General features: G+C 72.6%; 169 protein-coding genes, 3 tRNA genes and 1 riboswitch (2 of these 173 only partly in view). Of the genes, 97 read left to right on the forward strand and 75 right to left on the reverse strand.

What is annotated here, in order from left to right; translation table 11 throughout:
* Positions 1-198, reverse strand: partial view of a MurR/RpiR family transcriptional regulator gene (locus tag G011_RS0100255; protein WP_019606698.1) — the start only. 786 nt of this gene lie to the left of the window's left edge; the window shows 198 of its 984 coding nt (coding positions 1-198); it begins with the start codon at positions 196-198; its stop codon lies off the left edge, out of view.
* Positions 199-396: 198 nt separating this feature from the next.
* Between G011_RS0100255 and G011_RS0100260 the strand changes: the two genes are divergently transcribed.
* From G011_RS0100260 to G011_RS0100290, 7 genes are all read left to right on the forward strand, one after another.
* Complete coding sequence (locus G011_RS0100260) at positions 397-2,316, forward strand: AfsR/SARP family transcriptional regulator (protein ID WP_019606699.1); 1,920 nt, start codon at positions 397-399, stop codon at positions 2,314-2,316.
* A gap of 158 nt (positions 2,317-2,474) precedes the next feature.
* Positions 2,475-2,660 carry a hypothetical protein gene (locus G011_RS0100265; protein ID WP_013151531.1) on the forward strand — a complete coding sequence of 62 codons (186 nt, stop codon included), beginning with the start codon at positions 2,475-2,477 and terminating at the stop codon, positions 2,658-2,660.
* A 136-nt stretch (positions 2,661-2,796) separates the two neighbouring features.
* Positions 2,797-2,870, forward strand: a tRNA-Lys gene (locus tag G011_RS0100270).
* A 193-nt stretch (positions 2,871-3,063) separates the two neighbouring features.
* Positions 3,064-3,137: transfer RNA gene (locus G011_RS0100275), tRNA-Lys, on the forward strand.
* Positions 3,138-3,595: 458 nt separating this feature from the next.
* The gene (locus G011_RS0100280) at positions 3,596-4,081 is read left to right on the forward strand and encodes a septum formation family protein (protein ID WP_019606700.1); all 486 of its coding nucleotides are present in this window, start codon (positions 3,596-3,598) and stop codon (positions 4,079-4,081) included.
* A 242-nt stretch (positions 4,082-4,323) separates the two neighbouring features.
* Positions 4,324-4,944, forward strand: coding sequence for a septum formation family protein (locus G011_RS0100285; protein ID WP_026337868.1), 621 nt, complete (start codon positions 4,324-4,326; stop codon positions 4,942-4,944).
* A gap of 212 nt (positions 4,945-5,156) precedes the next feature.
* Positions 5,157-5,753: a septum formation family protein gene (locus G011_RS0100290; RefSeq protein WP_019606702.1), complete on the forward strand. Its 597-nt coding sequence runs from the start codon at positions 5,157-5,159 to the stop codon at positions 5,751-5,753.
* A 194-nt stretch (positions 5,754-5,947) separates the two neighbouring features.
* On the opposite strand, the gene G011_RS0100295 is transcribed toward G011_RS0100290, so the two are convergent.
* Positions 5,948-7,567: an alpha/beta fold hydrolase gene (locus G011_RS0100295; protein WP_019606703.1), complete on the reverse strand. Its 1,620-nt coding sequence runs from the start codon at positions 7,565-7,567 to the stop codon at positions 5,948-5,950.
* Positions 7,568-7,889: 322 nt separating this feature from the next.
* Here G011_RS0100295 and G011_RS0100300 point away from each other — a divergent pair, with 322 nt between their 5' ends.
* The 15 genes from G011_RS0100300 to hrpA all read left to right on the forward strand — a co-directional run bounded on the left by G011_RS0100300 (position 7,890) and on the right by hrpA (position 45,500).
* Complete coding sequence (locus G011_RS0100300) at positions 7,890-8,981, forward strand: ABC transporter permease (protein WP_019606704.1); 1,092 nt, start codon at positions 7,890-7,892, stop codon at positions 8,979-8,981.
* Positions 8,982-8,994: 13 nt separating this feature from the next.
* A complete protein-coding gene (locus G011_RS0100305) occupies positions 8,995-9,870 on the forward strand; it encodes an ABC transporter permease (protein ID WP_013151537.1) in 876 nt (291 codons plus the stop codon).
* A 3-nt stretch (positions 9,871-9,873) separates the two neighbouring features.
* Entirely contained in the window at positions 9,874-10,935 is a 1,062-nt protein-coding gene (locus G011_RS0100310) for an ABC transporter ATP-binding protein (RefSeq protein ID WP_013151538.1), read from the forward strand.
* Positions 10,928-11,977: an ABC transporter ATP-binding protein gene (locus G011_RS0100315; protein WP_026337869.1), complete on the forward strand. Its 1,050-nt coding sequence runs from the start codon at positions 10,928-10,930 to the stop codon at positions 11,975-11,977. The genes G011_RS0100310 and G011_RS0100315 overlap by 8 nt, the downstream gene beginning before the upstream one ends.
* A 4-nt stretch (positions 11,978-11,981) precedes the next feature.
* Positions 11,982-12,170, forward strand: a complete 189-nt coding sequence (locus G011_RS0100320) for a hypothetical protein (protein WP_019606706.1) — start codon at positions 11,982-11,984, stop codon at positions 12,168-12,170.
* Entirely contained in the window at positions 12,167-13,972 is a 1,806-nt protein-coding gene (locus tag G011_RS0100325) for an ABC transporter substrate-binding protein (RefSeq protein WP_019606707.1), read from the forward strand. Before G011_RS0100320 ends, G011_RS0100325 begins: the two co-directional genes overlap by 4 nt.
* Before the next feature lie 1,215 nt (positions 13,973-15,187).
* Positions 15,188-17,719, forward strand: coding sequence for a sensor histidine kinase KdpD (locus G011_RS0100330; protein ID WP_081642904.1), 2,532 nt, complete (start codon positions 15,188-15,190; stop codon positions 17,717-17,719).
* Positions 17,720-17,816: 97 nt separating this feature from the next.
* Entirely contained in the window at positions 17,817-18,242 is a 426-nt protein-coding gene (locus tag G011_RS0100335; protein WP_013151544.1) for a roadblock/LC7 domain-containing protein, read from the forward strand.
* A gap of 37 nt (positions 18,243-18,279) precedes the next feature.
* Entirely contained in the window at positions 18,280-18,639 is a 360-nt protein-coding gene (locus G011_RS0100340; RefSeq protein ID WP_013151545.1) for a DUF742 domain-containing protein, read from the forward strand.
* A gap of 22 nt (positions 18,640-18,661) precedes the next feature.
* A complete protein-coding gene (locus G011_RS0100345; RefSeq protein WP_019606709.1) occupies positions 18,662-19,219 on the forward strand; it encodes an ATP/GTP-binding protein in 558 nt (185 codons plus the stop codon).
* Positions 19,220-19,279: 60 nt separating this feature from the next.
* Positions 19,280-20,545, forward strand: a complete 1,266-nt coding sequence (locus G011_RS0100350) for a styrene monooxygenase/indole monooxygenase family protein (protein ID WP_026337870.1) — start codon at positions 19,280-19,282, stop codon at positions 20,543-20,545.
* 580 nt (positions 20,546-21,125) lie between these two features.
* A complete protein-coding gene (locus tag G011_RS0100355) occupies positions 21,126-29,123 on the forward strand; it encodes a type I polyketide synthase (protein WP_019606711.1) in 7,998 nt (2,665 codons plus the stop codon).
* Entirely contained in the window at positions 29,110-33,870 is a 4,761-nt protein-coding gene (locus G011_RS32825) for an SDR family NAD(P)-dependent oxidoreductase (RefSeq protein WP_019606712.1), read from the forward strand. The genes G011_RS0100355 and G011_RS32825 overlap by 14 nt, the downstream gene beginning before the upstream one ends.
* A gap of 134 nt (positions 33,871-34,004) precedes the next feature.
* Positions 34,005-41,300 (forward strand): type I polyketide synthase, encoded by a 7,296-nt coding sequence (locus tag G011_RS0100365; RefSeq protein ID WP_019606713.1) that lies wholly within the window; start codon positions 34,005-34,007, stop codon positions 41,298-41,300.
* Between the two features lie 249 nt (positions 41,301-41,549).
* Complete coding sequence (gene hrpA, locus G011_RS0100370; protein ID WP_019606714.1) at positions 41,550-45,500, forward strand: ATP-dependent RNA helicase HrpA; 3,951 nt, start codon at positions 41,550-41,552, stop codon at positions 45,498-45,500.
* A 229-nt stretch (positions 45,501-45,729) separates the two neighbouring features.
* Here hrpA and G011_RS0100380 read toward each other — a convergent pair whose 3' ends face one another.
* Both G011_RS0100380 and G011_RS0100385 read right to left on the reverse strand, forming a co-directional pair.
* Entirely contained in the window at positions 45,730-45,990 is a 261-nt protein-coding gene (locus G011_RS0100380) for a type II toxin-antitoxin system RelE/ParE family toxin (RefSeq protein ID WP_019606716.1), read from the reverse strand.
* Entirely contained in the window at positions 45,987-46,172 is a 186-nt protein-coding gene (locus G011_RS0100385) for a hypothetical protein (protein WP_019606717.1), read from the reverse strand. The genes G011_RS0100380 and G011_RS0100385 overlap by 4 nt, the downstream gene beginning before the upstream one ends.
* 224 nt (positions 46,173-46,396) lie before the next feature.
* Between G011_RS0100385 and G011_RS0100390 the strand changes: the two genes are divergently transcribed.
* Positions 46,397-47,500 carry a lactonase family protein gene (locus G011_RS0100390; protein ID WP_231391351.1) on the forward strand — a complete coding sequence of 368 codons (1,104 nt, stop codon included), beginning with the start codon at positions 46,397-46,399 and terminating at the stop codon, positions 47,498-47,500.
* Between the two features lie 97 nt (positions 47,501-47,597).
* Here G011_RS0100390 and G011_RS0100395 read toward each other — a convergent pair whose 3' ends face one another.
* Positions 47,598-47,918, reverse strand: a complete 321-nt coding sequence (locus G011_RS0100395; protein WP_231391352.1) for a hypothetical protein — start codon at positions 47,916-47,918, stop codon at positions 47,598-47,600.
* Positions 47,919-48,235: 317 nt separating this feature from the next.
* Here G011_RS0100395 and G011_RS29420 point away from each other — a divergent pair, with 317 nt between their 5' ends.
* The 5 genes from G011_RS29420 to G011_RS0100420 all read left to right on the forward strand — a co-directional run bounded on the left by G011_RS29420 (position 48,236) and on the right by G011_RS0100420 (position 52,949).
* Positions 48,236-49,687 carry a choice-of-anchor A family protein gene (locus tag G011_RS29420; protein ID WP_051104306.1) on the forward strand — a complete coding sequence of 484 codons (1,452 nt, stop codon included), beginning with the start codon at positions 48,236-48,238 and terminating at the stop codon, positions 49,685-49,687.
* Positions 49,688-49,911: 224 nt separating this feature from the next.
* A complete protein-coding gene (locus G011_RS0100405; protein WP_019606720.1) occupies positions 49,912-50,544 on the forward strand; it encodes a biotin transporter BioY in 633 nt (210 codons plus the stop codon).
* Positions 50,544-51,224: an energy-coupling factor ABC transporter ATP-binding protein gene (locus G011_RS0100410; protein WP_019606721.1), complete on the forward strand. Its 681-nt coding sequence runs from the start codon at positions 50,544-50,546 to the stop codon at positions 51,222-51,224. Before G011_RS0100405 ends, G011_RS0100410 begins: the two co-directional genes overlap by 1 nt.
* Entirely contained in the window at positions 51,221-51,835 is a 615-nt protein-coding gene (locus G011_RS0100415) for an energy-coupling factor transporter transmembrane protein EcfT (protein WP_019606722.1), read from the forward strand. The genes G011_RS0100410 and G011_RS0100415 overlap by 4 nt, the downstream gene beginning before the upstream one ends.
* 133 nt (positions 51,836-51,968) lie before the next feature.
* Positions 51,969-52,949, forward strand: coding sequence for a serine hydrolase (locus tag G011_RS0100420; protein ID WP_019606723.1), 981 nt, complete (start codon positions 51,969-51,971; stop codon positions 52,947-52,949).
* Positions 52,950-53,121: 172 nt separating this feature from the next.
* On the opposite strand, the gene fabG is transcribed toward G011_RS0100420, so the two are convergent.
* Positions 53,122-53,880, reverse strand: a complete 759-nt coding sequence (gene fabG / locus G011_RS0100425) for a 3-oxoacyl-ACP reductase FabG (RefSeq protein WP_026337873.1) — start codon at positions 53,878-53,880, stop codon at positions 53,122-53,124.
* A 323-nt stretch (positions 53,881-54,203) separates the two neighbouring features.
* On the opposite strand from fabG, the gene G011_RS0100430 reads away from it, so the two are divergent.
* Positions 54,204-54,701: an ATP-binding protein gene (locus G011_RS0100430; protein ID WP_013151573.1), complete on the forward strand. Its 498-nt coding sequence runs from the start codon at positions 54,204-54,206 to the stop codon at positions 54,699-54,701.
* A gap of 248 nt (positions 54,702-54,949) precedes the next feature.
* Positions 54,950-55,798 (forward strand): helix-turn-helix transcriptional regulator, encoded by an 849-nt coding sequence (locus G011_RS0100435; RefSeq protein WP_036552062.1) that lies wholly within the window; start codon positions 54,950-54,952, stop codon positions 55,796-55,798.
* A 207-nt stretch (positions 55,799-56,005) separates the two neighbouring features.
* Here G011_RS0100435 and G011_RS0100440 read toward each other — a convergent pair whose 3' ends face one another.
* From G011_RS0100440 to G011_RS0100460, 5 genes are all read right to left on the reverse strand, one after another.
* Positions 56,006-56,239 carry a DUF397 domain-containing protein gene (locus G011_RS0100440; RefSeq protein WP_013151575.1) on the reverse strand — a complete coding sequence of 78 codons (234 nt, stop codon included), beginning with the start codon at positions 56,237-56,239 and terminating at the stop codon, positions 56,006-56,008.
* 424 nt (positions 56,240-56,663) lie between these two features.
* Positions 56,664-57,710 (reverse strand): metal ABC transporter substrate-binding protein, encoded by a 1,047-nt coding sequence (locus G011_RS0100445; RefSeq protein WP_036552065.1) that lies wholly within the window; start codon positions 57,708-57,710, stop codon positions 56,664-56,666.
* A gap of 213 nt (positions 57,711-57,923) precedes the next feature.
* Positions 57,924-58,595, reverse strand: a complete 672-nt coding sequence (locus tag G011_RS0100450; protein WP_013151577.1) for a TrkA family potassium uptake protein — start codon at positions 58,593-58,595, stop codon at positions 57,924-57,926.
* A gap of 28 nt (positions 58,596-58,623) precedes the next feature.
* Complete coding sequence (locus G011_RS0100455; RefSeq protein WP_019606727.1) at positions 58,624-60,075, reverse strand: TrkH family potassium uptake protein; 1,452 nt, start codon at positions 60,073-60,075, stop codon at positions 58,624-58,626.
* Between the two features lie 241 nt (positions 60,076-60,316).
* Positions 60,317-61,237: a cation diffusion facilitator family transporter gene (locus G011_RS0100460; RefSeq protein WP_013151579.1), complete on the reverse strand. Its 921-nt coding sequence runs from the start codon at positions 61,235-61,237 to the stop codon at positions 60,317-60,319.
* A gap of 117 nt (positions 61,238-61,354) precedes the next feature.
* Here G011_RS0100460 and G011_RS0100465 point away from each other — a divergent pair, with 117 nt between their 5' ends.
* The 3 genes from G011_RS0100465 to G011_RS0100475 all read left to right on the forward strand — a co-directional run bounded on the left by G011_RS0100465 (position 61,355) and on the right by G011_RS0100475 (position 66,919).
* A complete protein-coding gene (locus tag G011_RS0100465) occupies positions 61,355-61,684 on the forward strand; it encodes a helix-turn-helix transcriptional regulator (RefSeq protein WP_019606728.1) in 330 nt (109 codons plus the stop codon).
* Positions 61,685-62,359: 675 nt separating this feature from the next.
* Positions 62,360-65,566: an efflux RND transporter permease subunit gene (locus G011_RS0100470; RefSeq protein WP_019606729.1), complete on the forward strand. Its 3,207-nt coding sequence runs from the start codon at positions 62,360-62,362 to the stop codon at positions 65,564-65,566.
* 495 nt (positions 65,567-66,061) lie between these two features.
* Positions 66,062-66,919 (forward strand): SigB/SigF/SigG family RNA polymerase sigma factor, encoded by an 858-nt coding sequence (locus G011_RS0100475; protein WP_019606730.1) that lies wholly within the window; start codon positions 66,062-66,064, stop codon positions 66,917-66,919.
* Between the two features lie 207 nt (positions 66,920-67,126).
* On the opposite strand, the gene G011_RS0100480 is transcribed toward G011_RS0100475, so the two are convergent.
* Complete coding sequence (locus G011_RS0100480) at positions 67,127-68,389, reverse strand: HEAT repeat domain-containing protein (RefSeq protein ID WP_019606731.1); 1,263 nt, start codon at positions 68,387-68,389, stop codon at positions 67,127-67,129.
* A gap of 295 nt (positions 68,390-68,684) precedes the next feature.
* Between G011_RS0100480 and G011_RS31975 the strand changes: the two genes are divergently transcribed.
* Entirely contained in the window at positions 68,685-68,855 is a 171-nt protein-coding gene (locus G011_RS31975) for a hypothetical protein (protein WP_013151584.1), read from the forward strand.
* Positions 68,856-68,985: 130 nt separating this feature from the next.
* Here the strand turns inward: G011_RS31975 and G011_RS29425 are convergent, their stop codons facing one another.
* The gene (locus G011_RS29425; protein ID WP_019606732.1) at positions 68,986-69,462 is read right to left on the reverse strand and encodes an ATP-binding protein; all 477 of its coding nucleotides are present in this window, start codon (positions 69,460-69,462) and stop codon (positions 68,986-68,988) included.
* Between the two features lie 682 nt (positions 69,463-70,144).
* Between G011_RS29425 and G011_RS0100495 the strand changes: the two genes are divergently transcribed.
* The 6 genes from G011_RS0100495 to G011_RS0100520 all read left to right on the forward strand — a co-directional run bounded on the left by G011_RS0100495 (position 70,145) and on the right by G011_RS0100520 (position 79,915).
* Positions 70,145-71,794, forward strand: a complete 1,650-nt coding sequence (locus tag G011_RS0100495) for a glycosyltransferase (RefSeq protein ID WP_019606733.1) — start codon at positions 70,145-70,147, stop codon at positions 71,792-71,794.
* A 595-nt stretch (positions 71,795-72,389) separates the two neighbouring features.
* A complete protein-coding gene (locus tag G011_RS0100500; protein ID WP_019606734.1) occupies positions 72,390-73,370 on the forward strand; it encodes an ABC transporter permease in 981 nt (326 codons plus the stop codon).
* 94 nt (positions 73,371-73,464) lie between these two features.
* Positions 73,465-74,376 carry an ABC transporter permease gene (locus tag G011_RS0100505; RefSeq protein WP_019606735.1) on the forward strand — a complete coding sequence of 304 codons (912 nt, stop codon included), beginning with the start codon at positions 73,465-73,467 and terminating at the stop codon, positions 74,374-74,376.
* Positions 74,377-74,390: 14 nt separating this feature from the next.
* Positions 74,391-76,574 carry a dipeptide ABC transporter ATP-binding protein gene (locus G011_RS0100510; protein WP_019606736.1) on the forward strand — a complete coding sequence of 728 codons (2,184 nt, stop codon included), beginning with the start codon at positions 74,391-74,393 and terminating at the stop codon, positions 76,572-76,574.
* Positions 76,575-76,660: 86 nt separating this feature from the next.
* The gene (locus tag G011_RS0100515; RefSeq protein WP_019606737.1) at positions 76,661-78,373 is read left to right on the forward strand and encodes an ABC transporter family substrate-binding protein; all 1,713 of its coding nucleotides are present in this window, start codon (positions 76,661-76,663) and stop codon (positions 78,371-78,373) included.
* 474 nt (positions 78,374-78,847) lie between these two features.
* Positions 78,848-79,915, forward strand: a complete 1,068-nt coding sequence (locus G011_RS0100520) for a polysaccharide lyase family 1 protein (RefSeq protein WP_019606738.1) — start codon at positions 78,848-78,850, stop codon at positions 79,913-79,915.
* Here G011_RS0100520 and G011_RS0100525 read toward each other — a convergent pair.
* From G011_RS0100525 to G011_RS0100535, 3 genes are all read right to left on the reverse strand, one after another.
* The gene (locus G011_RS0100525; protein WP_019606739.1) at positions 79,908-80,807 is read right to left on the reverse strand and encodes a hypothetical protein; all 900 of its coding nucleotides are present in this window, start codon (positions 80,805-80,807) and stop codon (positions 79,908-79,910) included. The two genes, G011_RS0100520 and G011_RS0100525, sit on opposite strands and share 8 nt — an antisense overlap.
* 1,032 nt (positions 80,808-81,839) lie before the next feature.
* Entirely contained in the window at positions 81,840-82,715 is an 876-nt protein-coding gene (locus G011_RS0100530; protein WP_019606740.1) for a hypothetical protein, read from the reverse strand.
* 87 nt (positions 82,716-82,802) lie between these two features.
* Positions 82,803-83,903 (reverse strand): pilus assembly protein TadG-related protein, encoded by a 1,101-nt coding sequence (locus G011_RS0100535; RefSeq protein WP_019606741.1) that lies wholly within the window; start codon positions 83,901-83,903, stop codon positions 82,803-82,805.
* Between the two features lie 422 nt (positions 83,904-84,325).
* Between G011_RS0100535 and G011_RS30500 the strand changes: the two genes are divergently transcribed.
* Complete coding sequence (locus tag G011_RS30500; protein WP_155979691.1) at positions 84,326-85,297, forward strand: hypothetical protein; 972 nt, start codon at positions 84,326-84,328, stop codon at positions 85,295-85,297.
* Between the two features lie 13 nt (positions 85,298-85,310).
* On the opposite strand, the gene G011_RS0100545 is transcribed toward G011_RS30500, so the two are convergent.
* The 5 genes from G011_RS0100545 to G011_RS0100565 form a co-directional block, all read right to left on the reverse strand.
* Positions 85,311-87,737, reverse strand: a complete 2,427-nt coding sequence (locus G011_RS0100545; RefSeq protein ID WP_026337876.1) for a glycosyltransferase family 4 protein — start codon at positions 87,735-87,737, stop codon at positions 85,311-85,313.
* A gap of 299 nt (positions 87,738-88,036) precedes the next feature.
* Entirely contained in the window at positions 88,037-88,708 is a 672-nt protein-coding gene (locus tag G011_RS0100550) for a hypothetical protein (RefSeq protein ID WP_019606742.1), read from the reverse strand.
* A gap of 35 nt (positions 88,709-88,743) precedes the next feature.
* Entirely contained in the window at positions 88,744-89,271 is a 528-nt protein-coding gene (locus G011_RS32265) for a hypothetical protein (RefSeq protein ID WP_064972179.1), read from the reverse strand.
* A 12-nt stretch (positions 89,272-89,283) separates the two neighbouring features.
* Positions 89,284-90,240 (reverse strand): OmpA family protein, encoded by a 957-nt coding sequence (locus tag G011_RS29435; protein ID WP_231391353.1) that lies wholly within the window; start codon positions 90,238-90,240, stop codon positions 89,284-89,286.
* 131 nt (positions 90,241-90,371) lie between these two features.
* On the reverse strand, positions 90,372-90,584 hold the full coding sequence (locus G011_RS0100565) for a hypothetical protein (protein ID WP_019606745.1): 213 nt from the start codon (positions 90,582-90,584) through the stop codon (positions 90,372-90,374).
* 701 nt (positions 90,585-91,285) lie between these two features.
* Here G011_RS0100565 and G011_RS0100570 point away from each other — a divergent pair.
* Positions 91,286-92,521: a TIGR04222 domain-containing membrane protein gene (locus G011_RS0100570; RefSeq protein ID WP_019606746.1), complete on the forward strand. Its 1,236-nt coding sequence runs from the start codon at positions 91,286-91,288 to the stop codon at positions 92,519-92,521.
* A gap of 179 nt (positions 92,522-92,700) precedes the next feature.
* On the opposite strand, the gene G011_RS0100575 is transcribed toward G011_RS0100570, so the two are convergent.
* Positions 92,701-93,708 carry an LLM class flavin-dependent oxidoreductase gene (locus tag G011_RS0100575; protein ID WP_019606747.1) on the reverse strand — a complete coding sequence of 336 codons (1,008 nt, stop codon included), beginning with the start codon at positions 93,706-93,708 and terminating at the stop codon, positions 92,701-92,703.
* A 182-nt stretch (positions 93,709-93,890) separates the two neighbouring features.
* Between G011_RS0100575 and G011_RS29440 the strand changes: the two genes are divergently transcribed.
* The 3 genes from G011_RS29440 to G011_RS0100595 all read left to right on the forward strand — a co-directional run bounded on the left by G011_RS29440 (position 93,891) and on the right by G011_RS0100595 (position 97,845).
* The gene (locus tag G011_RS29440; protein WP_019606748.1) at positions 93,891-94,244 is read left to right on the forward strand and encodes a helix-turn-helix transcriptional regulator; all 354 of its coding nucleotides are present in this window, start codon (positions 93,891-93,893) and stop codon (positions 94,242-94,244) included.
* 237 nt (positions 94,245-94,481) lie between these two features.
* A complete protein-coding gene (locus G011_RS0100585) occupies positions 94,482-96,533 on the forward strand; it encodes a serine/threonine-protein kinase (protein WP_019606749.1) in 2,052 nt (683 codons plus the stop codon).
* A 376-nt stretch (positions 96,534-96,909) separates the two neighbouring features.
* Positions 96,910-97,845, forward strand: a complete 936-nt coding sequence (locus G011_RS0100595) for a nitroreductase/quinone reductase family protein (RefSeq protein ID WP_019606751.1) — start codon at positions 96,910-96,912, stop codon at positions 97,843-97,845.
* Positions 97,846-97,896: 51 nt separating this feature from the next.
* Here G011_RS0100595 and G011_RS0100600 read toward each other — a convergent pair whose 3' ends face one another.
* The 8 genes from G011_RS0100600 to G011_RS0100635 form a co-directional block, all read right to left on the reverse strand.
* On the reverse strand, positions 97,897-98,811 hold the full coding sequence (locus G011_RS0100600; protein ID WP_019606752.1) for a type II secretion system F family protein: 915 nt from the start codon (positions 98,809-98,811) through the stop codon (positions 97,897-97,899).
* A 13-nt stretch (positions 98,812-98,824) separates the two neighbouring features.
* Entirely contained in the window at positions 98,825-99,757 is a 933-nt protein-coding gene (locus G011_RS0100605) for a type II secretion system F family protein (RefSeq protein WP_019606753.1), read from the reverse strand.
* Between the two features lie 52 nt (positions 99,758-99,809).
* Positions 99,810-101,135 carry a CpaF family protein gene (locus G011_RS0100610; RefSeq protein WP_019606754.1) on the reverse strand — a complete coding sequence of 442 codons (1,326 nt, stop codon included), beginning with the start codon at positions 101,133-101,135 and terminating at the stop codon, positions 99,810-99,812.
* A 135-nt stretch (positions 101,136-101,270) separates the two neighbouring features.
* Positions 101,271-101,672, reverse strand: coding sequence for a TadE/TadG family type IV pilus assembly protein (locus tag G011_RS0100615; protein WP_019606755.1), 402 nt, complete (start codon positions 101,670-101,672; stop codon positions 101,271-101,273).
* On the reverse strand, positions 101,669-102,088 hold the full coding sequence (locus G011_RS0100620) for a hypothetical protein (protein ID WP_019606756.1): 420 nt from the start codon (positions 102,086-102,088) through the stop codon (positions 101,669-101,671). The genes G011_RS0100615 and G011_RS0100620 overlap by 4 nt, the downstream gene beginning before the upstream one ends.
* Positions 102,072-103,487 carry an AAA family ATPase gene (locus G011_RS0100625; RefSeq protein ID WP_019606757.1) on the reverse strand — a complete coding sequence of 472 codons (1,416 nt, stop codon included), beginning with the start codon at positions 103,485-103,487 and terminating at the stop codon, positions 102,072-102,074. The genes G011_RS0100620 and G011_RS0100625 overlap by 17 nt, the downstream gene beginning before the upstream one ends.
* 3 nt (positions 103,488-103,490) lie before the next feature.
* Positions 103,491-104,282 (reverse strand): Flp pilus assembly protein CpaB, encoded by a 792-nt coding sequence (cpaB, locus tag G011_RS0100630; protein ID WP_019606758.1) that lies wholly within the window; start codon positions 104,280-104,282, stop codon positions 103,491-103,493.
* 69 nt (positions 104,283-104,351) lie between these two features.
* The gene (locus G011_RS0100635) at positions 104,352-105,488 is read right to left on the reverse strand and encodes a hypothetical protein (protein ID WP_026337878.1); all 1,137 of its coding nucleotides are present in this window, start codon (positions 105,486-105,488) and stop codon (positions 104,352-104,354) included.
* A gap of 650 nt (positions 105,489-106,138) precedes the next feature.
* On the opposite strand from G011_RS0100635, the gene G011_RS0100640 reads away from it, so the two are divergent.
* The gene (locus G011_RS0100640) at positions 106,139-106,606 is read left to right on the forward strand and encodes a YkvA family protein (RefSeq protein WP_019606760.1); all 468 of its coding nucleotides are present in this window, start codon (positions 106,139-106,141) and stop codon (positions 106,604-106,606) included.
* Positions 106,607-106,790: 184 nt separating this feature from the next.
* Here G011_RS0100640 and rpsN read toward each other — a convergent pair whose 3' ends face one another.
* The 3 genes from rpsN to G011_RS0100655 form a co-directional block, all read right to left on the reverse strand.
* Positions 106,791-107,096: a 30S ribosomal protein S14 gene (gene rpsN, locus G011_RS0100645; RefSeq protein ID WP_019606761.1), complete on the reverse strand. Its 306-nt coding sequence runs from the start codon at positions 107,094-107,096 to the stop codon at positions 106,791-106,793.
* Positions 107,096-107,332, reverse strand: coding sequence for a 50S ribosomal protein L28 (gene rpmB, locus G011_RS0100650; RefSeq protein WP_026337879.1), 237 nt, complete (start codon positions 107,330-107,332; stop codon positions 107,096-107,098). Before rpmB ends, rpsN begins: the two co-directional genes overlap by 1 nt.
* A 90-nt stretch (positions 107,333-107,422) precedes the next feature.
* Complete coding sequence (locus G011_RS0100655; RefSeq protein ID WP_019606763.1) at positions 107,423-108,517, reverse strand: GTP-binding protein; 1,095 nt, start codon at positions 108,515-108,517, stop codon at positions 107,423-107,425.
* A 163-nt stretch (positions 108,518-108,680) separates the two neighbouring features.
* Here G011_RS0100655 and G011_RS0100660 point away from each other — a divergent pair, with 163 nt between their 5' ends.
* The gene (locus G011_RS0100660; protein ID WP_019606764.1) at positions 108,681-109,100 is read left to right on the forward strand and encodes a VOC family protein; all 420 of its coding nucleotides are present in this window, start codon (positions 108,681-108,683) and stop codon (positions 109,098-109,100) included.
* 153 nt (positions 109,101-109,253) lie between these two features.
* Here G011_RS0100660 and G011_RS0100665 read toward each other — a convergent pair whose 3' ends face one another.
* The 7 genes from G011_RS0100665 to G011_RS0100695 all read right to left on the reverse strand — a co-directional run bounded on the left by G011_RS0100665 (position 109,254) and on the right by G011_RS0100695 (position 122,499).
* Positions 109,254-109,541 carry a YciI family protein gene (locus tag G011_RS0100665; protein WP_019606765.1) on the reverse strand — a complete coding sequence of 96 codons (288 nt, stop codon included), beginning with the start codon at positions 109,539-109,541 and terminating at the stop codon, positions 109,254-109,256.
* A 154-nt stretch (positions 109,542-109,695) separates the two neighbouring features.
* Positions 109,696-109,869 (reverse strand): hypothetical protein, encoded by a 174-nt coding sequence (locus G011_RS31550; RefSeq protein ID WP_019606766.1) that lies wholly within the window; start codon positions 109,867-109,869, stop codon positions 109,696-109,698.
* Positions 109,866-111,488, reverse strand: coding sequence for a TRAFAC clade GTPase domain-containing protein (locus tag G011_RS29445; protein ID WP_019606767.1), 1,623 nt, complete (start codon positions 111,486-111,488; stop codon positions 109,866-109,868). The genes G011_RS31550 and G011_RS29445 overlap by 4 nt, the downstream gene beginning before the upstream one ends.
* A gap of 149 nt (positions 111,489-111,637) precedes the next feature.
* Positions 111,638-114,349: a GTPase-associated protein 1-related protein gene (locus tag G011_RS0100680; RefSeq protein WP_019606768.1), complete on the reverse strand. Its 2,712-nt coding sequence runs from the start codon at positions 114,347-114,349 to the stop codon at positions 111,638-111,640.
* Positions 114,350-114,453: 104 nt separating this feature from the next.
* Positions 114,454-115,674, reverse strand: coding sequence for a TRAFAC clade GTPase domain-containing protein (locus tag G011_RS0100685; protein ID WP_155979692.1), 1,221 nt, complete (start codon positions 115,672-115,674; stop codon positions 114,454-114,456).
* Positions 115,668-120,005 carry a fibronectin type III domain-containing protein gene (locus tag G011_RS0100690; RefSeq protein ID WP_026337882.1) on the reverse strand — a complete coding sequence of 1,446 codons (4,338 nt, stop codon included), beginning with the start codon at positions 120,003-120,005 and terminating at the stop codon, positions 115,668-115,670. Before G011_RS0100690 ends, G011_RS0100685 begins: the two co-directional genes overlap by 7 nt.
* Positions 120,006-120,471: 466 nt before the next feature.
* Positions 120,472-122,499, reverse strand: a complete 2,028-nt coding sequence (locus G011_RS0100695; protein ID WP_019606770.1) for an acyltransferase family protein — start codon at positions 122,497-122,499, stop codon at positions 120,472-120,474.
* 587 nt (positions 122,500-123,086) lie between these two features.
* On the opposite strand from G011_RS0100695, the gene G011_RS0100700 reads away from it, so the two are divergent.
* Positions 123,087-124,220, forward strand: coding sequence for a hypothetical protein (locus G011_RS0100700; protein WP_026337883.1), 1,134 nt, complete (start codon positions 123,087-123,089; stop codon positions 124,218-124,220).
* 150 nt (positions 124,221-124,370) lie between these two features.
* Here the strand turns inward: G011_RS0100700 and G011_RS0100705 are convergent, their stop codons facing one another.
* Both G011_RS0100705 and G011_RS0100710 read right to left on the reverse strand, forming a co-directional pair.
* Positions 124,371-125,744 (reverse strand): choice-of-anchor A family protein, encoded by a 1,374-nt coding sequence (locus G011_RS0100705; RefSeq protein WP_019606771.1) that lies wholly within the window; start codon positions 125,742-125,744, stop codon positions 124,371-124,373.
* A 347-nt stretch (positions 125,745-126,091) separates the two neighbouring features.
* Complete coding sequence (locus tag G011_RS0100710) at positions 126,092-126,841, reverse strand: TetR/AcrR family transcriptional regulator (RefSeq protein ID WP_019606772.1); 750 nt, start codon at positions 126,839-126,841, stop codon at positions 126,092-126,094.
* A 112-nt stretch (positions 126,842-126,953) separates the two neighbouring features.
* Here G011_RS0100710 and G011_RS0100715 point away from each other — a divergent pair, with 112 nt between their 5' ends.
* Together G011_RS0100715 and G011_RS0100720 are read left to right on the forward strand one after the other, a co-directional pair.
* Positions 126,954-127,691, forward strand: a complete 738-nt coding sequence (locus tag G011_RS0100715) for an SDR family oxidoreductase (protein WP_019606773.1) — start codon at positions 126,954-126,956, stop codon at positions 127,689-127,691.
* Positions 127,692-127,789: 98 nt separating this feature from the next.
* Positions 127,790-128,455 (forward strand): DUF6518 family protein, encoded by a 666-nt coding sequence (locus G011_RS0100720; RefSeq protein ID WP_019606774.1) that lies wholly within the window; start codon positions 127,790-127,792, stop codon positions 128,453-128,455.
* 154 nt (positions 128,456-128,609) lie between these two features.
* Here the strand turns inward: G011_RS0100720 and G011_RS0100725 are convergent, their stop codons facing one another.
* Entirely contained in the window at positions 128,610-131,840 is a 3,231-nt protein-coding gene (locus G011_RS0100725) for a tetratricopeptide repeat protein (protein ID WP_019606775.1), read from the reverse strand.
* Between the two features lie 496 nt (positions 131,841-132,336).
* Here G011_RS0100725 and G011_RS0100730 point away from each other — a divergent pair, with 496 nt between their 5' ends.
* The 3 genes from G011_RS0100730 to G011_RS30505 all read left to right on the forward strand — a co-directional run bounded on the left by G011_RS0100730 (position 132,337) and on the right by G011_RS30505 (position 135,172).
* Positions 132,337-133,173 carry a hypothetical protein gene (locus G011_RS0100730; protein WP_026337884.1) on the forward strand — a complete coding sequence of 279 codons (837 nt, stop codon included), beginning with the start codon at positions 132,337-132,339 and terminating at the stop codon, positions 133,171-133,173.
* 132 nt (positions 133,174-133,305) lie between these two features.
* Complete coding sequence (locus G011_RS0100735) at positions 133,306-133,575, forward strand: hypothetical protein (protein ID WP_019606777.1); 270 nt, start codon at positions 133,306-133,308, stop codon at positions 133,573-133,575.
* 418 nt (positions 133,576-133,993) lie between these two features.
* On the forward strand, positions 133,994-135,172 hold the full coding sequence (locus G011_RS30505) for a DNRLRE domain-containing protein (RefSeq protein ID WP_155979693.1): 1,179 nt from the start codon (positions 133,994-133,996) through the stop codon (positions 135,170-135,172).
* 478 nt (positions 135,173-135,650) lie between these two features.
* Here G011_RS30505 and G011_RS29455 read toward each other — a convergent pair whose 3' ends face one another.
* Positions 135,651-136,016, reverse strand: coding sequence for a hypothetical protein (locus tag G011_RS29455; RefSeq protein ID WP_231391354.1), 366 nt, complete (start codon positions 136,014-136,016; stop codon positions 135,651-135,653).
* 379 nt (positions 136,017-136,395) lie between these two features.
* Here G011_RS29455 and G011_RS29460 point away from each other — a divergent pair, with 379 nt between their 5' ends.
* From G011_RS29460 to G011_RS0100760, 3 genes are read left to right on the forward strand one after another with little or no spacing between them, the layout of a single operon-like run.
* Positions 136,396-137,151 carry a toll/interleukin-1 receptor domain-containing protein gene (locus G011_RS29460; protein ID WP_019606779.1) on the forward strand — a complete coding sequence of 252 codons (756 nt, stop codon included), beginning with the start codon at positions 136,396-136,398 and terminating at the stop codon, positions 137,149-137,151.
* Positions 137,148-139,226, forward strand: coding sequence for a hypothetical protein (locus G011_RS0100755; protein WP_026337885.1), 2,079 nt, complete (start codon positions 137,148-137,150; stop codon positions 139,224-139,226). The genes G011_RS29460 and G011_RS0100755 overlap by 4 nt, the downstream gene beginning before the upstream one ends.
* Positions 139,223-140,350, forward strand: coding sequence for a hypothetical protein (locus G011_RS0100760; protein ID WP_019606781.1), 1,128 nt, complete (start codon positions 139,223-139,225; stop codon positions 140,348-140,350). Before G011_RS0100755 ends, G011_RS0100760 begins: the two co-directional genes overlap by 4 nt.
* Positions 140,351-140,387: 37 nt before the next feature.
* Here the strand turns inward: G011_RS0100760 and G011_RS0100765 are convergent, their stop codons facing one another.
* Entirely contained in the window at positions 140,388-141,644 is a 1,257-nt protein-coding gene (locus tag G011_RS0100765) for a helix-turn-helix transcriptional regulator (RefSeq protein ID WP_026337886.1), read from the reverse strand.
* A gap of 317 nt (positions 141,645-141,961) precedes the next feature.
* On the opposite strand from G011_RS0100765, the gene G011_RS0100770 reads away from it, so the two are divergent.
* Positions 141,962-142,684: a hypothetical protein gene (locus tag G011_RS0100770; protein ID WP_155979694.1), complete on the forward strand. Its 723-nt coding sequence runs from the start codon at positions 141,962-141,964 to the stop codon at positions 142,682-142,684.
* Positions 142,685-142,861: 177 nt separating this feature from the next.
* On the opposite strand, the gene G011_RS0100775 is transcribed toward G011_RS0100770, so the two are convergent.
* From G011_RS0100775 to G011_RS0100800, 6 genes are all read right to left on the reverse strand, one after another.
* Positions 142,862-142,937: transfer RNA gene (locus tag G011_RS0100775), tRNA-His, on the reverse strand.
* Positions 142,938-143,004: 67 nt separating this feature from the next.
* The gene (gene orn / locus G011_RS0100780) at positions 143,005-143,655 is read right to left on the reverse strand and encodes an oligoribonuclease (RefSeq protein WP_081642905.1); all 651 of its coding nucleotides are present in this window, start codon (positions 143,653-143,655) and stop codon (positions 143,005-143,007) included.
* An 86-nt stretch (positions 143,656-143,741) separates the two neighbouring features.
* On the reverse strand, positions 143,742-145,790 hold the full coding sequence (locus G011_RS30830; protein WP_081642906.1) for a DUF2510 domain-containing protein: 2,049 nt from the start codon (positions 145,788-145,790) through the stop codon (positions 143,742-143,744).
* 99 nt (positions 145,791-145,889) lie between these two features.
* Complete coding sequence (locus G011_RS0100790; RefSeq protein WP_019606785.1) at positions 145,890-146,669, reverse strand: hypothetical protein; 780 nt, start codon at positions 146,667-146,669, stop codon at positions 145,890-145,892.
* Positions 146,670-146,894: 225 nt separating this feature from the next.
* On the reverse strand, positions 146,895-148,658 hold the full coding sequence (locus G011_RS0100795) for a substrate-binding and VWA domain-containing protein (protein ID WP_019606786.1): 1,764 nt from the start codon (positions 148,656-148,658) through the stop codon (positions 146,895-146,897).
* A gap of 270 nt (positions 148,659-148,928) precedes the next feature.
* The gene (locus G011_RS0100800) at positions 148,929-150,695 is read right to left on the reverse strand and encodes a VWA domain-containing protein (protein ID WP_026337888.1); all 1,767 of its coding nucleotides are present in this window, start codon (positions 150,693-150,695) and stop codon (positions 148,929-148,931) included.
* Positions 150,696-151,060: 365 nt separating this feature from the next.
* On the opposite strand from G011_RS0100800, the gene G011_RS0100805 reads away from it, so the two are divergent.
* The 5 genes from G011_RS0100805 to G011_RS0100830 all read left to right on the forward strand — a co-directional run bounded on the left by G011_RS0100805 (position 151,061) and on the right by G011_RS0100830 (position 157,361).
* The gene (locus G011_RS0100805) at positions 151,061-151,732 is read left to right on the forward strand and encodes a hypothetical protein (protein ID WP_026337889.1); all 672 of its coding nucleotides are present in this window, start codon (positions 151,061-151,063) and stop codon (positions 151,730-151,732) included.
* 495 nt (positions 151,733-152,227) lie between these two features.
* A complete protein-coding gene (locus G011_RS0100810; RefSeq protein ID WP_019606789.1) occupies positions 152,228-153,046 on the forward strand; it encodes an RNA methyltransferase in 819 nt (272 codons plus the stop codon).
* A 208-nt stretch (positions 153,047-153,254) separates the two neighbouring features.
* Positions 153,255-154,187, forward strand: a complete 933-nt coding sequence (locus G011_RS0100815) for a 2-hydroxyacid dehydrogenase (RefSeq protein ID WP_019606790.1) — start codon at positions 153,255-153,257, stop codon at positions 154,185-154,187.
* Between the two features lie 168 nt (positions 154,188-154,355).
* The gene (locus G011_RS0100820) at positions 154,356-156,032 is read left to right on the forward strand and encodes a bifunctional 3'-5' exonuclease/DNA polymerase (RefSeq protein WP_019606791.1); all 1,677 of its coding nucleotides are present in this window, start codon (positions 154,356-154,358) and stop codon (positions 156,030-156,032) included.
* Between the two features lie 162 nt (positions 156,033-156,194).
* The gene (locus G011_RS0100830; protein WP_026337890.1) at positions 156,195-157,361 is read left to right on the forward strand and encodes a C40 family peptidase; all 1,167 of its coding nucleotides are present in this window, start codon (positions 156,195-156,197) and stop codon (positions 157,359-157,361) included.
* Positions 157,362-157,752: 391 nt separating this feature from the next.
* Here G011_RS0100830 and G011_RS0100835 read toward each other — a convergent pair whose 3' ends face one another.
* Complete coding sequence (locus G011_RS0100835; RefSeq protein ID WP_019606793.1) at positions 157,753-159,558, reverse strand: gamma-glutamyltransferase family protein; 1,806 nt, start codon at positions 159,556-159,558, stop codon at positions 157,753-157,755.
* A gap of 462 nt (positions 159,559-160,020) precedes the next feature.
* Positions 160,021-161,571 carry a hypothetical protein gene (locus tag G011_RS0100840; protein ID WP_026337891.1) on the reverse strand — a complete coding sequence of 517 codons (1,551 nt, stop codon included), beginning with the start codon at positions 161,569-161,571 and terminating at the stop codon, positions 160,021-160,023.
* 255 nt (positions 161,572-161,826) lie between these two features.
* Here G011_RS0100840 and G011_RS0100845 point away from each other — a divergent pair, with 255 nt between their 5' ends.
* Both G011_RS0100845 and G011_RS0100850 read left to right on the forward strand, forming a co-directional pair.
* On the forward strand, positions 161,827-162,789 hold the full coding sequence (locus tag G011_RS0100845) for a glycerophosphodiester phosphodiesterase family protein (protein ID WP_036552134.1): 963 nt from the start codon (positions 161,827-161,829) through the stop codon (positions 162,787-162,789).
* A 193-nt stretch (positions 162,790-162,982) separates the two neighbouring features.
* Positions 162,983-164,236, forward strand: coding sequence for an alanine racemase (locus tag G011_RS0100850; RefSeq protein WP_019606795.1), 1,254 nt, complete (start codon positions 162,983-162,985; stop codon positions 164,234-164,236).
* Positions 164,237-164,328: 92 nt separating this feature from the next.
* Here G011_RS0100850 and G011_RS0100855 read toward each other — a convergent pair whose 3' ends face one another.
* Complete coding sequence (locus G011_RS0100855; protein WP_019606796.1) at positions 164,329-165,909, reverse strand: beta-N-acetylhexosaminidase; 1,581 nt, start codon at positions 165,907-165,909, stop codon at positions 164,329-164,331.
* Positions 165,910-166,193: 284 nt separating this feature from the next.
* On the opposite strand from G011_RS0100855, the gene G011_RS0100860 reads away from it, so the two are divergent.
* The 3 genes from G011_RS0100860 (at position 166,194) to G011_RS0100870 (ending at position 168,692) form a co-directional block, all read left to right on the forward strand.
* Complete coding sequence (locus G011_RS0100860) at positions 166,194-167,063, forward strand: DMT family transporter (RefSeq protein ID WP_174547016.1); 870 nt, start codon at positions 166,194-166,196, stop codon at positions 167,061-167,063.
* Between the two features lie 13 nt (positions 167,064-167,076).
* Positions 167,077-168,276 carry a glycosyltransferase gene (locus G011_RS0100865; protein WP_019606798.1) on the forward strand — a complete coding sequence of 400 codons (1,200 nt, stop codon included), beginning with the start codon at positions 167,077-167,079 and terminating at the stop codon, positions 168,274-168,276.
* Positions 168,277-168,383: 107 nt separating this feature from the next.
* Positions 168,384-168,692: a hypothetical protein gene (locus tag G011_RS0100870; RefSeq protein WP_013151635.1), complete on the forward strand. Its 309-nt coding sequence runs from the start codon at positions 168,384-168,386 to the stop codon at positions 168,690-168,692.
* A 263-nt stretch (positions 168,693-168,955) separates the two neighbouring features.
* Here the strand turns inward: G011_RS0100870 and G011_RS0100875 are convergent, their stop codons facing one another.
* Positions 168,956-169,894, reverse strand: a complete 939-nt coding sequence (locus G011_RS0100875; protein ID WP_019606799.1) for a LysR family transcriptional regulator — start codon at positions 169,892-169,894, stop codon at positions 168,956-168,958.
* Between the two features lie 146 nt (positions 169,895-170,040).
* Between G011_RS0100875 and G011_RS0100880 the strand changes: the two genes are divergently transcribed.
* Positions 170,041-171,369 (forward strand): pyridoxal phosphate-dependent aminotransferase, encoded by a 1,329-nt coding sequence (locus G011_RS0100880; RefSeq protein ID WP_019606800.1) that lies wholly within the window; start codon positions 170,041-170,043, stop codon positions 171,367-171,369.
* A 221-nt stretch (positions 171,370-171,590) separates the two neighbouring features.
* Here G011_RS0100880 and G011_RS0100885 read toward each other — a convergent pair whose 3' ends face one another.
* Positions 171,591-172,730 carry a glycosyltransferase family 1 protein gene (locus G011_RS0100885; RefSeq protein WP_231391355.1) on the reverse strand — a complete coding sequence of 380 codons (1,140 nt, stop codon included), beginning with the start codon at positions 172,728-172,730 and terminating at the stop codon, positions 171,591-171,593.
* A gap of 458 nt (positions 172,731-173,188) precedes the next feature.
* Here G011_RS0100885 and G011_RS0100890 point away from each other — a divergent pair, with 458 nt between their 5' ends.
* A complete protein-coding gene (locus G011_RS0100890; protein ID WP_013151639.1) occupies positions 173,189-173,443 on the forward strand; it encodes a DUF6457 domain-containing protein in 255 nt (84 codons plus the stop codon).
* 503 nt (positions 173,444-173,946) lie between these two features.
* Positions 173,947-175,365, forward strand: a complete 1,419-nt coding sequence (locus G011_RS0100895; RefSeq protein WP_019606802.1) for a sodium:alanine symporter family protein — start codon at positions 173,947-173,949, stop codon at positions 175,363-175,365.
* 511 nt (positions 175,366-175,876) lie between these two features.
* Here G011_RS0100895 and G011_RS31555 read toward each other — a convergent pair.
* A complete protein-coding gene (locus G011_RS31555; protein WP_155979695.1) occupies positions 175,877-176,677 on the reverse strand; it encodes a hypothetical protein in 801 nt (266 codons plus the stop codon).
* A gap of 1,193 nt (positions 176,678-177,870) precedes the next feature.
* Positions 177,871-178,638 (reverse strand): GntR family transcriptional regulator, encoded by a 768-nt coding sequence (locus tag G011_RS0100900; RefSeq protein ID WP_019606803.1) that lies wholly within the window; start codon positions 178,636-178,638, stop codon positions 177,871-177,873.
* 188 nt (positions 178,639-178,826) lie between these two features.
* Between G011_RS0100900 and G011_RS0100905 the strand changes: the two genes are divergently transcribed.
* From G011_RS0100905 to xerC, 10 genes are all read left to right on the forward strand, one after another.
* Complete coding sequence (locus G011_RS0100905; RefSeq protein WP_026337893.1) at positions 178,827-179,159, forward strand: hypothetical protein; 333 nt, start codon at positions 178,827-178,829, stop codon at positions 179,157-179,159.
* Between the two features lie 119 nt (positions 179,160-179,278).
* Positions 179,279-179,419 (forward strand): hypothetical protein, encoded by a 141-nt coding sequence (locus G011_RS31560; protein WP_019606805.1) that lies wholly within the window; start codon positions 179,279-179,281, stop codon positions 179,417-179,419.
* Positions 179,420-180,763 (forward strand): FtsK/SpoIIIE domain-containing protein, encoded by a 1,344-nt coding sequence (locus tag G011_RS0100915; protein ID WP_019606806.1) that lies wholly within the window; start codon positions 179,420-179,422, stop codon positions 180,761-180,763. It begins immediately after the preceding gene.
* 119 nt (positions 180,764-180,882) lie between these two features.
* Entirely contained in the window at positions 180,883-181,590 is a 708-nt protein-coding gene (locus G011_RS0100925; protein ID WP_019606808.1) for a DUF2637 domain-containing protein, read from the forward strand.
* Between the two features lie 12 nt (positions 181,591-181,602).
* Positions 181,603-181,734: a hypothetical protein gene (locus G011_RS0100930; RefSeq protein WP_019606809.1), complete on the forward strand. Its 132-nt coding sequence runs from the start codon at positions 181,603-181,605 to the stop codon at positions 181,732-181,734.
* A 476-nt stretch (positions 181,735-182,210) separates the two neighbouring features.
* The gene (locus G011_RS0100945; protein ID WP_019606812.1) at positions 182,211-182,621 is read left to right on the forward strand and encodes a DUF3307 domain-containing protein; all 411 of its coding nucleotides are present in this window, start codon (positions 182,211-182,213) and stop codon (positions 182,619-182,621) included.
* 157 nt (positions 182,622-182,778) lie between these two features.
* Positions 182,779-182,958: a hypothetical protein gene (locus tag G011_RS0100950; RefSeq protein WP_019606813.1), complete on the forward strand. Its 180-nt coding sequence runs from the start codon at positions 182,779-182,781 to the stop codon at positions 182,956-182,958.
* An 86-nt stretch (positions 182,959-183,044) separates the two neighbouring features.
* Positions 183,045-184,454 carry a replication initiator gene (locus G011_RS0100955; RefSeq protein WP_019606814.1) on the forward strand — a complete coding sequence of 470 codons (1,410 nt, stop codon included), beginning with the start codon at positions 183,045-183,047 and terminating at the stop codon, positions 184,452-184,454.
* The gene (locus G011_RS0100960; RefSeq protein ID WP_019606815.1) at positions 184,451-184,627 is read left to right on the forward strand and encodes an AlpA family transcriptional regulator; all 177 of its coding nucleotides are present in this window, start codon (positions 184,451-184,453) and stop codon (positions 184,625-184,627) included. Before G011_RS0100955 ends, G011_RS0100960 begins: the two co-directional genes overlap by 4 nt.
* 9 nt (positions 184,628-184,636) lie before the next feature.
* A complete protein-coding gene (xerC, locus tag G011_RS0100965; RefSeq protein WP_019606816.1) occupies positions 184,637-185,851 on the forward strand; it encodes a tyrosine recombinase XerC in 1,215 nt (404 codons plus the stop codon).
* Between the two features lie 39 nt (positions 185,852-185,890).
* Here the strand turns inward: xerC and thiD are convergent, their stop codons facing one another.
* The 4 genes from thiD to G011_RS0100985 all read right to left on the reverse strand — a co-directional run bounded on the left by thiD (position 185,891) and on the right by G011_RS0100985 (position 190,731).
* Entirely contained in the window at positions 185,891-186,694 is an 804-nt protein-coding gene (gene thiD / locus G011_RS0100970; protein ID WP_019606817.1) for a bifunctional hydroxymethylpyrimidine kinase/phosphomethylpyrimidine kinase, read from the reverse strand.
* Positions 186,682-186,780: riboswitch (TPP riboswitch) on the reverse strand. It overlaps the preceding gene by 13 nt.
* 144 nt (positions 186,781-186,924) lie before the next feature.
* Complete coding sequence (locus G011_RS0100975) at positions 186,925-187,620, reverse strand: DedA family protein (RefSeq protein ID WP_026337895.1); 696 nt, start codon at positions 187,618-187,620, stop codon at positions 186,925-186,927.
* Between the two features lie 19 nt (positions 187,621-187,639).
* Entirely contained in the window at positions 187,640-188,569 is a 930-nt protein-coding gene (locus G011_RS0100980; RefSeq protein WP_019606819.1) for a DUF368 domain-containing protein, read from the reverse strand.
* 488 nt (positions 188,570-189,057) lie between these two features.
* Entirely contained in the window at positions 189,058-190,731 is a 1,674-nt protein-coding gene (locus tag G011_RS0100985; protein ID WP_019606820.1) for an acyl-CoA synthetase, read from the reverse strand.
* Between the two features lie 362 nt (positions 190,732-191,093).
* Between G011_RS0100985 and rocD the strand changes: the two genes are divergently transcribed.
* Entirely contained in the window at positions 191,094-192,368 is a 1,275-nt protein-coding gene (gene rocD / locus G011_RS0100990; protein WP_019606821.1) for an ornithine--oxo-acid transaminase, read from the forward strand.
* A 29-nt stretch (positions 192,369-192,397) separates the two neighbouring features.
* On the opposite strand, the gene G011_RS0100995 is transcribed toward rocD, so the two are convergent.
* Together G011_RS0100995 and G011_RS0101000 are read right to left on the reverse strand one after the other, a co-directional pair.
* A complete protein-coding gene (locus G011_RS0100995; RefSeq protein ID WP_019606822.1) occupies positions 192,398-193,810 on the reverse strand; it encodes an SGNH/GDSL hydrolase family protein in 1,413 nt (470 codons plus the stop codon).
* Between the two features lie 52 nt (positions 193,811-193,862).
* Entirely contained in the window at positions 193,863-195,086 is a 1,224-nt protein-coding gene (locus G011_RS0101000; RefSeq protein WP_013151665.1) for an 8-amino-7-oxononanoate synthase, read from the reverse strand.
* A gap of 346 nt (positions 195,087-195,432) precedes the next feature.
* Between G011_RS0101000 and G011_RS0101005 the strand changes: the two genes are divergently transcribed.
* Complete coding sequence (locus tag G011_RS0101005; RefSeq protein ID WP_019606823.1) at positions 195,433-196,785, forward strand: adenosylmethionine--8-amino-7-oxononanoate transaminase; 1,353 nt, start codon at positions 195,433-195,435, stop codon at positions 196,783-196,785.
* Positions 196,782-197,519, forward strand: coding sequence for a dethiobiotin synthase (gene bioD, locus G011_RS0101010; protein ID WP_019606824.1), 738 nt, complete (start codon positions 196,782-196,784; stop codon positions 197,517-197,519). The genes G011_RS0101005 and bioD overlap by 4 nt, the downstream gene beginning before the upstream one ends.
* Here bioD and G011_RS0101015 read toward each other — a convergent pair.
* Positions 197,485-197,970: a DUF3291 domain-containing protein gene (locus tag G011_RS0101015; protein ID WP_019606825.1), complete on the reverse strand. Its 486-nt coding sequence runs from the start codon at positions 197,968-197,970 to the stop codon at positions 197,485-197,487. The genes bioD and G011_RS0101015 overlap by 35 nt on opposite strands.
* Positions 197,971-198,088: 118 nt before the next feature.
* Here G011_RS0101015 and G011_RS0101020 point away from each other — a divergent pair, with 118 nt between their 5' ends.
* Positions 198,089-199,564 (forward strand): PLP-dependent aminotransferase family protein, encoded by a 1,476-nt coding sequence (locus G011_RS0101020; RefSeq protein ID WP_019606826.1) that lies wholly within the window; start codon positions 198,089-198,091, stop codon positions 199,562-199,564.
* Positions 199,565-199,699: 135 nt separating this feature from the next.
* On the opposite strand, the gene G011_RS0101025 is transcribed toward G011_RS0101020, so the two are convergent.
* Positions 199,700-200,314: a superoxide dismutase gene (locus G011_RS0101025; protein ID WP_013151670.1), complete on the reverse strand. Its 615-nt coding sequence runs from the start codon at positions 200,312-200,314 to the stop codon at positions 199,700-199,702.
* Between the two features lie 776 nt (positions 200,315-201,090).
* On the opposite strand from G011_RS0101025, the gene G011_RS0101030 reads away from it, so the two are divergent.
* The 3 genes from G011_RS0101030 to G011_RS0101040 all read left to right on the forward strand — a co-directional run bounded on the left by G011_RS0101030 (position 201,091) and on the right by G011_RS0101040 (position 205,875).
* Positions 201,091-202,137, forward strand: coding sequence for a class I SAM-dependent methyltransferase (locus tag G011_RS0101030; protein ID WP_019606827.1), 1,047 nt, complete (start codon positions 201,091-201,093; stop codon positions 202,135-202,137).
* A gap of 73 nt (positions 202,138-202,210) precedes the next feature.
* Positions 202,211-204,223, forward strand: coding sequence for a glycosyltransferase family 2 protein (locus G011_RS0101035; RefSeq protein WP_019606828.1), 2,013 nt, complete (start codon positions 202,211-202,213; stop codon positions 204,221-204,223).
* Positions 204,220-205,875: a glycosyltransferase family 2 protein gene (locus tag G011_RS0101040; protein WP_026337896.1), complete on the forward strand. Its 1,656-nt coding sequence runs from the start codon at positions 204,220-204,222 to the stop codon at positions 205,873-205,875. Before G011_RS0101035 ends, G011_RS0101040 begins: the two co-directional genes overlap by 4 nt.
* A gap of 90 nt (positions 205,876-205,965) precedes the next feature.
* Here G011_RS0101040 and G011_RS0101045 read toward each other — a convergent pair whose 3' ends face one another.
* From G011_RS0101045 to G011_RS0101060, 4 genes are all read right to left on the reverse strand, one after another.
* Positions 205,966-206,421: a MaoC family dehydratase gene (locus tag G011_RS0101045; RefSeq protein WP_019606830.1), complete on the reverse strand. Its 456-nt coding sequence runs from the start codon at positions 206,419-206,421 to the stop codon at positions 205,966-205,968.
* Between the two features lie 280 nt (positions 206,422-206,701).
* A complete protein-coding gene (locus G011_RS0101050) occupies positions 206,702-207,859 on the reverse strand; it encodes an enolase C-terminal domain-like protein (RefSeq protein ID WP_019606831.1) in 1,158 nt (385 codons plus the stop codon).
* A gap of 187 nt (positions 207,860-208,046) precedes the next feature.
* Complete coding sequence (ald, locus tag G011_RS0101055) at positions 208,047-209,168, reverse strand: alanine dehydrogenase (protein ID WP_019606832.1); 1,122 nt, start codon at positions 209,166-209,168, stop codon at positions 208,047-208,049.
* A 457-nt stretch (positions 209,169-209,625) separates the two neighbouring features.
* Positions 209,626-210,843, reverse strand: a complete 1,218-nt coding sequence (locus G011_RS0101060; protein ID WP_019606833.1) for an amidohydrolase family protein — start codon at positions 210,841-210,843, stop codon at positions 209,626-209,628.
* 461 nt (positions 210,844-211,304) lie between these two features.
* On the opposite strand from G011_RS0101060, the gene G011_RS0101065 reads away from it, so the two are divergent.
* On the forward strand, positions 211,305-213,500 hold the full coding sequence (locus G011_RS0101065) for a cytochrome c oxidase assembly protein (protein WP_019606834.1): 2,196 nt from the start codon (positions 211,305-211,307) through the stop codon (positions 213,498-213,500).
* A gap of 404 nt (positions 213,501-213,904) precedes the next feature.
* Here the strand turns inward: G011_RS0101065 and G011_RS0101070 are convergent, their stop codons facing one another.
* The 5 genes from G011_RS0101070 to G011_RS0101090 all read right to left on the reverse strand — a co-directional run bounded on the left by G011_RS0101070 (position 213,905) and on the right by G011_RS0101090 (position 220,159).
* The gene (locus tag G011_RS0101070) at positions 213,905-214,333 is read right to left on the reverse strand and encodes a hypothetical protein (RefSeq protein WP_019606835.1); all 429 of its coding nucleotides are present in this window, start codon (positions 214,331-214,333) and stop codon (positions 213,905-213,907) included.
* A 47-nt stretch (positions 214,334-214,380) separates the two neighbouring features.
* Positions 214,381-217,368: an AAA family ATPase gene (locus G011_RS0101075; protein ID WP_019606836.1), complete on the reverse strand. Its 2,988-nt coding sequence runs from the start codon at positions 217,366-217,368 to the stop codon at positions 214,381-214,383.
* A complete protein-coding gene (locus tag G011_RS0101080) occupies positions 217,368-218,525 on the reverse strand; it encodes an exonuclease SbcCD subunit D (RefSeq protein ID WP_013151681.1) in 1,158 nt (385 codons plus the stop codon). Before G011_RS0101080 ends, G011_RS0101075 begins: the two co-directional genes overlap by 1 nt.
* 102 nt (positions 218,526-218,627) lie before the next feature.
* On the reverse strand, positions 218,628-219,287 hold the full coding sequence (locus tag G011_RS0101085) for an O-methyltransferase (RefSeq protein ID WP_019606838.1): 660 nt from the start codon (positions 219,285-219,287) through the stop codon (positions 218,628-218,630).
* Positions 219,288-219,445: 158 nt separating this feature from the next.
* Positions 219,446-220,159, reverse strand: coding sequence for a metal-dependent hydrolase (locus G011_RS0101090; protein ID WP_013151683.1), 714 nt, complete (start codon positions 220,157-220,159; stop codon positions 219,446-219,448).
* A 393-nt stretch (positions 220,160-220,552) separates the two neighbouring features.
* On the opposite strand from G011_RS0101090, the gene G011_RS0101095 reads away from it, so the two are divergent.
* From G011_RS0101095 to egtC, 9 genes are all read left to right on the forward strand, one after another.
* Positions 220,553-222,448 (forward strand): ABC transporter substrate-binding protein, encoded by a 1,896-nt coding sequence (locus G011_RS0101095; protein WP_019606840.1) that lies wholly within the window; start codon positions 220,553-220,555, stop codon positions 222,446-222,448.
* A complete protein-coding gene (locus G011_RS0101100) occupies positions 222,445-223,515 on the forward strand; it encodes an ABC transporter permease (RefSeq protein ID WP_019606841.1) in 1,071 nt (356 codons plus the stop codon). Before G011_RS0101095 ends, G011_RS0101100 begins: the two co-directional genes overlap by 4 nt.
* Complete coding sequence (locus G011_RS0101105; protein WP_019606842.1) at positions 223,512-224,534, forward strand: ABC transporter permease; 1,023 nt, start codon at positions 223,512-223,514, stop codon at positions 224,532-224,534. Before G011_RS0101100 ends, G011_RS0101105 begins: the two co-directional genes overlap by 4 nt.
* On the forward strand, positions 224,531-225,553 hold the full coding sequence (locus G011_RS0101110) for an ABC transporter ATP-binding protein (protein WP_019606843.1): 1,023 nt from the start codon (positions 224,531-224,533) through the stop codon (positions 225,551-225,553). Before G011_RS0101105 ends, G011_RS0101110 begins: the two co-directional genes overlap by 4 nt.
* 34 nt (positions 225,554-225,587) lie before the next feature.
* Positions 225,588-226,667 carry an ABC transporter ATP-binding protein gene (locus G011_RS0101115; RefSeq protein ID WP_019606844.1) on the forward strand — a complete coding sequence of 360 codons (1,080 nt, stop codon included), beginning with the start codon at positions 225,588-225,590 and terminating at the stop codon, positions 226,665-226,667.
* A 145-nt stretch (positions 226,668-226,812) separates the two neighbouring features.
* On the forward strand, positions 226,813-227,721 hold the full coding sequence (locus G011_RS0101120) for an arylamine N-acetyltransferase (protein WP_019606845.1): 909 nt from the start codon (positions 226,813-226,815) through the stop codon (positions 227,719-227,721).
* Positions 227,722-227,934: 213 nt separating this feature from the next.
* Positions 227,935-229,221: an ergothioneine biosynthesis glutamate--cysteine ligase EgtA gene (gene egtA, locus G011_RS0101125; protein ID WP_019606846.1), complete on the forward strand. Its 1,287-nt coding sequence runs from the start codon at positions 227,935-227,937 to the stop codon at positions 229,219-229,221.
* Positions 229,218-230,558, forward strand: coding sequence for an ergothioneine biosynthesis protein EgtB (egtB, locus tag G011_RS0101130; RefSeq protein WP_019606847.1), 1,341 nt, complete (start codon positions 229,218-229,220; stop codon positions 230,556-230,558). The genes egtA and egtB overlap by 4 nt, the downstream gene beginning before the upstream one ends.
* A protein-coding gene (gene egtC, locus G011_RS0101135; protein ID WP_019606848.1) for an ergothioneine biosynthesis protein EgtC crosses the window boundary here: on the forward strand, positions 230,558-230,686 show its beginning. It continues 615 nt past the right edge of the window; the window shows 129 of its 744 coding nt (coding positions 1-129); it begins with the start codon at positions 230,558-230,560; its stop codon lies beyond the right edge, outside the window. The genes egtB and egtC overlap by 1 nt, the downstream gene beginning before the upstream one ends.

Here is a 230,686-nt window from a genome sequence, read left to right on the forward strand (position 1 = left end):
GCAGTCCTTGGCGAGCTGGGTGATGGAGGAGGCGGCGGCCCGCTCGGGGTCGTCGACGACGTGCTGCGCGACCCGTCGCTCCGCGGGCGCGAGGGAGGGCAGGAGCGACCGGATGCGCAGGACCGTCGTGGGGACGGGCGGCGCGGAGACGTGTCCGCTCTCCGCCCGGCCGCCCGCAGGCTTCGGAATTTCCGCCATGGAGGAAAGTTTCTTTCGGTCGTGGTGAAGAGTCAACGAGGTGAGGGGAAAAAGCGGGAGAATCCAGGATTCCAAGGGACGGCCGCGGCGGCAAGTGCGGGGTGCGTGATTGCGATATCCCAGCTCAGGCGGCACCCTGGAGCCAGGGGCGTCGGGGTTCACCCGCTCGCACGCGCGCCCCGCGAGGGGGAGGGTGCTGTGTCGCTGAGCGACCCGGCGAGGCGGTGGCACGACACGGCCGGGCAGGCCCGGCAGGGCGCGTCCGGGCACACCGCCCGCGGGCTGCGCGTCGGACTGCTCGGGCAGTTCGGCGTCGAGATGGACGGGGCCCCGCTGCGCCTGCGCGGGGACAAGCGCCGTGCCCTGCTGGCCACGCTCATGCTCAACACCGGACGCACCGTCCCCACCGCGCACCTCATCGAACGCGTCTGGGGGAGCCCGGCCTCCCCGTCCGCGCGCAGCGCCCTCCAGGTCCACGTGACCCGCGTGCGCGCGGTCCTGGACCAGCACTGCGGCACTCCGCTCATCACGGGCGGCGACGGCGGCTACCGGGTCGACCTCACCGAGGACCAGTGCGATCTGCTGCGCTTTCGCTCCCTGGTCCGCCGCGCCGACGGGGGCGCCGACCCCTCCGACCGCGCCGACCTGCTCATCAGCGCCCTGCGCCTGTGGCGTGGCCCCGTCCTGGCCGACATCGTCAGCCCCGTCCTGCACGAGCGCGACATCCCGCCCCTGAACGAGGAGCTCCTACGGGCCGCCGAGGAGGGGTTCGGCGCCGCCCTGGCACGGGGCGACCACGAGCGGGTTGCCGACCAGATCGGCCCCATCGCCACCGACCACCCCGAGCGCGAACCCCTCATCCGCGTCCAGATGACCGCCCTCTACCGCTGCGGGCGCCCCAGCGAGGCCCTGCGCGTGTACGCCCGCACCCGCGACGCGCTGGCCGAGCACCTGGGCGCGGACCCGGGCCGCGAACTCCAGGAGACCTTCCACGGCATCCTGCGCGGCGACCTCGACCGCGCCCCGGGCACCAGCGTCCCGCGCCAGCGCGCCTCCGTCGAGGAGGGCGCCGGGGTCCGGCCCCTCTCCGCGGACACCGGACCGAACGCCGGGTCAGCCGACGCACCGGGCACCGCACCGGAGGCGGGACCCCATGCCGGACCCGGACCGGGCGCCGATCCCGACGTCCCGGCGGAGGCGGAGGAACGCGACGACCGCGGCGACGGCCCGGTCCACGCGCCCGCCCCGGTGTCGGCCGCCCTCGCCCCGGCGGAGCTGCCCGCCGCGCCCTCAGCGCTGCTGGGGCGCGAGGAGGCCATGGCCGAACTGGACCGGCTGGTTGACCCCTCCAGCACCGCACCCGGCAGCGCGCTGGTGCGAGGTCCCGCGGGCGCCGGGGCCAGCGCCCTCGCCCTGAGCTGGGCCCGCGCGGCCGCGCCGCACTTCCCCGACGGACAGCTCTACGTCGACCTCCGCGGCGGCGACGGCAGCCCCCGAGACCCGGTCGAGGTGCTGCGCCGCCTGGTGCGCTCCCTGTCCACCGGCACCCGCGGCACCGAGGCCATGGACGCCGACGAGGCCGCCGCGCGGGTCCGCACGCTGTTGGCGCACCGGCGCGTCCTGCTGGTCCTGGACAACGCGGCCTCCGTGCGCCAGGTGCGCCCCCTGCTCCCCGGCGGCACCGGGTGCGCGGCGCTCGTCACCAGCCGCTACTGGCTGACCGACCTGCTGGTGCGCGACGGTCTGCGCGCCCTGCCCGTGGGGCCGCTCCCCCCGGACGCCGCGGTGGACCTGCTGCGCCCGCGGGAGGGGCGGGACCGGCGCGCCGAGTCGGTGCTGCGCCGCCTCGCCCAGGTCCTGGGACACCTGCCCCTGGCGCTGCGCATGGCGGCGGTCTGGCTCGACGACACCCGCCCGGACCGGTCCGCCGCGGAGCTGGTGCGCCGACTGGAGGGGGCGGACCCGGCACGCGGGAGCACGCCCACGGCCCGGATGGCCGCCGTGCTGCGTGCCGGGCCCCGGGAGGGACGGCACGGCCGCGGGGAAGTACCGGCCGAGCCCCGTCCTCCCGACACCAGTGTCGAACGGGGATCTTACGTTCGGCTTTCACCCAGGTGAGAAAGTGGCCGCCCCCGGGGGACGCGGAGTACGCGCCGCGTCGCCCAGCGCGGTGTCCGCAGGTGCGCGGCGGGGGAGGGCCAAGAGCGTGTAGCGAAAAGGATGAGATATACCCACGGGGGTCCTCATCACTCCCATGAGTCGCTAGGGTCAACCTCATGACAGAGAACAACGATCCCAACATGGACCCGGCGGGAACCACGCAGCACTTCCGCCGCTTCGTCGACGAGAACCCGAGCACCGAGGAGCCCGCGCGCCGCCCGGTCATGCCGATCGTGCTGGCCGTCGTCGGCGCGGTCCTGCTCATCGCCGTGATCGTCGCGCTGTTCCTGGCCTTCGCCTAGGCACTTCGAGGCAGGGGACCGAGGGGAGGACCGCCACTCCCGCCGGTTCGCAACCGGTTCGCGGCCCTCCTGCGGTCCTGCTAGAGTTAACGACGTCGCCAGGGAGGCCCGCAGGGCCGGTACCATGGCATGACAGGCGCCATTAGCTCAGTTGGTCAGAGCAGCTGACTCTTAATCAGCGGGTCCGGGGTTCGAGTCCCTGATGGCGCACAGACAACGGCCCCGGGTCGAAGGCACCGCCTTCCACCCGGGGCCTTCGTGTTGCCCGCGCGCCGTCACCGGCGCGGAGGCGGCCGCCGCGGTGGTGTGCCCCACATCGTGCGGTTCGCGGCGCGGGGCACTCCGTCGGTCGGGTAGAGTTGTCCCTGTCGCCGCGGCCGGAAGGCAGGGCGATGAACAACAGGCGTCATTAGCTCAGTTGGTTAGAGCAGCTGACTCTTAATCAGCGGGTCCGGGGTTCGAGTCCCTGATGACGCACCCGAGGCGAGGGCCCCGGCCGGAAACGGCCGGGGCCCTCGTTTTTTCTGTGGGCACGCCCTGTAGGGGAGCACTGTGCGGCGACACCCTGTCGCGCCCTCACGCTTTCCGCGCGCCTCCCCGAAGGCGTGCACCCCCCGCGCTCCGCCAGAAGCTCTCCGCTGTCCCTTCCGGAATCCGCCCCCGGAACCCGCGTGCGCGCGGGCCGCCCTCCGTGCCCGCCCGGACGAGGACGCGGCTCCGGAAAACGTCATAGGTCTGTGATGTGCTGCTTCGTGTTTGCGGCATCCCATAGGGGTGAGGCGAGGGAGAGGCCGTGGAAGCACATCGTGACGGTCCACTGTCATTCCGTCGTTTTCGCAGATGAAATTGACATAAACCCCCAGGTAGTGAATTGTTACCTTCTCGCGGCTTCTCTCAGGTCGGCGAGCCCCATGCATAACTTTCGGAGTATCCCCATGTCGAATTTCTCCCCCCTCCTGCGTACCGCCGGCGTCTCGGCGCTCGCCGCGGGCAGTGTGTTCGCCCTCAGCGGCTGCGGCGCCCTCATGTCCTTCATGGGTGCCGGCAACGTGATGGAGCTCAACGTCGGCGACTGCTTCGTCGAGGAGCAGATGAACACCGCTCTCGCCAGCGGCGAGGTCAGCAACATCCCGCTGGTGGACTGCGCCGAGGAGCACGACTCGGAGTTCTTCTTCGCCTACGACATGACCGAGGCCGAGTACCCCGGCGAGGACGCGACGATGACCCAGGCCGAGGAGCTCTGCACCGGCGAGAACTTCACCAACTTCGTCGGCGTCCCCTACGCCGAGTCGGAGATCTACGCCGGTCACCTCTACCCCACCCAGGAGTCCTGGGACCAGTTCAACGACCGCGAGATCATCTGCTACGTGAACACCCCCGGTGAGATGGTCACCGGCACCCTCTCGGGCGCCAACCGCTGAGCGTCCCCCGGACAGCGCAGGCCCTGCCCCGCCTTCGCCTCCCCGGCCGCACGAGCGGCCCTTCCCCCCTCCCCATCCCCCTCCCACCTGCGGCGACGAACGCCGCGCGGTGTTCGGAGCCCTCGTCCGGCGAGTCCGGACCCGGGATGACGACGTCCGCGAGCCCCGTGCACCCGGACAGGTGGCGCCGATCCCCTCCCCCCGCGTCGGCATCAGTACCCAACGACCCAGTGGAGTTCCCCATGCTGTCCGCAACGCACCGCCCGCTCTTCGGCCGTGTCGTCCTGGGAACCCTGGCCGTCGGCGCCACCCTGGTGGCCACGACGGCCTGCGGTTCGCTTCCCCTGCTGCCCCCCGCCCTCCAGGGCGGCGGGGAGACCGTCTCTCCCGAGCCCCAGGAGACCGTGGAGCCGACCGAGTCCACGGAGACCGCCGAGCCGGTGGAGACCGAGACCACCGAGCCCGTCGCCCCGGGAGACGGTGACGTGTTCTCCCTGGAGGTGGGCGACTGCTTCGTCGAGGAGGAGATGAACACCGCGCTGTTCAGCGACGGGGTCAGCGAGGTTCCGCTGGTGGACTGCTCCCAGGAGCACGACTCGGAGTTCTTCCACTCCCACCAGATGACCGGTGCCGAGTACCCCGGCGAGGACGCGACGATGACCGAGGCCGAGGAGATCTGCACCGGCGAGGAGTTCACCAGCTTCGTCGGTGTCGAGTACGCCTACTCGGAGATCTACGCGGGCCACCTCTACCCGACCCAGCAGAGCTGGGACATGGTCGGTGACCGCGAGATCATCTGCTACGTGACCACCTCCAACACGGGCGAGACGGTCACCGGCACCCTTGAGGGCGCCAACCGCTGAGCGCCGGGGCCGCGGGGCCCTGTCCCCACCCCGCCCCTCCCTCCCGCCGCTCCCCCCTGAGGCGGCGCGCGTCACGCGGCGCCCCGGGAGGTAACAGAACCTGACACATCCGGACCTGGGGCGAAACCTTCTCCACGTCCCCGGCATCTGGGTATGTGTCGCCGATTCCGTCCCCCATCGGCATCAGTACCGAACGATCCAGTGGAGTCCCCATGTTGTCCGAAACGCGCCGCCCGCTCTTCGGCCGTGTCGTCCTGGGAACCCTGGCCGTCGGCGCCACCCTGGTGGCCACGACGGCCTGCGGTTCGCTTCCCCTGCTGCCCCCCGCCCTCCAGGGCGGCGGAGGGACCGTCGCCCCCGAGCCCACGGACGCCGCGGCGCCGACCGCCTCCGAGGAGACCACCGAGCCCGTCTCTCCCGGGACCGTCGACGTGTTCTCCCTGGAGGTGGGCGACTGCTTCATCGAGTCCGAGATGGAGACCGCGCTGTTCAGCGACGGGATCAGCGAGGTCCCGCTGGTGGACTGCTCCCAGGAGCACGACTCGGAGTTCTTCTACTCCCACCAGATGACCGACGCCGAGTACCCGGGCGACTCGCAGGTCCAGACCCAGGCCGACGAGATCTGCACCGGTCAGAACTTCACCGACTTCATCGGCGTCGACTACCTCGACTCGGAGATCTACGCCTACTACCTCACCCCGACCCAGCAGAGCTGGGACCAGGCCAACGACCGCGAGATCATCTGCTACGCGACCACCGCCAACATCGGTGAGATGGTCACCGGTACCCTCGCGGGCGCCAACCGCTGAGCAGCGGGGGCCGCGGGGCCCTGTCCCCACCCCGCTTCCCCTCCCGTCGTCCCCGTGGACGGGTGACCCCCGGTACGCGGAGCCCCCGAGAGTTCGATTCATCCGATCCTGGGATGAAAAATCCTCCGTGGCCGCAGTGAGAACGGCCCGCGCCGCCCCGCGAGGGGCGGCGCGGGCCGCTGTCGTCTCCGGGATCAGATCCCCAGACCGCTCGGGCCGGTCCGGTCGCGCAGCGCCACGAGGTCCTCGGCCTCCACCTCGACCTCCCCGTCCACCTCCGCCGGGGGCAGGCCCTGGCAGGTGAGGTCCTCGGGCTGGGCCCCGTCCACCAGGTAGGCGTCCACCGCCCCGGCCACGCAGTCCAGGCCGCCGGGGAGGTAGAAGCCGTGCCCGCCGTCACCGGCGACGGTGATCAGGGAGCTGTCGAGCCGGTCGGCCATGGCCGGGCCGCCCTCGTAGGCGGTGTTGGCGTCGAACTCACCGGCGATGACCAGTGCCTCGGGGTAGCCCTCCCGCTCCAGTTCGACCGGGGGCTCGGGCCGGTCGAGGCCGTTGAAGGTGCACGGGTGGGGAACCGCCCAGTAGGCGCCGCTGCCGTAGGGGTGCTCCTCCCGATACTCCCGGGCGTCCGCGTGGTAGGTGCTGATCCGCTCGGGCCACTCGGCCTCGCACAGCACCGCCGTCTGCAGGTCGATGGTGGCCGTGCCGTACTCCTCCTCGGCCAGGGCGCCCGCCTGGGCGGCGATGGGCTGGGGCAGGGGCTGATCGTGCACGATGTACCCCAGGAACTCCGAGACCACGTCCCACCGGTCCTGGAAGCGCGAGTACATGCCCACCTCCATGTGGAACAGGTGGTTGTCGTAGAACACCCCGGGCGCGACCTCGAGCGGTTCCTCCCGCAGCCGCTCGGCGGTCGCCTCGAAGGTCGCGTAGACCTCCTCCTGGGTCGAACCGAAGCCGAAGACGTCGTCGTACCCCGCCACCCACGCCGTGTAGCGGTCCATGTTCTCGCTGTAGGCCGGCGCCTGCATCATGAAGACGTCGCGCCAGACGCCGTCGGGGTGCACCGACGAGTCCAGCACGCTGCGGTCCAGCCGCTCGGGGAACAGGCTCCCGTAGACCGCGCCCAGGTAGGTGCCGTAGGAGTAGCCCAGGTAGTTGGTCTTCTCCTCACCCAGGGCGGCCCGGATGACGTCCATGTCGCGGGCGGTGTTGGCGGTGGTCATGTGCGGGCGGACGTCGCCCTCGGCCTGCTCGCAGGCGCGCTGGTAGCGGATCGCGGACCGGGTGGCCTCGGAGATCTCCTCGTCCGTGGGACTCGGGTACACGGGCGGCGGCTCCGAGTCGCAGTCCAGCCTGGGAGAGGATCCGCCGGTGCCGCGGGGGTCCATGCCGATGACGTCGTACACCTCGGCGGCCCGCAGGCCGCCGACGAGTCCGGTGCCCGTCTGCGGGTCCAGCGGCAGGGGCGTGCTCCGCCCGTGCCCGCCCGGACCCCCGGGGTTGGTGAGCAGGATGCCGCGCCGCTGTCCGGGGTCGGTGGCGCGGGCCCGGCTGACGGCCACCGTGACGCGCTCGCCCCCGGGGTCGGAGTAGTCGAGCGGGACCACGACGTCGGCGCACTCCAGTCCCTGGAGCACCTCCTCGGTACAGGGAGCCCAGGCCAGTTCCTGGTCGTGGAACTCGGCGAGCGCGGTGTCGTCGGCGGGGGAGTCCAGGGGATCGGCCGCGGCGGGGGAGGCCGCTGCGAGGGATGCGGCCAGGGCCGTCACGAGGACGGTCGAGGCCAGTGTGGTTGCGCGTGCTGTGCGCACGGGGGTCGCCTCCGCGTCTTCGGTCCGTTCGGGGGAACGGGATCGTGTACTTCGGAGACGTAACCGTACGAACCGCCCGTGTGATGACAACACCCACAAATGTCATGAGTGTGCTCATGTGGCCGGGTTCGGCCAATCGACGCGGCAACCATATGTGACGGTTTATCGATTTTTGTTCGATTTGTGATGTCGATCGTGTCGCTCGGAAGACGCCGTTTGGTCACGAAGGTGGTCTGGACCACACGGATCGGGTTACCGTGAACCCTCTATTAGGAAACTTTCCTAATAGAAACGGAGTCCCTGCGCCCCCCGAAGGAGCCCCGTGGCCACCGAAATCGCGGCCTCCCCACCACCGCCGCGCGCCGGAAGCGGCGCGTCGGCCCGCACCGACGCGCCCGCGCCCCTGCTGAGGCGGATCTGGCGCCACTACGCCGCCGTCAAGGTCCGCAAGGCCGTCGTCGTGGTGTTCGTCGTCGCCAACGTGACCTTCTTCCTCGGCCGCGCCATGCCCGGCGACCCGATCGACGTGATGGCCGGACGCCTCACACAGGGCGGCATGTCGATGGAGGAGGCCCGGGTCATCGCCATGAACTCTCTGGCCTACGACCCCGACGCCCCCCTGTACCAGCAGTGGTGGGACTTCCTGGTCGGCCTGGTCACCTTCGACCTGGGCATGACCATCAACCGGCCGGGCCAGAGCGTCATGGAGGCCATCGGCGCCTACCTGCCCTGGACCCTGTTCAGCATCGGCGTCGGCACCGTCATCGCCGTCGTCCTCGGCCTGGCCCTGGGCATGGTGATGGCCTACTGGCGCAACCGCCTCCTGGACCACGTGCTCAGCGTCCTCGCCTCGGTCCTGGGCGCCGTCCCCAACTACCTCATCGCGATGGCCCTGGTCTTCGGCGGAGGCATGTACCTGGGGTGGTTCGACCCCATCGACCTGCGCGGCACGATCAGCCCCGGCGTCCAGGCGGGGTTCAACGCGGAGTTCCTCGGCGACGCCCTGTACCACGCGGCCCTGCCGATCGTCACCTACGTGCTCGCCATCATCGGCACCTGGATGCTCATCATGAAGGCCTCCACCACGGAGGTGCTCGGCGAGGACTACGTGACCGTCGCACGCGCCCGGGGGCTGCGCGACCAGCGCATCGCCGTCTCCTACGTCGGGCGCAACGCGGTCCTGCCGCTGGTCGCCCAGATCGCCATCTCCTTCGGCACCCTCGTCGGCGGCGCGATCTTCGTCGAACAGGTCCTGGTCTACAAGGGCGTCGGCGGCCTGCTCCTGGACGCCGTCAACTACCGCGACTACCCGCTCCTACAGGGGCTGCTCATCATCATCACGTCCTGCGTGGTGGTCGCCAACCTCGTCGCCGACCTCCTCTACAGCCGCCTCGACCCGCGCATCCGAACGTAGGAGCCCACCGGACATGGCCGTCACCACCACCGCAGCCCCCGGGGTCTGGGGAACGATCTGGCAGGGCCTCACCCGCAGCACCAGCGGGTTCGTCGGCCTCTGCCTGGTCCTGAGCGTCCTGCTCTTCTCCTTCGTCGGGCCGCTGCTCATCGACCACCACAACCCCACGGACGTCACCGCGATCTGGGGACCGATCACCGCCGAGCACTGGCTCGGCACCAACCACCAGGGCAAGGACACCTTCACCCAGCTCGTGCTGGGCGGACGAGAACCCATCTGGGTCGGCTTCGTCGCCGCCGTGATCACCGTGGCCATCGCGGTCGTCCTCGGCGGCGTCGCCGGCTACGTGCGCGGCCGGATCGACCACTTCCTGCTCCAGCTCACCGACATCACGATGACCATCCCGTTCATCGTGCTGATGCTGGTCATCGCGTCGTTCTTCCGCACCTCCTCGCCGCTGGTGGTCTCCTTCATCATCGGCCTGGTCACCTGGCCCTACCTCATGCGCTCCATCCGAGCCCAGGTGCTCACCCTCAGGGAGCGCGAGTTCGTCGAGGCCGCCCGGCTCCAGGACCTGGGCACCGCGCGCATCCTCTTCGTCGAGGTGCTGCCCAACATGGCGGGCTACATCTTCATCAACTTCATCATCGCCATCACCAACGCGATCTACGCCGTGGTCGGCATGTACCTGCTCGGCCTGCTGCCCAGCACCGCCGACAACTGGGGCCTGATGATCCAGCAGGCCTGGAACAACAACGCCTTCCTGCTGCCCCAGGCCGCGCCCTTCCTCATCGCCCCGATGGTGATGATCATGCTCTTCCAGATCGGACTGGTCACCATGACCCGGTCCCTGGAGCAGGCCCTCAACCCACGACTCCGGGACAGGTGAGCCATGACCGACCACACCGCCGCCCCGCCGTCCGCCGAGGGCCCCCTCCTGTCGGTGAGGGGGGTCGACGTGGGCTACCGCACCGGCCGCAGGAAACAGGTCACCGCGGTACGCGACGTCTCCTTCGACCTCCACCCCGGCCAGTCCATGGCCCTGGTGGGGGAGTCCGGCTGCGGCAAGACCACCCTGGGCCTGGGCCTGCTCCGGCTGCTCCCGCGCACCGGCGTCCTCTCCGCGGGCGAGGTCCTCTTCCGCCGCAAGGACGGCCGCCTCGTCGACGTGCGCACCCTCGCCCGCGAGGACCTGCGCCGTTTCCGCTGGAACGAGGCGGCCATGGTCTTCCAGGGCGCCATGAACGCCTTCAACCCCGTGCTGAGGGTGCGCGACCACTTCCTCGACACCTTCCGCGCCCACGACCGGGGCCGCCGCACGCGCGCCGAGGTCCTCGAACGCTCCGCCGAGCTGCTGCGCATGGTCCGGCTCGACCCCGCCCGGGTGCTGGACAGCTTCCCCCACGAACTCTCCGGCGGCATGCGCCAGCGCACCCTCATCGCGCTCGCCCTGGCCCTGGAGCCGCAGCTGCTCATCCTGGACGAGCCCACCACCGCCCTGGACATCCTCACCCAGCGCTCCATCGTCGAACGCCTCGCGGAGCTGCGTGAGGAACTGCGCTTCTCGATGGTCTTCATCACCCACGACCTGGGCCTGGCCGCCGAACTCGCCGACCGCGTCGGCACCATGTACGCGGGACGGCTGATCGAGACCGGCACCACCCGCGACATCTTCCACCGCGCCCGGCACCCCTACACCTCGGCGCTGATCAACTCGGTGCCCCCGGTCACCGGCGACCTCAGGGTTCCCGAGTCGCTGCCCGGAGGCCCGCCCAGTCTCTCCGCGCTGCCCCCCGGCTGCTCCTTCGCGCCGCGCTGCAAGCACGCCGTCGAGCGGTGCGCGTCCACCCGGCCCGTGCTCGACGTGCTCACGCACCGCCCCGACGGGCTGAGCCACGCCGCGGCCTGCCTGCGTTCGAACGAACTCTCCACCGAGGGGGCCACCCGTGACTGACCGGACCGTTTCAGCAGACCCGCGGCCCGAGCCCGGTGCCGCACCCGCCGGCGACGGAGGGGACGCCCCGCCGCCGGTGCTCAGCCTGCGCGGCGCTCACCAGGTCTTCTCCACCCCGCGCGGCGACGTGCCCGCCGTGGCGGGGGTCGACCTGGACGTGCGCCCCGGACGGGTGCTGTGCCTGGTCGGGGAGTCCGGCTGCGGCAAGACCACCAGCGCCCGCATGGCCGCGGGCCTGGCCGACCCCGTCCGGGGCTCCGTGCTCTTCCGGGGCAGGGACGTCGCGGAAATGGACCGGAGCGAGCGGAGACGCTTCCGCCGCTCGGTGCAGTTCATCCACCAGGACCCCTACGCCTCGCTCAACCCCGTGCGCACCGTCTACTCGACCGTCTCCGCGGGGCTGCGCCGCCACGGGCTGGTCAAGGACAGGCACGAGGCCCGCCGGGCCACCGCCGAACTCCTGCGACGGGTCGACCTCACCCCGGCCGAGGAGTACCTCGACAAGTACCCGCACCAGATGTCCGGCGGACAGCGCCAGCGCGTGGCCGTGGCCCGCGCCCTGGCGATGGAACCCGAGGTGATCATCGCCGACGAGTCCACCTCGATGCTCGACGTGTCCATCCGGGTCAGCCTGCTCAACACCCTCGGCGCGCTGCGCGACGACCTCGGCGTGGGCTTCCTGTTCATCACGCACGACCTGGCCGTGGCCAAGTACTTCGCCTGGGAGGGCGAGATCGCCGTCATGTACCTGGGCAGGATCGTCGAGCACGGTCCCACCCCGCGCGTGGTCAACGATCCCCGCCACCCCTACACCAAGGCGCTCATCGACGCCGTCTGCGAACCGGACCCCGACCTGGCGCACGGCCGGGAACGGATCAGGCTGCGCAGCTCCGAGATCCCCTACCTGACGGACCTGCCGTCCGGGTGCGACTTCCACCCGCGCTGCCCCCTCTACGAGGAGGGCGGCTGCGACACCGTCCGGCCGCCGCTGGCCCCCGCGCACGACCGGCTGCTCGCCTGCCACGTCGTCGGCCGGGGGTGAGGCCGTGCTCGCCGCCGTCGGCCGCTTCGGACTCCTCGCCGGAGCCTTCCTCGCCCTGACCAGCGCACTCATGCTCGTCCTCACACCCCCCGGCACAGCCGAGTTCGTCATCAGCGCCCTCACCGTCGTGATCGGCCTGGTCGTGCTCTCCCTCGGTCTGCTCGCCGTCCTACTCGGAAGGAATCGCCAATGACCCCTCCCACCCCCCACCCCCTGATGCGGGACCTGAGCCGCAGGCGCCTGCTCCGGACGATCGGCCTCGGCGCGGCGGGCGCCGCCGGCGCCGGCGTGCTGTCCTCCTGCGCGGGCGGCGACAACGCCGAGAGCGGCGCCACGCAGTTCACCGGCGTCTTCGACTTCGACCTGGCCGCCCAGACGCGCAACGTCGCCGTGGAGGACGGCGCGCTGCTGATGAACTCCGTGTACGCCGACCTCTTCCTGCCCGCGGGCGCGTTCTACAACTGGGAGACCCACGAGTGGGACTACCTGCTCCTGGAGAACAGCGCCTGGGAGGGCGACGACCTCGTCGTGACCCTGCGCCCGGGCCTGAAGTGGAGCGACGGCACCGACCTGACCGCCGAGGACCTGCACCAGAACTACGCCATCCGGGTCCTGGAGGCGCCCGCGTGGTCGGTGGGCTTCCCGCAGATCACCGAACTGGAGCGGCTGGACGACCTCAGCGTCCGCGCGCGCTTCGACAACCCCTTCCCGGGCATCGAGCTCCAGGTCGTCAAGCACCGGATCTTCTCCAAGTCGACCTACGGCGACTTCGGGGAGCGCGCGATCGCGATGGTGGCCGACGGCGTCCGCCAGGGCGACGACGAGCACACCGAGTTCAACGCCGAGTTCATCGAGTTCAACCCCGAGGAGATCATCACCAGCGGGCCCTACACCTTCGACCGGGCCCAGATGTCCGACGCGCGGATCACCCTGGTGCGCGAGAGCACCGGCTACCAGGGCGAGGAGGTGAACTTCGAGGAGGTGGTCGTCCACAAGGGCGACAACCGCCAGGCCTCCCTGCTCATCCAGCAGGGCGAGGTCGACTACTCGACCCTGGCCACCTCCGCCGCCGACCAGCAGGCGTTCCGCGCCGTCGAGGGGTTCCGGTGGATCGAGCACCCCGGCTACGACGGCTGCGGACTGATGTTCAACTACGCGGCCAAGCCCGAACTCAAGGACGTGCGGGTGCGCAAGGCGCTCAAGCACCTGCTCGACAGCGACCAGATCGGCCAGGTGGCCCGGGGTGAGGCCTACGACCGGGTGCGGTACTACTCCGGGCTGGTCGACCTCCAGACCGAGCAGATCTTCACCCCCGAGGAGCTCGCGGAGTTCGCCGCCTACGACCATGATCCGGACCGGGCCACCGAACTGCTGGAGGAGGCGGGCTGGACCAAGGAGGGCGGGGTCTGGCACACCGCCGAGGGCCAGGAGGCCAGCTACGAGATCATCGGCGTCGCGGGCTGGGGCGACTTCGAGCTGACCGCCACCCAGGTGGAGGAGGCCTGGAACGCCTTCGGGATCAAGACGACCGCGCGCAACGTGCCCGCGGACAACCCCTGGGGCATCTGGGCCGCAGGTGACTTCGAGGTGGCCGTGCGCCACTGGGGCAACCCGGAGATCCCGCAGTACTGGGGCGCCTTCCAGATGAACTTCCTGGTGGAGAACGCCCGCACCGGAGAGACCCCGGGGCAGGACTTCGACCTGAAGGTGGACAGCCCCAGCCGGGGCGAGGTGGACCTGGAGGCGCTGGTCGAGGTCGCCAAGACCGCGCAGACCGAGGAGGAGCAGACCGAGGCCCTCAAGACGATGGCGATCGTCTTCAACGAGCTGCTGCCGCGCATCCCGATCTGGACCTACAAGTACCTGGCCCCGGCCCTGGAGGGCGCGCGGGTGGAGTCCTTCCCCGAGGACCACCCCGCCGCCCAGAACCAGATCTACCGGGACAACCACATCATCCTGTCGCTGATGCAGGGCGGCCTGGAGGCTGCCGGGTAGGGGCCGACGGGGCCGGGGGACCGGGCCGCACCCGGGGGCGGGGCCGTACGGCCCCGCCCCTTCTGTGCGTACTCTCTCTTTTGTGCCGGAATGATGACCCTTGATGTGCATTCGCGGCGAAGGAAGGTAGTCTCCTGTACGTCGGGGGACGGTGCTCGAACACCGTCCGTTTCCGACGCCAACGCCTTCGCGGGGGCCGCCCCGGCCTCCTCCCCGAAGGCGCGGAAAACGTTTCTGCGCTCCGCGTTCCCCCGGTCGTGCCCCGCCCCGGCGCAGGACGACCCGCGAGGCGCATCGCTCCTCGTCCGGAGCTGTTTTCGGAGTAATTCCGGGAACGGCGCGCAAACGGGGGGAAGAGGAATCGACAGGAGAGCCATGACCCCCGCTCCCCGTGGACCCGCGCACCCGGGCCGTCCGCGCGCCGGAGTCCCGTGCCCCCGTGCCGACGCGGTGTCCCGGATCGACGGGCGGACGCGGCCCCCGTGCGACGGGGCTTCCCGCCGCTGCGGCCCCAGGGGCGGTCCGGTCCGGCTGCTGGTCTCGGAGCCACGCGTTCGCGCTGTTCAGAGCGGGTGTGCGTGGTTCCGGATGACGGGTCCGCCGGTGCGGCGGACTGGTTGCTGACACCTGTCCGGAAACAGACACGGGTCCATAAATCTCACAAAAACATCTGGGGTCACATCACCCCCCGGGCGGCGTTTGCGCACGTCAGAGGTGCTGTTCCGGGTGCTTTTGTGATCCTTCCATGATTCGTCTGCCAAGGCTGTCGACCTTTGTTAGTCTGGCGAACCGAACGACGGTTCTCGGTGGAAGTACAGGAATTGTGCGGGGCATGGATACTTGTCTCCGGATGGGGTGTCGCACCCGTCTGGTCCCCGCTCGGGCGGGGGCGCCCCGGCCGAGACCTTCTTCCGGCGCACGGGGCATCCGGCTGCCACGGGGGTCCCGCGCGGGATCCCGGGGCGGCCACCTCCCCGGGCAGGGCGGTGGAGCGGCGCCGCCGCCGAGCCAGCCCCACCGACGCGAGGAGACGAGATTGTGGCAGAGGCGCCGTCGCCGCGAGACAGCCCCGCTCCGCACCCGCGCGGGGGCGGGTCGATGACGTCAGCGGAGGACGGGCAAGGAGCCAGGCGGGAGGGACGGTTCCGACGAGCCATCTCCCGTATGGTCAGAGCCCAGGAACCCCCCTCACCGGAGACCCAGCAAGGAAATCCCGTGCATCATCCCGTGCATCCGCACTCGCAGAATTCCGGCCGCACGTCGGACCGGGACAGCGTCCAGCCCACGGGCGGGTCCGCTCCCGAGTCGGGCGCGACGGAGCGCGGCGACGCCGCGCCCCCCGCGACCGGCCCCTTCTCCGGCTCCGCCGAGAACGGGTACCGACCCGCCTCCAGGACCAGCGTCCCCAACCCCTACACGACCCGGCGGGTGAACGTCGACGACGTGGACACCGGGGCCTCCCCGGTCAACCAGTGGCGCGGCGTGGGCCTGGACGAGCCCGAGCCGCGTACCCCACCCATCACCGCCACCACGGACACCATGACTGACACCTCCTCACCGACAGAGCGCGCGGAGCGGCCCCAGGCCCCCGCGGCGCAGACGCAGGCGGCGCCCGCGGACACCACGCCGCAGTCGGCCCCGCGGCCCGAGCAGGCGGGGCGGCAGCGGACCGAGGCTCCGCACGGGCGGACGCGGCTCCCCGAGGAGCAGGGCCGCTCGCCCCGGCCCGAGCAGGCGGACTCCCACCGACAGGACCCGCCGCAGGCCGCTGACGACCACCGCCGGTCCGAGCAGCCGCAGGCCGACGCGCCCCAGGCCGACGACCACCGCCAGCCGGAGCAGCCGCAGGCCGACGCGCCGCAGGCCGCCGCGCCCGCCCAGGGCCACCAGCAGCCTCCCCAGGCGTGGCCCGCGCCCCAGCCCTACCAGGTGCCGGGGGAGCGCCCCGCGCCCCCGCAGGTGCAGGGCCAGCACGGGTACGCCCAGCAGCCGGTCCCCGGTCCGGTCGGCCACGACCCCTACGCGGCCCCCGCGCCCTACCAGGCGCCCCCCGGCGCGCAGTACGGCCCCTACCACCCGGCCGGGCAGGAGCCCCACCACCCCTACCCGCCGCACCCGCAGGCCGCCCCGGCGCCCTACCCCGCCGCGCCGCCGCAGCACGGCGGCTACGCGCCCCAGCCGCAGGGCCAGCACCCCTACCCGGCGCAGCCCGCGCACTACCCGGCGCAGTACCCGCCCCAGCCGCTGGTCACCTACCAGAGCGCCTACCCGGCGCCCTTCCAGCCCCCCGGCTACGTCATGCACGGCCAGCCGATGTTCTACCCGGGCCAGTACAACCCCTACGGCCAGCCGGTCCAGCACATCATCGTGCTCAGCGCCGGACAGCAGCCGCAGGTGATCAGCGCCGAGTCGGCCGGCACGCTCTTCGCCGAGCACGCCGAGACCCGGAGCGACTCCGCCGAGCGCGAGGACCGGGCCCTGACCCGCGCGGGCTCCGGCACGGACGCGGGCAAGGAGCAGCAGGAGCGGGAACAGGAGCGGGAGGCCCCGGCCGAGGCCGCCGCGGAGCCCGCCGAAGCGGCTCCCGAGGCCCCCGCCGAGACGCTGACCGAGCGCAGGGCGGCGCTCATGGACGCGATCGCCCCCGCCGCCGCGGCCGCCCCCGCGCCCTCCGAGGGCGGCGACAGCCTCCTCAACGAGGCCCTCGCGGGTCTGGCCATGCGCGACCTGTCGCTCGTGGACGCCCTGCTGGAGATGGTCGAGGAGCTGGAGACCGACGCCCAGGACCCCGACCTGCTCGACAAGCTCTTCCAGATCGACAACTTCGCGACCCGTATGCGGCGCAACGGGGAAAACTTCCTGGTGCTCACCGGACATGACGGCGGCGAGTCCGACGCCCACGACGAGATCGTCCCCCTGCTCGACGTGGCCCGCGCCGCCACCTCCGAGATCAAGGACTACCCCCGCGTCCGGATGGGCAAGATCCCGCAGACCTCCATCACCGGTATGGCGGCCGACGACATCAGCCACCTGCTCGCCGAACTGCTGGACAACGCCACCGCCAACTCGCCCGAGCACTCCCAGGTCGTCATCAGCGCCCAGGAGATGGCCGACGGGCGCCTCATGATCGTCGTCGAGGACGAGGGCGTGGGCATCCCCGAGGGGCAGCTCGCCGAACTCAACGACCGTCTCGCCGGCGAACCCGTCCTGGACGCCGACGTGCCCCGCCACATGGGCCTGTACGTCGCCAGCCGGATCGCCAAGAAGCACGGGCTGGAAGCCAGGCTCGAACCCCGATCCTTCCGCGGGGTGAGCGCCTACGCGATCATCCCCAAGGAGCTGCTGCGCGTGGCCACGCCGCGAACCCCCGGACAGGCCCGCACCTCGACCGTCCCGACCAGCGCACCGCAGGCCAAGCCCGCCCCGGCCGCCAAGCCGGTCGCGCCCGCCCCGGCTCCCGCCCGCCCCGCCGCCAACGGCATGGGCAGGTCCTCCGCGGCGAGCGGTTCGGCGGTGACCTCCGCCGGGCTGCCCCGGCGCAGCGCCACCCCGCACGGGTCGCCCCTGCGGATGATGCCCCGCCCCGGGCAGAAGCCGGACGCCGCGCCCCAGGCCCGCGAGGACACCCCGCCCAGGCTCACCGGCGAGGCCCGGGCCGAGCAGATCCGCGACGAGCTCGGCGACTTCTTCGACGGCGAGCGCGAGGCCCGCGAGGGCGGCGACGAGCCCAAGGACGACAAGAAGTGACGGCTCCCGACCCCGTCCAGGGCGCCCCTCCCGGCGTGCGCCCGCAGACACCACAGCAGCGAACACGACCCTCGGCCCAGGCAGGTAAGGCACAGCGATGACTGAATCCGTGAACGACAGTGTTGAGAACTTCTCCTGGCTCATCGACCGCTTCGTCCGTGACGTGCGCGGTGTCGAGCACGCCGTCGTGGTCTCCTCCGACGGTCTGGTCCTGACGCACTCCAGCGACTTCCCCGAGGAGCACGCCGAGCAGCTCGCGGCCATCGCCAGCGGCCTGCACAGCCTCGCCGTCGGCGGAGCCAACCTCTTCCAGAGGGGCGAGTGCGAACAGCTGCTGGTCCGCTTCAACCACGGCCACCTGTTCATCATGGCCATCAGCGACGGCTCCTGCATGGCGGTGCTCACCGCCCCGGGCACCGAGCTCAAGATCGTCGGCTTCCAGATGACCAAGCTCGTGGAGAACGTCGCCCACGTGCTCACGCCGCAGCTGCGCTCGCAGCTGCGCGAGGTCATCCAGAACTGACGACGGTGCCCGTTCGGGAGGAGAGGTTGCCTCGGCTATGAGCTTCCGCAGGCGAAGGAGTAACCGTGTCCGTCCGTTCACCTTCACGGGTGGGCGGACACGGTCGCGGCATCCGCTGATGGTGCAGACCCTGGTCTCGACGTCCGAGCCCGGGCAGGAACCTCCTGGCACCCTCATGCCGGAGTCGATCAGTATCTACAAGCTGTGCCGGGAGACCCGGTCGCTGGCCGAGGTGTCGGCCGAGTTGAACATCCCCCTGGGCGTCACCCAGGTCCTGGTCAGCGACCTGGCCGAACAGGACCTTGTGTACATCCACCCGACCATCACCGGCAGCAGTCCATCGGAAAACCAGGTTCTGGAGAGGGCTCTTCGTGGTCTCGAACGACTTTTCCAGTGACAAGAGGTCGAATCGCAAGAAGATGTCGAGCAAGATCGTCATCGCCGGGGGCTTCGGCGCCGGCAAGACGACCTTGGTGCGCTCGGTGTCGGAGATTCCCCCTGTCACGACCGAGGCGATCATGACCGAGGCCAGCATCGGTCATGACGACACCTCGATCACACCCGACAAGACGACCACCACCGTCGCGATGGACTTCGGTCGCATCACCATCGACGACGAACTGGTCATGTACATGTTCGGCACACCGGGCCAGGCGCGTTTCTGGTTCATGTGGGACGACCTGGTCCGGGGCGCCGTGGGCGCCGTCGTCGTGGTCGACTGCCGGAGGCTCGCGGACTCCTTCGACGCGGTCGACTACTTCGAGACGACCAAGCGCATCCCCTACATCGTGGCGCTGAACAAGTTCGAGGGCCGCCTCGAGTACACCTCCGAGCAGGTCCGCGAGGCGCTGGAGGTCAGCCCCGAGGTGCCGATCATCGACTTCGACGCCCGGAACCGCCTGTCCGGGGGTGAGGTGCTCAAGACGCTGCTCCGGTACGCGTTGGAGCACAACCGCGCCAGCGAGCCCGTCGCCTGACGGACGGGGAGACCCCGGTCTTCCCACCGCCCCGCAGATTCCCCAGGAAAGTTAGCGACAATGCGCAAGATCCTTATCGTCGGCGCGGGTCATGCCGGCCTGCACCTGGCCCATGGGCTACTGACCCATGGATACGACGTCACGGTGATCACGGGGCAGTCCTCGATGGAGATCCGGACGGGAAAGCCTTCGGTCTCGCAGTTCACGCTCCCCACGGCGCTGAACTATGAGCGTGAACACGACCTCGATCTGTGGAGCGCCCTCGCCCCGCAGATCAGGGAGGAGAAGGTGCACCTGTACCCGGGCGGAGGCAAGCCGCTCGTGTCCTTCAAGGGAAGGACCGGTAAGGACAACGACTACATGGTCTCGGTCGACCGGCGAGTCAAGATGGCCGACTGGCTGGAGTACTTCGAGGACCGGGGCGGCAAGGTCGTCATCCACGGTGTCACGGTCACCGACCTCGACTACTTCTCGCGTATGTTCGACCTGATCATCGTGGCGGTCGGGCACGGAGAGCTCGGCCAGCTCTTCGACTACGACGAGAGCAGGTTCAGCGGCGCGAGGCCCCGTTCCATCGCCCAGGCCTATGTCTACGACGTCTGGCCGGACGAGCAGGGCGAGGAGAACATCGGCTGGGCCGCGTCGGCGGCCGACGCGGGCAACATCAACTTCATGCCGATCCTGGCGCAGGACGGCCCCTGCCACACGCTGATGATGGTGGACAAACGCGGCGGCCCCATGGACGCGTGGCCCGACCGTCCGGGGCCCGAGGAGCAGTTGCGTCGGATGAAGGACCTCCTGCGCAGCTACGCTCCGGAGTACTTCGAACGTGCCAAGGACGCGGTCCTGGTCGACGGCAGGAACAGCACCCTGGTGGAGGACCTGACCCCTCAGGTCAGGAACCCCGTGGGCGTTCTTCCGTCCGGCGGACGCGTTCTCGGAATGGCCGACGTGGTCGTCACGATGGACCCCTACGTGTGCCAGAGCTGGAACAACTCCACACGCTGTGCCAAGGCGTACCTGGAGAGCATCATCGAGCACGGGGACCGCGAGTTCGACGAGGAGTTCCTGGTCGGCGCGTTCGACCGCTTCTGGGAGTTCGGCCTGCACAACCAGTTGTGGTCTGAGATGAACTCCACGATGTGGGACGCGGGCGATCTCCCGCCGCACTTCTACGAACTCATCGACGCGGCCAACGCCCATCCCGAGGTGGGGGACCGGTGGATCGGGGGCTGGGACTACCCGCCGGACTTCAGCACCTGGCTCCTCGATCCTGAGCTCGCACGCCAGTACATGGCCGAGGTGCGGGCGCGGAACGGGAGCTGACGCCCGTGCCGCCTCGCGGATGCCCGATGTCCCTGGGACATCGGGCATCTCGCTGTTCGGAGGCGTTTTCGCTTCTAATTAAGTCGATGACTGAATGGCTCAGAAGAATGACCGAAAACCCTGCGTGCGTTGTCATGCCACCTGGACGACAGCTACGATCCTTCGAGTTGGTGTCCATAACATCCCTAGAGTGACGAATGAGTTTTATGTAACAAACATGACGGTGTATCGGGCGCCTACCGCATCGGGCCGCTTTTCGCAAGGACTCCCGTGTCGGCTGTGAAGGGTGTTTCATGTAGCCCCGTGCGTGACCAAACCCTTCTGGCCCCGCTCCGGACGAAGGCTCCGCCCCCTCAGGGGACGAAGACGTGTCCGTTTCCTCGGAGAATCACTCCGACCTGCGAGAAAGCGATCATATCGCGCACCTTCGCGGTACGGGTGCCGATGCGCCTTCCGTGAGGGCGCACGTCGCGAAAGTCCTCGTGTACGCACGACGAGAACGTGAAGCGTGATCGGAGGGAAAGCGTTGAGCAGTGACCATGCGGACGGCGTCCACGAAGGCGCCGATGCTCCCGTCGCCGTGGTGGGGGTGTCCTGCCGACTTCCTGGAGCTTCCACCCCCGAGGCCTTCTGGCGCCTGCTCTGCGAGGGGCGCGAGGCGATCACCGCGCCCCCCGAACGCCTCGGCGGGCACGCCGGAGAGCGCGACGGGCGCTGGGGCGGATACCTGGAACGGGTGGAGGACTTCGACGCCGCCTTCTTCGGGATCTCGCCGCGCGAGGCCATGGCCATGGACCCCCAACAACGGCTCATGCTCGAACTCAGCTGGGAGGCCGCGGAGAACGCGAGGATCGCCCCGGCGGCCCTCCGGGACGGCCGCACCGGCGTGTTCACCGGTGCGATCTCCTCCGACTACGCGCTCCTGCGGCAGGTCGGCGGCCGTTCGGCCGTCACCCACCACACACTGACCGGAACCCACCGGGGCATGATCGCCAACCGGGTGTCCTACGTGCTCGGCCTGGGCGGGCCGAGCCTGACCGTCGACTCGGGTCAGTCGTCCTCACTGGTCAGCGTGCACCTGGCGGCGGAGAGCCTGCGCAGGGGTGAGTCCGACACCGCCCTCGCCGGCGGCGTGAACCTGATCCTGGTCCCCGAGAGCACCGACAGCGTCGACGGGTTCGGCGGCCTGTCCCCGGACGGCCGGTGCTACACGCTGGACTCCCGCGCCAACGGCTACGTACGGGGCGAGGGCGGCGCGGTGCTCGTGCTCAAGCTCCTGGACCGGGCGCTGGCGGACGGCGACCGCGTCCACGCGGTGCTGCGCGGAGGGGCGGTGAACAACTCCGGCCGGACCCCCTATCTGGCCCGTCCCGACGCCGAGGGGCAGGTACGCGTCCTGCGTGAGGCCTACCGCCAGGCCGGTGCGGACCCGGCACGGGTGGGATACGTGGAGATGCACGGGACCGGAACCCCCGTCGGTGATCCGGTGGAGGCGGCCGCGCTGGGGGAGGTCTTCTCCCGGGGGCGGCGCGAACCCCTGCGTGTGGGGTCGGTGAAGACCAACATCGGTCACCTGGAGGGGGCCGCGGGCGTGGCCGGCCTGCTCAAGACCGTGCTGAGCCTGTCCCACGGTCAGCTCCCGCCCACCCTGAACTTCGAGTCCCCCCACCCCGACCTGGACCTGGACCGCTGGGGAATGGTCCCGCAGACCAGCCGAGAGGCGTGGCCAGGCCAGGCCCCGCTCGCGGGCGTGTCCTCCTTCGGGATGGGCGGGACCAACTGCCACCTCGTACTCGGGCCCCCGCCCACCCAGCGCGCGGGCGCCGGAGCGTCGGGCGGCGGCACGGGCATGGACCTGGTCCCGTGGGTGGTGTCGGCGCGGTCGGAGGCCGCCCTGCGCGCCCAGGCCTCCGCGCTGCACGCCTTCGTCTCGTCCAGGCCGGGTATCAGGGCCGAGGACGTGGGCTACTCGCTGGCCACGACCCGCTCGGTGTTCGAGCACCGGGCGGTGATACTCGCCTCCGGCGGCACCGACACGCGGGAGCTGGAGTCGGTGCACTCGGCCACGCCGCCGGACACCGACCCCAGCCGACCCGGGCCCGTCCTGGTCTTCCCGGGGCAGGGCGGACAGTGGCCGGGGATGGCGCGCGAGCTGCTGGAGGGCAAGGGCACCCTGTCCCGGGTGTTCGCGGCGCGGTTGCGCGAGTGCCAGCGGGCCCTGGACCCGTACGTCGGCTGGTCGCTGCTCCAGGTGCTGCGCAGGGAGCCCCAGGCCCCCGTGGTCGCCGGGCCCGACGCGCGCGTGGACGTGGTGCAGCCCGTGCTGTGGGCGGTGATGGTGTCGCTCGCGCGGGTGTGGGAGGAACTCGGTGTGCGGCCGTCCGCGGTGGTCGGCCACTCCCAGGGCGAGATCGCCGCGGCCTGTGTGGCCGGGGCGCTGTCCCTGGACGACGGCGCCCGGGTGGTGGCTCTGCGCAGCCAGGCCCTGACCGCGTTGGCGGGCACCGGCGCGATGGCCTCCCTCGGGCTGGACGCGGACGAGGCCGAGCGGCTGACCGAGCGTCTGGACGACCTGTACGTGGCCGTGCGCAACGGCCCGAACGCCGTGGTGGTGTCGGGCGGTCCGCGCTCGGTGCGCGAGGCCGTGCAGTGGTGCGAGGACCACGGTGTGCGGGCGACGCTGGTCGACGTCGACTACGCCTCCCACTCCGCCCATGTGGAGGGCATCCGCGACCAGGTTCTCCAAAGCCTGTACGGCCTGCGCCCCCGGGCCGCACGGGTGCCGTTCTTCTCCACGCTCACGGGCGGGGAGCTGGACACCGCCTCGACACCCCTGGACGGCGGGTACTGGTTCTCCAGCCTGCGCGGCACCGTACGGTTCGACCAGGCGGTGCGCGCCCTGGTGGCCTCTGGACGGCGGACCTTCCTGGAGGTCGGGCCGCACCCCGTGCTGGCGTTCGGGATCGAGCAGATCCTCGCCCTGTCCGGAGGCGGGGGGCACGTCGTGCCGACGCTGCGCCGCGACTCCGGGGGCGCCCAGCAGTTCCTGACCAGCGCGGCCAAGGCGTTCGCGGTCGGTGTCGACGTCGACTGGAGCGGCCTGTTCACCGGTAGCGGGGCCAGCGTCATCGACCTTCCGACCTACCAGTTCCAGCGCCGGCGCCTGTGGCCCGACACTCTGGCGGTGCCGTCCCCGGCCGCGTCCGTGGAGGCCGAGGGCCCCGTGTCCGAGCCGGACGAGGACGGCGGTGAGCCCCGGGTCCGCGCGTGGACCAGGGAGGAGCTGGAGGAGCTGGTCCGGACCCGCAGCACCGAGATCCTCGGGCTCTCCGAGCACGAGGACGGCTGGGAGCGCCGCACCTTCCGCGACCTGGGCTTCGACTCGGTGATGGCGGTCGAGCTGCGCAACGCCCTGGCCGGGGAGACGGGCCTGCGGCTGCCGCCGACCCTGCTCTTCGAGGTGCCGACGGCCGAGGGAATGGTGGACTTCCTGCTCGGCGAGCTCGCCGCGGCCCCGGCTCCCCGTCGGGCACCCGAACGCCGACCCGCGACGGCGGCCGAGCGTACGCCCGCCGAGGACGACCCGATCGCGATCACCGCGATGGCATGCCGCCTTCCGGGCGGCGCCGACTCGCCCGAGCGGCTGTGGCGGCTCGTCATGGACGGCAAGGACGCGATCGGCGGCTTCCCCGACGACCGGGGCTGGGACCTGGACGGCCTGTACTCCGCCGACCCGGGGACGCCGGGGCGCACCTACACGCGTTCGGGCGGGTTCCTCTACGACGCCGCCATGTTCGACGCCGACTTCTTCGGTATCAGCCCCCGAGAGGCCGACGCGATGGACCCCCAGCAGCGGCTCCTGCTGGAGACCTCCTGGGAGGCGGTCACGCGGGCTGGCCTGGAGCCCGGGGAGCTGCGAGGGCAGGAGGTCGGGGTGTTCGTGGGCGCCATGCCCACCGACTACGGACCCCGGCTCGCTGACCCGGGGCCGGGCACCGACGGCGGCTACCGGCTGACCGGCAGCACCCTGAGCGTGGCCTCGGGCAGGATCGCCTACGTGCTCGGACTACGCGGGCCGGCGATGACCATCGACACCGCGTGCTCCTCGTCCCTGGTGGCGCTGCACCAGGCCGTGCGTGCCATCCAGCGGGGCGAGTGCTCCATGGCACTGGCGGGCGGGGCCACGGTGATGGCCACCCCCGGTATGTTCCTGGAGTTCTCGGCCCAGCGCGGGCTGTCCCCGGACGGGAGGTGCCGGGCCTTCGGCGCCGGAGCGGACGGAACTGCCTGGGCCGAGGGCGCGGGCATGCTCCTGCTGGAACGCGCCTCGCACGCACGACGCGCGGGCCGCCCCGTCCTGGCCCTGGTGAGGGGCAGCGCCGTCAACTCCGACGGCGCGAGCAACGGCCTGACCGCGCCCAGTCGGGAGGCCCAGGAGCGGGTGATCCGACAGGCTCTGGAATCGGCCCGACTGACGCCACGGGACGTCGACGCGGTGGAGGCCCACGGGACCGGGACCCGGCTGGGGGACCCCATCGAGGCCCGGGCCCTGATCTCGGTGTACGGCGGCGACCGCCGGGGAGGGGACGAGCTCCGCCTGGGCTCGCTCAAGTCCAACATCGGCCACGCCCAGGCCGCCGCCGGCGTGGCCGGGGTGATCAAGACCGTGGAGGCGCTGCGCAACGGCCGGCTGCCCAGGACGCTGCACGTCGACCAGCCCACCGGGGAGGTGGACTGGGAGGACGCCGGGGTGCGCCTGCTCCGTGAGGAGGAGCCCTGGCCCGACACCGGCCGCCCCCGGCGCGCCGCCGTGTCCTCCTTCGGCATCAGCGGCACCAACGCGCACGTGGTACTGGAGGGAGTCGCGGACGAGGGCGCCCCCGTCGTCGTGCCCGACATCCCCTTCCGGCGCCGTCGCCACTGGACGGTGCCCGGGCCGTCCACACCCGTTCCCGCCGCCGAGCCGCTGCTGGGCGACGGGCTCGCCCTCGCGGACGGGCGGACCGTGTTCAGCGGCAGGATCAGCACGGCCGATCACCCCTGGGCGGGCGACCACGGTCTGCTGGGCCGGGTCGTCGTCCCCGGAACCGCGGTGGTGGACTTCGTCGCGCGAGCCGCCGCGGGTTGCGGAGCCGGGACGGTGAGCGACCTCGCACTGGAGGCGCCGCTGGTGCTGACCGGAGACCGGGCCGTGCTGTTCCAGGTCACCGTGGGGCCCCGCGGCGAGGACGGCCGACGCGAAGCGCTGGTCCACTCCCGGCCCGAGGGCGACGACGCCCCGTGGACGCGGCACGCATCGGGAACCGTCGGACCCAGCGGCTCCGTCGATCCGCGGGAGGCGTGGGAGTGGCCGCCCGCGGACGCGGACCCGGTGGACACCAGCGCCGACTACGGCCTCCTGGAGAAACGCGGGTACACCTACGGGCCGGTCTTCCGGGGCCTGCGCTCGGTCTGGCGGCGCGGCGGGGAACTCCTGGTCGAGGCCGTCCTTCCCGACGGGGTCTCGGTCGGCGGTCCCTTCCACGGCCCCCATCCGGCCCTGCTGGACTCCGTCCTGCACGCGGTGCTCGCGCACGGCGCGGGCCAGCGCCGCCTCCTGGTGCCCTTCGCCTGGTCGGGGGTGCGCGTCACACCGTCCGGGGCCGACGGGTCCCCCCGCACGCTCCGGGCGCGGATCACCGAACTGGGGAGGGACCGCTACCGCGTCCTGGCGGTGGACGGGCACGGCGCCCCGGTGGTGGCCGTGGACGAACTGGTGCTGCGTCCCCTCGACGCGGACTCCCTGCCCGAACAGGACCGGGCGGAGTCGTCCGGCCTCTACGAGCTCGTGTGGGAGGCGGTACCCGCCGACTCCGCGGCGAACCTGCCCGTCGGCCTGCCCGACCTCGCCTCCCTCGGCCCGGACGCCCCTGTCCCGCCGACGGTCTACACCGAACTGCCCCCCACCGCGGTCTACGCGGAGGACGCACCGGTGCCGGACGCCGTCCGAGCCGGACTCGACGCGGCGCTGGAGGCCGTCCGCTCCTGGCTCACCGACGAACGGTTCGCGCACTCCCGGCTGGTCGTGGTGACCTGGCGGGCCGTGCCCACCGACCGCGGCGCCCGGCTCGGAGGGCCGGCGGCGGCCCCGGTGTGGGGTCTGTTGCGCACGGCCCAGCGAGAGCACCCGGACCGCCTCGTGCTCGTGGACTCCGACGGCTCGGAGGACTCCCACCGCGTGCTGCCCGGCGCGGTCGCGCTCGGCGAACCGCAGATGGCTCTGCGCTCGGGCACGGTCCTGGTGCCCCGGCTGGCCGAGGTCGAGGGGGGGCGAACGGCGCCGGGGGCGCTGTGGCGCCTGGACACCCGCAGGACGGGCTCCCTGGAGCGTGTGGAGGCACTGCCCGCGCCGGAGGCGAGGAGGGAACTCGGCCCGGACGAGGTCCGCGTCGCCGTCCGCGCCGCGGGGGTGAACTTCAAGGACGTGGTGGTCGCTCTCGGCCTGGTCGAGGGCGAGACCGGGATCGGTCTCGAAGGAGCCGGAATCGTCCTCGAGACCGGTGCCGAGGTGTCGCACCTGTCCCCGGGCGACCGGGTGGCGGGTATGTTCGACGGCTCGTTCGGTCCGGTCGCGGTCGCGGACGGCCGCAAGCTCGCACGGATCCCCGAGCAGTGGACCTTCGAACAGGCCGCGGCCGTGCCGGTGGCCTTCCTGACGGCCTACTACGGACTGGTGGACCTGGCGGCGGTGCGCCCGGGGGAGAGCGTCCTAGTGCACGCGGCCGCGGGAGGCGTGGGAACGGCGGCAGTCCAGCTCGCCCGGTACATGGGCGCACGCGTGTTCGGTACGGCGAGCCGCCGCAAGTGGGCCGGGCTGGCCGAGTACGGCCTCGACGAGGAGCGGCTGTCCTCCTCCCGCGACCTGGAGTTCGAGCAGCGCCTGCGCGAGGCCAACGGCGGGCGCGGGATGGACGTGGTCCTCAACTCGCTCAGCGGTGAGTTCGTGGACGCCTCCCTGCGGCTCCTGCGCTCGCCGGGCGACGGCGAGGGGCCGGGCGGCAGGCTCGTGGAGATGGGACTGACCGACGTCCGCGACGAGAGGGACGTCACCGAGGGCTTCCCCGGACGCGGTTACGAGGCGTTCAAGCTGACGGACGTGCGGCCGGAGCGGATCGGGCAGATGCTGGGGCGGATCATGGAGCTGTTCGCCGCCGGCACGCTCAAGCCCCTGCCCCTGACCGTCTACGACCTCCGTGAGGCCGGGGACGCCTTCCGGAGCCTTCAGCGCGGGGAGACCGTCGGCAAGCTGGTCCTGTCCGTCCCGGCACCCTTCCCGCAGGAGCGCACCACCCTGGTCACGGGGGGCACCGGTTCCCTGGGCCACCGGGTGGCCCGCCACCTGGTCACCGACTACGGGGTGCGCCACCTCCTGCTCACCAGCCGGAGCGGACCCGACGCCGAGGGCCAGGACGCGCGCACCGCCGAACTGGAGGCACTCGGGGCCACCGTGGACGTGGTCGCCTGCGACGCCGCGGACCGGAGCGCGCTGGAACGGGTTCTGCGCGACGTCCCCGGAGACCGCCCCCTCGGGGCGGTGGTGCACACCGCCGGCGTCCTCGACGACGCCACCGTCACCTCGCTCACCCGTGAACAGGTGGACCGGGTGCTGCGGCCCAAGGTCGACGCCGCGTGGAACCTGCACGAACTGACCGCGGGGACCGACCTGGGCGCGTTCGTGCTGTTCTCGTCGGTGGCCGGAATCCTGGGCAACGCCGGTCAGGCCAACTACGCCGCGGCCAACGTCTTCTGCGACGTGCTGGCCCACCACCGCCGCGAACGCGGCCTGCCCGCCACCTCACTGGCGTGGGGGCTGTGGGCCGGGGCCAGCGGTATGACCGGACACCTGGACGGCACCGATCTCGGCGTCCTCAGCCGGGGCGGTCTGCTCCCCATGGCCGCCGAGGAGGCACTGCGGCACCTGGACACCGCGCTGATGTGGAACATGGCCCACTGCGTTCCCGCCCTGTTCGACACCGCCGCCACCGGTTCCGGCGTCCTGCGGGGCCTGGCCCCGCCTCCCGGACCGGACGCCCCGGCCACCACGGACTCCGGCGGGGACGCGGAAGCCGGGGAACCCGACCGCCTCCTCGCGCTGTCCGGGACCGAACGCGAACACGCGCTGCTCACAGGGGTCCGTACGCAGACCGCCCTCGTTCTCGGCCACGACCCCGACGCCGGGCACGTCCGTGTGGACCCCGACCGGCCCTTCAGCGAACTGGGCCTGGACTCGCTCACCGGTCTGGAGCTGCGCAACAGGCTCGGTGACTGGCTCGGGGTCCGGGTCCCGGCCACCGCTGTCTTCGACCATCCGACCCCCCGCGCGCTCGCGCTCCTGCTGGGGGACCTGCTGTCCCCCGGACAGCCCGAGGTCCCCCGGCAGTGGCAGGCCGACACCGGAACCGACACACCCCCCGACGGCACCGGAGCCCGGGGGGAGAGCATCGACGAGATGGGAGTCGAGGAGCTCGTGAACCTCGCCCTGAGGGATGAGGTCCCCGCATCACCACGTGGACAGGAGACGGTGGATGACTACCGATGACCACCGACTGGTCGCGGCGCTCAGGTCCGCGCTGAAGGAGAACGACCGGCTGCGCAGGGAGGTCGACCGGGTCGCCTCCCGCGAGCCCGTCGCCATCGTCGGGATGGGCTGCCGCCTGCCCGGCGGTGTCGGATCCCCGGAGGAACTGTGGGACCTGGTGGCCGGGGGGCGCGAGACCGTCGGCCCGCTGCCCGGCGACCGCGGATGGGACACGGCCTCACTGCTCGGTGAGGAGGGGGACGGACCCAGGTCGGCGATGACCCAGGGCTCCTTCATCGACGACGCGACCGCCTTCGACCCCGCCTTCTTCGGGATCTCACCCCGCGAGGCGGAGGCGATGGACCCCCAGCAGCGCCTGCTGCTGGAGGTGGCGTGGGAGTCCGTGGAACGCTCGGGGATCTCCCCCTCGGCGCTGGCGGGCACCGACACCGGTGTCTACGTCGGCGTCATCAACCAGGAGTACGGGCCGCGGCTGGCCCAGGCCCCGGCGGACGGCTACGCGATGACCGGGACCACGACGAGCGTCGCCTCCGGCCGGATCTCCTACACCCTCGGACTGACCGGCCCGGCGATGACGGTGGACACCGCCTGCTCCTCCTCCCTCGTGGCCGTCCACCTGGCGGTCCAGGCCCTGGGGCGGGGCGAGTGCTCCCTGGCCCTGGCGGGTGGGGCGACAGTCATGGCCTCGCCCGGGGCCCTGACCGAGTTCACCCATCTCCAGGGGCTCGCGCCGGACGGGCGCTGCAAGGCGTTCGGCGCCGGTGCCGACGGCGCCGGGTTCTCCGAGGGCGTCGGCGTGGTGGTGCTGGAGCGCCTCTCCGACGCCCGCCGCAACGGCCACCGGGTGCTGGCCCTGGTTCGCGGAAGCGCCGTCAACCAGGACGGGGCGTCCAACGGCCTCACCGCCCCCAACGGCCCCTCGCAGGTACGGGTGATCCGCAGGGCCCTGGCGGACGCGGGGCTCGGCCCCGGCGACGTCGACCTGGTCGAGGCGCACGGTACGGGGACCACCCTGGGTGACCCGATCGAGGCGCAGGCCCTGCTGGCCGCCTACGGCCGTGAACGGCCCGTCGACCGGCCCCTGTGGCTGGGTTCGCTCAAGTCCAACATCGGGCACTCCCAGGCCGCAGCGGGCGTCGCCGGGCTGATCAAGGCCGTGCAGGCCCTGCACCACGGGGTTCTGCCCAGGACGCTGCACGCCGACGAGCCCACGCCGCACGTGGACTGGGACTCGGGCGCCGTCCGGCTCCTGTCGCGGGAGCGGCCCTGGCCGGAGACCGAACGGCCGCGCCGCGCCGCGGTGTCCTCCTTCGGGCTCAGCGGGACCAACGCCCATGTGGTCGTGGAGCAGGCCCCGCCGGAAGAGGCGCCGACACGCGGCGCCGCCCGGCCCGCCGCCCCCCGTGCCCTGCCCTGGCCGGTCTCGGCGCGCGACACCGCGGCGCTGGAGGAGCAGGCGGCGCGCCTGGGCGCGTACCTGCGCGCCCGGCCGGACGCCGATCCGGCCGACGTCGGCTGGTCGCTGGCCACGACACGGGCCGCCCTGGAGCACCGTGCGGTCGTGGTCGCGCGGGACCGGGCCTCCTACCTCGACGGCCTGGCCGCCCTGGCCGGGGGCCGACACGCCTCCGGGGTGGTGCGCGGGCTGGCCAGGACCGTCAGGGAGCCCGTTCTCGTCTTCCCCGGCCAAGGCGGCCAGTGGGAGGGCATGGCCGCGGAGCTCCTGGACGCCTCGCCCGAGTTCGCCCGGCGCATGGCCGAATGCGAGGAGGCTCTGGCCCCGTACGTGGGCTGGTCGCTCACCTCGGTGCTGCGGGGAGAGGCCCCGGACGTCCCGCGGGACCGCGTGGACGTGGTCCAGCCGGTGCTGTGGGCCGTGATGGTCTCCCTCGCCGGACTCTGGCGCGCCCACGGCGTGCGCCCCGCGGCCGTGGTGGGCCACTCCCAGGGGGAGATCGCCGCGGCCTGTGTGGCGGGCGCGCTCTCCCTCGACGACGCCGCGAAGGTGGTGGCGCTCCGCAGCCGGGCGATCCTGGAGCTGGCGGGCACCGGTGCGATGGCCTCGGTCGCCCTGCCGGCAGACCTGGTCCGTGAGCGCCTCGCCGTACTGGACGCGGACGTGCGCGTGGCGGTCGTCAACAGCCCCGTCTCGACCGTCGTGGCCGGCGGGGCGGAGGCCGTCCGCTCCCTGGTCGGACGCTACGAGGCCGAGGGCGTCCGCGCCCGGATGGTCCCCGTGGACTACGCCTCGCACACGCCCCACATGGAGCGCCTGCGCGGGTCCGTCACCGCGGCGCTGGCCGACATCACCCCCCGGCCGCCCGAGGTCCCCGTCTACTCCGCCCTCACCGGAGGCAGGCTGGGCGAGGTGGAGACGGGCGCCGAATACTGGTACCGCAACCTCGCCGAACCGGTCGAGTTCGCGGACGCGACCAGGGCGCTCCTCGCCGACGGGTACGACACGTTCGTCGAGGTCGGACCGCACCCGGTGCTCGTCCCCGCGCTCCAGGAGACCTGTGAGGCGTCGGAGGCGCCGGGCACGGTGGTCCTGGGCACGCTCCGCCGGGGGGAGGGCGGCCTCGACCGCTTCCTCACCTCGCTGGCCGAAGTCCACGCGCACGGCGTACACGTGGACTGGGAGCCGGTGTTCGGAGGCTCCCCGCGGGTCGTGGACCTGCCCACCTACCCCTTCCAACGCCAGCGGTACTGGCGCGCGGCCCCGGACGCGACCTCCTTCGCCGCCGAGGCTGAGGGCCGCCGGACCCCCGGACGCGGATCGTCGCCGGTCTCCCCGGACGACTGGTCCTACAGGGAGGAATGGGTGCCCGCGCGGTCCGCCGGGACCTCCGTCGGCGCCGGGGGCACCTGGCTGCTGTTCGGCGCCGGTCCGACGGACCCCGCCGTCACCGACTGCGTCGCGGAACTGACGGCGCGTGGGCACGTCGTCCGCGCGGTGGACGTGCCCGAGTCCGCGGACCGCTCCGCGGTGGCGCAGCGGGCCATGGCGGCCGTCAAGGAGGTCGACTCCGTCGTCGGGGTCCTCTCGGCGTACGCCCTGACCGCCGACCCCGCGGCCACGGCCCCGTCCTCGCCCACCGCGTTCTCCGGGCACCGGCGCACGGTCCTGCTGACGCAGGCCCTCTCGGACGCCGGGATCACCGCGCCCCTGTGGTGTCTGACCCGGGGGGCGGTCACGGCGGGCGCCGAGGTCACCGACCCCGCGGCCGCGCTCGTGTGGGGCTTCGGGCGGGTCGCCGCCCAGGAGCAGTCCGAGCGTTGGGGCGGCCTGATCGACCTGCCCGCCGTCCCGGAGAAGGGGGCGGGCGAGATCCTGGCCGCGTTCCTGGTCGGCGAGCGCGCGCCCGGTGAGGACCAGCTCGCCGTCCGCGGCGGCGAGGTGCTGGTCCGCCGGATCGTCCGGGAACCGCTGACCGGCTCCCCGGCCGTGCGCCGTTGGAAACCCTCGGGAACGGTCCTGGTCACCGGTGGTACCGGGGCGCTGGGGGCCCACGTGGCCCGGTGGCTCGCCCGCAACGGCGCGGACCACCTGCTCCTGGTGAGCCGCCGGGGCGCGGACGCCCCGGGGGCCCGGGACCTGGAGGCCGACCTGCGCGCGAGCGGGGCCCGAGTCACCTTCGCCGCGTGTGACGTCGGCGACCGCGCCGAACTGGCCGGGCTCCTGGAGCGGGTGTCCTCCGAGCACGGGCTCCGTGCGGTGGTGCACACCGCCGCGGCCCTCGACGACGGCGCGATCGACGCCCTCACCCCGGACCAGCTGGTCCGCGCCCTGCGTGCCAAGGCCGACGGAGCCGTGCATCTGCACGAGCTCACCAGGGACCTGGAACTGTCGGCCTTCGTGCTGTTCTCGTCGGTTTCGGCCGTGTTCGGGGTCACCGGCCAGGGCAACTACGCGCCCGGCAACGCCTTCTGTGAGGCTCTGGCCCACCACCGCCGCGCGCTGGGGCTCCCGGCCACGTCGGTCGCGTGGGGCGCCTGGGCGGGGGGCGGCATGGCCGAGGAGGCGGACGTCGCCGAGCTCCTGCGGAGGCACGGGTTGCCCACGATGGACCCCGAGGTCGCGGTCGACGCGCTCCAGCACATCCTCGACCGGGACCTGACCGCGCTCGCGGTCGCCGACGTCGACTGGCCGCGGTTCCGCACCGCCTTCACGGTCAACCGGCCGAGCCCCCTCATCGGGGACCTGGGCCTGGAAAGGGGCGGGTACGCGGCGCCCGAGGAAGACAGGGACGGTCTGCGGGCCCGTCTGGCCGGTCTGAGCCGCGGCGAGCGTGTCCGTGAGGTGACCGGACTGGTCCGCGACCAGGTGGCCGACATCCTCGGCTACCCCTTCGGCGGAGCTCTGGACACCGACCGCGGCCTCAAGGACCTGGGGATGGACTCGGTGACCTCCATCGAGCTGCGCAACCGGATGTCCGCGCTCACCGGCCTGCGGCTGGCGTCGGGGATCGCCTTCGACCACCCCACCTGCGAAGCCCTGGGCCGCCACCTGGAGGAGCGCCTCTTCGGAAGCGCCGACCAGCTCGTGATGGCCCAGCTCGACGGGGTCGAGGCGGCCCTGGCGGGGGACGGGGGCCACGAGCTGGACCGCGGCGCCGTCGCCGACCGTCTCCGCGCCCTGCTGAGCCGTCTGTCCCCGGACGGCACCGCGGACAGGACCGACCAGGAGTTGGAGGCCGCGAGCCGCGACGAGCTCTTCGCCTACATCGACGAGACACTGCTCGACTGAACGGCACACCCGAGCCCGGCCCAGCGGCCGACGGGTCCGCTCCCGGTCCGACCGGGAGCGGACCCGACCCCGAACACGTCACCCGGCCCCTTCGTCCGAAGAGCGAACGCCGCGAACCTGTGAGGCAAGACCACATGTCGGAAGACGCGCGACTCCTCGACTACCTCAAACGGGTCACCGCCGACCTGCGCCGTACGCGTTCCGAACTGAGCGATCTGAGGGCACGCGAGTCCGAACCCGTCGCGATCGTGGGGATGGGGTGCCGGGCGCCCGGCGGCGTCGACGCCCCGGAAGCCCTGTGGCGCCTGCTCGACGGCGGCATGGACGTGATCGGCGGCATGCCGACCGACCGCGGGTGGGACCTCGAGGCCCTGGCCGCGCTCCCCGGGGGTACGCGGTCGGGCGGGTTCCTGGAGGACGCGTCCGGTTTCGACGCCGACTTCTTCGGGATCTCCCCGCGCGAGGCCGCGGCGATGGACCCCCAGCAGCGGCTGATGCTGGAGGTGTCGTGGGAGGCGGTCGAGCGAGCCGGGATCGATCCCGCCACCCTGGCGGGGACCCCGACGGGGGTGTTCACCGGCATCAGCGTGAGCGACTACGCGGGAGCCTCGGCCTCGGGCGCGCTCCCCGTCCCGGAGGAGGCGAAGGGCTATCTGCTCACCGGGACGGCCACGAGCGTGGTCTCGGGCCGAGTCGCGTACACGTTGGGCCTGTCGGGGCCGGCGCTGACCGTGGACACCGCGTGCTCGTCCTCCTTGGTGGCGCTGCACCTGGCTGTGCTGGCGCTGCGCAGGGGCGAGTGCTCCCTGGCCCTGGCGGGCGGGGCGACGGTGATGTCCGGTCCCGCGCTGTTCTCAGAGTTCGCCAGGCAGGGCGGCCTGGCGGCTGACGGCCGGTGCAAGTCGTTCGGTGAGGGCGCGGACGGCGCGGGGTTCGCCGAGGGCGCCGGCGCGCTGGTGCTGGAGCGGCTGTCGGACGCCCGGCGCCACGGGCGCCGGGTACTGGCCGTCATCCGGGGCAGCGCGGTCAACCAGGACGGTGCGTCCAACGGCCTCACAGCCCCCAGCGGACCCGCACAGGTGCGGGTGGTGCGCGCGGCGCTCGCGGACGCCGGACTGGCCCCGGACGACGTGGACGCGGTCGAGGGGCACGGGACCGGTACGGAGCTGGGCGATCCCATCGAGGCCGAGGCGCTGGCCGAGGTGTTCGGGGCGGGGCGGTCCTCCCGGCCGGTCCACCTCGGCTCGGTCAAGTCCAACATCGGCCACACCCAGGCGGCCGCGGGCGTGGTCGGGGTCATGAAGATGGTGCTGGCCCTCCAACACGAGGCCCTGCCCGCGTCCCTGCACTCCCGGACGCCCTCGCCGCTGGTGGACTGGTCCTCGGGCCGCCTCAGCGTGCTGTCGGAGCCGGTGCCGTGGCCCCGGGGAGAGCGCGTGCGCAGAGCGGGGGTGTCGGCGTTCGGTATCAGCGGCACCAACGCCCACCTGATCCTGGAAGAGGCACCGGAGGGGGCGCCGGAGGATGAGGCCGGTCCCGGACCCGAACGGCCCGAGCCCGGCGTCGTCGACGGGCCGCCGGTCTGGACCCTCTCCGCTCGCGACCCCCGGGCGCTCAGGGAACAGGCGGCCCGCCTGCGTGACCGGCTGCGGGAACTCCCCGGACCGTCGGGCGCCGCGGAGGTCGCCCGGTCCCTGTGCTCCTCGCGGACGCTCTTCGCGCACCGCGCCGCGGTGATCGGCTCCGGGACCGACCAGCTCCTGGAACGGTTGGACGCGCTGGCCGCCGGTGACCGCACGGAGGGCGTGGTCACCGGTACGGCCCCCGGGTCCGGGCGCGCCTCCGCGCCCGTGTTCGTCTTCCCCGGCCAGGGAGGCCAGTGGGAGGGGATGGCCCGTGGTCTGCTGGAGTCCTCGCCCCCCTTCGCCGAGGCCGTGGCCGAGTGTGAGCGGGCCCTGGCCCCGTTCGTGGACTGGTCCTTGACCGCCGTCCTGCGCGGCGCACCCGGAGCGCCCGCGGTGACCGGGCAGGACGCCCGCGTGGACGTGGTGCAGCCCGTGCTGTGGGCGGTGATGGTGTCGTTGGCCCGGCTGTGGCGCGCCGCGGGGGTGGAGCCCTCCGCCGTGGTCGGGCACTCCCAGGGCGAGATCGCCGCTGCCTGTGTGGCGGGGGCCCTGACCCTGGAGGACGGCGCCCGCGTCGTCGCGCTCCGCAGCCTGGCGCTCAGGGAGATCGCCGGACACGGGGGTATGGCGGCGCTGGCGCTCACTCCGGCGGAGGCCGCCGAACGGATCACCCCCTGGCGGGGGCGGATCTCCGTCGCCGCGGTCAACGGCCCCGGATCCACCGTGGTCTCGGGGGACGAGGACGCGGTGACCGAACTCGTCCGCGCCTGCGAGGCGGACGGAGTGCGAGTACGCCGTGTCGACGTCGACTACGCCTCCCACTCCGACCACGTCGAGAGGGTCGCCGACAGGCTGCGCGCCGACCTGGCCCCTGTCCGTCCGACACGGGGGAGGGTTCCGTTCCATTCCACCGTCGCCCCCGGGCCCGGGTGGGCGCCCGGGGAGCTGCCGGACACGGAGCCCGTGGACGGCGCGTCCCTCGACGCCGACTACTGGTACCGGAACCTGCGCCACCCTGTGCTGTTCACCCCGGTGGTCGACCGCCTGGCGCGGCAGAGCGCGACGTTCGTGGAGGTGGGCCCGCACCCGGTGCTCACCCTGGCGATCGAGCAGACCCTGGAGGAGCGGGGACAGGGCGACCACTCCGTCCTCGCCACCCTGCGTCGCGGTGAGGACGGGCCCCTGCGGTTCCGGACGGCACTGGCCGAGGCGCACTGCCGAGGCGTCGGCGTCGACTGGGGCCGGGTGCTCGGCGGCGCGAACGGCACCCCGCCGGTCGAACTGCCCACCTACCCGTTCCAGCGCCGGCGCTACTGGCTGTCCGTGCCGCGCACCTCCGGAGACCCCGCTGAACTGGGCCTGGAACGGTCCGGCCACCCCCTCCTCGGCGCGCGCGTCCCCGTGGCCGACACCGGACAAATCCTGCTCACCGGTGTGCTCGACACCGCAGGCCACCCCTGGCTCGCCGAGCACCGGGTCGGCGGCCGCGCCCTGGTACCCGGTACGGCGGTGGTGGAGCTGCTGCTGCACGCGGGCCGCGAGTGCGGCTGCCCCGAGATCGCCGACCTCGTCGTCCTCGCCCCGATGGAGCTGCCCGGGGGGACCGACCGGGGGACCCGGGTGCAGATCACCGTGGACGCCCCGGGAGAGGGGGGACGACGCGCCGTCCGGGTGCGCTCCCTCTCCCAGGGCGAAGACTCGTGGACCCTGCACGCCCAAGGGGAGCTCGCCCCCTCCTCCGGAGGGTCCGCCGCGACACCCGTGGCGGCCCCGGGCGCCGATGCCGTACCGGTGCCGACCGAGGACGGCTACGCGTTCCTCTCCACGCACGGCTACGACTACGGGCCGGCCTTCCGCGGCCTGCGCGCCGCGTGGGCGGACGCCTCCGGAGTGTGGGCCGAGACCGAGCTCGACCCCCTGCCCGGGGACGCCACAGCCATGGCGGGGCCGCACCCCGCGCTGGCCGACGCGGGACTGCACGCTCTCCTCCTGCACGACCTCGCGCAGGGATCGGGCCGGGCCCTCCGGCTGCCGTTCTCCTGGAGCGGTGTCAGGCTCCACTCGGCGCGGACGCCCTCGCGTACGCGGGTCCGGATCACCCGGACGGGCACCGACACCTACTCCGTGGTCTACGCCGACGCCGACGGCGCCCCGGTCCTGTCCATCGACGCCCTCACCGTCCGCGAGGCCCCGGCCGCCGCCGACACCGCGCCCAACGCCCTCTTCCAGCAGGAGTGGCACGAGCTCACGGCGCCGGGCCGGGCGGAGGAACCTCCGCATCCGGACACGTGGGCGCTGGTCGGAGCCCTCGGGGAGGGCCGGGCCGGGCACCACCCCGACGCGCACGCGCTGGTCGCCTCCCTCGACCGGGGAGCGTCCGCACCCGGCCTCGTCCTGCTCCCCGCGGGCGGCGGCGAGGGACCTGCCGACGGGCGCACGAGAGCTGGGCTGCGCCGGGTGCTGGAGTCCGTGCGGACATGGCTGGACGACGAGCGCCTCGCCGCGGCCAGGATCGTGGTCGTGACCACGGGGGCCGTCGACCCCCTGGAGGCCGGATCCGGCGCCGCGCACCGCGTGGACCTGGCCGGAGCGGCGGTGTGGGGGCTGGTCGCCTCCGCCGAGACGGAGAACCCCGGCCGATTCCTCCTGTTGGACACCGACCGGTTCGACCTCCGGACCGTCGCCGACGCCGTCCGCACCGGGGAGCCGCGCGTCGCCGTGCGCGACGGTCGCCTGTACGCCCCCCGTCTGGCCGAGGCCCGCACGGACGGCGAGGGACTGGTCCCGCCTCAGCGGCGCTCCGACTGGCGTCTGGAGTCCCGCGAGCCGGGGCGGGTGGACGGGCTCGCCCTCGTCCCGTACCCCGAGCAGCTGCGCCCCCTGGAGGCGGGGGAGGTCCGTGTCGCCGTCCGCGCCGCAGGCGTCAACTTCCGCGACGTGCTGATGACCGTGGGCATGCACCCCGAGCCCGTGAGCATCGGCCACGAGGGGGCCGGCACGGTCATCGAGGTCGGCCCGGACGTGCACGACCTCGCGCCGGGGGACCGGGTGATGGGCCTGTTCCCCGGCGCCTTCGCTCCGGTCGCCGTCGCACCGCGCGGGTTCGTGGCGCCCGTGCCGGAGGGGTGGGACGACGCCTTCGCCGCCGCCGTGCCCGCCGTCTACCTGACCGTCCACATCGCGCTGGTGGAGGAGGCCGGACTCGGGCCGGGGGACCGTGTCCTGATCCACTCCGCGGCCGGGGGGGTGGGACAGGCCGCCGTCCACCTGGCCCGGCACCTGGGCGCCAGGGTCCTGGCCACCGCCAGTCCCGAGAAGTGGGACGTGCTGCGGGAGGCGGGGATCGCGGACGAGCACATCGCCCACTCCCGGAGACTCGACTTCGAGGAGCGTTTCCGCGCGGCCGGCCCCGTCGACGTCGTCCTCAACTCGCTCACGGGCGAGGCGATCGACGCCTCCCTGCGGCTCATGACCCCCGGCGGAAGCTTCGTGGAACTGGGGCACAACGAACTCCGCGACCCCGGGCGGATCGCGTCCGAGCACGGCGGCGTCCGGTACCGGACGGTCGACCTGTCGACCCTGCCCGCCGAGCGCGTCCAGCGCGCCTTCAACGCGATCCTGCCACTGCTGGAGAAGGGCGAGCTGCCCGGCGTCCCGGTCACCCGTTACCCCGTCGAACGTGCGGTCGAGGCCTTCCGGCTCATGCAGCACGGACGCAACGTCGGCAAGATCGTGCTCGACATGGCCGCGCGCTTCCGGCCCGGCGGCACCGTCCTGGTCACCGGAGGGACCGGCACGCTGGGCGCCCTGGTCGCCCGCCACCTGGTGGTCCGCCACGGGGTCACCAGCCTCGTCCTGACCGGACGGCGCGGGCGCCAGGCACCCGGAGCGGCCGACCTGGCCGCGGAGCTGGCCTCCCTCGGCGCACGGGTGGAGATCACCGCCTGCGACGTCTCCGACCCCGGCCAGGTGCGCGCCCTGGTGGACGGCATCCCAGCCGGCCACCCGCTCACCGGTGTCGTCCACGCCGCCGGGGTGGTCGACGACGCCACCGTCACGCGGCTCACCCCCGAGTCGTTGGAGCGGGTCCTGGCCCCCAAGGTCGACGGGGCGTGGAACCTGCACGAGGCCACCGCCGGTCTCGACCTCGACGCCTTCGTGCTGTTCTCCTCGGCCGCGGGCGTGCTCGGCTCGGCCGGGCAGGCGGGGTACGCGGCGGCCAACTCCTTCCTGGACGCCCTGGCCCGGCACCGGCGCTCCCTCGGCCTGCCCGCGCAGTCCCTCTCCTGGGGCAGGTGGGCCGATCGGAGCGCGATGACCGCCCACCTCGGCGACGCCGACGACGCCCGGATGAGCAGGATGTGGGGAGTGGAGGCGATCGGCGCCGAGGAGGGGTGTGCGCTCATGGACGCCGCCGCGGACACCGGCCTGGCCCACGTGCTTCCGGTGCCGATGGCCCTGTCCGCGCTGCGGGCCCGGGCCTCCTCCGCGGACGGCGTCCCCGCGCTCCTGCGCGGTCTGGTACGCCCGTCGGCTCCCGCGGAGGGCGATCGGGCACGCGACACCGCTGCCCTGCTGCGGGGGGCCGGGGAGGGGCCCGAACGCCGTGCGCTCCTGGAGGAGCTGATCGGCTCCCGGGCCGCGCGGATCCTCGGCCACCCCTCCGGTCACCGCGTCGACCCCGAACAGGACTTCCTGGAATCGGGGTTCGACTCGCTCACGGCCGTCGAGCTGCGCAACCACCTCCAGGAGGCGACGGGGCTGCGGCTTCCCGCCGGGTTGGTCTTCAACCACCGCACCCCGGCGGCCCTGTCCGCCTACCTGGACGGGCGGATGGGCACGGGACACGCGGGGACTCCCGAGGGCCGGCCGGACCCGGAGGCCCCGGAGCGGACCGTCCCGGTCGCCGAGCCCGTCGCGTCCGCGGCGCCCGCGTCCCACGGTGACCTCGTCGAGCTCTTCCGGGAGGCGTGCCGCGACGGGCGCCCCGAGGACGCGGTCACCCTCGCGCGGATCGCGGCGCGCGGACGCCCCGTCCTCGCCCCGGGGGACGCCTGGCCCGTGGCGCCGACCAGGCTCTCCTCGGGAGGGGAGGCCCCCGCTCTGGTCTGCTTCCCCTCCCTCGTCATGACCTCCGGTGCGCAGGAGTTCGCCCGCTTCGCCGCCTTCTGGCGGGGACGGCGGCGCGTCCACGCCCTGCCCGCGCCCGGCTTCCTGGCCGGGGAGGCGCTTCCCGCCGACCGGCTCGCGCTGGTCCGCGCGCAGGCCGACGCCGCGCTCCGGGCCGCGACCGGTCAGCCGTTCTTCCTGGTCGGCCGTTCGTCGGGAGGATGGTTGGCGCACGCCGTCGCCGAGGAGCTGCACGAGCGCGGTCTCACACCCGAGGGCCTGGTGCTGCTCGACACCCCGGTACCGGACGAGCCCGGCGTGCTCCCGATCGTCACGGAGTCGGTGACCGAGCGGGCCGACGAGTTCGCGTTCCTGGACGCGGACCGCGTCACCGCCATGGGCGCCTACCTCGCGATGTTCGCCGACTGGAGGCCCGGCTCCCCGGTGTGTCCGGTCACACAGGTCCGGCCGACCAGCCCCGTGCGCGGCTCCAACGGCGCGGCACTGGGCCTGGGCTGGGAGTGGCCGCGCCCGCACGGCCGGGTCGAGGTGCCCGGGGACCACCTGACGATGATGGAGGAGCACGCGGGGACCACGGCCGCGGCCGTCGAAGAGGCCCTCGCCCGGCCCGAGCCCGCGCGCGGAGGCCGGTCGATGGCGCGTCGCCTGCGCGACCGCGTCAGGGACCTCGGCTGAGCCCTCCCCTCCCGCCGCGGGACGCGGTCTCCGCGGCGGGAGGGGAGGACACGAGGCGGGTCCGGGTCCCGGGTCCGGACCGGCCCGGGACCGCCGCGGGGGAGACACGCGCGCCCCGGAACAGAACGGGCCCGCCGGGCGTTGGCCGGTACGTGCCCGCGGCGACCCTTCGCCCGCCCGCGACCGCGCGCCCACCGCGCGGACCCGGCGGCGAAAACCGGTTGCCGTCCCTCCTACCCTTGACTACTGATGAGCACCACCACGCCCGCGCCCGCCGCGGACACGCTGCGTTCCCGGCTGCGCGACCTCATGCCCTCGGACCGCCACCGGCTCCGTCGGCGTATCGACGGCCTGGCCAAGATCGGCGACGAGCGCCGCCGCGCCTCCGTCGCCGCCCAGATCTCCGGGGACGTCGACGAGGCGCTCCTGCGCGTGAACCTGCGCCGCGAGTCCGTGCCCGAGCTGAGCTACCCCGAGTCCCTGCCGGTCAGCTCCCGGCGCGACGACATCGCCGAGGCCATCCGCGACCACCAGGTCGTCATCGTCGCCGGTGAGACCGGCTCGGGCAAGACCACCCAGCTGCCCAAGATCTGCCTGGAGCTGGGGCGCGGCGTCATGGGCACCATCGGCCACACCCAGCCCCGGCGGCTGGCCGCCCGTACCGTCGCCGAGCGCATCGCCGAGGAGATCGGCACCCCGCTGGGCGAGACGGTCGGCTACAAGGTCCGCTTCACCGACTCCTCCAGCGACAGCACCCTGGTCAAGCTGATGACCGACGGCATCCTGCTCGCCGAGATCCAGCACGACCGCATGCTGCGCCAGTACGACACGCTCATCATCGACGAGGCCCACGAGCGCAGTCTCAACGTCGACTTCCTGCTGGGCTACCTCAAACAGCTGCTGCCCCGGCGCCCCGACCTCAAGGTCGTCATCACCTCGGCCACCATCGACCCCGAGCGCTTCTCCCGCCACTTCGACGACGCCCCCATCGTCGAGGTCTCCGGGCGCACCTACCCGGTCGAGGTCCGCTACCGGCCCATCTCCGAGGAGATCCTCGACCCCGAGGAGAGGAACCCGGGCGGCGGCACCGACCGCGACCAGACCCAGGCCATCCTGGACGCCGTGGACGAGCTCGGCCGCGAGGCCCCCGGCGACGTGCTGGTCTTCCTCAGCGGCGAGCGCGAGATCCGCGACACCGCCGAGGCCCTGGAGAAGAGGAAGCTTCCGGGCACCGAGATCCTGCCGCTCTACGCGCGCCTGTCCACGAGCGAGCAGAGACGCGTGTGGTCCTCGCACAGCGGACGGCGCATCGTCCTGGCCACCAACGTCGCCGAGACCTCCCTGACCGTCCCCGGCATCAAGTACGTCATCGACCCCGGCACCGCGCGCATCTCCCGCTACTCCCACCGCACCAAGGTGCAGCGCCTGCCCATCGAGGCGGTCTCCCAGGCCTCCGCCAACCAGCGCAAGGGCCGCTGCGGCCGCGTCTCGGAGGGCATCTGCATCCGGCTGTACTCGGAGGAGGACTTCCTCTCCCGCCCCGAGTACACCGACCCCGAGATCCTGCGCACCAACCTGGCCTCGGTCATCCTCCAGATGGCCGCCCTGGGGCTGGGCGACGTCGCGGCCTTCCCGTTCGTGGACGGCCCCGACCACCGCCAGATCAAGGACGGCGTCAACCTCCTCAACGAGCTGGGCGCCCTGCACCCCGACGAGTCCGGGGGCAAACGCAGGCTCACCCCGATGGGCCGCCGCCTGGCCCAGCTGCCCATCGACCCCCGCCTGGGCCGGATGGTCCTGGAGGCCGAGGAGCGCGACTGCCTGGGCGAGGTCCTGGTCATCACCGCCGCCCTGTCCATCCAGGACCCGCGCGAGCGGCCCACGGACAAGCAGCAGCAGGCCCAGCAGGCGCACGCCAGGTTCACCGACAAGGAGTCGGACTTCCTGGCCTACCTCAACCTGTGGAACCACCTGCGCGAGAAGCAGCGGGAGCTGTCGGGCAACCAGTTCCGCAGGTTGTGCCGCGATGAGTACCTCAACTACCTGCGCGTACGCGAGTGGCAGGACATCCACGGCCAGCTCAGGCAGGTCCTGCGCTCCATGGGCGTGGAGGTGCCGCACCCCCGCGAGGAGGCCGCCGACCCCCGCGGCGTGCACATGTCCCTGCTGGCCGGACTCCTGTCGCATGTGGGCCTCAAGGACCCCGAGAAGCACGAGTACCTGGGCGGACGGGGCGCCCGCTTCGCCGTCTTCCCCGGTTCGGCGCTGTTCAAGAAGCAGCCCCGCTACGTGATGGTCGCCGAACTGGTGGAGACCTCCAAGCTCTGGGGCCGCATGGTGGCCCGGATCGAACCCGAGTGGGCCGAGGAGCTGGCCGGGGACATCGTCAAGCGCAGCTACAGCGAGCCGCACTGGGAGCGCAAGCGCGGCGCCGTCATGGCCTTCGAGCGCGTCACCCTCTACGGCGTGCCCATCGTCGTGCAGCGCAAGGTCTCCTACGGAAAGATCGACCCCGAGCTGTCCCGGGAGCTGTTCATCCGCCGCGCCCTGGTCGAGGGCGACTGGGAGACCCGCCACCACTTCTTCCACGACAACCGCAAGCTCCTGGACGAGGTGGAGGACCTCGAACACCGCGTCCGGCGCCGCGACATCGTCGTGGACGACGAGACGCTGTTCCAGTTCTACGACGCCCGCCTGCCGGACTCGGTGGTCTCGGCCGCGCACTTCGACTCCTGGTGGAAGAAGGCCCGCCGCACCGAGCCCGAGCTGCTGGACTTCACCCGCGAGGAGCTCATCAACGAGGGCGCGGGGGCGATCAGCGAGGACGACTACCCGGACGTGTGGCGCCAGGGCGAGTTCACCTTCCCGCTCAGCTACCAGTTCGAGCCGGGCAGCGACTCCGACGGCGTCACCGCGCGCGTCCCGGTGAAGTTCCTCAACCAGGTGGAGGACACCGGGTTCGACTGGCAGATCCCGGGTCTGCGCGACGAACTGGTGACCGCGCTCATCCGCTCGCTGCCCAAGCCGCTGCGCCGCAACTTCGTCCCCGTCCCGGACAACGCCGCCCGCGCCCTGGCCGGGCTGGTCCCCTACGAGGGGCCGCTCACTGCGGCGCTGGCCGCCGAGCTGACCCGGATGGCGGGGGAGCGGATCGCCCCCGGCGACTTCCAGCTGGACCGGGTGCCCGACCACCTGCGCATCACCTTCCGGGCCGTGGACGACCGGGGCCGGACCCTGGCCGAGTCCAAGGACCTGGAGAAGCTGCGCGCCAAGCTCAAACCGCGCCTGCGCGAGGCGATCTCGGCCGAGGCCAAGGGCGTGGAGAAGAAGGGCCTGACCTCCTGGGACTTCGGCCCGCTGGAGCAGACCCTGGAGCGCAAGGCGCTGGGGCCCAAGGTCAAGGGCTATCCGGCGCTGGTGGACGAGGGCGACAGCGTCGCGATCCGCATCTTCGACACCCGTCCCGAACAGCGCGCCGCGATGTGGGCGGGCACCCGCCGACTGCTGCTGCTCACCGTGCCGTCCGTGGCGAACGTGGTGAGCAAGGGGCTCAACAACCCCGACAAGCTGGCCCTGGCCGACAACCCGCACGGTTCGATCCGCAGGATGCTCGACGACGCCGAGGCGGCCGCCGTCGACCACCTGCTCGCCCGCGAGGGCGGACCGGTGTGGAACGGCGAGGACTTCGCCAAGCTCGCCGACCGGGTGCGCGCCGACCTCGGCGACACCCTGGCCGAGATCCTGGACAGGTCCGCGCGCGTCCTGGTGCTGTGGCGCAAGGTGTCCAAGAAGGTCAAGGGAACCACGTCCCTGGCCGTGCTGCCCTCGCTCAACGACGTGCAGGGCCAGCTCGGCGACCTGGTGGGCGAGGGGTTCGTGACCCGCACCGGCCTGGCCCGCCTGGACGACCTGCACCGCTACCTGCGCGGGGTGGAGTACCGGCTGAACAAGCTGCCGGAGAACCCGCGCCGCGACCAGGTGAACATGTCCAAGGTGGAGCAGATGCGCCAGGCCGTGGCCAAGCTGCGCGGGAGCCTGCCGCCCGGCCGCGCGGCCGACCCGGACGTGGCGGAGCTGCGCTGGATGCTGGAGGAGTACCGGGTGAGCCTGTTCGCGCAGGAGCTGCGCACGGCCTACCCGGTCTCGGACAAGCGCATCCTGAAGGCGGTCGAGGCCGTCAAGGCCGCCGAACGCCAGTAGGGGTCGCGCCCGCCGGGGCGTCGCCAGGACCGAACCCTGGTGGCGCCGTCAAACCGTTCTCACCGCAGAGCGGTACCTGCGTACTGCTGAAGTCAGTTCCTCGATCGGCTGGTCGGGCTCGTTGAGGGATGTCACCACGGCGTCGAAGCACACGGCGGGGAGCGTCACGGTCTGCGCGCGTTCCACGACCATCCCGATGGTTCCGACGACGGTTTGGTGGTACGGACCCTCATCGGCCGTAGACGTCACCTCGGGCACCGACTTTGACGACGACCACGGTGATCTGACCGTCATCGACGGTATAGACCACCCGGTAGTCGCCGACACGGATGCGGTAGCCGTCCCTGGCCGTGAGCTTCTTGCAGCCGTCCGGGCGCGGGTTGTCAGCAAGGTTCGCTACGGCCTCGACGATGCGTTTACGCACCGGTCCGTCGAGCTTGCGCAGCTCCTTGCGGGCCGAGGCCTTGATGTCGATCGCGTAGCGGCTCACGCGTAGTCCTCGACCTGGAAGGGGACGGTCTCCTCATCGGCGCGGGCGCTGATCACCGCACTGTCAGCGGTGTCCTCCAACTCCTCCAGATACGCGGCGCTCACCAGGACCAGGCCGCGGTCGGCCAACGCCTCGGCCAACTCAGCCGCCATCTGACTCGGGTCGACCGGTTCAGCTGTCATTCGCTCCTCCTCGGGGCGCCCGACCGCCCGGACACGAACGGTCGCGGACCGTGCGTTCGTACGCGATCCATGAACTCAGGTCCTGACCAGCCTAGCCTCAGGGAGCGGGGGAAGGGAGCGTTCGACAACCCGAGCCGATGCCAGGTCACCAGGGCCAAGGCGGAACAGGCGCACCGGGCGGTAGCATGCCGCTGGTGGTGTAGACCACTTTCGGTACACGCACAATGAGAACGGGGTTCCCGGTGGGCGACTCGGTGGACGGCAAACGGCTCCTGCTGGTGGGCACCTACACCCCCGACTCCGACCCGCCCGGGGAGGGCGAGGGGATCTACCGCGTCTGGTTCGACCCCATGACCGGCGAGATGACCGACGGCGGCGCCGCCGCCCGCACCCCCGGCCCGTCCTTCCTCGCCTTCCGCGAGGACCCGCCCACGGTGTACGCGGTCAACGAGCGCGAGAAGGGCACCGTCACCGCTTTCCGGATCGACGGCGGCGCCGGGCTCACCGAACTGGGCCAGTCCCCGACCGGCGGCGGATCGCCCTGCCACGTGCTCGCGCGCGGCTCCGAACTGGCGGTGACCAACTACGCCAACGGCGTGGCCACGCTGTACGCCCTGGCCGAGGACGGCTCCCTCGACGGAACGGTGGCGGAGTTCGCGCACTCCGGAAGCGGCCCGGTCACCGACCGCCAGGAGGGGCCGCACGCGCACAGCACCGCCGCCCCCGACGACCGCCACCTGCTGGTGGCCGACCTGGGCACCGACGAGCTGCGTATCCTGCACGGCGGCGAGGAGGTCGGCGCCGTCTCCCTGCCCCCGGGCACCGGCCCCCGGCACACGGCCGTCCTCGGCGAGTACCTCTACGTGGCGGGCGAGCTGGACTCGCGCGTGCACGTCCTGCGCTGGAACCCCGACGAAGGCACCGCCGAGCACCTGGGCTCCGTCGAGGCCACCGGTGAGGAGGCCGCGGGCGCGAACTTCCCCGCCGAGATCCTCACCAACGGCGACCACGTGTACGTGTCCAACCGGGGCGCGGACACGATCGCCACCTTCGCCGTCCGCGACGGCGGCGCCCGCCTGGAGCACGTCGCCGACACCCCGGCCGGAGGGCCGTGGCCGCGCAACTTCGCCGTCGTGCGCGGCCACCGCGAGGAGCCCGACCACCTGGTCGTGGCCGCCCAGAACGGCGACTCGCTGGCCTCGCTTCTCCTGGACCCCGACACGGGCGTCCCGGCCGACACCGGCCACCGGCTGCGCCTGCCCGTCCCCGTGTGCGTGCTCCCGGTCCCGATCACCCGTATCCGCCGCGCCGGGGGGACCCGGGGCTGACACCGCGTCCCCCGCGCCGTGAGCGGGGCGCTGCGCCCACTCCCTCGCGTCGGCCGTGGCCCGGGAACACCCCTTCCCGGGCCACGGCCGTCACCGCTTACCGCCTTCCGCCGGCCGTGGTGTCCGCCCGTTCCGGGGAGACACACGGCCGGGGTTTCAACAGCAGCACCAGCTCCGTGTGCCGTCGCAGCGCCTGAGTCGGAACCGCCTCCACCGGCCTGCCCGGCTGTGTCCTCTCGATCTCCGCCGCCAGCTCCTGGGCGGTGTCACCGCTCAGCATCACCATGCGGCCGGTGTGCGCCGCCCAGTACTGGCCGGTCGCGTTGCCGTGCCACACCGTCCACCCCCGCTTGCGGTAGGTGGCGTGTAGGCGCGCCACCTCCTGGGGGACGGAGGCCTCCACGGTCTCCAGGGTCATGACCGCGCCCATCCTGCACCGCCTTCCAGAACCCGTAGTGCCTTCCGCAGCTCCCCGGCTCCCGCGCACACGACCAGTCCGGGCACGTTCCATCGCAGTGCGAAGAACATCCCAGGTCCATGCGGGGATTGGAAGTTCCCCCACCGAGAGGCGGGGGCGTTCACCAGAAGCGGGCCGTGCCCGCTCCCGGAGCGGCTGCCGGGGGTGACGCCCCGGAGGGGCGGCCCCCTACCCGCTGATGGGGAACCGTTGACGTTTTCCCCTCGATCCCGCCGTGCCTTCCCACTTACGGACCACGGCATGGTCACAATGTGTGCATGATTGATAACACAAAGCGTACGCGCCGGTCGCTCCCGAGGAGGACCGGCCGGACCTTCCTGGTCACAGCCGCCACCCTGGCCCTGGCGGCGGGCACCCTGTCGACCGCCCCGGGGTTCCGGGGCTGGTGGGCCCCGGCCCCCGCCTCCGCTGCCGTCACGGTCAACCCCGTCGCCCCCGCACTCGGATTCAACGCCATCTCCGAGGGTGACACCTACCTGGCCGGGACCGAGTCCGAGGGTCCGATCGCGGTCGGCGGCGACCTGTCCTTCGGCCGCGACTACCGGGTGCGGATCCACAACGACGGCACCTTCACCGACACGGGGGAGAGCAACCCCGTGGCGCTGCTGGTCCAGGGTGAGGTGGACTTCGAGGACAGCGATCCGCAGGGCGTGCTCAGCATCCCCACGGGCGCCTACGTCAAGATCGGCGACCTCGACGACGCCGACGTCTACACCACCGACCTCAACAACGCCTCGGCCAACACCCGGATCGTCCCCCAGGGCGCCGGTTACGAGGGCTATCCGCGGGTCCAGCTCAGCACCATGCAGCCCGCCGACTCGGTGGGACCGGAGCCGGACCTGATCGACTTCGAGGAGGCCTTCTCCGCCTTCCGCTCCTACTCGTCCGGGTTCGCGCTCTGCTCCACCACGGCCACGCTGACCACCCCCAACGGCGACCCGATCGACCCGGACGCCATCCCCGAGGGCGCGGACCTGCACGTCAGCCTCACCCCCGGAGAGCAGAACGTCCTCAACCTCACCGCCGAGGAACTGAACTCGCTCTCCCAGCTGACCTTCGACGACCCGCCGAGCCAGGACACCCCGCTGATCATCAACGTCGACACCTCGGGCGTCGGCGGCGACTTCACGTGGGAGGGACCCACCGGCGCCGGGTTGAGCTCCTCCACGGCCCCCTACACCCTGTGGAACTTCTCCGACGCCCGGACGGTCACCATCCCCGTGGGCACCGACACCATCGAGGGCACCGTCTACGCCCCGAACGCCGCGGTCAACCACTACTCCTCGGCCAACATCGAGGGGACGGTGGTCGCCCGCGAGTTCACCCAGGACGTGGGCGGCCCGCGTGAGAGCCAGCGCGACACGCGTGTCATCCGGCCCTTCGAACTGCACTACCACCCGTTCGACGCCGAGCTGACCACGTGTGACGCGGACGAGCCCACCGATCCGGATGAGCCGACCGATCCGGATGAGCCCACCGACCCGGATGAGCCGACCGATCCGGATGAGCCCACCGACCCGGATGAGCCGACCGATCCGGATGAGCCCACCGACCCGGACGAGCCCACGGATCCGGACGAGCCGACCGATCCGGACGAGCCCACCGACCCCGACGAGACGGACGACCCCGACGAGCCCGGGGACCCGGACGAGCCCGGCCGTCCGGACGAGACGGACGACCCCGACGACCCGGCCCCGGGCTACCGGTAGGGGACACCGGGCGACCGGGGACACCGGTCGCCCGGGCCCTACCCCTCCGGGGAGGCCGCGCGGGTCCGCGGGGCGGGGAGAACCCCGCCCTGTGACCCGCGTCTCAGGCGACCCCCTACAACCCCGGGGCCCGCAGAACTGTGCGCCCCGGCCTTCGTCCTGGTCACCGCCATAACGGACAATGGGCAAAGATCCGCCTCCGCGACCTCCCGAGGGAACCGCCCATGCCCACGACCAGGACCAACATCCGCCACAGGGGCCTGACCGCCCGCGACCTCGCGCTCATCGCCGTGTTCGCCGGGCTCATCGCCGCCCTCAGCGTCACGGTCGCCATCCCGCTGCCGTTCTCGCCGGTGCCCATCACCCTCCAGACCCTGGGCATCATGCTCGCCCCCAGCCTCCTGGGCTGGAAGCGCGGCCCCCTCGCCGTGGCGGCCTTCATCGTGCTCGGCCTGGCCGGGCTCCCGCTCTTCGCGGGCGGCATGGGCGGCGTCGGCGTCCTGGCCCGGCCCTCGGCCGGGTTCATCGTCAGCTGGGTCTTCGCCGCCCTGGTCATCGGCCTGCTCACCGACCTCATGGTCCGCGGCTCCCGGGGGCGCTACCGGTTCTGGGCGGGCCTGGGGATCAACGTCGTCGGCGGCATCCTCGTCATCTACGCCATCGGCGTCCCCTGGATGGCCGTCGTCATGGGCGACGGGGTCCTGGCCGCCGCCTACTCCATGGTGGCCTTCCTGCCGGGCGACCTGGTGAAGGCCGTGGTCACCGCGCTCATCGCCAGCGCCGTCTACCGCGCCTACCCCATCCCGCCCGCGGGCCGCTCCGTCGTGGAGGCCGGTACCGGCCGCGGGGAATCCTGATGCTGCGCCTGGAGGGCGTCTCCCACTCCTACGACGACCGCGCCGTGCTGCGCGACGTCACCCTCGACCTCGCCGAGCACCGCATCGGCGTGATCGGGGCGAACGGATCGGGCAAGTCCACGCTCGCCCGCACCCTCAACGGCCTCGTCGTCCCCGACGAGGGCCGTGTGACGCTGGGGGAGTGGGACACCCGGCGCCACGCCAAGCAGATCCGGCGCAGGGTCGGCTTCGTCTTCTCCGACGCCGCCAACCAGATCATCATGCCCACCGTTGCCGAGGACGTGGAGATCGGCCTGCGCTCCCTGCGTCTGGGCCGCGAGGAGACCGCCCGCCGGGTGGAGGCGGCCCTGGTCCGCTACGGGCTCGACGGCCACCGCGACCACCCCGGCCACCTGCTCTCGGGCGGGCAGAAGCAGCTCCTGGCCCTGGCCTCGGTACTGGTCACCGAGCCCGAGGTGCTGGTCTGCGACGAACCCACCACCCTGCTCGACCTGCGCAACACCCGCATGGTGCACCGGACCCTGGACGGCCTGGACCAGCAGGTCGTCCTGTTCACCCACGACCTCGACCTCCTCGACGGCTTCGACCGGGTCCTGGTCATGGACGCGGGCCGGGTGGTCTTCGACGGTGTTCCCGGCGACGCCGTGCCCCACTACACCAAGCTCATGGACGAGCGGTGAGCACGGTCGGCCTCTACGTCCCCGGCACCGGGTTCCTGTACCGGGTCCCGGCCGGGGCCAAGCTCCTCGCGCTGCTGCTGGTCGGCGTCGGCCTCGTCGTCTGGGGCGATCCCCGGGTCGCCGTCGGCGCCCTGGCCGCCGCGCTCGCCGTGTACCCGCTGGCCGGTCTCCCACTGGGGCGGGCCTGGTCGGCGCTGCGCGCGCTGTCGCCGTTCCTGCTGGCCATCGGCCTGTTCCAGGTCCTGTTCGCGGACTGGCAGACGGCCCTGCGCCTGTGCGCGCAGCTGGCCGCGCTCGTCCTGTTCGCCAACCTCGTCACGCTCACCACCCGCGTGCGCGCGATGCTGGACCTCTTCGAACGCATGGCCCGCCCGCTCAGGCACGTCGGCGCCAACCCCGACCGCGTCGCCCTCGTCCTGGCGCTCACCGTCCGCTCCATCCCGATGGCCGCCTCCGCCTGGCAGGCCGCACGCGAGGCCTACCGCGCGCGGGGCCTGTCCGGCCGCCCCCACCTGCTCGTGGTCCCGGTCATCGTCCAACTGCTGCGGATGGCCGACGCGACGGGGGAGGCCCTGGTGGCCCGGGGTATCGACGAGGACACCCGCCGCTGAGGATTCGCCCGCGGAAGCGGACGAAAAGAGGGGCCCGGGTACCGATTCGGTATCGAGATGTTCGTATTCGCGACATTTCATTGAATAATGGCGGTACTCCAGCCCATCCGCGTGTCAGCGAACCGGTGATAGCGTGCCCCGGCATCCCCTCGCCGACACCCGAGCCCGGTCCGTCGCCGTCGTGGCGGCCGTCCTCGCGGTGCTCATGGCCTTCACCCTGCCCGGCGCCACCTCGGCCTCCGGGGCCGTCCCGCCCGGCCCGGACCCCGCGCTGTTCCGGTCGCCGGTCTCCAGGGACGCGTTCCCTCTGGCGCCCTTCGAGTCCGTCGACGCGCCCGCCACCGGAGGGAGGGGCCTCACACCGGTCCAGCGCGAGGAACTCACCGAGCGCATCGGGGCGATCGGGGAGGAGCACCCGGCCGACTTCGCGGTCGCCGTGCAGGACCTGCGCACCGGTGCCACCTTCAGCCACGGCGCCCACCGGCAGTTCCCCACCGCGAGCGTGGCCAAGCTGACCATCCTCACCATGCTGCTGCTGCGCGCCGAGGAGGAGGGCCGCGACCTCACCGGGGCCGAGCGCTCACAGGTCTCGGCCATGATCCGCCACAGCGACAACGGGGTCACCGACGGCCTGTACTCGCGGATCGGGTTCACCGACGGCTTCGTCGAGGGCGCCCGGACGCTGGGCTTCACCAACACCGATCCCCACCCCCGAGGCAGGTGGGGCGCCACCATGACCACCGCCGCCGACCAGGTGCGGCTGCTGCGCGCCCTGTACTGCGACGGGAGCCCGCTGGCGGAGGAGGACCGGGCCTACGTGCGCGGGCTGATGGAGTCCGTCGCCGCCGAGCAGTCCTGGGGGATCTCGGCCAGCGCGGGCTCCGCCGACACCGTCGGGCTCAAGAACGGGTGGACCCCGCGCGAGGCCAACGGCGACCTGTGGAACGTCAACAGCGTCGGCTACGTGGCCGGACCCGGGCGCGAGTACCTGATCGCGGTCCTGACCGACGGCAGCCCCGACTACACCGCAGGCGTCGCCCTGGTGGAGGAGCTGGCGGCCACGGTCACGGCGGCGATGGAGGAGGCCCGCGCCGCTGGATCCCCGGACGAGTGACCGCCCCGGGCTCCGGCCCACGTGCATGTGTGCGCCCCGCCCGGAGGGCTCCGGACGGGGCGCACGGGGTGTCCCGGGCGGCTGGGCCCTTTGCGAACCCGCCCCACCCACGGGGGCCGGTGCGGGCGCCCAAGCAGGGGACGAGGCGGAGCGCGGGCCCGAAGAGTACCGCCTAGTCCAGCGGCCCGCCGGCGACGTAGAGGACCTGGCCCGACACGAACCCGGCCTCCTCACCGGTGAGGAAGGCGACGGCGTTGGCGATGTCCTCGGGCACGCCCACCCGGCGCACCGGGATCTCGGCCTCCTTGAAGGCCTTCATGTCCTCGTACTTGACGCCGATGCGCTCCGCGGTCGCCCTGGTCATGGCGGTCTCGATGAAGCCGGGCGCGACCGCGTTGCAGGTCACGCCGAACTTGCCCAGCTCGATCGCCAGGGTCTTGGTGAACCCCTGGAGTCCGGCCTTGGCCGCCGAGTAGTTGGCCTGGCCCCGGTTCCCCAGCGCGGAGGAGCTGGATAGGTTGACGATCCGGCCCCAGCCGCCCGCGGTCATGTGGGCCTGGGCGGCCCTGCTCATCAGGAACGAGCCCCGCAGGTGCACGTTCATCACGGTGTCCCAGTCCTCCACGGACATCTTGAACAGCAGGTTGTCGCGCAGGACGCCCGCGTTGTTCACCAGGATCGCGGGCGGGCCCAGGCGCTCGGCCACGGTGTCGACGGCGGCGGTCACCTGGTCGGGGTCGGACACGTCGCAGCCCACGGCCAGGGCGGTGCCGCCCGCGGCCGTGACGCGGTCGACGACCTCCTGGGCGTCGGACTCCCTCAGGTCCAGCACGGCGACGGACCGGCCCTCGCGCGCCAGGCGCTCAGCGACGGCGGCACCGATCCCACGGGCCGCACCGGTCACGATGGCCACACGGGGCGTTGGTGACATGGGGTTACCTCCAAGAGTTCGCGTGGTGGGCGCGAGGAGATCCTATCCACATGCCAACCGGTCGGTAGGTGGACGGGGTGCGCCCGGGACGGGGCCGCCCGCGGGTGGGGAGGTCCGCGACGACCCGCTTCACGGGTCGGACGAAGTCGTCTCCCCGTTTGCCTGCACATCGTCGGGGCTTGGCCTACGATTGCCTGCAAGACGAAGATGCACGTGCATTCGAGTCGTGCAGCGGCACGCGCCCGACCTGCACGCGGACACGGTCCGTCCCCGGCCGTGTCACCGACGCCCACACAGCGGTGCGTCAGGGAGGAGTGGAAGGCATGGAGTGCGCTGAGGCGGTGGCCGACCCGGCTGGTGGCTGGTGGCTCAGGGTCCTGACGCACGGTTCCCGCCGCTGGAACACCCCCGTCTGCGGAGACCGGCACGACGCCGTCACGTGGAGCTTCGAGCCGCGCCCCCACTCGGTGGGGGCCGCACGCGAGATTTCCGAGGCGCTTCTCCACGAATGGGAGATGCACTACTTGTCCAGCGATGTCGCGGTGGTCGTTTCGGAATTGGTCACCAATGCGCTCCGGCATGGTGGCCCTCTGCCCTTGACAGGGCAGAGCGAGGGCGGTATTCAGCTCTCGCTCATGCGCAGCGGCAGTGAATTCATCTGTGCGGTTCGCGACGGTGGAGACCGGCTGCCGGAGAGAAGGGAAACCGATCTCGACCTGGAGGGCGGTCGGGGGCTTGCCCTGGTGAGTGCTTTCGCGCGAGAGTGGGGTGTGATTCCCACGCCGCCCGGTGGAAAGTTCGTTTGGGCGCAATTCGTGTGAGTGCCGGGGTTCCCGCCGGGCGCCGCGCCGGATCACTCCCGGCGGCGGGCCCTCCCCGGTGGTGCCGGGGGATCCGCCAGCGAGGCGAAGGCACCACTGCTCTATCGTTCTATCGTGTACCTGTAGTGTCTTGTCCGCACGGCAAAGGTGTCCCTTCACACGGATACCCTTGTGCGAGGAATGAGGGAGAGGCGGCGAACGTGGATATCGCTCGATTGCGCCAGGGGAGCGGCCCTACTGTGCGCCGCATGCTGATCGGGCACGAGCTGCGCCAGCTTCGCGAAGCGCGTGGTATCAGCCGAGAGGACGCCGGGAACAAGATTCGGGCATCGGCGTCGAAGATCAGCCGTATGGAACTCGGCCGGGTCGGTTTCAAGCTGCGCGATATCGAGGACCTCCTCAAGATGTACGGGGTCTCCGACCGCAAGAGGATCAAGGAAATCCTCGAAGTCGCGCGCGAATCCAACAAGCCCGGTTGGTGGAAGGAGTACGGGGAGTCACTGCACAAGTGGTTCATCCGCTACGTCGGCTTCGAGGAGGCCGCCGACCACATCCGCATCTACGAGTCCCAGTTCGTCCCCGGGCTGCTCCAGACCGAGGAGTACGCGCGGGCGGTCATCTCCGGCGGAGTGGAGACCGACGAGGTCACCGAGCAGCGCGTCGACGCCAGACTCAAGAGACAGCGACGCCTGCGCACCGACACGAGCATGCGCATGTGGGTGATCCTCGACGAGGCGGCGGTCCGCAGGCCCATCGGCGGACCGGAGGCCGGGCGCGAGATCATGCGCGGTCAGCTGGAGTGGCTCATCCAGCTCAGCAAGGAGTACGACAACATCACCCTCCAGATCGTCCCCTTCGCGGTGGGCGCGCACGCGGCCGAGGCGGGGTCGTTCACGCTCCTGCGCTACTCGGAGTTCGAGCTCGCGGACATGGTCTACCTGGAGCAGCTCACCGACGGCGAGATCATCGACCGCAGGCCGGTGGTGGAGGCCTACACCAAGGCCATGACCCGGCTCAGCGTCGCCGCGGCCACGCCGGACGAGACGCTGGAACTGCTGGAGCAGATGCTGGAGGACCTGGACAAGGAAGTCGGCTGAGCAACGGCGTGGGACGGGAGAGGGGATCCCGAACACGCTCCCAGGGATACGAGAGGCTCGCCGAGGCGGGCCTTTCCGGGTTTCGGGGCAGGTGCGCACGGGTGGGCGGCCGCGGACCGGTCGGGGCGACCGGGGAAGGGGTCACCGCCGAGCGGTAACCCCTCCTGTATGTCTCGGGGCGGAACGCGCCCGATGGGACGAAAGGTCCTAGCTGAGCAGGTTGTCGAAGTCCCCGTCCTTGGCGCCCAGAATGAGGCAGTCGATCTCCTCCTGGGTGTAGACCAGCGCCGGTCCGGACGGGAACCGCGAATTGCGTACGGCGATGGAACCGTCGCCGAGGCGGGCCATCTCGACGCAGGCGCCCTGGGAGTTGCTGCGCCGGGCCTTCTGCCAGGCCGCCTCGGTGAGCTGGGTCGCGGGGATGCCGTTGTGTGCGGTCATGCTGCTCCTTTTTTCGTCGAGGGGAACGTCCGTGCTTATGCACCGCCACATGCACGTGCATCAGCACCGACATGTTCACAAGCATAGCGTGACCCTCGCCACTTGTCCGAGGGTTTGGTGGTATGTAAGCGCCATGTAACCCATGGCCTCCCCATGTGTCGTTCCCATGCATGCCGGAGGCTGTTTCGGCCGGGAGGTAAAGGTGCGTGAGAACACGCGGCTTTCTCCGACCGGGGAACAGGGGTGCGAGAACGCGCGGGCACCCCGGACCGCGGGTGCGCGGGGCGCGAAAGCGGAGACCCCGCCCGCCGGGAGGACTGCCCGCCGGGAGAGCGGCGCGGGAGGGCGCGGGCACGCGTCGGCCCCGTCGGCCGGGGCGGGAGCCCGGGGCCGGCGGGGCCGGTGCGGTGGGACGCGGTGAGGGTCAGGAGCAGGACAGCGCGGTGGTCAGCGCCTCCAGGTTGCCCCGCATGATCGACGGGTAGTCGTCGCCGGGGGAGTCCTCGGTGACACCCTCCAGCGGGTCGAGCACCTCCACCTGTGCGCCGGTCTCGGCGGCGATGGTCTCGGCGGTCGCCGCGGGCATCAGCGGCTCGGTGAAGATCGTCTCGATGCCGCGCTCGTTGACGACGTCGGTGATGGCCGCGATCTGCGAGGGGGAGGGCTCGGTCTCGGGGTCCACCCCGCTGACCCCGATCTGCTCCAGGCCGTAGGCCTCGGTCAGGTAGGTGAAGGCGGTGTGCCCCACGACCACCTCGTCGTGCTCGCAGGAGGACAGCCCCTCCTCGTACTCCTGGCCGATCGCCTCCAGTTCGGCGGTCACCGCCTCCACGCCCTGCGCGTAGCCGTCGGCGCCCTCGGGGTTGACCTCGGCCATCCGGTCGCCGAGCGCCTGGGCGGTCTGGGCCATCAGGTCCACGTCCAGCCAGAAGTGGGGGTCGTACTCGCCGTGGTCGTGCTCCTCCTCGGCGGCGGCCTCCTCCTCCGCGTGCGCCTCGTCCTCGGCGTGGTCGTGGCCCTCCTCGCCGTGGCCGTGCTCCTCCTCGGCGTGCTCGTCACCTTCCGCGTGGTCGTGGCCGCCCTCTCCGGCCGGGTGGAGCTCCACGACGTCGGCGACGTTGAACGCGCTCTCGGAGGCCTCCTGCGCGATCGCCTCGTCCACGGCGGGCTGGAGGCCCTCCACGTAGAAGGCGATGTCGGACTCGCTGACCTCGGCGACCTGTCGGCCCGTCAGCTCCAGGTCGTGGGGCTCGGTGCCGGGCTCGGTGAGCTGGACGACCGCCACCCGGTCGCCGCCGATCTGCTCGGCCAGCCACTCCAGGGGGTAGACGCCGGTGACCACGGTCAGGTCCGCGTCGGCGGGTGAGACACCCGAGTCGTCCGCCCCCTCACCGCCGCTTCCGCAGGCGGTGATCGTCAAAAGTGTGGCGGCGCCGAGGGCGGCGGCCCGCACGGTTGTCCCAGTTCGCATGGGTCAATTGTCGGAAGAATGAAAACGGTTGTCAATTTGTCTGTTTGGATCGGAACGCTCACGCGCCCCGGAACCGCCGTCCGCGGGCGCGCGGAGCGGACGGCCGGACGCGGAACAGGAGGCGCCGCGCGGCTCCCCGTCGCCCTCCCCGTTTGACCGCTTTCCACCGCCCCGCAACGGTTGCGGACCCCTCCCGCCGCCGTGCGGCCCGGCTCAGGTGGACTCGGAGAAGCGCTCCACGTCGTCGGTGCGTCCTGCGACCACGATCACGTCGCCCTTGTTCAACACCGTCTCCTGGGTGGCGTAGGTGAACTCCTCGCCCATCCGCTTCACCGACACCACCGTGATCCCGTAGTGCTGGCGGACCCGCGTCTCGCGCAGCGTCTTGCCGATGAGCTCCTTGGGCGCCTTGGTCTTGCCCAGCGAGAAGCCCTCCTCCAGTTCCACGTAGTCGAGCATCCTGCCCGACAGCAGGTGCGCCACGCGCTCGCCCATGTCGTGCTCGGGCAGCACCACGTGGGTGGCGCCGACCTGTTCCAGGATGCGGCCGTGGCGGCGGCTCGTCGCCTTCGCCCAGATGTTGGACACCCCCATGTCCACCAGCAGCGAGGTGGCCAGGATGCTCTCCTCCAGGTGGGTGCCGATGGCCACCACCGCGCTGTGGAACTGGCCCGCTCCCACCTGGCGCAGCGCCTCCTCGTCGGTGGCGTCGGCGATCACCGTGTGCGTGAGCGCGTCGGCGAAGGACTGCACCAGCCGCGGGCTGGAGTCCACGCCCAGGACCTCCCACCCCCGGCTGACCAGCTCCAGGCCGAGCGAACTGCCGAACCGGCCCAGGCCGATGACCAGGACCCGCTTGTCGGTGAGTCTCCTGTGCTGCTGCACGGTGTCCCTTCCTTCCCTCGGAGTGCCCTCAGCCGATGATCGGCCGCGCCTCGGCGAGATCGTAGCGCCGACGGTGGTCGCGGAAGGCCAGCGCCGTCACGAAGGTGATGGGGCCGATCCGGCCCGCCACCATCAGCAGGGCCAGCAGGAACTGGGCCCACGGCGCCAGTTCCGCGGTGATGCCCATGGACAGGCCGACCACGCCGACGGCCGAGACCACCTCGAACATCACCGGGAGCAGGTCGAACGGGGTGGTGCGCACCAGCACGACGGTGGTGAAGGCCACGACCGTCGCGGACAGGAACACCAGGCTCAGCGACTGCCGGATCGCCTCGGGCGACAGCTGGCGTCCGTAGACGTGCACCTTGTCGTTGCCGCGGACCTCGGCCGCCACCACCAGGAAGATCACCGCCAGGGTGGCCACCTTGATGCCCCCGGCCGTTCCGGCGCTGCCGTTGCCGACGAACATCAGCATGATCGTCACCAGCAGCGTGGCGTCCTCCATCTCCCCGGTGTCGACGGAGTTGAGGCCGCCGCTGCGCGGCATCACGCCGTGGAAGAAGCCGTCGACCAGCCGGGACCACCAGTGCATCTGCCCCAGGGTCTGGGGGTTGTTCCACTCCATCAGGGTGACCAGCAGGGCCCCGCCCACGAAGAGGATCGAGGTGGTGGTGACGGTGAGCTTGGTGTGCAGGCTCCACAGACGCGGGGTGCGCAGTTCGCGCCGCAGCTCCAGCAGGACCGGGAAGCCGATGCCGCCGAGGATCACCGCCAGGGCGATCGGCACCAGGATGAACGCGTCGCCGGAGAACCGCATCATGCTGTCCCCGTACAGGGAGAGCCCGGCGTTGTTGAAGGCCGAGATCGAGTGGAAGAAGCCCGAGTAGGCGGCCTCCCCGAGCGGCATGCCGTAGCCCAGCCACATCCTCGGGGTGATCAGCAGGAACGTCAGGCCCTGGCAGATGAGGAAGATCAGGGCCACCCGACTGACCAGGCCGCGCACGTCGCCCACCCACATGCTCCGGGTCTCGGCCTGCACGGTCAGCTGCATGCGCAGCCCGAACCGGCGGATCATCGCGGTGCCCAGCAGGGAGGCCAGGGTCATGATGCCCATCCCGCCCACCTGCATGAGCGCCAGGACCACCCCCTGGCCGAAGGCGTTGAGGTCGTTGCCGATGCTGACCACGCTCAGTCCGCACACCGAGAGCGCCGAGGTCGCGGTGAAGAAGGCCTCGACGAACCCCAGTCCCCGGTGGTCGGGCGTGGTCAGCGGGGTCATCAGCAGCGCCGTGCCCATCAGGTCCACGACCACGTAGGCCATGAGGAACACGCGCGCGGGCTGGCGCCACGTGCTGGCCTCACGGGTGGTGCTCAGTTCCCGGCGCAGTTTGTACGACAGCCTCGCCGCCCTGAGCGGCAGGAGCGAGCCGCGCAGCCTGAGCAGGGAGCGCAGCCCCGCTCGCAGCCGGTTCTCACTCACCGCTGACCTCGGTCGGGAAGGGTGCCACGGTGTCTCCTTAGACGTTCCTGGACGAGGGGAGGTGTGCCGGAGGGTTCCGATCGTGGCACGCCGACGGCCCGTCCAGCATCGTAACCGCGCGGGGGGTGTGCCGGTGGCGCCCGCGGTGGTCCGCACCAGCGGGGACGCGGGCTCCGCGCGGGCCCGGCGGCGGTGCCCCGGCGCGGCTCGGCCGCGGTGCCCGGGTGCGCCCCGTCACAGGTCAGGCGTGTCGTGCGCCCTCGTGGTCGGCGTGGCCGGGCGGCTCCAGCTGCAGCGTGGAGTGCTCGACGTCGAAGTGGCCGGTCAGGCACGCGTGGAGTTCGTCCAGCATGCGACCGCTGTCGCGCAGGTGCTCCTCGGCGACCACCACGTGCGCCGACATCACGGGCACCCCGGAGGTGATGGTCCAGGCGTGCAGGTCGTGGACGTCCAGGACGGCGGGGTGTCCGAGCAGGTGGTCGCGGACCTCGCTCAGGTCCATACCCTGCGGTGTGGCCTCCAGGAGGATGTGCACGGCCTCGCGCAGCAGCGCCCACGCGCGGGGCACGATGATCGCCGCGATGCCCAGCGAGACGAGGGTGTCCACCCGGTCCCATCCGGTCAGCCAGACGACGACGCCGCCCGCGATCACCCCGACCGAGGCCAGGGCGTCGCTCAGGACCTCCAGGTAGGCGCCCTTGACGTTGAGGCTCTCGCGGGCGCCCGAGCGCAGGACGAGCAGCGCGCCGATGTTCATGACCAGGCCGAAGGCTGCCACGGCGATCATGCCCGGCCCGGACACGTCGGCGGGCTCCCGGAGCCGTTCGACCGCCTCCACCACGATGAACCCGCACAGGACGAACAGCACCAGCGCGTTGACGGCGGCGGCGAGGATCTCCGCGCGCTGGTAGCCGAAGGTGCGCCTGCTGGTGGCGGGCCGGGCGGCGATCCACACGGCCACCAGGGCCAAAGCCACCCCGAAGGAGTCGGTGACGGTGTGCCCGGCGTCGGCGAGCAGGGCCAGGCTGTCGCTGAGCGCGGCGCCGACCACCTGGACCACGGCGACGGCGAGCATCATCCCCAGGACCACCGCCAGCCGCCTGCTGTTGGCGGCCCCGGCGGTGACGCCGTGCCCGTGCCCGTGGTCGTGTCCCAGGCCCATCAGCCCTCCCGTCGCGACGTCCTCTCCCGGGGCCGCCGTCCGCGGCACCCATGGTTCAGTCTCCACTGTTTATACAGCCTGCGCTGTCTATACAGCAAGCCATGTACAATGGTTTTCATGTTGACCTCCGAGCAGCGCCTGTCCGCCATCCAGCGGCTCGGACGCGCCCTGTCCGACCCCACCCGCTGTCGCCTCCTGCTGGCGCTCCTCGACGGTCCCCACTACCCCGCCGGACTCGCCGACCAACTGGGGCTCACCCGCCAGAACGTCTCCAACCACCTCGCCTGTCTGCGCGACTGCGGCCTGGTGAGCACCTCCGCGCGCGGGCGCCAGGTCAGCTACGCGCTCGTGGACGACTCCCTGGCCCACGCCCTGGAGGACCTCCTGCGCGTGGTGTGGGGGACCGCCCAGCCGCACGAGGCCCCCGGGGAGCCCCGGTCCGCCTGAGCGCCGCCGCCACGGGGGCACCCGGCGATGGCCGGCCCGATGCGAGTGTGCCCGGTGCGCGCGGGCTTCCCGCCGTCGCGGGCCGGGCGTCCGGCTCCCCGCCGCTCCCGCCTCGTCACCCCCGGTGTCCCCGCGTTCCGCGTGCCCGGGGCCGTTTTCCGGTTGGCCGGAAGTTGCCACCGTGATGTCCGTTACAGGGCGCGCCCCCTGCGCGGTCGCAGGAAGCCGCATTTCATCCCATCCGACTCCGACTTACGGATGAGGACACCTACTTTGGTCAGAAACGGACCCTGACAGAAGGCTGACGCTTCCCTGAGACTTCCCTGAATCGTGCGGGAGAAGCCCCGAGTCCCGATATAACGCGACGTATGGTGAGTAGTGCGCCCGGCAGGTGCACGAGGCCCGGGAGAGGCGGCCGACACGGCCGCCCCGCACCCGGCAGCCAGACACCGGCACCCCTGTCACCACACCTTCGATCCCGGTCCCAGCACCGGCGGACGACCGTGTGCTGCCCCGGCGCGTACACGCGCTCGACGACCCACACATCACGGCCCGCCCCGTGTCCGCAGTGAACTAGGAGCGAGAACCTCTCATGTCCAGATCGGCCGCAAGGGCCCGCGCCGCGGGTCTCCCCCGGACGGGGACCGCTGCCACCAGCGTGGAAGGGACCCAGGTATGAACCGCGCCGCGGTCATGTCGCTCGGCAACCGGGCACTGGTCCTGCTCATCACCCTGGCAGTCCTCTTCTTCGGAGTCCTCGCAGCGGCGTCGGCCAAACGCGAGCTCTTCCCCGACATGTCCCTGCCGATGGTGATGGTCTCCGGCACCTACCAGGGGGCCGCCCCCCAGGTGGTGGAGAGCCAGGTCACCGAGCCGCTGGAACAGGCCGTCCAGAGCGTCCCGGGCGTCACCACGGTCACCTCGACCTCCAGCACCGGCTCCTCCCAGGTCACGGTCGAGTTCGACTACGGCCAGGACCAGGACGACCTCGTCCGCCAGACCCAGATCGCCGTCGACCAGGTCGCGGGCATGCTCCCCGAGGGCGTCGACACCAGCGTCATGTCCTTCAGCACGGACATGATGCCGGTCGTGATGCTCGCGGCGGGCGCCGGGGACGGCGACGACCAGGCCATGGTCGACCCGCTGGAGACCCACCTCATCCCCGAGCTGGAGTCCGTCGAGGGCGTGCGCTCGGCGACGATCACCGGCGCGGTGGAGTCCGACGTGGTCGTCACGCCGGACGAGGACGAACTCGCCGCCAACGGCCTGTCCCCGCAGAGCCTCGTGGACGCCCTGCAGTCCAGCGGCCTGCTCCAGCCGGGCGGGGACGTCGAGTCCGACGGCCGCAGCCTGAGCGTGACCACCGGTGACCAGTTCACCTCGATCGAGCAGGTCGAGGAGGTCTGGCTCCAGCCCGCCGCCGCGGGCGCGGACATGTCCGCCGCGGCGCCCGGCGCGCCCCCGGCCGCTCCGGCCGACCCGGTCCGGCTCTCCGAGGTCGCCGACGTCGAACTCGTCCAGGACGAGGCCGCCAGTCTGGCGCGCGTCAACGGCGACCCGAGCATCGGCGTCATGGTCATGAAGACCCCCGACGGCAACACCGTCGAGGTCTCCGAGGGAGTCCAGACGGTCCTGGACGAGCAGGCCGACGTCCTGGGCGAGGACATCGACATCAGCGTGGTCTTCGACCAGGCCCCCTACATCAACGAGTCCATCCTCGCGATGCTCGAAGAGGGCGGCATGGGCCTGCTCGCCGCCGTGATCGTCATCCTGGTCTTCCTGTTCTCGATCCGCTCCACCCTGGTGATCGCGGTGTCGATCCCGGTCTCGGTGCTGATCGGGTTCCTGGGCATGCAGGCGTTCGACTTCTCGCTGAACATGCTCACCCTCGCCGCCATCACCATCTCCATCGGACGCGTGGTGGACGACTCCATCGTTGTCCTGGAGAACATCCGCAGGCACCTGGACTACGGCAAGGAGCGGATGGCCGCGGTCAAGCAGGGCGTGCGCGAGGTCGCCGCCGCCGTGGTCTCCTCCACGCTCGCGACCATCGCCGTGTTCCTGCCGCTGGCCTTCGTCGGCGGCCAGGTCGGCGAGCTGTTCCTGCCGTTCGCGGTCACCGCCAGCCTGGCCCTGGCCGCCTCCCTGATCGTCTCCATCACCCTCATCCCGGTGCTGTGCTACTGGTTCATGCGCCCCAAGGAGATCGGGGACGCCACCCAGGAGGAGATCGAGCGCGAGGAGTACGAGCGGGAGATGCGCAGCCCGCTCCAGCGCGCCTACCTGCCGATCATCCGCTGGATCACCACCAAGCGCAGGACCGCCACGATCACCACTCTCCTCGCCAGCGTCGCGATCTTCGCCGGCACGGTCTTCATGGCCGGCGGTATCGAGACCGACTGGATGGGCCAGTCCGAGGAGAACACCTACCAGGTCGTCCAGGAGCTGCCCCCGGGCACGTCCCTGGAGGTCGCCGACGAGGAGGCGGCCAAGGTCGAGGACCTCCTCGCCGGCTACGCCTGGGTGGAGTCCTACCAGACCAACGTCGGCGGCGGCGGCGGTATGGCCGCCATGTTGGGCGGCGGCGGTGCCGCCCAGGTGGACTACAGCATCACCGCGGACCCCGACACCGACCAGGCCCGCAACCGCGAGGTGCTGCGCACGGCCCTGGAGGACCTGGACACCGAGTACGAGCCGCGCCTGAGCGCCATGGCCGCCATGGGCGGTTCGGGCATCGAGGTGCGGGTCAGCGCCGACGACCAGGACACCCTGGCCGAGGCGGCCGGGATGGTCGAGGAGGAGCTGCGCGGCATCGACGGCGCCGACGACGTCGCCAACAGCATCTCCGAGTCCCAGCCCGCGCTGGAGGTCCGCGTCGACGGCGAGGAGGCCGCCGAGCGGGGCATGACCGAGGCCATGATCGGCCAGCAGGTCACCGCCGCCTTCAACGGGCAGAACGTCGGAACCGTCACCCTCGACGACACGCGCCGCGACATGGTGGTCCGCGTCGACGAGGCGCCCCGGACCGTGGCCGAGCTGGAGGACCTGCCCGTCACGGGCCCGAGCGGCCAGGCGGTCCCGCTGTCCGACGTCGCCGAGGTGGCGGAGGTGCAGCAGCCGCCGGAGCTCACCCGGATCGACGGCATCACCAGCGCCACCGTGTCGGCGAGCGCCACCGGTTCCGACCTGGGCGCGGTCAGCGCCGAGATCACGCAGGCCCTGGACACCATGGACCTGCCCGAGGGCGCCACCGCGACCCTGGGCGGCGTCAGCCAGGACCAGAGCGAGGGCTTCGCGCAGCTGATGCTGGCGATGGTCGCCGCGATCGTCATCTGCTACCTGATCATGGTGGCGACCTTCAAGAGCCTGCTCCAGCCGCTGATGCTCCTGATCTCGGTGCCGTTCGCGATCACCGGTTCGCTGGGCCTGCTGCTGGTCACCGGCACCCCGCTGGGTGTGGCGGGCATGGTCGGCATGCTGATGCTCATCGGTGTGGTGATCACCAACGCCATCGTCCTGATGGACCTGATCAACCAGAACCAGAACAACGGGATGCCGCTCAGGGAGGCGATCGTGGAGGGTGCCCGGCACCGTCTGCGGCCCATCCTGATGACGGCGCTCGCGACCGTCGCGGCGCTGACCCCGATGGCCCTGGGCATCACCGGCGGCGGGGCGTTCATCTCCGCGCCGCTGGCGATCGTGGTGATCGGCGGTCTGCTGTCCTCCACCGTGCTCACGCTGATCCTGGTCCCCGTCCTCTACCAGCTGGTGGAGTGGGGTAAGCAGCGCGGCGCGGCCCGCAGGCAGGCGCGCCGCGAGCTGCGCAGGGAGCGTAAGGCCGCGGTCGCCGGGACCGAGCGCACCAAGGAGCCGGTCGGCTGATCCCAGGCCGTTCCCGGTTCGGGGGCGCTCCGCGCACGGCGCGGGGCGCCCCTCGCCGTTGTCCGGGCGGCTGGCCTCACACCGGCGGGGTGTTGACCGGCTACGACGGTACGAACCTGAGTTCGATCATGAAAAATTCGGCAAAGGTGTTTTATAGGGCGACTTGGCGGTAGTGGCGTGGTATCCGCGCCCGGCCCGCCGGGCGGGAAGGGTGCGGTCGCCGTGTCCCGTGGGCCCGCGGGGGTGGAAGGGCGGAGTGCAGCGCCCGCCTCCGTGTGCGCACAGTGACCACGCGGGGATCGAAAGATATTTGTCGCGCGACAACTTTTTTCGCCCCGTCGCTTTTGAAGGCGTTTCTGAGGGAACGTACTCCCCGCACGGCGACCGTCCCCCGCCCGACGAGAGCCCCCGACAGCGCGTCAGGAGCGAGGGCCGCGCCGCAGGTGCTGACAGGCGACACAAGCACAGAAGGACAGAGCACCGGGGGGTCCTCTCTTGTCCGAGAACACCGCACCGAAGTCCCAGGCCGCCGCAGACCACACGACCGTCATCCCCAGGCCGCGCAGGCCGATGCCCGGCGAGGACGCCACGGCGGAGGAGCTGCTGTCCGTACTCGTGAGGCTGGGGGAGGGGGACCCGCAGGCCAACGGGCTGCGGGAACGGGTCATGGTCCTCTACCAGCCGTTGATCAACAAGATCGCGCGCCGCTACGGGGGGCGGGGCGAGCCGCTGGAGGACCTGAAGCAGACCGCGATGGTGGGACTGGCCAAGGCCGTGCGCGGCTACGACCCGGACCGCGGCAAGCCCTTCATCTCCTACCTGCTGCCCACGGTGACCGGGGAGATCAAGCGGCACTTCCGCGACCACACCTGGGCGGTGCGGGTGCCGCGCCGCCACCAGGAGAACCGGGTGAAGCTGCGCCGGGTGACGAGCGAGTTCCAGCAGCGGCACGCGCGCACGCCCACGATCGCGGAGCTGGCCCACGAGATGGGGCTGCCCGAGGCGGAGGTCAGCGAGCTCACCCAGGTCTCGGAGTCCTACCGGTCGCTGTCCCTGGACGCGCCCGACTCCTCCGACTCCGAGGGGCAGGAGGGCACGCGCCTGGAGGACCACCTGGGCTGTGAGGACGCGGCGCTGGACCGGGTGGTGGAGCGCGAGTCGCTCAAGCCCGCGCTGGCGCGCCTACCCGCCCGCGAGCGGGAGATCCTGCGGCTGCGGTTCTTCGGGGACCACACCCAGTCCGAGATCGCGGACCGGTTGGGGTACTCGCAGATGCACGTGTCCCGGCTGCTGTCGGGGGTGCTGGAGCAGCTGCGCGAGGAGGTCGGCACGGCCGGACCGGACCGCTCCTGAGGCCTTCCGGAGGGGGCCGCGGGGGCCCTCCTCCGGATGGCGGGGGACCCACCCCTGCCGGGCCGCGGGCCCCTGTCAGGGGTCCCGGTAACAGCGGCCTCGGCTCCGTTTCTCGTGCTTCCAGCCCAGCAGCCCTTCCTCGCGGATCCTGCGCACGGCGTTCGGTACCGGATCTCGCTCCGGTACCCGTGTCGGACGCGGCGCCCCTCAGCGGCGGACGCCCCGGTACCTCATACGCGTGCGCAGCGGCAGCGCCGAGACGTAGCGGTCCAGGCGGTCGGCGTAGCCTGCGGTGGTGATCTGCGCATAAGCGCTCCTGGCTGTCTCGCGGGTGTCCCTGTCACCGCTGACCAGCAAGGGGAACAGCAGATCGCCGCGACGCAGCGCCGACGCCGCGTCCTCGCGGACGCCGCTGTCGGAATGGGACAGCAGCCTGTGGAGCATGCGCATCGCCCGCTCCGGGTTGCGCGTGTCGGCGCCCAACGGGGGCAGCATGTCCAGGGCCGCCCGGAGGACGTCGGCCGGCGGACGGAGCCCGATCAGCCCCCGGACGGCCTGGAGGCCGTCGGGGCGGGCCGAGACCAGATTCGCCAGCCGCGCGCCCAGCTGTCCGCCGAACGCCCCCGGTGAGCGAAGAGCCAGCCCGATCACCGACGCCAGAAGCGGAGGCGTGAGAACGCGGGTGGCGAGGTCGGGGTGCGTGTCAGGTTCCGCCTGCTGGCCCCGCTCCATCTGCTCCAGGGCGTCGACGGCCCGCCAGCCGACGGACTTCTCCCCGTCGACCGCCAGAAAGAGCAGGACCTCGGTCCAGGCCGGGTCGGGATCGTGGCCGTCGGCCCGCCACACACGGAGCACGCCCTCGATCGCGGCCCACCGCACCTCGTGGAACGGGTCCTGGGCGGCTTCGAGGAAAACCGACACCGGGACGTCGCCGTGCCTGGCCAGCAGCCTCATCAGGTTGGCGCGCCCCCGCGGGCTGGGCTCGGTGCGCCAGCGCGCTCGGACGTGTTCGGGTGAGACGCCGTGGACCATGAGCGTGTCGATGAGGTCGTCGACCATCGTCCCGTTGGGCAGCATGCGGGCCAGGGCGTCCAGCAGGGGCTCCACCGCCTGGTCATCGGGCGTCTGACGCAGAGCGGCCGCGGCGTAGGGGACGCAGGCGTCGTCGTCCAGCGCGGCGATGAGCACGGCGGTGGCGCGTTCGTCGCCGATCCGCGCCAGAGCTTGGAGCAGCCCCTGGCGCAGATCGAGGGACTCCCGGTCATACCTCGCGCGGTCGGGAACACCCTGGTGGTCACGGGGGCGGCGCGAGGACGTGAGCAGCGCCTGCAACCGCTCGACGAGCGCGGGAACGACGTGCGGGCTTCTCCGCTGGAGTTCGGCGATCGCCGTGTCCCGGTGGCTGGGCCGGCCTTCGGGGGTCCGCCACAGTTCCAGGTCTGCGATCAGGCTGTCGACATCCTCGGTCATGTCGTCAGTACACCATGGGTCGTCGGACCCTTCCACGGGGTGGGGAAGCCGGTGATCCCCTGTGGTGCTGCGCGGGGTCGAAGCCGGATCCTCAACCCCGGGGATTCTGCCATCACCCCGCCATCACGGGGGTCGCGAAACGACCGGAGCCGACGGGTTCCTCTTCGGGCGTTATGCGCGGCTCGGGTTGGGTTTCGCTCCGCAAACCCCCACAGTTGGGGTGTTCGGGCCCTTGGCGCTGCGTCACCGGAGCGGCGATTTGTGCTATCCGCGCACTCCAGGCAGGCTGCGTCACATGGACGAAACGAACAAGAGCCTCGACGACCTGGTCCGCGACGAGCTGGGCGAGGAACCGTCGCAGGAGGCCAAGGACTACGCGCGCGAACTCTACGAGCGCTACCGACTGCCCGCGCCCGGCCAGGACGGCGGTGCGGCGGCGCCCCCGAGGGCCGGCGCCGAGGAGTAGGCGCGCTCTCCCGGACGCGGCGGCGTACCGGCGCGGCTCCGAGCGGCCCGTGCTCCGGGGCTCCGCTCCGCTTCGCTCCGTGTCCGGGGGTGGGCCCGCCCACGGGGCGGGCGGTGACCCGCGTACCGGGTCAGTCGGAGAGGACGGCCTCGTCGGCGTCCTGCGCCGAGGTGTCGTGGTCCCACACCAGCTCGAACCAGACCTTGCGCCCCATCCCGTCACCGCGGGGCTCGGTGCCCCACTTGCTGGAGAGCGCCTCGACCAGGTCCAGGCCCCGACCGTGCTCGGTGGTGTCGTAGGGGTCCCGGTGCTGGGGCTGGGGCGTCTCGGCCACGTTGCCCAGGTCCCGCACCTCCACCCGCGCCCACCCGGGCGCCAGGTGGACACAGACCTCGAACTTGCCGGTGGCCCGGCCCGAGGCGCTGTGCGTGATGGCGTTGGTGGCCAACTCGCTGGTGAGCAGCGTCGCCGTGGTCAGCTCCGGTGAGGCGACCAGCTGGCGGGCGACGAACCTCCTCGCGTAGGCGATCTGGCTCGGCAGGCCGGGGAAGCGCCGCCGCGCCGGTCTGGAGGCGGTCTCTGTGCTGTACGGGGTGCGCTCTTCCATGGAACTCGCCGGACGTTGAAAGGGACGGGACGAAGACACCGGGACCTGGAGTGTGTCCGGCTGCGGGGAGGCGGCCCCGGGGGTGGGGTCGTGCGTGTGGAGCGCGACGGGGGGACTGTGGGGTGCTGCGGTGTCACACATGAGGGTTCACTCCCCGAGGACGTGTGTTCGCGGCGGGCATGGCAACGGGAGTGCCGGGCCCTCGAAGGCGTCCGTGCCCGTGGAACGGGTCACGGCGCGGGGTGGTCACACGGGCCCGGACCCCCTGGGACAGGGAGGGGTGCGTCGGTATGCCACGCGTCACGCGCAAGGGCGGCGACAGGAGGGAGGAGGGAAGCCGCGAGACTTCCTCCGAGGCGGTGGTGGGGCCTGGGAGCGGGCCGGGACGGTGGGTCATGTCGGGTGGCGGATGTGCCCTACGACACTGAAGGGCGTATTCGCGCTTAGCATACGCTCCGTGCCTCCCCGGAAACCCAGCTGACCTGGCTTGGCCAGGATAACCCCGGCTGAGCTGGAAAAAGGGTCCGTTCGGTCGGATCACGGGGGCGGTCGGGGACGGATATGGGCCGCGTTTCGGAACTGGTGGGGCCTGTGAGCATGGATAACGATTAGGTCAAGCTCTCGGAAACTTTGTGCCTCCCACGGTCTTGCGCGCTTGTGTTCGACCGGTCAGGGTGTGGACATGCCCTCCCGCACGCCCCTGCCTCCCGGTCTCGGCATCGAGATCGACCGCGCGGCGCGCCTGGCCGACGAGGGGCACGTGCTCCTCGGCGGTAGTCCGCCGCGGGCGGTACGCCTCGGCCCGGAGCGGGTCAGCGCGCTGATCCGCTGGCTGAGCCGGGCGGTGCCGCGGGACGCGGACGAGGGCCTGTTCGCACGCGGCCTCATCAGGGCGGGCCTCGCCCACCCCCGCCCCCTGCCCCTCGCCCCGGGGGACACCGTCGAGGTGGCCGTCGTCGGGCGAGCCGACTCCGCCGCGCTGCACGCCACCCTGGACCACCTCGACGAGCACAGCCACGGGACACGGACCGTGGTCGTGGGCGCCATCGGGCCCGAAGCCCGGGCGGCCCGCCGCCGGGGCGCCCGCGTCGTCCCCGGCCCGGTCGGGGGAGCCGGGGCGCGGGCGGCGGCGCTGCGCGCGTGCTCCGCCGAGTTCGTGGCCCTGGTCGAGGCGGACACCCGTCCCGGCCCCGGGTGGCTGGAGACCGCGCTCGGCCACTTCGCCGACCCGGACGTGGCGGCCGTGGTGCCCCGGGTCCTGACCGACCGCTCCGCCTGCCTGGGCCACACGCGGATGACCGTGGCCTCCGTCGCCGCCCGCCGGACGGGCGCGGACCGGGGCGCCGACCCCGCCCCCGTCCTGCCCTGGGGGCACGCTCTGCCCTGGCAGGAGCGCCCGGGCCCCGCCAACGGGCACACCGACCCGCTGCGGCCGGTCCCCGTCCTGGTGCTGCGCCGCGGTGCCGCCGACCTCGACCCCGGCCTCGGCGCCGCCGCCGGGCTCGACCTGTTGTGGCGGCTCGCCGAACAGGGCTGGTCGGTGCGCTACGAGCCCCGTTCCAGGGTGTGGGCACCGCCGACCACCGACCTGGGCGCGTACCTGCGCGCCTGCTTCACCTCCGGGGCGGTCGCCGGTCCCCTGGCCCGCCGCCGCGGCGCGCACGCCGCCGGGCCCGCGCTGTCCTGGCCGGGCGCGGTCGGACTCGCGCTGTTGCTCGCGGGACGGCCCGGCGCCGCCCTGGCGGCCGGTGCGCTGGGATGCGCGGCGGTGACGGGCGCACTCGTGGCGGGAGCGGGCACCCCGCTGCCCGAGGCGGTGCGACTCGCCGGGCTGGACCTCGCGCACACCGTGCGCACGGGCACGCGCGCGGTCCGCACGGCCTGGTGGCCGCTGGCCGCGGCTGCGGTGGGCGCGGCGGTGCTCGGACGGCGCGGCCGTGGGGCGCCGGGCGTGTCCGGTCCGACCGCCTCGGACCCGCTCGCGGGTCGAGGCCGGTCAGCGCGGCGAGGCGGTGCCGGGGGACGCACGGGCCGCGCTGCCGCCCTGGCCGCGGGCGCGGCCCTGGTCGTGCCGCACGTGGCGGCATGGCATCGGGGCAGGGGCGCCGCCCTGGCCGGTCCGGTGACCTGGACGGCCCTGGGGATGGCGGGCGACGCGGCGCGTTCCCTGGGCACCTGGTGGGGGATCGCGCGGTCGGGTTCGCCCGCGCCCCTGGTGCCCCGGCTCGTGCCCCTGGCCGCGACCGGCACAGTTCCGCCGGAGCGCTCCGGCGGGACGCGTCGTGCGCGGGGAGCCAAGGACGGCTCAACGGCGGCCGTGAGCCGGGCTTAACACCTCCGGGGCGGGGAGGGACGACCCTTCCGGGCGGACCACGGGTGTTCTCCGAGCACTTCCGTGCCTTTCGTGAAACCGTCCTGTGGTGGTACCCGGGCCCAGGGGAGGGGGGTTTCGACCATGCTGCGTTAGATTACCGTTGAGCGACATTTCTGGGGTCGTATGTCCGAATCTGAGGCCGTCGGAGGCGTGCTCGCAAGGCTCGTGGAGTGTGTTTCCCCAGCTCGCGCCAGTTGTCGATTACTGTACAGAGTTATTTCATTGCAGAACGTGTGAAACTTGACAAATCGACCGTAATCGGGTGCTTAATTGGGCACTGTTGTCTTTTCTTGATGCAGTGTTTACTGTCGAGTGTCTAGCTCACCGCAGACTCTTGACATTCCGGTCACGGATCGTGAACCGGATGCAAGTGTGTTTCGGCAGTCACCGGGAGCAACCCCCCGCCGGTGGTCGCGGGATCGCGAAGGCTTAACGATGCCATCCACCGATGGCATCGTCCTGGTGCTTCGGACCCCCGGCCACGGGTGCCCCCAGTAACGACCGCGCACAACAGGACGAGTGCCGGGCTCGGCTGTGAGGTTCGGAGATAGTTTTGGGCAAGTTCCTGGCCAGGCGGCTGCTGAACTACGTCGTGCTGATCTTTCTCGCGACGAGTTTCGCCTACCTGCTCGCCGCGACGAACCTCTATCCGCGCGGCTACTTCGAGCAGATGCAGCCGCCGCCGACGCCGGAGGCGGTCAACGCCCAACTGGACGCGCTCAACCTCAACGACCAGGCGCCGCTCGCCGAGCGGTACGTCACCTGGCTCGGCGGGGTGGTCCAGGGCGACTTCGGCAAGACCATCCAGGGCGGCGACGTCACCCCCCAGATCTGGCTGAAGGCGGGCGTGACCCTGCGCCTGATCACGGTCGCCACCATCCTCGGCAGCGTGATCGGCATCGCGGTCGGCGCCTACGCCGCCGTGCGCCAGTACCGGCGCTTCGACAAGGCCTCCACGGCCGTCGCCTTCTTCGTGCTCTCGGTGCCCACCGTGGTCATCGCGCTCAGCGTGCAGGTCGGCGCCACCGCCGTCAACGACGTACTCGGCTTCCAGCTGCTGCGGTTCTCGGGCGAGTACACGGCGGGCTTCAGGGGGGAGTGGTGGGAACTGCTGCTCAACCGGATCCACCACGCGATCCTGCCCACGCTCGTGCTGGCCCTGGCCCTGTTCGCCGCCTTCGCCCGCTACCAGCGGAACATGATGCTGGACGTGCTCAACGCGGACTTCGTGCGCACCGCCATGGCCAAGGGTCTCACCCGCAGGAAGGCCCTGTTCAAACACGCCCTGCGCACCGCGCTGATCCCCACCATCACCTACTTCACCTTCACGTTCGGCGTGATGGTCTCCGGCGCCACCTTCACCGAGAAGATCTACGGCTGGCACGGCATGGGCGCCTGGCTGATCGACTCCATCTCCCAGAACGACGTGCACGTGGTCGCGGCGGTCTCCTTCTTCATGGCGGTGACCATCATGGCCGCGTCCTTCCTCTCGGACATCCTCTACGCCTGGCTCGACCCCCGGGTGCGGGTGTGAGCGCCGCCGCCCTCCGCGCCGTCCCCGGCGCGTTCCCGAGCCACGTCCCGCCCCTTCCGCGCCCCGCCGCGGCAGCCCAGTTGGAGATCCCGGCATGAGCACGACCGAAGTGAGCAAGGAGCCCGAGCGGACGCCCGCCCTGCCCCCGGCTCCCAACCGGCTCAAGGACATCGGGCGCCAGCTCCTGGGCACCCCGCGCGTCGTCACGGGGCTGGTCCTGCTGGTGCTGCTGGCCGCCTTCGCCTTCGTCGGCCCCCTCCTGAGCGGCTGGGAGGTGGGCGAGCGCGACTACACCTCCCTGATCCAGGGGCCCTCGCCCGAACACTGGATGGGCACGAACCGCACCGGCCAGGACATCTTCACCCAGAGCACCGCCGGACTGCAGAAGTCGCTGCTCATCGGACTGCTGGTCGCCCTGATCTCGACGGCCGCCGCCGCCCTGGTCGGCTCCTTCGCCGGCTACTTCGGCAAGGTCACCGACCGCGCCCTGATGTGGATCGCCGACCTGGCCCTGGTCCTGCCCAGCTTCGTGGTCCTGGCCATCCTGTCCAAGCACTTCGTGGGCCAGGGCGGCTGGTTCGTCCTGGTCATCCTGCTGGCGGCGTTCAGCTGGATGGTGACCTCCAAGATGGTGCGCGGTCTGACCATCTCCCTGCGCGAACGCGAGTACATCCACGCGGCCCGGTTCATGGGCGTGCCCCCGTACAAGATCATCCTGCGCCACATCCTGCCCAACATGTCGTCCCTGCTCATCGCGGACGCCACCATCGCGGTCAGCACGGCGATCATCGGCGAGACGGCGCTGAGCTACTTCGGCCTGGGCGTGCAGTCGCCCGACATCAGCCTGGGCGTGGTCATCGCCGACGGCTCCCGGTTCGCCAACACCGCCTGGTGGATGTTCGCGTTCCCCACCGCCCTGCTGGTGGTCCTGGTACTCGCCGTCAACATGATCGGGGACGGGCTGCGCGACGCCCTCGACCCGCAGTCCAAGTCGCGCCGGTCCTAGGGGGAGGCACACACATGAGCACCGACACCGTCGCGACCACCGAGGCCGCCAGCGCGGCACCCCTCGACGACACCCCGGTCCTGGAGGTCACCGACCTCACCGTCACCTTCGGCGGACTCAACGGCAACCCCGACGTGCGCGCCGTGCGCGGGGTCAGTTACTCCGTCCGCCGCGGCGAGGTCCTGGGCATCGTGGGCGAGTCCGGCTCCGGCAAGTCCGTCTCCTCGATGGCCGCCATGGGGCTGCTGCCCGACCACGCCCGGATCACCGGCTCCGTGCGCCTGCACGGCGAGGAGATCCTGGGCCTGGACGACCGCGCCATGGCCCGCAAGCGCGGCAAGGTCATCTCCATGGTCTTCCAGGACCCGCTGTCCGGGCTCACCCCCGTGTACACGGTCGGCGACCAGCTCGCCGAGGCCGTCCTGGTCCACGACCCCTCCACCCCCAAGGCCAGGGCCCGCGCCCGCGCGGTGGAGCTGCTCGAACTCGTCGGCATCCCCAACGCCGAGCAGCGCTACCGCTCCTTCCCGCACGAGTTCTCCGGCGGCATGCGCCAGCGCGTCATGATCGCCATGGCGATGGCCAACAACCCCGACGTCATCATCTGCGACGAGCCCACCACCGCCCTGGACGTCACCATCCAGGCGCAGATCCTCGACCTGCTGCGCACCGCCCGCGAGGAGACCGGCGCGGCCATCGTGATGATCACCCACGACCTCGGCGTCGTCGCCGGGTTCGTCGACCGGGTCCTGGTCATGTACGCGGGCCGGCCGGTGGAGACCGGCCGCGTGGACGACATCTACTACCGCAGCAGGATGCCCTACACCATGGGCCTGCTCGGCGCCGTCCCCCGCATGGACCTGGAGCACCAGGGCGCCCTCGTGCCCATCAAGGGCACCCCGCCGTCGCTGTCGGACCTGCCGCCCGGATGCCCCTTCGCGCCGCGCTGCCCCCTGGCCCGGCCCGAGTGCGACGCGGCCGAGCCCGAGCTCCTCACGATCGGCGCCCAGCCCTCGGGCGAGGGGATCCGTGCGGGCGGGGCCGCGGCGCGACCCGACGCGGGAGAGGCCGACACCGACGCCCAGCGGGTGGCGTGCGTCCGCTCCGGGGAGATCACCGACCGGGGGTGGACCGCCCAGGACATCTACCCGGTGCCGGAGATCCCCGACTCCCCCGCCTCCGCGGTGGACCGCGCGGACCGCGCCGAGATGCTGCGGGTACGGGACCTGGTCAAGCACCACCCGCTCACCAAGGGCGCGGTGTTCAAGCGCCGGGTGGGCTCGGTGTACGCGGTCGACGGCATCGACTTCGACATCCGCGAGGGGGAGACCCTCGCCCTGGTCGGCGAGTCCGGCTGCGGCAAGTCCTCCACCCTCATGGAGATCATGGACCTGGCCAGGCCCCAGCGCGGCTCCATCTCCGTCATGGGCCGCGACGTCGCCACCCTGGGCCGGGCCGACCGGTTCGCGCTGCGCCGGGACATGCAGATCGTCTTCCAGGACCCGATGAGCTCGCTCGACCCGCGTATGACGGTGTTCGACATCATCGCCGAGCCCCTGCGCACCCACGGCAGGAGCGTGGACGAGGTCACCCGCCGGGTGTACGAGCTGATCGACCTGGTGGGCCTCAACACCGAGCACGTCACCCGCTTCCCCGCCGAGTTCTCCGGCGGTCAGCGCCAGCGCATCGGCATCGCCCGGGCCCTGGCCCTGGAGCCCCGGCTGCTGGTGCTGGACGAGCCGGTCTCGGCCCTGGACGTGTCCATCCAGGCGGGCGTGGTCAACCTCCTCCAGGAGCTCCAGGCCCGGCTGGGCCTGTCCTACCTGTTCGTGGCGCACGACCTGTCCGTGGTCCGGCACATCGCCGACCGCGTCGCGGTCATGTACCTGGGCCGGATCGTGGAGATCGGCGACACCCGCTCGGTCTACTCCAGACCCTCCCACCCCTACACCCAGGCGCTGCTGTCCGCCATCCCGATCCCCGACCCGGAGAAGGAACGCGCGCGCACGCACATCGTCCTGGACGGCGACCTGCCCAGCCCGGCCGATCCCCCCTCGGGATGCCGGTTCCGGACCAGGTGCCAGAAGTTCGCCCTGCTCCCCGAGGCCGACCGGGAGCAGTGCAGGACCGTCGAGCCCCAGGTCCTCGCCGTGAACGACGGTGACCAGGCGGCAGCCTGCCACTTCGCGGAGCGCTAGGAGGTCGTCCGACCCCCGACGACCGGCTCGTCACGGGCCAGCGCCACCCCGCGCGCTGGCCGCATCACCCCAGAGAGGAAATCCCCATGCGAATCGGGAAGGTGCGCTACCTCGCCCCGGTCGCGGCGCTGGTGATGGTCGCCAGCGCCTGCGGCGGCGGAGACGAAGGCAACAACGAGGAGGCGGCGCAGGAGGAGGTCGCGGCCCTCCCCGCGAGTGACCTCAACCCCGCGCCCCGCGAGGACCTCCAGGAGGGCGGCACCTTCGTGTGGGCCCTCAGCGAGTACGAGCAGCAGTACAACATGGCCCACGTCCAGGGCAACAAGGGCGACGTGCGCCGCGTCACGGGCGCCGTGATGCCCAGCGCGACCCGGTTCGACGCCGAGGGCGGCTTCGAACCGCGCGAGGAGTACGTCCTGGAGTACGGCGTCAGCGACGACGGCCTCTCGGTCGAGTACACGCTGAACCCGGACGCCGTGTGGTCCAACGGGGAGCCCATCACCTGGGAGGACTACGAGGCCCAGGTCCTCACCTACAAGGGCGAGCGCGAGGGCGACTTCGAGGTCGGCTCCGACGCCGGCTACCAGTGGATCGAGGAGGTCGTCCAGGGCGACGACGAGTTCTCCTTCACCCTGGAGTTCTCCCAGCCCTACGCGGACTGGCCCACCCTCTTCGACCCCCTGTACCCCAAGGAGTACATGGAGGACGAGGAGCTCTTCGCCGAGGGCTACGTCAAGGACTTCCCCGTCACCGCGGGCCCCTTCGGCGACGTGGAGTTCGACGACGTCGCCCAGCGCGTCACGGTGACCCGGGACGAGGACTGGTGGGGCGAGCCCGCCATGCTCGACGAGATCGTCTTCACCAACGTCGCGATCGACGGCCAGGCCACCGCGTTCGACAACGGTGAGATCGACGGCTTCTACCTCGGCTACGACGCCGCCGCCTGGGAGCTGCTGAAGGAGCGCGAGGGCACCTACTTCACCCGCGCCGTCAACCACGGTCACCGGTTCATCTCCCTCAACGCGGGCAGCGAGAACCTGTCCGACGTCCGGGTCCGCCAGGCCATCTCCATGGCGGTCAACCGCGACACCATGGCCGAGGTCGCGCTCGGTCCGGTGGAGTGGCCCATCACCGGCCAGGTCAACCGCCTGCTCCGGTCCAGCCAGAACGGCTACCAGGACAACAGCGGCGAGGTCGGCACGTTCAACCCCGAGCGCGCCGGTGAGCTGCTCGACGAGGCGGGCTGGACCCTGGAGGAGGGCGCCGAGTTCCGCACGAACGCCGAGGGCGAGACGCTGACCCTGGGCTGGGTGGCCTCCGAGGACATGCAGCTGGCCAAGGACGAGGGCGACATCGTCCGCGACATGCTCTCCCAGGTGGGCATCGAGGTCGACGTCCAGCACGTGCCGGGCAACGCCCTGTTCTCGGACTACATCGTTCCGGGCAACTACGAGATGTCCACGTTCGTGCTGGTCGGCAGCAACCCCTACCCGACCGACTCCGCGGAGAACTACAGCGGTCCCTTCGACGAGGCGGGCGAGGACTGGGGCAACAACACCAGCTTCCACTCCACCCAGGAGATCAACGACCTCTACGACCAACTGGGCCAGGAGACCGACCCCGCGCGCTACGCCGAGATCGCCAACGAGATCGACGCCGCGATCTGGCAGGAGGTCCTCACCATCCCGATGTTCGAGCGTCCCGGCCTCTACGCCATGGACGGGAACCTGCGCAACTGGGGCGAGTACGGCCTCGCGGGCAGCTACGTCTACGAGGACATCGGCTGGGTCGCCGAGTAGTCCCGTGACGTCACCGCCCGCCGCGTGAGCGGGAGTGCCAGGGCGCCGGTCCCCGCGCGGGACCGGCGCCCTTCGCCGTGTACCGCCCGGGCCGTCGCGCTTCCCGCGCGGCTCGGCGTCGTGAGCGCCGTTCGCCGTGTGGCTCAGGGCGGAGCGGGGCCGTGCGCCACTTCCCAGGCCGTCCGGGGCCGACCCGGCCCCGTGCGGTGTGTCATCCCCCACACACCGCGCGTGCACCGCTCCCGGGCGGGGGTTGGGGTTGGGGCCGCGGACCCGGCTGTGGCAAGGTCTAGGCATCGTTTCCGGCCCGCCCCGCCCGTCTGCCCGGGCAGGCGGACGATCGGGAACACCGGGGCCGTCCGCCGGGAGGCCCGTGCTCCCCCGTGGCCGTGCGGTACCGCCACGGGTCCACGCCGCCGCCCGGCATCGCCCCCGCCCCCACACCCCCTGTCCCGCTGCGTTGGAAAGCCCTTGATGAGACCTCACCCGATCGCCGCCGCGTCCGCGGCGGCGCTGTTGTGCGCTGCCCTCACCTCGTGTTCCCCGGAAGGGGAGGAGGCCGCGACGCAGCCGCAGACCGGTGCCGCCGCCGAACCGGACACGGAGGCCGACGAGTCCGGGTCCCCGGCGGAGCAGGCCCCGGGACAGACCCCGGACGAGACTCCGTCGGAGACACCGGAGGGGGAGCGGGGCGGGCCGGTCGGCTGGGCGGGCGAGCCGCTGGAGCGCGACGGCGAGGAGTACCCGGGCGCGGTCGGCGGGGCGGAGGGGGAGACCGTCACCGCCTCCGACGCCGGGGAGTTGGCCGACCACCTGTCCGCCGAGGAGCCGCTCACCGTCGAGGTCACCGGAGCGATCGACCTGGACGGGACGGTGGAGGTCGGTTCGGACAAGACCCTCGTGGGTGTCGAGGGCGGCGCCGAGCTCACCGGCGGGCGGCTGGTGGTCGACGGGGCCAGCAACGTCATCCTGTCCAACCTGCGGGTGGAGGCCGACGGGACCGCGGTGTCCGTGCGCGGCGGCGCCCACCACGTGTGGGTGGACGGCTCCACGTTCTCCGGCGGCGGGGACGACCCCCTCGTCTCGGTGACCGGCGGCGCCGACCACGTCACCCTGTCCTGGAACCACTTCGCCGACGCCGAGTCGGCGCTCGCCGTCGGCGGCGGGGAGGAGGAGCCGGGGGCGCTGCGGGTCACCGTGCACCACAACTACTTCGACGGGACGGCGGGACGCCACCCCAGGGCGCGGTTCGCCGAGCACGTGCACGTGTTCAACAACTACTTCCGGGCCAACGAGGAGTACGGGGTGGAGTCGGCCGACGACTCCAACGTCCTGGTGGAGGGCAACTACTTCGAGGGCACCCGGCTCTCGGTGGCCACCTCGGAGGAGGAGCCCGGCAACGTGGTCACCCGTGACAACCTGCTCGTGGACTCCGCGCAGCCCGACCTGCTCGGCGAGGTGGCCGACCCTCCCTACGCCTACGAGATGGACGACACCGCCCGCGTCCCCGACGTGGTCTCGGCGGAGGCCGGGGTCAGCTGAACGAGTGGTACTCGTAGCTCTCCCCTACACCGCTCTCGGTGCGGTAGTCCAGCCTGCGGGGGTACCCCTGTTCGTCGATCCACAGCTCGAACTCGGCGTCCCTGACGGTGGTGAGGGTGTTGCGCCCGCTCCCGGGGTCGTAGCCGCCCAGCAGCGCCGTGAACGTGCCCGTGTAGTGGTAGGCGCTGTGCGTGCTGTGCAGCTCCGGCCACTCCAGGCTCACCTCCTCCCGTCCCTCCAGCGCGAGGTCGGTGGAGGTGGCGAGCACCTCGCGCAGCTTGACCGACCCGTACGCGCGTGAGCACAGGTACCGGTCGGCGTGGCTGGGCGGGTCCAGCAGCTCCAGGCCCCGGTCGGCGGTCATCATGAGCTGGCCGCCGCCCACGTCGTAGCGGTACACGCTCAACCCGTCCGTGGTGGAGAAGTAGTGGTCGAACTCCGGCTCGGCCCCCGCGTCGTACATGGCCTGCCCGCGGCCCGAGGTGATCGGGCCGGCGGCGGTCGTGGGGTGGGGCGCGGGCGGATCGGGAAGGGCGTCGGCCGATCCGGTGCCGGGATCCGGTGCGTCCCGCGGGTCGCTCTCCCCGTCGTGCACGGTGAAGGTGAGGTGGAAGGCCGAGGAGTCCTCCACGAGTTCGACGGCGGCCTCCAGGTAGGCCTCGGCGTCCTCGGGGTCGGCCGCGGTACGGGCGGAGCCGCTGCGCGGCGGACGGGACTCCGGGCCCTCCGCGACGTCCAGCGGGGGAAGGGGGTCGCCCACGACGAGCCGGGCCACAGCCCATCCGCTGGCGACCACGGCCAGGCAGACCAGCACCATGAGGAGGGAGACGAGCCAGTTGGGCCGCCCTCCAGGGGAGGAGGGCTGCTCGTCGGGGTCGGAGGGGTGCGGCATCGACGGAATCGACACGGCCTGGGCCTCGTTTCTGCGGATCTTCGCGCGACCGCCGGGGGACGCGGGGGGTTTGCTGATCGTTCTCGTCCGGCACCGGAGGGTGACGGTTGCTACGACGCGGTGACGCAGTGTTCCGTTCGATGGTCCCACGCATGTGATCGCCTCCGACATCCACGAAAGTGAGCACCCAGTCGCGGTGGGGTGACTCCAGGAACGGTGCGAGGAAGCCGAAGGTGTCGGTCCGCGACAGCCGCCGCAGGGTCTCCTCGGCGGCGTGCTCCCACAGCAGCCGGACCGCGGTCCGGGCCGCGGCGGAGGCGGCGAAGGTCGGACTGCGGAAGAGTTCGTGCAGATCCTCGCCCTCCAACCGCAGGACGGTGGCCTCCAGCACCCGCGCGTCCAGCAGGCCCAGGAGGGACAGCGCGCAGTCCGTCCGGGCCACCGGATCGGGGAGGGCTCCGGCCCGCGCGCAGCGCAGGACCGCCTCCGCGGCGGCGGCGGAGTCCAGCCTCCAGTCCCCGTCCGGTGCGGGTTCGTGGCCGGTTGTGGCCGTGCCGTCACCGGTGTCGGTTCCGTCCTCGGGACGGGAACCGGACGCGTCGCCCAGTGCCCGGTGCACGGCTCCCCGCAGCTCCGCGGGGAGCCGTCCCAGCGCGCCGTGCGCGGCGGCCGCGACGAGCAGGGACAGCACGACCAGCAACAGGGCGGCGTACTCCAGCAGGGTGTTGCCCCGGTCCACGTGCCCACCTCCTGTCGCTTCGTGCCCGCCCACGGTCCGGACCGTGTCGATGGAGCCGTCGGCTCGTACGCGCCCCGTGCCGTTCGTAGTTCGGGCTGTGCGTGCCCTGTGCCGTACATGCCCTGTGCCGCGCGTGGTTCGGGCTGTGCGTGCGCTGTTCCGTACGTGCGCTGTTCCGTACGTGTTCTGTTGCGCGCGCCCTGAGCGGTGCCGGGAACCGGGCTGTGCGCGTCCCGTGCGGCGGCCCGGCACCCGGCGGGCCTCCGGTCGGGGGAGCTGGCACCGGAGACCCTCTAGGGCTGCCGGGGTGTGAAGAGCTGGGGCGGCTCCCTCTCGTAGGCGCGCACGCGGCCGCGGATGAGCTCCAGGTGCTCGGGAGGGCACGACCAGCCCTGGCGGATGAGCGTGTGCAGGATGCGGCGCAGCAGCCGTCCCGGCCGCAGCTGGAGGTCGTACACGCTCGCCGAGACCACCTCCCAGTCCTGCGCCCGCATCGCCGCGTACCGGACCCGGTCGCTCGCCCTGGCCACCGTCGAGGAGTGGAACTCCAGGCTGTCGTACTCCAGCGCCACCCGTTGGTCGGGCCAGCCGAGGTCGGCGTGGAACACGCCCTCGTCGGTGGGGACCGGGCACTGCGGGACGGGAGGGGGTAGGAGCGCCTCCAGGACCAGCACACGCGTCCACGACTCGGCGGGCGACTGGCTCAGCGCGGAGGAGTAGCGCAGGGCGGTGCGCAGCTGCCTCAGCTGCCGCTGGGAGCGGGCCCGCTGGGCGGCGCGGAGCAGGTCGCCCTTGGCGACCAGCCCCCGGGAGAGGAAGGCGTCGAGGCGGGCCGTGGCCATGAAGACCGAGGGCGCGCGGGCGGCGACGTCGACGGCCGCGCGCACCGCGGTGGTGACGCGCACGCCCTCCACCACGTCGCGGTCCGCGGCGGGCACGTGCTCCCGGTGGGCGACCACCGGCATGCCGCTGGTGCGTACGCCCCGGGGGACCGCCACGTGCGGGCGGGTGCGTGTGGCGCGGGTGCCCGCCGGGTGCAGGTCCACGCCCCAGACGTAGGAGGCGGTGATGTCGCAGACCACCGCGTCGGGGGAGATCGGACCGACGATCGGCGCGAGCGTGCGCAGGAGGAGGGAACGGTCGGGAAGGGTGTGCTCACGGACTGTCATACCCTCCAGGTTCGGGGGCGGGCACCGCCCCGGCAAGCCCCTTCCGCCGCCTGTGGACAACTCCCGGGACCCCCGCGCGGGGTCCGGTCACTGCATCGAACCGTCACCTGCAGCCAGGTGGATGTGGTCGATGTGGTTCTGGGTGTTGCTGTGTCTGTTCTCCATGGGGCGGCTCACGCTCGCCCAGGGGCCCACCGGGTCCGGGGTCCCGCCGGTCACGTTCCAGATGCGCTGCTCGTAGATGATGCCCTTGACCCCGAGCTGGTGGGAGTTCTGGATCACCCAGTCGATCACCGTGATGGCGGTCGCGTGCATCTGCGGGGTGGGGACGCCGCCCAGTTCCGCCATCATGTAGTCCACCGCCTCGCCGGTGTGGTGGTCGCTGCCCGGCTCGTTGCGCTGGCCGCCCGCGGAGAGGTAGAAGCCCGGGAACTCCTGCTGGAGGCGCTGGTGCGCCGCGCACATGACGGGGTGCAGCGACCCCAGCGCGGCGCAGTCCACGACGGGCCCGCCCCCTCCGATGAAGTTGGGGTTGAAGCTGTAGCGGCCCTCCTGGTCGACCAGGTGCACGTCGATCAGCCGTTTGGCGGAGGCGAGGTCGTCGACGGTGCCGCCGTCGCAGACCAGCTCGCCCCCGTCGCGCCCGCACTGGTGGGGGATGCGGACGATGGCGATGGCCGAGGCGTTGCCGACCACGGTGTTGGTCTCCTCCTCGCTGCCGTCGCAGACCACGTCGTTCCAGTGCCGGGACCCGTCCTCCTCCAGTTCGCGCTGGCACACGGCGCCGCGCACCTCCACCCGCACGATGTTGCCGCTGCGTCCCATGACGTTGTCGCTGGCGCGGATGTCGGTGAGGACAGCCCCGTTGCTGCGCGCGTACTCCTCGGCGCGCGCCTCGGCGGCCTCCTCGTCGAACCAGGGCATGGGGTAGGCGCCGTCGACGATGTCCTGCGCGGCCCGGTCCTGGAGGGCGCCCACCGCCGCCAGCGCGGCGGCGTCGGCCGCGGTCTGGGTCTGCGAGCGCTGGTCGTTGGCGGCGCCCACCCGTACGAACAGCAGGGTCAGCGAGAGCAGGGCCAGGGTGAGCCCGAACAGGAGCAGGACGTTGGCCTGTCCGTCGTCGCCTCTGCCCGGCGCGCGCCGCCGGGACGGAGGGGCGGTGTGGGGGAGGATCCGTCGCAGTCCCATGCCTTTTCCATCAGGGGAGGGGGTGCTCCCGGGAGGAGGGGAGCGGAGGAAGGGGGGAGGGCCGATCCGCGTCGCGCGTGGTGAGCACGCGAACACGCCCGGACAACGTCCCGACCAGCGCAGCTTATCCGGGCATGTCGGGAAGCGGTAGGGCCTGTGGACGACCGCGGCCGCCTGTGGGACCGGTGTGACGGGTGTTCGCCCTGTTGGGACGCGAGATGGCGGAGCGGCGACCGGGGGGCCACGCGCGACGGGCCCCGGGGCCGCGCGACTTCGTAGGAATTGTCCGGCGGGTTTCTGGCGAGTGTGGGGCCCATGACGGGTTCCGCACAGGGAGGATGGACCCTGTCCGACGCGTGTCGAGTCGTGGTGCGTGGTCGGATTCGCACCCATTCCACCGCAGAAGAAGCGAAGGCGAGGACATGAGCGCCCGTAAAGCGATGACCCCCGTCGAACAGGACGAGCTCCTCCGCAGGATCGGGACGGACCTGCTCCGGGCGGCCCCCGACGACTGGGTCAAGCTCCGGCTCGTGTACTCCGGACTGGGCGCCTGCGAGACGGCCCTCTTCGAGGTGATGTTCGAGGGCGGGCGCAGCAGCGGCTGGGTTCCGCCGCTGTCCACCCTGGAGCGGCTGCGGGAGATCCGCACGGGGATGTACGCCGAGGGGACGGGTACCTGGTACACCGCCTACTACGAGATCGACCGGCCCGCGAGCTACCGCGTCCGCTACGACTACGAGAACGAGCCGCACTTCGACGAACCGCGGGAGGACGCCAGCTACCTGCTCGACCTGGAGCACTTCCCCCGCGACGACGAGCACGTCCCCGCCTGGCTGCGGGACCGGCTGGAGGGGGACCGCGTACCCGAGGCGCAGGACGGCGGGTCTCCCTGGAGCCTGCTCATCGCCTCTCGTCCCGAGCCGCGGACGCGGATGTCCCCGGGGGACATGACCCCCGAGGAGATGATGGACACCGTCCAGGAGATCGTGGACCGCACCCTCGACGCCGTCCACGGCCCCTGGACGGAGGTGGTCGTCGACTACCGGGGCGTGTTCGGGATCTCCTCGTCACGGGTGAGCGTGCGCAGACCCGACGGCGGCACGGAGTGGGACCTGCTCCTCCCCGAGGTCGGACGGCTGCTGGACCGGCTGCGCACCGGCATGTACCAGCCGGGCAAGGGCACGTGGTTCACCGCCCGTTTCACGGTGCAGGAGTCGCGGGAGATCGGGGCTCACTTCGACCACGACGCCCCGCCCGAGTTCGACGTCGAACCCGACCCCCGCAACTTCCACCAGGACATCCAGCACTTTCCCCGCGGCGCCGACCACCTGCCCGACTGGCTGCTGGACCGGCTGAGCTTGGCCCAGCGCATGATCCGCACCGGGCAGGCCTGAGGGCGTTCCCCGGTCAGGGCATCCGTCGCCGGACGGCCTCCCACGCGTGGACGTCGGCGACGGTGACCTGGAGGTCACCGGACCCCAGGGGCGTCACGGTCGCCGAGCGCACGTACGGGCCGTGGCTCCAGCGGCGCGAGGTGCTGTCCGGGACCGCCGTGGCGCCCAGGCGCCCCAGAGCCCCCGGCGGCCCCGCCAGCAGCCGCAGCCGCCACGTGGCCCGGATCGCGCCGGAGCCGCCGTACCCCGACCCCGTCAGCAGCGGCAGGGAGCCCACCAGACGGCCGCCGGAGGCGGAGCCGCCCTCGGCCCGCAGCGGGAAGCGCCGGCCCACGTCGGTGCCGCGCACCACCTCCACGGCGTACTCCGCGCCCTCCGGGAGCGGGGAGGCCAGACGCACCTCGAACCGCAGGCGACCCGCGCCACGCCCCGCGGGGCTCGCCCGCACGGCATCCACCTCCAGGGTGGGAGCCAGCGGCGACGTCACGAGTCCCAGCCGGTCGTTGACCGTGTAGTAGGGGCGTACCCGCGAACCGGACCCCTCGCCCCGCTCCACCTTCTGGTCCGGGTACCGGATGATCTTCCGGTAGCCCGCCACACCGGACAGGTGACGTCCCACGGTGCACTCGGTCCCGTCGGAGAGCACCAGGCGCAGCTCCCACTTCTCCGATTCGCCGTACCGGCCGTGCACCACGACCTCGGGGTCCACCACCGCCGTGAAACGGCCGTCACCGGCCACCGGCGCGGAGAACTCCCGCAGGGCTCCGGGAGACGTGCGCAGCCGCACCGCTAGGCGCGCGTGGGCGTCGGGTGCGTCGCGGCCCAGCACCCGGCCCTGCACGGTGATCAGCCCGTCGGCCGACTCCACGTGCTCCACCTCGGCGTGGTGCGCCGAGCGCCGCACGTGCAGCACCAGGCGGCCCTTCGCCGAACGGGAGGGCAGCACCAGGGACAGGCGCCCGACCCGTTCCGGGTCCAACGGGAAGCCGTGCTGGCGGATCTCCACGTCGTGGACCGGGGTCTCCCGGTCGCCGTCGAGCCGCAGCACCTCCCACGTGCGCGCGGCCAGCCGACCGCGCGCGGCGTCCACCACCACGTCGCCGCCGTCCGGCTCCAGCTCCACCCGCTTGCCCTCCAGGGTCAGCACCACCCGGTCGGGCGGATCGGTGAACGACAGCACCGCGGCCCCGTCCCCGTCCACGCGCACCCGGCAGGCGGCGGCCGGTTCGGGGCGCGGCGCGGGCACCGACACCGGCGGCGGAGGCAGCTCGTGGCCGGAGAGGTCGGAGAACAGCTCCTCGTGCATCAGCATGACGTTGGCCGGGTCGAAGCGTTCAGACCCGGTCAGCGCGGCGGAGGACATCCGCCGGCGCAGCTCGTCGTCGGCCATCAGCTGGGCCAGCCCGTCGGCGATCCCCGGGGCGGACCGGTTGGGCACCAGCAGCCCGTCCTCGCGGTCGCGGATGATCGACGCCGGGCCGTGCGGGCAGTCGGTGCTCACCACCGGCAGCCCCGAGCGCATGGCCTCCACGATCGTCATCCCGAACGGCTCCTCACTGGAGGTCACCGCCGCGAACGAACCCTGGGCCCAGGCCTCCTCCACGCGCGGGTGCGCGCCCATCAGCCACACGCGGTCCTGGAGCCCGAGCGAGTTGACCAGCCGGGCCAGCGCCGCACGCCGGTTGCCGCGCCCGTAGATCCGCAGCGTCCACTCGGGGAAGTCCTCGCTGACCATGGAGAAGGCCTGCACCAGGAGGTCGTGCCGCTTGCTGGGGGCCAGCCGACCGGCGGACACGATCGTGCGGCTGTTGTGCCCGTTGGCGGTGAACGCGGGCGCGGGCACCGAGTTCGGGATGGACAGCACCCGCACCCGCGGCATCGGCATCCGCTCCCGGTACGTGCGCGCGTCGGCCTCGGTCACCGTCACGAAGGCGTCCAGGTGGGGGTAGGTCTCCTCCATCACCCGGCGCAGCGGCTCGGAGTGCTGGTCGTAGGTCAGGTGCTCCTGGCCTATCTTGACCACCCGGCTCGGAGCGGCCCGGGCGATCACCACGTTCAGCCCAGGCCGGGTGCCCACCACCACGTCGGCGTCGGTGGTGGCCAGGTACTCCTCCAGCCGGTCGTCGGTCAGACGGCTGTGTGTGGGACCGCGCGCGTCCTCCGGCGGGAAGAGCAGCGGCGGTACACCGGCCCGTTCCGATCCCTCGTACAGCGGGCGGCCGTCCGTCCCAGTGCCCTGGTCGCCGTCGTACCCGCGCACGTCCACGAGCGGACGCAGGCGCACCTGCGCGGGTACGGGCAGAACGGGCTCGGCGCGGTGCCGGAACACCGAGACGATCTCGACCTCGTGCCGGGCGGACAGCGCCGCCGCCTGGTTGGCGACGGTGCGCACGGTTCCGCCGATGCCGTACATGTCGTTGATCAGATAGGCGATCTTCACCGAACCCCCGTGTGGTCAGTGCCGACCCGTGCCCCCACGAGACGGCAGCGATGCCCGTCTTCCACACCAGAGCCCCCGCAGAGGCGGCGTGGGAACGTCCAGGGTACGAACGCTCCGCAGAGAGAAATGCCCCTTATGTCTGATAAGACCCTGGTATTTACTAATTTCTGTGGGTGTTTTGCGGAACCTTAACAAGCCGCGAAGACGCCTCACCCGGCTCCGTGAGCGGCGCTCGTGTAAGGGGGCGCGAGCGCGAGGCGGTCGGGGAAGGCGGGTCGGGAAGGGGATGGGCGGCATCCTCAGTAGGTGCCGGTGTCCTCCCAGTAGGCCCAGGCGGCGCAGGGTGACCCGTAGGCGTCGTCGATGTGGCTGATCCCCCAGGAGATCTGCGTGGACGGGCTCTCCCGGAAACCCTCGGGCATGGAGCCGTGCCTGGCCGGGTTGAACCCGGAGATGCCGTGGTCACCGGTCTCGGTGTTGACGAACGTGTGGTCCCAGTGGGAGACGACGCTCCACAGGTTGCTCAGGCACTCCCACTCGTTCTCGGTCCAGCCGCGGTCCGCGGCCATGCCCATCGCGAGCGTCTCGTTCTCCAGGGCGTTGGAGTTGCCCTGGCCCCACTCGTACTCCTCGGGTTCCTCCGGCCGGTCGGCGTCCACCCAGGTCTCGTCGCCGCAGCCCGGGCCCTCGACCAGGCACACCATCTGCCGGACCCCGCTGTTGAAGGTCTGGCTGAGTTCGAGCTGGTAGACCGCGACCATGATCGCCGCGGCCAGCACGGTGACCGCCGCCAGCTCGACCAGCGCCGCGCCCCGGTCGTCCGCCGCCCTCCGGGCGGGGCGCAACCGTTGCAGGAACCGGCCGTCCCGGTGCCGCCGCGGCGGCCCGTTGCGCTCACCGGACCGCCCGGGCGGCCCGGTGGGGGAGGGTCGTCGGTTGTCTCCGAGCTCGGGGCGGTGGGGAGTGGGCAACGCCGCCTCCTGGGTGGTCTGGGTGGTGGGGGACTTCAGGAGACGGGGACGTCCTCGATGGGATCGAAACCGGGGATCTCCACGGAGATGGTCTCAAGGTCGCTCGGAACCGAGTACATGGACCAGTAGCTGACGGTCTCTCCCGGCAGCGCCGTCTCCTGAAGCTGCACCGAATACTCCCCCGAGCACAGACAGTAGTTCTCACTGTCCATGATCGGGTGGAACCTGGTCCCGGTCTCGGGGTCGAACGCCGTGATCCCGGCGAAGTTCGGCCCTGAGTACATGTAGGAGTACTGGTTGAACCAGGACAGCACCACACGTTCGTCTCCGGGGTTGCGGATGCTCCAGGTGACGGACAGGAGGTTCCCGCTCTCGTTCCTGCTCGCCTCGTTGACCTCGGCTCGCAGTTGGCCCGACAGTTCGTCTGTTCCGCTTGCGCTGCCAAGTACCTCCAGATCGCTGCTCTGTGGCGCTGACGCGGCAGTACCTGTTCCCGCGGACGTGACGAACAGGATCGACGCGAATGCGACAGCGAGTGTGGATGACCGGTGAATCTTGTTCATGGCGCTGCTCGCTTATTTTTCGAATGTGACGCTGACTCGTCGGTTGCGCTCTCGTCCTTCTTCGGTGTTGTTGTCGGCTATGGGATCGCTGGCTCCGTGGCCCTCGACGTCGAAGGTCACCCCGTCCCTCGTGACCAGTTCGGACAGGACGGACTCGACCGCCTCGGCCCGTTCGAGGGACAGCGGAACGTTGATCGACTCACTGCCTGTGTTGTCGGCGTGACCGTCGACCTGAACGACATCGGAACTCGCGTCGTTGATTTCACTGGCGACCTGTTCGAGGATCTCTTGGGCCTCGGGGCTGAGAACTGCGCTGTTGGTCTCGAAAAGCACATCTGAGGAGAGGAGGATGCTGATCTCCTCGCTGTCCTCGGTCCGTCCTGTCTGGTCTTCGGTGTTGTCCGAAATGAAAGTCAGGTCCAGGATCTCCGGTGAGGCCAGGTCCTCACTCTCGAGGGTCTCCGGCGACTGGCTGATGGGAATGTCCATCAGGGGCGGAGTGAGCGGTGTGGTGACAGTCAGGGATTCCACGTCGTCTGTGACGGGAAGCGGGAAGGCAACCCACATCTCCTCGGTTTGCCCGCTGGCTATGTTTCCGTTCCAGGTGGAGCAGAAACAGGAGCCGTCGCTCCTCTCGTAGCTGAGGAGCCTCTTCTGGTTCCGTGCGTCGATGAGACTGATCCGGCTGGCGCTGTTCGGCTTTTCGTCCACAGTGAGGCCGAAGTTGAGGAGGAAATCGGAGTCGGACTTGTTGGTCACCCCGAAGCGAAGCCTTAATAAGCCGGGGGAGATGTTCTCGAGCGCGTACACATCGATTTGGAGGTCATCGCCGATCGCCGTTGACGAAGACGTGCTGCTGGCCAGTATCTCCTGCCCGTTGTGTTCGCTGCTGTTTTCCGGCTGTGAAGAAGATGGCGGTTCGGCATCGCTGTTCTGCCCTGCGGAGGGGTTGCCGTCCGAACTGACCACACACCCTGAAATAAGAAAGGGGAGAGCCACAAGGAGCGAAGCGGGGCGAAGTGCTCCCCGTCTCGTTTTTCTTGGAGGATGAGGGGGTGCGGCTGACATCTCTTCTCGCCTGATAGTTCTGATGGGAGCGATTACTCGTACGGAGCGAGGATCTCCGTTATCGCAGTGGTGATCGACTGGCCGATTCTGCTGGGGATGCCGATGGCCAGGATCGCTGCGACGATGCCCGCGATGAGGATGACTATCGCTGCGTACTCGATGAGGGTCGCGCCCTTGTCCTTCTCCTTGGAGGTCGGCACGAGGAAGGTGCTCAGCGTCACCCAGAGTTTGGTCAGGCTGTTCACGGGGCTTAACTCCTTGAGGAGGGGGTCTTACGGCACCACATCTTCGCGGTCTGCGAGCAGGTGGGGTCCTGCCCGCGGCCACCGGGGGGAGTACGTGGGCGACGCGTGCTCACGGAGTCCCACTATCCGGCATGAACACCGACGCCATCCCGCCTTCTGACCGGATGTGGCCATCTTCCTTCAGGATGCCCCATGGATCCCGGAACCACACGTTGTCCACAGGGCTGGATGAACGCCCAGGCGAAAGCCGGTGGTCGGGTCGATGCGCGGTCACAGTTCCTCGCCGAGACGGGGTCACGTTTGGTGGTCGGCGGGTCACCATGATGGCACGTGTGCTGCGGGGGCGCCATGGCCGGACGGCGAATACCAGGTCACCGTTGGGCTCTCCGGAGCACCCGGTGCCGGACGGGACCCGTACTTGCGCGAGAAGGCGCCACGGTGACCGGGTACGGAGCGGGGGACAGGGGGAAACGAGGGTGCCTGTGGGACACACCGCTTCCTCTCCCCGGGCGCGATCACCCGGCCTGCCGGGCCCTCCCCCCGGTTTCCGACGGCTTCGGACAGAACCAGGTGCCTTCGGACGGCATCCCCCAGTCAGGACTCCGATCCTCGCAAACCCCCCTCCTCCACGACCGCTCATCCCCCGCTCCCACACCCCCACGACCCCGACCCCCCCGAGACCGAAGACAAGAGGTGGCGTCTTGGACCCCAGCTTGGCCCTTCCCCTGGTGGCAGCTCTGAGCGTGGGACTGGTGGTCGGAGGCGTTCCGCTCTCCGCGGTCCTGAGGGGCGCCTCCGCCCTCGGATCGGCGCTCCGCCGTCCCGCACTCACCCGCCAGTCCCCGCCCGACCCGGACGAACTCGAACCGAACGAACTGGCCCTGCTCGCGGGAGGACCGGTCCGCGTCGGGGAGACCGCGGTCATGGACGCCTTCCTGCACGGGCGCATCCGCCAGCAGCCCGCCGGCGGGCTCTTCACCCTCGTGGGCCCCTCCCGTCCCTACACGCACGAGAAGGACGCCGTTCGCCGGGAGCTGGTGAGGGTCTTCCGCAAACGCGTCGGTGTCAGCGCCCTGGAGATGCTGCGACGGGTCGTCGCGGGCCAGGGTGTGGAGAAGCTGCGCACCGGCCTGGCCGGGTCCGACCTGATCGTCGACTCCCCGCAGCTGCGCCGGGCGCTGCGGCGCCGCGAAAGGGCCCCGAGGACGATCCGGCGCCTGCGCTCCGTCGCGATCCTGGCCGCCGCCGCGGGCGCGGCCCTGCTCTTCCTGGTGGAGCCGGGCGCCGTCGCGCTCGGCCTCCTCGTCGCGGGGCTCGGCGCACTGGCCTCCCTGGTCGCCGCCCAGGTGGTCATGGCAGCGACCGGAGGCCCCACGCTCAGCCCCAACACCCCCAGGGGGAACGCGGTGCTGGAGTCGGCCCGCCGGAGGTACGGCGCCTTGGAGACCGGGTCCACCGGGACGGCCTCCATCGGTACGCATCCCGCCGACGCGATGACCCGTGACCACGCGGTCCGGCGCACGGCGCTGACGGGCTTTCGTTCGCTGCGCGCGTCCGCGTCCCGCCGACAGGTCGGCAGGGCCCGCTCGGACCAGGAGTCCGCGCAGGCCCAGCAGGACCCGGTCCCCGTCGCCGCCCACGCGGGCGGCGACGGCCCGAGCGACACCGCGGGCACGGGCGGTGCGGACTCCGAATCCGTCACTCTGGAAAGCCTGTGCCTGTTCGCCGAGCTGTGCCAGGGGCCGGGTGGTTCCGACGACCGTTCGGGCGGCAGCGAGGGCTGGGGCGGTGACTTCGGTCACTACGGTGACGGCGGCGGCTGGGGCGGAGGAGACGGCGGATCCGGCGGCAGCGGCTGGGGAGGCGGCGACGGCGGCGGTGGCTGGGGAGGCGGCGGCGACGGCGGTGGTGGCGGGGGCGGTGGAGGGGGCGACTGAACCCCTCCACCCGAACGTCCTGGCCCGCCCCGGAGCCTCACCGCGCTCCGGAGCCAGGTGCCGGGCGGAGTTCTACGCGAACCCCGCCCGGCACTCCCGCACGGGGAAGGCGGCGCCACTGCCTGCCCACAGATTCGGCGCCGCCACCCTTGACCGTCTCCCCGTGCGGGGAGGTGGGGTCAGCCCTGGTCCGGACGCTTGAGGTCGGCCAGTTCCGCCAGCAGCTCGAACGAGCGCAGGCGAGCCTTCTGGTCGTAGATCATCGACGACACCATCAGCTCGTCCACACCCGTGTCAGCGACGAACAGATCGAGCTTGCGACGGACTGTTTCCGGGGAACCCACGAACGAGTAACGAAGCATGTGGTCCAGTCGTTCCTTCTCCCCCGGACGCCATGCGGTGTCCAGGTTCTCCACCGGCGGGCGCAGTCGTCCCCGCGCACCGCGCAGGGTGCCGAGGAACGCCTGCTGCATCGTCGTGAACAGCTGCTGGGCCTCCTCGTCGGTGTCGGCGACGAAGGCGTTCACCCCCGCCATGGCGTACGGCTCCTCCGACTGCTGTGAGGGGCGGAAGGCCTCCCGGTAGGCCTTCAACGCCTCGTACAGCGCGTCCGGAGCGAAGTGCGAGGCGAACGCGTAGGGCAGGCCGAGCTGCGCGGCCAGCTGGGCTCCGAAGAGGCTGGACCCCAGGATCCACAGCGGCACCCGCAGTCCCTCGCCGGGGATGGCGCGTACGGGCTGGCCGGGCTCGGCGGGCTCGAAGTAGGCCTGGAGCTCCTGCACGTCGTTGGGGAACGTCGCCGAGGCGCTGTGGTCGCGGCGCAGTGCCATCATCGTGCGGGGGTCGGTGCCCGGCGCGCGGCCCAGGCCGAGGTCCACCCGTCCCGGGTAGAGCGACTCCAGCGTGCCGAACTGCTCGGCGATCACCAGGGGCGAGTGGTTGGGCAGCATGACACCGCCCGCCCCGATCCGGATGGTCGAGGTCCCCTCGGCGATGAAGCCCAGGGAGACGGAGGTGGCAGCGCTCGCGATGGCCTGCATGTTGTGGTGCTCGGAGAGCCAGAAACGCTTGTAGCCCAGCCGCTCCGCGTGCTGGGCGAGTTCCCTGGCGGAACGCAGCGCGTCACCGGGCGTGGACCCCTCGGCGATGCTGGCGTGGTCGAGCACCGACAGCGCGACGTCGGACATGGTGGCTCTTCCCCCTGTTGCGTGGCGGGTCCGGCTGCGAGGCCGTGACGGGAGGATCCGCTTCCCCGGCCGACCTGCGCGTTCGATATTCGACGAACATCGAATTACGAAGGTACACTTCCGACTGTCCATGAGCCAAATCTCGCCTGGTCCCGGCCGGGCGCCGCATGAGGAGGACCGCCTTGGCTCCCAGGGAGCACGCGCACCCCGCCCTCCACGAGGTGGAACTGGTCACGGTTCTCGCCGCGCTGGCCGAGCCGACCCGGCTGCGGCTCGTGCGGATGCTCGCCGACATGGACGGGGAGCACGCCTGGAAGGACATCGACCTGCCCATCGCCCAGTCGACGCTGAGCCACCACCTGAAGATCCTGCGCAACGCCGGCCTGGTGCAGAACCGCACCGAGGGGACGCGGTGCTTCATCTCGCTGCGCGACGAGGAGCTCGAGGGACGCTTCCCCGGTCTGCTGGAGTCGGTGCTGGCGTGCCGCGACGCCACGGCCCCGCGTCCCGATGAGGAGAGCGCTTCGGCCCGGTAGCGGTGGGATGATCGGCGGAGCCCGTGCCGTCACCGACCACGGAGCGTTGTCCGGCTCCCGGTCCCCCCTCGCTGGGTGCCGGTGCCACACGCGTGACCCGCGTCCCGGAAGGCTCGTGGGCCGACCCGGCACGGGGTACGTCCGGGAATGTACGGTCGGTACAGGTCTACGCAACCATGGGTCGGCGGTCCAGGCAGTGCGCGTTCCCCCGGCCCAGGAGAGTGGAAGGCGCCCCCCATGGCTCCGAACCCGCCAGCCTCCCTTCCGGCGCACGTGCGCCCGCTCACCGCGGGCGATCCCGCCGAGATCAGCGGCCACCGGCTGATCGGCCGCCTCGGCGGCAGCACCATGGGCGTGGTCTACGCCGCCGTGGCCCCGGACGGTGAGGCGGTCGCCCTCAGGGTCGCCCACGCCGAGTGGGTTCCGGCCGCTGACCCCGACCGCAGGATCACGCTCCTGCGCCGGTCCGTCGGGGTGTGCGCCGTGGGCGTCAACGCCAGCGGAACCTTCCACGGACGGCCGTGGGCCTCGGTCCAGTACCTTCCCGGCCCCGACCTGGCCCGCCGCGTGCGCGAGGACGGACCCCTCCCCGAGCCCGCCCTCCTGGTGCTGGCCGCCGGAACCGCCGAGGCGCTGACCTCGGTCCACGCCGCGGGCGTACCGCACGGGGACGTCAAACCCGGAAACGTCGTCCTGACCCCCGAGGGCCCCCGGCTCGTGGACCACGGGATCGCCCGCCGGGTGGACGACGCGGACTCCCTGACCACCGCGGGCAGCGTCGGCTGGCTGGCTCCGGAGCGCTACGCGGGCGCGCGGCCCGACACCGCCTCCGACGTCTTCTCCTGGGCCTGCCTGGTGGTGTTCGCCGCGACCGGGCATGCCCCGTTCGGTACGGACGCCGCACCGCCGGAGGCGGCCCGCCGGGCCGGGGAGGACACCGTCGACCTCGCCGACGTTCCCGAGGGGCTGCGTCCCCTGCTGGCCCGGGCGCTGTCGACGGACCCCGGGCGGCGCCCCGCGGCGGAGGAGGTCTACCTGGAGTGCCTGCTGCTGGCGGGCGTGGAGGACAGCGCCACCCCCGACGTGTGGGCGGATCGGCTGCGCGCGCTCGTCCGCGCCCACTGGCCGCGCGTGGACGCGGACCGCGGCCAGCCCGCGGAGTGGATCAGCTCCGCCCTGCACATGGCGGAGCGCGAGGCCGAGGCCGCGAAATCGGATGCCTCCCCCCGGTGGAGTCTGCGCGCCCGGGGCCGGGCGGCCGGTGTCGTCAGCGACGGTGGGACCGGCGAGCACGCGACCGGTCGGCGGGCGACCGGAGGGCGCTCGCGTGGGCGCCGCCGCGCGGAAGCCCGGCGCCGGCTTCCCGTTCTGGCGGTCGCCGCGGCCGTGCTCCTGGCCGTGTCCGTCGGCGGCGGTTACCTGCTTCTGAACGCCCTGTCCGGGGAGGCCGGCACCACCACGGCCGACTCCGGCTCCGGGACGGACTGGGCCACCGCGGGGGATCCGCCGACCGGGCCCCTCAGCGGAACGGAGCTGGTGGCGGCCTCGCTCGACACCCTCCTGGCCGCGGACTCCTTCGAGCTCACCCTGCTCACCCACGCCGGAAACGGGGAGGGCCACGGCCAGCCGCTTCCCACCGGTACCGACCCCACCCTCTTCGACCGGGTGCTCTACCAGGCGGGACCGCCGGAGGCGCTGCGCTGGACCAGTACCGTCAGCGGCGCACGCACCAGCGACCTGCTGATGGCCGACGGCGACCTGCTGCGCGCGGAGAACTCCGCCTGGAACGCGACGCCGACCTGGTACGCGGCCGAGCCGGGGCTGACGGAGGAGGTGTTCTCGCCCGCGGAGGTGGTCGCACCGCTCGTCCGCGCGGCGGAGGAGGGGACCGTCACCGTGGAGGAGGAGGTGGTCCTCGCCGCGCCCCCGCCGGCCCAGGACGCCTTCGGACACCTGGGCGGCGAGGCCCCCGACGGCGTGCCCGCGATCCGGGTGGAGGGCACGTTCCCCGCCGAGGGAGGGCCGGGGGAGGCGGACACGGTGTTCGCCCTGGTCGCGACCGAGGACGGGGTCCCGTTGAGCTTCGCCACGGAGGGCTCCGGCGGAGGGGCGCTCAACGGACGCCCGGTGTCGGAGGGGGTCCCGGTCTCGTTCCTGGACCCCGCCGCCCCCGAACCGGAGCGGTGGTACACGCGGTACACGTTCGTGGAACTCGACGGAGCCCCCGACCTGGGCATCCCCGACCCCGGGCAGGTCCGTCCCGCCGCTCCCGCGCCCGTCGGCGACTGAGCACGGGGGCCGGCCGGGCGGCCTCCCCGCGTACCTGTGGCGCTCCTCCCTCCCGATGGTGTAGGTTCACCCCCGTGTCGCGTACCACCGACCACAGAGCAGTGGGCCGGTCGGTAGGTATGGAGGCACCTTGACATCCGGGAGCGCACTGTGAGCACACACACCGCGGACCGCGTCTAGCCGTTCCGACGGCGCTGGCCCCAGCCGCGCCCGAACGCGCCCAGACCCCTCGCGACCTTCCCGGAGTCCTCTTCCGGCCCGGCCACGCCCGGGCTCCCTGTCACGTCCACCCGCCACCCGTGCGCCTGCGCGCCCGGGCCGCCGCGGGTGCCTTCGGGGACGGTCGCGCCCATGACCACCATCCCGAAGGAGACCTGTGACCGAAAACCCGCACGTCCGGACCGCCGAACCCCACGTCAGCGACTTCAACGTCCCCGTCGTGGAGGAGTTCCGCGCCAACGGGGGCCGCGTCGGCGGCATGTTCGAGGGCGGCGACCTTCTGCTGCTCACCACCGTCGGGGCCCGCTCCGGCCGCGAGCACACCACCCCGCTCGGCTTCGTCCGTGTCGACGGCCGCGTACTGGTCGTCGGTTCCGCGGGCGGCTCGGACCGCCACCCCGACTGGTACCGCAACGTCCTCGCCCACCCCATGGTGCGCGTGGAACTGGGCACCGAGACGTTCGACGCCGTCGCCGTCCCCGCCGAGGGCGCCGAACGCGACCGCCTGTTCGCCGAGTTCGTCCGCGCGGACTTCGGATACGCCGACTACCAGGCCGGAACCGAGCGGGTCCTGCCGGTGGTCGCCCTGGACCGCGTCCACGCGGACGGACCAGCCGAGGTCGCCAACCTCGCCGACAAGCTCGTGGAGATACACACCTGGCTGCGCGGTCAGCTCGCGCACGTGCGCACCGAGGCCGAGGCCCACCTCGCCGAGCGCGTCGCCGTGGCGCACGGGGACGGCCCGCCACCGCTGGGGCTCAGCCTCCAGCTGCGCCAGCACTGCCTGGCCTTCTGCGAGTCCCTGCACTTCCACCACTCCAGTGAGGAGTCCGGCCTCTTCCCGGCACTGGGACGGCAGGCCCCTCACCTGGAGGAGGCGCTGCGGCGGCTGTCGGAGGAGCACCGCACCGTGGACCGCGTCCGCGGTGAGCTGGAGGCGCTCATCTCCGACCTGTCCACGGCCGATCCCGAGCGCTTCCGCGCGGAGCTGGACCGGATGACCCGGGAACTGGAGGCCCACCTGGACTACGAGGAGGCCCAGCTGATCCCGACCCTGGCCGAGATCCCGTTCCCGCCCACCGGTCCGGCCTAGAGCCCTGCCGGCGGCCCCTTCCCCCGTCCCCCGGGGAAGGGGCCGCCCCCGTCAACCGCCCAGGATGAGCCCGAGGTTGACCTCGGTGCCCAGGAACATCGACCCCACGATGAGGATGAGCAGGCCCGGAAGCAGGGTCACCGCGGTCACCATCGTCACCCGGGGGTTCATCCGCTGCGCCTTGCGGCGCATGTACTGCGCGTCGGCGCGCCGCATGTCCTGGCTGATGGCGACCAGGGTGTCGCTGAGCGGGGCGCCCAGCTCCTCCGCCTGCTGGATCGCGGTCACGAACTTGCTCAACGACTCGTTGCGGTTGCGTCGGCGCAGCATCTCGAACGCCTCCCGCCGCGAGGTGCCCAGCTCCATCTGCTGCAGGGCCAGCGCGAACTCGTCGGCGAGCACGCCCGGCATCGACTCCGCCACCCGGGCCACCGCGGCCCGGAACGACATCCCGGCGCTCACCGTCACCGCCAGCACGTCCAGGAAGTCCGGCAGCTGCGACTGCACCTTGTCGCCGCGCTCCTGGCCCTGCACGTACAGGCTCAGGTCGGTCAGCCCCATGAAGGCCAGCACCACCAGCCCGACCAGCGGGTTCCCCGAGGCGAACATCAGCAGTCCCAGGGTGCCGTACAGCGCCACCTCGCCGACCTTGCGCCGCAGGTAGCGCTCCAGGGTCAGCCCCTCCGGCCTCCCCGCCGCCTCGATGCGCTCGGCGATGGAGATCAGGCGGCGCTGGCTCAGCGACGCGTGCAGCGATCGGGCGAACGGCCGTCCGATCGCCTCGGTGATCCGGTGCAGCACGAACGTGTCGTCGGACCGGATCCGCGTCGGACGCGCGGCCGGGTCGGCCACCCGCACCCGGGTCTGCGACATCATCAGGTACAGGCCGTAGCACGCGACCAGCGCGACCAACGCGCTGGCCAGAGCGGCGGTCAGCGGCACCAGCAGGGAGAGGGGGGCGTTCATCGGGGAGCGGTCCTCACAGGTCGAACTTGGTGATGCGGGACACCAGCACGAAGCCGATGGCGAACAGCGCGGCCACCACCAGCAGCACCGTCACCCCCGCCACGGACGTGGTCATGACGCGCATGATGCCCGGCTCGATGGCGTTGATCAGGAACAGGGCGCCCACCGACATGAACCCCAGCGCCCACACGGTGCTCGTGGTCTCGCTGAGGATGGTCTGCACCTCGCGCCGGGTCTCCTTGCGGTTCTCCAGGGTGGTGGAGATGTTGCGCAGCGCCGTGACCAGGGAGCCGCCCGAGCGCGAGGCCACCACCAGCGTGGACAGCAGGACCCCCAGCTCGCGGGAGGGCATGCGCTCGCGAAGCTCCGCGACGGCCTCCTCGAAGCTGGCGCCCAGCTTCATGGACTCGGCCATGCGGCTCAGCTCCTCGCCCGCGGGCCCGTCCAGCTCGTCGGCGGCCATCGCCACGGCCGTGGGCAGGGCCAGGCCCGCCGAGGTCGCGTTGCCCAGCACCCGGGCCAGGTCCGGCAGCTGGGAGGTGAACTCCTCGCGCCGCTTGGCCTCGGCGCGGTTGAGGTAGGAGAAGAACAGGAACGCCACCCCGGCCGCCGCCAGCAGGCCGAAGAAGGGCGCCAGCACCTGCCAGACCACGACCACCGCCAGCAGCGACCCGCCCAGCAGCGCGAGCACGAACGTGGACAGGCGCACCTCCGCGCCCGACCGGGCGATCCTGCGGTACAGCCGCCCGCCCCACTGGGTGCGGTAGATCGCCGCGTCCAGCCGCGCCATGGGCGTGGACGCCTCGTATTCGGCCTGGTCCAGGGCACTGCGGGCGGCGATCATCCGCCGGTGCTGCGCGCTGGCCACGAACTCCCACAGCGCCCACAGCGCCAGGGCCAGCACCACGGCCAGGCCGCCGAGGATCGCCACGAACTGCCAGGTCACCGGAGCTCCATTCCGATCGGGGGACGCGCCCGCCGGGGCGCGGGGGAGGGCCTCACCAGCCGCTGCGGGGGCGCTCGTCGGTGACCACCCCGAAGGCCGCCGGGATGGCCTCGCCCACGTGGTAGATCCGCCCGGCGATGTGCCGGGGCAGCGGGAAGTGCCGGAACTCGCCCTCCACGGCCCGGTTGGGGCCCATGGGCAGGGCGGAGAACTGCATCACCGGGTCCAGCCGGAACTCCTCGCGCCGCCGTGAGGAGACCACCGCGATCTCGTTGACCCGCCGCGACCCGTCCGGCCACCGGCCCAGGTGCACGATGGCGTCCACCGCGTTGTTGATCTGGTCGCGGATCGCCTCGTAGGGCACGTTGACGTCGCTCAGCGTGGCCAGGGTCTGCAACCGGTGGATGGCGTCGTCGGCCGAGTTGGCGTGCACGGTCACCAGCGACCCGTCGTGGCCGGTGTTCATGGCCTGGAGCATGTCGATGGTCTCCGAACCGCGCACCTCGCCGACGATGATGCGGTCCGGGCGCATCCGCAGCGCGTTGCGCACCAGGTCGCGGATGGCGATCTCACCCCGGCCCTCGATGTTGGGCGGTCTGGACTCCAGGCGCACCACGTGGTCCTGCATCAGCTGGAGCTCGGCCGAGTCCTCGATGGTGACGATGCGCTCGTCGGAGGGCACGAACGCCGACATCGCGTTGAGGAAGGTCGTCTTTCCCGTACCGGTGCCGCCGGACACCACGATGTTGAAACGGGCCCGCACCATCGCCGCCAGCAGGATGCCGGTGGGCGAGTCCAGGCTCCCCATCCGCACCAGTTCGTCGATGGGATAGGGCTTGGGGAAGCGCCGGATGGTCAGCACCGGGCCCGACAGCGACAGGGGCGGGATGATCACGTTGACGCGCTCGCCGGTGGGCAGTCGCGCGTCCACCATCGGCGAGGACTCGTCCACGCGGCGGTTGACCATCGACACGATGCGGTCGATGGTCTGGTAGAGCTGCTCCTCGCCGTTGAAGGTGGCGTCCACCCGCTGCATCCGGCCTCCGCGCTCGATGAACACGTTGTCGGGGCCGTTCACCATGATCTCGGTGACGGTCTCGTCGGCCAGCAGCGGCTCCAGGACGCCCAGTCCCAGGGCCTCGTCCACGACCCGGCGGATGAGCGCCGAACGCTCCCGGTCGGAGAGCACCGGGCCCTCGCGGGTGAGGATGTGCCCCACGACCTTCTCCAGGCGGACCCGGCGCTGGGCCAGGGTCAGCCTGGTGAGGTCCTCCAGGTTGATCTCCTCCAGCAGGCGCCTGCGCCAGTGCGTGACGCTGCTGCGCTCGGAGCGCCCCTCGACGGCGCGGTCCTCCTCCAGACGGTCCTTCAGACCCATGGCCCCGCTCTCCTTCCCCCGGGGGCCGGCGCGGCGGGGACACACCCCGCCGCGCGGTGCCCCGACACGACTTCCACTGCGTTCTCCCCGGGCGCCGGGGCGGTGCCCCGGCGCCCGCGGCGCACCGCCCCGACCTCACACATCGGGCATCTCCACGCGCCGGGTCAGCGTCAGGTCGAAGCCCGCCGCGGAGAACACGATCGGCAGCGGGTGCGAGACCTCCACGTAGAAGCCCTCGTGCTCGTTGACGCCGCTGGTGACGGTCGCCTCGTCCAGCCACGGCGGCAGCGCCGCGCGGGCGGCGGCCTCCGCGCCCTCCAACCGTTCGGCTCCGGCCACCCGCGCACCGGCGCGGGCCGCGGACTCCAGCCGCTCGACCGCGACGAAGGCCAGGAAGGCCTCGATCGCGATGACCGCGACCAGGAGCAGGATCGGGAAGATCGCGGCGAACTCCAGCAGCGGGCCGCCCCGGTCGCCGTCCCGGCGCGGTCGGCCTCCGAGCAGGAGGCGCCGCGCTCCGCGGTGCCCTGCGCTCACGGCGTGGCCCCCCGCGGCTCGACCTCGGTGACCACGCGGGCCTCGCCGGTGACGTCCCAGGGCCCGGAGGCCCCGGGCAGGAAGATGGGCATGGCCATGGTCACCCGGGCGTAGCGCACGCCGTCGCGCTCCACGATCTCCACGGACATCACGTCCGCCCCGTCCCACGGCGGCCGGACGCGCTTGCGGGCCTCCTCGTCCACACGCGCCATGTCGTCGGGGGTCACGGCGGCCTGACGGGCGGCCTCGGCGGCGCCGTGCGAGGCGTACATGGCGGTGATGCCGAGCAGCAGCACCTGCCACACCAGGGCCAGCGCCAGCATCATGAACGGCACCGCCGCGGCGAACTCCACGATGACCCCGCCGCGGTCGCCGCGCCGCCCCCGTCGGAGGCCGGGCTCAGCTCCCGAAGCCACCGCGTCCCCCTCCGCCGCCGTGCGGCCCGGAACCCGTGCGCCCGCCGAAGGGCTGGCCCAGCGGCGGCACGGAGGCCTGCCCGTTGGCCGCCGCGCGCGAGGGGTTGGCCCCCGACGCGTTGAGGAAGCCGGACACGTCACGGGTGGAGGGTCCGCCGCCGCGTCGCTCGGACAGGGAGGCGAACCCGCCCAGCCCCGCGGGCGGGGTGGCCGAACCCCCGCCGCCACCGGGCTGCGCGGGCGGGTTCAGCAGGTCCAGCTCCGCGGCCAGCCGCGAGAACGCCCTGCGCAGCCCCTCGTCGGTCACCTTGGTCGGGTCGCCGTTGTTCTCCCCGGGCTCCAGGGCGCGGTAGGCGGCGGGGACCGGTGTGCGCAGCACCCGGGTGCCCAGCAGCTGCTGGAGGAAGTCCGGCTGGATCTCGTTCTTGCGGCTGTGCCGGGTGACCAGCGAGTACACGTCCGTGTGCGAACGCACCTGCAACCGCTCCCACATGCTCATCAGCCGCTGGGCGCCGCGCATCGCGGGCACGTCCGGGGTGACGGTGACGACCGCGCTGTCGGCCAGCTCGACCGCCATGGCGGTGGCCTCGTTCATGGTGGACCCGCAGTCCACCACCACCAGTTCGTACCGGGACCGGAGCGCGCTCAGCACCCGCCGGGCGGCGCTGGCGCCGACGTCCTCGCCGCGTTCGCCGTGTTCGGGGGCGAGGAGCACGTGCGGACCCCGCGGGTCCACGTACAGGGTCTCCGCGAGCATGCCGGGGGTGATGTTGTCCCCGGCCTCGACCAGGTCGCTGATGGAGCGGCGGTGGCGCAGGTTGAGGAACGCGGGCAGGTCGCCGGTCTGCAGGTCCAGGTCGACCAGGCACACCACCCGCTCGGCGGCGGCCGCGGCCATCGCCAGGTGCACGGCGCACGTGGTCGTACCCACGCCGCCCTTGGCGCCGCTGATCGCCACGATCCGGCCCCGCACGCCCGACGCGGGCAGGTCCATCGACGCCGACTCCAGGTGGCGGCGCAGCGTGCGCGACCACTCGGCGGCCTTGGTGACCCGGCTCTCCAGCTCGGCGATCCCGCAGTCGTCGGGCATCACCCCGCGCGCCCCGGCCTCCATGGCCCCGGTGAACGTGTCGGGGTCCATCGTGGGCGACACCAGCAGGATCGCCACCTGCGGATGGCGGTGGGACAGGTCGCGTACGGCCTCGAACACCGGCGCCGGGCCCAGATCCTGGTGGATGAGGACCACGTCGATCTCCGGGAACTCCCCGGCGGCGTCGATCAGCGCCGTCGTGGTGGACCTGGAGGCCACCAGGGAGGCGCTGCCCAGCTCCTCGAAACGCGCGGCGAGCACCATCTCCGACTCCGAGGTCGGCATACCCGCCAGGACACGGAAGTTCAACGCTTACCCCCCATGCGGCGCGCGCCGCTCGTCGGCCGCCCCGCCCTCGTCCGGTGTCGTGCTCTCGTCGGCCGTTCCCCCGGCGACGAGGTCGTCGAAGTCCCCGCTGCAGAACTCGGACTCCTCCGGGGTGCCGCCGCCGTCGGCGCTCACCAGGGCCAGCCTGAGCCCGCTGGAGAAGTCCTCGGCGTAGGCGAGCCGGAGCGCCGCCTGCGGGTCCAGGCGGAAGGTCACCGGGACCACCCCGGCCACGCCGCCGCCCTCCTCCTCCTGGGTGCGCAGCTCACCGATGTCGAGGACCTCCACCTCGGTGATGACCCGCACCGCGCACGCCTCGCCGTGGTCGCGCGCCGGGAAGGTGCCGTAGATGTCCACGAACGACCCGCGCCGCACCTTGCCCGCCACACCGGTCTCGGCGTTGACCATGATGGCGATCTCCCGCTCCCCGGCGGTGAGGGTGGGCTGGGGCTGCACCATGCCCCGCTGGAGGTAGACGCCCGCCTCCAGGTGGGAGGCGGCGACGAGCTGCTGGTCGGCCGGGGTCTCCACCTGGGACAGGTCGGTGAGGAAGACCTCCGGGTCGAAGTACATGCTGGGCACCTCGACCCGCTCCACGGACTCCTCGCCGATGGGCTGGTAGGCGTCCACGGCCTCGGTCAGCCGCAGGACGGTCGCGAACTCGCCGAGGCGCTCCTGCTGGCTGTTGAGGTAGGTGAACACGGAGGCGAACACGGCGACGGCGCCGATAGCGGCAACGACCATGAGCAGGACGCCGCGTCGCTGACGGGGGTTCATAGGGGTGGCTTTTCCGTTTCCAGTGTCGTCGCGGGCCGTCCGCTCGCCTCGGGGGCGCGGTGCCGCTCCCTAACGGGAGTAGGTCCGGGGCGCGTCGGGGCGCGGGGCGCGGCCCGCGAACGGCGGACCCTGCGGTCGGTCGGTGGAGGGCGGGGGAGGCGGACCTGGCACGCGCCCCCCTTCCACGGGGGGAGGGGCCTGGCCGGGTCCGGCGGTGCTGCCGGGGGAGGAGGTGTCGGTTCTGCCCGAGGCGCCGGGCGAACCCGGAGCGCCGTGTGCGCCGGGCGGGCGGGCGGCGCCGCCGGAGAGGGGTCCGGCGGCTCCTGCGGAGGAGCCCGGGGCCGCCGGGGGGCCCTGCCCGCCGGACGGCCGGGGGCCGGACCGCTGCGCGGTGGTCCGTGCGGCGGTGGCCGAGCAGAAGGGGCAGGTGCGTGCCGACATGGGCTCGCCGCACCAGGAGCAGGAGGCGGCGCGGATGGAACTGGCGGCGTAGGCCAGGGCCTGTGGGTGGGCGCTCAGCGCCACGAACTCCACGTACTTGGCGGTTCCCCAGTACAGGGGGCCGAGCGGCTGGGCGGGCAGGGTGCGGGTCGCCACGGGCTGGATGGCCTGCGGGAGGTGGTCGTCGAAGACCCCGGTGATGCCGGGGTCGGGGGTGGAGCACAGCAGCTGGACCGGTTGCACGGGCCGGAAGGGCAGCGTGCGGGAGACGTCGGACGCGCGCATGCGCCCCACCTGGCGGGTGGGCGCGCAGTAGGCGAGGAAGGACACGGACGGGGCGTAGGAGCCCATGTGCTGGCGCATCGAGGTCGGGATGGTGGTCAGGCCGGAGACGGTCCTGAGCCAGGCACCCGCCAGCAGGTGCCGGGGCAGTTCGTCGCACAGCGCGGCGACCATCCCCGGCGGCAGGTAGGGGGCGAGGTAGGCGAGCTGGTCGGCGACCAGGGACAGGGCCAGGGGCGACAGATCGACGCCGATCCCGGCGATGTGGTCGGTACGCATCGCGCCGCGGGCGAAGTTGACCGCGCGTTCGGCGTCCGCGGAGTGCCACGCGGGGTAGAGCGCCACGACCTTGCGGCCCGCCTCGACCTGCTCCCTGGCGAAGGCGACGAACGCTGCGCTGCGCTCGCCGATGCCCTCACCGCGCATCGCGAACCGGTGGGCCCCGGCCTCACCCACATGACCCGTGCTGGGGATGTCCGCCAACAGGGTGACGGTCGTCGCCGACCGAGGTAGGGCTCTGGACACTGGGCAAGCTCCATCGGTTCTGCGCGCTGGGGCGAGATGGCTGAGCGGCCTTGCGAAGGGTGGCACTCGGACGCATCGTAACGAATGTGTGGCTGAGCGCGGGAGGCCTCGCGTTTGTCGCCCCGGAACGCGGGGTGTGCGGTGGTGGAGTGGTCGGGGTGCGGGGGGTCGGCGGGGGTGACACGGGTGGCGCGGACTCCGCGCTGGCCGAAGGGGATCGGATCGTGTCCGTGTGCACCGCCTCCTTCCTGGGCAGACGTGTTTCGTGCTGGCCGCATGTGGCCAACGCGTGGACAGATCGGTATGCGACCGTTTTCGGGTCGTATGGGTTCTGTGTCGGTCTGTGGGGGTTGGGATGCCTCCCGGTGACGTTTGGTGTCTCTCATCCTTTCTTCTCCAAGGATGCCCTTCCTCTCCCTGCCCCACCAGTCCCCTCCGCGGCCTGTGGACAACCCTCTCGGCGTACGGACGCTCCGTCCGGGGGCGAGGAGGCGGCCGGGGTGTCGCGCCGGTCACGTACGGGATTGGACCCGCGCCACGCGGGAACGAAACAGGAAGGCTTCGCGTCATATCTTGAGAAGCCACGTCCTCACCGAGGAGACCGAACGATGCGCAAGGCAAACCGCGCCGCGGCGGGAGCCGCCGCCTGGCAGGTCGTCCGCAACACTGACAGCGACATGTCCGTCTGGCAGCGGGCCGGAGCCGTCCCGCGGATGATCGGCGCCAAGGTGCGTGGACGCTACCCCGAGCTGAGCAGCGGCAAACTGCTCGGGATGCTCGTGCTGGCGGCCTACATCCTCTCTCCTGTCGACTTCGTCCCCGAACTGTTCGTTCCGTTGCTCGGCCTGGCCGACGACGTCGCCGTCGCCGTGTGGCTGACCACCATGGCGCTCGGCGAGAGCGAGCGCTTCGTGCTCTGGGAGCGCCAGAACCAGGCGCAGCAGGCCTTCCACGAGGCCAATCAGCCGGGCGGACACGACCACGGCATGCGCGGCGGCCAGGCGGGACCGGAACGGGGACACGGCGTCTCCGGCCACGACGGCCACCGCTCCTCCACCGACGGCGCACGCCCCTGACCGGAACCGTCCCGGCCAGCGCCGCCGCTGACCGGGACCGCCGCCGTCCGTTGACGGCCCCGGATCGCACCCGAACCGCACACGGGCCCCGCGCGCACCGCGCGGGGCCCGTGGTGTCGGATCCGGTCGAGCCGCAGGGCGTCGGGGGTCACACCGCCGAGCGCGCGACCGGATCCCGCTTCCGTCACCAGCTGGACTTGGTCACCCCGGGCAGCTCGCCCCGGTGGGCCATCTCCCGGAAGCGGATCCGCGAGAGCCCGAACTTGCGCAGGTGCCCCCGTGGCCGCCCGTCCACGGCGTCGCGGTTGCGCAGCCGGGTGGCGCTGGCGTCGCGGGGCTGCCGGTTCAGCTCGGCCACCGCCTCCGCGCGCTCCCGCTCACCGGTGTGCGGGCTGCGGATGATCCGCTTGAGTTCGGCCCTGCGCTCGGCGTAGCGGGCCACCACGCGCCTGCGCTGCTGGTCGCGGGCGATCTTGCTCTTCTTGGCCATCAGACCCTCCCGCCGCGGGCGCGGATCTGGGCGACCACCCGCTCGATGCCGCGGGCGTCGATCACCTTCATGCCCTTGGTGCTCACGCGTAGCTTCACATAGCGCCCCTCACTGGGCAGCCAGTACTTCTTCGTCTGGATGTTGGGGTCGAACCGGCGCCTGGTGCGCCGGTGGGAGTGCGAGACTGAGTTTCCGAAGGCCGGAGCCTTTCCGGTCACCTGACAGACACGGGACACGGCGGTCCCTCCTCTCGTTCGCGGCCCGCGGACTCGCGGACCGTTCGGGCTCCCCGGTGTCCGGGGCCCTCCCGTCGTGGCGCCGTCCCTCTACAGGGCGTCGGCGAAGGGGTCGGACCGCAGCGGCTGTCCCGCCTCGTCCTCGGTCATCAGGCACGAGTCCAGCAGGGCCACCAGGCGTCGGGCGTCCAGGTCCACACCCGTGAACGCCAGGTGCTGGCCGCGGTCGCCGAGCACCGGGTCCCAGTCCAGGAGCGCCGAGACCCGGCGGGTCTCGGAGACCATCTCCACCGCGGCCTCGGGCAGCGCGTCCAGCCAGGGTCCGCCGCTCTCCAGCAGCAGGGCGTCGTTGTAGGCGTCCCACACCAGCAGCGTGTCCGGGCGGCTGGCCAGCCAGATCCGGCCCCGGCCGCGCAGGCCCGCGGACACGATCCGCTCCAGCGCCTCGTGCAGCCGCACGGGATGCAGGGGGCGCCTGCGGTTCCAGGTCACCGTGCGCACCCGCCCGTCCGCGCGGTCGGCGTAGTGCGCCCAGGCCGGGTTGAGCCGGTGCGCCGCCGCCTCGGGGTCGAACCGGCCGTGCGTCAGGTCCGCGAGCCCGCCTCCCGAGGGGACGACCACGGCGGCCGGGTTGAGGTGCTCCACCAGGGCGCGGGCCTCGTCGAGGTGGCGGGTTCCGTGCACGGCGACCGCCGTCGGGTACTCGACCTGGTGGGCGAGCACCTCGGCGACCGTGCGCTCGTCCTCCACCGCGATGTCCAGGTCCCGGTCGCTCAGGTCGTCGTGCCCGGACAGGTCCGGCAGCAGGCGGTCGGCGTCCACCGCCGCGATGACCGCGGCCAGCCTCAGCTCCTCCCGGGCCGCGACGACCTCGGCCACCTGCCGGGGTTCGACCCCGTCCCAGGTCTCCACCACGCACAGGGTGTGCTCACCCCGCTCGGCCAGCCGCAGCAGCGTGGGCACGAGGTCCTCGCGCAGTGTGCAGGACGCGCACAGGTGGTCCAGGTCAACACGGCTGTGGTCCACAGGACCCCAGCGGTCACGGGTGACGCGGTGGACGATCCCCTCGGCGATCCCGTCGAGGTCGTGGTGCACGGCCACGGACCCCGGGACCTCCGCCAGCAGGTCGTCCACGCTCCGTCCGCGCGCGTGGCGGTGCAGGCCGCAGACCACGGCCACGCGCATGGGGGTTGTCGGCTCCATCGGGGGACACCCTCCTTTCAAAGAAAACGATAATCATTATCGTATAGCACCCGCGTGGCGCCTGGGCGGGAAAAGTCGGTTGCCATAACCACGATGTGTGTAGTACTTTGACTGAAGTGGTTGGAAGCGATCCCCTGGAGGCACCGTGAATATCGATCTCGTCGGACTGGCCGTGCTCTGCGACGACCCGCGCGCCAGCGCCGCGTGGTTCTCCGAGCACTTCGGCTTCAACGTCAACATCGACCTCGGCTGGTACCTGAACACCCAGCACGAGGACCACCCCAAGCTGTCGATCGACTTCGTGCTGCGCGACCATCCGTCCACGCACGAGGTGCTGCGCTCGGGGAGGGCGGAGTCGCTGGTCGCCTTCCTGGTCCCGGACGTGGACGCCGAGGAGAAGCGGCTGCGGGAGGCGGGGGTGGAGGTGATCATGCCGCTGGTCAGCGAGCCCTGGGGGCAGCGCCGCTTCCAGGTCTCGGGTCCGGAGGGCCTCTACATCGAGATCCTCCAGATGGTGGCCCCCGACCCGCAGTGGATGAGGGACAACGGCTTCGCCGAGGAGTGACGCCGGGGGCGGCGGGGCGGGTCCAGGGGGTTCGGCGGCCCGGTCGTGCCGGAGGAGGCGCGGGGCCGCCGCACACGACGCCGGCCGGGACGGAAGGGGTTCCGTCCCGGTCGGCGTCGCCTGCTCTCCGGAGGGTCGTGCCCTCCGGCGGGCTCAGAAGTGCTCGGCGAGCGGGCCCAGCACCGGGAGCCACTCCCTGACGTCCACCTCGGAGACGAGCCCCTGGATGCGGAAGGGGTCCTTCTCGGTCAGCGCGAGGGCCTCCTCGCGGGAGCCGGCGCGAAAGAGCAGGAGGGCGCCGGGCGCGTCCTCGGCGCCGAAGGGGCCCGAGCAGAGGTTGGCGTCCTGCGCGGCCAGGTACTCGCGGTGCGTGGAGCGGTGCTCGTCGCGCGCCGCGGCGCTGTCGGGGGCGTAGGTGTAGGTGACGGCGAAGATCGCCATGGTTTCCCTCCCGGGGTGTGTGGCGGCTGGTGCCGCGATCGCCGTCACTGTGCCACAGGCGCAGGTGGGAGGGTGCGGCCGGGTCGGGCACCCCTGCCGTCACGGGGATGTCCTCGGGACTGGTCCGAGGGGCCTACCGAGGTTCGGGGGCGGCTCAGGGGCCCTCGGTGACGCGGGACAGGGCGTGGGCCCACACCCCCTGGACGGTGACCACTCCCAGCCAGACCGCCGCCGCGAGCACGGCCGCGGTCACCGCGCCCGCGAGCGCGTACGTCACCACGGCCACGGTCCGGCGCGTGCCCCGGTGCCCGGCTCCCCGGTAGGTCATCGGCTCTCCTCCGCGTACTCGGGGCGGTCCGGCCCGGTCCGCTCCGGCCGCGCGTGCCGGGGGCTGCGGCCCACGGGCCGCAGCTCCTGTGACGCCCCGCGATCCCCCGCCGCTTCCGGCGCGCCCGTTCCGCCCGGGGTCCCGGGTTCCTCCCGCGACGCGGCGAGCATCGCGGTGAAAGCGTCGTGCTCCCCGGCCAGCGTCCACCGCAGCAGGGCGTTCAGGCTGGGGTCGGCCCGCCCCTCCCGGTCGGTGACGGCCGAGGTCAGGAACACCCGCGCCTCCCCGAAGTCGGCCTCGGCGTCCCGCAGCAGGTTCCCCAGTCCCAGGGTCCGTTCCGCCCACACGCGCGGGTCGGTCTCCCTGGGCGCGATGGCCGTGCCCCGCACCAGGTCGCCGCGCGTGACCACCACCGCGAGGCGGGCCTGGCGCAGTCCCCGCCCGCCCCGGCGCCGGGCCAGCATCCGGTACTGGCGCCGGATCTCGTCGCGCACCGCCCCGTAGGCCAGTTCCGGGTCGCGGGTGTGCGACCGGTCCCCGGCCAGCCGGGCCCTCTCCCGCGTGGTCAGCGAACGCCACACCGACTCGATCCCCAACGGGTCCACCGCCAGCACGAACGTCGTCGCCCGGCCCAGGTAGGCCAGCTCCTCGACGGTCGCCGACCGGTTGAACCGCTCGCCCGCCGCGTCGAACAGCTGCATGAGCAGGGTCCTGCCGCTCGCGCCCACCCGCACGGTCAGACCCCGCACCTCGCGGCCCGGGGGAGTGGGCGCGGTCCGGGACCCGGCCGCGAGCACCCGCTCGCCCTCCCGCAGCCGCCGCACCGTCTCCTCGCCCACCGGCTCCACGTACGCCTCCGGCGCCCGGCGCGCGGCCTGGGCCAGCGCCAGGTTCATGCCGGTCACCAGTCGCGTCTTGCCCGCGCCCGTGCCCCCGAACAGCGGCAGCACGAACTCCCTGGCCTCGCCCGGACGGTGCTCCAGCCCCCGGTCGCAGTGCGGACACCGCGCCTCCAGGTCGGCCGAACCCAGCAGGAGCAGCGTGGGCAGGCGCGCTCCGCACAGGCACTCCCGGCGCCACAGCCCCCGCCCGCCGGGGCGGATGGCGCCGTGCCGCCGACCGCAGCGCGCGCACAGGTAGGCCGGGTAACCCAGCCGCAGGAAGCACCCCGGGCACACCATGCGGATCCGTCGCACCAGCAGCAGTCCCGAGTCCGCGAGCCGCAGCGCTCCGACGGCGGTCCACGCCGCGGCCAGGTAGAGGCCCACCACCAGGGCGTGGACCAGGAACTGCGGCAGCAGCAACACGCTCCAGGGTGCCGCGGCCCCCCAGCTGCGCGCCACCACCGCGCGCAGGTCCCACCAGGCCGGACCGCCGTGGTAGGCCAGGTGCGCGGGGTCGTCGCGGGTGCCGGGCAGCGGCTCGTCCGGGTGGTCGCCCGCCCACATCACCTCGCGCACGCGGCGCAGGTAGGAGAGCACCAGCACGCACCACCCGGCGAGGAGGGCGGCGCCTCCCCCGAGCACCACGGCGCTCACCAGTCCCGCGAGCAGCCACCACCGCAGCAGGTAGACGACCACCAGGCCCAAGCCCGCACCGGCGGCGACCAGGAGGGCCACCCCGATCTGCGCGCCGCCGTCGTCGCGCCGCGACCGCGCCGCACGCCTCGTGGCCGCCGCCCGCCTGAGCGCCGACCACCCCGTGAGCGCGCTCCGCCCTCCGGAGGCCGCCCGCCTCGGCGCAGACCGCCCCGCGGACGCCGCCCCCCTCATGACCGCCGCTCGCCCGACCGCGGACCCAGCCCCAGGAACCCGCGCCCGCGCGGTTCGCGCGAGCGCTGCGCCCACTCGTCGAAACCGGCCGCCGACTCGCGCGGCAGCTGTCTGCGCATCCTCGCCAGGTGGCGCCGCCGCCACCCGCCCACGGCCGGTGCGAGCACCGACACGTCCAGGTGCCCGGCCCGCCCGTGCCCGGCCAGGATCCGGTGCCTCGTCGCCCGGTAGACCAGGGCTGCCGTGGCCGTGTCCGGCCGGTCGTCGGCCAGCCGGGCCGACACCGCCTCGCCGTAGGCCTCGAACACCTGCGCCGGGCAGTCCCGCAGGGCCTCGGCCAGCAGCGAGCACTGACACCACCCCAACAGCACGCGTACCACCAGCCGCCAGGCCACCTCCTCCACCGCCGGATGGGCTCCCCGCACGGCCGCGTACACGGCGGCGAGCCGGTCGTGCGCACGGTCCTCCCCGGCCGCGCGCAGTGCGACCAGGGACGGGCGGACCTCCGACCACTCCACGACGACCCGTCGGCCGGAATCGGGAAGCCGGGTCCGCAACCAGTGCCGGGACACCTCGTCCACCAGCTCCCGCCACGTCCGCTCCTGGCCCGCTTCGGGGGGCGCCGCCATCGCCTCGGCCACCCAGCCGCCCACCCCCGGCGCCACCAGGACCCCGGGACGCAGCACCCTCAGGACCAGCAGGGCGGCCCGCGGCCCGTGCCCGGGGCCCCACACATCGGTGAGCAGGTCCTCGTCCAGGTCGTGCGCGGCGAGCCCGGCGGCGCCCGCCGCCCGGCCCTCCCTGCGTACGGACACCAGATACGACAGCAGCCCCGGAAGGTCGCCTCGGGGATCGGTGGCCAGCAGCCTCAGTTCGCGCAGCACGGCGCTGGACCCGTCGCGGTCGTTGGCGAACAGGGCGCCCACCGGCCCGGCCGCGAGGGCCGCCAACCTCTCGCGGGGCAGCGCGGCCAGGTGCGAGGCCGCGCCCCGGCGCACCCCGGGGTGGGCGGCGACCAGGGCGCGCGCCTCCGGGGAGGGCAGGTGCGAGGCGGCCAGCAGCGGGGCGAGTACCCCGCCGCCGTACCGCTCCATGCTCTCCTCGGAGGGCAGCAGACCACTGGCCCGGGCCCAGCGCAGCAGCACCACAGCCCGGTCGGGGGCGAGTTCGCCGCACTCGCCCCCCAGCAGGGCGGCGACCCGTTCCCGCGCCGCGCAGCGCACCGACTCCGTGCGCATCGGCGTCACCGCGGGGGCGCCCCCGCCAGCGGCGATGTCGTCCAGGGAGCGGCGGACCATCACGTGTTCGAGCCGCTCGGTGGTCCCGTCCGCGCCGCCCAGCCGGTGCGCCACCCGCTGCAAACCGGCCAGGTCGGCCGGGTCGAGGACTCCCGACGACGGCTCCGTGAGCAGGGCGGAGCCCCCGGACGCTCCGTCGCGGTTCCTGCCGGAGAGCCCGCCCCGCCCCCCGCCGGGCGCCTCGTTCCGGTCACCGCCGGGCACCCCGCCGCGGCTTCCCGCGGACGTTCCGCCCGCACCGCCGACGAACGCCCGGTCCAGCACGCCGCCGACCGGCCCGCGAGCGGCCCCGCCCGAGGACCGGCCGGACCCCGCGCCCACCAGGTTCCGGTCCGGCCCCCGGTCGCTGGCCTCCATCCCCACGCGGCCCTCCTCCGACCCCGCGGCGTCGGCGTCCAGGATCCGGTGGACCAGCGCCGCCGCGTCCTCGGGGGCGAGCCACTCCACCGCCTCGGACAGCCACTCGCGCACCTCCCGCAGGTCCTCGCGCGCGGGAGCGTCCGCGTCCAGCAGGGACGCCGCGGCCAGCACCGGGAGCCAGTCCGCCAGCGCGCCCTCGCGGCCCGAGGCGTACGGCCGCGCCCTGTGCCACAACACGGCCGCCCGGCGCGTGCCCAGCCGGACCAGGCGGTCGGCCACGGCCCGTGCACGGGGGTCGGGTTCGGGGAGCGCGTCCGGCGGGTCCTCCTCCGGGTCGTACACCGTGAACCTGTCGCGCCACAGCGCGGTGTCGGAGTCGGGCGCGACGCCGACGACCTGCACGAGCGCCTCGTCGGGGTCGCCGCAGTAGGTCGCGAACGACAGCAGCCGCGCCCGCCGCGGCGGAAGCAGGTGGCTCAGGGCCGCCACCCAGTGCGCCACGGACGTGCTGTCGGCCACCAGCACCAGCGGGCGGGAGTCGTCCACGGCGTCGTCGACGGCGAGCAGCAACCGCGTCACCACCTCCGCCGAGCGGCCCCGCACCCACGCGTCGGTGCGCGGGCGGTCCAGCGGGCCGGGGCCGATCTCCGGCTCCGACAGCTCCGGCAGCTCGGACAGGCCGGGGTCGCCGACCGGCTCCTCCGCCCAGAAGTCGGCCTCCCACAGCTCCGCGGGCAGCGGGCCGGATTCCTCGGGCCCCGCGGCCACCAGGCTGTGCGCGAAGTAGTTGCCCGGCCTCCCGGACGGGTCGTCGCCGCTGGAGACCACGCGGCTCACCACCGGCACCCCGCCCACGTCGGGGGAGTAGCACAGGTTGACCGGGTGCTCGTCGACGCGATCGCGGGACCGCGGCGGCTCGTACACGGTGAACCGCTCGACCTCCCTGAGCACCCGGGGGTCCACCCCGGGGGTCGCCGCGTTGAACTGGTACCCGGCGTAACCGGACAGGCCGTGCTCGCACGAGGTGTAGTACAGCTGCGCGAAGCCCATCGGCGCACCCCTTCGGTCTGGTCGTCGCGGGGGGTCTGGTTCTGGATCGGTGGTGGTTCACAGGGGCCCGGACACCCCGGCCCGGCGGGTCCGCCGGGCCGGACTCAGGACCGGGACGCCTCGCGCGAGGGGATGACCCCGAACTCGCTGAGCATCCACAGGAACGGGTCGGCGACCCGGTAGGGGCGCACCCCGCCGCGCACGCGGTTGCCCGCGTCGGGGACGCCGCCCAGGGCCGACACCCCGAAGTAGCGGGCGTTGCGGTAGTGGTTGCGCACGTGGCCGTCCACCCCGCCGCCGTCCCACCGGTGCAGCAGCTGCTGGATCTGGGCGTGCACGTCCTGGCTGTCGGACTCGTCGAAGAACGGCGCGGTGGGCTGCGGCCGGTGCAGGGGCGAGCCCTCGTCCAGTTCGCCGTGCAGCGCGTCGATCTTGGTCAGGCACACCGCCATGGGCACCTGGATCAGCCTGTTGACGGCTCCGGGGCGGCTCATCAGCAGGTCGGTGACGCGCCCCAGCATGTCCAGCGGTCGGCTCCGCGCCCTGTCCGGGGCGGGCGGTCGCCCGCCCGCGGCGGCCAGCTGCCGGGTGCCCTCCATCCGGAGCGGATCCAGCAGGAGGATGATCCCGTCGGCGCTGTTGAGGTAGCGCAGGTTCGCCTCCACGCTCGCCTCGGAGGTCAGGTCCTCCCCTGCGGTGTCGAAGAACGACAGCAGCGTGTGCTGCGGCCGCCTGCCGCCCAGCCCCCGGCGCTGGGTCGTGAACCGGAACACCAGCGGTTCGCGGGTGACCCCGGTGCGCCGGGTGGCGCCGAGCAGCCGCGCCTCCTCGTAGAGCGGGGTCTCGTAGTCGGCGTGGAACCGGTACCGGGTCTGGTCGTCCGAACCCCCCACCGACGCGTCGAACCGGGAGCCCACGCGGTTCATCAGCTCGTGGATGAGCACCGTCATGAACACCGTCTTGCCCGCGTCGCGCGCTCCGACCAGGGCGATCATCCGGCTGCGGATCCGTCCGAAGTTCACGGGGAGCTGGGCGTGGCAGGTGGCGCACACCTGTCTGCCGGTGGTCGACGCGCACTCCGGGCACACCGCCCGGGCACTGCGCCCGTCGGCCTCGAAGACCGGCGGCAACCGTTCGCGCCGCCCCAACTGGGCGCGGATCGCGGCGTCCTCCACCGGCGCGCACACCCGCCCGTCCGGTCCCGGGCGCCCCGTGCACCGGAAGCGGATGCGGCGCTCGGCGAACCGCGAGTAGCAGTAGGGGCACACCAGGAGGCGGCCCTCGACGGGGATCAGCGAGCGCACGGCGTCCAGGCTTCTCAACACCTCAACTCCCTCACCGGGGGCTGGCGCAGCCGCACCCCCGTCCCGTCGTCGTCCGCCGGGAAGCACATCAGCCAGCCCTGGCCGGTGCCCCGCGGAGGCCGTACGCGCACCGAGACCCACTCGCCCGCCGACAGGTACTGGGCGGGCAGGACCGCCAGCACCGTCCCCTGGTCGGCGGTGTGCGGCTGGACGGGGCCGTCGGCGTACACCACGACCACCTCGGGCATGGTGCAGTCCTCCTCCGCGACCAGGTGCACCACCCGGTCCCGGCGCAGCAGGCCCGCCGACTCCACGCGGTAGTCGAGCACGGCCCTGCCGGGAACGGTGACGGTCGCGGCGGAGCTCACCGCCTCCCCGCCCTCGAAGGGGACGACGGCGCGCACGTCCACCCGCACCGACTCGGGGCCCATGAGCGTCTCGAAGCCCCCGTCGGAGGAGTACTGGCGGCGGGTGCAGCGCAGTTGGCCGCCGGTCCAGGTCTCCGTGCCGCGCTCCTCGGGGCGCCAGGAGATGATCGCCGCGCAGGCGTCCTCGGGCCAGGTCCACCCGAGCCGGACCGAGGTGTCGAACCGTTCCGCGCGCAGCCCTTCCACGGGCGGGGCCGCGGTCACCCGCACGGAGACGCCCACGACCGCCTGGTCGCCCGCCACCGTCACCGCCAGGACGTGGTTGGTGCCCGACTCCAGGGTGAACGCCACCCGTTCCCGTTCCTCCCGAGGGGCCTGTGCCTGGTGCGCGCCCTGTTCCTCGGCCGCGCTCATGCGGTTCCCCGGTACCGCCGTGGCGGCCGACCCGCGGTTCCACGGGGCCGCTCCGGCCGCTGGCGTCCCGGGAACCCCCTGAGTACCAGCGTGCGCGGTTGGCCCACGGTTCCCGGCTGTTCCGGGGGTTCCCGGCACACCGGTGGGCGCTGCCGTTCCGGGGGCGTGGTGTGTGACGCCGGTGGTCGCCGCCGGCTCGGGGTTTCCGGTTGTTCCTCTTCCGAGGCTCCCCGGTGTGCTGGTGACCGTTTCCGCGTCAGGAGCCCCCGCGGTGTCAGGAGTCGCTGACGCACCTCGGTTCCCAGCTGCCTCGGGAGCCCCGGCCTTCGCATGTCCTTCGTGCGTGCCGCCGGGCGCGTCCGGGCCTCCCGCCACCCGGCCGCCGGAAGCCCCCGGACCTTCCGGTCTCCCGGGTCCGGAGTACGTGGCCGTACCGCCGTGCCCGGCCCCGGGGGACGCCGCGTCCGTGAGCAGGCCCGTGGCGGCGCGCCCCTCGGCGCGGTCGTGGAGGGCGACGCCCTGCGGGGGCACCACCGGTCCGCCCCCCGGCCGGTCGCCCGCGGCCGCGCGGTGCGACGGCGGGTTCGCCGTGCGGGTCTCGTCGTCGTGGAGGTCGGCGCCGGTCCGCCCCGCGGAGCCGAACACGCGGGCGCCCTCGCCCTCCCCGCCCGCGGGCGGGGAGGGCAGCACCACGCGCGGCAGGTCGGCGCCGTCGGCCGCGGGCACCGCCCGGGCGTTCACGGAGTGCTCGCGCCCGTCGCGGGCGTCCGCCCCGGTGCGCGCGGGAGTGCCGAGGGCACCGTCCCCCGCCCCGGTGGCCGCCGGTGCCGGGGACTCCGCGGCGGGGGAGAGCCTGGCGTGCCTTCCGACACTGCGGATGCGCTCACCGGGCCCCTCGGCAGGGGCGGGAGCACGGTCCCCCGCGGCACCTCCGGGCGCCGCGGAACCGCTGGAGGGCGCGTGCGGGGTGCGGGCGTCCTGGCCGGGAACGGTCCGGGTCTGCCCCGAGGGCCGCTCACCGGGGGCCAGGATCCGGACTCCCTCTCCCTCCTCGTCCGCGAAGCCTTCGCGTCGGGCGCCCGCGCCGTGGTCGGCGCCCCGGCTCCGGGCGGGGCTCCTCTCGCCCGGCCCCAGGACGCGGATGCCCTCGGTCCCCCCGTGCCCGTCCTCCTCGAAGGGCGCGGTGCGCGGGTGGCCCGCGGCGTGGAACGCCCCCTCGGGGGAGCGGATCCCGCCCTCCTCGGAGGGCACTGTGTTCGGGTGACCCGTTACGTGGGGCGCACCCTCACGAGGGCTGGCCCCTGTCTCCTCGGGTGGCATGGTGTGCGAGTGGCCCGTGTCGCGGAACGCGCCCTCACGGGGACGGGCCCTGCCCTCCTCGGGAGCCGCGGCGCCGGTGCGCGGCGCGTGCGGGGTGCGGGCGTCCTGGACGGGGGCGGTGCGGGTGTGGCCCGTACTTCTCTCCCCGGGCCCGAGCACGCGCACGCCCTCCCTCTCCTCGCCGGGCATCCCCCCGCGCGCGGGGTCCGCGTGACCGTTCGCCGACCCCGGGGGCGGCCCCGAGGCACGGCCCGCGCCTGCGCGAACACCCGTTCCGCTGTTCCAATCGGCCCCACTGCCCTCGGGGGACCCCCCGTCGTCGGCCACCGGGGTCTGGGCCACCTCACGGCCGTAGGACTCCAGGTCGTCGGGGCCGAGCACCGTGCCCAGAGGCCACTCGGGCGGTTCCTCCCCGACCCGCAGCACGACCCTCCCCCGGGAGGGCCGTGTCCACGAGGCCCGGAAGTCCGCGCCGCCGTCCGGCACCACGGACAGGTCCCGCACCGCTTCCGGGCACGGGCCGGGGCTGGCCCGGCGCACGAGCCCCGCCGATCCCCGCGCGTGCCCGTTCGAGGTCACGTAGACCGCGCGGATCCGGTAGTGGTACTCCACGTCCATCTCGACGTCGGTGTCGCAGAACCCCGACCCGTCCGTCTCCACGCGCACGCCGTCGCCCGCGCCGCGCGGCGGCGCCCCCACACCGCGCAGCACCTCCACGCGCACCGCCTCCGCCGGGGCCTGCCAGGAGCCGGACACCGACCGCTCCCCGGCGCGCACCCGCAGCGAGGAGACCTCCGGCGCGATCATCACCGGCGCGGACGACGCCTCCTCCGACACCCCGAGGCCGTCGCGCACCGCCACCACCGCGTAGCGCGCCTCCGCTCCCACGGGCGCTCCGGTGTCGGTGACCTCGTTTCCCGACGACTCGCCCACCAGCGCCTCGCGGGCGCTCCCGTCCCGCCCGGTGCGCCGTGTCACCCGGTAGGTGACCGACTCGTCCGGAGCGGGGCCGGGCTGCCAGGAGACCACCACGTTCCGGCCGTCGACCCTGGCCTCCACGCCGCGCGGCGGCGGCGTCGCCACCTCGCCGAGCCGGGCGGCGAGCGCCTCGTCGTCGGCCGCGGCGTCCGCCGCCGCGGCCAGGGCCCGGGCGGCCTCCTCCCGGTCGCCCGCGCGCAGCGCCCGCTCCGCCTGCGCGGTCAGCTCCTCCACCTGCTGCATCCGCGCGCGCAGGCGCTCGTGCAGGTCGTGGTCCTCGGGCAGGTCCTCGGCGGCCTCCTGCGCCTGGCGCAGCCGGTTGTCCGCGAGCAGGTCGTGCACGTCGCGCTCCGCCCGTGCGGGCGCGTCGGCGCCGGGGGCGGACCGCCGCACGGCCGCGGACAGCAGCAGTGCCTCCTCCTCGGCCAGCCCCCGGCTGACCCAGTGCCGGGCCAGCCCGGACTCGTTCAGGGCCTCCGGGCGCTCCCGCAGGTCGCCGACGATCTCCCCCAGCACGAGGGCGTCGGCCCGGTCTCCCTCGGCGCGCAGGATCTCCAGCACGTTCTCGGCCGCAGCCCTGCCCTCGGACTCCGGTTCCAGCCGTACGCGCTGGACCGCCTCGTCGAGGGCGGCCTTGTCCAGGGCGGTGCCGTCGTGGAGCCGGAAGCCGTCCAGCACGGTGAACCCCTCGGCCAGGCGCTGCTCCCCGAAGACCTCCATGGGGGAGAAGGGCACGCCCCGGGTGCGCAGGTGCCCGCGCAGGGCGCGCAGGGTGTCCTCGGACGGGGCGTCGTCCAGTTCGGGAAGCCGGTCCACGACGCGCACGCCGTGTTCGAGCAGGACGCGCTCGGCGTCGGCCTCGGTGACGCCCACCGGCGCGATCATCGACCGGAGGGTGTCGCGGTCCAGGAGGGAGGTGGTCAGACCCCCGGCGATCTCGGACCACGTGTTCAGGACCCGTCGGGCCTCGTCGGCGCGGACCTGCCGGAAGTGGGCGTGCGTCAGCGCGCCCTCGCCCTCCAGCCGCTCGTGCTCGGCGATGAGGTCGTCCAGCACCTCCCTCAGGGAGCGGCGGCTGCTCCGGAGCGCGCGCCAGTGGGCGCACACCTCGTTGACGTGCTCGGTGAACGCGGCCGGATCGGCGCACAGCCGCAGCTCCAGGCGGGGTTCGACACCGTAGCGCGTGAACAGGTCCGCGGGCAGCCCGTGGGCGCGCGCGGCCACCAGCACCTCGTCCTCGTAGCGTGTGCGTTCCTGTGCGTCCCAGGGCATCGTGCGATCCCGCTCCCCTCGTGTGGTCGTGGTCGTACGGTCCGGTGAGGGGGGTGGGCGGCGGGCCCCGGAGGCGGTGCCGGTCAGTTCACGCGGCTCCTCTGGGGCCGGAGGCGGTGATCGCTACCGCCCCGCCGGTCCCGGTCGCTTCGCGTCCCTGCATCGGCTCCGCCTTTCACGGCCGGGGATTTCCCGTGTTCTCCCTGTGCGGCCGTTTCGGGTCACGAGCATACCCCTCATGCGTGCGTTGACGGGGAGAACACGGGCCTTTTGGTTTCGCGCGTGTCCGTGGGTGTTCCCCGTGCGCGCAGAACCGGTTCGAACTGCTCATACTGCGACATCAACCAAGAAAAACACCCCTTTTCTCGTTTCATGAGAAAAGGGGTATTTCATGCGGGGAAACGCGCCATCGCGGGATATCCCGCGCCGCTTCGCGCTTTTCCCGCGCTGCCCACGCGGGGCGCGCTCAGGACTCCAGCGCCTCGTCCATTCTCGCGGCCAGGTCATCGGTGAGCAGGTCGATGTAGGTGCTGGTGATGTGCCCGGAGTCGCGGTAGACCATCACGTTGCCGATCACCGCCGGGCACCCGCCGTCCACGCAGAACCGGTCGGTGAGGTCGACCCAGTGCACCTCGCCCCCGGACTCGCGGGCCGCGATCTCCTGCGGGTCGGCGTCCTGGAGCGCGTCCCGCTCGGACCGCTCGCACGGTGAGGGGTCCTCCAGGTTGGCCGCCACGCACTCCACCACGTCCCGGCGGGCGCGCGGGGTGTCGCGCAGCGCCACGACCTCGCCGCTGACCCGCGCCACCTCCTCCCACAGACGACCCATGCCCTCGGCCACCACGACCAGGTCCTCCTCCGGGGTGGTCTCCTCGGCCGGGTCGCTGGCGGTGGAGGAGCTGGTGAACACCAGGTCCGGCCGCAGCTCCTCCAGTTCGCCGATCACCGCGCGGTTCCAGTCGCTGCACGCCGTGTACGGGCCACCGTCGGGGCCCTTCATCACCGTGTCGGTGAAGGCGCACGAGGACTTGGTGTACAGGTGCAGCCGCCAGCCCCGCTCCTCGGCCATCCCCTCCAGCGCGGTGACCCACTGGGCGCTGTGCGAGTCCCCGAGCACGGCCACGTCCTGGGTGGCGTCCTCGGGGCCGTACACGCACGGGTCGGAGGGGTCGGTCTCGGAGTGGGAGGCCTGGCAGTCGTCGTCGTACAGTGTGGGCACGTCGTCCTCCGCGTTGACGGGGGAGGGGTAGAGCGGACCCGCGTCAGCGGTCCGGCCGAGGGCGGCGGGACCGGTGTGCACCGCCGGGTTGAAGGTCACCGACCGCTCCTGGTCGGCCCGCACGTACACCGCGCCGCTCACCGCGGCCACCGTCACCACGCCCGCCGTGGCCACGGCCAGGGCGGAGCGGCCGCGGCGGACCAGGCCACGGTCGCGCACGGGGTCCTCCACCCACACCTTGGTCGCCCACGCCAGCAGCACGGACGCGGCCGCGACCGCCAGTGCCTCCACCGCGCCCAGGCTCTCCTGCCCCAGCAGCACCAGCGCGAAGACGATCAGCGGCCAGTGCCACAGGTACAGCGAGTACGACACGTCGCCGATCCACCGGGCGGGCGCGGTGCTCAGCAGCCGGGACGCCGACAGCCTCGCGGGGGAGTCCTCGGCGGCGATCACCGCCGCGCCGCCCAGGACCGGCAGGATCGCCGCCCAGCCGGGGAAGGGCGTGGCGTCGTCATAGGCCACCGCGGAACCGGCGATGGCGACCAGGCCGAGCCAGCCCAGGGGCGCGCGCCAGCGCTGGGGCAGGCCGCCGTGCGCCAGCCCGATCGCGAGCAGGCCGCCGACGGCCAGCTCCCAGGCGCGGGTCGTCGGCAGGAAGTACGCCGAGGCCGCCTCCCGCGAGGTCAGCAGCACCGAGCAGGCCAGGGACAGCACCAGCACCGCGCCCAACAGGACGGTGAGGGTCCCGGCGGAGGCCCGCCAGCGTCGCCGGGCCAGGGACCACACCACGAACAGGAGCGGCCACACCAGGTAGAACTGCTCCTCCACCGACAGCGACCAGAAGTGCTGGACGGGGCTGGGCGGGTCGTCCGCGGCCAGGTAATCCACCGCCTGCTGGGCCAGGTAGAGGTTCTCCACGTAGGCGGCCGACGCCACCAGCTGCCAGGCGGTGTCCACCAGGCGGGTGACGGGCAGCAGGAAGAGCGCGACCGCGCCGGTGACCAGGAGCACGGTCGTCGCGGCGGGCAGGAGGCGCCGGATGCGGCGCACGTAGAAGCCGCCGATCGACACCTTGCCGTGCTCGGTGGCCTCGCGGTACAGCAGCGACGTGATGAGGAAGCCGGAGATCACGAAGAACACGTCGACGCCGACGTAACCGCCCGGTAGCAGGGCGGGGTTGAGGTGGTAGACGAGGACCAGGAGGACGGCGACGGCGCGCAGACCCTGGACCTCGGGCCGGAAACGGCGTCCGGTCCGGGCGGGTGCTGAGAACATGGGCTGGCTCCGAGAGCGGGCTCGGCGACGAGGGTGGGTCCGGGGGGTGAGTCGCGGGGGATGATCGCATTCTGTGCCGTTTCGAAGACCCGAGGCGACCCCGGAGCCGACACGGTGGCAGGTGTTCGTCCAACAGGGGTGCGGGGGACACGTTCCCTTGGTCGGGTGTTCGCCTGGCGGGTTCGGGAACCGTCGGCGGGGCGGTGGTTCTCCGGGGGCTCGCGGGGCCGTGGTCCCCGGTGGTGTGAGCGCCTCGTAGGCGTGCCGGGAGGGTGAGCCGGGGGCTCACACGGGGTGTCGTGGCTCGTGGTTCGCGGTGGTGCGGCGCGTCCCGCCGGGGTGCCGGGGGACGCTCGCAAGGGCGGGGCTCACGGGGCGCGTGGGATGCGTGGGAACGCGCGGCTCGGGGCCCGGATCACGGGGCCCGTCCGGTGGATGCGACGTGCTCGTAAGGCGTGTGCACCGGTTCGTGACGCGTCCGCTCCGGATCTGGGGCAGACTGTCGGATGTCGCCGGAAGGGATCGCGCCGGTTCGCCCAGGACCGTGCCGCGTCGCGGAGCCCCGTTCGCCCGAGCGGGTCCGTCCGGTGCGACCGCGCCGCGAGAGGAGGCACACCGTCACCCCCGTCACCCCCCTGAGCCGCGCGCACCTCGTGGCGGCCGCCACGGTCGTGGTCGTGGTGCCCTGTGTCCTGTACCCCCTGATCGGTCTGTGGACCCTGCTGTGGATCCCGGCCGTGCTGGTGCTGGGCGCCCTCGCCCCGTACCTCGGTGACGCCGCGGCCGCCGTGGCGGCTCCGGACGCCGCCGACGCGACCGCCCACACCTCTTCCGCGCAGGCCCACGGCGGACAGGACGAAACGCTCCGAGCCTTCGGTGAACGCGGCGGCACCCGGATCCGCCCGGTCGCGCTGCCCAGCGCCGCGCGGGACTACGACCTGGTGTTCTCCGCCGTGGTCCACTGGCGGTGGGAGGGCCACGTTGACCTGAGCCTGCGCAACCCGGTCGCCCCCGCCGTCCTGGCGGTGGTCACCCGCGCGTCCGGGCTGACCCGCGGCGTCCGACCCGGCGACCACGGGACGGCCGAGTGCGAGCTGGCCGCCCGGCTCGCGGTGGAGACGGCGGTCACCGGAGCCGGGGTCGTGGTGTGGGCGGAGGAGGTGAGCCTGCGCCTGCCGGAGGAGGACGCCGAACGGCTGCGCCGCATGGCCGCCCTCCGCAAGGACCGCGAGCTGCGCGAGGCCGTCCGCGACGCCGAGGAGGAGCTGGAGGATCTCCCGCCCTCCCGGGTCGGTCAGGCGCCTCCCCCGCATCTGGCCGCCTCGCCCTCCCCGCGCCCGAAGGTCCCCTCGGCGCCGGCCGTGAACGGGGGCCTCGACGCCTTCGGCGGTCCCGACCCGCTGGACGACCCGCTCGACCTCGGTGGGGACGACGGGCCCGAGCCGTCCCCGGGCCCGGGCAGCGACGTCGACGAAGAGGGGTACGAGAGCTACTGGTGGCCCGCCGAGGAAGGCCCCGAGTCGGCTGAACGCGACGTGCAGGTGGCCATCCTGCGCGGGCTGGCCGACTCCTTCGAGGACGCCGGGGAACGCGCGAAGTTCGTCCACGAACAGGTGATCGTCCTGGAGCGGGGCGGCTTCAGCGAGCTGGCGCTGCGCATCCGCGAGGAGTACCCCGAGCCGGACGGGCGGGAGGCGCCGGACACCGAGGAGCCCCGGTGAACGCCTGGGGCTCCGATCACCCGGATCGGAGCCCCCGTGCGGAACTCAGGCGGACGGTACCGGTGCCGACCGCCGCCGAGGCCCCCGCAGTCAGCGTCCCGGTCACCGGACCGGCGGCCGGTCCCGTGCCGCCTTTCCCGCGGACCTCCCTCAGACGGAGGACCCGGACTTCCTGCGCCTGGTGAACACGAAGGCCGCCACACCGGCCCCGATCGCCACCACCGCCGCGCCGACCAGTCCCCACAGGCTCGCGCCGGTCACGGCCAGACCGCCGTCCGATCCGGCAGCCTGCTCGGGTGAGGGGGACGCGGAGGGCTCCTCACGGGGCGTCTCCTCCGCGACGGGAGCCTCGGTCGGCTCCTCCTCGGGGGCCTCGGGCTCCTCACCGTCCGGAGTCGGCTCGGGCTCTCCCGGCTCCTCGGGGGTCTCGCCCCCGCCGGGCCCGCACGGGGTCAGCTCCGCGGAGAAGTCGCCGTTGTGCAGCTCACCGTTGCCGACGACGCCCGCGGACAGGGAGCCGTGCTCGAAGGAGGCGGCCACGACGTTGCCCTCGATGTTGCTCGGCGACAGCCAGCTCACCTTCGCGTCGGGGGCGAAGACGGTGCCCTCCAGGGTCCGGCTGTCGGGGGTGAAGGTGACGGAGGCGGCGTCCCCGAAGTTGAACAGCACGTAGCGGGCCTCCTCCAGCCCGATCCCGGCCATGTTGGGGGTGCGCCACTCGAACCGTCCGCCCACACCCGAGGTGTCGACGTTGACCAGGAGCGGCGCGTCCGGTCCGGGCTTGTCCTCGAAGGTGATGACCTCCAGGGCGGCCAGGTCCTCGGCGGCGACGTTCCACACGTTCTGGGCGCCTTGGGCCAGCGGCAGGGTGACGTTGGCGCCCCGCTCGAAGGGCGGCAGGGCCTCGGAGCCCTCGCCCGTCCGCAGCGGGACCACCCCGCCCTCGCACGCGGCGAGTCCGGCCGAGCGCTCGCGGTAGGCGGGGAACAGCCCCGCGACGTCGAGGGCCGGGCCGGTGACGGACTCCTGCGGCTGGCGGACGGTGAGCGAGATCCGCGGTGTGCTCTCACGGCCCTCGGGACCGGCGACCACGGTGTTGACCTGGGCGCCGTTGTGGTCCGTCGTGCTGATGTCGGCGTCCGCGGCCGCGCCGACCTTGACGTATCCGCTCTGGAGCACCTTGAGGTCGCCCTCGCTGGCGCCGAAGTCCACCCGGCCGTTCACCAGGAGGGCGGTGGGGTGCTCGTCCCCCTCGGCGGTGTGGGAACCGGCTGTGTGGGCGGCCACGTTGTAGTCGCCGAACACGAGGTCGCCGCCGACCGCGATGGCTCCCTCGGACTCGTTGCCCGCCAGGACCGCGTCGCCTTCGGTGACCACGAGGAAGCCCTGGTTGCCGGACACGGGGTTGACGGCGGTCTCGGCCAGCGCGGGGGCGGCGGGCAGCAGCCCGAAGGCCAGGAGGGCGGAGGTGGAGGCGCAGGCCCCTCTCAGGAGCAGTGAGGGGGTCTGGGGACTTCTCGGCATCTCGGATGTTCCGTTCCGGAGTCTTCGTACTGGTGGGGAATGCGGACTGGTGGGGAAGGGGCCGACGGGCGGGGCGCGGGAGAACGGGGAAGCGTTCCTCCGGGGTGCGCCGGACGGGGACGTCAGCGGTCGTCCCGGCCGCGGGCCCGTCGTGCCCTCCGCTCCCGGGCGGGAGCCGGGAACGCGTCCCGTGGTCACGGAGCGTGTTGGGAGCGCTCCCGAATGTGGCTCGCGCGGTGTCCTCCTCTTCCACGCGCGACACGTGCCGCCGGTTGCCATGCCGTCGCCGTTGTTCCGCTTCCGTGTCCTGTGCGGTGCCGCCGCCGGCGGCTGAGGGGGCGGGCGGGTCAGAGGTCGCGGGACCCCGGTTCCGCGTCGGCCAGGCGGGTGAGGAGTTCGCCCAGCAGGATGCGCTCGCCGTGGCTGAGCTCCGCCCGCGACCGGTCCAGGACCGAGCGCAGGGCGATCGCCCGACGAGCGGGTTCGCGGTCCAGGTCGGCTCCGGGACCGGTGCCGGCCGCCACGCCGGTGTCGGCGCCGGGGGCGGAGGTGATCGCCGTGAGGACCGCCTCGCGCGTCCTGACGGACAGCGACAGGTCGGGCCGGTCGGAGCCCGCCCTGATCAGGCTGAGGGTGACGCCCATGCCCGCGGCGTGCACCATGTCCGCCGCCTGTTCGACACCGACGACGAGCCGGCCGGCCTCCGCGACCCGGTGCACCAGCGTGAGCAGGACGCGCCGGGCCTCCCGTGTGGTCTCACCGCTTCCGCCCGGCGCGGGGTCGCCGTACATCAGCAGGTAGTGGGCCGGGTTCTCCACACCGAACCCGACGTGCAGGTCCCAGCCGCCCCGCAGGTCCTCCACCGGGTCGGACGAGGCGGGCTGGGCCGTCTTGCGCGCCAGGTAACGGGTGAAACCGTCCGCGGCCACGGCGTTGAGCAGGCCGTCCATGTCACCGAACAGGCGGTAGATCGTCGGGGGCTGCACCTCGGCCGCGGTGCTGACGGCTCGCGTGGTGACCGCGGTGCGCCCGTGGTTCCTGAGAAGGTCTGCGGCGGCCTCGATGACCTTCTGCCGGTTGTCGCTGCGGGAAGCCATGTATCGATGATAACGGAATTCTGATATCGCCTTTGTGTTATCGTCGATCAAGTACTAGTGTTATCAGCGTTATCAAGGGTGGGCGGAAGGCCGCCCCGACGGGAGGACGATCATGGGCAGCACCGAACAGCGTGTGGCGCTGGTGACCGGCGGGTCGCGCGGTATCGGACGGGCGATGGCCGAACGCCTCGCCGCCGACGGCCAGGACGTCGCGATCGTGTACGCGGGCAACACCGCCGCGGCGGAGGCCGCCGTCGCCGCGGTCACCGACGCGGGCGGCGGCGCCGTCGCGATCCGGGCCGACGTCGCCGACGAGGACGCCGTGCGCGCGGCCTTCGACTCGGTCGAGGAGCGGTTCGGCGGCGTGGACGTCGTGGTCAACTCCGCCGGGATCATGCTCCTGGACACCGTGGCCGACTTCGACCTCGCCGACCTCGACCGCATGCACCGGACCAACATCCGGGGCACCTTCGTGGTCAACCAGCAGGCGGCCAGGAGGGTTCGCCGGGGCGGGGCGATCATCAACGTCTCCACCTCGGTCGGCAAGCTCGCCCTGCCGACCTACGCGGCCTACGCCGCCTCCAAGGGCGCCGTGGACGCGATCAGCCCGGTACTGGCCAAGGAGCTGCGGGGCCGGGACGTGACGGTGAACGCCGTCGCCCCCGGGCCCACCGCCACGGACCTGTTCCTGGCGGACAAGAGCGAGGAGCAGGTGGAGCGGCTGGCCGGGATGAACCCCTTCGGGCGCCTCGGCGCCCCCGAGGACATCGCCGAGGTGGTCTCCTTCCTCGCCGGGCCCGGCCGCTGGGTCAACGGCCAGACCCTCTACGCCAACGGCGGCATGGTCTGAGCCCGACGAACCGGGGGAGCGGGGCGCGGCGTTAACCCCGGTGAGGACAGGCCGCCCTGTCCGTGGCGAGCACGCGACGACGGAACGGAACAGACCCCATGGCCGCAGACACGGAGAAGCCCGCGACCGAGCCCGTACCCGCTTCCCCGAGCGCGCTGCTGACCCCTCTGGGCGCGGCCGTCGGCGCGGGACTCCTCACGGGGTTCCTGACGTCCTACGCGCAGGGACTGCTTCCCCACGGCCTGGCCCCGCTGGCGAACTCGGCCGGGAGCTGGAGCCTGGTCGCCTTCCTTCTCGGCATGCTCTCCCCGCGCCCGTGGGTCTCGGCGATCGCGGGCGCGCTGTCGCTGGCGGCGATGGTCCTCGGCTACGACATCGCTTCCGTCCTGCGCGGATTCTCCGCCTCGCCAGGGGGGACGTTCTTCTGGCTGACGGCCGCCGCCCTGGTGGGGCCGGTCCTGGGCTGGGGCGGTAACGCGCTGCGCACGCGGTCCCGCCTCGCCCCGCCGGCTGCGGGCGCCATGAGCGGCGTGCTCGTCGGCGAGGGGGCGTACGGACTCCTCTACATCGCGGACACCACGTCCCCGGTCTACTGGTCCTGCTCCATCGCCGCGGGTGCCGCGTTCCTCGGATGGGCCGCGGTCCGACGGTGCCCCGCCCCGCGCCCGCGCTCCCTCGCGCTCGCCGCGGGAACCGCGGCCGTGGTGGCTACGGCCTTCGTCCTGGTCTACTCCCGCAACCTCATCATGTGGTTCCCCAACTGACGCGCTCGCGCGCTCCCCGCGGCCCCACACCTTCCACACCGGCCCCGGGCCCGGACGTCCCGGCGCTCGGGCCGGTGCCCGACCGGCCGCTGGTACGGCGGAGACGTCTTCCGCCTCGGCCCGCCCGGCGCACCGGTTCCGGCCGCCCGGGCCCCTACCCCGGCTCAGCGGTCCGCGACCCCGGGCTCCCGGCCGGGCCCCCGGACTGGCGTACCGGGTCGGTGCCGGGGGCCGAGTCCGAACCGTGCTCGATGACGCGCAGCATGTCCCGGATCTCCCCGAGCAGCGACAACGGCACCGTTCCGAGCCGGACACCCTGTTCCGCGAGCCCCTCGGCCTCGTTGAGCGTGCGCCAGGCCTCCAGGAGGTCGCGGCGGGTCATGATCCCCGCCAGCAGCTTCATCGCCCGCAGCTGCCCCGAACGGTGCTGGAGGCCCCGGTAGCCGTCCACCGCGACCCTGGCCAGCTCCTCGGCCTCGGGCAGCCGCTCGGCCTGTTGCAGCGACTCCGCCGCCATGCGGTGCGCGCGGGCGTGCCACCACTTGTCCCCCAGTTCCCGGAAGCCCTCGGCGGCCCGCAGCATCTCCTCCTTGCCCCGATCCCGGTCCACGGCCATCCGGGCCTGTCCCAGGACCAGGCACGTGCGCCAGCGCCCCCAGTCGTCACCGATCTCGACGAAGGCCCGCTCGGCGTCGCGCAGCCGCGCGATCTGGTCCGCGACCTGCCAGGTGTCGCGCAGCCTCTCCCGTCGGCGCAGCAGCCCGCGCGCGGGCCGCACCTCGGCGCAGCGTTCGGCGTACTCCATCCCCCCGTCGGCGAACAGGCCGGCCACCCTGGCCCGCTGCCTGCCCGGCCACCCGGGGTCGCGCGCGGTCAGGCGGCGGCGGTCGCGCTCCCGCGCGGGGCTGAGCAGCAGCTCGCACTCCCAGGCCTCCCGGTTGAGCTCGTTGGTCGGCAACCGGCCCAGCGAACGCAGGTAGCGGGCGTGGTACCAGTCCCCGTTCGGCGCACGGGAGAGCCGTTCCCTCTCGTCCTCCAGCAGGAACCAGGCGTTGAGCGTGAACCCGCGCAGCCGCAGCACCTCCCCCTTCTGCAACCGGACCCTGGCCCACTGCTCCTGGGAGTCCTGGGAGCCCACCAGCAGGTCCTGCGCGCGGGTGAGCGCCTCGTAGGCCCGTTCCAGGTAGCCCTGGAAGCGGTCCACCTCGGCCAGGTTGCACAGGGCGCGCACCTGCCACCAGCGGTCACCGTGCTCGGAGAAGATCCGCACGGCCTCCTCGATCTCGGCCCGGCCGTCGTCCAGGTCGCCCCGGCGGTACAGGTTCACCCCGACCGCCCGGTGCGCCCGCGCCTTCCAGCGCGGATCGGCTTCCGCCCCCAGCTGCTCCAGGATGTAGAGCGCGGTCAGGGCGCGCTCGTAGCCGGTGTCGTGGTCGCCGTGGCCGCTGGCCACCTCGGCCCGGTCGAGCAGGGCGACCCCGTAGGCGAGCGGTTCGCCCATCTCCAGGGCCAGCGCGGTCGCCTGCTGGGTGGCCTCGCGCACCGCCTCCCACTGCGTGCGCCCGGTCCGGCACAGCACGGCGAAGGCCCGGCGCAGCCGCCACCCGTACCCGATGGCCCGCTCGCGCTGCCGCTCCCGTTCGGTGGCCCGCCCGCGCGGCGGGTCGTCCTCGGCGGTCGCGCGCGGCTGCGTCCAGTGGAAGCAGACCTCGAAGCCCCGCAGTTCGGTCTCCAGCCACGCCATGGGGTCGGCCGGGCCCCTCGGTCCGATCGGGGCCGGGTCGCCCCCGCCGTGTCGCTCGGCGTCGCCGCCGGGCAGCGACGCCCCGAAGCTCCACTCGTGCGGCGCGGCCCGGCTCGCCGCAGCCTCCGCGATCCGGTCGAAGGCGCGCAGCAGCCGTTCCACCGCGAACCCCAGCTCCTCCCGCGACCAGTCCGGCAGCTCCTCCTCCGGCACGCCCAGGACCCGGGGACCCGCCGTCAGCAGGGTCTCGCGGACGTGGTCGTGCAGCTGGAACCGGTCGAACCCTCCCGCCTCGTACAGGTACGTCACCAGGTACCGGTGGCTCATCCGCAGCAGCAGCGGCTTGGCCTCGTCCTCGGAGACGTCGAGCAGGGCGGCGGCCGCCCACGCGGTGAAGGTGGTCAGACCGGCTCCGGCCAGGCGGCTCAGCAGCAGCCGCTCCCGCGGCTCGCACTGCTGGAGGCTGAACGCGAGGGACTGGGCGATGGCCTGTGGCCCGGGCACGGTCAGCCGCAGGGCCGGGTCGCTCATATGGCGCAACAGATCGGCGGCGCCGGGTCCCCGCTCCTGGGTGACCTGCGTGCTCACCAGGCAGATGGCCAGCGGGAACCCGTGGCACGCGGAGACGAGGCCGGGCAGCGCGGCGCGGTCGGCCTCCGACAGGGGGCGGGGCGAGTCGCGCACCAGCCGGTTGAGCAGCTCCGTGCCCTCCTCGTGCGGAAGGGGGTCCAGGTGCCTGCGCAGCATGGGCTGCGCCGCGTCGGGGAAGTCGTTGCGGCTGGTGATCAGGACCGCGCACCCCCGGCCGCCGGGCAGCAGCGGTTCCACCTGGGCGTAGTCCTTGGCGTTGTCGAGGACGACCAGCAGTCGGCGCTGCTCGGTCGCGGTCCGCCACAGCACGCACAGCTCCTCCAGGGAGGCCCCGTCGGGCGGGCGGCCCCCGACCTCGGTGATCATCTGGACGAGGACGTCCTCGGGCCGACGGGGTTCGCGGCGCGCCGGGGCGATCGGGTCGGGGCCCTCGGATCCGCCCTTGCGGGAGCGGTGGCCCGGAACGGAGCGGCCGAGCACGGAGGAGCGCGTCTCGGGCGGGGCCTCGTGCGCCGCGCCGCCGTAGAGCTCGAACTCCAGCTTGCCGTCGGGGAAGCGGTCGGCCACCCTGTCGACGACCTGCGCGGCGAGCTGGCTCTTGCCGGTGCCGCCCTCGCCGGTGATCGCGATGGCCAGCGGGCCCCGGGAGCCGCGCCTCCCCGCCCTCCACGCGGGTCGGCCGACCAGGCGGCGCGCGCCCCGGCGGGGGAAGCGGGCGAACTCGTCCAGCAGCTCGGCCATGAGGGCGGCGTGGCCGGTGAAGTGGTCCACCGGCGGAGGCAGCCGTCGGCGCAGCGCGGGTTTCTCCTCGGGCCGCTGGGACTGGTCGAGCCGGTCGAGCAGCGCCTGCGCGGAGGCGGTGACCCCCATGCCCAGGAGGGCGAGCACCACGACCAGCAGGCCGCCGTTCTCCGGCACGAGGTCCGGGAGCCCCTGGAGGGCCGTGCCCAGGCCGACGAAGATCACCAGACCCGTGGCCAGCCCGCTCTGGATCGGGCGCCGTCTGCGTGAGGGCGCGGTGACGACCTCCTCGCGGGAACCCTCGTCCACGCTGTCCCTGCCCTTCCCGAAGGCGCCGGACGAAAGACGTCGAACCTCCGTGTGCGCCGGGCCCGAGGGCCCGGCTCGGTAGGAGACCGATCCTCGCGGTGTCCGGAGTCCGGTGTCCAGACGGGTACGGGCGTCCCCGCCCGCGTTCACCCGTCCGTCGCCGTCCCGCCATGCGCGGTCCACCCGGCGCCGTCGCGTCCGGGTGCGCGCGTCCGTGCCCCGCCCCGGGGTGCGGCCGTGGCCGGTTCCGCCGGCAGGGCGGGCGGCGGGGGCGGGGCGGGTGTCCGCTCGGGATGGCGCGAAGGTGCTCTGAGCAGGGGGAACCGTTTCGGGGCGGTGGCCGGGGGTACATGGGGCGAACATGCACGCATAACTCCCAAACGGCAATAAATCGGACAGGCAGTCGGGGTGTCCGCGACACGGCCGACGGCGCGGGCCGTCGCCGGGAGGCGGGGCCCCGGGGCCTGGCCGGACCGTTCAGAAGGGTGCGCAGAAGGTGAAACGGAGTACTCAGGACAGCGGAGGAAGCACGGGCCGGTCCGCCAAGGGCGGAGGCGGCAAGGCCCGGGGGGACGTCGCGCCCACCGAACGGGAGGCCGTGGCGGGGCCCGCTCGGGCCAGGCGGTCGACGGCCGCACCCAAGGCCCCCGAACCCGAAGCCACCGAGCCTCAGGTCCCCGAACCCGAAGCCGCTGAGCCCCGGGCCCCCGGGGCGGACGTCGCACACACCGGCCGCGTCCCAGGTGCCGAGCGCCCGGTCCGCGCCCCCGGGGTCGAGGACCCGGACGTGCTCCTCGACGTCCCGGTGGTCAAGGTCGACGAGATCGGACTGGAGGTCGAGAACCTGCGGGCCTCCGTCTCCCTCCAGGCCGAGGTGCTGGACCTGCTCAAGCTCAAGGTGGGCGCGGACGTCGAACTCGGCCGCGTCAGCCTCACCCTCAAGGGGGTCGAGGCCCAGGCCCTGCTCAAGGTCCAGCTCGACAACGTCCGGGAGATCATCACGCGGGTCCTGCAGACCATCGACACCAACCCGCAGATCCTGGAGCACGTGACCCGGGGGGTGGGGACCTCGCTCGACCAGGTGGCGGGCGGTGCGGGGCAGGCCGTGGGAGCCCTGGGCCGGGGCGCGGGCGGCGCGGTGGAAGACGTGGGCCGGGGTGCCGGGAGCGCCGTGGAGGGTGTGGCCCGCGAAGCCGGGAACGCGGTGGAGGGTGTGGCCCGGGGCGCCGGGGAGGCCGCGCGGGGCGTCGGCCGGGGAGCGGGGAAGGCCGTGGAGGACGTCGGGGACGTCGCGGAGGTCGTGGAGGACTCCGACGACACGGCGGAGAAGTAGGACGGTGGAGAAACCGGGCAGTGGAGGAGCCGGGCGCCGGGGGAGCCGAGCACCGGGGACCGTGGCCGCTGTGCTTGGGGCGGCCTGGAGCAGCCTGGAGCGCACCGTTCGGAGATCGGGAGGTGGGAGGCCATGGACGACCGGACCGGGCCCGAGTACGACGTGGAGATCAGCGCCTCCGTGTCCGCGGACGAACTGACCTTCGGCGAGGTGCCGGAGGTCAGGTCCCGGACCCAGGGGGAGCCGGAGCACGAGGGCACCTCCGGCAGCGAACGCTCGGGGCTTCCCCACGGCGTCCGCTCCGGAGTGGTGTACACGGACATCCGCGTCGACTACCGGCTCGCGAGCCGGATCCGGCTCACCGAGGAAGCGCCGCCGGACCCCGACGCCGAACGGGAGTGACCGTCCTCAAGGGCCGGTTCTCCACGATCCCGCCGGGTACGGGCGCGGGGGTGTTCCCGCGCCCTGCGGCTGGGACCCGAACCTGTCCGGCCCGGGCGGCGGGCCGGACAGGTTCGGGGCCCGGTGAGCGCGTGTCCGTCCCCGGAAGCGCCTGGTTTCCGGTCTGACGTGAATGGGTTTTTCCTGGCTGTCAAATAAAGGGCGCCGGCGTGTTCGCGTGCTTCTTTTCGGGCGGGCTGGGTTTGCGCGGTGCCGGTGTTTCTTCGGGTGATAACCAGAGTTTTGGTCCGTGTTTATACCCCTGGGGTTTGTGGGGTGCTGTGGAAATTTGGTAAATTCCTCGTGGCTGAAGCGGGATGTGAACGTTTCTCCTGAATTCTTTTTCGGTCATAGCTGGAATGTGTAGGCACCACCCGTAATGCGTCGTTCCCTGACCCGTGCGACGGCGGTCTGTGCGGCTTACGCCCTGGTTCTCGTGCTGGGGGCGGCCGCTCCCGCCACAGCTGACGAGGGCGTTCCCACCACCGCCGACGGCGCCGCCGTCCCCGGAGGGCCCGGTGCCCCGGGGGAGCGGAGCGGTGGACCGCGCGGGAGCGACCCGGACGTGGAGGGGACCAGCGGCCCGGCCGGACCCGGGGCCGCGTCCGCCACCGGCGGTCCCTTCGCCCCGGCGCGCCCCCACGGTGAACGGACCGAGGTCGAGAGCTCCTCGTGGACCTACGTGGACCGTGCCTTCCCCGACCGGCCCCACGACGGCGCCGAAACCGCGAGCGTGGGCACCGGACGCCTCGAATGGGACCGGAACTACACCCGCAGGGCCCTGTTCGGGTTCCCCGTCGCGCCCGGCCCCGGCTTCGTCGTCGAATCCGCGGTGCTGCGCACCGAGGTGGCGTGGTCCTACGACTGCGGCAGCGACTCCTTCGTGCAGCTGCACCGGGTCGACCCCTTCGATGAGGGGGTCACCTGGAACGACCAGCCGCGGGCACGCGCCCTGCTCGACACCCGAAGGATCAGGGGCGGGCGGTCCGCCTGCCCCGTGCCCGGCGGCGTGGAGTTCGACCTGACCGAGGCCTACCAGCAGGCCGTGGACAATGGAGAACCCCACCTCCACCTCCGGCTCGCCGAACGCGACGAGTCCGGGACCACGGCCTGGCGCCGCTTCGACGTCGAGGACCACCCGCCGGTGCTGGTGGTCGACCACAGCACACCGCCGTCTCCGGACGCGAACGCCGATCCGAACGTCCTGCGCGACGACCCCGAGGAGGACGCGGCCGACGACAGGGCGCTCGACGGGCGCACCGCCGTCCATGGGGAGGGCTTCCCGGACCCCGCGCCGACCCGGTTCGCCGAGGGACTCGACCTCTTCGGCGTCACCGCTCCCGGGACCCGCAGAGACCACGACGCCCGTGTTCCAGACCTTGTCGCCGCTGACCGCCTGCCGGGCGGGGGTGAGCGCATCCGTCCCCGGCGGGGGAGACGGACCGGCCACCCCACCGCTGCGGACGGCCACCGGCGACGGGACGGGGACACGCCGCCCCGGGTTCGAGGGCCTCCAGCCGCCACCCGGTCGGAGACCGTTTCGGTCCACCGATCATGAATGAGGAACCGGTTGACGGGCGACGATACCCGCCTTTTCCGGTGCGTCATCCAGTTGGGTGCGAGGACGCACCGGCGGCAGCCCGAGGGGGTCGGGCTGGCCGCTCCCGGAGCACCGTGAGGTGGGCGGAGCTCGGAAGCGGCCACGGAGCCACGCCACCGCCGCACCGGCCACAGGGCACGGTGGCCGTCTGCGGCGAGGGCACGGTTCCGTGCCGGTGGAAGAGGGGTGTCCGTCGCCGGTACCGGACGCGTCTGCGGCAGGGCCCGGCAGGGGGCTCTGCCGCCGGAGGCCGCAGCGGCCCGGAACCTCCTGTGTGCGTGGGCACCACCCAGGAGGACACCGGGCCGCCGTCCGGCCTGGCCGAAGCGAAGGGGATCAGCGAAGAAACTCCGAATGACTTCGACGTGGAGCACCAGACGAGCCCCTGCATATTTTTTGGAGACGGAAATAACGCGTTATCGGGCGGCGGCCGAATTCACGCCCACGGATCGTGATCCCGTAGATCCCGCGTGTTCTCGCCGAGCACCTGCCGCGCATGCGCGCCGAGCATCTGGGTCAGGCAGTGGTGGATCCCGGTGTCGTCGGTGTCGACGTACCGTATCCACGGCACCCGCGATATGGCGTCGGCCACCACCGTCGTGAGTACCTGGGGCAGGACCCCGAGAAGCTGGTCGGGCACCGGCTCCTCCGTCAGGCACAGCCACGCGAGCGCCGCGCCCAGTCGTGTCCCGGCGTCCTGCTCCGAGGACGACCACAGCCCACGGGCCCAGACGGTGGCATCACCGCTCGTATGGTGCTCGCGGGCCAGTTGTGCGATGGCCGGGACCAGGCTGACCCGCACCTCGGGCACTTCCTCTACCCTCAGTCGGCCGTGCAAGGCGGCTAGGGCCCGCTCGACCTCGCCGGTGACCGCCGCGAGGGCGTGGAACGCGCTGCGGAGGGTCGGGACAAAGCGGTGAACCGCTACGACGCCTACCCGCCCGAAGAACTGCTGAGCCGGGCATATGCGGCGCACACCCTCGAGGTTTCCGATGCCTTCCAGGTCCGTGCCGACCTGGCTGGGTGAGCCGGGGTCACGGGTGCGGGGTTTCCTGTTTCCCTTTCGTCGGGCCCCGGGAAAACGTGTCCCTCGGCCTTTTCCGGTGGCTGCGGGGACTCCAGGATCAGTCACTGGGCACATGATCCGCTTGCCCGACCGTGACTGACAAGAAGGGGTTTCCATGCCGGGATGCTTCATCAACTACAGGACGGGCGACGGCGAGCACGTCGCCACACTGATCGACCGCGAGCTCAAGCAACGCTTCGGTCCGGACGAGGTGTTCCGCGCCAGTCGTTCGATCGACGCCGGGCAGGACTACGTACATGCCCTGGACGCGGCCGTGCGCCGCTGCGAGGTCCTCGTCGCGATCATCGGTCCCGCATGGCTCGACAGCCCTCACCGGTCCGGCGGCGACGGACGAGCCCTCGACGATCCCGACGACTGGACCCGTCGGGAGATCGCCACCGCCCTGTCCCTGGGCACCCCGGTCATCCCCGTCCTGTTCGACGGGGCGGCCCGGCTGCGCCCCGCCGACCTTCCCGAGGACATGCGGGGCCTGGCCCGCTGCCAGAACCGCCGTCTCCACCACCGCTCCGCCGAGTCCGACCTCGTGGACATCATCGAGGCCGTGGAGGTGGCCGTCCCCCGGCTCGGGGAAGCTGACGAGACCTCCGAGGACGCCTCCCGCCAGCCAGCGGGGAGTGGAGTGTTCAACACCGCGCACGATGTGAGCGGCGGAACGGTGTCGCAGGCCGGAGAGTTCCACGGGATCAACGGGATCAGCGGACGGACCGGGGACGTGGCGTTCGGCAACTCCGGTCCGGTCAACACGGGCGCGGGTTCCCAGTACAACGGTTCCACCGTGCACAACGGCACCGGTGACCAGATCGGGGTCCATCGGTTCCTCGGACACCGCGACCGTGGGGAGAGCCGGTGAAGCCACCAGGAGCGGCACCGGAGACGGTCGTCGCAGGCAACGACGGTGCGGTGAACGCGGGGGAGGGCACCCAGTACAACGATTCCTCCGTGCACCACGGCACCGGTGATCAGAACATCAGCACGATCTTCGTGGGTGCCGAGTACGCCAGGTTCGCCATGGACGAGCGGGGGCGGCTGCGTCACCTCCGCACCGTGGTCACCTCCCGGCGCCTTGAGGACCTACGTGCCCGGTACGTGGTTCCACCCGGATACGACGAGGAGGAACGGCGCCGGGAGTTGGCCGCGCACGGGATCCTCGTCATGTCAGGCCCGGAGGGCGTGGGCAGGCGTACCACCGCGCAACTGACCCTCGTCCCCAAGGGGTGGGAGCGCGAGGTCGATCTGCGTGAGATCCAGGTGGAGGCCGACCCCCGGCCCGTGCTCGACGCTGGGGATGTCCAGCGTGGTGAGCGGATCCTGGTGGACCTGACCGGACCGGTATCCGACGTCGCCGAGCTGCGCCGGGACATCGTCGTCCTGGCGTCGCAGGTCCGGGAGGCCGAGGCACGGCTGGTGCTCGTCGTGGACGAGGACGATGTCCGCCAGCTTCCCGACGACCTACGCGAACGGTCGGTCGCCCTGCGCCGTCCCGATGGCGCGGCGGTCCTGGACTCACACCTGCGCCAGTACCGGACCATGCCCGCCGTGACGGAGTCACCCGGGGACGGCGTTTCCGGTGCCGGATCCTCCGTGCCGCTCTCCGAGGCGGTGACCGCCTGGCTCGGTCACGCGTCGATGTCGGAGATCGAGGAGTTGGCACGCCGCACCCGCGACGAACACCGTACGGCCTCCGGCCCGGGAGGCGTCCGGGAGTTGCTCGACCGGGTCCTGGGCCACGGCCACCCGGACGCGGACCAAGCCTTGGACGAGGCGAGTGGCCGTGACCGTGCGCTCCTGCTGGCTGCGGCCTTCTTCGAAGGAGCAAGGCTCGACCACCACTCCGCCGCCGTCGAACGCCTCCTTCCGACGGTCCGCGCCCCAGAGGACGAGACCCCGCCCCTGGAACGGAAACGGTTCGTCACCCAGCTCGAGAGGGTGGGGGCCGGCCTCGGCGAGGATCGGCGCATCGGTTTCACCTCCCCCGGTTACGGACGCGCCCTACGCACGGCGTTCTGGGACGCCTGCCCCCACCTGCAAGCCGAGTTCGCGTCCTGGATCGACGCGTGTGTGGCCGACCCGGAGCTGCCCCCGGCCGACCGGGACGCCGTGGCCGAACGGTGGGCCGAGCAGGCGTTGCGCACCCACCGCCTGTCGGAGCTCCTCGGCCGGGTGGACTCGTGGGCCGCCGGACTCGGTCCGCAGGCGGCCCTCCTGCTCTCCTCGGCGCTGGCGGACGCCCGACACGGCACGGCGACCCGCCAGCAGGTCTACGTGTGGGCGCGCAACCGCACGATCCCAAGGGCGCTGGCCTACGTGCTGGTGGCCGTGTGCGCGAAGGAGCTCGCCACCACCCACCCCGATCAGGCGTTGGTTCGGCTGCACCATCTGGCTGACAACGCCGATCGCAAGGCGGCCGAGGCCGCCCGGTCCACGCTGTCCCGGCTGGCCGACGACCCCGCCCTGTACCGGCGTCTGCTGCGCAGGGTCAGCAACAAGCTCGCCGGGCCCGACCGGAGAAACCGCGAGATCGACCGGGTCCTGTTCTGGGACCTGACCGCACCGGCCATGATCGTCGGCGGCCGTCGGCCCCACACCGCGCGTCGTGATGTCACCGCGTGGATGGCCACGGGACTGCCCGTCGCGCTTTCCCTCGGCCCCCACACGGCAGCCCACTACGCCGAACGGCTCCTCAGCCATCCGGGATCCCTGCCCGACCTCCTCGTGGACCAGCTGGTCACAGCTGCAATGGACACCGGCTGCCTCTCCTCTCTCTACACCACCGCCCTGCGATGGTCTGGCGGAGGTGGAACCGCGTCCGGTACGCCCACTCCCCGTCCAGCCCGGGTCGACCGTCTTCTGCGCCGTATCGACGCCGCGCAGGGGCTCGACCTGTCCTCTCCGACAGATCCGTCACGGAAGGACCCCACCCCGTGAACTCTCCCGTGCGCAACCGTGTTCTGATCATGGGTTCCGCCCTCGTCGTCGTCCCCGCCGTCCTCTACCCCCTGGCGGGAACGTGGACATGGTTGTGGGCGCCGCTGCTGCTCATGGTCCTCGCCCTGCTGCTGCTGTTGAGCTCGATCACGGGCGGCCAGCCTCCGCTGCCCGCCACGACCACAGTCACCATGCGCCACGAGCCGGGGTCGGCCCGGGTCCGCGACACCCGGATGGCGAGCCTGACCGAGGACTACGAGTTCGTGTTCTCCGCCGACGTTCGGTGGAGGTGGACCGACGGGCCCGACGCGAGACTGCGCAACCCCGCGAGGGCCGCGGAGAACGCGATCGTGACGGCGGCGCGCGTCGAAGCGGGCAAGTACCGGGCGGTTGAGGCCGACGTGGCGCACCACGCCCTGGCAGCCCGGCTCGGCGAGGCGGTGCCGGTCCATGACGGTCTCCTGGAGGTGTGGGCCGACGACGTGCTGCTCAGGCTTCCGGAGGAGGACGCCGACCGCCTGCGGCAGCTCGCCGACCTGCGTAAGGAGAACAACAGGTGGGAGGTGGAGCGTTCCGTCGAACGGACCAAGCGCGCCTACTTCGCCGACGACGTCTTCGCCACTCCGGGCAACGCGGTCATCTGGGACCTGGTGCGCAACGGCGCCAACGTCGAGACCACGGTGGGGCGGGTGGGTTCGCTCGCCCGACTCTCGGAGGCCGGCAAGGGCAAGGACCTGACCGATCTGCGCGAGCGGCTGCGGGAGTGGGAGCCGGCCCCGGCGACGGAGGGGCTGGAAGCCGAGGACGGCGTGGGTTTCGGGACCTTCCACACGGACGTCGGATCGGGGTGGAACGCGCAGAGCCCCGCCGACGACCGCGGGCAGACCCCCGCCGATTGGGGTGATGCCTTGGCGGAGATGATCGCCTCCGTCGAGGACGAGGACCAACGCACGATGTTCGCTGACCGGCTCGTCCAGGTACTGGAGAGGAGTCCCCGCGCTTATCTGGCACCGCGGCTTCGCGAGCGTTTCGACCTGCCCGGAACCACCTCGAGTGAGCCCAACGCCGATCCCCGCGAAGACGGTGGCGCCCCGGACGAAGGAGAACCCGACCACGGGGCGTAGAACCAGCGCCCGCCCGCCGTAACGGGCGGGCGCCCACTCACGGCTGGTGCAGTGCGGCCACGAGCTGAGGGCCCAGGTCACGTACCTCCTCATGCCCGTGATGGCGGGCCAGAGCCTGGGACAGGCGGCGCAGATCGGCCACGATCGTCGCCGAACCGGACATCGCCGCACCGTCCAGCAGGTCCCGCGTCAGGGTGCACGCGTGCTCGACCTCTCCTGCCAGGGCGTGTGCCAGGGCCCTTCGTGTTCCAAATCTGGTCCGGGCCCGTACCGCGGACTCCGGAAGCCGGGTCACCTCCTCGTCCAGGATCCGAGCCCCCTCCTCGAACCGGCCCAGATCCACCAGACACCACCCTCGGGCGACGCCCACGGGATCGGTCACATGCGAGGAACCCAGGACTTCCGGGGAGAGCGGGCCGTCCGGATCCGGCAGTAGCTCGCGGGCGCGGTCCAGGGAACGCTCGCACGACACCAGATCCCCCATCAGGGCATGCCCCTGAGCCTCACGTTTGGCCGCCAACCCGAGTACCCTCGGCGAGGCTCCGGGCTTCGAGAGCACACGTCTGGCCAGTGCGACCGTCCGGGCTCCGTCGTGGGCGTACATCGCGACCAGGGCTTGGCGTACGTGCGCATACGCGCCCATCTCCCGGTCTCCGGCCGCGGCGGCCATCGTCACGGCGGTGTCGGTCCACCACAGGGCAGCCGTGTCGTCGCCCGCCTCCTGCGCCATCCAGCCCGCGTACTCGGCGAAGCGGGAAGCCAGGGAGAGGGCCGTCGACGCTGAGCGTCCGTCCGTACCCGTCGCGAGGTGGCGCAACGCGTTGGCCTGAGCCACCGCCAGTGGCAGGACGACGCGGGGTGGAGCCTGCTGACCGAGTACGCGAAACGCCGCGAACTGTCCACGGAACCATCCCAAGGTCTCCGGAGCAGCGGGGGCGGGACCGGCGGCCAGCGTCATCAGAGAGGCGGCCCCGGCGGACAGCACCGTACGGCGGTCGATTCCGGTGAATTCGGTTCTGCCGTCATCCTCCATGCGAAGAATCCACACCTCCTGGCTGCGGGAGGGCACCTTCGGCGCTGGATCCCCGGACAGGTTCCGGGCGGGAGCGAAAACGAGGAGCGCGCCGTCCGCGCCGAGCGCGGTGTCACAGGCGACGGCGGCCTCGGGGGTCGGTGGCTTGGCTCCGGTCTCCAGCTTGCTCAGGTACCCCTTGCTGTAGTGGGTCGTCCGGGCCAGATCGGCCAGGGACATTCGGGCTTCCTGCCGGCGTCGGCGGAGCTCGGCACCGAACATTCTCGTCGCCTTCCCGTACGGAGGAGGAGTGCTTGCCAGGTGCCCAGGAAGAGGGAAACGGGCGACGGTGGGAATGCCCGGGAGGCCGTCCGGCAAACGGGCCACGAGTCCCTGTGCTCGGTGGGTTCATGGCTGACACCCACGGAGAACCGCCCCCGGGTGAAGCTCTGTCATCGTGCCTCGTGTATCCCTGGAGCGCGCCGGTGGGAGACGGAACTGGGGATGGTCACATGGGACTGGACGCCTTCGTGCCCTGCCGCTGCTGGAGGGACGGGCGGCTTAGCACGCCGCCGCCCGTGGACCCGTCCCTCATTCGCGTGGACGAGGAAGAAGGGTTCGTCGATCTCGTCGTGCCCTACGAGGGTCACGAGGACCTCCACCATCGAATGGACGACTGGAGGGCGAACGCCGCCTGCCCGCACGAGGAGATGGAGCTGGTTTCCGGGCGGATCTCCAACTGGTCGGGAGTGGAGTGGTTCCGTAAGGCGATCGACGAGGCCGGGGAGCATCGTTTTCCGGTACTGGCGAGCCGCCTTCCCCGCGCGAACGGAGGGTTTCTCGAGACCGAGGAGGCCGCGGCGATGCTGTCGGAGCTGCGCGACCTCGCCGGAAGCAAGGACCTCGGCAGGCGGATGCTGCTTGTTGGTGAGGGGTCGGATCAACCGATCCTCCAGCACCCCGGATCAGGCCGATACGTGTTCGGACTCGGTGTGCGCTCCCGTTTCCGAATGGGGCTGGGCCCTGACGGGTTCTTCGTGGAGGACAAGGAAACCGATCCCCTGATGGAGCTCTTCCGGTCATCGAGGTTCGCCCAGGAGGAAGTGGGGGAGGGCGAAGTGCGCTTCACGGCGCTCGACCATGACGGACACCTCACCGTGTCCTGGCCGTATCTCCTGGGACGGAGCGGGAGACGCCCTCCCCAGGTCCTCCTGGTCCGTGAAGCCGCGCTGACGGCGGAGGACGTGCGTTACATCGTCGATCCGCTCATCACCGTCTGCCAAACGGCGGTCGACACCGACGCCCGCGTCCACTGGTGCTGAGCGCTCCACCGCACCGGAGTGGCTCCACTCATTCGGGTTCGTGTCCAACCGATGATCGTCATGGAGTACGCGGAGACAGGGGAGAGAGACACGGACCGATGCGCGTCTCGATACACCCCTGGACGCGCGAAAGCCCCTGACCGTTGCGCTTTCGCGCTGGTCAGGGGCTTTCGCCTCTGGGGTGAGTGACGGGACTTGAACCCGCGACTTCTTGGACCACAACCAAGTGCTCTACCGGCTGAGCTACACCCACCACGTGCGCCGGGCCTCTCGGCCCCGCGTACGTATGAAAGCTTAGCGGACTCCGGGGAGTGCTTCGATCAGTTTTCCGTCGCGTCGTTCCCGAGAGCCGCCTCGCGCGCCTCCGCGCCGGTGCCCCCGGCCACCACCTCGGCGGCGATGGCGCGGGCGGTGGCCGAGTTCGGGCCGGGCTCGGGCACGAAGGCCGCGGCGCGGTAGTAGCGCAGCTCGTGGATGCTCTCGGTGATGTCGGCGAGCGCCCGGTGCCCGCCGTTCTTCTCCGGGCTCGCGTAGTACACGCGCGGGTACCAGCGGCGCAGCAGCTCCTTGATCGAGGACACGTCGACCATCCGGTAGTGCAGGAACTCGTCGATGCGCTTCATGTCGCGGGCCAGGAAGGTGCGGTCGGTAGCGATCGAGTTGCCGCACAGCGGAGCCTTGCGCGGCTCGGTCACGTACTGGCGGATGTGCTCCAGGACGAGGTCCTCCGCCTCCTGGAGGCTCACGCCCTTGTCCAGCTCCTCCAGCAGGCCGGAGGTCGTGTGCATGTCGCGGACGAAGTCCCCCATGCGGTCCAGTGCGGCCTGCGGCGGTCTGATCACGACGTCCACGCCCTCGTCGAGGATGTTGAGCTCGCCGTCGGTGATCAGGCAGGCCACCTCGATCAGCGCGTCGCGCTCGAAGTCCAGGCCCGTCATCTCGCAGTCAATCCACACCAAACTGTCATTCATACCGGTCAGCTTAGGGGTTGTGGGGAGTCGCGGGGGATGACGAAGGGGGCGGCCGGACCGTGTCCGACCGCCCCCTTGAGCCTGGGTCAGTCCCAGATCCAGGGGTCCGAGACGCCGGGCGGCTCACCGACGCCGAAGATGGCGTACATCCAGTCCCACACGCCCCAGAACTGGAGGTAGCCCAGGACCAGGAGGACGAGCAGGATGAGCAGGAAGGTGAAGCAGCCGCAGCCGCATCCCCTGCACCCTCCCCGCTTCTTCTTGGGCTTTTGCGGGCGGTGCTGCTGGTAGGGCTGTCCCGGTCCGGGGGGCTGCCCCGGACCCGGCTGGCCCCACTGCGGGCCCCCGGGGTGTCCGCCCATCGGCGGCTGTCCGCCCGGGGTGTTGGCCATGGGGCCGACGGTCGGCGGGTACCCGGGCGGCGGGCCCGACCGCTTGTTCCGCTGGCCGGGCGGCGGACCGACGGGGGGCATGCCCTGCGGCGGACGCCCCGGAGTGTTCGGGCCGCCCATGTGCTGCGGGGGCGGGTATCCGGGCGGACCGAAACCACCCTGTTGGGGCGGCGGGGGCTGGCGGTAACCGGCTTGGGGCCCCGACGGCGGGTGCTGCGGTCCCGACTGGTGCTGGGGCGAGAACATGCCCTGCTGCGGTCCGGACGGGGCCGCGGGCGGAGCGGAGTGCCCCTGCTGGGGGCCCGAGGGCGGCTGCTGCGCGGCGGGCGGGAAGCCCGGGGGCTGCTGGGCACCGGGGAACGGCTGGGCGGAGGACTGCGGCCCCGAGGGCTGCTGGCCCGGGGCCTGCTGCTCGGAGGAGTGCTGACCGGGCTGGCCGGGCTGCTCGGGCTGACCGGTCGGGGACCACGGGGCTCCCGGCTGCGCACCGACCGCCGAACCGGCGGCGGCAGCGGCGCTCGGCCCCTGCGCGCCCGGGGGCTGCTCCTCGGCGCGGCGCCGGGCCTCCTCCTCGCGGCGCTTGGCCTCCTCCTGGAGTTCGGCCTCCCTGCGGACCCGCTCCTCCTCGCGCCGCTTGGCCGCCTCCTCCTCGGAGTGGCGGCGCTGCTCCTTGCGCTCCTCGGACAGGTCGGACCAGCCCTCCTTGAGGCTGCCCAGGAACTTGTTGAACTTGCCGCCCTTCTTGTTCCCCTCGTCCGCGCCTCCCGAGAAGGCGGGGTCGCCCGGGTTGAACACGGCCGTACCGGAGGGTTCGCCACCCGAGGGGTTGAACACCGCGGTACCGGCGGCCCCGCCCCCTGCGGCCCCGCCTCCGGAGAAGGCCGGGTCGCCCGGGTCGAACACGGCAGTACCGGAGGTCCCGCCACCCGGGAGTGCGGGGTCGCCCGGGTCGAACACGGCGGTGCGCGGTGCCTCACCGCCCAGGTCGTCGTCGGTCAGGTTGGACGTGGGGATCTCGTCGTCGGTGAGGTCGGCGGTGGGCAGTTCGTCCTCGTCGCGCCGGGGAAGGTCGCCCGGGTTGACCCGCACGGTCGCTCCGTCGCCCGACCCGTACCCGCCGTCCGTTCCGGGGCCGCCGCGGCCCGGGAGGTCGGCCGGGTTGACGCGCATCGTGGAGTTCGTGCCGCTCAGGTCGGCGGTGGGCTCCTCGTCATCGTCGCCGCCCCGCGCCCAGGAGGGGTTGATGCGCATGGTGCTGGGCTCGTCGTCGATGGGTGCGCCGGGGGGCGGTGAGGCGGGGGAGGAAGAAGAGGGGGAAGAGGGAGAGGAGGAACCCTGTGCCCACGACGGGTTGATCCGCATCGTGCTGGGCTCGTCGTCGATCGGGGGCTGGGGGGACGGCGGGGTGGTGCCCTGCTGGGGGGATCCCTGCGCCCAGGAGGGGTTGATGCGCATGGTGCTGGGCTCGTCGTCGATCGGTGCCGCCGACTGCGTCTGGGAGGGGCCCAGCCGCACCGTTCCGGGATCCTCCTCGTCGGAGGCGGGGGCGCCCTGTCCGGACCCACCCTGTCCGGGTCCGCCCAGGTGGGTGGTCGCGGCCTCCTCGTCTCCCGGATCGCCACCGCCCTGGAGCTCGCTCAGGGAACGGGTATGCCGTGTCCACTCGCTGCCGTTCCACCATCTGAGCGTCTGCGCGTCGCCCTGCGGGTCCGCGTACCAACCCGGCTCGATAGATCCACCCATGGGCGACAGACTAAAGGGTTGCGGAACGGCGATGAACCAGTGGTGTCCGATTACCGGTGGTCAGGACACCCGGACCATTTTTCTCCTGCCGTGCTGTACTCACCTCATCGCGGAGGGTCGCGGGCCGGCGGGAGCGCGCGGACCGCTCGGCGGCGGGACGAGGCCGGTGGCCAGCAGCCGTGCGGTGTCCAGTCCTCCAGGTCCCTTGGCGCAGGAGCCGGGGACCTGGTCGTGGCCGAAGTGCCCTCCCCTGGCCCACGCGCGCGCCACCCGCGCCGCGCGCGTGGCCTCGGCGGAGTGCGGCGCCGTCGCACTGTGCGCCGCCGCGCTACCCGTCGCCGCGACGCCCGCCGCCACAGTGTCCGACACCGCGCTCCTCATGCCCGGCGTCCGCGCTTCCCCGCTCCTCTTCTCCTGGCTCCCCGCGTCCACGGCCCCCGCCACCGACCCCGCGGGGTCCGCGCACCAGACCCGCTCCACCCCCCAGGAGTCCAACCACGTCAGGATCGGGGACAGTCCGCGCATCGGGCCGTTGGTGAAGGGGGTCTCCCACGAGAACACCACCGCCACCACCAGACACACCCGCCCCTCGTGGCCGTGGTCGTGGTACAGCCCGTACTGGCGCGTGCCGCCCAAGGGCAGGCGTCCGCGGCAGGTCGCGGCCAGGGTCTGGACCACGTCGCCGGTCAGCGGGTTCCACACCAGGTGCGCCTCGCGCTCCTCGTTCACCAGCCGCCGAGCCTCCTCGCGCGCGGACCAGGCCCCGGGGTCGGACCCCGTCACCGTCCACACGGCGCGCGGAGCGCCGATCCCGGGGGGCGTCCGGTTGCTCGTCCCACCGCCGAGCCTCTCGGCGCCGGGCATCCACGCCTCCGTCATGGCCTTCCCCCAACCGGTCGTCGTGTGCCGGGCCTCCGGTGCCGCGGGGCACCCCCCGACTCCTCTCTGAGTACGCCAACGCAACGGAGAAGTCCAGAGCCCCTCACTTAGAGGACAGGGACTTGTCACCGCCCGTCGGCGTCCCGGGGGAAGGGGCCGTATCCGCGTGTGGGGGAGAGTGGGGAGGGGGAGGCGTCCGGGCCCGCGGCCCGGACGCCGTTCTGGCTACTCCGTGGTCTCCTCGGAGTCCTCGGAGATGCGCAGGGAGAACGCCTGGAGGAAGATCTCACCGATCTCGGTCGGGTCCTCGGTCATGTAGGCGGCGCCGCCGGTGGCGGCGGCGATCTCCTGGAGCGGCTCCAGGTTCTGCACGTCGGGCCCGAACGCGATCGTGATGATCGGGATCGGCCGTGACGGGCTCGCCAGGGACTCGATCTGGGACATCAGCTCGTCCAGCCCCAGGCCGCCGGGGTTGTCGTTGTCGCCGTCGGTCAGCATGAGGATGACGTTGGTCCGGTCCGGCTGGTAGGTGCGCGACATCTCCTGGTAGGCCGCCAGGTAGGTCTCGTACAGCGCCGTGTCCCCCTGCGGCAGGGGCTGGAGCGAGGCCAGCGCGCCCGCCAGGACGTCCCGGTGCGCGGTGCCGTCGTCGGCGGCCGCCTGGAGCTCGCGGATCGGCGCGATCTCCTGGTAGTGCAGTTCGTTGTTGACGTTGGTGGAGAACTCCCACAGGCCCAGCTCGGAACTGGGCGTGAACATCTCCAGGCCCTGCGTGGCGGCGGCGCTGGTCACCTGCATGCGGGTCATCCCGGTCCCGGGCACCTCGGCCAGCATCGAGCCGGAGACGTCCACGATCGCGAGCACCCGGGAGTCCATCTTGAGCTGGTTCCAGGTGCGGATCAGCCCGGTGATCGAGTCCGCCGCGGGCGTGGGCAGCTCGGTGGGAGGCTCGGCGGCGAAGCCGACCTCCTCGGTGAGCACGGAGGTGTCGATCTGCCCCTCGGGGCCGCGGAACCCCTCCGCGAGCAGCCGGGTCCGCGCCTCCTCCCCGCGCACCGCCTCGCGGAACTCCTCCGCGGCGCGGGTGACGGCGCTCTCCTCGCTGCGCACGACGTAGGGGTAGTCGAGGTAGTAGGTGCCGCCCTCCATGTAGCCGACCTGGGCGGGGGTGTCCCCGTGCGCGGCGTTGTAGCGCCACACGGCCTGCTCCGACATCACCATCATGGGCGGGGCCTCGGCGGCGCCGCCGCTGAGGGCGAGGAAGGCGGCCTCCTCGTCCGAGGACGCGCCCCGGTGCAGGCCCTGCAGGACCGCGGTCATCCGCGCGTTGAACGTGGCGGTGTCCGGGCTGGCCTCCTCCAGCGCTCCGTGCAGGAGGTAGAGGGTGCCCAGCCCCGTGGCGTTGCGGGCGGGGTCGACCACGCGGACGGTGCGCTCCGCCTCCTGGCCCGGGGCGGTGGTGGGCACGACCTCCGCCCAGCTGCTCGGGGAGTTCTCGTCGGCGAACTCGGTGAGTTCGGCGAGGACCAGCGGCGAACGGGCCACGGAGGTGCCGGTCTCGGTGATGACGGCGTCGCCCGCCTGGCTCTGGACCAGGCGCGGCCACAGGGAGGAGTCCGGGATCCACACGTCGGAGTCGGTGTCGCCCATGGTGGCTCCCGCGCCGGTGATGCCGAAGGCGACGTTGGCGGAGTCGACCTGGCGCACCTGCACCTGTACGCAGCTCCCGTCCACCTGGTGCTCCTCCGCGTTGAAGTCGGAGGCGACGTCGGTCAGGGCCGGGGCGAGTTCGGGGCTGACCGCGACGTCCAGCGCGATGTCGGAACCGCGGCAGCCGTCGGACCGGCCGAACACGTAGACGCCCACCGCGGCGAGGCCGACCACGATCACCAGCGCGGCGGCCAGGGCGGCGAAGGCGCCGCCGCGGCCGCGACGGCGCCTGGACCGGCCGGAGGTCTCTTCTGCGTATCTTCCGCGGTGACGTCCCACAGCTTTCCTCACGGGTGGTGTACGGACGGGGGTGCAGGGGGGGTGTTACTGGTGGGAAACGGTACTCAACAGTCCAGACCGGGTGAATGCCGACCGTGCCGCTCTCACGTTGGCGCTGTCGGGAGCCCGCCGGTGTGAACCCGGGCACAGCACCGGTCATCTCAGGGATTCCGTCCGTTGCCCTCGTGTTCTCCTCTCCGTGCGAGACGGAACGAAATTCGATTCCGATACCCAATCGAGACCGCGTTGGCCGGGAAACGGCTCCGGTCGTCAGCTGTCGCAGTCGGGCACGCAAAGACGCCGTGAGATGGAGCTGAGGAAGATGTCGCCGATCTCGTCGGGGTCGTCGGTGACGAACAGCGAACCGCTGGTGGCGGCCGCGATCTGCCGCAGCTCCTCCTCCGCGACCTGCTGCTCACGCGACCCGAAGGCGATGATGAACATGCTGACCGGCCGCTCGGGGTCGAAGCGGTCCTGGAGCGCCGCCACCAGGTCCGCGTGCGTGATGTCGCTGGACCCCTCGTCCTGACCGGCGGTGAGCAGGATGACGCTGTTGATCTTGTCCTCGTCGTAGTCCTCCTGCACCCGGTCGTAGGCGGCCAGGATGTTGTCGTACAGGCGCGAACCGCCGCCGCGGACCGCGATCTCCTCGGCCACCCCTATGAGTTCCCGGCGACGGGTGGCGGTGTCGCCCTGCTCCGTCCCGCCCAGGGGGTGCATGTCCGCGGCCTCGACGCGGCCGCTCGCGTTCTCGTCCGACATCAGCCACAGACCCATGTCGGTCTCGTCGGGGAACAGCGACAGGCCCATGAGCGCCGCCTGCTGCGCCACCTCCATCCGGGTCGGGCCCCCGTCGAGGTCCTCCGCCATGTTCGCGGAGGTGTCGGCGAGCACCAGGGTGCGGCTGGGCATCGACAGCCGGTTCCAGTCGGTGACCGAGGCCAGCAGGGCGTCCCCGGTCAGGTCGTCGTGGGTGGGCGGCTCCTCCGCGGTCACACCGAACCCGTCGGGGTCCGCACCGGCCGTACCGGACAGGGTGCCGTCGGGGTCGCGGAAGCCGAGCTCCCGGAGCCGGGCGCGGTAGGAGTCCCGGCGCAGCACCTCGTGCAGGTCGGCGGCCGCGGACCGCAGCGAGGACGTGTCGGTGGTGGTGACGTAGGGGTAGTCGAGGCTGACGGTGCCCTCGGTGGGGTAGTGGGCCTCCAGCGGCGGCGCGGACTCGGCGCGGCCGGCGTTGTAGGACACCACGGCCTGTTCGGGGACGGCGATCAGCGGGTCGACACGCTCTCCGCCGCCTTCGCCGCTCCCGCCGCCGGTGTGGCCGGAGCTGTAGAAGGTGGCGAGGTCGATCTCGCCGAACGCGCTGTCGAGCTGCACGTCGCGCACGAAGTCGGTCATGGCGGTGTCGGCTCCGTCACCGGTGCCCAGGTGTCGGCGGACCGCGTGCATGACGGCCATACCGTCCGCTCCCCGGTTGGGGTCCACCATCACCAGGGGGCGTTCGCGTTCGTCGGGCAGGACCAGGGGCCACCCGGCCTCGTCGGGCTCGGGCAGGCCCCCGCCGCCTCGCGGCGCGGCCAGGACCACCGGTGAGCTGGCCAGCGAGGGCGGTTCGGTGTCGATGCGGTGCGTGCCGCTCCCGGATACGCGGGTCAGTTCGACCCAGGCCGAGGACTCGGGCACCCACACGTGCGGGGCGATGGTGGAGTCGCCCGCCTGGCCGCCGGACAGGGCGGTCATGATGCGGTGCGGCGCGATCTCGTCCACCTGCGCGTACACGCACTCCCCGTCGTAGCTGGGGCGCTCGTCGTTGAACTCGCCTGCGGCCTCGCGGAGCACGGGCGCGATGCTCTGGGTCGCCGACACGCGCAGGTAGCGGGTGTCGCCGCAGCCGAGCATGTCGAGTCCGACCGGGACCGCGACCGCGGCCACCGCGATCAGGGCGACGGCGATCGCGGTGATCCCCAACGGCGACGCGACCACCCTGCGGGTGTTCGCGGCGGTCGGTGAGGCCTGTCGGTGGCGTCCACTGGGCACGGGCACTCCGGGGGGTCAATGCGGGGTCAACGCGGGCACGCGGGGGCAGGGGTGGAGCAGGGCCCCCGCGGTGCCACGGCGACGGCCCCGCGGAAGAGAGGTGCGAACCCCCGCGCACCCGACGGCGTCACACGGTAGGGAGGACGAACAACCACACCATGAGGCGCGAACGACACTTTTCCAGGACCTTACTCGTTGGTAACGCACGAGAGGAAGCCCCTACCGACCCGACCAGGGTGATCGCTTTGTTACCGTGCCCGTCAAGGGTCACTCGGCGCTCCCCGCTAGGCTTAGGCCCCGCGTCCACACCCAGCCCACACTCCCCAGTGGACGTCCCGTGACACCGACCCCCGAGGGTTTTTGGCATGTCCCCATCGCATCGTGAACACCGGAGCCGAGGCACTCTCGGCACCGCCATGCTCGCCGGAGCGTGCTGCCTCGGCGCGGTCGCCTACGGGGCGATCGTCGGTCCGTCGATGCTGCCGCCGGACCAGCGGGACGTGCAGGCCACCACCGCGATGACCCCGGACCTGGCCCCCGACGCGGACGAGCCCGAGGAGGTCGTGGCGGAGGGACCGAGCGGCCGGCTTCAGGTGCAGGTGAGCGACCGCGGACGCGCCTGGGTGCAGACGCTGATGTGCACCGGGAACCTGGAGGAGGACCCCGCCGCCTGCGCCGAGCTGGCCCGGGTCGCGGAGGAGTTCCACGCCGACACCGGCGAGCCGGTCACCGTCCAGGAGGAGTCGGTCGACGCCGAGGGCGGCGGTGAGAGCGGTGATGAGGCCGGGGCCGCGGAGGACGCCGAGGGCGCGGAGGGCGGGGCCCAGCCGTCGGAGGCCGTCAACACGGGCAGCGCGCTGCTGTTCACCGAGGTCCGCGAGGGAACCGTGTGCACCGACAAGGTGTACGGGCCCCAGGAGGCCACCATCGTGGGCGTCTGGGAGGGGCAGGAGATCGAGACCACGCTCACCCGCAAGGGCTCCTGCGAGGAGGCGCGCTGGCAGCGCCTGCGCGCCCTCACCGAACAGATCAGCTGACGGACGCGCGGCCGGGCCTCGGGCGCGGTGGGACCCGCCGCGTGGTCGGACCCGTGCTGTGGCCCGATCCGTGGCATGCCGGGGCCCGCGGCGCGGCCGGATCCGTGTCCACGGTCGGACCCGCGGCGCGGCCGGGCCCGTGTCGCGGGACGCTTGTCCACAGGCCGCGATCGGGACTTCCGGGCGCGTTGGCGCGGACGTAGGCTCGATGACGGGGGCGCCACGCGCCGCCGACAGCAGGGGGTGGTCCCCCGTTCTCCAGTGTCCCGCGCCGCCGACCGCGCCACCAGTCCTCCATGGCCCCTGTGGACGGCCTCGGCTCGGATCTCCCGTCGACCGTGTGGACGGCCCCGGGCCGGATCTCCCGTCGACCGTGGCGACGGCCTTGGGCCGCATCTCCCCTCGACCGTGAGGACGGCCTCGGGCCGGGACCCCGGCGGACCCGGCGGGCAGCCTTGGACCGCAACCCTCGCGGACCGGCGATAATCGACCCCCATGGACGTCATCAAGGTCAGTGACCCCGCGGACCCGCGCCTGGCCGACTACACTCGCCTGCGCGACGTGAACCTGCGCCGCCACCTGGAGGCCGAGCACGGGCTGTTCATGGCCGAGGGCGACAAGGTCATCCGCCGGGCCGCCGCGGCCGGTTTCGAACCCCGCAGCTTCCTGCTCACCGAACGCCGGGCCGAAGCGCTCGACGACGTGGTCGCCGCCTCCTCCGCGCCGCTGTACGTGGTCGAGGAGGACACCGCCGAGAAGCTCGTCGGCTTCGACCTGCACCGCGGCGCGCTGGCCGCCTTCCACCGCCGCGCCCTGCCCCCACTCGCCGACGTCCTGGCCGGGGCGCGCACCATCGTGGTCCTGGAGGACCTGGTGGACCACACCAACGTGGGCGCCATCTTCCGCAGCGCCGCCGGTCTGGGCGTGGACGCGATCGTGCTCGCGCCCCGCTGCGCCGACCCCCTGTACCGGCGCGCGGTCAAGGTGTCCATGGGCGCGGTCTTCACCCTGCCCCACACCCGCCTGGACGACTGGTACGGCGGTCTGGACACCCTGCGCGCGGCCGGGTTCCACCTCATGGCGCTCACCCCGGGGGAGGGCTCCCTGCCCCTGCGCGACGCCATGGCCGCCCTCGCGCCGGGCGACCGGGTCGGACTCCTGCTCGGCACCGAGGGAGACGGGCTCTCCTCCCGCTGGCTGGAGCGGGCCACCGCCCGGGTGCACATCCCCATGGCCGACCGCGACGTCGACTCCCTCAACGTCACCGCCGCGGCCGCCATCGCCTGCTACGAGCTCACCCGCGCCACCGGCTGAGCCGGTCGTGCCCCCGGGCGGACCGGTCCGCTCCCCAGACCGAGACGGCCCCTCAAGCCGAGACGGCCCCCAGACCGGGCAGATCCCGCCCCACCGGCCGGGCCGACCCGCCTTCCGTTCCGTGCGGGTCAGGACCCGCGCCGGCGGCCTCCGCGGCCGTCCCGCTAGGGTGGCGCCTGAGACGGACCGAGGGGAAGGGCGGCGCGACATGGGCGGCCGAACGCTGGTGCAGTGGGAGCAGAACAGGGACAACGCCCCGGACTCCCTGACCGTGGATCTCTACGCGGGTGGAGCGGCGCCCGAAAGCGGACTGGACGAGGTCACCTTCTACCAGGTGCCCTACACCCCCTCCACCCAGGGCGTCGACGCGCGGCTCGACATGATCGCGCGGATGCCGTCGCTGGAGGTCGTCCAACTCCTCTCCGCCGGGTACGATCACGTGCTCCCGCTGCTGCCGGACCACGTGACCCTGTGCAACGGGCGCGGCCTCCACGACGCCAGCACCGCCGAGCACGCCCTCGCGCTCATCCTGGCCGCCCAGCGGGACCTGCCCCGGTGGGCGCTCGCGCAGAGGGAGCACCAGTGGGACCCCGCCCAGCTGCGCTCCCTGGCCGACTCGCGTGTGGTGATCGTCGGCTACGGCAGCATCGGCCAGGCCGTCGAGAGCCGCCTGCTGCCCTTCGAGGCCGAGGTCGTGCGCGTGGCCAGCCGCGCCCGTCCCGACGAGGGCGTGCACGGCGTGGACGAGCTGCACGCCCTGCTGCCCGGGGCCGACATCGTCGTCCTGGTCACCCCGCTCACCGAGGCCACCCGCGGCCTGTTCGGCGCCCGCGAGTTCGCCCTGCTGCGCGACGACGCCCTCGTGGTCAACGTGGGCCGCGGCCCCGTCCTGGACACTGGTGCCCTGCTGGAGCAGAAGGGCCGGGTGCGGGCCGCCCTCGACGTCACCGACCCCGAGCCCCCGCCCGCGGACCACCCGCTGTGGAGCGCGCCCGGCGTGTTCCTCACCCCGCACGTCGCGGGGGGCTCGGCCGCGTTCTACCCGCGTGCCCGCGCCTTCGTGGACGCCCAGCTCGCCCGCTGGGCCGCCGGTGAACCGCTGGCCAACGTGGTCCGCACCGGATCCGCCCGCGACCGCTGACACCGCGTCGGTGCGCCCGGCCCGGGCAGGGCGCCACCCGCCCGGGCCCGCACCGCGAGCCCCGGAGAGCAGGACCCGGCCACCCGCTCCCGCCCTGACGGAACCGGACGGGGTCCCCCGCGCGGCGCGTCCGCGAAACTGTCGCGGGCAGGCGGCACACTGGGGAGGATGCGGATCGCGGTGGTCGCCGACGGCGAGGGCGGCGGCTGGCTCCAGGAACTGGACGAGGCCCCCGGCCCGATCCGCCGCGTCGGCGACCTCGCCGCCGCCGTGCGCGAGGCCGAGCACGCCCGCCCCCAGCCGCCCCGCTGGGTGTGGTCGGCCGGTGAGGACGTCTACCCCGACCTGGTCCGCGCCGGGGTGCGGGTCTCGCGCTGCCACGACGCCGCGCTCACCGAGGCCCTGCTCCTGGGCTACCACGCCCGCCACGGCGAGGCCTCCTCGCTGGGCGCCGCCTGGGCCCGTCTGCACCGGCTGCCCGTCCCCGACGACCCCGTGCGCCCCCTCGGAGAGGGCGGCACCGCCCACGCCCAGCCCGCGCTCTTCGAAGCCGACCGCTCCACCCTGCCCCCGGGCACCGACCGCCTCGCCGCCCTGGTCGAGGTGCACGCCGACCAGCTGCGGCGCCTCGCGCAGCTCCCCGACCCCGCGCCCGGCCGCATGCGCCTGCTCGCCGCCGTGGAGTCGGCCGGGGGGCTGGCCGCCGCGGAGATGAGCCACGACGGCCTGCCCTGGCGGCCCGATGTCCACGACGAGATCCTCACCGGCCTCCTCGGACAGCGGCCCCCCTCCGGGCAGCGCCCGCCCGTCCTCGCCGACCTCGCCGCCCGCATCGGCGAGGCCGTCGGCCGCGAGGTCAACCCCGACTCCCCGGCGCAGGTCCTGCGGGCCATGGCGTGGATCGGCCATCCCGTCGACTCCACCCGCTCCTGGGTCCTGGAGAGGATCGACCACCCCGTCGTCCCGCTCCTGCTGCGCTACAAGGAGCTCTCCCGCCTGCACTCCGCCAACGGCTGGGCGTGGCTGGACACCTGGGTGCGCAGGCGCCCCGGCCCGGACGGAACCACCCTCGGACGCTTCCACCCCGACTACGTGGTCGGCGGCGTGGTGTCGGGCCGCTGGGCCACCCGGGGCGGCGGCGCACTCCAGATCCCCCGGTCGCTGCGCGGGGCGGTCCGCGCCGACCCCGGCTGGGTCCTCGTCCGCGCCGACGCCGGACAGCTCGAACCCCGCGTGCTCGCCGCCGTCTCCGGCGACGACGCCCTGGCCGCCGCGGCCGCGGAGGAGGACCTGTACGCGCGCCTGGCCGTGCACGTGGGCGGCGACCGCGACCGCGCCAAGATCGGCATGCTCTCGGCCATGTACGGCCAGACCTCCGGCGACGCCGCGCCCCTGCTGGCCACCATGCGCCGCCTCTATCCGCGGGCCCTGGAGTACGTGGACTCCGCCGCGCGCACCGGCGAGGGCGGCGGCATCGTCCGCTCCTGGCTGGGGCGCACCTCGCCCGCCCCCGCGGGGTGGGACGCCGCCGTCTCCGGGCCCGGCGGGGAACGCCGCCGCCGGGCCCAGGGCCGGTTCACCCGCAACTTCGTCGTCCAGGCCACCGCCGCCGAGTGGGCCCTGGTCCTGCTCGCCTCGCTGCGCCAGCGCCTGCCGGACATGCCCGAGGGGGCGGGGATCGTCTTCTTCGTCCACGACGAGGTCGTGCTGCACGTGCCCGCCGACCTGGCCGGGGAGGCGGTGCGCGCGGTGGCCGAGGCCGAGGCCACGACCCGCGCCACCCTCTTCGGGGACACCCCGGTGCGCTTCCCGCTGACCCCCGTGGTGACGAGGAACATCGGGTGAGCACCGGGTGGCGGTCCGGTATCGGACGGCGTGGGCTTCTTGAAAACTCGTCCCGGTACGCCCATTCTTGGATCCGGAAAGTGTAAAACCGGCAACAGGCCGTACGCCGCAGGGGTCCCCCACCCCCCGGTCGGCTCACTCGCAGAAAGGTGAGATCCCCCCGTGCGGAGCCGCTTGAGAACGTGTGCGGGAACCACTGCCGCCTTCGCCGTCGCCTTCACCGCCTTCGGGACCACCCCGGCCTGGGCGGAGCCGGTGGTCGAGGACCGTCCCCCCATCAGCGAACAGCTCTCCTCCGAGGCCTCCGGCGTCACCGACCCCCGGCAGGAGGCGTCCGAGCACTCCCCCGAGGTCTCCGACTCCCAGCTGCGGCGCGACGCCTACGTCGCCCCCTTCCGCGAGGCCCGCAGCACCGAGTACTTCGCGGTCGCCCCCCGCGCCCTGCCGCGCGAGGCCGTCGAGGCGGTCCGCGGGATCGAGGGCGTCGAGAGCGTCCTGGCGGTGGACGCCGCCCGTGTCGAGATCGATGGCGAACCCACCTCGGTGCTCGGCGTCAGCCCCTCCAGCTTCCGCAACCACGCCCCCGAGCCCTCGGCCGAGTCCGACGAGATCTGGCAGGGCGTCGCCGAGGGCCACGTCGCCCTGTCCAAGGACGTCGGCACCGAGCGCGGACTGGAGGTCGGCCGCGAGGTCACCGTCGCGGGCGGGCGCGGAGAGGTCCCCCTGGAGGTGTGGACGCACGCCACCTCCGGCATCGCCGGGATCGACGCGCTGGTCTCCCGCGAGCGTGCCGCCGAGCTGGGCATGCCCAGGGGCAACGCCCTGGTGGTCTCGGCGCCCGAGGCCGACCTGGCCGAGCTGCACGAGGCCCTGGCCGAGGCCCTCGGCGAGGACGTCTCCCTCCAGCTCGTCGCCGACTCGCCCGAACCGCTCGTCGAGGGCGAGGCCGTGGCCCCCTCGGTCATCGAGCAGGTCATCGACCACGCCGAGAGCCAGCTGGGGGTCCCCTACGTCTGGGGCGGTGAGACCCCGGAGGGCGGTTTCGACTGCTCGGGCCTGCTCCAGTGGGCCTTCGCCCAGGCGGGCGTGTCCATCCCGCGGGTCACCCACGACCAGTGGAACGCCGGACAGCGCGTGGAGTTCGACGACCTCCAGCGCGGCGACCTGCTGTTCTGGCGCACGGACCCCACCGCGCCCGACTACATCTCGCACGTGGCCATCTACCTGGGCGAGGGCATGATGCTGGAGGCGCCGCGCACCGGACTGGACGTGCGCGTCACCCCGGTGCGCACCGCCAACTACGCCGGAGCCGTGCGCGTCAACACCTGACGCCGCGCGGCCCGAACGCACACACGAAGCGGGCCTTGGCACCACCGCGCCGGTGGTGCCAAGGCCCGCTCGTTCTCCTTGTCCGAAAAACCCAGCCGGGAGGGGAGGGCAGGCCTCGGTCAGGAGGGGGAACAGGGCCGTCACTGAGGGAGGGGGAGACAGCGCACGAACCCTGATGCGGTGGTATTGAGTTCTGACGGAACGCGGTCGGGAGCTTTCCCGGAGTGCCGTCGCACAAGGTCTACATAAGCAGTGACCGGGCGATTTGGCAAGAGCCCAGATCAATGCAGGTAAGCGCTGTCAACCCCCCTGTGCCGCGCATCCCGGGCAAGGCCGCACCGCGTTGCGTGCCGTTTCGTCTTCCTCCGGTCCCGTGCGGTTCAGAACCGGTTCAGCGGCCGACCGCGTACCCCTGCGAGGCCCTCGCGTCGGCGGCGGCGCGCAGCTCGCCGGTCTCCGGGTCGCGGGCCACGGCGGCCAGGCGCCCCAGCGTCCACTCCTGGGCGACCTGCACCTGGTGGCCGCGCCGACGGAGCTCCTCGACGGTCCGTGCCCCCACGCCCGGTTCCACGACCAGGCCGCCCGGAACCGTCTCGCGTGGGTGGAAGGAGCTGGGGAAGGCGGTGGTGTGGAACATCGGGGTGTCCAGGACCTCCTGGAGGTTCTCTACCCCGTTGAGGATCCGCAGCAGGGCGGTGAACGTCCACTGGTCCTGCTGGTCGCCGCCCGGCGTGCCGATCGCCAGCACGGCCTGGCCGTCCTCCCTGGTCACCAGGGTGGGGGACAGGGTGGTGCGGGGGCGCTTGCGGGGCGCCAGGGCGTTGGGGGAGGCCGGGTCGAGCCAGAACATCTGCGCCCGGGTTCCCAGCGGGAATCCCAGGGCGGGGATGACCGGTGAACTGCTGAGCCAACCCCCGCTGGGGGTGGCCGAGACCATGTTGCCCCACGCGTCCACGACGTCCACGTGGCAGGTGTCCCCGCGCAGGTCGGCGGGGTTGGCGACGGCGTCCTGGCGTACCGTGGGCTCGCCCGTGGTGCGGTCACCGGGGGTGCGGCCCGGCACGTACAGCGGCGGTTCGAAGGGTGTACGGCCGCCGACGGTGCCGGGGCGCTGCTCCGTGCTGGCGCGCGCACCGTCGACCAGTGCCGCGCGGCGCGCGGTGTAGTCGGCGCCCAGCAGCTCCTTGAGGGGCACGTCCGTGAAGTCGGGGTCGCCGTACCAGGCCTCGCGGTCGGCGAAGGCGAGCTTGGCCGCCTCGGTCACCCCGTGCACGAAGTCGGCGCTGACCCCGTCGAGCACGTCGCGGCCGGTGCCCAGGGCCTCGGCCAGGCGCAGCTGCTGGAGCATGACGGGCCCCTGCCCCCACGGGCCGGTCTTGTGCACGGTGTGGGTGCCGTAGGCCGCGCTGGCGGGCTCCTCGTAGGAGGCGCTCCAGTCGGCCATGTCCTGCGCGGTGAGCAGGGCCCGCTGGGGCTCGCCCGTGCCGCTGGGGACGGGCGAGGACAGAAAGTCCCCGACCGCCTCCGCGACGAAGCCCTGCGACCAGGACCGCCGGGCCGCCTCGATCTGCGCCTCGCGGTCGCCTCCCGAAGCCTCGGCCTCGGCGACGATCCGCCGGTAGGCGGCGGCCAGGGCCGGGTTGCGCAGCCGGGAGCCGGGGCGGGGAGCGGCGCCGTGCGGGAGGTAGACGGCCGCCGAACCGGCCCAGTGGCGGGAGAAGACGGGGGTGAGCGCCTCGACGGCGGCGGCGATGCGGTCCAGGACGGGGTAGCCGCGCTCGGCCAGCCCGATCGCGTGGTCGAGGACGTCGCGGACGGTCATGGTGCCGTGGTCGCGCAGCAGCAGCATCCAGGCGTCGAAGGACCCGGGGACGGTGGCGGCGAGCACGCCGCTGCCGGGGATGCGGTCCATGCCCGCGAAGGCGTCGACGGTCGCCGCGGCGGGGGAGACGCCCTGGCCGCACAGGACGCGGGGGGAGCTTCCGGCGGCCTGGAAGATGACGGGGACCTCCCCGCCGGGGCCGTTGAGGTGGGGCTCGACCACCTGGAGGGTGAACCCCGCGCCGACGGCCGCGTCGAAGGCGTTGCCGCCGCGTTCGAGCAGGGACATGCCGGTGGCGCTGGCCAGCCAGTGGGTGGAGGCGACCATGCCGAAGTCGCCGCGGAGCTGGGGGCGGGTGGTGAAACCGAGGGGCATCTGAGCGGGTCCTCCTCAGGGGGCGGTGGTGGCGGGGTCGCCACCGCGGACCGGTCCGGGCCTGCCCCCGGTGGGGGACGCGGAGGCCGGGAGGGTGACCACGGTCACCCGGACGCGGACTTGAGGTGACGTTACATCATGGGTTGTCCATATGAATGGGTTGATGTCTGGTTTGTGGGAGCGGTGTCCTGTGCCCTGGGAGGGGCAGCCGAGCGGGACGCCGGTGGGACGGGCGTCCGCCCTGAGGGCGGCTGTGCGCGAGTGGTCCGTGGGACCGCCGCCGGGTCTCCGGCGGGAGGGACGGGCGTCCGGCCGGGGCGGGTGCCGCGGCGTCGTCCACAGGGAGAACCCGGGGCTGGTGCGTGCTCCCGGCCCCGGGTTGACTGGATATAGGGGGCCCTCAGGGCCCGCCCGCATCGTGCTGCCCGCCGACCGCCGCCTGGCGGCCGGCGGGCGCGGTGCTCAGGAGGTCCCGGTCGGGAAGCTCCACGGCAGGGCCTGCGCCAGCTCGGCCCACTCCTGGGCGCCGATCGGGTCCAGGACCTCGGTGGCGTCCACCTCCACGGGCAGGGTGGCGTTCACCTCCTCCAGCGTGCGCGCCACGTTCTCCTCGTGCGTGGCGTCGTGCTTCTCGGCCTCCTCCACGAGCACGGCGATCATCTCGCCGAGGTCGGAGATGAGCCCCTCCAGTTCGGTGCGCGACATCTGGACGTCCTCGGCGCAGTGCTCGACGGCGCCGGTCTTGACGCCCTCGTCGCCGTAGTACCAGACGGTGGCCAGCAGGCGGTCGAGGTCCCCGTCGCCGAGCCGCTCCGCGGCCACGGCCCGCTCCACGAACTCCGTGCTGGCCGGGGTCATCTCGCCCAGGCGGGTCTCACCGGTCTCGAAGCTCACGAACCGGCTGACGACGCACTCCTTGGCCATCCGGACGCGGGTCGCCCCGGGCTGCTCGGAGTCCGCGGTCCCTCCGGTCTCCGCCGGCGCCTCCTGCGCGCCGTCCCCGGCGGCGGGCTGCCCCTGCGCTGCCTCTCCGCCCTGCTCGGACGGGCTCTCGGGGGTCTGCGAGGTCTCGGAGGTTTGGGCGGCCTCGGGGGCCTCCGGAGTCTCGGGCCGTCCGACGGGGGCGGTGCCCACCGGAGTCCCGTCTGCGGAGGACGTGCTTCCGTCCGCACCGGCGGGCTCCTGCGGCTCCTTCTCCCCGGTCGTCCCGGACGCCGACCCCTCGGGCTCCTGCGGGCTTTCCTCCTCGGCGGGCTCGTCCTGCGCCGCCTCGGCACCGGCGTCGCCGTCGGAGCCCCCGTCCGACGCGGCGCCGCCCGACTCGCCGCCGGACCCCTCCTGCGCGGGCTCCTGCGCGTTCGGCTCGTCCTGCGCGGGCTCCTCGGCCGTCGGCTCCTCCGACCCGGGCCCCTCCGATCCGGACCCCTCAGGGGCGGGCTCCTCGGTCCCCTCCGCGGGCGCCTCCTCCTTCCTGGTCAGCGACTCCGCCATCCTGACCAGTTCACCGCTGCCCCACTTGTCCGGCTGGAGGTACAGGGCCACGGCCACGCCCGGCTCGTCGAGCCAGAACAGGTCGCCGGTCTCCGGCGACAGGTAGGCCTCACTGCGCAGCGCCTCGCCCGAGTCCAGGCGCTCCAGCGTCCTCTCAGGAAGGTGGCCGTACCGGCGCTCGCGCAGGTCGTCGAGCTGCTCCATGCTGTCCGAGCGCAGGATCGAGACCCTGCCGAGCAGCTGGTCGGGTCCGCGCATCCAGGACAGCTGCGACTGTCTGTTGCCCAGCCGGTCGGTCGTGGTCGAGGCGTGCATCCCGTGCCGCTCCAGCTCGGCGGGCAGGTAACCGATCTCGTAGCCGTCCAGGCTGTACGAGGAGACGCTCTGGCTGATCTCCGGCCACGCCAGCGTCCGCATGTCCTTCTCGTCGGCCGCCACCGCCCCCGGGAGGCCGACCAGTCCCGACGACGCGATCGCGGCGGCGCCGAGCAGCGCGACCCACCTCTTGTGGTGCTTGCGCATCAGTGTTCCTTCCCATCGACTACTCATAGTGATGTTCGCAGCCTCTGAGTAATCGCTCACGGGCGCGGGGGTCAAAAATCGTACATGAAGTAATCAAATGGATGCATTAAGTGAGAATGTCGTCGAACTGTCGGACACATCACCAGATGATGGGCGGCGGATCACCGGCTGCTCCGCAGGCGGTAACCGCGAGGTCACTATCCGCGCCCAACCTGAGGAAGCAGTCGGCAAGTTCACGCGCACTTGGGAGGTCCGGTGCAGCGCATCGGCATCGTCGTCGCAGCCGTGTCGTTCTTCGTCGTCACCGGCGCGAGCGCATCGTCCGCGACACAGGACGCCGACCCCCGGTGGTCGGACGTCACCAGATCCGCAGTCATCGAGTACACGACGACATCCGAGCGCCCGCTGATCGCCGTCTCCCACCGCGGAGCCTCCGGTCACGCGCCCGAGAACACCCTGGCCGCCCTCGACGCGGCCGACCGGCTCGGAGCCGAGACCGTGGAGGTCGACGTCCAGCGCACGAAGGACGACGTCCTCGTGCTCATGCACGACACCACCCTCGAACGCACCACCGACGTCGAGGAGGTCTTCCCCGACCGCGGCTCCTACGAGGTCGGCGACTTCACCATGGAGGAGGTCCGCAGGCTCGACGCGGGTGCGTGGTTCGACTCCTCCTTCGACGGTGAGCCCGTCCCCACCTTCGCGGAGGGGCTCGACCGCATGGAGCAGCTGGACCTCAACCTCTTCCTGGAGCTCAAGGAGCCCGGACTCTACCCCGGCATCGAGCAGGAGATCGCCGACGAGCTGACCGAGCGCGGAACCTGGCTGGAACCCAACCCGGACGGTGAGCCCCGACGCCTCGTCCTGCAGAGCTTCGACTGGGAGTCGGTGCGGCGCTCCAAGGACCTGCTCCCGTCCGTGCCGCACGCCCTGCTCGGGCGGGTCCCCGAGAGCAGCATCGACGAGCACGACTGGGCGCAGATGATCAACCCCAACCACACCACCATCGACGCCGCCTACGTTGAGCGGGTCCACGAGGCGGGGATGGAGATCATGCCCTACACCATCAACGAGCGCTCCCGGATGGACACCGTCCTGGGCTGGAAGGTCGACGGCTTCATCACCGACTACCCCGACGTCGGCCAGGAGGCCATCGCCGCCCGGACCAAACGGTCCCAGCCGGTGGTCAGGATCCCTACGCTGCCCCTGCCCCGCTGACCCGCGTCGGCCCGGGAACCGCGTCCGCCCCGCAGGGGGGGCGCGATCCCCGGACCGCGCCCGGAGCGCTCCCTGGCCCCGGGCGGTGTCAGGTGGGATGATCGGTCCGACCCACACGAGGACCCCGCTTCCGGGGAGGCCGCGCCGCGGCCTCCCCGGAAGCGGGGCGTTCGGACCAGGAGGCGGACACCACGTGAGCGATCGGCTGACCATCCCCCGGGAACACGTCGACTGGCGCACCAAGGGCCTGTGGTGGACGGATGCCCCGATTCCCCTGGAGGAGTTCGCGGACCGCCGCGACCACCTGTTCACCGGCCCCTTCACCTGGCCGCTGATGGTCCTGCGCGCCTCCGCGCTGGACCGCAACATCGCCGCGCTCGCCGACTTCGCCGAGCGCCACCGGCTGCTGTTCGCCCCGCACGGCAAGACCTCCATGGCTCCGGCCCTCATCCAGCGCCAGCTGGACGCGGGCGCCTGGGGGGTCTCCGCCGCCAGCGCCAACCAGGTCCTGGACTTCCGGCGGTTCGGCGTGCGCCGGATCCTGCTCGCCAACGAGCTGCTCGACGGCCGGGTGCTGCGCTGGGCGGCCGGTGAGCTGGACGAGGACCCCGACTTCGAGTTCCTCTTCTACGCCGACTCCGCCGAGGGGGTGTCGGTCGCCGCGGAGGCGGCCGCCGACCGGCCCGGGGGAGGCCCCGCCGGGCGGCCCCTGCGGGTGCTGGTCGAGCGGGGGGTCCCCGGCGGGCGCACCGGCTGCCGCACCCGGGAGGAACTGCTCGCGGTGGCCGAGGCCGTCGCCGGGGCGCCGGGCCTGGAACTGGCCGGGGTGGCGGGCTACGAGGGGTCGCTCGGCGACGCCGACGGCGTGCGCGGTTTCCTGCGCGACCTGGTCGGCGACGCCGCGGCGCTGGCCGCCCGGCACGGCCTGGAGAGGCCGGTGCTGTCGGTGGGCGGCAGCGCGTGGTTCGACCTGGTCGCCGAGGAGCTCGGCGGACGCGGGGACGTCCTGCCGATCCTGCGCAGCGGTGCCTACGTGGTCCACGACGACGGCCTGTACCGGCGCACCACGCCCTACCGCCGCCTGCCGGAGGGCCCCGACGCGCTGGCCGGGGCCCTGGAGCTGTGGGCCCAGGTGACCTCCGTCCCGGAGGAGGGGTTGGCGATCGTCGGCATGGGGCGACGCGACGCCAACCACGACCAGGGGTTCCCCGTGCCGCGCCGCCTGCGCCGCGCGGACGGCGCCACCGTGGAGGCCGGGGGCATGGAGGTGACCGACCTCAACGACCACCACGCCTACCTGAGGATCGCGCCGGGACTGCGGGTCAGCCCCGGCGACCTGGTCTCCTTCGGGATCTCGCACCCGTGCACGGCCTTCGACCGCTGGCGGGTCCTGCCGGTGGTGGACGACGCCGACACCGTCGTGGAGATGGCGGCCACCTACTTCTGATGCCTGGGGACGGCGCCGGGCCCGGGCCTCCCCGACCGTGCTTTCCGGGCTCCGACGCCCCGGGAGCGCCTCCGGCTCCCGGGGCCGCGGGGTCACCCCCAGCCCACCACCCCCGGGCGGGTGTGCCACGGGCGCGGCCCGTCCAGCGGCCGGTACTCCACCCCGGCCGCGTCGAGCCGCTCCAGGTGCCGCCTCAGCCGGGGCTCGAACTCGGCGTAGTCGCGCTCACCGGACGACCACACCTGCTCGGAGAAGGCCGACAGCCTGGGGAAGACCATGTAGTCCAGCCTGCGCGGCGAGTCGATGTGCTCGGTCCACACGTTCACCTGCGCGCCCAGCACGTGCCGGGCCTCCTGCTCGGTCAGCCCCGGGGGAACCGGCTCGGCCAGGTACACGTCCTCGGTCCGCAGCAGCGTGCCCACCGGGACGGGCTCGTCCCCGGACTCCGACTGCCGGTAGTCCAGGTAGGAGGTGCGGGTGGGGCTCATGACCACGTCGTGACCGGCCCGCGCGGCCGCGACACCCCCCTCCTCGCCGCGCCACGACATCACGGTCGCCCCCGGCGCGAGCCCTCCCTCCAGGATCTCGTCCCAGCCGACCAGGCGGCGGCCGCGCGAGGTCAGGTGCTCGTCCAGCTGGCGGATGAACCAGCTCTGCAACTCGTCCTCGTCGGCCAGCCCCTCCTCCTTGATCCGCCGCTGCGCGGACGCGCTCGCCCGCCACTGGGTCTTGGGGCACTCGTCGCCGCCCACGTGCACGTACGTGCTCGGGAACAGCTCGATCAGCTCGTCCAGGACGTTGCGGTAGAACTCCAGGACGTTGTCGGTGACCGCGAGCACCTCCTCGAAGACGCCCCACTGGTCGCCGACCGGGATCCGTCCGCACTCGCCCAGCTCGGGGTAGGCGTGGATGGCGGCCTGAGAGTGGCCGGGCACGTCGATCTCGGGGACGACGGCCACGTGCCGGGCGTCGGCGTAGGCGACGATCTCGCGGATGTCGTCCTGGGTGAAGAAGCCGCCGTGCGGGCGCTCGTCGAACACCGGCGGCTTCGCGGCGCCCACCTGGCTCCGGGTCCGCCAGGAGCCCACCTCGGTCAGCTTCGGGTAGCGGCGGATCTCCACGCGCCACCCCTGGTCGTCGGTCAGGTGCAGGTGCAGGACGTTGAGCTTGTGCATGGCCAGCAGGTCGATGAACCGCAGTACCTCGCGCTTGGGCACGAAGTGGCGGGCCACGTCCAGCATCACGCCCCGCCAGCGGAAACGCGGCGCGTCGGTGACGCTCACGGCGGGCAGGGCCCACTCGGCGCCGCCCAGCGGGGCGTCCCGGTAGGCGTCGGCGGGCAGCAGCTGCCGCAGGGTCTGCGCACCGTAGAACACCCCGGCGGGGTCGTTGCCCACGATGATGGCTCCCTCGGCGTCCACGATCAGCCGGTAGCCCTCGCGGCCCAGGCCCGCCTCGGGGTCCACGCTCAGCCGGATCTGCGCGCTGGCCTCGTCACCGGTGGCCAGGGGGAGGCCGGTGGCCGCCCCGAGTTCACGCTGGAGCCACGCGAGCGTGCCCCGGGCGTCGGGGTCGGCGGACACCCTGGTCGAGGCGGTCAGCGTGAGGCCCCCGGCGTCTCCCGGAGTCGAGGTGTGGGGGCGGGGGACGAGGGAGGGGGAAGTATCGGGCACGGTGAACCGCTCCTATCCGGTCTAGACCAATACCGGCCATAGTGTCACGTGGCTCCTCCCGGGCACACCCCCCACGGACAAACGGTCACCCGTACCCCGAGACGACGTGGTACCGAAACCGGGACCGGGTAGGTGCGGACGTGGTGGGGTTACCACCACGACGGATGGGGGGCTGGCGTTATCGCCGTGACGCGGGGCCCGTCCGTACCGTTGCCGAGACGGCGGGACACAGGGGGTTCGGCGATGTTCAGGAGACGGGGGACACCCGTGGGGCGGTGGCGCTGATGCTGGTGCCGATCCTCATCGCCGTGGCCGGGGCGTTCACCCTGGCGCTGGGTTCCGCCCTCCAGGAGCGCGACGCCGTCCGCGCCCCCGGCGGCCGGGTGGCGAAGGCGGGGTTCCTGCTGCACCTGCTGCGGCAGCCCCGCTGGATGATCGGCAGCTTGGCCGCCGTCCTCGGCGCGGGACTGCACCTGCTGGCCCTCAGCGGCGCACCGCTGACCATCATCCAGCCGATCGGCGTGACCGGCCTGCTGTTCGCCATCGTGCTGTCGGCCCTGTTCAACCGCCGCCGGGTCAGTCCCTCCCAGATCATCGCCGGAATCGCCGTCATGGTGGGCCTCACCGGGGTGATCTCCCTGTTCCCGCACACCGCCGACAGCCCCGTCATGAGCACCGGCACGGCGCTGGCGCTCACCGGGGTCGTCCTCGGCGCGGGAGCCGTCGTCCACTTCACGGCGCACCGGATGAACAACGGGGCCCGGGCCCTCCTGCTCGCCCTGGCGGGCGGGGCGGCCATGGGCACCACGTCCGGCCTGGCCCGCGTCCTGGCCGCCAACGCCGTCGGGGACTGGACCAGCCTGATCAGCTGGCTGACCCCGCTCGCGGTGGCCGCGGCGGTCTTCGGCGCCCTCCTGATGCAGAACGCCTACCGCACCGGGCACTTCACCGCCGCCTACGCGACCCTCCTGATCACCGACCCCGTGGTCGGCGTGGCCATCGGCGCCCTCCTCCTGGGCGAGGGCGCGCCGCGGACCCTTCCCGCCCAGATCGGCGCGCTGGTCTTCGCCTGCCTCGCCGTCGCCGGGACCATCGCCCTCGCCCAGGCGCGCCACCGCAACCCCGAGGTCGTCGCCGCCGACACCGAACGCTGAGGAGAGAACCACCATGGCCGAACGCCCGCTGCGCGCCCTGATCGCCAGCGACACCTATCCCCCCGACGTCAACGGGGCCGGATACTTCACCCACCGCCTGGCCGAGGGGCTGGCCGGGCGGGGGCACCGGGTCCACGTGGTGTGCCCCTCCGAGCGGGGCGAACCCCACGTCACGGTCAACGGCGCGGTGACCGAGCACCGCCTGCGCTCGGCCCCCATCCCCTTCATGCGCGCCGCCGTCCCGCTGGGGATGGGCGGGCACATCGCCAGGGTCATCGAGCGCCTGGGCCCCGACGTCGTGCACGCGCAGAGCCACTTCCCGCTCAGCCGCTCGGCGATGCGCAGGGGCCGTGCCGCAGGCGTCCCCGTCGTGCTCACCAACCACTTCATGCCGGACAACTTGTACGCGCACGCCCGGATCCCCGCGCCGATGCAGGAACTCGCGGGCCTCCTGGCCTGGAGGGACATGGTCCGGGTGGCGGGGGAGGCAGACCACGTGACCACGCCGACCCCGCGGGCGGCCCGGCTCCTGCGGGAGAAGGGGTTCACGCGGGAGGTCGAGGCCATCTCGTGCGGGATCGACCTGGAGCGGTTCCGCCCCCACGAGGACCCCGCCGCGGCGCGGCGCCGGTTCGGTCTGCCCGACCGGGACACGATCGTGTTCGTGGGCAGGCTGGACGCGGAGAAGAGGATCGACGACACCATCCGGGCACTCGCGCGGATCGTTCCCGAACACGACGCCCAGTTGGCCCTGGCCGGGACCGGTCAGCGCGAGGAGGAGCTGCGCGCGCTGGCCGCGGAGCTGGGGGTGGCGGACCGGGTGTTCTTCCTGGGGTTCGTCCCGGACGAGGACCTGCCCCTGGTCTACGCGGCGGGGGACGCCTTCGCCATCGCGGGTGTGGCCGAGTTGCAGAGCATCGCCACCCTGGAGGCGATGTCCACCGGTCTGCCGGTGGTCGCCGCGGACGCGATGGCGCTGCCGCACCTGGTGGAGGAGGGGCGCAACGGGTTCCTCTTCCCGCCGGGCGACCCCGTGCGCCTGGCGGACCGGCTGCTCCTCGTGCTCGGCCCCCGTCGGCGCGCGCTGGGCGCGGCCAGCCGTGAGCTCGCGCGGCGGCACGACCACCACCGGTCCCTGGAGCGGTTCGAGGAGGTCTACACCCGTCTGCGGGGCACGGCTCCCGCGCGGGTGGAGAGGCTGGTCGCCGCCTGAGGTGTCCGAAAGAGCCGTTTGGTTGATGTTTCGATTCTTCTACCACTTTCCGTATTCTTTGCGTAGCGACCGGTGATGTTGTCCCCGTGCGGGATACACAAGATGTTGTGTGGTTCGAAGGGATCAGTGCACAGACCGGCCGGGGCAACCCCACCGAGGGCCTCACCGATCGGCTCGTCAGCGCCGAGCGGGAGGCGGGGTTCCACGAGCGCGACATGTCGGTGTTCGAACGCGAGCGCATCGACCTGGAGCACCGGGTGAACCGGATGGAGGCCGAGCTGGAGGCACTGCGCAAAAGAAGACTGGAAGCCTACGCCCGATGGTGGAACGCCCGCGACGACCGTGACCGGGCACTCCACGTCTGCCGCAGACTGCGCCGCCGGATCGACCGGACACGCGGCAGGGAGAAAGAGTGAACGACGACGAACGTGGTCCGACCCCGGGGGGTTCGGGCCACGCGTCGTTCCACGGCGGCCCCTCCCGGAGGGTTCGCACCGGGGCCGGAAGGGACCGTCGTGCCCCGCCGAAGGGAACCGGGCCCTCGGCGGGTCCGGCCTCGTGCCCGCGGAGCACGGACCGACGGGGGTCGGCGGGGCCGGCGCCAGCGGCCGGACACCCGTGGAGCGCGTGCTGACGCAGGACCCGGTCGCGACGGTACGGGGCGGTCCGGCACCGATGGTCAGGCCACCATGATCCCGGCGATCTCCCTGTTCACCTGCTGCGCGGCGTCCCTCAACGCCGCCAACGTCACCTGCACCGCCGGCCGCCTCGCCGCCACCGACCGCACCACCGCGTACACGTGCCGCTCGGGCGCGGACGCGGGCAGCTTCCGGTAGACGAGCCCCGCCGGGGCCCCCACCATCGCCAGGGCCGGAACCGCGGCGATCCCGATCCCGCGCGAGACCAGGCTCAGCACCGTTCCCAGCCCCTCGAACTCCCAGGTCGCGGAGGGCAGCCCGCCCACCTCGGACAGGAGCCGGTCCGTTCCGTAGCGCGAACGCTCGCTCTCGGGCGTCACGATCCACGACTCGTTCAGCAGTCCCTCCAGCACCACCGGCGTCGAGGGATCGGCCAGCGCGTGCCCCCGGGGCACCGCCAGCACCATCGGGTCGCGCATCAGGTTGATGTGCCGCAGGCCGCCCTCCGGCCCGTGCCCGGGGTGCTGTCCGGACCAGTCGTCGACCAGGGCGATGTCCACCTCCCGTGAGCGCACCTGCTGGGTCCCCGTCGCCAGCAGGGTCTGGCGCAGCAGCAGCTGCATCCCCTCGTGCCGGCGCAGCGGCGGCACCAACAGGGGCGCGAACGCCACGGCGGCGGTCGGGAACGCCGTGACGGTGACCACGCCCAGCGCCAGGTCGGACTGCTCGGCGAGCACCGACTCGGTCGCCTCCACCAGCGCCAGGATGTCCTCGGCCTGGGTCACCAGCAGCCGTCCGGCGTCCGTGAGCTCGGCGCCCCGCGCGGAGCGGTCCAGCAGCGCGACGCCCGTCTCCCGCTCCAGGGTGGCCAGTTGCTGGGACACGGCCGAGGGCGTGTAACCGAGGGCGGCGGCGGTGGCGGTGATGGTCCCCCGGACGCTGAACTCGCGGAGGACGTGCAGGCGACGCAGATCGAGCATAAGGAAAGCTTACGCTCAGCATCGAAAAGACGCGCTTGTACTGATGCCCGAACCTGGGCAGTGTGTGGGGTGACGGGCCGTCTTCCCAGGTGGAGCGGCAGTCCACGCATCACCCGCATTCACGACAAACCGGAGATGAGTCCTCGATGACCGTCACTGTGTCCGCGACCCTCGCCGTCAACGAAGCGCTCGCCGAGAAGCGCCGCCAGGGAGTCCGCGTGCTCCCCCTGGGCTTCGGCGAGGCCGGACTCCCGGTCCACCCCGTCATGCGCGACCGGCTCACCGCGGGGAACGGCGCCAACGCCTACGGGCCCGTCGCCGGGTCCGCGGCCCTGCGCGAGGCCGCCGCCGGGTACTGGGAGCGCCGCGGGCTGCCCACCGACCCCGGGCTGGTCATCGCCGGGCCCGGCAGCAAGCCGCTCCTGTACAGCCTCCTGCTGGAGATCGGCGGCGACACCGCGATCGCCGCGCCCAGCTGGGTCAGCTACGCCGCGCAGAGCCGCCTGGTGGGGCAGCGGCCCGTCATGGTCCCCACCGCCACCGGTGAGGGGGGCGTACCCCAGCCGGACCTGCTGCACGCCGCCGTCACCGCCGCCCGCGAGCAGGGGCGCACGGTCAACGCCGTCATCGTCACCGTTCCCGACAACCCGACCGGCACCGTGGCCGGCGCCGACACCGTCCGGCGCCTGTGCGAGGTGGCCCGCGAACTCGACCTGATCGTCATCTCCGACGAGATCTACCGCGACCTCCTCCACCCCGCGGCCCCCGGCGAGGAGCCCGCCGAGGTGCACAGCCCCGCCGAGTACGCGCCCGAGCGCACCGTCATCTCCACCGGGCTGAGCAAGAACCTGGCCCTGGGCGGCTGGCGCATCGGCGTCGTACGCCTGCCCGACTCCGAGATCGGCCACCGCCTGCGCGGCGGGCTGCTCGGGGTGGCCAGCGAGATCTGGTCGAGCCCGGCCGCCCCCGTCCAGGAGGCCGCGGCGCACGCCTTCACCGAACCCGCCGAACTCCTCGACCACGTCGACCGCAGCCGCCGTCTGCACGGCATCGTCGCCGGAGCGGTCACCGGGGCCTTCGTCCGCGCGGGCGCGACCGTGGCCGCACCCCGGGCGGCCTTCTACCTCTACCCCGACTTCGAGCCGGTCCGGGAACGGTTGGCCGCCCTCCACGGTGTGGCCACCGGCCCGGACCTGACCGGGCTGCTGCTGGACCGCTTCGGGATGGGCGTGCTCCCCGCCGCGGAGTTCGGGGAGGGCACGGAGGCCCTGCGCATGCGGGTCGCCACCAGCCTGCTCTACGGCGACACCGAGGAACGCCGCTACGCCGCCCTCGCCGCCACGGACCCGCTGGCGCTGCCCTGGATCCGCGCGCACCTGGACCGCCTCGACGAGGTCCTGGGCACGCTGCTCCCCACGGGCGCCGACGCCGGGGCCGTCCTGCCCCGGTCCGCCGAACCACAGGCGGTCAGCTGACCGCTCCCCGCGTCCGCCCCGTTGTAAGGGGGCGGGGCGGACGCACCGTCATCCGGCCTCCCCCGGCCGCTCCTTCCGGGGGAGGCCGGATCCCTGTCCGGCTCCGTGCGGCGGGATGGCGCGGTCCCTCCGCGGCACACCGCCCCCGCTCCGGCGGCACGTTCGCGCCCCGGCGCCGAGGGTCCGGTACGGTCACCGCGTGGGCGCCGCCGCCCCGGCGCTCACCTCGGACCCGACGGTGCGCCTTCCACCCCCGCCTCGCGTGCGGCCAGTTCCGCGCTGGAGGCGATCACCGCCCGATAGTGGTCGAGCAGCTGCTCACCGACCGCCTCCCACGTACGGTGCTCCACCGAGGGCCGTGCGCCCCGCGCCATCCGCTCCCGCACCTGGCGGTTGTGGGCCAGCCGTCCCACCGCCACCCGCAGTTCGCGCACCGAGTCCGGGGCGTACAGCAGTCCGTTGTGTTCGGGCACCACCAGGTCCAGCGGCCCGCCCGAGGCGGGGGCCACCACCGGCACCCCCGAGGCCAGCGCCTCCTGGACGGCCTGGCAGAACGTCTCGTCCGCCCCGGTGTGCACGAACACGTCCATGGACGCGTACAGGCGCGACAGGTCGCCGCCGGTGCGCTGCCCGGTGAACACCGCGTCGGGCAGGCGCCTGCGCAGGCGCGCACGCTCGGGGCCGTCCCCCACCACGACCAGCCTGATCCCGCGCAGGCGGGACACGTGTTCGAGCATCTCCACCCGCTTGTCCCTGGCCAGCCGCCCCACGTAGCCCACGATCGTCTCCCCGTTGGGAGCGAGCCCGCGCCGCAGTTCCTCGTCGCGGTGCGCGGGGGAGAAGCGCTGGGCGTCGACCCCGCGGCGCCACAGGTCCAGGCGGGGGAACCCCCGCGCGGACAGCGCCTCCATGGTGGCCGAGGAGGGCGCCAGCGTGCGGTCCACCGCGGCGTGCGTGCGCCGCAGCAGCGACCACAGGGCGTCCCCGCCGGGCAGGCGGTAGCGCCCGGCGAAGCCGGGGAGGTCGGTCTGGAACACCGCCACGGTCGGCAGCGCCCACCGCCGCGCGGTCTCCACGGCCGCCGCCCCGAGCAGGGCGGGCGAGGCCAGGTGCAGCACGTCGGGGGCGAAGGCGCGGATCGCCGCGGTCATCACGCGCCGCGCGGGCAGCCCCACGGAGAAGTCGCGGTAGAACGGCAGGGGCACGGAGGGGAGCCGGACCACCGGGAAACCCGCGTAGGAGGAGGGGCCGGGCCCGGGGGCCAGCACCAGGGCCTCGTGGCCGCGCGCGGCCAGCAGGTCGGCGACCCGGCACACGGAGTTGGTCACCCCGTTGACCTGGGGGAGGAAGGACTCCGTCACGATCGCCACCCTCAGCGGACTCCGGGCGTCGGCCGGGAGCACGCGGTCGAGCGCGGGCGTGTGGGCGGCCGGAGTCCGGTGACCGGCATCGGGAACGCGAGCGGACGCGTGGTCGGCCGCCGTTCGGGGAGCGGCCGAAGGCACGGAGGGTACACGTGTGGCCGGGGACGGGTGAGCGGCCGGGGACATGCGCGTGGCCGGAGACGTACGGTCGGTCGGGGACATGCGGGTGGCTCCCAACGCCGGGGGACGGCTGCCTACGCCGGGGACGGCTGTCTCCGACGCTAGGCTCGTGGGATGAACCTCGGTTTGGGTGCGGGGGAACCCCGCCCGAAGACCAGGCGTGGGCAGTCCGAGCGGTCGGTGACCGTGCCCGTGTGCCCGTGTGTCCACCGGGTGACCCCCCGGTGGATATGATTGCTGAATGTAGCCAATATATTGCTCTAAGGAGTCATGCGGTGACCCTCGTGGAATGGGCCGAAGCAGTCCGAAGCGAACTGGGCCTGACCGGCACCGAACCGCTCCGCAAGGAGGACGTCGACCGGGTGCTCGACCTCGCCCGGGACGCCGCCCACTCCGTGGCCCGGCCCGCCGCGCCCCTCACCACCTACCTCCTGGGCGTGGCGGTGGGTCAGGGCGCGGACCCCGACGAGGCCGCGGCGGCCCTCAGCAGGCTCGCCCTGGCCCAGGCCGACGAGGAGGACCGCGCCTAGGACCCCGTCGCGGTCCATGCCGGTCGGGGCCGCCCCGTCCGTGCTGACGGGCTTTCTCGTCCGCCCCGGCCGCGTCCGTCCGGGCCGTCCCGGCCGCGTTCGCGGGGAACACGGCGCCCGGAGCCCGCCGAGGTCGTACCGGCCCGTACCGGTCGCGCCGGAACGCCGTTCCGCTCCGGGCCGTGTCGCGTGCGGGCCGCACCGGTCACCGGTGCCGTCGGGTGCGCCGCCGTCCGGGCGGAGCCCCGGCTCCAGTCCCCGACCAGCGCGGAGGCCTCCGGAGGACACCGCCCCACCCGCGCGGTACGCGGAAATGGAACCGGAAGTTCCCGAAGAAACAGGCATGTGGAACACATGTGATGTGTTCGTTACGCGTCGATGCGATTCTTTGCCGATATCGCGGGCCTCCACCAGTGCCGAAGCGATCGCGAGGGCGTCGGATCCCCCGTACTTCGGTACCGGCGGCCTTCGTCCCCACACACTCACCGATAGGGAGATCCCCTGTGGACCAACTGCTCGAAATGGCGAGCCTCGCCAGCAGCATCATCTGGGGGCCCTTCGTCCTCATTCCGCTGCTGTTCGGTGTCGGCCTGTTCCTCACCGTCCGCCTCCGGTTGCTCCAGCTCTTCCGCCTGCCGCACGCGCTGTGGCTCGCCATCGTCCGGCGCAAGGAGGATGACTCCGTCGAGGGCGACATCTCCCACTACCAGGCGCTGAGCACGGCCCTGGCCGCCACCGTCGGCGTCGGCAACATCGCCGGCGCCGCGCTCGCCATCGGCGTCGGCGGCCCCGGCGCGCTGTTCTGGATGTGGGTCGTCGGCTTCCTCGGTATGGCCACCAAGTACAGCGAGGCCCTCCTTGGCGTGAAGTTCCGCCGCACCGACGCCAAGGGCGAACAGAGCGGCGGCCCGATGTACTACCTCAAGTACGGGATCCCCGGCGGCCTGGGAACCACCCTGGGCGTGGCCTTCGCGGTCTTCGGCGCCATCGCCGCCTTCGGCATCGGCAACGGCACCCAGGCCAACGCCGTCTCGCAGCAGATCACCAGCATCACGCCGCTGGAGCCGTGGATGGTGGGCCTGGCGCTCGTGGTGCTGGCGGGCGCCGTCATCCTCGGCGGCATCAAGAGCATCGGCCGCGTCGCCTCCGGCCTCGTGCCGATCATGATCGTCGGCTACGTGGGCATCTGCCTGGTCATCCTGGCCGTCAACTGGGCCGCGATCCTCCCCGCGCTCCAGCTCGTGGTGACCGACGCCTTCACCGGCACCGCGGCCACGGGCGGCTTCGCCGGTGCGAGCGTCATGCTCGCCATCCAGCTGGGCTTCGCCCGCGGCATCTTCTCCAACGAGTCGGGCCTGGGCACCGGGGCCATCGCCGCCGCCGCGGCCAAGACCAAGCAGCCGGTCCGCCAGGCCATGGTCTCGATGACCCAGACCTTCATCGACACCATCATCGTGGTCACCATGACCTGCCTGGTCATCATCACCACCGGCGTCTGGGACGACGGCGAGGCGGACGGCTCCCTGATGACCAGCAACGCGGTCTCCGAGGGCCTGGGGGCGATCAGCCCCGCGCTCGCCCCGGCCGGCGCCGTCATCGTGGCCGTCGCGGTGGCCGTGTTCGCCTTCACCACCCTGCTCGGGTGGTCCTACTACGGCGAGCGCTGCATGGTGTTCCTGGGCGGACGCCGCCTGGTCCTGCCCTACCGCCTGGTGTTCATCGCCGTCATCTACGTGGGCTCGGTCGCCAGCCTGGACTCGGTCTGGCTGTTCAGCGACATCGCCAACGGCCTGATGGCCCTGCCCAACCTCATCGGGCTCCTGCTGCTGTCCCCGGTCATCGTGGCTGAGACGCGCAAGTTCTTCGCCCACCCCGACTGGAGGGACCCGGACAAGGTCATGGAGGACGTGACCAAGGTCTGACCCGGTAGGGGCCGCGCCTCCAGCAGAGGGCGGAACGAGGAGGGGGGACCGGCGCGGAGCCGGTCCCCCCCTCGGCGTTCCCTCCTCCGGACGCCGCTGCTACCACCAGGCGTGGAAGTGAACCGGGGGAGTGGCCTACCAGGGGCCTTCGGTTCGTTGAACCGGTGAGCTGGGCTTTCGCCTGCTCGCCGGTTCTCGCTGTTTCTCGGCTCTGCCCGCCCCCGTGTGCGCCGGATGTGCGCCCTCTCGGGGCCCTCGCTCGGACCCTGCCGACAGAAGGTTGGATTCCACTGCCCCCGATCTGCTGACCTCGACCGATACCCCCAGAAGCCGCGTCACCTGCGATGACAGGTCTCGCGGCTTCTCGCTGTTCCTCGGTGCTCCCCAACCTTCGAGCAAGCACAGAGCAAACACGGGCAGCACCACCAAGCATGGAGATACCTCGGGGAGGCGACCCACGTCAGATCTTCGTTTGGATAAAGCTTCAAACGAGTTCCTGCACACCACATAATCACAAGAACAATTTAGTTACAATCATACCGGCCAAAGCGGCAAGAATTGCTACCCAGAAATTGTTAGCACTGGAAGGAATGAAATCTCTTTTCACCTTGTAGCCCATGCTATGGAAAAGATCGCGATTTATTTTTTCTGGCCATACCCTCAGCCCTCCCGACATGAAACGCAAAGCAAAAACCAGCACTCCCGCAAGCATTAAAAAGGGTGTAACAAGGAATATTGCGCGCCGAGTTAAATCTTCGGGAAACGTCACAGGAGGCGTCACATCTCCCTCTCCAAAAAAGAAGCCCCTCCTGACCTCTTGGTCGACAATAAGACCAACAAAGAGATCCAGAGATAAAACAGCAAAAGCGAAGGTGAAGTAGCCCGCAAGGAGCGTGACACCCCATCCCGCAGACAGAAACTTCGAGACAACGGCCCCCTTGAGCTTATTCTTCAACTCCAATATTTCAGAGTCAACCGCTTGACTCCTGTCTATCACCTCCCAGGACCTATTGGAAAAATCCACAGAGAGCAGCCCGCCATCTGGATACCTACAGACCACCAGAAAGCTCTTGGAACGCACGGCCTCCTCCAGCTGAGATTCTGAATCAGAGAGCCACTCGCTGCGCCCCAGGAGAAAATCCGTTTCTTTTACATGCTCCCCAGTTGACCAATCGAACGGGGGCTTCTTGTAGGAGATCCAGGCGTCCTCCGTATTATTGATGAAATCACGAATTGCATCAACCGTCTCTTTCTTTGAAGTGAGCGCAGAAGAAAAACTTCCCCTGAGAGGCATTTTCTTTTTCCGCGTCATTGAAGCATCCTTTTTTCAATTCACCAAAGGAGGAAAGCGATCCAACACTAGGATGCCACAGGAAGAGAGCCTAAGTGAACGGTTTCAACAAGATCGCAGGCCCGCCCGCCTCCCCGGCCAGAAGATAGAAAACCCTCTGGTTTGTCATCGCACCTTTTGAAGCCTCATGCTCCTAGGTGCCTTCCTGCACCTCTCACCTCTAGTTTCCCGCCTCCCCCTCTTCTCTGCCTTCTGCGCTTCCCTGAGGTCCCACCTTCCGTGTGCTGCCTGGCTCCCTGGTGACTGACCTGGCCTGGTTGTCTGGAGCCTGACGCCTGCTGGCCTGTGTCCCCTGGACTGCTTGCTGCCCTTGGTTCGCTCACCCCGTGACGAACGCCGTGCCCGATCTCCTTGGGTACGGCGGGGCGCGCGAGGACGCGCCGCGCGGGACGCAGGCGAGCGCGGACGCGGCGCGCCTACCGCCGGACACCCGTCAGGGTGTCCAGCAACCGCGCTTGCGCACTCTTGGTTGCTCGGTACATCAACACGCTCGCACTCGCCCTTTCGAGGAGAACGACCGCCTTCACCCCGCGCCCTCGTCTCCCTCGAACACCACCCTCGCCGCCGGCCCCCGCACCTCGTTGAGCGCTTCGCTCTCCGCACATCCGGCCGGGCCTGCCTCATCCGCTTCGCGCTTCGACCCGTCTGGGTCGAACCAGCAAAGGAACCAGGCCCACCCCCTGCCCCCTCTTCCTCCACCACGCTCCCGCCCCGCCCCTCTTCCCGTCACCCTTCGTCCACGCGCAGCGCAACCGCGCCACCCAGGGGCCACAAGGTGGAGCGCCCCACTGTCCGAACGACCTTGTGGCCCCTGGGTGGTGTGGTAGGTCCTTGACTGGACGACGGGTGAAAGGGGAGAGGGGCGCACCACCACAGCAGACCTGCACCGTGCGCAGCTACCCCCGCTTCCTGGAGCCCGGAGTCCCCGCCGGAGGCAATGTTCTCGCCGTGGCGACCGCGGGGCCGCAGCCGCCAGCAACGCGCCCGGCCACCCGTCCTCCTGACCGCGTCCCCCACCCGAGCACCCAGCTCAGCCGAAGGCTGCCCCGCACCGCAGGTGCGGGCTTGAAGACGTAAGGAAACTTCTCATCACCCGGCTCCGGGCATGAAGAAACCCGGCTCACCTTGCGGTGGCCGGGCTCTTGTCATGCTGTCTAGTTGGCAGGCCACTCGTAGTGGAGTTCCCACTGGTAAGTGGGCATGACGTGAACACAGATCTCTACCGCCCGGTCGTTCTCGTCCCACGCCGTGTGAAGGATCTCGAACACCTGCTGCTCAGGGTCGGACTTGAGGAAGTCCGCTTCGTCCGGAGTGACGGTACGAATCCTGATGGCTTCGGTGAAGCGGGCAGGACCATGCCCCTTCTCGGCCAGCCGTGAGTACGTACCACCCGGGCCAGTGTCCTCTTCGAGGATCGCTGTGCCCTCCGCGAGATCCCACGGGATGTAAGAAGTCGCCACCTGCACGGGTGTTTCGTCTGCGAGCATGTGCCGCTTACGGATGGCAACCGGTGCGCCTTCCTCAAGCCCGAGCGCCCGAGCCGCGTGCTCGGGGGCTTCAACGCGGCCGTGCTGGACCAAGGACGTCGTGGTCTCGTGGCCACGCTCACGAAGCTCGCTGTCGAAGGCGCCACGGGCCCCATCCGCCTCTCGGCTGGATGTGGTGTAGCGCTTGTTGGCGAACCGGGGGATGGGCGGGACCTCACGTACGTATGCTCCGACGTTGTCCACGACGCGAACCAGCCCTTCTCGGCGAAGCACCGCGATTGCGTTGCCTACAGTGCGCTGGGTGATGCCGAACTCTTCGGCAAGCTTTGGTTGGCTCGGCAGCTTCGACCCGGGTCGGTACTCCCCGCTCCCGATGGCTGCGCGGATGTGGTCTGCGACCTGCTGGTATCGGTGACGCGGTGTCTCCAAGCTCATACCTAGCTCCTTCCCCCTAGCTCGGAGGACCACCCTACAGGGCGGGCAAAGTGTCCGTTTTCAAGACAGGTGCTTCTTACCTTCGAGTTAGCTTTCGCCATGTCGGCTTGCCTCCTAGTAACTAGGGCTGTACTGTCAAGCTTGTTCCTAGCAACTAGGAACTAGCCACTAGCTACAAGGATGGCGCTATGCGAAACATTCCCGTGGACACGTCCCAGATGGTCTTCATCGCGGCCGGTTCCCCGCGCCCCAAGGTCAAGGACCGCCAGACCGGCGAGATCAAGTACAACGCCGACGGCTCCCCCGTGTGGCAGCTCAAGGTGCTCGCGCAGGTGGAGGACAACGACGCCGAGACGCTGCTGGTCAGCTTCCCGGCCACCCAGGCCATCACCGCCCGTCTGGGCACCCCACTGGCCGTGCAGGGCCTGACGGCGATCCCGTGGGAGACCAATGGCCGCCACGGTGTGGCGTTCTCGGCCTCCTCGATCGCGCCCCTGGACCTGCGCAGGGCCGCCGAGTAATGCCCGCTTGCTCGGTGTGTGCGGGCACCGGGGAGGTCCGGCACATGCCCGGTTACCACCTCACCCTGTGCCCGACCTGCCACGGCAAGGGCGAGACCTCCTAAGAGGAAGGACCACCGATGGACTCCAAGGACGTGTGGGAGCGCTTGAAGCCGAACGAGCGCACCCCTGAAGAACTCCGAGACCTGCTGGCGTACCTGTCCGGCTACGCGCCGGACGCTGTGAACTCCGCGATGAAGACGATGTGGGGGGAGGACTAGATGTTCCCCGAGATCCTGTGGGCGGTGCCTCCGGCCGCCGCCGCGGTGCCGCTCTCGGCCGCCGCCTGGCACCACTGGTCACCTACCACCTGGTCCTATGGCCCCGGCCTGGTCGGCTCCGCGCTGCGGGTCCACTTGACCTGGGAGCACGTGGCGCAGGGATGCGGCCTGTCGCACACCCGCCGCAAGACCAAGGTCAAGGGCGGTATCCAGCGGGTGAGCGTGGAGAAGAAGCCGCGCCTGTACCGGTTCCGCCCCACCCCGTTCGGGTTCCGGGTCCGGGCCCGGCTGCACGACGGGCAGACCCCCGACGACTACGCCCAGGCCCTGACCCGGCTCGCGCACGCCTGGCGGGTGGACTCGGTCCGGCTGCGCACCTCCGGCCCCGGATGGGTGGAGCTGGCCGCCTCCCGACGCGACCCGCTGGGCACGGTGACCAACGCCGGACCGCTCGCTGCGGATTGGGAGTTGCTCAAGGTTCGCATGGGCACGCTGGAGACCGGTGACCCGTGGATCATCGACTTCCGCGCGGTGCCGCACTGGCTGATCATGGGCGCCACCCAGTCGGGCAAGTACACCGACATCAACGCCCTGGTGTACCAACTCGCACCGCAGCCGGTGGCGCTGGCCGGGCTGGACCTCAAGGGCGGGGTGGAACTGACTCCCTACGCCCGGCGTATGTCCAAGCTGGCCACGACCCGCACTGAGTGCGCGGGGCTGCTCGATGACCTGATGACCATGCTCACCGACCGCATGACGCTGTGCCGTGAGGCGGGGGTGCGCAACATCTGGCAGCTCCCCGCACAGGTGAGGCCCACGCCGGTGGTGACCGTGGTCGATGAGGTCGCGGAACTCTACCTGATGACGGACAAGTCCGAGAAGGACGAGATCGCGCGCACCTCGACTCTGCTGCTGCGCAACGCCCAGCTCGGCCGCGCCTTCGGTCTGTACCTGGTCGTGGCCGGACAGCGGGTCGGCTCCGACCTGGGTCCGGGTGTGACGGCGCTGCGTTCGCAGATCACCGGGCGGATCTGCCACCGGGTCAACGACGGGGAGACCGCGAAGATGGCGCTCGGTGATCTGGCCCCGGACTCGCTGTCGGCCGCGCTGAAGATCCCCGCCGAGATGCCCGGGGTCGCCGTGACCGTGGGAGCGGACGGGCGCTGGTACCGGGGCCGGTCGGACCTGACCACGGAACAGATGGCTGAAGAGGCCTCCGCCGAGTTCGCCCACATGGCCCCGGCCTGGGACGTGCTCGTCGCGGGTGAGGGTCACGCCGCCGAGAACACCACCGCTTCGACCGACGGCATCGACTGGGGCCGCCTCGAAGAGGAGCTGACCTGAACATGGGCCTCTCCTACTGGTGCTCGCGGTGCTGCAACCCCGCGTACACCAAGACCGCCAGCACTAACGAGTGGGTGTGTGAGGACCACTACCGCGAGATCGAGAGGGGGTGGTGAGCAGTGAAGCGTCTGGCGTCGCTGTCGGCGGACTGGGCTCCGATCCTGGTCCTGGCCGGAATCGCAGCCGCGGGCTCCTTCACCCACATCCGCGACCTGGCCGAGAAGTCCGGACAGCACGGGTGGATGGCCTGGGCCGTGGCGGTCTCCATCGACCTGACCTGCGTCATGGCCGCCCGGGAACGCCAGCGTGACGCTGCCCGGGGCGTCAAGGACGGGGTGACCTGGCCGACCGTGGTCCTGGTCGGCGCGGTGGTGCTGACCTTGGCCGCGAACCTGGCCACGGCCCAACCCACGGTGTGGGGCTGGATCATGGCCGCCGTTCCGGCCGCCGCGTTCCTGGTCGCGGTCTCGATGTTGGAACGCCGCGCCGCTCACGGGGCCCAGCAGCAGGACGAACCGGAGTCCGTGTCCGCTGAATCGGCCGCCTCCTCCGAGCGTGAGGAGTTCCGGGTCACCGAGGTGCACTGGCAGCACACCGAAACCGCCCCGGCTCCTGCGCCTGAACCCCCGCCGACCCCGGTGGCCCCGGCTCCGCAACCGGCCCCGGCCGCGGTCGAACAGGGGCATCCGCTGGCCTCCTACGCCGCCCAACTGGCGCAGGACTACCGCGTCACCCACGGCCGGGAGATCACCGTGACCGCGCTGCGCTCCCGTCTGGGGGTCTCCGAAACGGTGGCCGCGACCCTGCGAGACCAGATCACGACCTGAAAGGCCAACGCCATGAAGACCAAGACCGTGATGTGCCTGGCCTGCTCCGGCACCAAGCGTGTGCTCGTTCAGAAGATCGGGCTCCTGATTCGCAGGTACAGCACCTGCCCCACCTGCAAGGGAACCGGGAAGGTGACGCTGTGACCGACAGCCACCTGTGCTCGAACTGCTACGGCCACGGCATCACCAGCGAGGGCCACACCTGCACCGGGTGCTCGGGCCTGGGTCACACCTCGACCTGACCTGGTGGGCGGCCTGCTTCCACACACCCGCCGACCCGCCACCTGCTTCACCTGACCAACCAACCCAACACGCGAGACCGAACGAAGGAGATCACCGTGAACTGCTGGGAGAAGCCGACCAAGGGCGACACCGACAAGCTGACCGTGGGGAGGCCGACCCGATGAGGCGCACCGAGACCTGCCGCCACTGCGGTTCGTCGGTCAGCTACAGCGGTCCGCTCGGCACCGTTCCTGAGCGCTGCTACAGCTGCCCGAACCGGTCCTAGATCGCACAAGTCCGGGGTGCGGCGCTGCTTCCACACACCCGCCGCACCCCGGTTCACCTACCCAACGAACCCAACACGCGAATGCAAGGAACGAAAGGGGCTCGATCAGCCTATGACATCTCACGCCTTCCCCGCCGTGTTCGCCGCGATGACGGCCGCGCACCACGTGGGTGACTACCTGCTCCAGAACGACCACCAGGCCCAGCACAAGATGGAGTCCTGGACCGCGAACCAGGCGCACGTGGCCAGCTACCACCTGGCCCAGCTCGCCGCCATCGGCCTCACTTCCCGCGCCTTGGGGCTGCGGCTCTCCCCGGCCCGGCTCGCCGCGGGAGTCGCGGTGTCCTGGGTGACGCACTCGGTGATCGACCGCCGTTGGCCGGTGCGCTGGTGGATGACCCGTACCGGCTCCAGGGGCTTCTACGAGGCCGGGGGCGCTCCGCACGTGGACCAGGCCATGCACCACGCGGCCCTGTTCGCCTCCGCGCTCATCGCCACCAGCGGACCCCAGGACGCCCGGTGACGTGCCCGCGCTGCCAGAGCAGCAACGTCAAGGACCACAGCCGCGGTGAATACCTTGGCTCCTCGTGCGGGGACTGCTCGAACACCTGGGTACCGGCGCAGTCCACCAATGCCTTCCTGGACGAGCGCCGCACCCTGAAGAAGTGGGGGTGCCGCTCATGACCCGCGCACGCATGATCGGGGTCCGTCTGGACGGGGACGCCTGCGAGGTCGCGGCGTTCGCAGACCAGATCGCGGCCCTGCCCGGGGTGAGTATCACCCGGCGCTCGGGCCCCTACCCGAACCGGTCCAACCCCCGCGTGCGGCTCTACCTCGACATCACACCCGCACGCCTGTAACCCCTTCTCCTGGCCCCGGCGACGGCCCTGCTTCCACAACACCAGCCGCGCCGGGGCCTCACCTATCCACGAAAGGCCTCTTCGCCATGCCCGAACCCGAACACGTCGGCGGACTCCTGGGCCCCGCCCTGGCCCGCATCACCGCCCTGGACGAGAACCACCTCGACCGGTGGATCACCCGCGCCCGTGCCCTGCGCGGCTGCGCCTGCCCCGTGCGCCTGACCGGTGAGACCACCCGTGTGGACGCCTCCACCGGGGAACTGCTCTCGCGCTACTCGACCAGCAACGAACCAGCCAACGAACTGCTGGTGCGGTGCAAGAACCGGCGGGCCTCGCGCTGCCCCTCCTGCTCGGAGGAGTACCGGGCCGACACCTACCACCTGGTCAAGGCCGGAATCGTCGGTGGGGACAAGGGCGTGCCGACCTCGGTCGGCGTGCACCCCCGGGCCTTCGTCACCCTGACCGCTCCCTCCTTCGGCGCGGTCCACCGCGGCCCCGGCAAGGACGGCCGTACCCGGGTGTGCCACCCCCGCCGTACCGGCGCGACCTGCTTCAAGCACCACCGCGCTGACGACCCCCGCATCGGCCAACCCCTGGACCCGACCCGCTACGACTACATCGGTCACGTGCTCTGGCACGCCCACACCGGGGAGCTGTGGCGGCGCTTCACCCTGTACCTGCGCAACCACCTCGCCTCGGCTGCCGGGCTCTCGCGTACGGCCTTCGCCAAGCGGGTGCGCATCTCCTACGCCAAGGTCGCCGAGTTCCAGTCCCGGGGCGCGGTGCACTTTCACGCCGTGATCCGGCTGGACGGCTACACCAAAGACCCCACCGGCTGGCCGCCGCCTCCGGTGTGGGCCAGCATGGACATGCTCACCGCGGCCGTGGACTCGGCCGCCCGCACGGTCTCGCTCACCTCCCCCGAGATCAACGGCCGCACCTGGACCCTGGCGTGGGGTGAGCAGGTGGACGTGCGCCCCATCGAGGACTTCGGCCCCGACCAGGCGCTGACGGACACGGCCGTGGCCGGGTACATCGCCAAGTACGCCACCAAGGCCGCTGAGGACACCGGCACCCTGGACCGGCGTATCCACGACATCGACCACGTGGACATGACCCAGGTGCGCGCGCACGCGGGCAAGCTCATCTACACCTGCTGGCGTCTGGGCAACACCCGCCTGTACCCCCAGCTCGAAGACCTCAAGCTGCGCCAGTGGGCGCACATGCTCGGCTTCCGGGGCCACTTCTCCACCAAGTCGCGCCGCTACTCCACCACCCTGGGCAAGCTGCGTCAGGTGCGGGCCGACTACGCGGCCGGGCGCCCCTGGGATGCCGAGACCTTCACCTCGCTCGTGGTCCAGGACGAAGAGGGCTCCACGCTGACCCTGGGCAACTGGCACTACCTCGGGCAGGGCCTCACCCCGGGAGAGTGGGCGCTGGCGTCCTTGGTCGCAGGGATGGGCCGCTCCGCCGAAGACGCGGAGGTGGACCGGTGAAGACCCTTGAGCGGCTGTGGACCCTGGACGAAACCGCGGCTTACCTCGGCGTCCCGGCCAAGACCCTCTACCAGTGGCGGTACCTGCGCACCGGCCCCCCGTCCCACCGGGTCGGCCGCCACGTCCGCTACGAACCGACCGAGGTCCGCGCCTGGGTCCTGGAACAGGACTGAGGCGCACCGATGTCTGTAGTCGACACCTGGCACAAGACAGTCAAGCTCCCGGACGGCTCGCTTCGACGCGAGAAGTCCGCCGCCTACGGCCGAGGCAAGCGCTGGGCCGCCCGCTACCGCGACAGCAACGGACAGCAGAAGTCCCCGAAGTTCAGGACCAAGCCCGAAGCCGAACGCCATCTGAAGAGGGTGGAAGGGGAGCTTCTACGAGGGACCTATGTGGACCCTGCGGCGGGCAAGGTCACCTTCCGCCAGTTCGCCGAACAATGGCGGAAGGACGCCTTGCACCGGCCGCTGACAGCCTCCCGGATCATCGGAGAACTGGAGAACCACGTCTATCCCGAGTTCGGCAACCGTGCCTTGTCCAGCGTCCTCCCCTCCCACGTGCAGCGCTGGGTGACGCGTCTCGGCAAGTCCCTGGCACCGGCCAGTGTGGAGAGCATCTATGCCACTCTCCGTCAGGTCTTCGAGGCCGCCGTGCGTGATGACCTCCTCGCGAAGACGCCCTGCCGGGGAATCCGGCTCCCCGAGAAACGAAAGGTGACTGAGCCCGTCATGCCGATGGAGACCCTGCGTGAGGTCGTGGAAGGCGTTCCCGAACGGTTCAAGGCCGTCGTGCTCCTGGCCGCTGGCAGCGGCCTCCGGCAAGGGGAACTCTTCGGGCTGGAGCTTCACCACCTGGACGTCGAGCGCCTGGTGCTGCGCGTGGAACAGCAACTGGTCACCCCGGTGGACAACGTCGCCTACCTAGCGCAGCCGAAGAGCCCGGCCAGCTACCGGGACATCCCGCTGACGCGGGAAACCGCGGACATGATGCTCGTCCATCTCGACTCCTTCCCGGCCGGGCCGGTAGAGATCGAGGATCGGACCGACCCCCACAAGCCGCGGCGGCGGACAGCACACCTGCTCTTCGCACTGCCGAATGGTGGCCCCGTCCGCCGCTGGGAGTGGAACAGGGTCCTCACCCCGGCGATGGCCAAAGCGGGAATGCCGAAGCGCTCCGGGTTGCACTCGGTACGGCGCTTCTACGCCTCCCTGCTGATCCGCTACGGCGAGTCGGTCAAGACCGTGCAGACGCGCATGGGCCACAGTTCGGCCGCCATCACGCTGGACGTCTACGCCGGGCTGTGGCCTGACAGTGAGGACCGGACCCGCGAAGCGGTCGCCAGCGGGCTCGGGGATCTCCACAGTGTGCGCCCTGTGTGCGCCGACGACTCCGACTGATCACGGCACCGCAGGTCAACGGGTCCGGTGACGCCGCTGCTACCACCAGGCGTGGAAGTGGTGCACCGGGCCCTGCCCGCCGCCCGCGTCGATCTCGTCGGCGCGCCGGATGGCCTCGGTCAGGTAGTCCTTGGCGTCGCCCACCGCGGCGGCCACGTCCGGCCGCTGCGGCAGCAGGGCCGCGATCGAGGAGGACAGCGTGCACCCGGTGCCGTGCGTGTTGCGGGTGGCCACCCTCGGGGCGCGGAACTCGACCGGGTCGGCGTCCCGGGCGACCAGGACGTCGACGCTCTCCCCGCCGGGCAGGTGGCCGCCCTTGAGCAGGGCCCGGCGCGGGCCGAGCTCCAGCAGCCGCCAGGCCTGGGCGCGCATCGACGCCAGGTCGGTCGCCTCGGGCTCCTCCAGCAGGTCCGCGGCCTCGGGCAGGTTCGGGGTGACCAGGTCCGCCCGGGGCAGGAGCTTGGTGCGCAGCGCGTCGACGGCCGAGGCCTCCAGCAGCCGGTCCCCGCTCTTGGCGACCATCACCGGGTCCACCACCACGTTCGGCAGCGAGTGGCGGTCGATCGCCTCGGCCACGGCCTCGGTGACCTCCGAGGTGCCCAGCATGCCCACCTTGACCGCGTGCACGACGGCGTCGGCGAAGAGGGTGTCCATCTGGTGGGCGACGAAGTGCGCCGGGATCGGGTGGACCCCGGTGACGCCGAGCGTGGACTGGGCGGTCAGCGCGGCGATCACCGTCATCCCGAAGGTCCCGTGCGCGGAGAAGGCCTTGAGGTCGGCCTGGACGCCCGCGCCCCCGCTGGGGTCGCTGCCGGCGATGGACACGATGTTGTACGCGCTCATGGCGTTCCTTCGCTAGTGCTAACTAGGGCAGGTTCGACGGGTGTGCTCTCAGCCGGGAACGTGTCCCGGCACCCCGCGCCTGGCGGGGCCGCGTCGGCGGCCCCGGCCGTTATGTGGTTGTCGGTGCGTTCCGGGCAGGATACCCACACAAGCGCGAAGGGGTCCGCCCGGGGATGCGGGCGGACCCCTGGAGGGGTTTCACGGGGGGCGGAGCCCCGGGGGAAGGCGCCTCAGGCGGAGGTGCCCTCGGTCCGGCGGGCCTTGGTCCGCTTGTAGACGCGGGCCAGGATGAACCACAGCACCAGCAGGCCGATGATCACGACCACGATGTTGCTGATCACGCCGCTCCACTGGGCGAGGATGGGCTCGATGGCCGGGCCGAAGACGTAGCCGAGGCCGATCCAGATCGTGTTCCACACCGCGGAGCCGATGACCGTGTACAGCGAGAACTTGAACAGGGGCATCCGCTCGATCCCGGCGGGCACCGAGATGAAGCTGCGGACCAGGGGCACGCACCGGCCCAGCAGGACGGCGACGCCGCCGAAGCGGGCGAAGAAGCGCTCGGCCTTGTAGAAGTCCTCGATCTCCAGCAGCGGGGTCTTCTCGACCAGCCAGGCCGTGCGCTCGCGGCCCAGGAGCGCGCCGATCGCGTAGAAGCCCCACGCGCCGACCAGGCAGCCGATCGTCGCCCACAGGATGGCGAGCCACACGTTCATGTGCCCGGCGTAGGCGAGGAACCCGGCGCCGGGCAGGACCGCCTCACTGGGCATCGGCGGGAAGAAGGTCTCGATGAACAGCGCCACGCCGACACCGGGTTCGCCCAGGGTCGTCATCAGGCTCAGGACCCACCCGATGAACCCCTCGTACTCGTGGGCGACGTCGACGTCCGTCGTCGAGGCCGCGGTCATCAGCAGATTCGTTGTCATGCGGTTGTCGTTCCCGTTCTCAGACGTGGGTGGGGGTCTGGTGGAGTACGGCTTCCTCCATCCGGAGGCGCTTGCGGCGCTCCCAGACGATGGCCGCCGCCACGATCGCGAAGCCGACCGCCATCAGGCCGACTGTCACCGGGACGTCGGTGGGGGCCAGGAACGTGCGGTCCTCGTCCTGCCAGGGCCACAGGGCGCGCAGCGAACCGGCCATGAGGCCGGTGAGGACTACCAGGGTCATGTGGTGGAAGTTCATCAGCAGGTGCTGGAGCAGCTTCACGAACAGCGACAGGCCCGTGAGCATGCCGAGCGCGAACACCGAGAGGTAGGCGATGTCCATGTCCCCGACCGCGCTGATCGTGGGTTCGTACAGACCCAGCGTGAGCAGGATGAAGGATCCGGACAGCCCTGGCAGCACCAGGGCGCAGACGGCCACCGCCGCGGCGAGGAAGACGACGACCGGGTGGGTGGGCAGGTTGGCGCCGGGCAGGCCGGTGAGGAAGAACGCGCCCGCAGCGAAGACCAGGGCGACGAGGTAGTGCCAGGCCCGCCACCTGTGGCCCGCGCCGGTGTAGGGAATCCACAGGCAGGCCAGGACCAGGCCGAAGAACAGCGCGTACGCGTACTGGGTGTACGACTCGACCAGCGGGGCGAGGACCACGGCCGCCATACCGAGGAAGGCCACCATGCCGACGAACGCGGGGACCAGCACGCTCCAGTCCACCTGGCGGAACTGCTCCTGGGCGCGCTCCCTCCCGCGTCCGCGCGGGACGTCGGTGACGTAGCGCTTGACACCGCTGACCATGTGGCCGGCGCCGCCGATGAGCTTGTCGTAGAGACCGACGATGAGGGCGACCGTGCCGCCGCTGATACCGGGAAGGGCCTCCGAGGCGCCCACGGCGCCGCCGCGCACCGCGTTGAAGATGTAGCTGCCTACTGAGTTGGGCATCTGGGTTCTTGGGAGCGCTTCGGGCGGGGCCCGGGGAAGCGCGCCGTCCTCCGTCCTAGTGGTGTCACCGCACGCGCACCGTGTGCACGGGTGGAGGGGTGGGTCAAAGGTGGTCCTCGCGGTCCACGGCCTCGACCGGAGGCGGGGTGGACCGGTCGGCCCCGGCCGGGAGTGTGCGAACCGGTCGGAGCGGGGGAGGGGAAACCGTGGGGCCTTGGACCAGGCGACGCCAGTCTAGCGGTGGCGGAGGGGGTCCAGAGCGGCCGACGGCCTGCGAAACCCCTGTTTCGGCTGGGTAAGTCCATATTGACCCTGTGCCCGAAATGAAGGGTCCGGTACCGCCCCGGTGCGGAGTTCCGCAGCAGACCGCCGAGGAGGCCGGGTGCCCGGCCGCGAGCGCCGTCTCCGGCACGGTCCGGCTCCCGTTCCGGAGTCCGGCCCCGGGCCCGTCGCGGAGCCCGGCAGGGGTCCTGGGGCCCGGACCGGGCTCAGGGAAGGGTCGGGACGGCCGGAGCGGGCGCACCGGCCCCGGTGACCGACGCCGCCCACCGGTAGTCCTGCTTGCCGACCGCCGTACGCCGCACCCGGTCCACGAAGTGCACGGTGCGCGGCACCTTGAACCCCGCCAGCCGCACACGGCAGTACGCGCGCAGCTCGGCCTCCTCCAGACGGGCGTTCGGGGCCAGCGAGACCAGCGCGGTCACCCGCTGCCCGAGGTACTCGTCGGGCGAGGGCACCACGATGGCGTCCTCCACCGAGGGGTGCGCCTTGAGCGCGGCCTCCACCTCCTCGGGGTAGACCTTCTCCCCGGCGGTGTTGATCACCGCGCTTCCGCGTCCCAGCAGCGCGATCGAGCCGTCGGCGTCCCAGGTCCCGAAGTCGCCCGACAGCGCCCACCGGCGCCCCTCGGCGTCGGTGGGGAAGGTGCGCGCGGTCGCCAGGGGGTCGTTGTAGTAGCCCAGCGGGATCCGTCCGGTGCGCGCGATCCGCCCCACCTCCCGCGAACCCGGGGGCAGCGGGCGCAGGGACGCGTCCAGCACCGCGATGCTGCCGCCCATGGTGAAGCTGCGGCTGCCCGAGGGGGCGGCCCCGGACGGGGCCTCCGCCGGACCGGCCGGTTCGCCGCCGGTCGCCGACCCGCACACGCCCGTCTCCGAGCCCCCGTAGGCGTCGGAGAGGGACACGTCCTCGCGCCAGGCGTGCCACAGCGCGCGCACCGCCGGGGTGAGCGGGGTGCCGCCGGAGCGGATCGAGGCCAGATCAGGGCACAGCCCCGGTTCGGTGAGCAGGTGGCGGGCCAGCGGGCGGGCCATGGCGTCGCCCACCAGTTGGAGCACGTGCACGCCCTCCCGGTGCGCCGTCTCCAGCACCCGGTCCGGACGGAAGCTGCGGTCGGTGGACAGCACCACCCGCTTGCCGCACAGCAGCATGCTCAGCGCGTTCCACTGTCCGGCCGCGTGCATGAGCGGGCCGAGGACCAGCATGCGCTGCTCGAAGCAGCGCGCGGCGCGCTCGGCCACCTCCTGCGGGGTCCGGGCGCTGGGCGTGCCCGGAGCGCGGCGCTCCAGGGCCGCGCGGAAGATGTCCGCCTGCCGCCACAGCACGCCCTTGGGGTAGCCCGTCGTGCCGCCGGTGTAGAGCAGGTAGTGGTCCTCGCCGCTGGTCGGGGGCAGGGCCGCGTCGTCGGGCGCCGAGGCCAGCGCCTCCTCGTAGTCGCGGCCCCGCGTCCCGCGCGCGGATCCGTCCGCGACGAGCAGGACGTGGCGCAGCCGGGGCAGGTCGGAGCGGACCGTGGCCACCGCCCCGGCCAGCGAGTCCTCCGCGATCAGCGCGACCGCGTGCGAGTCGGCCAGGACGTGGCGCAGCTCGCCCGCGACGTAGCGGTAGTTGACGTTGACCGGGACCGCTCCCGCGCGCAGGACTCCCAGGAAGGACTCCATCCACTCGGCGCGGTTGAACGCCAGCACGGCGACGTGCTCGCCGGGGCGCACGCCCGCGCCGACCAGGTGGCGGGCCAGCCGCAGCGAGCGCTCGTGCAGGGCGCGGTAGGTGAGCCGCCGGGGACCGGCGACCAGGGCGGTCCGGTCGGGCACGGCCTCGGCGACCGCCGCGAACAGGTGGGAGAGGGAGAAGGGGGCGTCCGGGGACGCGGAGGTGGGCACGCCTGACCTCCCGGGCACGGTCGACGGGGCCGTCCACGGCTCGGGGCTCGCGGCGGCTGAGTGGCTGTTGGTGCGACCGTACCCCTCGGGGGAGGGCCCGACCGCCGTCGGGGCTGTGGAGCGCGTCACCAGGGGCGTTATCGCAGGTCACCATGGATGTGACGACCCCGCTCAGAGGGTGTGCGCGGCGTTTCCCGGCCGGGTTTTCGGGCATCGCCCCCCGGCTGTGATCTCCCCCACCCCTTGTGGGCTCACCGGATCATCTGCTCAACTCTTGGGGACCTCCCGCCGAAGGGGCGCGATCCGGCCCGACGGTGGGTATCAACTGTCTGACATCGGTCAATGGTGATCGGAGCGGCTAGATGGGCAACACCCAGAATCTGGGACAGCGGGACTCCGCCGGGAACCCCGGTGGAGAGGCACTCTCCGGCGCGGACCACATCGCGCTCGCACGCGCGCGGTCGGCGCACAACTACTCACCCCTTCCCGTCGTGATCGCCGAGGGCCGTGGCGCCTGGGTGACCGACGTCGAGGGCAGAAGGTACCTGGACTGTCTGGCCGGGTACTCCGCCATGAACTTCGGCCACCACAACCCCGACCTGCTCGCGGCGGCGCACCGGCAGATCGACCGGGTGACCCTCACGAGCCGGGCCTTCTACAACGACCAGTTCGGCCCGTGGGTCAGCGCCCTCGCCGACATGGTCGGCAAGGAGAAGGTCCTGCCGATGAACACCGGCGCCGAGGCGGTGGAGACCGGCATCAAGGTGGCCCGCAAGTGGGCCTACGAGGTCAAGGGCGTGCCCGAGAACGAGGCGACCATCGTCGTGGCGGGCGCCAACTTCCACGGCCGCACCACCACCATCGTCTCCTTCTCGTCGGATCCGGAGGCCAGGACGGGTTTCGGGCCCTACACGCCGGGTTTCCGGTCCGTTCCCTACGGTGACGCCGAGGCCATCGAGGCCGCCATCGACTCCACGACCGCGGCGGTCCTCATAGAGCCCGTGCAGGGTGAGGCGGGCGTGATCGTGCCTCCGGCGGACTTCCTGCCCCGGGTCAGGGAGATCTGCGACCGCGAACGGGTGCTGTTCATCGCCGACGAGGTGCAGTCGGGCCTGGGCCGCACCGGGACGATCCGGGCCTGCGAGCACAGCGGGGTGGTCCCCGACGCCTACCTGTTCGGCAAGGCGCTGGGCGGCGGCATCCTGCCGGTGTCGGCGATGGTCGCCGACGAGGACGTGCTCGGCGTCATCCAGCCCGGTCAGCACGGCAGCACGTTCGGCGGCAACCCGCTGGCCGGGGCGGTCGGGAGCACGGTCGTGCGGATGCTCACCGAGGGGCCCTACCTGGAGAACACACGCCGTCTGGGCGAGGTGCTCAAGCGCCGCCTCAAGGAGTTCGTCGGCGACGGGGTGGTGTCCGCGCGCAGCATCGGGCTGTGGGCGGGCATCGACGTCGACCCGTCGCTGGCCTCGGGCCGGGAGCTGTGCGAGCGCCTCGCCGACCACGGGGTCCTGGTCAAGGACACCCACGGCTCGACCGTGCGGATGTCGCCGCCCCTGGTGATCAGCGAGGAGGACCTCAACTGGGGTCTGGACCGCTTCGCCGAGGTGATCAAGGAGCTCCAGGCGGGCCGGTAGCGGCGACGCGGGGCCGACGCTCCCCCGGGTCAGGGGGCGTCGGCCTCGTTGCCGGGCGGCTCGGTGGCGAACTCCGGGTCCAGCGGACCGCCCAGTTCCGACCTCAGCTGCTCGGGATCGACCTTGTCCAGGGTCTCCCGGGCCACGTAGACCTCCCGCTCGGGGCCCTCCACGACCTGCAGGCGCACCCGCTCGGCGATGGACAGCTGCCCCTGGGCGGTGGGGTGGAAGCTCGCCCGGTCCACGCGCAGGCCCTCGCCCAGCTGCCCGAGCACGATCCCGTTCAGCCAGGCCGCGTCGGCGCTCACCTCGTGCCCGCTCAGGGCGGAGAAGGTGTTCACGTACTCCACGCTGCCGGTCTCGCGTCCGCCGTAGACGTCGCCGTCCACCCGGTAGACCGTGTCGCGGATGAGTTCGTTGAACCGCTCGGCCAGACCGTTCAGCCACAGCTGGTCGCTCCTGGTCAGCGTGTAGTACATGCCCGGGGGGTCCTCCGGGAACAGCCGCGGGTAGCCCAGCACCAGGACGCGGGCGTCGGGCGCGCGGTCGCGGACCTCCCCGAGGATCTCGGTCAGGGTCTCCTCGAAGGTCCTCATCCGCCTGTCGACCTCCTCCTCCTGCTCGACGCAGACGCTGCTCTCCAGGAGCGGCATCCGCACCATGCAGGTGCGCAGGACGGGGATGAAGCCCAGGTCGTTGCCGCCGATGCCCAGGGTCACCAGGGACGTGTTCTCGGTGACCCGGTCGATCTGCGACTCGGAGGTGCCGATCTGCTCGATCATCTCCGAGCCCTTGTGGCTGCTGCACGCGTAGAAGGCCAGCGAACCGGTGAAGTCGAACTCCTCGGCGACCACCCGGGGGTAGGCGTTCTCCGAACGCCAGCAGCCGCCCGCCTCGGCGGTGTCGGGGGCGTAGTCGCCCGCGCCGTCACCGGAGGAGTAGGAGTCGCCCAGGGCCACGTAGTTGCCCCACAGCGCGGCCTCCTCGGGCTCCATCCGGACCCGCCAGTCGGTCTGCTCCTCCTCGGTGATCGGGGGGAGCTCCTCGGCCGGGCACACGCCGTCGGTGGTCTCGCACCACAGGGTGACCAGGCCCTCGCGGGTGGCGGGCAGCGCCAGGACGGCCACCATGACCAGGATCAACGTGACCGAGACGGCGATCGCCACCCGGGACCGCCGACGCCGTCGGCGCGGGCGCCCGTCCCCGCCGGAGTCGTCCCCGCCGTCGTCGGCCCCGTCACCGGAGCCGGCGCCGCCGTCGTCGGCCCCGTCACCGGAGTCGTCCCCGCCGTCCGAGCCGCCGGTGCCGCCCGGTCCCGCGCCGGTCGCGCCGTCGTCGGATCCAGCGGTGTCCGCCGGACCGCCGGTGCCGTTCGCGTCCTCGCCGCAGGGATCCGCGGGGACCGGCTCCGGCGCCTCGGGGCCCTCACCACGTGCTGACACGGCCGCTATCGCCTCCCCGGGTCCCGGCGGACTTGTCGTCACCTCCGCAAGACTATCCGGGACGGTTCGCCGCGATGACGTCCACGACCCGGTCGAGGTCGGCCCCGCCCAGCGTCGCCCGGGCGGTCAGCCGCAGCCGGGACCGGCCGTCGGGGACCGAGGGCGGGCGGAAGCAGCCCACTCGCACGCCCGCGGCCAGACAGGCGTCGCGCCAGGCCAGAGCGGCCTCGGGGGAGGGCGCCAGCACCGACACCACGGCGGCGTCCGGGGTGCTCGCGGGCAGCCCGCGCCCGCGCAGCCCCTCCGCCAGCCGCCGCGCGCGGTCGCGCACGGCGTCGGCCAACCAGGGCTGGGCGCGCAGCACGCGCAGCGCGGCCAGGGCCGCGCCCGCCGAGGCCGGAGCCAGGCCGGTGTCGAAGACGAACGTGCGCGCGGTCTCGGTCAGGTGGCGGACCACCCGGTGCGAGCCCAGCACCGCGCCGCCCTGGGAGCCCAACGACTTGGACAGGGTCACCGACACCGCGACGTCGTCCGCGCCGCGCAGTCCGGCGGCGGTCGCCGTCCCGCTCCCGCCGGGCCCCACCACGCCCAGGCCGTGCGCGTCGTCCAGCAGCAGGGCGGCGCCGTGCCCGCGGGCCGCGCGCGCCAGGGCGGCCGCGTCGGTGAGGTCGCCGTCCACGGAGAACACGGTGTCGCTCAGCAGCAGGGCCCGTCCCCCGGCGGTCGCGAGCGCCTCGGCGGCCCGGTCGGCGTCGGCGTGGTCGTAGAGGGCCACGCGCGCCCCAGAGGCCCGGGCCAGCCGGGTGGCGTCGATGAGGGAGGCGTGGTTGTGCCGGTCGCACACCAGCAGGGGAGGGGCGCCGCCGTCCGGCGCGGCCAGCGCGGTGACCATCGCCAGGTTCGCCGCGTACCCGGACGAGAACACCAGCGCGGACTCCGTGCCGTGGAAGTCGGCGAGTTCGCGCTCCAGTTCCCGGTGCAGGCCGGTGTCCCCGGTGACCAGTCTCGATCCGCCCGCGCCCGCGCCCCACACGCGGGCGGCGTCCCCGGCGGCGGCCACCACGTCCGGGTGGCGCAGCAGCCCGAGGTAGTCGTTGCCCGCGAGGTCCAGCAGGCCGTCGGCCGCGGGTCGGGGCGTGGCGCGCCGCGTCAGCCCGGCCTCGGCGCGTGCGCGGGCGGCGCCGTCCAACCACGCGAAGGGGTGCCCCGGCGGCAGCGCCCGGGCCGTGGCGCGCAGGGGCCACGGGCGGCGGGTGGGGGCGGCGGTGCTCGGCATACGCGGGACGGCCTCCTGGGTCGTGGGCGCGGTCGTGGTGGGGCGCGCTCCGGTCGGATCGCGACGGGGGGTCAGCGGCGCACGGGGCGAGCCGCAGCGCGTCCGGCCCGGACGACTCCGTCGCCGCGCGGTCGGGCCGGGAGGCGGGGGCGCGTCCCCGGCGGGGACCGACCCAGCGGCGGCCAATCCCGCTGGGGCGGTCCGGTCCTTCGTGCCAGGGAGGCGTCTACGACTCTGCCCTCCCGCGCACCCGCGCGTCATTCACCGAAGCCCACAAAGATCCGCCCGGATTCCTGGTGGGACCGCACGGGGGCGCGCGCGGGCGCGGGGTGAACAATGGAGCCCCATGACGCCGACGTCCCCCGCGGTCCCCGGAGCCCGGGCGCCCGCGGACCGCTCCGCCCGGATCCGCGCCGCGGACACCGCCCACCTGTGGCACCCCTACACCACCGTTCCCGCCGCGGAGCGGCCGTACGTGGTCACCGGGGCCGAGGGGGCGACGCTGACCCTGTGGTCGGAGGAGGGCGAGCGCCGTGTGGTGGACGCGATGTCGTCCTGGTGGTCGGCGGTGCACGGCTACCGCCACCCGGTGCTCGACGCCGCGGTGCGGCGGCAGACCGACGCGTTCAGCCACGTCATGTTCGGCGGGCTCACCCACGGGCCCGCCGCGGACCTGGCCGAGGCCCTGGTGGCGATCACCCCGCGGCCGCTGGAGCACGTCTTCCTCGCCGACTCCGGCTCCGTGGCGGTGGAGGTCGCCATGAAGATGTGCATGCAGTACCACCGCTCCACCGGTCGGCCCGAGCGGCGCCGCTTCCTCACCTGGCGGGGCGGCTACCACGGCGACACCTTCCACGCGATGAGCGTGTGCGACCCCGACGGCGGCATGCACTCCCTGTGGGGCGACGTGCTGCCCGCCCAGGTGCACGCGCCCGCGCCGCCCTCCGGGTTCGGCGCCGAACCCGACCCCGGCTACGTGGCCGCCTTCGAGCGCCTGGCGGCCGAGCACGCCGACGAGCTGGCCGCGATCATCGTCGAACCCGTGGTGCAGGGCGCGGGCGGCATGCGCTTCCACCACCCGGGCTACCTGCCGGAGCTGCGGCGGATCGCCGACGAGTACGGGCTGCTGCTCGTGTTCGACGAGATCGCCACCGGCTTCGGCCGCACCGGCGAGCTCTTCGCCGCCGACCACGCCGGGGTCGCCCCCGACGTCATGTGCCTGGGCAAGGCGCTGACCGGCGGCTACCTGACCCTCGCCGCGACGCTGTGCACCGCGCGGGTGGCCCGCGGCATCGCCGGGGGTGAGGTGCCGGTGCTCGCCCACGGGCCAACGTTCATGGGCAACCCGCTGGCCTGCGCGACCGCGCTGGCCTCGGTGGACCTGCTGACCGGCGGAGACTGGAGGGGCGACGTGGCGAGGATCGGGACGGGCCTGCGCGAGGGCCTGGCTCCGCTGGAGGGGCTGCCGGGCGTGCGCGAGGTGCGGGTGCTCGGCGCGATCGGGGTGGTGGAGCTGGAGGCGCCGGTGCGCATGGCCGAGGCCACGCGGGCGGCGGTGGAGGCGGGGGTGTGGCTGCGGCCCTTCCGCGAGCACGTGTACGCGATGCCGCCCTACGTGTGCACCTCGCAGGAGGTGGCCGCCGTCGCCGACGGGATGGCCGCCGCGGTGCGGGCCTGCCTGGGGGAGGAGCGCCGATGAGCGTCCTGGTGGTGACGGGGACCTGCACCGAGGTCGGCAAGACGGTGGTCACTGCGGCGGTGGCCGCGCTGGCGGTCGCGGCGGGACGGCGGGTGGCCGTGCTCAAACCCGCCCAGACCGGGGTGGGGCCCGGCGAACCCGGCGACGCCGACACCGTGGCCGCACTCGTCCCGGGCGTGACGACGGCGGAACTGGTCCGCTACCCCGAGCCGCTGGCCCCCGCCACGGCCGCCGCCCGCAGCGGGGCCGAACCCGTGCGGGCCGAGGCGGTGGCCGAGGCCGTGTGGCGCCTGGCGGGCACACACGACCTGGTGCTGGTCGAGGGGGCGGGCGGGCTGCTGGTGCGGCTCAACGCCGAGGGGCAGACCCTGGCCGACGTCGCCGTGCTGCTGTCCGCGCCGGTCCTGGTGGTGGCCCGTCCCGACCTGGGCACCCTGAACGCCACCGCGCTGACCGCCGAGGCGCTGCGCACCCGCGGCCTGTCCCCTGCCGGGGTGGTGGTGGGGTCCTGGCCGGACCGCCCGGACCTGGCCATGCGCTGCAACCTCACCGACCTGTCCGCCATGGGGGCGGGTCCCCTGTCGGGCGCCGTGCCGCGGGGCAGCGGGGCGCTGGACCCGCGCGCGTTCGCGGACGTGGCCCGTCGCTCCCTGGCGCCCCGCCTCGGCGGGGTCTGGAGGGTCGGCGCCGGAGCCGGGATCAGGCCGGAGGGGGAACCGGCGAGGACAGGGTGAACGCCCGCGCGCCAGGCCCGTGCGCGCGCAGCCGCGCCGCGCGCTCCCCGGCCTCCCCGGGCGACACCGGGGTCCCCGCCGCCGACCACCACAGCGTGCGCTCCACCTCCGGGAAGGCGCCGCTGGCCGCGCGGAAGGCCAGCACGTCCCGGTGCGCCGCCTCCACGAAGGACCGCAGGTCGCCGGGGGAGCGCCACAGCGAGACGAGGCGGACGCGGTCCCCCTCGTCGAGGAAGTGGACCTCCTCCAGGTGGCCGGGGTCCCGCCGGGCCCGTTCGCGCAGGGCGGCGGCGAACGCGCCGAGGTGACGGCGGTCGCCCCGCAGGACGCGCGCCTCCACCAGCACCGGCCAGCCGGTGCGGAGCGCGGAACCGCCCTCCCCGACGGGGTTCGGACGGCGGCGGGGCGTGCGGCGGACGGTGTCGTGTCGGCGCTGGGCGAGGAATGGCATGACCGCTCCCGGAAAATTGGACCGCTGATGGGGATCCGCTTCGGCTCTGGTGGTATCCCCCTGGTGATGCCAGTATGGAATCCGGGGGCCACCCCCCACAGATCCAATGGAGGGGAAAATGGACTCTTCCCGGAGTTCCGCCGAACTCGCCGACCTCCTCGGCGCCTGGCCCCGGGGCGGCGGGCCCCTCTACCGGCGCCTCGCCGACACCCTGCGCCAGCTGGTCGACCAGGGCAGCCTCACCCCTGGTGAGCGCCTTCCCTCCGAACGAGCCCTCGCCGCCAGCCTCCGGGTGAGCCGCACCACCGTGGTCTCCGCCTACGACGCCCTGCGCGCGGACGGCATCCTCGACAGCAGGCAGGGCAGTGGCACCCGCGTCAGCAGCCGGGTCGCGCCCGTGCGCTCGGACGGCTGGACCGCCAACGGCACGGGCAACCCCATGTACCGCAACCTCTTCCAGCACGAGGAGGGACTCATCTCGGCCGCCTGCCTGACCACCCCCGCGCTCCCCGGCGTGGAGGAGGCCATCCGCCGGGTCGTGGCCGAGGACCTGCCCGCGCTCATGGCCGAGGGCAGCTACCACCCCAGCGGCCTGCCCGCGCTGCGCCGGGCCGTCGCCGACCACTACACCGCCCGGGGCCTGCCCACCACCGCCGACCAGATCGTCGTCACCACCGGCGCCCACCAGGCCGTCAACCTGGTCGCCCAGCTCTACCTGCGCAACGGCTCGCCCGTCGTGGTGGAGGACCCCAGCTTCGCGGGCTGCCTGGACCTGATGGGCGACCGGGGCGCCCGCTTCCTGCCCGTGCCCCTGGACGAACAGGGCCTGGACGCCAACGGCGTGCGCCGCGCCGTGGCCGAGCACGCGCCCCACCTCGTCTACACGATGCCCTCGTACCACAACCCCACCGGCACGATGATGTCCGCGGCGCGCCGCCGCGAGCTGGGCGAGCTGTCCGCCCGTCACGGCGTTCCGGTGCTGGAGGACCACGCCTACACCGGCCTGCGGGCCCCCGACGAGCCCCCGCCGCTGGCCGCGTTCGCCCCGCGCGGGGCCGAGGTCATCACCGTGGAGTCGCTGTCCAAGGTCGGCTGGGCCGGGCTCCGGCTGGGCTGGCTGCGCGCGCCCGCCGAGATGGCCCTGCGCCTGAGCCGCCGCAAGGTCCTCGCCGACCTGGCCAGCCCCCTGCTCGACCAGGCGGTGACCGTGCGCCTCCTGGAGAGGTACGACGAGCTGTCCCGGCAGCGCTCCGCGCTGATGCGCGAGGCCCTCGACCACATGGAGGAGCTGCTGCGCGGGGCCCTGCCCTCCTGGGAGTGGCGGCGCCCCGACGGAGGAGCGGCGCTGTGGGTGCGCCTGCCCGGGGTGGAGGCCCGCGCCTACGTGCAGGTCGCGCTCTGCCACGACGTGGAACTGGTCCCGGGCTCGGTGATGTCGGCCTCCGGAGGGGAGCGCCACGCCGAGTGGTTCCGGCTGCCCTTCGCCTACGACGCCCCCACCCGGGAGGAGCTGGTCTGGCGGCTGGCGCGGGCCTGGCGCGAACTCGACCGGCACGGGCCGGTGGAGCCCGATCCGGTCCGCCTCGTGGTCTGACCCGCCGGGGCGGGGCGGGTCCCGGCGCGGACGGGGTCCGGGCGAGGTGGACCCGTACACGCGCGAGGGCGGCATCACCGGTGGGTGGTGCCGCCCTCCGCCGTGTCCGGCGACGAACCGGACGGGGGACCGGGACTAGCCGATCTTGACCCCGCGGGCGTTGGTGAAGCGCTCCTGGACGTCGGCCCAGTTGACCACGTTCCAGAACGCCTTGGCGTACTCGGCCTTCACGTTCTTGTACTGGAGGTAGAAGGCGTGCTCCCACATGTCCAGCATCAGCAGCGGAACGGAGCTGAGGGCGGTGTTGCCCTGCTGGTCGTAGAGCTGCTCGATGACCAGGCGCTGACCCAGCGCGTCCCAGGCCAGGATCGCCCAGCCCGAGCCCTGGATGGTGGTGGCCACGGCGGTGAAGTGCGCGCGGAAGGCGTCGAAGGAGCCGAACTGGTCGTCGATGGCCGCGCCCAGCTCGCCCTCGGGCTTGTCACCGCCCTCGGGGGACAGGTTCTTCCAGAAGACGGAGTGGTTGACGTGGCCGCCCAGGTTGAAGGCCAGGTTCTTCTCCAGCATCGGGATGGTGCCGAAGTCGCCGGTCTCCCGGGCCTCCGCCATCTTCTCCAGAGCCGTGTTGGCACCGGCGACGTAGGTCGCGTGGTGCTTGTCGTGGTGCAGCTCCATGATCTGACCGGAGATCCACGGCTCCAGGGCCGCGTAGTCGTAGGGCAGTTCGGGAAGCGAGTACGGCGCAGACATCTCTGACGCACCTTTCCAATGACGCGGTTCGTCGTGTTCACCAGCGATGGGATCGCCTAGGCAGCAAGCTATCAGTCGGGCGGCGGCTCACCCGATGTCAGGCTCTTTACACTCCGGTACGGGAATAAACCGGGGCGGCCGACCTCGGTCCGGAGTGCCCGGCCCCGTGCCAGCGGCCACCGCCCCTGGGGGGAGCGGACCCCGCACGGACGGTCCGCGCGCTCCGCGTCCCACCGCCGCCTCCTCCCCGCACTGCCCGGCACGGCCGCTCCTAATCCTGGCTTTCGTGGTGAAATCGCCGGGGACGCGGGCGCGATCACGGCGGACTCCGCGGAAAACATCGGCCGGTGTCCGCCGTGATCGCGCCGAATTCGCAGGTGGGTGAGGAAGAATTGGCCGTCGTGCTCCAAACGCCACACGGCCGCCCGCGCCCGGGCCCCGTCCCGCCGCGCGGGAGGTCCCACGGGAGGCCAGCGGGTGGCGGAGACGGGTCCGCCGACGCTCCGGGAAAACCCCGGATGCGCGCACATGAGAGGCGCGTGATGCGCGGGTGAACGGAAGGCGAATTGCGTGTAATCCAGGTTTCGATTCCCCTTCGGGGGCGTCCGTTATTTCCTCGAAGGGCTAAGGTCGAAAGCGTCTGAGCAGATTGCCGGCCTCCCCGAAACTCCGGGTGAAGCGGCAGTTCGGTGCCGGGAAACCAGCCCTTCCCTCTCGTCCCCCCGCGGCCCGCGCCCGGCGGAACCGTGTCGAAACTCCCGTGGAGGTATCCGCCCATGCGGTCGCTTCGCAGCCGTCTCCGTCCACTCCTGGTCACCGGCGCGGTGGTCGGCGCCGCCGTGCTCTGCGTGCCAGCCGCCCTGGGGATCGCGGGCCTGATCGGCTGGACGGACGTGCTCGTCCTCACCTTCCTCGGCCTGCTCGCCGGTGCCGTGGGCGTGCTCGGGCTGGGCACACTGCTCCTGTCCCGAAGGGTGGGCGCCCTCTCCAGGAGCGTGTCCACCTCGATGGAGGCCCACAGCCGCAGCGTCGCCGAGACGCTGGGGCGCGACCGTCTGGAGGCCGCCCTGGCCATGGACGGCGTCCGCGAACGCGTCGCCCACCTCCAGGACCACACGCTCCCCAAGGTCAGCCGCGAGATCAGGAACGTGATCACCGCGCGGGGCCGCGACGACTACGAGCAGCAGGTCGCCTGGACCGAGCTGCGCGAGTACCTCGACACCGCCGCGTTCATGCCGCCCCTGCGCGGCTGGGCCGCCTCCCCCGACGTGCTCCGCATCCTGGTCCGCCAGATCGACCGGCTGCGCCCCGGCCTGGTCGTGGAGTGCGGCAGCGGCGCCTCCAGCGTCTGGATCGGCTACGCCCTGCGCCGCGCGGGCACCGGCAGACTCGTCGCCGTCGAGCACGACGCCCGCTACGCCGAGCTCAGCCGCGAACTGGTGGCCGCGCACGGGCTCGACGACATCGTCGAGGTCCGGCACGCACCGCTGGTCCAGACCCCGAACACGACGGTCACCGTCAACGGCGAGGAACTGCCCACCGCCGACCGCTGGTACGACACCTCGGTCTTCGCCGACCTGGAGGACGTCGGCCTGGTGTTCGTCGACGGCCCGCCCCAGGCCACCGGCCTCCAGGCCCGCTACCCCGCGCTGCCCGTCCTGCTGCCGCGCTGCACCGAGGACGCCGTCATCGTCCTGGACGACGCCGCGCGCGTGGACGAGCGCGCCATCGGTGACCGCTGGCTGGCCGAGCACCCCGAACTCCAGCGCGTCGAGGAGGCCGCCGAGAAGGGCGCCCACGTCTTCAGCCGCAAGGGCGTCTAGCGGACGCCGCGTTCCCACGCACCGCCTGACGGGCTCCCCGTGGAGCCCCGACCGACACACCCGAGGTCACCCGATGATTACCACCGCCCTGCGGCAGGCACTGCGCGCCCGTGGCACCGAGGCCGCCGTGCTCTGCCACGCGGGTGCCGACACCCGCGCCGTCCTGGCCGAGCTGCCGCTACGCCCCGACGACATCCTGGTGGACCTGGACGCCCACCCCCTGGGCCAGCCCCTGGAGCTTCCGCGCGCCTGGATACGGGACGAGGAGCCCGAGGTCGGTCTGGTCGCGGTCGTGGCCGCCACGACCACCGACCTGCACCGCGCCCTCACCGTCTCCACGCACCTTCCCAGAGCCGTGCACATCGTGGTCGCCATGGTCGCCACCTCCGGCCACCAGGAGCCCCCGATCCCCGCCTCCCCGGGCATGGGCCAGTGGCGCGAGCTCCAGGAGGTACGGGTCCGCCGCGTCAACAGGAGCGGCTGGCTGTGCGAGCTGTTCTTCCCCAACGGGATGGACACCGTCCAGGTGGTCGACGCCGTCGTGCACGGCACCCGGGGTCGGCGCAGGGGGCCGGCCACCGCGCCGCTGGCCGTCCTCAACGGGCCCGAGGCCGCCCTGTGGCGGCCGGGCGACACCGGCGTGCGGGGCGTGGAGGCACAGGGGCCCGTCCCGCTGCGCCGGGTGACCCCTGTGGGGGACCTGGCGCTGCGCGTGTCCGACGACGTCGCGCGGCCCGAGTGGACCGACCCGGTCGTCCCCGTCCTGGACCGCGCCACCACCGCCGCCGACTCCTGGGCCCGGATCTCCGGGCCGGACGGGCACGTCCGGGCCCACGAGGCGGTGCCGGACAGCGCGCACGCGGTCGCGCCCGTGGACGAGCTCACCGTCAACCCCACCGGGTTCACCAGGGTCAAGGACGGGAACCTGGCCGACCTCACCGTCCACGGCCCCCACGCCGTGGTCAGGGAGGGCGGCAAGGACCTGGTCACCGTCGCCGCCGACGGCACGGTCACCGACGTCGACCTGGCACGCCTGCGCCACCTGCGCGGGGTCAGGGTGGACTGGTCCGGGCACACCGGACCCAGCGCCGCCGTACGCGCGGTCGCCTCCCTGGCCGCCGGCGGGGTGCCCCTGATCAGCGGCGAGGTGCCCGCCTGGGCCTCGGGCCTGGGCACGCCGCTCACGGACCTGATCACCGGAGCCCGCGACGAGGACCTGCGCGACCAGCTGCGTCGTGAGGAGTACAGCGTCCGCCTGCGCCGCACGGCCCTGCGTGCCCACGGCCAGCGCTCCCGCTGGCGGGCCCTGGGGGCGGAGGCCGGGATCCCCCTGCCCAGGGAGTCTCGCGTGTCGGTGATCCTGTGCACGCGCCGCCCCGAGATGGTCGGGTTCGCGCTCGCCCAGATCGCCCGGCAGCGCGACGTGGAACTGGAGGTGGTCCTCACCCTCCACGGGTTCACGGCGGACCTGCCCGAGGTGCGCGCGGCGATCGACGCGTTCCGGGAGACGGGGCTGCCGCTGGTCCTGCACGAGGCCGACGCGGGCCAGATCTTCGGCTCGGTGCTCAACGACTCCGTCGACCGCGCCTCCGGAGACCTGATCTCCAAGTGGGACGACGACGACTGGTACGGCCCCGACCACCTGGCCGACCTGCTGATGGCGCGGACCTACTCCGGCGCCGAGCTCGTGGGCACCGGACAGGACTTCATCTACCTCCAGGAGGTGGACCTGACCGTCTGGCGCAACCGCAGGTCGGAGGCGGCGACCCGGTTCATCGCCGGGGGCACGATCCTCACCGACCGCGTGGTGATGGAGGAGATCGGCGGCTTCCGGCCGCTGCCCCGCGCCATCGACACCCAGCTGCTCCTCGCCGTCATCCGGGGCGGCGGCCGCATCTACCGCGCCCATGGACTCGGGTACGTGCTCCGCCGCACCGGCGGCGGGCACACCTGGTCCGAGGACATGGCCTTCTTCCTGCACAACCACACCCAGCAGTGGTTCGGCTGGCGTCCGAGCGCCATCGTGGAGGGCGAGCCCTCGCCCCTCGGCCAGCCCGCCACCGAGTACACGGGGGAGATCCGTTGACCACGCTTGACATGACTCCGGAACCGGTCTCCGGCGACCGCGCGACCGCGCCGATCCTGCCCCGCGCGCAGATCGACTACCGCGACCAGCCCCGCGCGCGGCGCAACGACTACTCCGTGCTCCAGCCGCCCGCGATCGGCGAGTGGACCCCGACCCTGTCGGTGTCGGTGGTCATCCCCGCCCACGGGCACCAGGAAAAGCTCGAACTCGTCCTGGCCTCCCTGTCCGCGCAGAGCTACCCCGCGCACCTGATGGAGGTGATCGTGGTGGACGACGGCACGCCCGAACCCCTCACGCTCTCACCGGTGCGCCCGGAGAACACCCGGCTGATCACCTCGGCCCCCGGCGGCTGGGGCTCGGCGCACGCCGTCAACAGCGGCGTGGCCGTCTCCTCCGGCCAGGTGGTCCTGCGCCTGGACGCGGACATGCTGGTCTACCGCGACCACGTCGAGTCGCAGATGCGCTGGCACCACCTGGTCGACTACGGGGTCGCCCTGGGCCACAAGATGTTCGTGGACTTCGACCCGAAGGCCATGACCGCCGAGTACGTGGCCACCGAGGTGCGCGAGGGACGCGCCGCCCAGCTGTTCGACCGCGAGAGCGCCGACCCGCACTGGGTGGAGCAGACCATCGACGGCAAGGACAAGCTGCGGACCGCCGACCGCCTGGCCTACAAGGTGTTCATCGGCGCCACCGGCTCCCTGCACCGCACCCTGTTCGACGCCGCGGGCGGCCTGAACGGGGAGCTGGTCCTGGGCGGCGACAGCGAGTTCGCCTACCGGGTCTCCCAGCAGGGCGCCCTGTTCGTCCCCGACCTGGACACCAGCAGCTGGCACCTGGGCCGCACCCAGATGCAGACCCGCCGCGACGCGGGCACCCGCTACCGCGCTCCCTTCGTGGCCAACCGGGTGCCCGACTTCCACCTGCGGCGCAAGCGCCCCGACCGGCAGTGGGAGGTCCCGCTGGTCGACGTGGTGATGGACGTGGACGGCGCCACCCTGGAGGACGTGGACACCACCGCGTCCGCGCTGCTGTCCGGTACCACTCCCGACATCCGGTTGTGGCTGGTCGGCCCCTGGGACGTGCTGGACGAGGGGCGGCGCTCCCCGCTGGACGAGGAGCGGCTCGACCTGCGGCTGATCCGGGAGACCTTCCGGGGCGACCCCCGGGTGCGCCTGGTGGAGCACGCGCCGGGCCACGACCCGCTCGTCAACTTCCAGCTGCGCGTGCCCGCCGGTCCGGCCCTGAGGGAGCGGGCGGTCGTCGAGCTGGTCGACATGGCCAACAAGAACAAGGCCGGGCTGCTGTGCTCTCCCGTGCCCGGGGCCACACGCGGTGACGGCGTCATGCGCCTGGAGCGGATCGCCGCCTACGCCAGGGCCCGACACCTGTGGCCCGAGGCGACCTCCGAGGAGCTGGACCGCCGGGTGGAGGAGGTCTACGGCACCCACTGGGTCCCCGGGACGGACTTCGTGTTCCCGGAGGAGGGGGAGCGGACCAAGCCCGAGAACCCCGAGACGCTGCGGCGCAAGCTCGACCAGGCGCTCGCCGAGGTGGAGCGCCTGCGTGCCCGGGCCAGGCGCGCCGAGCGCAAGCTGCGCTGGTTCACCCCGGGGCTCACCCGCAGGGCGCTGCGCAAGCTGGCGCGCTGAGACACGGCCCCGGCCGGCGGGAGGACCGCCCGGCCGGGGCCGCGCCCGCACGTCGGGGGCGTCCTGAGGCCTTCGCGGGAACGGAGGGCCTCAGGGCACCCACAGGCCGAGCGACTCGGCCACCAGGGCGGGCCGCTCACGGCCCTCGATCTCCACGGTGTGGGTCGTGGTGACCAGGTAGCCCTTGGGGGTCTCCTGGACCGAGCTGAGCTCCACGCCGTCGCGGATGCGCGAGCCGGACACGACCGGCTGGAGGAAGCGCACCTTGTTGAGCCCGTAGTTGATGGACATGCTCGGCTTCCTCGTCACCGAGATCACCGACTGGGAGAAGTGGGCCAGCATCGACAGGGTGAGGAACCCGTGCGCGATGGTGCCCCCGAAGGGGCCCGCGGCCGCCCTCTCGGGTTCGGTGTGGATCCACTGGTGGTCCTGCGTCGCTTCGGCGAACAGGGAGATCCGGTCCTGGTCGATGGTCACCCAGTCGGTGTGGCCCAGGTGTTCGCCCTGGGATGCGAGCACCTCTTGGATGTCGGCGAATACGCGCACCGCGCCTCCACGGTCGTCGGGTCCGGAAACGGGGGCCGGACGGTGCCGCAACTCTACCTAACGCTGTTCGGTTAGGGGAGGAGGGAACCCGGTCGGGCTCGGCGGAGTTCCACTGCGGTTGCTGCGGTTGCTGCGGTTGCTGCGGTTGCTGCGGTTGCTGCGGTTGCTGCGGTTGCTGCGGTTGCTGCGGTTGCTGTGGTTGCTGTGGTTGCTGCGGTTGCTGCGGTTGCTGTGGTTGCTGCGGTTGCTGCGGTTGCTGCGGTTGTGCGGGACTCTCCGGTCAGCGCCGCCGCCGGGCGCCGTTGGCGCGCCCGCGCTCCACATGGGCCTCGCGCGGGCCGTCGGCGTCCACGACCAGGGCCCGGGCGGTGCGCTCGGCCACCGCCGCGCGGTCCACCGTGTGCCCCAGGCCGCTCTCGGTCAGCGGAACCGGCACCACCCCGTCGTGCGCGCGCACGGGCGGGAGCATCAGGTCGCGGCCCCGGTTCCCGGCTCCGGGCATCTCCACCGGCAGCGAGGCCCCCGACAGCGAGCCCAACGCGACCGTCGCGGCGCGGCCGATCCCCGTCACCGCCGACGAACCGCACCACACCCGCCAGCCGGCGTCCACGGCGCGGTCCACCGCGCGGCGGGCCGCCGTGAGGCCGCCCATACGGGTCGGGTCCACGTTCACCGCGCCGCCCGCCTCGGCCCGGATCGCCTCGGTGAGGTCGTCCACCGACTCCAGGGACCGGCCCAGCGCCACCGGCGTGCGCAGTTCGGCGGACAGCCGGGCGTGCGCGGCCAGATCTCCCGGGGCGAAGGGGTCCTCCACCGCCAGCAGACCGAGCCCGTCCAGGACGCGCAGCGCGTCCAGGTCGGCGGGGGACTCGGTGTAGCGGCAGCCCGCGTCCGCCTGGAGGACCAGGAACGGGAAACTCGACTGCACCGCGCGCACCACGTCCGCGTCCCAGCCCGGGGCGATCTCCAGCCGGATCCGCCGGAACCCCGCCCCCACCTGGCGGTTCACCTCCGTGACCACCGACTCCACGGCCACCTGGCGGGGCAGCGTCACCCCGGCGGTGAGCGCGGTGCGCTCCCCGCCCAGGGCGTGCGAGAGCGGGGTGTCGCGCTGGCGGCTCCACAGGTCCCAGCACGCGGTGTCCAGGGCCCCGGCCACGGCCGGGTCCCAGGGCAGATCGGCCCAGGCCTCGCCCGCCTCGGTCGGACGCCGCCAGGAGTGGCCGAGCAGGGCGGGGGCGAAGGCGCGGGTCAGGGCCTCCCACTGGGCTCCGCTGGCCTCCGGCAGCTCTCCCCAACCGCTCACGCCGTCACCGTCGGCCACCCGGACCAGGACGGGGCCGTCGGCGCCGGGGCCTCGGCCGCCGGCCGGGGGCCGCAGCCGGATCAGCTCGAGTTCGACGATCCGGGTCGCGGTCGCCGAGCCGGTGTGTGCCACGCTGTCCCACCTCGGTACTCGTCCTCCCGCGACCGGCCGCAGAGCCGGGCGCGCGGGCTTTCCCCTCGACGGTACCCCCGGCCGACCTGCGCGACCACCCCGAACGGTGCGGTCCGCGCCACCCGTGCGGCCGGGCGGCGCGGACCCCGGGCGGGCTCCGCCCGCGTTCTGCGGACCGTATCCCCTCCTAGCCCTGGACCAGCACCTCGTCCAGCGGGCGGTGCTTGAGCCCGTGCGCCTCGGCGACCGGGGCGGAGACCACGTCGCCGTCGAAGGTGTTCAGGCCCCCGGCCAGCGCCTCGTCCTCGTTCATGGCGCGCCGCCAGCCCTTCTCCGCCAGCGCCACCGCGTACCGCAGGGTGTCCTTGGTGAGGGCGTGCGTGGAGGTGTTGGGCACCGCGCCCGGCATGTTCGCCACGCAGTAGAACACCGTGTCGTGCACGTGGAAGGTGGGGTCGGCGTGTGTGGTGGGGCGCGAGTCCTCGAAGCACCCGCCCTGGTCGATCGCGATGTCCACCAGCACCGCGCCCGGCCGCATCCGCGACACCAGCTCGTTGGTCACCAGCTTGGGCGCCCTGGCCCCCGGCACCAGCACCGCGCCGATCACCATGTCCGACTCCAGCACCGACAGCTCCAGCTCGAAGGCGTTGGACACCACCGTCTTGACCCGGCCCTGGTAGAGGGAGTCCACGTGCCGCAGCTTGTTCACGTTCAGGTCCAGCACGGTCACCTCCGCGCCCATGCCCACCGCGATCTGCGTCGCGTTCAGGCCGGAGACGCCCGCGCCGATCACGGTCACGCGCGCCGGGCGCACGCCCGGCACCCCGCCCATCAGCACGCCGCGCCCGCCGCTGGGCCGCTGGAGGGTCACCGCGCCCATCTGCGGGGCCAGGCGGCCCGCGACCTCCGACATCGGGGCCAGCAGCGGCAGGGAGCCGTCCGGCAGCTGCACGGTCTCGTAGGCGATGCCGGTCACCCGCCGCTCCAGCAGGGCGTCGGTGCACTCGCGCGAGGCGGCCAGGTGCAGGTAGGTGAAGAGGGTCTGCCCCTCCCGCATGCGGTGGTACTCGGCCGCGATCGGCTCCTTGACCTTCAGGATCAGCTCACCGGCGGCCCACACCTCGTCGGGGGAGTCCAGGACGCGCGCGCCCGCCGCCTCGTACTCGGCGTTGGAGATGGAGGAGCCCAGGCCCGCGTCGCGCTCGACGACCACCTCGTGGCCGCGTCGGACCAGTTCGTGGACCCCGGCGGGGGTGATGGCCACCCGGTACTCGTGGTTCTTGATCTCGCGGGGCACGCCGATGCGCACGGTTCCTCCTACGGCTATCTCCGTTGATACCCCCACTGTGAACTGCGGGGGTGCCCTGGCGCTATCGCCAACATGCATCGCTATCGGCGATCTTGTTGACAGGGTGTAAGGGCGATGTGTGGTCTGGGACACGGGTACCTGCCCGTGACGGGCGGGCTCAATCCCCCGGGGCCCGACGCCCTGGAAGCCGCCGTTCCGGGCGCTCGCGGTCCGGGCGCCGCGGGCTCGGCGATGTCCCGCCGAACGCGGCCGGTCCGAGCGCCGTCCTGCCCTACCCCGTCGGTCCGGGGCGCCGTCGGTGCGGATGTCGTCCCGTCGGGAACCGCCTCACGGGCCGCCGCGCGTCCGGGCACCGCCCCACCGGGTGCCGTCCCGCCGAACGCGTGCGGTCCGGGTGCCGCACCGCGGGTCGCTGCGGGTAGCCGTGGGTCGGACCGCCGCGCGACCGCCCGCCGTCCTAACGGACGCCGTCCGCCGGGCGGCCCGAGATCCACACCCGCCGTACCCGGCCGGTCAGCTCCCGGCCCGCGTAGGGACTCGGGTCCGCCGCGGGGACCGCCACCCGCGCGCCGGGGTCGAAGGCGACCAGGTCGGCGTCGAACCCCGCCGCGATCCGGCCCTTGCCCACCAGTCCCAGCAGTTCCGCCGGGGCCCGCGCCGTCCACCGTGCGAGGTCGGCCAGCCCCAGGCCGCGCCGGTGCGCCGCCGTCCACAGCGCCGACAGGCTCCACTCCAGCGTGTACAGGCCGTGGGCGGGCAGGTGCCCCGAGCCCACGGTGGTGATCGCCGAGTCCCGCGCCAGCAGCGCGCTCCACAACGCCTTGCGGTTGGCGTCCGAGCGCAGCGGCGGCCGACAGGCGTGCGCGGGCGACTCCGGCCCCAGCGACTCCGAGGGCAGGCACAGGTAGTGCGGGCAGGTGTGCGCCGTCAGCGCCACCCCCACCGTCCCCGCCGCCGCCAGCAGCGCCGCGCACTCGGCCGCGGTGAACGACCCCACGTGCGTGCGCGTCCCCACCGCGCGGGCCGCCGCGATCACCCGCTCCAGCCCGCGCCGCTCCGCCCGGGGCGGCCGGTGCTCCGCCGCCGTCGGCGGGGTCCCCAGCTCGGCCGCGTCCTCGGCGTGCACCAGCAGCACGCTGTCCAGCGCCGCGAGTTCGGCCATCGCCTTGCGCAGCTGGGCGTCGTTGAGCGCCGCGATGTCCGGGGCGCCCCCGTCCGACAGCGAGCAGTGGAAGGCCACCGCCCCGGCGGCCTGGAGGTCGGCCAGGTCAAGCGGGCCGGTGCCCGGGGCCACCCCGCCCAGGAAGAGCACCGGTACGGGGGACAGGGCCGCCGCGCGCTGGTGCGCCCCGAGGGCGTCCGCGCAGGTGAGGGCGGGCCGGGCCGGGGCGGGGGAGGCCACCACGCAGGTCACACCGCCGCGAAGGGCGGCCGTCCCCGTCCGGCGGTAGGACTCGGACAGGTCCTGCCCGGGCACGTGCGCGCCGGTGCCGACGTCCACCGCGCCGGGCAGCAGGGCCACGTCGCCGAGGTCGGTCGTCTCGTGGGCGGGCATGTGCGCGCCGTGGGCGCCCACGGCCTCGACCCGCCCGTCGCGCACCCCGACCGAGGCGGGCCGGACCCCCTCGGGGAGGACCACGCGCGTGGACCTGACCACACTGTCGTACACGGTCATCCGCCGTCCCCTTCGCTGCGCTCGCTGGAGGATGTGCTGAGAGGCGCCGCGGGCGACCGCGGCACGGGAGGGGAGGCCGGACGCCGAAGGCGGGGAAACCGTCGTCTCGACCGGATACGAGCGTATCGCGAAGAGCCCCTCCGCAAGGGGGGAATCCGACATCCCGGCCCCGGCACCGCCGCCCCGCCGGACGGGCGAGGGGCGCCGCCGCCCACCTCCCGTGACCGCCCTCCAGACCGCCCCGGCAGGGCCCGTCCCCACCTGCGCGGGCGCCCCGGATCCGCCAGCGGGGGTGTACGGGGACGCCCAAGTCCGACACTGTGTAGTAGACGGACTAACCTTGGTCGAGGTGTTCCTCCGTGCGCGGCCCCTGCCGGAAAAGTCCCGGACAGCGGCGAGGCGGTCACACGGCCAAGGGCGCTGACCAGCCAGTTGTAACGAGACCGACGACGGAGTGGCGCGTGGCTCCTCCCGCACAGAACCAGAAGTCCCCCCTCAAGGAACACCATGACGACGCCCCGGGCACGGGACGGGCGCCCCTCTTCGCCGCCGCGGCCGCCGCCCTGTGCCTGACCGGCCTGAGCCTGACCCTGGTCCTCGGCGGAGCCGCCTTCCCCGAGGTCATCCCGGGGCTGCCCGACGCCGGTGAGGCGGTCCGCTGGGGCCTGCCGCTGGCCAAGGTCACCATGGACGCCTCCGCGGTCGTGGCGATCGGCCTGCTGCTGCTCGCCGCGGTCCTGCTGCCCTCCCACAAGGGCAGGCTCTCCCCGCAGGCGACCTCCTACGTGCGCGCGGCCAGCTGGGCGGGCCTGGTCTGGGCCCTCGCCGCCGTGTTCACCCTGTACTTCCAGGCCGCGGAGTTCCTGGCCCGCAAGGTCGGCCAGATCAGCGTCGACGAGGTCACGGCCTACGCCGGATCGGTCTCGGGCGGCATCGCGCTGATGTTCGTCGTCCTGCTCACGACCGGCATCGCCCTGTTCGGCCGCACGGCCACCACCGCCACCGGCGGCCTGTGGCTGCTCGTCCTGGCCCTGGCCGCCACCACGCCGCCCGCGCTGACCGGCCACTCGGCCTCCTCCGGCTCGCACGAGCTGGCCGTGACCGGGCTGGCCCTGCACGTGATCTCCATCAGCGTGTGGGTGGGCGGTGTGGCCGCGCTGACCTACCACGCGCTGCGCCGCGACGCCCAGGACCCGTCGGTGGCCGCCAACCGCTTCAGCCGCCTGGCCCTGTGGGCCTACGTCGGCGTGGCCGTCAGCGGCGCGGCCAGCGCGCTGGCCCGCCTGTACTCGATCGGGGACCTCGTCGCCACCGAGTACGGCCTGATCATCCTGGTCAAGGTCATCCTGTTCGGGGTCCTGGGCGCGTTCGGCTACATGCACCGCGAGTTCGTCTTCAAGCGCCTGGAGGGCGCCCCGCAGGGAACGGCGGGCGAGGCCTTCCGGCGCCCGCTGTTCCTGCGCGCGGCGCTGGCCGAGGTGCTCATCATGGCCACCGTCATCGGCGTGTCCGTCGGCCTGGGGCGTACCGCGCCGCCCCCGCCGCTGGAGGGCACCGTGGACCCGGCCGCCGCGATCCTCGGCTTCCCGATCCCGCCGCCCATGACCGCCCAGACTCTGCTCACCCTGTGGCGCCCCGACCTGTTCTTCATCATGATCGTGGTCGTCGCGGGCGGGCTGTACGCGGGAGCCGTGGTCCGGCTGGTGCGCCGGGGCGACTCCTGGCCCGTGGGGCGGACGGTGGCCTTCGCGGCCGGGCTGCTCACGATCGTGGTCACGCAGCTCACCGGGTTCGCGACCTACTCCATGGTGCTGTTCTCGACGCACATGATCCAGCACATGGTGCTGTCGATGCTCACCCCGATCCTGCTGGTGCTGGGCGCGCCGATCACCCTGGCCCTGCGGGCGCTCAAGCCCGCCGCGCGGCGCGGGGACCGGGGGCCGCGCGAGTGGCTCAACCTGTTCCTGAACAGTCGTTTCTCCAAGCTGGTCACGCACCCGGCGATCGCCGCCCCGCTGTTCGTGTTCGGCCCCTACGCGCTGTACTTCACGCCGCTGTTCGGCACGCTGATGAACGACCACCTGGGCCACCTGCTCATGGGCGTGCACTTCCTGCTGGTGGGCTTCCTCTTCTACTGGATCATCGTGGGCGTGGACCCGGCGCCGAGGAAGGTGCCCTTCCTGCTGCGCATCCTGCTGCTGCTGGTGGTGATGGGGTTCCACGCCTTCTTCGGCATCACGATCATGATGCAGTCCGAACCCCTGGCGATGGACTACTACGGCCAGTTCGACATCCCGTGGCTGGAGGACCAGGCCGCCGACCAGTACGCGGGCGGCGGCGTCGCCTGGGCGCTGGGCGAGATCCCCACCGCGCTGGTCATGATCGCGCTGGTCCGGCAGTGGTCGCGCGACGACGAGAAGCAGGAGCGCCGCCGGGAGCGTCACAGCCGCCGGGGCGGCTCCGACGACGCCGACATGGACGCCTACAACGCCTACCTGGCCGAGCTCGAACGCCGCTCGCGGGGCGGGGCCCCGGCCGCGGCCACCACGGCCACGGAGGCGCCGCCGCGCACCGGTGAGGAACCGAAGGCGCGGAGCGCACCGGCGGCCGAGTCCGGGGACGACGACTCCGACCCCGCCGCCGGCAAGCGCGGCTGAACCCGCACGCGGGGGCGCACCGGCCGGTGCGCCCCCGCCGTCGTCGCGGGCCCGACCGGAGCACGCCGCCCCCCGGCGCCGGGGCGCACGGTGGTGTCGGCCCGGTCCCGTGAGGGGATTCCGTTTCGGAGCCGACATGCCCGCGGACGGGCCCGGGGACCGGGTCGGGGTCTGTCGCGCCGTCGAGGCACAGGGATTCGACGTCCTGCTCGGCCCCGGCCTCCGCTGCCGATCGGCGGCCACGGTCCCGCGTCCCCGGCCGCCGAGCGGGCCGTCATCGTGGGCTTCGGCGGGCTCACGCAGCGCAGGCGCCGCAGACCGGGAAGCGGCCTGACGGGCGGACCGGCGCAGCGAAGCGCCCCGCACCGCAAGGGCACGGGGCGCGCGGAGGCAGGGGCACGGGGTCAGACGACCAGGGCGGCCACGGAGGCCCCCACCAGTCCCAGGGCCAGGCAGACCAGCAGGGCCGCGGCCAGCAGCGGCAGGGAGGGCCGCAGCGCGGACACCGCGGACTGGCCGCCCCCCGAGGACTGGCGGCGCGCCACCATCGGCAGCATGACCACGTTCACCGCGGACACGACGGCCGCGACGCAGGCGGACGCGGCGAACCCCGCCCAGAAACCGGACCCGGCGGCCAGCGCGTTGGCCGCGGCCAGCGTCGGCAGCGCCACCAGCACCACCACGGAGGCGATCCCGAACGCGGCCCGCGACCGGGGCGACGCCCCGCGCGAGCTCCCGGAGAGGACGAGGAGCAGACCGAGCAGGGCCGCCATCAGGATGGCGCCCACGACTCCGAACACGGCGATGTTGACCAGCGAACTCACGCTCGCCATTGTCGCACCGAACCGCGGATGCCCGGATCCGGGGTGGACGTGCGCGCTCAGCCGGTGTGCTCCACCCGCGAGCCCGCCGCCGTCTTGACCACCCTCAGCCGGGTGGACACCCTCTGCCGCAGGTCGGCGACGTGGCTCACCACGCCCACCGCCCGGCCGCCGTCCCGCAGCCGGTCCAGGACGTCCAGCACCTCCTCCAGGGTGTCCTCGTCCAGCGTTCCGAACCCCTCGTCCACGAACAGCGTGTCGATGTCGGCGCCGCCCGCCTCGGCACTGGCCACGTCGCCCAGCCCCAGGGCCAGCGCCAGAGAGCTGAAGAACGTCTCCCCGCCCGAGAGCGTGGCCGGGTCGCGCTCCACACCCGTCCAGGCGTCCACGACCCGCATGCCCAGGCCGCCGGCCGAACGCGCGCGTCCGTCCCCGGCGGCCTTGTCCACCGTGTACCGCAGTTCGTACCGGCCGTCCGACATCGTCACCAGGCGGTCGTTGGCGGCGGCCACCACCTGCTCCAGGCGGGCCGCCAGCACGTACGCCGACAGGCGCACGTTGTCGGCGTTGTCGGAGGAGGTTCCGGCGGTCAGGCCGCGCAGCCCCTCGGCCACCGCGTAGCGGCGCAGCGCCGGTTCGCAGTCCCTCAGCCGCAGGTCCAGCTCCCCGCGCAGGGAGGCGAGCCGACGCGCCCGCTCCTCCAGCATGCTCCGCCAGGCCACCGCGCGGTCGGCGGCCTCCGACGCGGTTCGCGCGGCACGGGCCAGCTCCTCCAGGTCGGGGACGGGCAGCTCCCCGGCCGTGGTCAGCTCCGGATCGGCCAGCGACGCCTCGACGGCGGCCAGGGCGTCGTCGAAGGAGCGGGCGCGTTCGCGCAGCGCGCGGCGCCGATCCTCGTCCAGCGCGGCCTCCCACACCCCGGCCTCGTCGGCGAAGCGGGCCTCGGCCCGCTGCCGCTCGGCCTCGGCGACGGCGGCGCGCAGTTCGTCGGCCGCGCGGTCGCGGTTGACGGCCGCCTCGGCCGCGGCGCGCAGCAGGTCGGCCTCGCCGCCCAGCCTGGCGATCCGTTCGTCCAGCCCGGCGTCGTCCCCGCGCGCCCGGTCCAGCAGCGCGGTCAGCCTCCCGTGCTCGCGGACGGCGTTGTCCCGGTCGGCCCCGACCTGGGCCTCCTGCCGGACCAGCTCGCCCTCGCGGGTGCGGGCGCGCTCCAGGTCGCCGGTGGTGCGCTCCAGCTCCTCCTCCACCCGCCTGGCCTCACCGGCGGCGGCCCGGGCCTCCACCAGCGCCGCGGTGTGCGCCTCCACCTCCTGGCGGGCGGTGTCGGCGGTGGCGTCCTCGGCGCGTTCCCGCGCGGCGGTGCGCCGCTCCCGCAGGGCCACCGCGGCGCTCTCGGCCTCCGCGCGGCGCGAGGCCGCGGCGTCGGCGGCCGCCTGGGCCCGCCGCTCCTCCTCCGCGGAGACCAGGCCCTCGCCGGAGGGCCGGGCGGGGGAGGGGTGCGCCACCGACCCGCACACCGCGCACGGCTCCCCGTCGACCAGGCCGGACGCCAGTTCGGCGGCCATGTGGGTGATCCGGCGCTCGCGCAGGTCGAGGGCGCGGTCGCGGGCGGCCTGGGCCCCGTCCACGGCCTCCCGGTGGCGCTCCTGCGCCTCCGAGAGCTCCCGGCCCAGGCGCTCGTACTCGGCGGCGGCGTCGAGGCGCCTTCGGGCGGCGGCCAGGGCGGTCTCGGCGGCCCCCTCCTGCCCGGCCTGGTCGTGGAGGCGCCGCAGCTCGGCGGTGAGCGCCTCCACCCGGGTGGGCAGGGAGGCGGCCAGCGCGCGCTGGCGCTCCAGCTGCGCGGCGATCTCGTCCAGGCGCCCCGTGAGCGCGGTGACGGAGCGGCCCAGGGACCGGCGGCGCTCGGCGTCCGCGCGCAGCGCGTCCAGACGGGCGAGTTCGTCCCGGCGCTCCCGCTCGGCGGCGCCCAGCTCCTCGCGCGGCGCCGCCTCGTCGGACCGCGCGGAGAAGCCGGGCAGCCCGCCCACGAGCGCCAGGTGGTCGGCGACGGCGAGTTCCGCCTTGTCCAGCTCGGTGCGGCGGTTGTCGCGGGCGCGCAGGAAGGGCAGCACCGACTCGGCGCGCTCGGCGTCGTCGAGCTGGGCGTCGAGCGCGGCCCGCCACGCGGTGTGCTCGGCCAGCTGGGCGCGGCGCCCGCGGGCGGCGGCCACCCGCTCCTGGAGCGCGCGCAGCTCACGCCCCTCGGACAGGGCGCGCTGGGCCTCCTCACGGGCCCCGGTGAACTCCCCGGCCACCCGACCGGCGTCGTGCGCGGTCGCGGCGGTGACGCAGGCCAGCTCCGCGGCCCAGGACGACAGCTCCTCGGGCGGTTCGGGGGCCCGGGACCCGCCGACCTCGGCGATGCGGTCCGCGACCGCGCGCACCTGGGCGTCGGCCGTCCGGACCTCGTGTTCGAGCCGTTTGGCGTGCGCTCCCAGCCACGTCTCCACGTCCCGGAACAGCCGGGTGTTGAAGATGCGCTCCAGGGACTCGCGGCGCTCCTCGGACTTGGCGCGCAGGAACCGCGCGAAGTCGCCCTGGGGGAGCATGACGGTCTGGCAGAACTGCGCGAGGGTCAGGCCCAGCAGGTCGCCGACGAACTGCCCCGCCTCGTCGGGGCGGGTGGTGACGCCCTCCCACCTGCCGCCGGTGAACTCCTTGACGACGACCTTGGTGTTCTGCGACACCGTGCCGGTGCCCCGCTTCTTGGGGCGGTCCCAGCGCGGCTTGCGCTCGATCCAGATGCGGCGCCCCTGGACCGTGAACTCCAGGACCACCCTGGGCTCGGCGTCCAGCGGGGCGTGGTCGCTCTTGGGGGAGCGGTCCTTGCCGCGGGCGCCCGGCACGTTGCCGTACAGGGCGAAGCACACCGCGTCCAGCACGGTGGTCTTGCCCGCGCCGGTGGGGCCGTGGATGAGGAAGAGGCCGCCCGCGCTGAGGCGGTCGAAGTCCACCTTCTCGGTGCCGGCGAACGGGCCGAACGCCTGGACGGTGAGGGTGTGCAGCCGCATCAGCGCGTCCCCTCCTGGAGCCGGACCTGCTCGACGGCGGTGTTCACGAGGGCCTCCTCCTCGGGGGTGGCGGGGGTGCCGCGGGCCCACTCCACGAAGTCGCCGACCACCTGGCGCTCGCTGCGGTCGGCGACGGAGGCGGCGATCGGACGGGTGTCGGGGGCGCCGCCCTCGGGGGCGAAGTCCAAGACCAGGACGTGGGGGAAGCGTTCGCGCAGCCGGTCCATGGGGTGGGCGGGGCGGCGCGGGTCGGTCAGGGTGATCTGGAGCCAGTGGCCGGTGCGGGACTCCCACTCGGGGCGGGTGAGCAGGTCCTCGATCCGGCCGCGGATACGGGCCAGGGGGCGGGGGACGGGCGCCGCGGCGAACTCGGCGCCGGCGAGGCCGTCGGCGTCCAGGTCCACCAGCCAGTAGCCCTTGACGTGGTGCTCCTCGGAGAAGGAGTAGGCCAGCGGGCTGCCCGAGTAGCGCACGGACGGGGTGATGGTCTGCCGCCCGTGCAGGTGGCCCAGGGCCACGTAGTCGACCCCGTCGTAGACCGGGACCGGCACGTGCGAGGCGCCGCCCACCGAGATGTCGCGTTCGCTGTCGGAGGGCTCGCCGCCGGTCACGAACGCGTGCGACAGGACCACTGACCGGGTGCCGGGCCGCTCGGCGAGGTCGGCGCGCACCAGGTCCATGGCGTGCCCGAGCGCCGCCGCGTGCCCCCGCTCGGGCAGGTCCCAGTGGTGGCGCGCGATCTCCGGTTCCAGGTAGGGGATGCCGTAGAAGGCCACGGGCCCGTGCTCGTCCTCGATGACCACGGGCGTGCCGACACCGTCCAGGGAACTGCGCAGGTGGACGCCGGAGGCGTCGATGAGACCGGTGGCGAAGGACATCCGCGCCATGGAGTCGTGGTTGCCGCTGATGAGGACGGCCCGGGCCCCGGTCTCGCGGATCCGGCCCAGGGCACGGTCGAAGAGCCGGACCGCGTCCACCGACGGCAGGGCACGGTCGTAGAGGTCACCGGCCACGACCACCACGTCGACCCGGTGTTCGCGGATGGTGTCGACGAGGTGGTCCAGGAAGGCCGCCTGGGCGTCGATGAGGTTCTCCCGGTGGAAGGAGCGGCCCAGGTGCCAGTCCGAGGTGTGCAGCAGGCGCATGGCACTGGACATTACCGAAGCCTGGCCCCTGGCGTGCGGGACGAGAGCCGTCCTGTGGACAACCTCGGGGGTCGGCGCCCTCCGGGGCGCGTCGGTGCCTCGGAACCCGGGGTGTCAGTGCTTGCGGGCGAGGGTGAGGCCGTCGCCGATGGGCAGCAGCACCTGTGTGACGCGCTCGTCGGAGACCAGCCGGTCGTTGAAGTCGCGGATCCCCCGTACGGCCGCCGAGGTGTTCTCGCGGTCCACCACCCGCCCGTGGGAGAGGGTGTTGTCGGCCAGGATCAGGCCGCCCGACCGGACGCGGGGGACGAGCTCCTCCCAGTAGCCGACGTAGCCCTCCTTGTCGGCGTCCACGAAGGCCAGGTCGAAGCGCGGCTCCTCGGGAAGCTCCCGCAGCGACTCCAGGGCCGGGCCCAGCCTCAGGGTGATCCTGTCCGCGACCCCGGCGCGCTCCCAGTACCGCCGGGCCACGGAGGTCCACTCCTCGCTGACGTCCAGGGCCAAGAGGCGGCCGCCCTCGGGGAGGCCGCGCGCGAAGCAGATCGACGAGTAGCCGGTGAAGGTCCCGATCTCCACCACCTCCCGCGCGCCGCAGATCCGCGTGAGCATCGTGGTGAAGGCGCCCTGCTCGGGGCCGATCTGCATGCCCCGGTGGTCCGGGAACAGCCGCGCGGTCTCCTCGGCCAGGTCCGCCAGGACCTCGTCCACGGGCTCGCTGTGCTCGACGACGTAGGCGTGCAGTTCGGGGCTGAGGCCCTCTGTGGATCGTGTCACGCCCGACAGCCTAGGCCAGCCGGGGCCCGGCCGACAGGTGCCGGGCCGTCACGGGGAGGGCTACGGGAGCCGGACCCGGCGGCAGCGGGATGCGTGGTGGGGCCTGACACGGTCCCCGGGGCAGCAGCGCGGGGACGTCACCGCGCCCCCGGCCCCGGTCAGTACTCGGGCAGCAGCGCGGGCCAGTCGAACAGGTAGATGGTCCCCACGATGACGCCGATGGTCAGCAGCGGGGTGACGAACTTCTGCTCGACGGGGCCGTCGGTGACGAAGCCCTTCCCCTGCCCGAAGCGCTTCTTGAAGAAGGGCCAGAAGATGGGCACGCCCATCTTGGTGATCATGTCGCCGAAGAAGTGCAGGACCACGCCGAAGGCCACCGCCAGGCCCAGCCAGCTGTAGTTCACCCCGGCGGTGAACAGCGCCAGCGTGATGCCCGCCGTGGCCATCGCGTTGATGACCCCCGACGCGACCTTGTTCTTGTCCAGGCCGAAGCCCAGGCCCTGGAGGGCGATGCCGATCAGCAGGAACACGAAGACCTGGACGGCCAGCTCGGACCACAGCGCCAACAGCTGTACCAGCACGCCCATGAGCACCGCGAAGAAGAACGAGTGCGTTCCCATCCGGTGCCCGCCGAACAGGAAGCCCAGCATGCCGCTCAGCACCTCGGTGACCTTGCCGTAGGTCTTGGTCACCGTGGCGCTCTTGTGGTCCAGATCGGGCAGCAGGGCCGCACCGGCACAGACCAGGGAACCGGCGATGATCTCACCGGGACCCAGGTGGAAGCTGAGTCCGAGGAATTCCCTGCCCTGGACCAGCGGAACGACCGCCATCCAGCCAACCACGCCGCTCAGTGCGTGCGAGTGCCCCATCATGGCGGGAACCGTAGCGGAGTACGGCATTTACTGCCAACGCGGGGTGTCCGCCAACGGCGCACCGGTCACCCAGCGCACACGGTCGGCGGCGCCCCTTCGCCACCCAGCGTGTGACCGCGACCCCTCTCCGTGGGAACACGGGCCCGCGGTGTGCCCCTCCGCGCCTCCTCCGGGCCGGTCGCGCACTCCGGCCGCCCTTTTCCCGCGTGTCCCGGACTTTTCCGGTGACGGTTTCCGGACGCTTTTACGGCGACATTTTTCGGACCGAATCCAAACCGATGTCACGGCGCTCCACGAAGGTCGTTGACGCTCGTCGTCGTCCGTTGGTAAACAACCACCAACCCCCAGGTGGCGTGCCACCGACCCACGATCCTCTGACAGGAGGGGCCGCACATGAACGCCCACCACCCTCCCCCCGGTTTCCCCGTGCGCCGCACCGTCCCTCCCCACGCCCCTTCCACCGGCGCGTTCGCGCGCCGGGCCCCGCGCCGCACCGCCGCCACGGCCGCCGCGCTGCTCCTCCTGGCGGGCACCGCCGCGGCCCCCGCCGCCGCGGACACCTCCGACGGCCAGACCCTCAGCATTGCCACCTCCCAGCAGGTGGACTCCTTCAACCCCTTCACCGCGCAGCTCGCGATCACCACCAACGTCCTGCGCCACGTCTACGACTCCCTCCTCACGGTCGACCCCCAGACGAACCAGCCCGCCCCCTCCCTCGCCGAGTCCTGGGAGTCCAGCGACGACGGCCTCACCTGGACCTTCCACCTGCGCGAGGGCGTCCGGTTCTCCGACGACGAGCCCCTGACCGCCGACGACGTGGTCTGGACCTTCACCACCATGATGGAGAACGAGGCCGCGGCCGTCGCCAACGGCAACTACGTCTCCGGCTTCGACACGGTCACCGCCGAGGACGACCACACCGTGGTCATCGAACTCGACGAGCCGCAGGCCACCATGACCTCCCTCAACGTCCCGATCGTCCCCAGGCACGTCTGGGAGCCGATCCTGGAGCGCGAGGGCGACGCCTTCGCCGACTACGGCAACGAGGACTTCCCGACCGTCGGCAGCGGCCCCTTCGTCCTCACCGGCCACGACCGGGGCCGCTCCATCACCCTGGAGGCCAACCCCGACCACTGGCGCGGCGCACCCGCCTTCGAGCGGGTCGTCCTGCGCTACTACTCCGAGAAGGACGCCGCGGTGGAGGCGCTGCGCAGCGGCGAGGTCTCCCTGGTCTACGAACTCACCCAGGCGCAGGCCGCCGCCCTGGAGTCGGCGCAGGACGTCCAGGTCAACATCGCCGACGGCAAGCGCTTCCAGGCCTTCACCATCAACCCCGGCGCGGTCACCCAGGACGGGGAGGAGTTCGGCGACGGGCACCCCGCCCTCGCCGACCGCACCCTGCGCCAGGCCATCGTCATGGCCATCGACAACCAGGAGATCGTCGACAAGGCGCACGGCGGCGAGGCCGTGGCCGCGGGCGGCTACATCCCGCCCCGCTACGAGGACTTCCACTGGGCGCCCGAGGGTGAGGAGGCCGTCCTCGACTTCGACCCCGAGGCGGCCAACGCGATGCTCGACGAGGCCGGGTACGAGCGGGGTGAGGACGGCGTGCGCGTCTCACCCGAGGGCGACCGCCTCGAACTGCGCATGCACGTCCACCAGGACCGGCCCGACAACGTCAACACCGGGCTGGTCATCGTCGAGCGCCTGGCCGACATCGGCATCGAGGTGGAGAACCTCACCGTCGACCCCGGCGTGCTCAGCGACGCCCTCTTCGCGGGCGAGTACGACCTCATCTTCACCGGCTGGACGGTCAACCCCGACCCCGACTACGTGCTGAGCATCCACACCTGCGGCGCCCTGCCCACCGAGCCGGGCACCATGCAGGGCGACGCCTACTTCTGCGACGAGGAGTACGACGAGCTCTACGAGGCCCAGCTCGCCGAGTACGACCGCCAGGCCCGCGCGGAGACCATCCACCAGCTCCAGGAGGTCCTCTACCGCGAGGCCGTCGTGAACGTGCTGGCCTACCCCAACATCATGGAGGCCTACCGCACCGACCACATCGCCTCCATCCAGTACGAGCCCGCCGAGGGCGGCAACATCTGGGGCCAGGACGGCTACTGGGCCTGGTGGTCGGCCGAACCCGCCGCCGAGCGGACCGCGGGCGCGGCCTCCGGTCCCTCCGCCGGGGTCTGGATCGGCGTCGGGGCCGTCGTGCTCGTCCTCGCCGCGGTCGGGGGCTTCCTGCTGCTGCGCCGACGTTCCACCATGGAGGACCGCGAGTGACCACTACTCCCACCGCCGCGGGAGGCCCGCCCGGGGAGGAGGCGACCGCCGCCCCCTCCCCGGTCGAACCCGCCGGACCGGGCCGCGCCCGGCGCGCCGCGCGCTACGTGGCCGGACGCCTGACGACCGCGGTGGTCTCCCTGGCCGCCGTGGTCGTCGCCGGGTTCTTCCTCTTCCGGATCCTGCCCGGCGACCCCGTCCGCGCCATGACCGAGGGCCGCGAGGTCACCGCCGAGCAGCGCGAGGAGCTGCGCCGCCAGTTCGGGCTCGACCAGCCGCTGTGGCAGCAGTTCCTCGACTACGCGCTCGGCCTGCTGCGCCTCGACCTGGGTGAGTCCTTCCAGTACCACGAACCCGTCGCCGAACTCATCCTGGACCGGCTCGGCCCGACCATCCTGCTCGCCGGGACCGGCACGGTCATCGCCGCGCTGCTGGGCCTGTTCCTGGGAGCCCGGGCGGGCTGGAGGCCGGGCAGCCGCTCGGACCGGGCCAACACCGCCGTCGCCCTGTTCTTCTGGTCGGTGCCCACGTTCTGGCTCGGCCTGCTGCTCATCGTCTTCCTGGCCTCGGGGCGCGGGTTCGTGCCCGGCATGTTCCCGACCGGCGGCATGGTCGACCCCCGCACCGGCGGGGGCCTGGAGACCGTGCTGAACACCGCCTGGCACATGGTGCTGCCCGTCACCACCATGGTCGCGGTCATCTACGCCCAGTACCTGATGATCATGCGCTCCTCGCTCATGGACGAGAAGGGCGCCGACTACCTCACCACCGCGCGCGCCAAGGGCCTGCGCGACGCCCTGGTGCGGCGCAGGCACGCCGTGCCCAACGCCCTGCTGCCCACGGTGACGCTCCTGTTCCTCAACCTCGGACAGGTCGTGTCCGGGGTGATCCTCGTGGAGACCGTGTTCTCCTGGCCCGGCCTCGGACAGCTCTTCTACTCCGGCCTGCGCGTACCCGACCTCGGCCTCGTCCAGGGCCTGTTCGTGGTGTTCGCGGCCTCGGTGATCCTCATGAACCTGCTCGCCGACCTGGTGTACCCGCTGCTCGACCCCCGGGTGCGCCCGTGAACGCCCCCGCCGGGACGCCCGGCAGCCCGAGCGACGGGGAGAACGGCCCCTCCGCCCGGCCGGAGGGCGCCGCCACGGCGACCGCACCGCCGCCGACGACCACACCGCCCTCGCCCCGCGTCCTGGCCCGCAGACGCCGCCAGGAGGCCCTGCGCCGCTTCGCCCGCGAGTACGCCCGCAACCGCGCCGGGCTGGTCGGCCTGACCGCGCTGCTGGCCATCGGAGCCCTGGCCCTGACCGCGCCGCTCTTCGTCGACCAGGCCGACCTCACCGTCACCGGCGCGCCGGGCACCGCCTACGAGGAGCCCAGCGCGCGGTTCCCGCTCGGCACCGACAACTTCGGCCGCTCCATCCTGGACCTGGTCGTCTGGGGCTCACGGGTCTCGCTCACGGTGGGCTTCCTGGCCACGGCCGTCTCCGTGGTCCTGGGCACCCTGGTCGGGGTCACCGCCGGGCACTTCGGCGCCTCCGGCGGCCCCGCGGGGCGGTTCGTGTCCTCCGCGCTCATGCGCGTCACCGACTGGTTCCTGGTCCTGCCCACGCTCGTCCTGGCCGTCGCGCTGGCCGCCGTGCTGCCGCGCGGCACCGGAACCATCATCATCGCCATCGGCCTGACCGTCTGGCCCGCCACGGCGCGCCTGGTGCGCGCCCAGACCCTCGCGGTGGAGGCGCGCCCCTACGTGGAGCGGGCCCGCGCCCTGGGCGGCGGCCACGGCCACGTCATGCTCTGGCACGTCCTGCCCAACGTCATGCCGGTCGTGCTCGCCCAGACCACCCTGCTCGTGGCCACCTCGATCATCGCCGAGTCCACGCTGGCCTTCCTGGGCGTGGGAGACCCCACGACGATCTCCTGGGGAGGCATCCTGGACGCGGCCCGCAACGCGGGCGCGATCAGCTCCGGGATCTGGTGGTACATGGTTCCGCCCGGCCTGGCGATCGCCGTGGTCGCGCTGTCCTTCACACTGTGCGGCCGGGCCCTCGAATCCGTCATCAACCCGCGACTCCGGGAGCAGCGTTGACCTCCCTCCTCGACGTCCGCGACCTGCGCGTCACCTACCGCACGGGCGGCGGCGACGTCCCCGCCGTGCGCGGCGTGGACCTGTCCCTGGACCCCGGCGACACCCTGGGCCTGGCGGGGGAGTCGGGCAGCGGCAAGTCCACCGTGGCCCTGGCCCTGCTGCGCCTGCTGCCCGAGACCGCGCGCATCTCCGGCGAGGTCCTGCTGGAGGGCGAGAACGTCCTGGACATGCGCTGGGGCCGCCTGCGCGCGGTCCGCTGGGCGGGCGCCTCCATCGTCTTCCAGGGCGCCATGCACTCGCTCAACCCGGTCCGGCGGATCGGACAGCAGATCGCCGAGCCGATGAGCGTGCACGGCACGGTCCCCGCGGCGGAGGCGCCCGCCCGCGTCGGCGCGCTGCTCGAACAGGTCGGCCTGCCCGCCTCCCGCGCCCGCGACTACCCCCACCAGCTGTCCGGCGGGCAGCGCCAGCGGGCCATGATCGCGATGGCGCTGGCCTGCGAGCCGCGCCTGGTCATCGCCGACGAGGCCACCACCGCCCTGGACGTGATGATCCAGGCCCAGATCCTGGCCCTGCTGCGGCGGCTCGTCGCCGAGCACGGCATCGGCATGCTGATGATCAGCCACGACCTGTCGGTCCTGGCCTCGACCTGCGACCGGGTCGCGGTCATGTACGCGGGCCGGATCGTGGAGCAGGGACCGGCCCGGGAGGTCGTGCACGAACCCGCGCACCCCTACGCCGGCGCGCTCAGCGCCGCCTTCCCCCGGATCGGCGACCCGGCCTCGCGCCTGGCGCCCCGGGGCCTGCCCGGCGACCCGCCCGACCCGGCGGACCCGCCCTCGGGCTGCGTGTTCCGGCCGCGCTGCGCGGTGGCCGAGACTGTGTGCGCCACGGTCGACCCGCCCCTGTGGCCGGTGGACCCCGACGCCGGGGGCGCGTCCACCAGGCAGGCGGCGTGCGTGCACGTGGGCCCCGCCCGGCCGCTGACCGCCACCGGGGACGACGGGGGCCGTCCGTGACCGCGACCGCCGCACCCACCGAGGAGACGCGCCCGTGAGCACCACCGAGACCGACCCCCACGAGACACCGCCCACCCGCGGGGAGGAGTCGGTCCCCGTCCTGAGCGCCCGTGGGGTGGAGGTCGCCTTCGCGGCCGGGTTCGCCCCCGGCGGCGGCCGGGGCACCGCCCGCGCCGTGGACGGCGTCAACCTCGACGTCTCCGCGGGCGAGATCGTGGCGTTGGTGGGGGAGTCCGGCTGCGGCAAGACCACCCTGGCCCGCGTCCTGCTGGGCCTGGAGCGGCCCACGGGCGGCGACGTGGCCTTCGAGGGCGCCCCGCTGCGCTACGGCTCCCGCGACATGCGCCGCTACCGCCGCCGGGTGCAACTGGTGCAGCAGGACCCCACCGGGTCGCTCAACCCGCGCCGCACCGTCTACGAGTCCGTGGCCGAGGGGCTGCGCATCCACGAGGGCACCGTGTCCGACGAGGCCGAGCGGGTCGGCGCGGCGCTGTCCAAGGCGGGCCTGCGCCCGCCGGACCGGTTCTTCCCCCGCTACCCGCACGAGCTGTCGGGCGGCCAGCGCCAGCGCGTGGTGATCGCCGGTGCGCTCATCCTGGACCCCGAGGTGCTGGTGGCCGACGAGCCGGTGGCCTCCCTGGACGCGTCGGTGCGCGGCGAGATCCTGCGGCTGCTCCTGGACCTGCGCGCCGACCTGGGGCTGTCGGCCCTGGTGGCCACGCACGACCTGGGCCTGGCCTGGAACATCGCCGACCGGGTCGCGGTGATGTACCTGGGGCGCGTGGTGGAGCTGGGCACCGTGGAGGAGGTCCTGTCCGCTCCCGCCCACCCCTACACCCGGGCGCTGCTGTCGGTGCTGCCCGAGGCGGACGGGGAACCGGTGGTGCTCTCCGGCGAGCCGCCGGACCCCAAGCGGGTGCCCCGGGGCTGCCGCTTCCATCCGCGTTGCCCGGTGCTGGCCTCCGGTGAGGCCGAACGCGCCGGGGTGGCCGACCGCTGCCGCACCGTGGACCCGGCGATCCTGGGGGGCGGCGCCGAGCGGCGGGTGGCCTGCCACTGGGCGGCGTCCGACGCCGCCGGACGCGTGCGCGAGGGGGAACCGGCCTCCGGTTGAGGCGGTGTGGGGCCTCCTCCGCCGCGCTGACCAGGACGTCTCCACGTCATCCCTTTCCATTCCTGTTTTCCGTGACCGTTTTGGGACAGGAGAAAAGAGTGATTCGTCCGGAATAGGGCTTTTATGGGGCCGGTTCGGATTCGACATGACGCACGAAACCCTCGTTTCCGACACCCTGGCTCCCGCGCCCCGGCCCTCCCTCCTCACCACCGACCGCGACTTCTGGCACGGCCGGGAACTGGACCTGGACGCCTACCTGGTCCGCGTGGGCCTGTCCGGCGACCTGCCGCCCACCCTGGAGACCCTGCGCGCCGTGCACCGCGCGCACCTGGCCGCCATCCCCTTCGAGAACCTCCAGCTCGTCCTGGGCCGCCCCGTCCCTCTGGACGTCCCCGCGCTGGTGGACAAGATGGTCCTGGGGCACAGGGGCGGCTACTGCTACGAGCAGAACCTGCTGTTGGCGGCCGTGCTGGACCGGCTGGGCTTCTCCGTCACCGGCTTCGCCGCCCGGGTGCTCTCCGGCGGCGCGGGAGCCCCGCGCCCGGCCACGCACGCCCTGCTGCGGGTGGACCTGGAGGAGGGGCCGTGGCTGGCCGACGTCGGCTTCGGCAGCGGCCTGCTGGAGCCGGTCCCCTTCGCCGACGGCCACCAGGAGGTCCAGGGCGGCTGGGGCCTGCGGCTGGACCGCGTGTCCGAGGTGGGCGAGGACGAGTGGCTGCTGCGCTCCTTCGACGGCCGCGGCTGGCGTCCGCTCTACTCCTTCGCGGCCACCGCGATGGTGCGCCAGGACTACGCGATCTTCAACCACCACCTGGTCACCCACCCGCGTTCCCCGTTCCTGGGCAGGCTGATGGTCCAGCGCATCGGACCGGGCGCCCAGCACATGCTGATGGACACCACCCTCACCACCGCCGCACCCGACGGCACCCGCACGGAACGCGAGGTGCCCGTGGAGGAGGTGGGACAGGTGTTGCAGGAGGTGTTCGGCATCGGCCTTGACCAGGACGAACGGGCCGTCGTCGAGAAGCGCCTCCGGGAGTTCACCGGCATGTGAGCGGCATCACACATCGGTGGGTGGGAGTGCGCCCACCCACCGCGACGGCCGGTACCACCTGGCGTCCCGCCGCCCAGCCTCCCCACCCGTATCGGAAGTGTCCGGACATCAGCGGAGAGTCGTGGACAACACGCACGTTCGGCATGACGGCCGGATGGGCAGGATCCTCGGGGCGCCGCCCGGCGGGGGCGGCCGTTCGCGAGGGGACAGCCCATGGCCCACCACATGACCACGGAAGACGTCCACGAGTACATCAACGGCGTCTGCTTCAAGACCGGCCCTCCCGGCAAGGTCGGAGCCGAGACCGAATGGCTGGTCGCCGACTCCGCGGACCCGACCGCACCCGTTCCCGTCGACCGCCTCGCGGCCCTGGTGGAGTCCTGCGGCCCACCGCCCTCGGGAAGCCGCGTCACCTTCGAACCCGGCGGACAGCTCGAACTCAGCTCACCCGCCCTTCCGGGACCGGCCCGGGCGCACGCGGCGCTCTCCGCCGACCTGGACCACATCGGCAAGGCACTCGCCGAGGCCGGGCTCCACCTGGTCGAGACGGCCCTCGACCCCGCCCGCCCGCCCCGGCGCCAGCTCCGTGAAGCCCGCTACACGGCCATGGAGCGCTTCTTCGCCCACCACCGCCAGCCCAGCGGCTACACCATGATGTGCAGCACCGCCTCGCTCCAGGTGTGCCTGGACACGGGGGAGGACGCCGCCGACGTCCGCGACCGCTGGGAACTCGTCCACCGGCTCGGCCCGGTGCTCGTCGCCGCCTTCGCCAACTCCGCCGTCTGGCGGGGCCGCCCCACCGGGTGGAAGTCCACCCGCTGGGCGATCTGGGCGGCCACCGACGCCACCCGCACCCGGCCCGTCCTGGACGCGGGCAGCCCCGCCGACCCCGCCACGGCGTGGGCCGAGTACGCGCTGGCCGCCAGGGTCATGGCCGTCCCCGGAGGCGAGGGCCCCTGGACCCCCGACCCGGGCCTCACCTTCGCCCAGTGGCTCGACGGGCAGGGTCCGCGCCCGGCCACCCGGGCCGACCTGGAGTTCCACCTCAGCACACTCTTCCCGCCCGTGCGCCCGCGCGGCTGGTGGGAACTGCGGATGATCGACGCGCTGCCCGTGCGCTGGTGGCCGGTCCCTGTGGCGCTCGCCGCCGCCCTGGTCGACGACCCCCGCGCCCGCGCCGCGGCCGAGGAGGCCACCGAGGAGCTGTGCGGGGGGCGCTTCCCCGACCGCCACCTGTGGCTGCGTTCGGCGCGCCTGGGCATGGCCGACCCCGACGTGGCCCGGTGCGCCCGCGCCTGCTTCGACGCCGCGGTCGAGGCCCTGCCCCGCATGGGCGCCGCCTCCCTGGCCGCGCTGGTCGACGGCTACGCCGACCACCACACGCGGCGCGGGCTCAGCCCCGCCGACACCCGGCCGTCCGTGCCCGTGCCGCGCCCGGCGCGGGGGGAACGCGTACGGTCCGCGGCCGCGGACCCCGGACACGTGGAAGGAGCACGGTGAACCACGAACAGGAGCGCGCCAAGGAGCGCATCGCCGCCGAACTCGACCGGGCGAGGGACCGCAGCAACGGGCTGACCCTCCACGCCCTCGACGAGGAGGAGCTGCTCGCCCAGCACTCGCCCCTGATGTCGCCGCTGGTCTGGGACCTGGCGCACGTGGGCAACTACGAGGAGCAGTGGCTGCTGCGCGCCGCGGGGGGCCGTGAGGCGCTGCGCCCCGACATCGACACCCTCTACGACGCCTTCGAGAACCCGCGCGCCGAAAGGGTCAGCCTCCCGCTGCTGCGGCCCGAGGAGGCCCGCGACTACAACGCGCGCGTGCGCAGGGAGGTGCTCGACGCGCTGGAGTCCGCCGACCTCACCCGGGTGGAGACCGGCCCGGACGGCGAACGCTCCCTGCTGGACGCCGGGTTCGTCTTCCACATGGTCATCCAGCACGAGCACCAGCACGACGAGACCATGCTCGCCACCCACCAGCTCCGCAGGGGCGAGCCCGTCCTGCTGGAGGAGGCCGCGCCCGTCACCGCGCTGCGCCCGCCGGTCCGGGACGAGGTGTTCGTGCCCGAGGGGCCGTTCACCATGGGCACCGACGACGACCCCTGGGCCTACGACAACGAGCGCCCCGCGCGCACCGTCGACCTGGGCCCCTACTGGATCGACACCGCCCTCGTGACCAACGCCGCCTACCAGGAGTTCATGGACGACGGCGGCTACCAGACCCGCCGCTGGTGGACCCGCGACGGCTGGGAGTGGAAGGAGAAGCGGGGAGCGGTCTCCCCGGCCTTCTGGACCCGGGAGGGGACCGGGTGGTCGCGCCGCCGGTTCGGCCGTCAGGAGATGGTGCCCCCCGACGAGCCCGTGCAGCACGTGTGCTTCCACGAGGCCCGGGCCTACGCCGCCTGGGCGGGCAAGCGCCTGCCGAGCGAACCCGAGTGGGAGAAGGCCGCGCGCTTCGACCCGGTCAGCGGCCGGACCCGGCGCTACCCGTGGGGCGACACCGAGCCCGGTCCCGGCCACGCCAACCTGGGCCAGCGCAGGCTCGCCCCCTCCCCGGCCGGGCGCCACCCCGACGGCGCCTCGCCGCTGGGGGTCCAGCAGCTGGTCGGCGACGTGTGGGAGTGGACCTCCACCACCTTCACCGGCTACCCGGGGTTCCGCGCCTTCCCGTACGAGGAGTACTCGGAGGTGTTCTTCGACGACGGGTACAAGGTGCTGCGGGGCGGCTCCTGGGCCACCCACCCCACGGCGGCCCGCGCCACGTTCCGCAACTGGGACCACCCGATCCGCCGGCAGATCTTCAGCGGTTTCCGCTGCGCGCGCGACGCGGAACCCGCCTGATGTGCCGGCACCTCGCCTACCTAGGGCCGCCGCGCACGCTGCACGACCTGCTGTACGCGGCGCCCCACTCACTGCACGTCCAGTCCTGGGCGCCGCGCATGCAGCGGTACGGCACCGTCAACGCCGAC

It is taken from the genome of Nocardiopsis sp. CNS-639, assembly GCF_000381685.1.
Lineage (GTDB): Bacteria > Actinomycetota > Actinomycetes > Streptosporangiales > Streptosporangiaceae > Nocardiopsis > Nocardiopsis dassonvillei.

Excerpts from the sequence above, each read along its gene's own strand:
- G011_RS0100265 (WP_013151531.1), top strand. The coding sequence starts at position 2,475 with ATGACAGAGAACAACGATCCCAACATGGACCCGGCGGGAACCACGCAG.
- G011_RS0100280 (WP_019606700.1), top strand. The coding sequence starts at position 3,596 with ATGTCGAATTTCTCCCCCCTCCTGCGTACCGCCGGCGTCTCGGCGCTC.
- G011_RS0100285 (WP_026337868.1), top strand. The coding sequence starts at position 4,324 with ATGCTGTCCGCAACGCACCGCCCGCTCTTCGGCCGTGTCGTCCTGGGA.
- G011_RS0100290 (WP_019606702.1), top strand. The coding sequence starts at position 5,157 with ATGTTGTCCGAAACGCGCCGCCCGCTCTTCGGCCGTGTCGTCCTGGGA.
- G011_RS0100305 (WP_013151537.1), top strand. The coding sequence starts at position 8,995 with ATGGCCGTCACCACCACCGCAGCCCCCGGGGTCTGGGGAACGATCTGG.
- G011_RS0100310 (WP_013151538.1), top strand. The coding sequence starts at position 9,874 with ATGACCGACCACACCGCCGCCCCGCCGTCCGCCGAGGGCCCCCTCCTG.
- G011_RS0100325 (WP_019606707.1), top strand. The coding sequence starts at position 12,167 with ATGACCCCTCCCACCCCCCACCCCCTGATGCGGGACCTGAGCCGCAGG.
- G011_RS0100335 (WP_013151544.1), top strand. The coding sequence starts at position 17,817 with ATGACTGAATCCGTGAACGACAGTGTTGAGAACTTCTCCTGGCTCATC.
- G011_RS0100340 (WP_013151545.1), top strand. The coding sequence starts at position 18,280 with ATGAGCTTCCGCAGGCGAAGGAGTAACCGTGTCCGTCCGTTCACCTTC.
- G011_RS0100345 (WP_019606709.1), top strand. The coding sequence starts at position 18,662 with ATGTCGAGCAAGATCGTCATCGCCGGGGGCTTCGGCGCCGGCAAGACG.
- G011_RS0100350 (WP_026337870.1), top strand. The coding sequence starts at position 19,280 with ATGCGCAAGATCCTTATCGTCGGCGCGGGTCATGCCGGCCTGCACCTG.
- G011_RS32825 (WP_019606712.1), top strand. The coding sequence starts at position 29,110 with ATGACTACCGATGACCACCGACTGGTCGCGGCGCTCAGGTCCGCGCTG.
- G011_RS0100365 (WP_019606713.1), top strand. The coding sequence starts at position 34,005 with ATGTCGGAAGACGCGCGACTCCTCGACTACCTCAAACGGGTCACCGCC.
- hrpA (WP_019606714.1), top strand. The coding sequence starts at position 41,550 with ATGAGCACCACCACGCCCGCGCCCGCCGCGGACACGCTGCGTTCCCGG.
- G011_RS0100385 (WP_019606717.1), bottom strand. The coding sequence starts at position 46,172 with ATGACAGCTGAACCGGTCGACCCGAGTCAGATGGCGGCTGAGTTGGCC.
- G011_RS0100390 (WP_231391351.1), top strand. The coding sequence starts at position 46,397 with ATGAGAACGGGGTTCCCGGTGGGCGACTCGGTGGACGGCAAACGGCTC.
- G011_RS0100395 (WP_231391352.1), bottom strand. The coding sequence starts at position 47,918 with ATGACCCTGGAGACCGTGGAGGCCTCCGTCCCCCAGGAGGTGGCGCGC.
- G011_RS29420 (WP_051104306.1), top strand. The coding sequence starts at position 48,236 with ATGATTGATAACACAAAGCGTACGCGCCGGTCGCTCCCGAGGAGGACC.
- G011_RS0100405 (WP_019606720.1), top strand. The coding sequence starts at position 49,912 with ATGCCCACGACCAGGACCAACATCCGCCACAGGGGCCTGACCGCCCGC.
- G011_RS0100410 (WP_019606721.1), top strand. The coding sequence starts at position 50,544 with ATGCTGCGCCTGGAGGGCGTCTCCCACTCCTACGACGACCGCGCCGTG.
- fabG (WP_026337873.1), bottom strand. The coding sequence starts at position 53,880 with ATGTCACCAACGCCCCGTGTGGCCATCGTGACCGGTGCGGCCCGTGGG.
- G011_RS0100430 (WP_013151573.1), top strand. The coding sequence starts at position 54,204 with ATGGAGTGCGCTGAGGCGGTGGCCGACCCGGCTGGTGGCTGGTGGCTC.
- G011_RS0100435 (WP_036552062.1), top strand. The coding sequence starts at position 54,950 with ATGCTGATCGGGCACGAGCTGCGCCAGCTTCGCGAAGCGCGTGGTATC.
- G011_RS0100440 (WP_013151575.1), bottom strand. The coding sequence starts at position 56,239 with ATGACCGCACACAACGGCATCCCCGCGACCCAGCTCACCGAGGCGGCC.
- G011_RS0100445 (WP_036552065.1), bottom strand. The coding sequence starts at position 57,710 with ATGCGAACTGGGACAACCGTGCGGGCCGCCGCCCTCGGCGCCGCCACA.
- G011_RS0100460 (WP_013151579.1), bottom strand. The coding sequence starts at position 61,237 with ATGGGCCTGGGACACGACCACGGGCACGGGCACGGCGTCACCGCCGGG.
- G011_RS0100465 (WP_019606728.1), top strand. The coding sequence starts at position 61,355 with ATGTTGACCTCCGAGCAGCGCCTGTCCGCCATCCAGCGGCTCGGACGC.
- G011_RS0100470 (WP_019606729.1), top strand. The coding sequence starts at position 62,360 with ATGAACCGCGCCGCGGTCATGTCGCTCGGCAACCGGGCACTGGTCCTG.
- G011_RS0100480 (WP_019606731.1), bottom strand. The coding sequence starts at position 68,389 with ATGACCGAGGATGTCGACAGCCTGATCGCAGACCTGGAACTGTGGCGG.
- G011_RS31975 (WP_013151584.1), top strand. The coding sequence starts at position 68,685 with ATGGACGAAACGAACAAGAGCCTCGACGACCTGGTCCGCGACGAGCTG.
- G011_RS29425 (WP_019606732.1), bottom strand. The coding sequence starts at position 69,462 with ATGGAAGAGCGCACCCCGTACAGCACAGAGACCGCCTCCAGACCGGCG.
- G011_RS0100495 (WP_019606733.1), top strand. The coding sequence starts at position 70,145 with ATGCCCTCCCGCACGCCCCTGCCTCCCGGTCTCGGCATCGAGATCGAC.
- G011_RS0100505 (WP_019606735.1), top strand. The coding sequence starts at position 73,465 with ATGAGCACGACCGAAGTGAGCAAGGAGCCCGAGCGGACGCCCGCCCTG.
- G011_RS0100510 (WP_019606736.1), top strand. The coding sequence starts at position 74,391 with ATGAGCACCGACACCGTCGCGACCACCGAGGCCGCCAGCGCGGCACCC.
- G011_RS0100515 (WP_019606737.1), top strand. The coding sequence starts at position 76,661 with ATGCGAATCGGGAAGGTGCGCTACCTCGCCCCGGTCGCGGCGCTGGTG.
- G011_RS0100520 (WP_019606738.1), top strand. The coding sequence starts at position 78,848 with ATGAGACCTCACCCGATCGCCGCCGCGTCCGCGGCGGCGCTGTTGTGC.
- G011_RS0100525 (WP_019606739.1), bottom strand. The coding sequence starts at position 80,807 with ATGCCGCACCCCTCCGACCCCGACGAGCAGCCCTCCTCCCCTGGAGGG.
- G011_RS0100530 (WP_019606740.1), bottom strand. The coding sequence starts at position 82,715 with ATGACAGTCCGTGAGCACACCCTTCCCGACCGTTCCCTCCTCCTGCGC.
- G011_RS0100535 (WP_019606741.1), bottom strand. The coding sequence starts at position 83,903 with ATGGGACTGCGACGGATCCTCCCCCACACCGCCCCTCCGTCCCGGCGG.
- G011_RS30500 (WP_155979691.1), top strand. The coding sequence starts at position 84,326 with ATGAGCGCCCGTAAAGCGATGACCCCCGTCGAACAGGACGAGCTCCTC.
- G011_RS32265 (WP_064972179.1), bottom strand. The coding sequence starts at position 89,271 with ATGAACAAGATTCACCGGTCATCCACACTCGCTGTCGCATTCGCGTCG.
- G011_RS0100575 (WP_019606747.1), bottom strand. The coding sequence starts at position 93,708 with ATGTCCGACGTCGCGCTGTCGGTGCTCGACCACGCCAGCATCGCCGAG.
- G011_RS0100585 (WP_019606749.1), top strand. The coding sequence starts at position 94,482 with ATGGCTCCGAACCCGCCAGCCTCCCTTCCGGCGCACGTGCGCCCGCTC.
- G011_RS0100600 (WP_019606752.1), bottom strand. The coding sequence starts at position 98,811 with ATGAACGCCCCCCTCTCCCTGCTGGTGCCGCTGACCGCCGCTCTGGCC.
- G011_RS0100610 (WP_019606754.1), bottom strand. The coding sequence starts at position 101,135 with ATGGGTCTGAAGGACCGTCTGGAGGAGGACCGCGCCGTCGAGGGGCGC.
- cpaB (WP_019606758.1), bottom strand. The coding sequence starts at position 104,282 with ATGAACCCCCGTCAGCGACGCGGCGTCCTGCTCATGGTCGTTGCCGCT.
- G011_RS0100640 (WP_019606760.1), top strand. The coding sequence starts at position 106,139 with ATGCGCAAGGCAAACCGCGCCGCGGCGGGAGCCGCCGCCTGGCAGGTC.
- rpsN (WP_019606761.1), bottom strand. The coding sequence starts at position 107,096 with ATGGCCAAGAAGAGCAAGATCGCCCGCGACCAGCAGCGCAGGCGCGTG.
- G011_RS0100655 (WP_019606763.1), bottom strand. The coding sequence starts at position 108,517 with ATGCGCGTGGCCGTGGTCTGCGGCCTGCACCGCCACGCGCGCGGACGG.
- G011_RS0100665 (WP_019606765.1), bottom strand. The coding sequence starts at position 109,541 with ATGGCGATCTTCGCCGTCACCTACACCTACGCCCCCGACAGCGCCGCG.
- G011_RS31550 (WP_019606766.1), bottom strand. The coding sequence starts at position 109,869 with ATGACCTACCGGGGAGCCGGGCACCGGGGCACGCGCCGGACCGTGGCC.
- G011_RS0100680 (WP_019606768.1), bottom strand. The coding sequence starts at position 114,349 with ATGGGCTTCGCGCAGCTGTACTACACCTCGTGCGAGCACGGCCTGTCC.
- G011_RS0100690 (WP_026337882.1), bottom strand. The coding sequence starts at position 120,005 with ATGCCCTGGGACGCACAGGAACGCACACGCTACGAGGACGAGGTGCTG.
- G011_RS0100695 (WP_019606770.1), bottom strand. The coding sequence starts at position 122,499 with ATGTTCTCAGCACCCGCCCGGACCGGACGCCGTTTCCGGCCCGAGGTC.
- G011_RS0100705 (WP_019606771.1), bottom strand. The coding sequence starts at position 125,744 with ATGCCGAGAAGTCCCCAGACCCCCTCACTGCTCCTGAGAGGGGCCTGC.
- G011_RS0100710 (WP_019606772.1), bottom strand. The coding sequence starts at position 126,841 with ATGGCTTCCCGCAGCGACAACCGGCAGAAGGTCATCGAGGCCGCCGCA.
- G011_RS0100715 (WP_019606773.1), top strand. The coding sequence starts at position 126,954 with ATGGGCAGCACCGAACAGCGTGTGGCGCTGGTGACCGGCGGGTCGCGC.
- G011_RS0100720 (WP_019606774.1), top strand. The coding sequence starts at position 127,790 with ATGGCCGCAGACACGGAGAAGCCCGCGACCGAGCCCGTACCCGCTTCC.
- G011_RS0100735 (WP_019606777.1), top strand. The coding sequence starts at position 133,306 with ATGGACGACCGGACCGGGCCCGAGTACGACGTGGAGATCAGCGCCTCC.
- G011_RS30505 (WP_155979693.1), top strand. The coding sequence starts at position 133,994 with ATGCGTCGTTCCCTGACCCGTGCGACGGCGGTCTGTGCGGCTTACGCC.
- G011_RS29460 (WP_019606779.1), top strand. The coding sequence starts at position 136,396 with ATGCCGGGATGCTTCATCAACTACAGGACGGGCGACGGCGAGCACGTC.
- G011_RS0100765 (WP_026337886.1), bottom strand. The coding sequence starts at position 141,644 with ATGTTCGGTGCCGAGCTCCGCCGACGCCGGCAGGAAGCCCGAATGTCC.
- orn (WP_081642905.1), bottom strand. The coding sequence starts at position 143,655 with ATGAATGACAGTTTGGTGTGGATTGACTGCGAGATGACGGGCCTGGAC.
- G011_RS30830 (WP_081642906.1), bottom strand. The coding sequence starts at position 145,790 with ATGGGTGGATCTATCGAGCCGGGTTGGTACGCGGACCCGCAGGGCGAC.
- G011_RS0100790 (WP_019606785.1), bottom strand. The coding sequence starts at position 146,669 with ATGACGGAGGCGTGGATGCCCGGCGCCGAGAGGCTCGGCGGTGGGACG.
- G011_RS0100805 (WP_026337889.1), top strand. The coding sequence starts at position 151,061 with ATGTCCCCATCGCATCGTGAACACCGGAGCCGAGGCACTCTCGGCACC.
- G011_RS0100810 (WP_019606789.1), top strand. The coding sequence starts at position 152,228 with ATGGACGTCATCAAGGTCAGTGACCCCGCGGACCCGCGCCTGGCCGAC.
- G011_RS0100815 (WP_019606790.1), top strand. The coding sequence starts at position 153,255 with ATGGGCGGCCGAACGCTGGTGCAGTGGGAGCAGAACAGGGACAACGCC.
- G011_RS0100820 (WP_019606791.1), top strand. The coding sequence starts at position 154,356 with ATGCGGATCGCGGTGGTCGCCGACGGCGAGGGCGGCGGCTGGCTCCAG.
- G011_RS0100835 (WP_019606793.1), bottom strand. The coding sequence starts at position 159,558 with ATGCCCCTCGGTTTCACCACCCGCCCCCAGCTCCGCGGCGACTTCGGC.
- G011_RS0100840 (WP_026337891.1), bottom strand. The coding sequence starts at position 161,571 with ATGCGCAAGCACCACAAGAGGTGGGTCGCGCTGCTCGGCGCCGCCGCG.
- G011_RS0100860 (WP_174547016.1), top strand. The coding sequence starts at position 166,194 with ATGCTGGTGCCGATCCTCATCGCCGTGGCCGGGGCGTTCACCCTGGCG.
- G011_RS0100865 (WP_019606798.1), top strand. The coding sequence starts at position 167,077 with ATGGCCGAACGCCCGCTGCGCGCCCTGATCGCCAGCGACACCTATCCC.
- G011_RS0100875 (WP_019606799.1), bottom strand. The coding sequence starts at position 169,894 with ATGCTCGATCTGCGTCGCCTGCACGTCCTCCGCGAGTTCAGCGTCCGG.
- G011_RS0100880 (WP_019606800.1), top strand. The coding sequence starts at position 170,041 with ATGACCGTCACTGTGTCCGCGACCCTCGCCGTCAACGAAGCGCTCGCC.
- G011_RS31555 (WP_155979695.1), bottom strand. The coding sequence starts at position 176,677 with ATGACGCGGAAAAAGAAAATGCCTCTCAGGGGAAGTTTTTCTTCTGCG.
- G011_RS0100900 (WP_019606803.1), bottom strand. The coding sequence starts at position 178,638 with ATGAGCTTGGAGACACCGCGTCACCGATACCAGCAGGTCGCAGACCAC.
- G011_RS0100905 (WP_026337893.1), top strand. The coding sequence starts at position 178,827 with ATGCGAAACATTCCCGTGGACACGTCCCAGATGGTCTTCATCGCGGCC.
- G011_RS31560 (WP_019606805.1), top strand. The coding sequence starts at position 179,279 with ATGGACTCCAAGGACGTGTGGGAGCGCTTGAAGCCGAACGAGCGCACC.
- G011_RS0100915 (WP_019606806.1), top strand. The coding sequence starts at position 179,420 with ATGTTCCCCGAGATCCTGTGGGCGGTGCCTCCGGCCGCCGCCGCGGTG.
- G011_RS0100930 (WP_019606809.1), top strand. The coding sequence starts at position 181,603 with ATGAAGACCAAGACCGTGATGTGCCTGGCCTGCTCCGGCACCAAGCGT.
- G011_RS0100945 (WP_019606812.1), top strand. The coding sequence starts at position 182,211 with ATGACATCTCACGCCTTCCCCGCCGTGTTCGCCGCGATGACGGCCGCG.
- G011_RS0100950 (WP_019606813.1), top strand. The coding sequence starts at position 182,779 with ATGACCCGCGCACGCATGATCGGGGTCCGTCTGGACGGGGACGCCTGC.
- G011_RS0100955 (WP_019606814.1), top strand. The coding sequence starts at position 183,045 with ATGCCCGAACCCGAACACGTCGGCGGACTCCTGGGCCCCGCCCTGGCC.
- xerC (WP_019606816.1), top strand. The coding sequence starts at position 184,637 with ATGTCTGTAGTCGACACCTGGCACAAGACAGTCAAGCTCCCGGACGGC.
- thiD (WP_019606817.1), bottom strand. The coding sequence starts at position 186,694 with ATGAGCGCGTACAACATCGTGTCCATCGCCGGCAGCGACCCCAGCGGG.
- G011_RS0100975 (WP_026337895.1), bottom strand. The coding sequence starts at position 187,620 with ATGACAACGAATCTGCTGATGACCGCGGCCTCGACGACGGACGTCGAC.
- G011_RS0100980 (WP_019606819.1), bottom strand. The coding sequence starts at position 188,569 with ATGCCCAACTCAGTAGGCAGCTACATCTTCAACGCGGTGCGCGGCGGC.
- rocD (WP_019606821.1), top strand. The coding sequence starts at position 191,094 with ATGGGCAACACCCAGAATCTGGGACAGCGGGACTCCGCCGGGAACCCC.
- G011_RS0101000 (WP_013151665.1), bottom strand. The coding sequence starts at position 195,086 with ATGCCGAGCACCGCCGCCCCCACCCGCCGCCCGTGGCCCCTGCGCGCC.
- G011_RS0101005 (WP_019606823.1), top strand. The coding sequence starts at position 195,433 with ATGACGCCGACGTCCCCCGCGGTCCCCGGAGCCCGGGCGCCCGCGGAC.
- bioD (WP_019606824.1), top strand. The coding sequence starts at position 196,782 with ATGAGCGTCCTGGTGGTGACGGGGACCTGCACCGAGGTCGGCAAGACG.
- G011_RS0101015 (WP_019606825.1), bottom strand. The coding sequence starts at position 197,970 with ATGCCATTCCTCGCCCAGCGCCGACACGACACCGTCCGCCGCACGCCC.
- G011_RS0101020 (WP_019606826.1), top strand. The coding sequence starts at position 198,089 with ATGGACTCTTCCCGGAGTTCCGCCGAACTCGCCGACCTCCTCGGCGCC.
- G011_RS0101025 (WP_013151670.1), bottom strand. The coding sequence starts at position 200,314 with ATGTCTGCGCCGTACTCGCTTCCCGAACTGCCCTACGACTACGCGGCC.
- G011_RS0101030 (WP_019606827.1), top strand. The coding sequence starts at position 201,091 with ATGCGGTCGCTTCGCAGCCGTCTCCGTCCACTCCTGGTCACCGGCGCG.
- G011_RS0101035 (WP_019606828.1), top strand. The coding sequence starts at position 202,211 with ATGATTACCACCGCCCTGCGGCAGGCACTGCGCGCCCGTGGCACCGAG.
- G011_RS0101060 (WP_019606833.1), bottom strand. The coding sequence starts at position 210,843 with ATGACCGTGTACGACAGTGTGGTCAGGTCCACGCGCGTGGTCCTCCCC.
- G011_RS0101070 (WP_019606835.1), bottom strand. The coding sequence starts at position 214,333 with ATGGCGAGCGTGAGTTCGCTGGTCAACATCGCCGTGTTCGGAGTCGTG.
- G011_RS0101075 (WP_019606836.1), bottom strand. The coding sequence starts at position 217,368 with ATGCGGCTGCACACCCTCACCGTCCAGGCGTTCGGCCCGTTCGCCGGC.
- G011_RS0101080 (WP_013151681.1), bottom strand. The coding sequence starts at position 218,525 with ATGTCCAGTGCCATGCGCCTGCTGCACACCTCGGACTGGCACCTGGGC.
- G011_RS0101090 (WP_013151683.1), bottom strand. The coding sequence starts at position 220,159 with ATGATGGGGCACTCGCACGCACTGAGCGGCGTGGTTGGCTGGATGGCG.
- G011_RS0101095 (WP_019606840.1), top strand. The coding sequence starts at position 220,553 with ATGAACGCCCACCACCCTCCCCCCGGTTTCCCCGTGCGCCGCACCGTC.
- G011_RS0101120 (WP_019606845.1), top strand. The coding sequence starts at position 226,813 with ATGACGCACGAAACCCTCGTTTCCGACACCCTGGCTCCCGCGCCCCGG.
- egtA (WP_019606846.1), top strand. The coding sequence starts at position 227,935 with ATGGCCCACCACATGACCACGGAAGACGTCCACGAGTACATCAACGGC.